Raw genomic sequence first — 220,152 nt, forward strand, 5'->3', positions numbered from 1 at the left:
CCTCTTCATCAGCGGCAACTTCATCCAGCCGCGCATGCAGGGCGACAACCAGAACATCGATCCGGTCGTCGTGCTGCTGGCCCTGGCCTTCTGGGGCAAGGTCTGGGGCGTGGTCGGCATGTTCCTGTCCACCCCGCTGGCGGTGATGGCCATGGCGATCCTCGCGGAGTTCAAGGGCTCGCGCTGGATGGCGATCCTGCTCTCGGGCGATGGAGAGCCCTACGCGACGGACGAAAAGGCCGAGGCGACGCCAAAGCCCAAGCGTGGCCGCGTCAACCCGCCGCAGCCGAAGCCGGATTGAGCCACGCCGGCGCCCTTGATTGGCCACAACCGGCTCCTATCTCCTCACTGTCGCCGCGGGCCCTCCCCTCCCCCCAAAGCCCGCGGTTGAAACGATCAGCGCCACCCTCCCCCCTCCTGGGCGCTGGTCCGAAAGCAGGCCGCCGAACGCAAGTTCGGCGGCCTTGTTCGTTTCAGGCCGTCTCTCCGGCGGACGATGGGGTGCGGCTTTCGGGCCACAGGCCGCCGGTCACCGGCCGGCGCGAGGAACGGGACGCCGGTCTTGCGGATTGATGGTCCGCGGCGGGGGCCGAACCGTTTCTCAATCCGGAAGAGCCCTATGAAATATCTTCTCCCCGCCGCCGCCCTGACCTTGCTGATGACCGGCGTCGCCGCTCCCGCCCTCGCCCAGTCCACCCCGGACTGGAGCGGCCCCTACATCGGGATTTACGGCGGCGGGATCGACAACAAGGAACAGTCGGACGAGACCCTGATCTTCGACCGCGATCTGGACGGAACCTTCGGTGAGACCGTCACCACCGCGGGCGCCACGGACGCCTTCGCGCCGGGCTTCTGCGGCGGCGGCGCGCTGACGTCCGAAGCGGCCGGCGGCTGCGACAGCGACAATACGGGCGTCGAGGGCTCTATCCGCGCGGGCTATGACTGGCAGTTCGGGTCGTTTGTCGCGGGCGTCGTGGCGGAATGGAGCGCCGTCAATCTCACCGACACCGTCACCGGCTTCAGCAGCACCCCGGCCAACTACGTCTTCAGGCGCGAGCTGAATGACATGGCCGCCCTGCGCGCCCGTGTCGGCTTCGCCACCGGCCCGGCCCTGGTCTACATCACCGGCGGCGCGGCCTATGGCGGCATCGAGAACAGCTTCCGCACCACCAACACGGCCAACAGCTTCGTCGTCCAGGAAGACGAGGATGACGCTGACGGCTGGCAGGCAGGCGCCGGTCTGGAGTGGCGTCTGGCCCCGAATCTGTCGGTTACCGGCGAGTATCTCTACACCAGCCTGACCCCCGGCGATTACATCGTCCGCGCCGGCAACACCGGCACGACCCCGGTGACCAATCCGTTCATCCTGGCGCCGAACACGACCGGCACCGACATCACGCGCAGCAATGACGAGATGGAGCTGCACGCCTTCCGGATCGGTATGAACGTCCGCTTCTGAACCGTCCGCTGACTGATCACTGATAACCGGCGCCGGCCTCCGAAAAGGGGCCGGCGCCGTCTCTTTTGGGGGTTCCCGCCGTCGCCGGGCTGGCCTAGTGACCCCGTCTGACGGGACGGCTTGCCCCTGTGCGCAACCGGCCTAGTCTGTGTCCATCACCGGCGGCCCGACGGGGCCGCGCCATACGAGACTTCTCCATGACCGGCGCCTCCGCCCCCACGCTCCCTCAGGCGATCACCCTGGAGGCGCTGGAGGCGAACTTCGCCGCCGCGAACGGTCATCCGCCGGGCGCCGCCGAAAAGTCCTATCTGGCCCAGGTTCTGGAAGACTACGCCGCCGATGAAACGCCGGAGCTGGACGGAGCGGACCTCGCCGCCCTGCTGGCCGCGGTCTGGAAGACGGTTCAGGAGCGCGACGTGGCCGACCCGGCGCGCATCAGCGTCGGTCCGCACACCGGCGCGCGCGGCGCGAACACCGGCTACGACGTTCTCAGCATCGTCCAGAACGACAAGCCCTTCCTGGTCGACAGCGTGATGGGTGAACTGGCCGAGGCCGGCGTCACCGTGCGCTCGATGTATCACCCGATCATCGAGACGCCGAAGGGTCGCATCTCGGTCATCCTCGTGGTCCTGGACGCCCTGCCGCAGGAGCGTCGAGACGTTCTGGGAGAGGCTCTGGCCCAGACCCTGGCGGACGTCCGCACGGCGGTGACCGCCCACGGCGCCATGAATGAGCTGATCGGTAAGTCGATCGCCCATCTGGAAGCCTCGCCCCCCGGCGTCGATCCCGAGGTTCTGGCCGAGAACCTGGCCTTCCTGCGCTGGCTGGCGGCCGACCATTTCGTCTTCCTGGGCGCCCGCGACTATGACTATCCCCGCGACGACGCCGGCGGCTACGAGGCCGAGGCGCCCCTCTCCCAGTCGGGCGAGGGTCTGGGCGTTCTGGCCGACCCGGAGCGCACTGTCCTGCGCCGCGCGTCGGAGCCGGCGGTTCTGACCCGGCAGATGAAGCGTCAGCTGGACCTGTCCGAGCCGGTGACCGTGGCCAAGGCCAATGTCCGCTCGCGCGTCCATCGCCGCTCCTACATGGATTACGTCGGGGTGAAGCGCTACGGCGCCGACGGCCGCCCGTCCGGCGAGACCCGCTTCGTCGGCCTGTTCACCGCCGAGGCCTATGACAAGGCCGCGTCGGAGGTGCCGCTGATCCGCCGCAAGGTCGCCAACGCACTCGCCCGCGCGGGCAAGCTGGAAGGCACCCACAGCTACAAGCGGCTGAAAAACATCCTCGACAACTATCCCCGGGATGAACTCTTCCAGGTCACCGAGGACGAACTGCTCGATATCGCGCTGGGCATCCTGCACCTGCATGACCGCCCGCGGATCAAGACCTTCACCCGCAAGGATCCGTTCGACCGCTTCGTCTCGATCCTCGCCTTCATCCCGCGTGAGCGTTTCGACGCCTCGGTCCGTGAACGGATCGGCGCCATTCTCGCCCGCGCCTGGGGCGGTCGGATCTCGGCCTGGTATCCGCAGCTGTCGGATCAGCCCCTGGTCCGAATCCACTACATCATCGGCGTGACGCCGGGCGATCATCCGTGCCCGGATCAGGTTGCGCTGGACGCCGAGGTGGCCGAGGCCGGCCGCAGCTGGATCGACCGTTTCGAGAGCGCCCTGCGCGCCGCCGATGTCGATGAAGTCTCGGTCGGACCGGTCAGCGCCCGTTGGGCCGACGCCTTCGGCGCGGCCTACCGCGACCGCTATGACGCCGCCGAGGCGGTGCGCGACTATCGGGCCATCGACACTCTGAACGCGACCGGCGAGGTCGGTGAGGGCGAACCGGTGGCCGTGCGCGCCTTCCGCACGGATCGCGACGGCTCGCTGAACTTCCGCTTCAAGCTGTACCGCCGGGGCTCGGCCGTACCGCTGTCCGATGTTCTGCCGATCCTGGCCGACATGGGGCTGAAGACGCTTGAGGAATGGGGCTACGCCCTGAAACCCGCCGGCGGTCCGGAAATCCATGTCCACGAATTCCTGATGGAGGACCCGCGCGGCGGCGATCTGGACTTCGCCACCGTCCGCGATCCGTTCGAGGCGGCCTTCGTCGCCGTCTGGAACGGCCGCACGGAAAGCGACGGCTTCAACCGTCTGGTGCTGGAGCTCGGCGTGAACTGGCGCGAGGCGGCGCTGATCCGCACCCTCGCCCGCTATCGCCAGCAAACGGGTCTGGACCCGTCCCAGGCGGTTCAGGAAGAGGCCCTGCGCGACTATCCCGCCGTGGCCCGCGCCATCCTGGCCCTGTTCGACGCCAAATTCAGCCCGGACATCGACGGCGACGTCGCCGAGCGCGAGAGCGTGGTCGCCGATCTGGCCGGCCACATCAACGACCTGCTGCAGGATGTGAAGAGCCTCGACCACGACAAGGCCCTGCGCCGTCTGTCGCTGCTGGTTCAGGCGATCAAACGCACCAACTATTATCAGGTCGGGGCCGACGGTCAGCCCAAGCCCTACATCTCGATCAAGATCGCCTCGCGCGAGCTGGTCGACCTGCCCCTGCCCAAGCCCTTCCGCGAAATCTTCGTCTGGGCGCCCTATATCGAGGGCGTGCACCTGCGCTTCGGTCCGGTCGCCCGGGGCGGTCTGCGCTGGTCGGATCGCCGCGATGACTTCCGCACCGAGGTTCTGGGTCTGGTGAAGGCCCAGCAGGTCAAGAACGCCGTCATCGTACCGGTCGGCTCCAAGGGCGGCTTCTTCCCGAAGAAGCTGGCTGACATCGTCCGCGCGGGCGGCGACCGCGATGCCCAGCAGGCCGAGGCTATTCGCGCCTACAAGACCTTCCTGTCGGGCCTGCTCGATGTGACCGACAACATCGCCCGTGACGGGTCGGTGGTCCCGCCCGTCGCCGTGACGCGCTGGGAGGGCGACGATCCCTATCTGGTCGTGGCCGCCGACAAGGGCACCGCGACCTTCTCGGACATCGCCAACGGCGTGTCGGCCTCCTACGGATTCTGGCTGGATGACGCCTTCGCATCGGGCGGCTCGGTCGGCTACGACCACAAGGTCATGGGCATCACCGCCCGCGGCGCCTGGGAGGCCGTGAAGCGGCACTTCCGCGAGGAGGGCAAGGACATCCAGTCCGAGCCCTTCACAGTCGTCGGCGTCGGCGACATGTCGGGCGACGTGTTCGGCAACGGAATGCTGCTGTCGAAGCAGATCAGGCTGGTCGCCGCCTTCGACCACCGCGACATCTTCATCGACCCGAACCCGGACCCCGCCTCGTCGTGGGTCGAGCGGGAGCGGATGTTCAAACTGCCGCGCTCGTCCTGGCAGGACTACGACACGTCGAAGATTTCGGCAGGCGGCGGGGTCTTCTCGCGTTCGGCCAAGTCGATCCAGCTCAGCCCCGAGATCAAGGCCGCGCTGGACATCCAGGACGACGTTCTGGACCCGGCGGCCCTGATGAAGGCCATCCTCAAAGCTCCGGCCGAGCTGCTCTACTTCGGCGGCATCGGCACCTACATCAAGGCGCCGAACGAGACGGACGCCCAGGTCGGGGACAAGGCCAATGACGCCATCCGCATCGACGGCGCCGAGGTTCGCGCCAGGGTCATCGGCGAAGGCGCCAACCTGGGCCTGACCCAGGCGGGCCGTATCGCCTTCGCCCGCAGCGGCGGTCGCATCAACACCGACGCCATCGACAACTCGGCGGGCGTCGACAGCTCCGACCACGAGGTCAACATCAAGATCCTCACCGGGGCGGCCATCGCCTCGGGCGCGCTGAAACAGGAAGACCGCAACGCCCTGCTGGCCTCGATGACCGAGGAGGTCGGCCTCAAGGTTCTGGTCCATAACTACGACCAGACCCTCGCGCTGACCCTGCAACAGGCCGAAGGCGCGGCCGCGCTGGATTCCCAGCAGCGCTTCATGCAGTGGCTGGGCGGCAAGGGTAAGCTGGACCGCAAGGTCGAGGGCCTTCCGGACGACCAGCGTCTGGCCGAGATGAAGGCGTCGGGCACGCCGCTGACCCGGCCGGAACTGGCGGTCCTGACCGCCTACTCCAAGCTGGAGTTGTTTGACGAGATCGTGACCACCACGGCGCCGGACGACGCCTTCTTCAAACAGACGCTGGTGCGCTACTTCCCCGGTCCGCTGGCGAAGTTCGAGGCCGACATGCAGCGCCACCGGCTGAAGCGCGAGATCATCTCGACCATCCTGTCGAACGAGATCGTCAACATGTGCGGCGCGACCTTCCCGGAACGTCTGCGCCTGTCGGCACAGTGCGACACCGGCGCCATGGTCATCGCCTTCGAGGCGGCCCGCCAGATCTTCCGCCTCGACGAGGCGTGGGACGCGGTTTCGGCGCTGGACGGCAAGATCCCGGCCGAGGCCCAGACGGCGCTCTATACGGAAATCTCGACGGTGCTGCGCCGCCAGACCTTCTGGCTGGCCCGCCGGGCGGCCCGTGACGGCGCGACCGTGGACGGACTGATCGCGGCCTACCGTTCGGCCGCCGACGCCCTCCGCGCCGCCGGCGGCGCGGTCCTCAGCCGCTTCGAGGAAGGCCGTCTGGAAGCCCGTGTCCAGAAATTCGTCGGCCTCGGCGCGTCGGAAGAGATGGCCCGCGACTTCGCCATGCTGCGTCCTCTGGTCGCCACCGCCGACATCGGCGATCTGGCGCGTGAGGCGGGCTGGCCGGAACCGGCCATGGCCATGCTCTACCACCAGGTCGGCGCGGCCTTCGACTTCGACCGCCTGCGCGCGGCGGCGGGCGCCGTGCCGTCCGTGGATCATTTCGACCGTCTGGCCGTGCGCCGCATGATCGAGGATCTGATGGGTGAGCAGATGATCCTGACCCGCGCGGTGGCCAAGGCTTCCAGCGTGGCGGTCGGCGCCAGCGAGGCCGCGGCCGAGAAGGCCGTCGATGACTGGATCGGCTCACGTCTGGCCATGGTCGAGGCGGTCCGGGCCTCGGTGGACGAGATCGAGACCTCGGGCTCGGGCTGGACCTTCGCCAAGCTGACCATCGCCAACGCCTCGATCCGCGAGATCGCGTCCTCGGCCCGCTGACGCCTCGAGCAGGCTGCTGATGCGCCGGTACGTCCAATTTTGACGTACCGGCGTGTCATACTCCGGACTCTGACAGCCGACAGCAGGGCGCCGAGGCGGCTATGTCCGATATGTCCGGTGTTTTTGATGAGTCCGGTTGAGTAAATTCAACAGGTTGCGGAGTCCGGCCCGGACATGGCGGACTCTTCGGCTCCGGTGGGCGGCAGGGGCCGTTTCGCGGTCCCCGACCTGATCTGCTAGACGTTGTCGGCTGAGGGAGGGCGAACCATGCCCAGGAAGTTTCTCGTCGTCGTGGACGACAGCCCCGAGTTCGAGGGCGCCTTGCGTTATGCCTCGCGCCGGGCCCGCTCAACGGGCGGCCATGTCGTGCTGTTGCGCGTCATCCCGCCCGCCGCATCCGACGCCCACTGGGCCGGCGTGCGCGAGGAGATCGAGCGCCAGACTCGCGCCGAGGCCGAGGCCGAACTGAACCGCTGGGCCGGGGAGGCCGCCGAACGCTCCGGCTCGACCCCCATCCTGCTGATCGAGCGCGGGGAGCCGCAGGGCTGCATCCGCAAGGTCGTCGGGGAAGACAACGACATCAAGATTCTGGTGCTGGCGTCGGGGGAGGGCAGTCGCGGCCCCGGCCCGCTGGTCGCCGCCGTGGTCAAACAGGGCGCCGCCTTCACGGGTCGCAAGCTTCCCGTCACCATCGTCCCCGGCGCCCTGACCGAACAGGACATCGAGGACCTGGCATGATCTCGGGGCCAACGCTCGCCGCGCGGCGGATCGCTGCTTGAGCCCCTCACCCTCTCGTTGCCCTGCGGCTCTTGAATGGGCGGGGCCGGAAGCGCACTTACCCCTCATGTTCATCCAGACCGAACCGACGCCGAACCCCAACGTCCTGAAGTTCCTGCCGGGACGGGACGTGTCGGAGGATCCCCGCGACTTCGTCAACATCGACGAGGCCGCCGCCTCGCCGCTGGCCGAGGCCCTGTTCGAACTGGATGGCGTGACCTCGGTCTTCTTCGGTTACGACTACATCTCCGTGACCCGCGACGCCCAGGGGCTGGAGTGGAACCAGATGAAGGCCCCGATCCTGGCGGCCATCATGGATCACTTCGTCTCCGGCGCACCCCTGTTCCGCGGCGGGACGTTCGACAGCGCCGACCCGGACGGCGAGGACACCGAGATCGTCGCCGAGATCAAGTCGCTGCTGGACAGCCGCATCCGCCCGGCGGTGGCCCAGGACGGCGGCGACATCCTGTTCGACGCCTTCAACGCGGAGACCGGGGTCCTGTCCCTGCGCATGCGGGGCGCCTGCGCCGGCTGCCCGTCGTCCTCCGCCACCCTCAAGGCCGGGGTCGAGCAGATGATGAAGCACTACGTCCCCGAAGTGACCGCCGTCGAACAGGTCATTTAAGGGCGCTACCGCTCGCGACGCGGTCGCTCGCTGCTTGAGCGCGGTTTGGTCCGCGCGCCGGTCTGGAACTTGAAACGATTTCGTTCGCCCTGCCGACCGACGCGGGCCATAAGACATCATGCCCCGGTTTGAGAGTGACAGTGACGCCCTGCGTCTTGGCGAAGCGCTTGCCGCCCTGCGTCGCGCGCGCGGGTTGAGCCAGGCCGAGGCGGGCGCCCGGGTCGGCATGACCAGTCAGGGCTGGGGCCTGTATGAGGCGGGCAAACGCCCCGGCCTGTTCCGCCCTGATGTCCAGCGCCGCCTGACCGGCGCGGTCGATGCGACCCCGGAGGCCCTGGCCCTGCTGCTGTCCGATGCGTCCGCCCGGTCGCCGTCCACGCCTGACGGTCTGGAGAGCGCGGGCAGGGATTTCGCGGCGGCCGCACCGACCGCCCTTCGCCGTGTCCAGCTCTCCACCGATGATCTCGCCCCCTGGGCCGCATCCGGCGTGACGCTGGAGTACGCCCCCGGTCGCTGGCCGCGCCGGGATCAGGGCTGTGTGATCGACCTCGCGGACGGCGCCCGTCTGATCCGGATCTACGACCGGTCCGAGGGGGAGGATCTGATCGTTCGCGGCGGCCCCGGCGGTCTGTCCGTCGAGGAACGGTTACCACGCGCGCGGATCAGGGCCGTCTCCGCCGTCGTCGCCCGGCTGGATCTCTGATGAAACTCTTTTGTTGCAATCTTGGGGTGTTTGTGAAACTGTTCGGTATCGAACAGGAGAGCCGCCATGGCCCGCGCCGCCGCCCCGGATCATATCGACGCCTATGTGGGCGCCCGCATCAGCCTTCGGCGCTCGGCGCTCGGTCTCTCGCAGGCCGCGCTGGCCCAGCGCATCGGCGTCAGCTTCCAGCAGGTGCAGAAATACGAGACCGGCCAGAACCGCATCTCCGCCTCGCGCCTGCATCGGACGGCGGTGGTGCTGGGCGCCTCGGTGGACGCCTTCTTCCCGGCGATCGAGGGCGCCGCGGCGGGCGAGGCGGACATGCTGCGCGCGCTGGGCAGCACGGCCGACGGGCGCGCCGTGGCGATGGCCTTCCCGCGTATTCCCGACAAGGGCTTGCGGCAGGCTCTGGCCCGGATTGTAACGGCGCTGGCGCCCGCATCCTGAACCCGGTCCTGTGCGGCGCGCCCGGGGAAGGTCGCGCATGAAGGTTCTGGTGATTGATACGGCGCTCGGCCTGTGCACCGCCGGTGTTTTCGAGGTTGAGAACGGGACTGCGCGCCCGCTCGGCCTGCGCTCCGAAGCCATGGCCAAGGGCCACTCCGAACGACTGGGCGGCCTCGCCCGCGACGCCGTCGCCGAGGCGGGCGGGTTCGACGCCGTCGACCGGATCGGCGTGACCGTGGGGCCGGGCTCCTTCACCGGCCTGCGGGTCGGCCTGGCCTTCGCCCAGGGACTGGGCGCCGCCCTGCATCGCCCGGTGGTCGGGGTCTCCACCCTTGATGCGCTCGCCGCCTCCGTGGACGGACCGACGACGGCCGCCCTGATCGACGCCCGTCGGGGGCAGGTCTACGCCCGGTTCTGGCGCGACGGCGCGGCGGACGGTCCGCCCGAGGCCCTGTCTCTGGAGCAGGCGGCCGAGCGGGTGGCCGCCCTCGGCGCCGGCGCCACCCTCGTCGGGACAGGCGCCGCGCTGTTGGCGGCGGCCGCGTCCGGCCTGATCGTGACGGACCTGCCCGGCGCCTCTCCCGAGGCGCTGGCGCGTCTGACCGCCGCCGCCCGCCCCGATCAGGCGCCGCCGTCGCCCCTGTATCTTCGGGCGCCCGACGCCACGCCGCCGACCCGCTTGCCGGGCCAGCCCCGAGGTCAGCCCCGGGCGGCGTCCGCGTGACCGGCGCGCCGGAGGGACAGGCGGAGCGGCTCGCGGCCCTGCACGCCACCGCCTTCGACGCACCGTGGGACGCCGCCGCCTTCGCCGCCCTGCTGGACCAGCCGGGCGTCTTCGCGGTGGAGCAGGACCACGGCTTCATCCTGATGCGGGCCGTCGCCGACGAGGCGGAAATCCTGACTCTGGCGGTCCGGCCCGAGGCGCGCAGGGGCGGGGAGGGGACCCGTCTGGTCGCCGAGGGCGCCGCCGCCGCCGCCCTCGCCGGGGCGGATCGGGTCTTCCTCGAGGTGGCGGAAGACAACGTCGCCGCCCGCGCCCTGTACGCCCGCGCGGGCTTCACCGAGGCCGGTCGTCGGCCCCGCTATTATGCGCGTCCGGACTGTTCGCATGTCGACGCCCTGCTTCTCGCGCTGAACTTGCCGGGGCGGCTTCCCTAGAGCGCCGACGCCGCCTATTCTCCTGCGCCATGGACCGGATCGAAAAACTCTGCGCCGACCGCGGCATGCGCATGACCGAGCAACGTCGCGTGATCGCGCGGGTGCTCTCCGCCGCCGCTGACCACCCGGATGTGGAGGAGCTGTACCGCCGGGCCTCGGCCATCGACCCGCACATCTCCATCGCCACCGTCTACCGCACGGTCCGCCTGTTCGAGGAAGCCGGCGTGGTCGAGAAGCACGACTTCGGCGACGGCCGCAGCCGCTATGAAGAGGCCGGCGACGATCACCACGACCACCTGATCGACACCAAGTCGGGCGAGGTCATCGAGTTCTTCGACGCCGAGATCGAGCGCCTGAAGACCGAGATCGCCGAACGCCTCGGCTTCAAGCTGATCGGCCACAAGCTGGAACTGTACGGCACGCCCATCGAGGGCGCCGAGCCGTCGAACCGCGAAGGCCTGATCTTCACCCGTCACGCCGCCCGGGTCGATCCGGCGGATATCGGCTAGCTGGAAGGCGCGTCGGGCGGTAAAAGCCCGTCCATGACCGATACCCTCGTCCCGCCGTCGGGGAAGCAGGCCGCGCCCAAGCGCCTGTTCATCAAGACCTACGGCTGCCAGATGAACGTCTATGACTCGGAGCGCATGGCCGATGTGCTGCGCCCGCTGGGCTATGCCCCGACGGACAGCGCCGAGACCGCCGACTTCGTCATCCTGAACACCTGCCACATTCGCGAGAAGGCGGCCGAGAAGGTCTATTCCGAGCTCGGCAAGATGCGCGAGCTGAAGGACGCCAAAAACGGCGCCATGACCATCGCCGTGGCGGGCTGTGTCGCCCAGGCTGAGGGCGAGGAGATCATGAAGCGTCAGCCGGCGGTCGATCTGGTGGTCGGCCCGCAGGCCTATCACCAGCTGCCGGAACTGCTGACCCGCACCGCCCGCGCGCGCGGCGAGCGGATCGGCGCCGACTTCGCCCCGGACGAAAAGTTCGACGCCCTGCCCGCCGAACGCGGCGTCGAGGGCTTCACCGCCTTCCTGACCGTGCAGGAGGGCTGCGACAAATTCTGCACCTTCTGCGTGGTGCCCTACACCCGCGGCGCCGAGTGGTCGCGCCCGGTGGCGGCCATCCTGTCCGAGGCCCGCGAACTGGCGGCCAAGGGCGTGCGCGAGGTCACCCTGCTGGGCCAGAACGTCAACGCCTATGACGGCGAGGGGCTGGACGGGAAGCCGTCGACGCTGGCCCGTCTGGCTTATCTGCTGGCCGAGGTGCCGGGGCTGGACCGCATTCGCTATACGACCAGTCATCCAAACGACATGTCGGGCGATCTGATCCAGGCGCACCGCGATCTGGACGTCCTGATGCCCTGGCTTCACCTGCCGGTGCAGTCCGGCTCGGACCGCATCCTGCGGCTGATGAACCGAAAGCACGGTCGTCAGAAGTATTTCGACCTCATCGAGCGCATCCGCGAGGCCCGGCCCGACATGGCGATGTCCGGCGACTTCATCGTCGGCTTCCCGGGCGAGAGCGACCGGGACTTCGAGGACACGATGGATCTGGTCCGACGGGTGACCTACGCCTCTGCCTTCTCGTTCATGTACTCGCCGCGTCCCGGCACGCCCGCCTCGACCATGGGGGCGCAGGTCCCCGCCGAGGTCTCGCGCGAACGGCTGCAGGCGCTGCAGGCCCTGCTGTTCGAACAGCAGACCGCCTTCAACGAGTCCCGCGCGGGCATGACCATCCCGGTCCTGTTCGAGCGTCCGGGCAAGTTCGACGGCCACGTCACCGGCCGCTCGCCCTGGCTTCAGCCGGTGTATGTTGACGGCGTCGCGGATCAACTGATCGGCCAGATCGTTCCGGTGAAGATCGAGAGCGGCGGCCTGAAGTCCCTCAGCGGCACACTTCTGAAGAAAGCGGCCTAGTGGCGAGAGAGAGTGAATTTCTGGCTTTGGGCGATGAAGCCCTTCACGCGGTCATCGGTCCGAACAGCCGGCACATCGCCCTGATCGAGGACCGCTTCAAGGTGCTGGTCGAAACGCCCGGCGGCGGGGTCTCCATCAACGGCTCGGCGCGGGACCGCGCCCAGGCCAAGCGGGTCATCGAGGTCCTGGCCGACCGCGCCGATCAGGGTGTGGAGATCACCGAGGCCGACGTCCGGACCGCGCTGGGCGCCGCCGTGGCCCAGCCGCGCGCCGGTCAGGGCTCGGTCGCGCCCGACGCCGTGGCCCTGCCGGTTGGTCGGCGTGGCGCCATCGCGCCCAAGACGGCGGCCCAGGCCCGCTATCTGGAGCTTCTGTCCCGCTGCGAGCTGACCTTCGGGGTCGGTCCGGCGGGGACGGGCAAGACCTTCCTCGCGGCCGCCTACGGCGCCTCCCTGCTGCGGCGCGGACAGGTGGACCGGCTGGTCATCACCCGCCCGGCGGTGGAGGCAGGGGAGAAGCTTGGCTTCCTGCCCGGCGATCTGAACGAGAAGGTCGATCCCTATCTGGCCCCCATCTGGGAAGCGCTGAACGACATCCTCGGTCCCGACGACGTCCGTCGCCGTCGCGACAAGGGCGAGATCGAGGCCGCGCCGATCGCCTTCATGCGGGGCCGCACGCTCAGTCACGCCTTCATCATCGTCGACGAGGCGCAGAACCTGACCCGCCTTCAGATGAAGATGGTCCTCACCCGTCTGGGCGAGGGCGCGCGGATGGTCGTCACCGGCGACCCCTCGCAGATCGATCTGGTGAACCGCCGGGATTCCGGCCTGCCCCATGCCCTGCGAATTCTGGACGCGGTGCAGGGGGTCGGCGTTCTGAAGTTCGAGGCGCAGGACGTGGTCCGGCATGCGATGGTCGAGCGCATCGTGCGGGCCTATGACGCCGATGCGGCGGCCCCGTCGCCCGATCTGGAAGAGCCGCGCCGGTGATCGAGATCGAGGTCGAGGACGAGGCCTGGTCCGCCGCCCTGCCGCAGGTCGAGGCGGTGGTGAACCGTGCGGCTTCGGCGGCGCTGGGAACGATCAAGGGCGACATCGTCGTTCTGCTGACCGACGATGAGAGCGTGCGCGAAATCAACGCCCGTTTCCGCGACCGCGACCGGCCGACCAATGTCCTGTCCTTTCCTGCGGCCGGGAGCGCCTTTCCGCATCTGGGCGATCTGACCCTGGCCTACGGCGTCTGTGCGCGGGAGGCGGTCGAACAGGGCAAGACCCTGTCGGATCACCTGTCGCATCTGACCGTCCACGGCGTCCTGCACCTGCTGGGCCGCGACCACGAGGACGACGCCGAGGCGGAGGAGATGGAGGCCGAGGAGCGATCCATCCTTGCCAGTCTGGGCGTCGCCGACCCATACACGGTGGATGAGCATTCTCCCGACGACGCCTGATGCCGACAGCCCCCGCGCGCGGTTGATCCTGCGTTTCGGCCGCATCGGTCTGGCGTTGGCCGCCGGCGCGGCGGCGGCGCTGGCCCATCCGCCGTTCGGCATCCTGCCCGGCCTTCTGGGTTACGCCCTGCTGATGTTCCTGTCGGAGCGCTCCACAACGGTGCGCGGCGCCTTCTGGATGGGCTGGCTGGCCGGGTTCGCCTACTTCTTCATCAGCTGCTGGTGGGTGGCCGAGGCGTTTCTGGTCAACCCGGCGCAGGCGTGGATGGCGCCCTTCGCCGCCTCCGCCCTGCCGATCGGTCTGGCCCTGTTCTGGGGAACGGCGACGGCCCTGTATCGCCGCTTCCTGCCGTCCGGCATGACCCGGGTTCTGCTGTTCGCCGCCCTGTTCTGCCTTCTGGAATGGCTGCGGGGGCATGTGCTGACCGGTTTCCCCTGGAACCCGGCCGGGGCCAGCTGGAAGGCGGGATCAGCGGCGTCGCAGTTCGCCGCCCTGGCGGGGATCTATGGCCTCAGCTTCGTCACCGTGGCGGCCGCCGCCGCCTTCGGCCCGCTGCTGAACGCCGGGTCGCGGAAGGCCCGGATCGTCACGGCGGTTCTCGGCGCCCTGACCTTCGCGGTGCTGATGATCGGCGGCGCGGCGCGCCTCTCGTCGGCCCGGCTGGAGTTGACCCCGACGGTGGTGCGCATCGTTCAGGCCGACGTGCCCCAGGCGACCAAATGGACGCCCGAGGCCTATCAGGGGATTGTCGACCGCTATGTGAACCTGACGGCCCGTCCCGGCGCGGTGACCCCCGATCTGATCATCTGGCCGGAAGGGGCCCTGCCGGCCTCGGCCAACGATGTCTTCGCGCCGGGCGCGCCCGAGGCCCTGGCCATCGCCCGGGCGGTCCAGCCGGGCCAGAGCCTGATCCTGGGTCTCGGGCGAGGCGAGGCCGATCCCTCGGCGCGGGAAGGGGCGCGCTATTTCAACAGCCTGTTCGCCCTGACGGATCAGGGCGGCGAGGGGCTGCGGGTGTCCGCTGTCTATGACAAATACCGGCTGGTTCCGTTCGGCGAGTACCTGCCCGCAGGCGGGGTGATGAGCGCCCTGGGTGTTCGCGCCCTGACCCATATGCCGCTGGACTTCAGCCATGGACCGAAGCCTGCGCCCATCAACATTCCCGGCGTCCCGCGGGCCCAGCCGCTGATCTGCTACGAAAGCCTTTACCCGGGCTTCACGCCCGGCGCGGCGGGGCGGCCCGGCTGGATCGTCAACATCTCGAATGACGCCTGGTTCGGGCGGACGTCAGGACCGGTCCAGCACCTGAATCTGGCCAGCTATCGCGCCATCGAGACCGGCTTGCCGGTGGTCCGCTCGACCCCGACCGGCGTGTCGGCGATGATCGACCCTTGGGGTCGTGTGATTGACGGCCAGAGACTGGACCCGGGCGAGAGCGGCGTCATTGACGCCCGCCTTCCGGCGCCGACCGGTGTGACCCTGTACGGCCGTGTCGGGGACCTGTTGTTCTGGCTGGCCGTTCTCGGCGGATTGCTTGTCACGGCTCCGTGGCGTCGGCTGATTCGTTCCAAGACCGTTGTTCCTTAAGAGCGATTCCCCTATCGGTCACTGCGCTTGCGAAAGGATTCCCGCCCAGCGGGAAAGACGGCGCCTTAAGGGCAACTAACCGTCTGTGGCCGCCCTGATTTCTGCGTTTTTTGGTGACACAGCCCCGCTGGCGGCGCATTCAGGCTTGGCCGATTATCGACTTCCAAAAGGCATATGACTATGGCGAGAGGCAAGGGCGAGGATGGTCCTCATCCCGTGGACCGGCATGTTGGCCGGCGTGTCTGCGAGAAGAGGCTGGCCCTCGGCTATAACCAGAGCGATCTCGGTCGCGCCCTGGGGCTGACTTTCCAGCAGATTCAAAAGTACGAGAAGGGCGCTAACCGCATCTCGGCTTCGAAGCTCTGGGACATCGCGCGGTTCTTCAAGGTGGACATCGGCTACTTCTTCGAAGGTCTGACCGGCGCCCAGCTGGCCGGTATGGCCGAAGGCGAAACCGCATTCGAGCACGACTTCCCGGCGACCCGCTATACGATCGAGATCGGCCGTCTGGCGCCGCAGCTGTCGACCCGGCAGCAAAAGCTGGCGCTTGAGCTGATCCGTGATATGGCCGACCGCAAGGAGACCGACGAGGACTGAGGTCCTCGTCGCCTTCAACCGCCGCCCTCGTTGCCCGTTGACCGCCGCCGACCAAAGTCGGGGGCCGCAGCCTTCTGCTCAGCCCAGTAGGCGGCGCCGTCACGTGGCTTGAACATGGTCTTGGCCACGCCGTCGCGCGAGACGACCGCGAAGGTGTTTGTCGAGGCCTGATACAGCAGCACATCGCCGTTGGGGCGCTCAGCCCGATCCACGTCCGCCGGCGGCCGGCTGGTGAAGGCCTTCACCCTGGTCAGATAGTCCTCGGCCGTGCGCGCGCCGAAATCCGCGCCGTTGCGTTCGAACAGTCGCGCCACCTTGGCGTCCACCGTCTCGCGTCGGTTGGCGGTCAAAACCGGGCGGGCCTTTTCGACCGGCGCTTCAACAGCCTCCATCGGGCCTTCGGCGGAGGTCAGCGTCGCCGCCGCGCCCTCCGCCGCCCGGTCCCGGGTCTCGACCGCCGAGCCCCCGTCCCCGCAACCGGCCAGTCCCGCCGATCCCACCACCAATGCGGCCCCCACGGCCACGATCATCGTCGTTCTGCGCATCGCACCCTCCTACGTTGAAACCCACCGGAAACAAGCCTAACCACAGGTTAACAGTTCTTGCAATGTTCTCTTTCGCTGAAGCGTCACTCGACGGCGGTGGACGGCGTCGCTAGATCAAGGGGATGACCACGGCATCGCTGTCCGGACGCAAGGTCCTGCTCATCGTCGGCGGCGGCATCGCCGCCTACAAGGCGCTGGAGCTCGTGCGCCTTCTGAAGAAGTCGGGCGCCGAGGTGATGAGCCTGCTCACATCGGCGGGGGCCGAGTTCGTCACCCCCATGTCGCTGGCGGCCCTGACCGGCCATCCGGTGCGGCAGGCCCTGTTCATGCCCGAGGACGAGACGGCCATGGGCCATATCGAGCTGTCGCGCTGGGCCGATCTGGTGGTGGTGGCGCCGGCGACGGCGGGGCTGATCGCCAAGGCGGCGAATGGCTTCGCCGACGATCTGGCGTCGACCACCCTGCTGGCCACCGACAAGAAGGTCCTGCTGGCCCCGGCGATGAACGTCCGCATGTGGCTGCATCCGGCGGTGCAGGCCAATGTGGAGCGCCTGAAGGGCTTTGACGGCTTCCACGGTGTCGCCGTCGTCGGCCCGGATGAGGGCGAAATGGCGTGTGGCGAGTTCGGACCGGGCCGCATGGCCGAGCCCACCGCCATCCTGTCGGCCATTCAGGGTCTGCTGGCCGGTCCCGATGGGCGCCCTCTGGCGGGCCGTAGGGCCGTTGTGACCGCCGGTCCGACCTTCGAGCCCATCGACCCTGTTCGGGGCCTGACAAACCGCTCCAGCGGCAAGCAGGGCTACGCCATCGCCACGGCTCTGGCCGAACTGGGCGCCGAGGTGACCCTCGTATCAGGCCCTGTCGCTATCGACGCCCCCGTCGGCGTTACGCGCATCTGGGTCGAGAGCGCGCGCGAGATGCAGGCCGAGGTCCAGAAGTATCTGCCCGCCGACATCGCGGTGATGAGCGCCGCCGTCGCCGACTGGCGCGTTGACGGCGTCGCGTCCGGCAAGATCAAGAAGGCTCCCGGCGGCCCGCCGTCGCTGGCCCTGATCGAGAACCCGGACATTCTGGCCGGCGTCTCCAAGCCCGGTAAGGCGCGTCCGAAGCTGGTCGTCGGCTTCGCCGCCGAGACCTCGGACCTTGAGGCCAACGCCCGCGCCAAACTGTCCCGCAAGGGCTGCGACTGGATCGTCGGCAACGACGTGTCGGACGACGTCTTCGGCGCCGACGGCAATGCGGTCACCCTGTTCACGAAGGACGGCGGCGCCGACGTCTGGCCGCGCCAGTCCAAGACCGAGGTGGCCCGCAAGTTGGCGGCCAAGATTGCTGACCATTTCAAGGCCTGAGCCAGAAAGACCCGCGCCCATGACGACCGTCCGCGTCGAACGCCTGCCGCACGCCGAGGGCCTGCCGCTTCCGGCCTATGAGACCACCGGTTCGGCGGGGATGGATCTGCGCGCGGCCCTGCCGGAGGGGGAGCCCCTGACGCTCGCCCCGGGGGCTCGGGCGCTGGTTAAGACCGGCCTGAAGATCGCGCTGGAGCCGGGCTATGAGGCCCAGGTGCGGCCCCGTTCGGGCCTGGCGTTGAAGCACGGGATCACCTGCCTGAACTCCCCCGGCACGGTCGACAGCGACTATCGCGGCGAGGTCGGGGTCATCCTGATCAACCACGGTCAGGAGCCCTTCGTGATCCAGCGCGGCGAGCGCATCGCCCAGATGGTCATCGCCCGCCACGAGCAGGCGACCATGATCGAGGTTGAGGCGCTGGACCAGACGATGCGCGGGGCGGGCGGTTTCGGCTCCACGGGGCGCTGATCCGGCCTTCGGGAGCGATTCCGCGAGACCGGCGTTAACCCTGCGAACGGGCCAGGCTTGGCCGTATGCAGACGGAGACCTTCGGTATGGAGTCCCTCATCGATTCAATCACCGCCTTCCTGTCCGGTCTCTTCGGTCTGGCGCAGGGCGGGTTCGACGGCGTCAATCAGGTCATGGGCCTGCTGATCGCGGTGATCGCGGCTCTGGTCATGCCGGCGTGGAGCCGTCTGTGGGCGACCGCGCTGGGCGCGGCCTTCGTGCACATCCTGATCGGGGTGATTCGCCCGGTGCTGGACGGCGCCGCCCTGACCCTGCCGCCGCTGCTGACCCTGAGCTTCTGGATGACCGTGCTGGCCCTGTTCCTGGGCTATGCGATCGTCATCGCCGTCTTCTTCTTCATCAAGACGCTGTTCACCGGCGGCCGCCACCGCCACCGGGTGCACGTGCACTGAGCCCTGACGGGCTCAATGCATTCCTTTTGGGCCGCGGTCAGAAGGCTCAGCCTTCTCGACCCGACGCGGCCTGGCTAGCTGGCGGAAGAAGATGATCCTGATGCGCTCAAGCAGCGAGGCTCCGCGAGCCGAGCGATAGCGCGCCGCGAAACGGTGCGGACAAGCCGTCAGGCTTGTCTGAAACCAAGAACGTCCTGCATGTCGTACAGCCCCGGCTTGCGGTTGCGGACCCAGGCGGCCGCCGCCACGGCGCCGCGCGCGAACAGCGAGCGGTCGATGGCCGAGTGGCTGAGGGTCAGCATCTCGTCGTCCGAAGCGAACAGGACGGTGTGCTCGCCGATGATCCCGCCCGCGCGCACGGACGAGAAGCCGATCTTGCCGCTCTCGCGCGGGCCGGTGATGCCGTCCCAGGGGGCGGCGCGGACGTCCTCGAGGTCCTCGTTGCGACCGCTGGCGGCGGCCTCGCCCAGCATCAGGGCGGTGCCCGAGGGCGCATCGACCTTGCGGCGGTGATGGGCCTCGGTGATCTCGATATCCCAGTCGCGCGCGTCCAGACGCAGGGCGGCGTGCTCGACCAGACCGATCAGGATGTTGACGCCGAGCGAGAAGTTGCCGCTGCGCACGATGGCGACCGTCTCGGCGGCCTTGAGGATTTCGGCATCCTGCTCCGGCGTGAGGCCGGTGGAGCCGATGACCAGCGCCGGGCCGCCGCGCGCCGCGCAGGTCTGCGCCAGTTCGACGGAGGCCTCGGGGGTCGAGAAGTCGATCACCACGTCGCACAGCGACAGGTCCGGGGTCTCGCCGCGATCAAAGCGGGCGGCGACGACGACGTCCTCACGGGCGTCCAGAACGGCCGAGACGGCCCGGCCCATACGGCCCCGCGCTCCGGAGATGCCGGCGTGGAAGATGGCGCTCAAATCAGTTCCCCCAAGGACGGAAATCCCACCCTATTGGGCCGTTTCCTTGCTGTCGCCAAGGATGTCGGCCCAGAACCGCTTGGCCTTGCCCGCGAAGGAGGAGTTCCGCGGCGTCTGGGTCTCGCCCAGTGAGGCGGCGAGCTCCTCCAGCAGTTCCTTCTGGCGCGCGGTCAGATCGGTCGGGGTCTCGACGAACAGCTCGACCACCAGATCGCCGCGCTGGCGGCCGTTCAGGTGGGGCATGCCCTTGCCCTTGATGCGGACGGTCTTGCCGGTTTGCGAGCCCGCCGGAACGTCCACCGCCGCGCGGCAGCGCCCGTCACACGCTTCGGACACCAGACAGGGGGCGTCGATCTCGCCGCCCAGGGCCGCGACGGTCATGGGAACCGGCACAGTGACCAGAAGGTCCAGATTGTCCCGTTCGAACAACTCGTGAGGGGTCACTGACAGGAAGACATAAAGGTCGCCGCGCGGCCCGCCGCGCTGACCGGCGTCGCCCTCGCCCGACAGACGGATGCGCGAGCCGTCGTCCACGCCCGCGGGGACCTTCAGCTGGAGCTTGCGGTTTTTGCGGACCTGACCGTGGCCGTGGCACGTCCCGCAGGGCTCGGCGATCATTTTGCCGTTGCCGCCGCAGCGGGGGCAGGTGCGCTCGACCTGGAAAAAGCCGTTGGCGGAGCGGACGCGCCCGGCGCCCTGACAGGTGGTGCAGGTGGTCGGCTGGGTGCCCGGCTTGGCGCCCGAGCCCTCGCAGGTGTCGCAGGTCGCGGTGGTGGGGACCGAAATCTCCACGTCGGCGCCCTTGTAGGCCTGCTCCAGCGTGATCTCGAGATCGTAGCGCAGGTCCGAGCCGCGACGCGGCCCGCCCTGTCGTCCGCCGCCCTGACGGCCGCCGAAGGCGTCTCCGAACGCGTCGCCGAAGACCTGGGAGAAGATGTCGTTGAGGTCGTGGAAGCCCTGGCCGCCGCCGGCGCCGAAGGGATTGCCGCCCGCGCCTCCGCCCGCGTGGCCAAAGCGGTCATAGTGGGCGCGCTTCTGATCGTCGCTGAGGACGCTGTAGGCCTCGGAGATCTCCTTGAAGATCGCCATGGACTCTTCCGAGCCGCCGTTGCGGTCCGGGTGATGCTGCATGGCCAGCTTGCGATAAGCCGACTTCAGCCCCGCCGCGTCGATGGTCCGCTCGACCCCCAGAATCTCGTAATAGTCCCGCGCCATCCGGCGATCGTCCTCTTACTCTGGCCCCGTCCGCACGCCTGTTCCCGGCGTTTGCGTCAAAGGGCTGACCGGGCTGACATGGGCGCCCGATCCTGTGATGCAAGTTTCATGAAAAGACCCCGCCCGTCGCAGGACAAGCGGGGTCTGGTTCAGCTCACACGAAAGCCGTGGCTTACGCGCTCTTCTTGTCGTCGGCGTCCGAGACTTCCTCGAACTCGGCGTCGACCACGCCGTCGTCGGCCGGCTTTTCAGCCGAGGCGTCGGCGTTGTTCTGGGCGGCATACATCGCCTCACCCAGCTTCATCGAGGCCTGGGCCAGGGTGTTGGTCTTCTCGCGGATGACCTCCGGATCGGAGCCTTCCTTGGCCGACTTCAGGTCCGCCAGAGCGGCTTCGATGGCGGTTTTGTCGTCGCCGCCGATCTTGTCGCCGTGCTCGGACATGGCCTTCTCGGTCGAGTGGATCAGGCTGTCGGCGCCGTTCTGGGCCTCGACCAGTTCCTTGCGGGCCTTGTCGGCCACGGCGTTGGCTTCGGCATCCTTGACCATCTTTTCGATGTCGGCGTCCGAAAGGCCGCCGTTCGCCTGGATGCGGATCGACTGCTCCTTGTTGGTCGCCTTGTCCTTGGCGGTCACGTGCACGATGCCGTTGGCGTCGATGTCAAAGGCGACCTCGATCTGCGGCATGCCACGCGGCGCCGGCGGAATGCCGGCCAGATCGAACTGACCCAACAGCTTGTTATCCTGCGCCATCGGACGCTCGCCCTGGAAGACGCGGATCGTCACGGCCGACTGGTTGTCGTCGGCGGTCGAGAAGACCTGCGACTTCTTGGTCGGGATCGTCGTGTTGCGTTCGATCAGCGGGGTGAAGACGCCGTTCAGGGTCTCGATGCCGAGGGTCAGCGGGGTCACGTCCAGCAGCAGCACGTCCTTGACGTCGCCCTGCAGCACGCCCGCCTGAACGGCGGCGCCCAGCGCCACGACTTCATCGGGGTTCACACCCTTGTGCGGCTCCTTGCCGAAGAAGGCCTTCACGGCCTCCTGCACCTTGGGCATGCGGGTCATGCCGCCGACCAGGACGACTTCGTCGATGTCCGAAGCCTTCAGACCGGCGTCCTTCAGAGCCTTCTGGCAGGGCTCGATGGTGCGTTGGACCAGATCCTCGACGAGCGCTTCCAGCTTGGCGCGCGACAGCTTGATGTTCAGGTGCAGCGGGCCCGAGGCGTTCATCGTGATGAACGGCAGGTTGACCTCGTAAGACGTGGTCGAGGACAGCTCCTTCTTGGCCTTTTCAGCCTCTTCCTTCAGGCGCTGCAGGGCCAGCTTGTCGGTCCGCAGATCGACGCCCTGCTCCTTCTTGAACTCGTCGGCCAGGTAGTCGACCAGACGCAGGTCGAAGTCTTCACCACCGAGGAAGGTGTCGCCGTTGGTCGACTTCACCTCGAACACGCCGTCGCCGATCTCCAGGATCGAGACGTCGAAGGTGCCGCCGCCGAGGTCATAGACAGCGATCTTCTGGCCGTCGGCCTTGTCCAGACCGTAGGCAAGCGCGGCCGCAGTCGGCTCGTTGATGATGCGCAGGACTTCCAGACCGGCGATCTTGCCGGCGTCCTTGGTCGCCTGACGCTGGGCGTCGTTGAAGTAGGCGGGAACGGTGATGACGGCCTGGGTGACGGTCTCGCCCAGATAGGCCTCGGCGGCCTCCTTCATCTTGCCCAGGGTGTAGGCCGAGACCTGCTGGGGCGAATAGTCCTTGCCGTGGGCCTTCACCCAGGCGTCGCCGGTCGGACCCTTGGCGATCTCATAGGGGACCATGTCCTTGTCCTTGGCCACCACCGGGTCCGAGAACGAGCGGCCGATCAGGCGCTTGATGGCGAAGAAGGTGTTGGTCGGGTTGGTCACGGCCTGACGCTTGGCGGGCTGGCCCACCAGCACTTCGCCACTGTCCTGGATGGCGACGACCGACGGGGTCGTGCGGTTGCCTTCCGCGTTCTCGATGACCTTGGGGTTCTTGCCGTCCATGACGGCGACGCACGAGTTCGTGGTGCCCAGGTCGATGCCGATAATCTTGGCCATATTTTTAGTCTCTCACTCCATATCAGCGGGCGGTGCGGCGGCCTTTTAAAGCGAAGCGCCGCGCGTGACCGCCCCCGATTTCAGGGTCTGCGGGATTTTTGGAAAGCCCCACGTCTTGCGGGGTTTTCCGGGGATTGACGCCGATATGGGAAACACCCCCCTGCCTGCAAGGGCTTTGGGCGATTCAGTCGTCAGGCTCCGTCAGGAGACGACCGCGAAAAGAGAGCACATCACACTGTTATTCGGAGCCGGGGGACGGCTCGGGGAGACATGAGATGAAAAAGACCCTCACCATCATCGCCGGCGCCGCCCTCCTGGCGGCCGCCTTTGGAACCGCCCCGGCGACCGCCGCCGCCGAGCCGCGTATCGCCGCACAGCCGGTGACCACCATTGTGGTCCAGTCGCGCGACGGTCAGAATCGCCGCGTCCGCATCCACAACCAGACCGGCTGGACGATGACGCATTTCTACGCCTCGGACTCGCGCGTCGACGACTGGGAGGAAGACATGCTGGGCTCGGGCGTGCTGGCCAACGGCGCCAGCGTCATGATGAACATCGACGACGGCAACGGCGGCTGCCTCTACGACTTCAAGGCCCGCTTCACCAACGGTCAGGAGTTGACGCGGATGCGCATCAACGTCTGCCAGATCGCGGACTATTATTACACGCGCTGATTTTTTCGGATCAGACGCCCTGCCGCCTCGCCGTTCTTGCGGGGAGGCGGTCCGCGGTTCAGGCGGCGCGGCGGGCGAAGGTCTGTTCCGGCGCGGTCGCGAGGCGGAAGCGGTCAACCGATCCGGACAGGCTTTCGGCCTGCTGGAGCAGGGAGTGGCTGGCGGCCGTGGTCTGTTCGACCATCGCAGCATTTTGCTGCGTGACCTGATCCATCTGGTTGATCGCGGTGTTCACCTCGCGCAGACCGAGGGCCTGTTCCTGCGCCGAGGCGGCGATCTCGGAAACGAGGGTGTCGATCTCCGCGACGCGGCTGACGATCCGCTGCAGCGCCTGACCGGTCTGGCCCACCAGATCGACGCCCGAGGCCACCTGAACGCTGGAGGCCGAGATCAGGGTCTTGATCTCCCTGGCGGCGTCGGCGGACCGCTGGGCCAGGGCCCGCACCTCCGACGCCACGACGGCGAAGCCGCGTCCGGCCTCGCCCGCGCGGGCGGCCTCGACCCCGGCGTTGAGGGCCAGCAGATTGGTCTGGAAGGCGATCTCGTCGATCACCCCGATGATCTGGCCGATTTCCTGCGAGGACTTTTCGATGGCGTCCATGGCGTCGACGGCCTTCCGCACGACCTGCCCGGAGGTCTCCGCGTCGCCGCGGGCGCCCAGAACCACGTCCGAGGCCTGACGGGCGCCCGAGGCGGTCTTGTTCACCGTGGCGGTGATCTGGTCCAGGGCGGCGGCGGTTTCCTCCAGCGAGGCGGCCTGTTGCTCGGTGCGGCGCGACAGGTCATCGGCCGCCTGACTGATTTCGCTGGAGCCGGTGCGGATCGATCCGGCGTTGCGGGCCACGGCGACCATGGCGCGGTTCAGCTGGCTTACTGCGGCGTTGAAATCGTCCTTCAGGGGGCGATAGGCCTCGGTGAACTCCTCATCGACCGTCGTCGCCAGGTCGCCCTGCGACAGGCCGGTCAGGGCATGCCCGACCACGGCGACCGCATGGGCCTGGACGGCTTCAGCCTCGGCGCGCGCGGTTTCGGCCCGATCCCGTTCCTCGGCCAGCACGTCCAGATAGGTGGAGATGGCCAGATCCATGTCCAGCATGACCCGCTGGGTCAGTTCGGCCACCGCTTCCGAGGTCACCCGATCGTGGTCGGCGGCCTTTTCGCTCCATTTGCGGGGACGCCGGGTGACCCGGTCGATCAGATGGGCCAGCAGCACGCTGTAGCCGCCGATGTACCAGCTCGGCTCCAGACCGATCCGGGCGTGGACCTGCCCGATGGTTCGCACGGACTGGCCGTAGTCGGCGTCGATCCGGCCGTCGATGATCGCTGACCAATGCTTCTGCTGCGCCGCGCTGGCCGCCGAGATGTGGCCTTCGTCCCGGAAGAAGCGTCGCATCTCCGGGGTCGCGCGAACCTGTTCGTAGAAGGCGCCCAGCGCCCCCGGCACGGCGTCGCGCAAGATCGGGCCGATGGACCGGTAGGCGTCCGAAGGCGTCCCGAGGTTCATGAAGGCGAGGCGCCTGCGCAGGGGATCGTTGGACATGTCGGGTCTCGCAGAGGAAGGTTAGTTTGCTAACAATCCGGCGTTCCGTCAGCGTTAACGGCCATCCACGGGATTTCCCTTAGTTCTGGTGTGGATATAAGGATATCCTTATATGTTTCTTGCCCGATGGGGCGCGGCGGTCTATAGGCCCCGCAAACCTTCGATCAGGACCGACCCATGACCGACTATATCGTCCGCGACATCTCGCTCGCCGACTTCGGCAACAAGGAAATCGCCATCGCAGAGACCGAAATGCCCGGTCTGATGGCCCTGCGCGCCGAGTACGGCGCCTCGCAGCCGCTGAAGGGCGCCCGGATCGCGGGCAGCCTGCACATGACCATCCAGACCGCCGTGCTGATCCAGACGCTGGAAGCGCTGGGCGCGGAGGTCCGCTGGGCGTCGTGCAACATCTTCTCGACCCAAGACCACGCCGCCGCCGCCATCGCCGCCAACGGCACCCCGGTCTTCGCCACCAAGGGCGAAACCCTGCTGGAGTACTGGGACTACGCCCACAAGATCTTCGAATGGGCCGACGGCGGCTATCCGAACCTGATCCTCGACGACGGCGGCGACGCCACCCTCCTGTGCGTGCTGGGGCCGAAGGCCGAACAGGACGCCTCGGTCCTCGACAATCCGCAGAATGAGGAAGAAGAGGCCCTCTACGCCGTCATGAAGCGGTACCTGAAGGAGAAGCCCGGCTTCTACTCGGCCATCCGTGACGCCATCGGCGGGGTGTCGGAGGAGACCACCACGGGCGTCCATCGTCTGTACCAGATGGCCGAACGCGGCGAGCTGCCGTTCCCGGCGATCAACGTCAACGACAGCGTCACCAAGTCGAAGTTCGACAACCTGTACGGCTGCCGGGAATCGCTGGTCGACGCTATCCGTCGCGGCACCGACGTCATGCTGTCGGGCAAGGTCGCGGTGGTTTGCGGCTATGGCGACGTGGGCAAGGGTTCGGCCGCCTCGCTGCGTCAGGGCGGCGCCCGCGTGAAGGTCACCGAAGTCGATCCGATCTGCGCCCTGCAGGCGGCGATGGAAGGCTATGAGGTCGTGACCCTGGAAGACGCCGCCGCCGACGCGGACATCTTCGTCACCGCCACGGGCAACAAGGACGTCATCACCGTTGAAAACATGCGGGCGATGAAGAACAACGCCATCGTCTGCAACATCGGCCACTTCGACAGCGAAATTCAGGTCGCGGGCCTGAAGAACTTCAAGTGGGACGAGATCAAGCCGCAGGTCCACCACGTGGAATTCCCGGACGGCAAGAAGATCATCCTGCTGTCGGAAGGCCGTCTGGTGAACCTGGGCAACGCCACGGGCCACCCCTCGTTCGTGATGTCGGCCTCGTTCACCAACCAGACGCTGGCCCAGATCGAACTGTGGACCAACGCCGACAAGTACGAGAACTCGGTCTACACCCTGCCCAAGCACCTCGACGAGAAGGTCGCCTTCCTGCACCTGGCCAAGCTGGGCGCGAAGCTGACCACCCTGTCGAAGGAACAGGCCGACTACATCTCGGTCCCGACCGAAGGCCCGTTCAAGCCGGATCACTACCGGTATTGAGGGCGCCTTGCGCCCTTGAGGCGCTATCGCTCGGCTCGCGGAGCCTCGCTGCCTGAGCGCGAGGCTTCCGGGCTGAAGTGGAAGATCAGAGAGGGGGCCGGGAGCGTCATGCTTCTGGCCTTTTCGTTGTCAGGCGGCGAGGAAGCGCTGGCCCAGTTCCTGATCGCGGTCGGCCAGACCCGTCTCGAAGTCCATGAAGACGTCGATCAGCTCGTCCACCCCCACCGGGGCGGCGCCGGGGGAGAAGCGGAAGCGCCAGAAGCTGACCACATGCTGTATCGCGCCCAGCTGTTCACCCAGCCGGGTGAACAGGCGCGGGGCCTGCAGCAGGAAGTCCCGGAAGGCGCCGGGACGGGCTTGCTCGGTCAGGGCCTTGTAGGCGTTCTCGTAGATCAGCAGGGTTCTCGACGCGTCGTCGCAGACGGCGATGATCCGGTCGCGCAGGACCTGACGGCCCCGGTCCAGATATTCGCGGGCGTTGCGGTCGACCTTGCCCAGCGGCTTCACCGTCGAGACGGCGTCGGCCACTCCGGCCACGTCGCTCATGAGGCTGGTCAGCACCCATTTGTAATAGAGGAAGCCCTTCCAGCAGAAGATGCCCTCCTGATATTCCTCGGGCTTCAGGTGCAGGGTCTGGCGCAGGGCCTCCATCCGGTCGCCCGGATCATTGGACAGGATCTTGCCGGCCAGACGACGGGTCGAGCCGACCGCCTCGATCCCGGCGCCGAGGCTCAGGGTCACCAGCGGGCGGATTTCCGCCTCCACGAACTGCACCATCCGCATCAGGTCGCCGTCGCTGATCGAGAAATAGCAGGCCGCCGGCTCGATCCCGGCCCGCTTCAACTGTTCGCGCAGCAGGAAGGGGTCCAGCGAGGGCAGGGCGTCCATCAGGCGCAGGGTGGCCAGATCGGGATGGTCGGGTTCCAGCCCGAAGGTCTCCTGCATCATCCGCTCGAAGCCGCGCTGATCCACGAAGACGAAGCGACCGCCGGTCTTCAGGTCGTCAGAGTCGATCGGGATCACTACCTTGGTCGCCACCTGACGGCGCAGGTGGAAGGCGTCCAGTTCGTCGCGGCGGAGGCGGTGTTTGATGATCAGGGCGCTGTTCAGCGCCGGGGTCCGGAACACGGGGTTCGCGCGCCAGTCCGCCTCATGACCATGCTCATGAGTGACCTTCAGCAGATTCAGCACCCGCGCGGTCGAGGCCGAGCGGCGCAGGTGTGCCAGATTTCGGATCGCGCGGTCGGTCATGAATCCCCTTGGGTAAGGGGAAACCCTGACACGCAAAGATGACCAACGGCTTAGCCTGTAACCGATTACCGGGCCGGTCCGTCTCAACGCGAACGGGCCGCCCCGCCAAGGGCTGGACCGCCCTGTCGTCAGCTCCGGATCAGAACCGGGCGTTGAGGCTGAGCCAGACGCTGCGCCCCTTGTCCTTGTTGTTGTAGTGATCGAAGAACAGGGCCTCGTTTGTGTCCTGATAGTCGCCGTCCGAGTTCAGGTCGCGGAACTCGGTGTCGTAGGTGGTGAAATCCTCGTCGAGCAGGTTGTTCACCCGACCGTTCAGCGTCAGCCACGAGGTCAGCTCGTATGAGCCGCCCAGGTTCAGAACCGCATAGCTCTTGTAGAACAGCTCCTCGCCGGTGATCGTGTGGAGGCCGCGATAGCGGTCCGAGCGTGTCTCGCCGGTCAGCAGAAGGTTGAACCGGTCGGTGACCCGCCAGTCCAGCGAAGCGTTGGCCATGTGCCGGGCGCTGTTGCCGAGCGGACGGCCGATCTCGGCGCCGCTCTTCTGTTCACTGTCGGTCCAGGTGTAGTTCCCGCGCAGGCTCAGCCCGCTCAGGATGCGCCAGCGACCGGCGACCTCGATGCCCTGGATCTCGACCTCGTCGATGTTGGTGGCGCGGCTGCTCGAGCCGTAGCCGAGGTCCGCGTACTCGCCACTGCTGGCGCAGGCCAGTGTCAGGCCCGGCCCGCAGGGCTGGTTGGCGATCTTGTCCTCGAAGGTGTTGTTGAAGGCCGTGATGTTGAAGTTGTGGCCCGCCGGGGATTCCCAGTAGACGGCGATTTCGGTGCTGACGCTGGTTTCGGGCTTCAGGTCCGGATTGCCGAACATGGGGGAGGTGCCCTGACCGCCGAAGCCGGTGATGCCGTCGTACAGCTGGGTCGTCTTGGGCGTCTTGAAGCCGGTCGAGACCCCGCCCTTGATGGTCCACCGGTCGTTCAGGCTGAACACCCCGTACAGGCGCGGGCTGAGGTGGTCGCCGAACACCTCGTGGTCGTCGTAGCGGACGCCGAAGGTCAGGGCGAAGGGCTCGACGATCCGCCAGGTGTCCTCGGCGAACAGGGACCACATATTGTGCTCCTGCTTCAGCCCCGGCGTGCCGCTTTCCAGCCCGAAGACGCCGTCCGTCAATTCGCCGCGAATGACCTGCAGGCCGGTGACGACGGTGTGGTCGCCCGCCGCGTGGAAAGGTACGGTCAGCTGCGCGTCCAGGGTGTACTGGGCGCTTTCGAGGGTCCGCTTCGGACGCGGCAGGAAGGTCGCCTCGGCCGCCGCGCGGCGGTCCGTCAGGCTCATCCCGGCATAGGCGCCCGTGCCGTCGATCATGGTCAGCAGCAGCTCACGCTCGGCGACCGTGAAGGGCAGGGTGCGGCCGTCGTTGTTGGTCGCCACGTGCGACAGGGTCACCTGGCTTTTTCCGAAGCCCCATTCGCCCTGATGGCTCACCGACCAGAAGTCGCGGGTGAATTCCTGGGCCGGGGCGTAGCCGACGCGCGGATTGGCCCGACGCGTCCAGGTCCCGCCCGAGGTGGTGCAGGTCGCGGCGCTGGAGCCCGTCCCGTTCAGGCAGAAATTCCCCGCGCTCCAGATGCTGTCGATGTTGTCGACCGTGCCGACCGGATACTCCAGCCCGCCCGCGTCATTGGTCTGGATGGCGTTGTCATACTCCTGCCGCGAGGTGTCGTAGTCGACGGTCACGGTCTGGTTGGCCGTGGGCGTCCAGGTCAGGGTCAGGCCGCCGGCGAGGTTTTCGTTGTCCACGGTCTTGCCGCCGCCGCCGAAGCCCAGCGAGCGGACATGCTCGAACCCGGACGGGTCGGTGACCGTGTCATAGACCGGGTTGGAGGCGTTGCGCTGATACCAGCTGCCGCGCGCGCTGAGGTTCAGCACGCCGGGCATCAGCGGTCCGCTGGCGTAGAAGTCGACAGTGGTGTCGTCGCCGTACTCGTCATTGGTCTCGAAGGTCCGGGCGGTGGTCAGCGAGCCAGCCCAGCGATCCAGATTGCGCTTGGTGATGATGTTGATGACGCCGCCCATGGCGTCGGCGCCGTACAGGGTCGAGGCAGGACCGCGTATGACCTCGATACGCTCGATCGAGTCCAGCGGCGGGATGTGGTTGAACTGGTTGCCGCCGAAGCTGTTCGGATAGATGTCGCCGTGGTTGTTCTGGCGACGGCCGTTGATCAGGATCAGGGTGTAGTCCGATCCCATGCCGCGCATGGAGATGGAGCCCTGACCGGTCTTGTCGCGGGTCTCGCCGATGTCGACGCCTTCCAGATCGCGCACCGCGTCCAGCAGGGTCATGTAGGGCCGGGTCTGCAGCTCCTCGACGGTGATGACGCTGATGCTGGCCGGGGCGTCGGTGATCTTCTGCTCGAAGCCGGCGGCGGTGACGACCACCTCGTCCAGCTGGGTCGGCTGATCCTGTTGCTGCGCCAGCGCGGGCCCTGCGGCCGCCATGAGCGCCGTGGCCGAAACCAGCGCGCGGATGGTCTGTTTGCGAGTAATGATCATGACGCCCCCGAACAATGCGAGCGCTTCTCAATATCGTTCACAGCTACGCCGCAACCGGGTGTGCGCTTTGACCGCAGGTGTCGCGGGGGGCGATCCGCCGCTCTGGCGCACGAGCAGACAGGGGCCTAGAACGCGTTCATGGAACTCTTCGACATCCTCGTTTTCGCGTCCGTGCTGGCCGTGGCGGTGACCCTGGCCCTCGGCCTGCGCCAACTTTACAAGGACGGACCCGAGGCCCGGTCGCGCTCGAACAAGCTGATGCGGCTTCGCGTCGCACTGCAGGCGCTGGCGGTGATTCTGCTGGTCACGGGCCTGTGGTGGAAGTCCACGCACGGGGCCTGAGCCCGGTGGTGGTCCTGAACCGCATCTATACCAGGACCGGCGACGGCGGTCAGACGCGTCTCGCCTCGGGCGCGCCTGTGTCCAAGACCGACCCCCGGGTCGAGGCGATGGGCGCGGTGGACGAACTGAACGCCGTCATCGGCGTGGCCCGGCTGCATTCGGGTCAGAACGACCGCATCGACGCCATGCTGGGCCGCATCCAGAACGAGCTGTTCGATCTGGGCGCCGATCTGGCGACCCCGCTGGAGCCCGCGCCCGCATGGGAGGCCCTGCGCATCCTCGACAGCCAGGTCGAACGACTGGAGCAGGAAATCGACTGGATGAACGAGAGCCTGAAAGCCCTCGACAGCTTCATCCTGCCCGGCGGCTCGCCGTTGTCGGCGCATCTGCATCTGGCCCGAACCGTGGCGCGGCGGGCCGAGCGCGATGCGGTCCGTCTGGTCGAGAGCGGAGAGACGGTGAACGGCGCGGCGGTGCGTTATCTGAACCGCCTGTCGGACCATCTGTTCTGTGCGGCCCGCCGCGCCAACGCCAACGGCGCGGGCGACATCAAATGGAAGCCCGGCGCGACGCGGTAGGGATCAGCGGGTCGCTTCAGCCAGCGCCTTTCGCTGACGTTCGGCGTCGGCGTCGCGGGCGGTCTGTTCGGCCTGCAGCCGGTCTTCGATCTCGATCAGCTCGCGATTCTTGCGGTCAGAGGCCTGGGCCCGCGTCTCGCCGGGCTTCCGTCCGGTGATGCCCTCGATCTCGGCGATCGACAGGGGGCGGGCGCAGACTTCCTGATCCGGATCCCACCAGCCGCCGTCGGCGACGCAGCGATCCCCCGGTTCTTTCACCAACACCTGCCAGGCCAGGGTGGCGCCCACCAGAACGGCGAAGGTGCACAGAAACAGCACGCTGAGCCGTTTCATCGTCAAAAGGCGGTGCATCTGGAGCTTCCCGTGATCCGGCGTGTTGACGCCGCGTTACGTTGACAGGCCGGGTCAGGCGTACCTATTGCCTGACCCAACATTCCGGCGACTTTGTGGATAGCGCAATGAAGGTTCTAGTCCCCGTCAAACGGGTGATCGACTACAACGTCAAGGCCCGCGTGAAAGCGGACCAGAGCGGCGTCGATCTCGCCAACGTCAAAATGAGCATGAATCCCTTCGACGAAATCGCCGTCGAAGAGGCCGTGCGCCTCAAGGAAGGCAAGGAGCACCATGCCGCCGGCACGGCGACCGAGATCGTGGTCGTCTCCATCGGCGTGACCCAGGCCCAGGAAACCATCCGCACCGCCCTGGCCATGGGCGCGGACCGCGGCTTGCTGATCCAGTCGGACGCCGACCTCGAGCCGCTGGCCGTCGCCAAGCTGCTGAAGGCGGTGGTCGATGAGGAAAAGCCCGACCTCGTCCTGATGGGCAAGCAGTCGATCGACGGCGACAACAATGCGGTCGGCCAGATGCTGGCCGCCCTGCTGGACTGGCCGCAGGCGACCTTCGCCTCGAAGATCGTCATCGGCGACGGCAAGGCGACCGTCACCCGCGAAGTGGACGGCGGGCTGCAGACCATCGCCTCGACCCTGCCCGCCGTGGTCACGGTGGACCTGCGCCTGAACACGCCGCGCTACGCCTCCCTGCCGAACATCATGAAGGCCAAGAAGAAGGAGATCGCCACCAAGGCGGTCGCCGACTACGGCGTCGACGTCGCGCCGCGCCTGAAGGTGCTGAAGGTCACCGAGCCGCCCAAGCGTTCGGCGGGTGTGAAGGTGGCTGACGCCGCCGAACTGGTTTCCAAGCTCAAGTCCGCGGGGGTTCTGTAATGGCCGTTCTCGTCATCGCCGACCACGACGGCTCGGCCGTTCGCGACACCACCCACAAGACCGTGACCGCCGCCCTCGCCCTGTCGTCCGACGTGGACGTGCTGGTCGTGGGCGCCGGCGCGCAGGCCGCCGCTGACGCGGCCGCGAAGATCGCGGGCGTCCGCAAGGTTCTGCTGGCCGACAACGCCGCCCTGGGCCATCAGCTGGCCGAGGCCGTCGCGGCCACGATCGTCGATCTGGCGGGCGGGTATGACGCCGTCCTGTCGCCGGCCACCACCGACGGCAAGAATTTCATGCCGCGGATCGCCGCGCGTCTGGACGTCGCCCCGATCTCGGACATCGTCGAGGTCGTCAGCGCCGACACCTTCGTGCGCCCCATCTACGCGGGCAACGCGCTGGAGACCGTGCAGTCCTCGGACGGCAAGAAGGTCATCACCGTGCGCGCCACCGCCTTCGCCCCCGCTGCCGAAGGCGGCTCGGCCAAGGTCGAGGCTGCCACCGGAGCCGGCGAGGGCAAGACCGCCTTCGTCAGCGAAGAGATGGTCAAGTCGGACCGTCCGGAACTGGGCGCGGCGAAGATCGTCGTCTCGGGCGGTCGCGCCCTCGGCTCGGCCGAGGAGTTCCACGCCGTCATGGACCCGCTGGCCGACAAGCTGGGCGCCGCCGTCGGCGCCTCGCGCGCGGCCGTGGACGCCGGCTACGCCCCGAACGACTACCAGGTCGGCCAGACCGGCAAGGTCGTCGCCCCGGCGCTCTATATCGCCATCGGCATCTCGGGCGCCATCCAGCACCTGGCCGGCATGAAGGACTCCAAGGTCATCGTCGCCATCAACAAGGACGCCGACGCCCCGATCTTCCAGGTCGCCGACTACGGTCTGGTCGCCGACTACAAGACCGCCGTGCCGGAGTTGATGAAGGCCCTCGGCTGAGGGCTGCTGCAGGTTGAATGAAGAGGGCGCGGTTCCGGACGGAGCCGCGCCTTTTTCGTTGTCGGAGAAGCTTGGCCTTGGCAGACAGGATCGACCGGCCGAGATTTCGGCTATGGAGCTCGCGTTTGGATGACACCCCTTAAAGCCGTCAGTCGTGGCCACTGGACCGTCAACGGTGGCGTCATGCTTGTCATGCTGGGGCTGCCCGCATTGGTCTGGGGGATCGTCGCCTTATTGGGGCGTGGCGAATGGTCCGCGATCACGGCAGCGGCCAGCCTGCTGATCAGTTGGCCGGCGTCCTGGCTGACGTGGTCCTTTCTCGTGACCCGTTGGAGACTCTGGGCCTATGAACGCGTCGAGAATCTCGACGAGTTGAAAGCCGTTGCGGTGGAGGCCAAGCTGATCTGGCCTGAAGGCCACGCTCGGGAACGCACCGAAATCCGGTCGCCCTCCCAGAAGCAGCGTATCAGTGAGTACGAAGCAGCTTGGGCCCGGAAGCGCGGGTGACATCAGTTTCTGGTCGCCCCCCTCGGTCCAGGGATGCGCCGAGGACAGCCTTGGCTGTTCGCTTCGGCCCGGTGGAGACGTAGGGTGGCGGCATGACCATCGCCTGGACAACCGGCTATTCCGCGGACGAGCTGGACCGGGCGCAGCAGCGCTTCCGGCTGACGTTCCCGTCCGATCTGGTCGCCCTGTTGCGCGACCGACGTCCGGTCGGCGGCTCCGACTGGAATGATGAAACGGAGATGCGCTCACGGCTGGCCTGGCCGTTCGAGGGGCTGCTGTTTGATGTCGAGGCCAACAGCCTGTGGTGGCCCGAATGGGGAAATCGTCCCGACGCGCCCGAGGCGCGCGCCGAGGTTTTGCGGGATGTTGTCGGTCGCGCGCCGCGCCTCATCCCGATCTTCGGCCATCGCTATCTGCCTGCGACCCCGAACCTGCCCGGAAACCCGGTCTTTTCGGTCTATCAGTCCGACGTGATCCACTATGGCGCAGACCTGCAGGACTACGTTGATCGGGAAGAGAACGGCCGGGACCATACGCCATGGCCCGCCGTCATTCGCGAGATAGACTTCTGGTCAGAACTCGTGCGGCGGAACGTCTGACCACCTGTCCATGACCACACTCGCCATCAAGCTCACCCCCGGCGCCGCGTCCGACCGCATCGACGGCTGGGATGTGGACCCTGACGGCCGCCCGGTCCTCAAGGTCCGGGTGCGCGCCCGGCCGGTCGAGGGTGAGGCCAATGCCGCCTTGCTCAAGCTGCTGGCGAAGACCCTCGGCGTCCCGAAGTCCGCCGTGTCGTTGGAGCGGGGCGGGCAGTCGCGGTTGAAGCGGATCGCCATTGACGGACTGTCGCCGGACGAGGTGCGGGACCGTCTTTCCGCACCGTGACGAAATCGGCCTTTGACGGATCGCGCGACTGCCCCCTTTAATCCGGTCCGAGTTCGCGCCCCTATTATCCGGGCGGGCGCACAGGGGAGCTTTTCATGAGACTTCGACGCCTGGGGGGCGCCAGCCTCGCCACTATCGCCGTGCTGGCTCTGGGGGCCTGCGCCACCAACGGAAACACGAGCCCGCAGACCGAGACCGCCGCCGCGCCGCGCGCCCGGGCCGCCCTGCCGCCCGGTCTGGACGCCGCCGCCAATCCCGACCCCTTCCCTTCGACCTATCGCGGCCTGCCGCGCGAGAATTTCGCCATCGTCGGCGGCACTGTCTATGACGGCGCGGGCCGCAAGTTCGAGAACGGCGTGGTCGTGGTCACTGACGGGCGCGTGGCCGCTGTCGGCGACGCCTCCACGGCCATTCCGGCCGGCTATCGCACGGTGCAGGCCAACGGCCGCTTCGTGACCCCGGGCATCATCGACGTCCACTCGCACCTGGGCGTCTATCCCTCGCCGGGCGTGCAGGGGATGAGCGACGGCAACGAGGCCACCAGCCCGAACACCGCGCAGGTCTGGGCCGAGCACAGCCTGTGGCCGCAGGACCCGGGCTTCAACACCGCCCGCGCCGGTGGGGTGACCACCCTCCAGATCCTGCCCGGCTCGGCCAATCTGTTCGGCGGGCGCGGCGTGACCGTGCGCAACATTCCGTCGGTGACCATGCAGGGAATGAAATTCCCCGACGCCCCCTACGGTCTGAAGATGGCCTGCGGCGAGAACCCCTCGCGGGTCTATGGCGGGCGAAACCAGAGCCCGGCGACGGGCATGGGCAATATGGCCGGCTATCGCGCAGCCTTCATCGCCGCGCGCGACTACAAGGACAAATGGGACAAGTGGCGTCAGTCGGGCGAGGGCTCGCCGCCCACCCGCAACCTGCAGCTTGAGACCCTCGCGGGGGTGCTGGACGGCTCGATTCTGGTGCAGAACCACTGCTACCGCGCCGACGAAATGGCGATGATGATCGACCTGTCGAAGGAGTTCGGTTTCCGCATCACCGCCTTCCACCACGCCATCGAGGCCTACAAGCTGGCGCCGCAACTGGCCCGTGAAGGCATCTGCGCCGACATGTGGACCGGCTGGTGGGGCTTCAAGATGGAGGCGCTCGACGCGGTCGAGGCCAACGCCGCCCTCGTCGACGCCCAGCCGGGCTCCTGCGCCGTCATCCACTCGGACGACGCTGAACTGACCCAGCGCCTCAATCAGGAGGCCGCGGCCGCCCTCGCCGCCGGTCGCCGCATCGGCATGAACATTCCGGAGGAGCGGGCGATCAGCTGGATCACCCTGAACCCGGCCCGGTCCCTCGGCATCGCCCACGAGACCGGCTCGCTGGAAGCCGGCAAGCGCGCCGACGTGGTGATCTGGAGCGCCGATCCCTTCTCGATCTACGCCCGCGCCGATCAGGTCTTCATCGACGGCGGTCTGGCCTTTGACCGCGCCAACCCGGCCTACCAGCCGGTGTCCGACTTCGAACTGGGCCAGCCCGGCTACGGCCTGCGCGCCGCCAACGTCCCGCAGGGAGCCCGCTGATGCGCCTCAAGAGCCTGATCCTCGCGGCGGCCTCCGTCGTCGCCCTGACCTCTCCCGCCGCCGCGCAGGAGCTGACCGCCATCACCGGCGGCCGCGTCCTGACCGGTTCGTCCGTCATCGAGAACGGCACGGTGGTCATCCAGAACGGTCGCGTCGTCTCGGTCGGAACCGGCGCAGCTCCGTCCGGCGCCCGCGTCATCGACGCGCGCGGCAAGGTGGTCGCCCCCGGCTTCGTCGCGGTCGATTCCGGCCTCGGCGGGTCGGAGATTTCCTCCGTCGGCGGGTCGGATGACCTGTCGAACGGCGCCAACACCATCAGCGCCGCCTTCGACGTCTCCTATGGCCTCGATCCCTGGTCCTTCACCCTGCCGGTCGCCCGTCTGGGCGGCATCACCCGCGCGGTGGTGGTCCCCAACCATCCGGGCGGCTCGAGCGGTCACAACCACCAGGACGACAGCGATTTCGCTGGGGTCGGCCATGCCGGGCTCCAGTCGCCCAGCCTGTTCGCCGGTCAGGCGGCGGTGATCCACCTGGGCGCGGGCAACGACATTCTGGTGCGCGCCCGCGTGGCCCAGGTCGCGCCCTTCGGCGAAGCCGGCGCCGGTGTCGCCGGCGGCGCCCGGGGTGCCGAATTCACCCAGTTCCGCGAAACCCTGAACGAGGTTCGCCTCTACGCCCGCAACAAGGCCGCCTATGACCGGGGCGGCATCCGCGAGCTCAGCCTGTCGCGCGCCGATCTGGAGGCCCTGATCCCTGTGGCCAACGGCTCCATGCCGCTGATCGTCACCGTGCGCCGCGCGGCCGACATCCAACAGGTTCTGCGTCTGGCCAGGGAAGAGGGGGTGAAAATCATCCTCGACGGCGCCGAGGAAGGCTGGCTGGTCGCCGACCAGATCGCCGCGGCCAATGTGCCGGTCCTGCTGAACCCGATCTCCAACCTGCCGGGCAACCTGGAGACGCGCGGCGCGCGGATGCAGAACGCGGCGGCGCTGGATGCGGCGGGCGTGGTCATCGCCATCAAGGGCAATGAGGGCTCGATCCATCGCGCCCGCGAGACCCGCTACAACGCGGGCAACGCCGTTTCGCACGGCCTGCCCTATGAGGCGGCGATCGAGGCGATCACGGTCAATCCGGCGAAAATCTTCGGTCTGGCCGGCCAGTTCGGGGAGCTGCGCCCCGGCGCCGCCGCCGACGTGGTCATCTGGTCCGGCGACCCGCTGGAGCCGCTCAGCCTGGCCGAGCAGATCTGGATCAACGGGCAGGAGCAGGCCCCGACCAGCCGTCAGTTCCTGCTGCGCGACCGCTACCGCGACGGCGGCGAAGGCGCGATGCCGCCGGCCTACGGTCGGTAGGGATTGGGGAACAGGGATTAGGGACTAGGTTTGCGCGTTAGGCAGTCAGGCGATGAGCGGGTATCTCTTCGCCCAATCCCTAATCCCTAGTCCCTAATCCCTCCATGTCCTCCCCCCGGATCTTCATCGACGCCGACGCCTGCCCGGTGAAGGACGAGGTCTATCGCGTGGCCGAGCGCTATGGGCTGAAGGTGTTCGTCGTCTCCAACGGCTGGATCAACACCCGTCGCGATCCGTGGATCGAGCAGGTGGTGGTCGATGCGGGCCCTGACATCGCCGACGACTGGATCGCCGAGAGGGCGGGCAAGGGCGACATCGTGGTGACGCAGGACATCCCGCTGGCCGACCGCTGCCTTCAGGCGGGGGCGCAGGCGCTGAAGTCGAACGGCACGCCCTTCACCCCGGACTCCATCGGTTCGGCCCTGGCCGGGCGGATGGTGGGCGAGCATATGCGCTCGATGGGCTTGCAGACCTCCGGCCCGCCGCCCTTCGGCCCCAGGGATCGCTCCGCCTTCCTGCAGGCGCTGGACAAGGCGGTGGTGGTCGCCAAGCGGGCGCTGGCATGACCGTCATCCCCGAGGACGAGCTGGAGTTCCGCTTCTTCCGCGCGGGCGGGCCGGGCGGCCAGAACGTCAACAAGGTCTCGACCAGCGTCCAGCTGCGATTCGACGCCCGCAACTCCCCGTCCCTGACCGATCCGGTGCGGGAGCGGCTGCTCAAGCTGGCGGGCAGCCGGGCGACCCTGAACGGCGAAATCCTGATCACCGCCGTCCGCTTCCGCACGCAGGAGCGTAATCGGGCCGACGCTGTCGGCCGTCTTCAGGAACTGGTGGATCAGGCCTCGATCAAACCGGTCCATCGGGTGCCGACCAGACCCACCCGCGCCTCGAAGGAGCGGCGGCTGGAGGGCAAGTCCAAGCGGTCCACGATCAAGAGCGGGCGGGGCAAGCCCCGCCTCGACTGAGCCTAGCGACGGCGCGCGGCCGCCGCTTGCGCCGGCGTGACGGGCAGGGTGGCCAGCGTCAGCTTTCCGTCCCGATCCGTATCCAGCGAGTAGAACCAGCGCTGGGTCGCCTCGGCCCATTCCTGTGACGTCACGCGCTGATCGAGATTGGTGTCAGCCGACTTCACCGGTTGCGGCAGGTTGAAGAAGCCGGAATCCGCCACCGGTCCGTAGCCGGCCGGACGTCCGCCGCGTCCGCGCGAACGGCGGCTCCCCGGCTGCCCCTGTTGCGGTGCGACGCCAAGGGTTGAGGTGTCCGCCAGCGGGATAGCCTCGCCGCCGCCCGCCGGACCGGGGACATTGATCGTGGGGAAGCCGACCGGACCTTCACCGCCGGCGCGCCGGCCCATCCCCATGCCCCCGAAGCGGCGCAGGTCCTGCTCATAGGCCGTCAACTCGGTCTGGTTCAGTCGGCCATCGCGGTCGGTGTCCAGAAGCGCGAAATAGCGCAAGCCGTCCGCAGTGAACTCCGCCAGCGTCACCGCGCCGTCATTGTCCGTATCAGCGCCCGCGAACCAGACGGCGGACGGATAGGGCTGATCCGCCGGGGCCACGAAGGGCTCGCCGAAGGGGCTGATGAACAATGACGGCCGGGGCGGTCCCTGCGGCGCGAACGGGGTCTCCCGACCGCCGATGCCTGAGGCGCAGGCCGTGAGCAGGACCGCCAGTCCCGCTACGGCCACCGGGGTCAGGGTCACCTTGAATGCACGCATGGGGACGGTCTCCGAAGACGCCAGGGAGGGGCTATTGAGCGGGACGGAACAGCAGGGCGTCGATCTTGCCGGCATCGTTGAAACCGATGACCCACTGGGTCGCGGCGTTATCGAAGGTCACGACGAACATGTCCGCCCCTTCCTGCGAGCCGACGAAATCCACGGCCCTAACGGCGCCGAAGCTGCGGATGAGGGGCAGGACACGGGGTTCCTGCTCGCGCATCCGGGTGACCAGACCCTCCTCCATCAGCGAATAGTCGATCGTGCCCGCCTGGGCGTTCTGGATGACCGTGCGCAGGGTGTCTTCGGACTGGGGGTTGGCCGGTTCCGTCGCGGGGGCGATCGGCGCCGGACGGGGCGCGGCGGGCGCCGGGGTGTTCGACGGGCGAGCCGGGGCGTCAAAGCTGTTGGGAACGCTGCCCGCGGCCACCTGGGCCTGAACAGCGGCGGGTGCGGTGATGGTGGTCAGGCCGACAGCGGCGGCCAGAACGAGCAGTTTCATCGGCGGTTCTCCGGAAGCGCTCAGACGATGGTGGGCCAAAGCGACAGAACGAGGGCGGCCACCGAGGCGCATATTGCAACGGTGACACAAACAATGACCCAGACCGGCGTCCGGGCCTCGCGCACGATAACGGTCCGGGCCTGAGGCGGGTTCTGCGCCAGCTTCGACAGGGCCTTCAGTGTCGCGCGCAGTTCGTCGACGGCGTCGCGGATCTGGGCCTGCGGCCCCAATTCGCGACGAATCCAGCGCTCGACCACCGGCTGGGCGGCGGCCCACAGGTCGTGATCGGGGTTCAGGCGACGGGCCACGCCCTCGACCGACACCATGGTCTTCTGAAGCAGGATCAGCTCGGGCCGCAGGTGCATGTCGAACAGGTCGGTGATCTCGAACAGCTGGCCCAGCAGACGGCCCATCGACACCTGCGACGCCTGCTTGCCGATCACCGGCTCGCCGACCGCGCGCAGGGCCTGGGCGAAGGCCTCGATCGAATGTTCGGGCGGCACATATCCGGCCTCGAAATGCACCCGGGCGATGCGGTCATAGTCGCGGCTGATGAAGCCCCACAGGATTTCGGCCAGATAGCGCCGCTCCGCCGGCCCCAGCCGCCCCACGATGCCGAAATCGATCGCCGTCAGCTCCGCCGGGGCGTGGCAGAACAGATTCCCCTCATGCAGGTCCGCGTGGAAGGCGCCGTGGTCCAGCGCCTGCGACAGGAAGGAGCGCACGACGTTGTCGGCCAGCGCATTGACGTCCAGACCCGGCTGAAGAATCGCGTTCGGATCGGTGAGCGGCAGTCCTGTCGCCCATTCCAGCGTCAGCACCCGTTTGCCGACCCCGTCCCAGATCACCGCCGGAGCGTCCATATGGCCGGTGACGCCCTGGGCGTCCGGCTTGGCCATGATCTCCTTGAGCTCGGACGCGGCCGCGGCCTCCAGCCGCATGTCCAGTTCCAGCGTCAGGGCGCGGGCGATGGTCTCGACGAAAGCCGAGGGTTGCAGCCGGCGCGACAGAGGCACGAAGCGGACAGCCAGTCGCGCGGCCAGTCGCATCGAATCCAGTCCCTGCGCCACGCGGCGCTCGACGCCGGGTCGCAGAATCTTGACCGCCACCTTGCGGCCGTCGGCCAGTCGGGCGGGGTGGGCCTGCGCCAGCGAGGCGGCGGCGACCGCCGGACCGAACTCGGTGAACAGGGCCTCGACCGGACGGCCCAGCGACCGCTCGACCTCGCGCCGGGCCTGATCCACCGGGAAGGCGGGCAGGGCGTCTTTCAGGCGGCCCAGATCGCGGGCGAACTCGACGCCGAAGATGTCGGCCCGGGTGGCCAGCACCTGTCCCAGCTTGATGGCGACCGGGCCCAGATGTTCAAACGCCTTGCCCAGGCGCTGGCCCGGACGCCCCTCACGGCCTTCACGCCCCGCGAACAGGTGCAGCAGCCGGGCGATCCAGCGCGCCCAGACCGGCAGCAGGGGGGTGATCTCGCGCGGCGTCAGGGCGTCGTGGCGGATCAGCACGCCCAGCCAGCCCAGCAGTCGCAGGGCGGCGCTCACGGGCGCGCGGACGGGCACCGTGGCCGGCGGAGGCGGAGGCGTGCCGGGATCGACCTTCAAGCTCAGATCGCCCATCCGTGGTGGATGGCCGCGACCCCGCCCGACAGATTGGTCACGGTGACGCGCTTGAAGCCCGCCTCCTCGATCATCTGCCTGAACGTCGGCTGGTCCGGGAAGCGGCGGATGCTCTCGACCAGGTACTGATAGCTGTCGCGATCCTTCGCCACCCACTCGCCGATGCGCGGAATGGCGTGGAAGGACCAGGCGTCATAGGCCTTGCGGATGGCGCCGGAGGTCGGGCGCGAAAACTCCAGACACAGGAATCGTCCGCCGGGCTTCAGCACCCGGCGCGCCTCGCGCAAGGCCTGCGGCACGTCGGCCACGTTGCGAATGCCGAAACTGATCGAATAGGCGTCCACCGAGGCGTCCGGCAGCGGCAGGGCCATGGCGTCGCCGACGGTCCAGGTCATCTCGGGTTCGCCGCCCTTGTGCACCCCCGCCATGATCATCTCGGCGTTGTAGTCCAGAACAATGACCTTCGCGTCGTCGCCGCCCATGCGCAGCTGTGCCGCGCGCGCCATCTTCGAATAGCGCCGCGACATGTCGCCGGTGCCGCCCGCGACATCCAGAATGGTCTCGCCCGGACGGGGATTCAGCTTCGCCGCGGCGGCGTCCTTCCACAGCCGGTGCACGCCGCCGCTCATCAGGTCGTTCATCAGGTCGTAGCTGGAGGCCACGCTGTCGAACACGCCGCGCACCATGCGGACCTTCTCCTTCGCGTCCACATCGCGAAAGCCGAAGGAGGAGGTCTTGCCGGCGTCTTGGCCGGACGGGGTTCGGGAGGCGTCGGTCATGCCACCGCTCTACCCCTTCACCGGGGCCGCGTCATCTGCCTGTGTGGCCGCAGCCTCGTCGTTTCAGTTGGCGGTGTTCGGCCTGGGCACGCCGAGGTCCTTCATCACCGACGAGATCATCCGGTAACAGCCGCAGGCGGCGGCCTCCAGACCGGGCCGGTCCAGCACCTCGACCCAGCCCCGTCCGCGCCGGATCAGCTTCTGGCCCTCGATCTCGGACCCGATCTCCGAAACAGTCGCCCGGCGCACGCCCAGCATGCCCGCGATGTCTGACTGGGTCAGCTTGATACGGTCGCCGTCACTGCGATCGTGCAGGGTCAGAAGCCAGCGGGCCATCCGTTCGTCCAGTCGGTGCTGGGCGTTGCAGGCGGCGGTTTGCTGCACCTGGGCGAACAGGCTTTCGGTGAAGCGGGACAGGGCGTCGCGCATCGCCTCGCTGGATCGCAGGGCATCAGAGAAAACATCCGCCGGGCAGCACGCCGCCGTACCTTCGATCTGGGCGATGGCGCGGCTGGAGGCGCGGGCGTTCAGCGGCCCACAGGTCACCCCCACCAGCCCTTCTCGGCCGATGGCGGCGGTCTCGACCATGTGATCGTCCGCCAGCACGGTCATCAGGGAGACCACGCCCGTCATGGGGAACCAGACCTCACCCAGCGCCTCGCCGGCGTCGTACAGCATCTGGCCCTGCGCGAAGGGACGCTCGTTCAGATGCGGCTCGATCCGTTTTCGGTCGGCGGCGGGAAGGGCGTTGAGCCAGAGATTGTCCATGCCGTCCTCCTGTGTCGAATGGCGACGCTCGATAACGCCCAAGCTTCCTTCAACGTTCCCGCTCCGCTTGGGCGGTCGCGCGCTTGTGGAGCGGCGAACGGCGGGCTACGCCGGAAAAAACGGAGGGAACGATGCCGGAACAGATTGACGTCGCGGAAGCGCTGAAAGGCCTCCCCAACTGGCGAAAGGCGGACGACGAACGCCCGGCCATCGCCCGCTCCCTGACCTTCGCCGACTTCAACGCGGCCTTCGGTTTCATGACCCGCGTCGCCCTTCTGGCGGACAAGGCTGACCACCATCCGGAATGGTCGAACGTCTACAACCGTGTAGAGGTGCTGCTGACCACCCACGACGCGGGCGGGGTGACGATCCGGGACACCGACATGGCGCGCTTCATCGATGAAGCCGCCGCCGCGATGGGAGCGAAATGATGGGCGGACGGGTTGCGAACAAGAAGGTCCTGATCACCGGCGCCGCAGGCGGGTTGGGCACGGCGATGGCCCACAGGCTGGCTCGCGAGGGGGCGAAGGTCGCCGTGAGCGACATCAATCTGGACGGCGCCCGGGCCTTGGCCGACGCCATCAACGCCGACCATCCCGGCAGCGCCTTCGCCTTCGCGCAGGACGTGACCAGCGAAGAGCAATGGATCGCGGTGATCGACGCCGCCACCCGGGCAATGGGCGGTCTTTCGGTGCTGATCAACAACGCGGGCATCGGCGGCCCTCTGGCCTTCGTCGAGCAGGACACGGTCGAGAACTGGCAGCGCCAGTACGAGATCAACCTGCGCTCGATCATGCTGGGAACCAAGCACGCCATGCCGCATCTGCGCGACGCTGCCCCGGCCTCGATCATCAATATTTCCTCGGTGGCCGGCCTCGCCGCCGCGCCGGGCATGGGCGCCTACAACGCCACCAAGGCCGGCGTCTGGATGTACTCCAAGACCATCGCGCTGGAGGCGGCCAAGATGGACTGGAACGTCCGCTGCAACTCGGTGCACCCGGTCTTCATCAAGACCCCTATCCTCGATCCCTTCATCGCCATGGCGGGCGGGGATGAGGGCAAGGCGCACGAGCGGCTGGCCCGAGGCATCCCGCTGAAGCGGATCGGCGAGCCGGACGATGTCGCCTACTGCGTGGTCTATCTGGCCTCGGACGAGTCCAAATTCATCACCGGGACCGAGTTCGTCATCGACGGCGGCATGCTGGCGCAATAGGCGCCTGATCGCTGGCGGGACGTCAGTCGACCGCGATGATCTCGACCGATTGGCCCGCCACCACCGCCTCGTCCCCCACCCGCTTGCCGATCAGCGCCCGGGCCAGCGGCGAGACGTGGCTGACCGAACCCTTCGCGGGGTCGGCCTCGTCCTCGCCCGTGATCCGCCAGGTCTGGGTGCGGCCGTCCTCACGTTCGATGGTGACGGAGCCGCCGAAACGCGCGCGCCCGTCGGGCCTGGTCTCGACCAGCTGGGCCGAGGCCCGGCGAGCGGACCAGTACCGCAGGTCCCGCGCCGCCCGCGCCATGGGCGTGCGGTCCGTCTCTATGGAGCCCGCCGCCTGCGCCGCCGCATAGGCGGCCCGCGCCTCCGTCAGGGCGGCCTCGATCCGCGCCAGCCCTTCGGGTGTAACGAGGTTGGCGTGCGGGGAAATGGGACGGTCCGGAAGATCGGCGGCGGTGGCCTCCAGATCTTCCTCACGGGTGAAGGCGACGCTCATGGTCTCAGCCTATGACGATTTCCGGCGGGGTGGTCCACCGGACATGAAAAAGGCCGTGATCGGATGACCACGGCCCTTTTGATCACGAGACGACAGGTCGTCAGACCCGTCGCCCTCGGCCCATGATGAAGTTCACCACGAGCAGGATCAGGAAAACGACGAACAGAACGTAGGCGATGTTCATCGAAATACCCGCGACGCCACCGATGCCGAGAGCGCCGGCGACGAGGGCGAGCACGAGAAAGATAAGGGCCCAGCGAAGCATGAGCGGTTCCTTCCAGAGCGGTTGTTCCAAAGGGGGCGGCTCAGCACCGCTCCTGTGAAACCAACCGCCGGGAAGCGAAGCGGTTCCCGACCTCTAGCGGCGACGCCTCGTGTGCGATTTCTCGGTGAAAGCCGCAGCAACAAGACTGGCAAGCGCCGGATTTCTCAGGAAAATCCAGCCTCCCGCCAAGGCCGCCGCCGTACCCAGGATCGGGCGTTCGCGGAACAGGGCGAAGGCCCGCTCACCCATTCCCATCGGTTCGTCTTCCTCGTCATCATCCGCACCTTCCGTTCGCAGGAAGACGAGGGCGACGACCGCCGCCACGAGGGCGAACAGCAGGAAGGTGATCGAGGCCGCCGCGAGGGACGGCATCACCATGCTCAGGGCGTAGAAGATCGCCACGCCCAGAAAAATCACGGCGACCAACGCCGCGCCCGCCGCGACGGCGGCCGCGATCGCCTTCTTCACCAGACCTCTGGCCAGCCCCCCGCCGAACATCAGCGGCGACGACCGGCGAGCAGCAGGCCGAGCACGACGCCGACGCCGAGCGCGATGGCGGTCGATTGCAGCGGGCGTTCCTGCACCCGCTCGGTCAGATAGCGCTGGGCTTCATCGAAGCGCTCCGACGCATCATCGTAGTACTCGCGGCCCTTCACACGGGCTTCGTCGTAGTAGCCGCGGGCGCGTTCGCGCAGGACATCAGCCTGCTCGCGCAGCCGGGTCTCGGCTTCAGCGGCCTTGGCGCGGATGCGGGCGTCGGCGGCGGACGCCTTCTCCCGCAGCGCGGCCTTCTCTTCGGCGCCGAGGACCTTCAGGTCGTCCTTCAGCGTGTTCAGATCGTTCTTAACTGCGGCGCGGGCCGCCTTGGTCGTCGCCATGATGCGCGCTCCGTTTGGTCAAGCTTGACGGTTAGATAAAGAACCCTGAGCCGGAACGCTACTGTGACCTCGCGGTTCCCGCGGTGCAGCATGGGGGAAGGGAGAGAGCAGGGCTTGGGAATTAGGAATTAGCGAGATCGCGCGGGCGGCATCCGCTACGCCGTCTCTTCCTAATTCCTAATTCCTAAGCCCTACTCCCTCCATGACCTTCCTCTTCCCCCCCGCCCCCACCCCCTCCCTGCCGATCGAGGGTTCCGACGCCCGCTTCCCGGTGCGGCGCATCTTCTGTGTCGGCCAGAACTACGCCGCACACGCGCGCGAGATGGGCCATCATGAGCGGGCCGATCCCTTCTTCTTCACCAAGCCCGCCGATGCGGTGGTCACGGACGGCGCCGATCCGCTCTATCCGACGGCCACCCAGGACCTGCATCACGAGGTCGAGCTGGTCTGCGCCGTCGGTCCGGACGGGGCGCTGGGCTGGGCGGTCGGCTGCGATCTGACCCGTCGCGACCTTCAGGCCGAGGCCAAGCAAAAGGGTCGTCCGTGGGACGCGTCCAAGGGTTTCGATCAGTCCGCGCCCTGCGCCGCCATCCATCTCGGCGCCCTGCCTGATCCGACGGCGGTCATTGAACTGCGGGTCAACGGCGAGGCGCGCCAGACCGGCCGTCTGGACGACATGCTCTGGAGCCCGGACGAAATCCTGACCAAGGCCCGCGAGCTCTGGGACATTCAGCCGGGTGACCTGATCTTCACCGGCACGCCCGAGGGCGTCGGCCCTCTGGCTCCCGGCGACCGGGTCGAGGCGACCATCGGCGGCCTGCCCGCCCTCCGCTTCACGGTGGCGGCGCGATGATCCTGCACGGCTACTGGCGCTCGGGCGCCGCCTACCGCACCCGCATCGCCCTCGCACTCAAGGGGCTGTCCTATGAGCAGCAGGGGCATGACCTGCGCACCGGCGCCCAGAAGGACCCGGCCTATGTCGCGCTGAACCCGCAGGGCATGGTCCCGGCGCTGGAGGTCACTTCAGACTCCGGGGGCGCCGTCCTGACCCAGAGCCCGGCCATCCTCGAATGGCTGGAGGAGACGTATCCGGCCCCCGCCCTGCTGCCGTCCGACGCCTTCGGCCGCGCCCACGTCCGGGCTATGGCCGCCCTGATCGGCTGCGACATCCACCCGTTGAACAACCTGCGCGTCGGCAAGGCCTTGCGCGAGGGCTTCGGCGCCGATCAGGCCGCCGTCGACGCCTGGGCCGCCCGCTGGATCCTCCCCGGTTTCGAGGCGCTGGAAGCCCTCGTCGCCCGCCACGGCGCCGGCTGGAGCTACGGCGACGCCCCGACCCTCGCCGACTGCTACCTGATCCCGCAAATCTATTCGGCGGGACGGTTCAACGTCCCGCTGGACGCCTTCCCGCGCCTGCTGGCGATTGATGAAGTGGCGCGGGCGCACCCGGCTTTCGTCGCCGCGCATCCGGACAACCAGCCGGACGCGGGGTGATACGCTATGCGCGGTCTTTCGGAACTGGTGGAGCAGCGCGAGCCGGCGCTCCCTCTCCTGCAAGGCTGGATTGAAGACCCCGCAGGCAACAGCGCGGCGCTGCTTCCACCAGACGAAGCCTTGCGGGCAGACACCCTGTTGGCTCTGCAGGTCACAACACGCTCCATGCTCGGCGCTATGGCCTATGAGACGGGCGGGGTCTCGGTCGCCGACGGTTTTCTGCGGCTTCTGGGTTCAGGCAGCGGCCGGTCGCTTCTTCGAACCGCCGAGGCGGTCGGTCGCCCGCTCGATGGGCAGTATCCCGATGTCCTCGTCGTGGCCGACGATGTTCTTGGCGGCCTGTTCGCGCTCAACGGCGGACGATTTGGCGCCGCTGGGCAAGGAGAGGTGTTCCATCTCGCCGCCGACGATACGGTCTGGGTCCCGCTCGGCGTTGGTCATACAGACTTTGTGTCTTGGTGCCTGATCGGCGACTTGGCCCAGCTCTACGGACCGTTGGCGGACCTGCCTGAGTATACGGCGTTGCCGCGACCGGCATTCGACGAGACCTTTTCCTTCTACCCCTTCCTGTGGACGCGGGAAGCGAAGTCGGGTCGACCGAGCGTGCGCATCGTGGATGCCGAGGAAAGCCTGAGGCAACGCCTCGACATCTGTGGTTTCGGCGTCGGCTGAGGATCGGCAGTCGGGCTGGAGATCGCCCTTACCCCATGAACCGGTCCACCGCCGCGACGAACCGGGTCGGCTGGTCGATCATCACCATGTGCTCGGCGCCCTCGATCCGCTCGAAGGTCGCGGGGCTGGGCAGGCGGGCGTAGGCGTCGCGGAAGACGCTGTCGGCGTGGCCGCGCGGCGAGTTGCGGTCGGGGCTCCAGCCATAGACGACGGTCACCGGGGCGCTGATCCGGGGCAGGCGGGGGCGCAGGTCGACCGTCATCACCTCATACAGGGACTGGGCCAGCACCTGCCGGTCGCCGCCCTGCCAGCCGATGCCGCTGAACAGGCTGTCGGCCGCTCCGCCCAGCTCGACGCCGAACTGCCGTCCCTGTGACCGCAGGGCCTCGTCGCCCAGCAGCTGGATCGCCTGATAGGCCACCTGCGCCAGAGGCTGGACGTCGCGCACCGTCGCCTGCGGGCTGATCAGGGCCGCGAAGAAGGGCGAGGAATCCACCGTCATCAGCCGCCCCACCGCCCACGGCCAGTCCGAGGCGACGCGCAGGCCGATCTGGCCGCCCATCGAATGGCCGATGATGGCGGGCCGGTTCAGGCGGGTCTCGGTGATGTAGCGCAGCACCTCCCCGGCGACAGGCGGCAGGACTCCGCCGTCGCTGTTGGCCTGCGCCGGCAGTTCGCCGAAGCCGCGCACCGAGACCAGATGCAGCCGGTATCGTCCCGCCAGCCGGTCGGCGGTCGAGCGCCAGATGGCGGCGGTCGAGGCGAGGCCCGGGATCAGGATCAGGTCGGGCCCGCTCCCGCGCGTCTCCACCGTGATCCGGCGCGAGGCGAAACCGGCTTGCGCCCATGCGCCGGTCGGGGCCGCCAGCATCGCCGCCGCGCCCGCCGCCTTGATCAGGATGTCCCGTCGTGAGCCTTGCATGCGCCTGTTCTCCCGGCGGATTGCGGCGCCATGATGAAAAAGGCCCGGAGCGGCGAACCGTCCGGGCCTTGATGTTCATCAATCCGCTGGCCGGATCAGGCCGCCGGGCGCAGACCTGCGCTCAGGGTCGGCTGCTGGGTCCGCTTTTCGCCGCCCGCCGCGATGATGCGGTCGATGCGGGCCTTCTCGGCGCGGAAGGCGGCCAGGTCGGCGCCCGCCAGAACGGTGCCTTCCTGGGTGCGCACGCCGGCCGGATTGATCCGTTGGCCGCCGCGCCAGATTTCATAGTGCAGATGCGGACCGGTCGAGGCGCCGGTCGAGCCGACATAGGCCACGACCTGGCCCTGACGGACGCGCTGGCCGGCGCGAATGCCCGAACCGTAACGCGACAGGTGGCCATAGCCCGTCTCGAGGCCGTTCGGGTGACGGATGCGCAGCCAGTTGCCGTAGCCGCCCCAGCGACGGGCCTCGACCACCACGCCGTCAGCCGGAGCGACGACCGGCGTGCCCATGCCCGCGGCGAAGTCGATGCCTTGGTGCATCTTGCGGAAGCCCGCGATCGGGTGACGGCGGAAGCCATAGGACGACGAGATGCGGAAGCCCCTCTCCAGCGGCGTGCGCATGAAGGCCGAACGGGTGTTCTTGCCGGTGGCGTCGAAATACTGGGCTTCGCGGGCCCCGGCGGGCTTGAAGCGATAGAAGGTCACGCCCTTCAACTGGGCGTAGAGCAGGTCGCCGGAGCCGATGGTGCGGCCGTTCTCGGTGACCGTGCGGTCAAAGACATAGGTGAACTCGTCGTCCGACCTGATGTCCCGATCCATGTCGAACTTGTGCGAGAACAGACGACCGGCGGTGCGGGCGATCCCGGCTGGCGCGCCTTCGCGACGGGCGGTGCGCGACAGCGAGCCCTCGACCTTGCCGGTCAGGACCACGGTTTCGTGTGTCACCTTCTCTTCCAGCGCGCGCAGACGCAGGGCGCCGTCGAAGCTGCGTGACACCGTAACCTGGCTGGCCGGTCCGGTGCGCATGGTCAGGCCGATCAGACGGGCGTCGCCCCGACCGCCACGCGGCTTGGAGATGGCGGTCTCGAATTTCTGGCCCGCGCGGATCGAACCGACGTCCATCGCGTTGGAAAGGGTGGCGGCGACGGCCGAGGCTTCCTCGGCGGCGATGCCGGTGCGACGCACGGCCTGCTCGAAGGTCTCGCCGCGACGGATCTGGACGGGAATGGCTTCCGGGGCCGTCATGCCGACGGGCGCGCCGCCGGCGGCGAAGGCCTGGGCCTCAAGCTGGGCGATTTGCCCGGCGGTAAGCATGGGTGCTTCTTCAGCCTGCACAGGTTGATAAACGCGCCCGGCGAGCAGCGCCACCGAGACCGCGGCCACCGCCGTAAGGGCGTGAGGCGCGATGCGCATCGGCTGGCGGCGTGGATCGAACTGAGCCATCGAACCCCGATAAACGACGACGCCGGATCGGCGCCCAAGCCACTAAAAGCAAGGATCGCGCCGGATTGCCCCCCGAAGGAACCATCAAACGCGAAGGGGGCCGTATAGCCCGTCTGCCCCATCATGGGAAGCCAGATCGTTACAGGCCGTTAACCGGAGCCGTAATCGGCCCGGTCATCGCTGGTAAAGCCTTTGTGAGCGATCAGATGATCAGAGGTCAGCGCGACAGTATTCGTGCTGTATCCGATTTCTATTGGCGCGCGGTGGGCATGGTCGGTTGCGACCGACTCTCGCTTCACTCAAAGTTGCCGCCAAGACACTATCCTGTTGCGACGCAGCAACGGTGAATTTGCTCAAGTCGCCATGTCTTTTCCTCATCGCTCTTCCCGCCTCCCCGCCTGTGCCGCTAAAGGACGACGGGTATGAGCGACACGGCCTCACCCCCGCCCGGAACCCCCCGTCCGGACAAACGCCGCGCCCGCCCGGTGGTCCGCCGTGTCCTCGGTGTCGCCGGGATCGTGCTGTGCGTGCTTCTGGTCCTTCTCGCCCTGACCTGGCTGAATCGCCGCGCGGTCACTCGCCAGGTGCTGGTCGGGTGGCTGGAGCGCGAGGGCGTTCCCGCCGATGTCGACATCGAACAGATCGAGCTGGACAGCGTCGTCGCGCGCATTCGCATCGGCGATCCGCGCAATCCGGATGTGACCGTTGAACGGGTCGAGGTCGACTATGTGATCGGCGCGCCCTGGTCCGCCAGGGGGCTGGGTGTGACGCCGAGCCGCATCCGGCTTCTGCGTCCGGTCGCCCGCGTGAGCCTGCGGGGCGGTAAGGTCTCCTTCGGCTCGCTTGATCCCCTGATCGACAAATTCACCGGCCGTCCGCCCGGTCCCGACAGCAAGGCGCCGCTGGTGCTGGTCGAGGACGCGCGGGTGCGCCTGGATACCGACTACGGCCCCGCCGACATTCTGGGCGATGCCCGGGTCGAGGACGGCAAGCTGATGCGGCTGGTCGCCCGGCTGCCCGAAACGGCCCTGCGCAGCGGCGACCGGATCGACGCGCGCGGACTGGCCGCGACCGTCGATATGACCACCACGGGCGACCGGATCGCGCTGCGCGCCACCGCCTCCGCCGCTTCGGCCCGTCTGCCGGGCGTGGGCGGGGAGGGCGTCGGCCTGACCCTGACCGGGAATCTGCCCTATCCGGACCTGAAGACCCGCCGTGGCGACGGTCAGGTGCGGCTTGACGTCCGTGCGACCGCCGACCGTCTGATGACGGGTGAGAACAACGCCCGACAGGTCGAGACCGCGCTCAACTTCGTCGGAACCACGACCGGCTGGCTGGAGGCCTTCCGCATCGAGGGCCGCACCACCTCCGATGTCCGCGCAGCGGGACTGACCGGCGTCGTCGCCGGACAGGGCGCGCGCCTGCGCCTGACCAATGCCGCCACGGTGGTGGACCGGAACGCCGACGGCGTCGGCTGGCGGATCGAAGGTCCGGCCGAGGTCGTCGCCGCTCGTATCGAGGGGGTGGGGCTGAGCGGCTCCGGCGTCCGTCTGACCACCACGAACCTGATCGCGGGCGGGCGGGGCGCGGCCGTGGAGGCGCAGGGCGCGCTGGCGCTCGCCGCCGACCGCTTCGTCGCCGGGGATCTGTCCCTGACCGGCGCGCGCGGGAACGCCCGGCTGGATCTGGTCGCCGACGGCGCCCTGCGCGTGGAGGTTCAGGGCGGGCTGCGGGCCGCGCGCGGCGCCTGGCCCCTGTTCGGCGCGCCGGCCCGCGACGACATCGCCGAACTGGCGGGCATGAAGCGCGCCCTGTCCGCCTTCGCCGTCGATATTCCTGCCTTCACCGTCACGACCGGCGGCGGCGGCACACGGGTCACGCTGGATCGGCCCGCCGTCCTGACCCCCGCCAACGGCGGCGTCCTGACGATCCGCGCCGGAAGCGGCCCGATCTTCGCCGCGACGCGCGGCCAGCAGGGCGGCGGCAGTCTCTCGCTGACCGCAACCCGTGGGCAGGGCCTGCCCGAGGCGGCTTTCAATATTCCGCGCTGGTCCCTGACCGAGGGGGGCTTTACCGCGACCCTGGACGGGCGGGCCGCGCTGGACTTCGATCTGGCGCGCGGCATCAGCCTGCAGACGAAGGGCGAGCTGGCCTCTTCGGGCGGCCGCCTGACCTATACGGCGGCCGACTGCATTCCCCTGACGGTCGAACGGCTGGAGCTGGACGAGAGCGACGTCACCGATATCTCGGGCCGCTTCTGTCCGACCAACCGCCCGCTGATCGAGGTGCGCGACGGCGCTTGGCGGGCTGACGGTCGTTTGTCGGGCGTCAGCGCCTCCGCCCCCTTCCTCGCCCTGCATTTCCGCGACGCCGAGGGCGCCCTGACCGCGACCGGCGGTCCGCGGGGCGTCGGCATGGAGGCGCGCGTCAGGTCGGCGACCGTGGTGGACGCCACCGATCCGGCCCGGTTCAACCCCATGACCGCCGTCGGCTCGGCCCGTCTGGCGGACGAAAACTGGAGCGGGGCCTTCGACCTGTCGCACGGCGAGACCTTGCTGGGCCGGCTGACGGTCGCCCATAGCGGCAAGGCGGGCGCCGGCGGGCTGACCATCGACGCCCCGTCCATCGTCTTCGCCGAGGGCGGGCTTCAGCCGTCAGACCTCAGCCCCATGGCGGCCGGCATCGCCGGTTCGCCCGCGACCGGCTCTATCGGCTTCACCGGCCGGGTCGACTGGCGCGCCGACGCCGAAGGAACCAGCTCCGGCCGTCTGACCATCCCCGGCCTCGATTTCACCAGCCCCGCCGGGCCGGTGAAGGGCCTGCGGGGCGTGGTCGACTTCACCAGCCTTGCCCCGCTGGAGGCCGCGCCGGGCCAGACCCTGCATGCTGACCTCGTCGAGGCCGTCGCCCCCCTGACCGACGTCAATCTGGTGTTCGGTCTCGACAAGGCCTCCCTCAGCGTCGAGGGCGCGAACCTCGCCATCGCGGGCGGTGTCGTGCGGGTCGAGCCGCTGTCCGTCCCGCTCGACATCAATCAGGGGTTCACCGGGGTCATCCTGCTGGAAAACGTCCAGCTGGGTCAGGTCGTCACCGACGCCGGGTTCGGCGACAAGGTCAGTCTGGACGCCGTGGTCTCGGGCCGCCTGCCGTTCAGCTGGAACCCGCGCGACGGCGTCCGCATCGTCGGCGGCGATCTCCAGGCCGTCCAGCCGGGCCGCCTGTCCATCCCCCGCTCGGCCCTTGTCGGGCTGGAGGCTGAAGGCGGCGGCGAGGCCCTGCCGCCCAACACGGTTCAGGATCTGGCCTATCAGGCGATGGAGAACCTGGCCTTCGACATCCTGTCCGCCCAGGTGGACAGTCAGGATGAGGGGCGTCTGGGCGTCGTCTTCCGTATCCGGGGCCGCCACGATCCGCCCCGGCGGCAGGAGCTGCGGATTCCGCTGGCCGAGTTCATCAGCCGCGAGTTCCTGAACCGCGAGCTTCCTCTGCCGTCGGGCACCCAGATCGACCTGACGCTGGACACCTCCCTGAACCTGAACCAGCTGGTCGGTGACCTGATGCGGCTGGATCGCGCCCGCAACGGGCAGATTGACGAAGAACAGCAGGACGAAGCGTCGCCTTGATCGGGCCGCCTTCACCGTTCAGAACCCGTTCACCCTGGATCGCGTTTAGTCGCCGCGGATCAATTGGAGTGTCCTCATGACCCGGACGAAGTCTCGCAGAACCGTCGCCCTGCTCGGCGTTGCCGCCATGGCCATGGGCGCCGCCGCCTGCACCCCCACGGTCCGGCTGCAGGTCGATCCGATCCAGATCAACGCCAAACTCGACGCTGACATCCGCGTCCGTCTCGACCGGGAGCTGCAAAATCTCCTGGCCGAAAACCCGAACCTGTTCTGATGCGAAAGGTCCACACGATGTCATTCCGCAAAGTCTTCGTCATGATCGCCGCCGTCGCGGCTCTGGGCGTCGCCGCGGGCGCGGCCTTCGCCCAGACCTCGCAACAGAAGGCCATGATCGATGCGGCCAAGGCAGAAGGCACGGTCGGCGAGCAGGCTGACGGCTATGTCGGCTTCCGCGTCCCGTCGTCCGACTCGGCCCTGACGGCCGCCGTTCAGGCCACCAATGCCGGCCGCCGCGCGGCCTATGCCCGTTCGGCCGCCGAGGCCGGCGGGGGCGCCACCGCCGCCGACGCCGGGGTTCGCATGTTCGAGACCCAGCTCCTGCCGCGCGTCAGCTCGGGCCAGTGGTATCGCAACGCCCAGGGCCAGTGGGTCCAGCGCTAGGCGAAAGCGGGTCGGCGGCGGCCTCTTGAGCCGCCCGCCCCGCCGGGCGATACCGTCGCCATGACCGACACCGCGCCGATTACCTACGCCAGCTATCTGGCCCTCGACGACCTTCTGGCGGCCCAGCATCCGCGGTCCGACCAGCACGACGAAATGCTGTTCGTCATCATCCACCAGACCAAGGAACTGTGGCTCAAGCAGATCCTGCATGAGGTGGCGCTGGCCCAGTCGCTGGTCCGCGCGGGCGATCTGGTTCCCGCCTACAAGTCGCTGGCGCGGGTGAGCCGCATCCAGACGGTCATGACGCTCAGCTGGGATATCCTGGCCACCATGACGCCCGCCGACTACCTGCGTTTCCGCGGTTCGCTCGGTTCGTCGTCCGGCTTCCAGAGCGACCAGTTCCGGCGTTTCGAGGCGGCTTTGGGTCTCAAGGACGACCGCTTCCTGCGCTTCCACGAAGACCGGCCCGAAGCCCACGCTGCGCTCAGGGCCGCCATCGACGCCCCCAGCCTCTATGACGACGCCCTGGCCCAGTTGGCCCGGGCGGGGCTGCCCATCCCCGTCGAAGTCCTGAACCGCGACGTGTCGAAACCCTATGAGCCGTCGGAGGCCGTCGAGGCCGCCTGGCTGGAGGTCTATCGCGATACTGAACGCTGGTGGCCGCTCTATCAGTTGGCCGAGAAGCTGGTCGATCTGGACGACGCCCTGCTGACCTGGCGGCACAAGCATGTCGTGACAGTCGAACGGATCATCGGCCGTCGTCGGGGCACGGGCGGCACCGACGGCGTGGCCTATCTGACCGAAACGCTCCAGCGTCGCTGCTTCCCGGAGCTGTGGTCCATCCGGACAAGGCTCTGACCGGGCTCTGACAATCCCGTGTAGACCACGCTGACGGGCAACCTTCGCCGCAGGCGAGCGCTTTACAGACCTCTCCCCGGAGGATCGACATGAGCAACGCCAACCGTCACGACATTCAGGTTCTCAACGGCCTGATCCGCACCGTCATCGACAGCGCGGACGGCTATCAGGATGCGCGGGACACTACCGCCGACGCCGGCCACCGCGATTTCTTCGCCCGGCGTGAGGCCGAGCGCCGGGTGATCGCGCAGGATCTGTCCTCCGATGTGAGGGGACTGGGGGGTGAACCCGATACGGAAGGGTCCATTCTCGCCAAGGCCCAACGCGCCTTCACGGACGTGAAGCACGCCCTGCTGCGCGACGAGGCCTCCATGGTGGGGGCCGTCGAGGGCGCCGAGGATCAGGTCCGGAACCGGTTCGAAAAGGCGCTGGAAGACTCGAATATCTCCGCCACGACCCGCGAAACGATCCGTCGGGCCTTCGCCCGTGTTCGCGGCGGCGATGAAGTCCATGACCTTCGACACAGCCTCGAAGGTCAGCGCGACGCCAACAATCCGCTGTATCCGCAGTAGGCTGGCGTTCTCCGGGCATCGGCCCGGACGCCCCAATGAAAAGGCCCCGGCGTTTCCACCGGGGCCTTCGTCATTCTAACGACCTGAAGCGGCTTAGGCTTCGGTGTCGGCGGCTTCCGTCTTGCCGGTTTCCGGCACGGCCACCTTCGGCGCGCGGACGGTTTGCTTCTCGGCGATACGGGCCGACTTACCGCGACGGTCGCGCAGGTAGTACAGCTTGGCGCGACGCACGACGCCGCGACGCTTCACCTCGATCGACTCGATCATCGGCGACAGGATCGGGAAGACGCGCTCGACGCCCTCACCGAAGGAAATCTTGCGGACGGTGAAGTTCTCGTTCACGCCACCGCCGGCGCGGGCGATGCAGACGCCTTCGAAGGCCTGAACGCGCTCGCGCTCGCCTTCCTTGATCTTCACGTTGACGCGCAGGGTGTCGCCCGGCTGGAAGTCGGGGATCGCGCGGGTTTCGATCAGACGGGCCTTCTCTTCGGCCGCCAGGGTCTGAAGGATGTTCATTCTGTTCTCCTCGGGCTTTCGCGCCCTTTAGCTGTGAGTTGGCGGAGCAAGCTCCGCGTTTAGTCCTTCGCGGTATGGGCGGCCCAAAGGTCGGGTCGCCGTTCCCGCGTCGTGATCTCCCGCTGCTCCTGACGCCACTGAGCGACCTTTTTGTGGTCGCCCGACAACAGGACCTCCGGGATCTCCTGCCCCTCGAACTCCCGCGGTCGCGTGTACTGCGGATATTCCAGAAGCCCGTCCTCGAAACTCTCGGACGACAGGCTTTCCGCCGCGCCGAGCACTCCGGGGATCAGTCTGACGCACGCCTCGATCGCGACCATCGCCGCCGCCTCGCCACCGGCGAGAACCGCGTCTCCGACCGAGACCTCCTCAAACCCGCGCGCGTCCAGCACGCGCTGATCCACCCCCTCGAAACGACCGCAGAGAACGACGATGCCGTCCGCCTTCGCCCATTCCTTCACCCGCGCCTGGGTCAGGGGCCGACCCCGGGCGCTCATATACAAAAGCGGCCGTTTGGGTCCCGAGAGGCTATCCACCGCCCGGGCCACAACGTCCGCCTTAAGCACGGCTCCTGACCCGCCACCCGCGGGGGTGTCGTCCAGGAAGCCGCGCCTATCGTCGGAGAACGCCCGGATGTCAAGCGTTTCAAGGCTCCAGAGGCCTCTCTCACGCCACGCGGTCCCGATCAGCGACACGCCGAGCGGCCCCGGAAACGCGTCCGGAAACATGGTCAGGACAGTGGCGGTGAACGGCGGGCGGGGGGACATGGCGGGGGGACATACAGGAAAGGGGCGGGGGAGTCAGGCGGTTGCACGGGCGGTATCGCACGCTTGACCTTTTACGGCTTGAGCCCTCACTGTTTGAGGCGCTCCGGGGGACCACGAATGCGACTGCTGCTTTTCGCCGTTACGGCTCTGGCGCTTTCGTCGTGTTCGACCCTGCCGGAACCCGCCGTCGAACCGGTCCGCCTTGAGACGGTAAGGATTGATCCGGAAGGGGATCTCTCCCTGACGGCGGGAGGCTATGTCGATGTGGAGGGCTTTGCGTTCGACATCTGGTTCGAGAACGACGCCACCGATCTCTCGACGCCGAAGTCTGTGACCTGGTCGATCATTTTCAACAACTACTGCCGCGATCGGGACAGTTGGATCCAGTCCGTCGTCCTTGGTCCCGAGGGTCAGGTTTGGCGCGGCTATCGCACGTTTGTTCCTGCAGGCCCGGATCACCCCCAGAACTGGTCAAGCGGCGGCAGCGGGGCGGACGAATACGGCGGTCCCGCAACCCCGGGCCTGATGGAGGCCATTGTCCGCGGCGGTCGTTTCACGCTCGCCGCGGAAGATGACACGGGGCAGCGCTGGAATGCGGTCGTCATCGACACGCTGACGCCGGACGCGCGGAACCGCCTCTTCGCCGCCCAGGCGCCGTCGGCTCCGCGCCAGACCGAAATGCTGGTCATGGTCGACGGGAAGCCCCCGGCGGCGACCCAGGCGCCCCGGTCCTGTCCCTGAGCCGCGCTCAAGCAGCGAGCGACCGCGTCGCGAGCGTTAGCGCCCCTAGCACACCTGCCCCGCCGCCCAGCCCGACGACCAGGCCCACTGGAAATTATACCCGCCCAGCCAGCCGGTGACGTCCGCCGCCTCGCCGATGACGAACAGGCCGGGGACCGACTTCGCCTCCATCGTCTGCTGGTCCAGTTCGTCGGTGGCGACGCCCCCCAGGGTGACCTCGGCGGTGCGATAGCCCTCTGATCCGACCGGCTTAACGGTCCAGCCGTTCACCGCCTCGTCCAGACGGCGCAGGACCTTGTCGCCGACCTCGGCCAGCTTGCCCTTCACGCCTTCACGCTCGCAGACGCTCTCGGCCAGACGGCGCGGGACGATGTGGCCCAGCGCCGTATGCACCATCTGCTTGCCGTTCTCCTCCTTGGCGGCCTTAAGCGTCGCATAGACGCTCTCGTCCGGCGCCATCCGCACCGTGATCGCCTCGCCCTCGCGCCAGTAGCTGCTGATCTGCAGGATCGACGGCCCGGACAGCCCCCGGTGTGTGAACAGCAGGCCCTCGGCGAATTTGGTGTCGCCCGTCGGTCGTCCCGGCGCTCCGCCGTCCGCCGGGACGCGATGGCTGACCACCGCCTCGACGGACAGGCCGGCCAGCGGCGCCAGCTTCTCCAGCAGGCCCGGCTCGAACGTCAGCGGGACCAGCGCCGGGCGCGTGTCCGTGATCCGCAGACCGAAGGTTCGCGCCGTCTCATAAGCCCAGCCCGTCGCGCCCATCTTCGGGATCGATTTGCCGCCGGTGGCCAGCACCAGCGACGCCGCCCGCACCACGCTTCCGTCTGACATTGCGGCCTCGAACCCGCCGTCCACGCGGCTGATCCGGTCCACCGCCACACCCATCGACAGGGTCACGCCCGCCTCGCGCATGCCGTCCGTCAGCATACGGACGATCTGCTTGGCGCTGTCATCACAGAACAGCTGGCCCAACGTCTTCTCGTGCCAGGCGATGCCGGCCCTGTCGACGCGTTTGATGAAGTCGTGCTGCGTGAACCGCTTGAGCGCGCTGGTCGCGAAACGCGGGTTCTCACCCAGGAAATTGGCCGGGCTCGTCCCCGTATTGGTGAAGTTGCAGCGCCCGCCGCCCGAGATGCGGATTTTCTCGCCGGGGTTCCGCGCGTGATCGACTACGCGCACGGACCGTCCCCGCCGCCCGGCCTCGATGGCGCACATCATTCCGGCGGCGCCCGCGCCGACGATCAGAACGTCGATGGTCTTCATCCGCCCGCTATAGCGTCGGGATCAGGCCGCGTCCCGTTCCGTATCCGGGCCCGTGTCGGGAGGTGTCGGGTGGATGGCCTTGTCCAGCGCCGCATACAGCCTTGCGGGCTCCAGAGGCTTGGCCAGCCAGTCGTTCATCCCCGCCGCATGGCAGGCCGCGATCTGGGCCGCCTCGGTCCCGGCGCTGAAGCCGATGACAGGAACGGCCGCATTGATCCCCTCCGAGGCGCGCAGCCGTCGCGTCGTTTCATTGCCGTCGATGCCGGGCATGTTCACGTCCATCAGAACCACGTCGAACGTCCGGGTCGCCAGCGCCTCCAGCGCCATGTGCCCGTCGCTGGCCGTGACCAGTTCGACGTCCAGCGGCTGCAGCACCAGCGACAGGGTCCGGCGGTTGATCTCATGGTCATCGACGGCCAGCACCCGCAGGCGACGATCCAGCCGCGGCGAGGCCGTGTCGGCTTCGGTCTGAGCGGCCACGGCCACGCCGGTCGGCAGGCTCAGGGACAGGGTGAAGGCGGCGCCTTCTCCGGCCACGCTGGCGGCGGTCAGTTCTCCGCCCATCAGGCGGGCCAGATCGCGGCTGACCACCAGCCCCAGCCCGGTCCCGCCATAGGTCCGCGCCACTTCAGCCGAGCCTTGCGCGAAGGGCGTGAACAGCCGGCTCATGGCCTCGGGCGCTATGCCCGTGCCCTGGTCCCGCACCGTCAGGGTCACGGTCCGGCGCTCGCCCTCCCCCTCGACCGTGGCCTCCAGCGCCACCACGCCTTTCTCTGTGAACTTGATCGCATTCGAGATCAGGTTGTTCAGGATTTGCCGCAGCCGGTACGGATCGCCCTTGAGCCACAGCGCCTCGCCGTCGCCCGGCGCCGTCAGGGTCAGCCCCTTCTCCTTCGCCGGCGCGCTCCAGAACCGCGCCGTGTCGGCCAGCAGGGCGCTCAGGTCGAAGTCCCGGGTTTCCAGCGTCATCGCCCGCGCCTCGATCTTCGAGTGGTCCAGCAGGTCGTTCAGCATCCCCGTCATCAGCCGCCCGGCGTCGATGATCAGGTCCGCCGTCTCGGGCGTGGCCTCGGGCCGGTCACCGTGGCGGATCACATGCGCGCCCGCCAGAATGGCGCTGACCGGCGTGCGAAGCTCATGGCTGACGATGGCGGCCATGGCGGCGCGATCGGCCATCGCCGCCTCTGCCTGCTCCAGCCGCACGCTCGCCTCGCCCAGCGCGGCGATCTCGGCCATCCGCGCCGCGTGCACCCGGCTCCAGACGCTCAGAATGGCCCCGAAGAACAGCAGCACGCACCCGAACAACAGAGGCAGTTCGCCCGTACCTCCGTTCAGCCAGCGGGTCACCGGCATGGCCACCAGAGCCGCCGCATAGGGGGTCGTGCCGATCAGGAACAGGATCCGGCTCTCGATGCCGGAGGCCAGGTTGTTGATCGTTCCTCCGACGACGATCAGCACCGCCGTCGTCGACAGGATCTGGTCGCCGCTGCTCCAGATCACCACCGCCGCGCCCGCATGAATTCCGGCCATCAGCGCGGTTGAGCCGATCGCGGGCAGCATGACCGCATGCCGCTCGACCTCGGGCCCGGCCCCCGCGCGGAACGGCGCCAGGGCCCACCACTCCAGCACCTGAACCGCCGCGGTCAACGCCAGCCAGGGGCCGATCAGCGGGCTCCATCCTGCGGCGTGCAGCATCCAGCAGATCATCGCGCCGAGAATGATGCGCACCAGAACCTGCCCCCGCCGCTCGCGCGCGCTGGTGGTCAGATGGGGGGCGATGGTGGCGTACAGACCCATGGAAACTCTCTCCCTGGGTCAACCTTTACCGCACCGCACCCAAACGATTGGTAACCGTGGTTGTTGAGTTTGAAGAAATTCGCGTCTGTCTCGTTAGCGCTCTCAGTGCGCCTCGTCCCAGTTCGTCGCCGCCCGGGCGTCCACCACCAGCGGCACCGACAGGGCCACGGCGGGTTCGGCCGCGCCCTCCATCACGCGTTTGATCTCGACGATCGCCCGCTCCGCCAGTCCTTCGGGGCATTCGAACACCAGTTCGTCGTGCACCTGCAGCAGCATCTTCACCTCTGACAGGCCGGCGGCCTCCAGAGCGGCGGGCATGCGGATCATGGCGCGGCGGATGATGTCGGCGGCGGCGCCCTGGATGGGGGCGTTGATGGCGGCGCGTTCGCCGAACTGGCGCTCGGCGCCCGACTTGGAGTGGATGGCCGGGATGTGGATGCGGCGGCCGAAGACGGTCGAAACCGTCCCCGTCTCGCGCACCTGCGCCTTCGTCGCGTCCATATAGGCGCGGATGCCGGGGAAGCGCTCGAAATAGGTCTTGATGTAGGCTCCGGCCTCGCCCTGGTCGATGCCCAGCTGGGCGGCCAGACCGAAGGCGGAGATGCCGTAGACGATGCCGAAATTGATCGCCTTGGCGCGGCGGCGGGTCTCGGGGTCCATCTGGTCCAGCGGGACGTTGAACATCTCGCTGGCGGTGGCGGCGTGAATGTCGAGGCCCGCCTTGAAGGCGCGCTTCAACTCCGGAATGTCCCCGATGTGGGCCAGCAGGCGCAGTTCGATCTGGCTGTAGTCGGCGCTGATCAGGACATTGCCCGGCCCGGCGATAAAGGCCTGACGGATCTGGCGGCCGGTGGCCGTGCGGATCGGGATATTCTGCAGGTTCGGATCGCTTGAGGCCAGACGGCCGGTCGTGGCGGCGGCCAGCTGATAGCTGGTGTGCACGCGGTCGGTCCGGTCGTCGGCGGCCTCGATCAGGGCGTCCGTATAGGTGCCTTTCAGCTTGGCCAGCTGGCGCCAGTCCAGCAGGACGCGCGGCAGTTCATGGGTCAGGGCCAGCTCTTCCAGCACGCTGGCGTCTGTGCCCCACTGGCCGCTGGCGGTCTTCTTGCCGCCGGGCAGATTCATCTCGCCGAACAGGATGTCGCCCAGCTGTTTGGGGCTGCCGATGTTGAACGGGTGCCCGGCCAGGTCGTGGGCCTTCTGCTCCAGCTCGGCCATTTTCAGCCCGAACTCGCTGGACAGGGCGCGCAGACGGACGGGATCGACCCGGACCCCCTCGCGCTCCATCGCCGCCAGCGTCGCGGGCATGCCGCGCTCCAGCGTCTCATAGACGGTGACCAGCCCCTGCTCCGCCAGCTGCGGCTTGAGGATGCGCCACAGACGCAGGGTCACATCGGCGTCCTCGGCCGCATACTGCGTCGCCGGCTTCAGTTCGATATGCTTGAAGGACTTCTGGTTCTTGCCCGTGCCGCAGACCGCCTTGAACGGGATCGGCTCGTGGCCGAGGTGAAGGCGGGACAGCTCGTCCATCCCGTGCCCGTGCAGCCCGCCCTCGAGCACATAGCTGATCAGCATGGTGTCGTCGTAGGGCGCGACGGTGATCCCGCGCCCGGCCATGACGGCGATGTCGTATTTGATGTTCTGGCCGACCTTCAGGACCGCAGGGTTCTCCAGCAGGGCTTTGAGGCGGCCCAGAGCCGTCGCCTTGTCGATCTGGACGATGGGCTCGCGCGTATCGACCGCGTCGCCGAAGTCCAGACCCCCGCCGCCCGCCGGCGGCTCCAGCTCATGGGTCAGGGGAACGTAGCAGGCGTCGTTGGGCCCCAGCGCCAGCGATACGCCGCACAGGCCCGCATGGGTGGCGCTCAGGGCGTCCGTCTCGGTGTCGAAACCCACCACCCCGGCTTCGGTCGCGCGGGCGATGAAGGCGTCGAGCGCTTCAAGGGTCTGCACGACGACATAGGCCTCGTGGTCAAACGGCTGGACCGCAACGTCGGTCGAAACCGCCTGCGGGGCATAGCGGGGCGAGATGACGGGGGCGGTCATCGCCTTCGGTCGCGCCGCGAAGGCCGAACCGTCCTTGGCCGGAGCCTTGCCGTCGCCGACACGGTTGCGAAGGCTGCGGAACTCCATCTGGTCCAGGAAGGCGCCCAGGATTTCCGGATCGGGATCGCGCACGGCGAAATCACTGATCGGCTCGGGCGCCGGCGCGTCGCAGTCCAGCTTCACCAGCTCGCGGCTCAACCGGATCTGGTCGGCGAAATTGATCAGGGTCTCGCGACGCTTGGGTTGTTTGATTTCACTCGCCCGGGCCAGCAGGGTGTCCAGATCGCCGTACTCGTCCAGCAACTGCGCCGCCGTCTTGGGCCCGATGCCCGGCGCGCCCGGGACGTTGTCGACGCTATCCCCGATCAGGGCCTGCAGGTCGATCATCTTCTCCGGACCGACACCGAACTTCTCAAAGACGGCGTCTTCCGCCAGCCGTCGGTCCTTCATCGGGTCCCACATCACCACAGACGGCCCGATCAGCTGCATCAGGTCCTTGTCGGACGACACGATCACGGCCTCGCCCCCGGCGTCCCGCGCCTTGCAGGCATAGGTCGCGATCAGGTCGTCCGCCTCGAAGCCGGGCAGTTCGACACAGTGCACGCCGAATGCCGCCGTCGCTTCACGCACCAGCGGGAATTGTGGAACCAGATCCTCGGGAGGCGGCGGCCGGTGGGCCTTGTACTGATCGTACAGGCTGTTCCGGAACGTCTTCTCCGAATGGTCGAAGATAGCCACCAGATGGGTCGGCCCGTCCTCGCCCTTCATGTCCCGCAGCAGCTTCCACAGCATGTTGCAGTAGCCCTGCACCGCGCCCACCGGCAGGCCGTCCGACTTGCGCGTCAGGGGCGGCAGGGCGTGATAGGCGCGGAAAATGTAGGCCGAGGCGTCGATCATCCACAGGCGCACGGGGCCGCCTTCCACGGGCGTGTCAGGGGCGGTGGTCTCGGGCGTCGCGTCGGTCATGGCGCGAACATAGGGGCGCCCGGCCTTCCAGTCACCGGGGCGTTGTCAGGAGATCCAGGTGTTCTCGCACTGGCCCGCCAGCGTCCAGCCGGCGATGCCCGAAACCACCCGGCAGCGCACGCCCATTCCGGCCAGCGGCCCGTGCAGGATGCCCGCCTCGATGGTCGCGCCGCGCCCGTCGTAGACCGGCTTCCGGAACTGCACCCACTGCACCCGGTCGCCCGGCTGATGCGGACGGTTCGGATCATAGGTGGTCGGGAAGCTGACGCCGTACCGGCTCCACTCGCAGACCGGCTTCCAGTCGCCGCCCTCGCTGAACAGCCACAAGGGCGGCGGGGTGTTGCCCGCACCGAACTGGTAGTGCCCCTTGGCCACCGCGGCGATCACCGCGCAGTCGTTCTGGTTGGCCGCCTGCTCGCCCTGCGTCCCGGGCAATCCGGGAAGCCCCGGTTCGCCGGGCGTGCTCACGCAACCGGCCAGAGCGACGAGGGCGGCGGACAGGGCGGCGATGCGCATGGCGGTTCCTACTTCGAACGCAGGCCGGTGATCGTCCGGGTGGGGGCGATGTCCTCGGCCGAGGTGATCAGGTGAACGACGGCGGGCCGTCCGGCGTTCCGGGCCGCGGCGAAGGCGGCGGGGAAGTCTTCGGTGCGTTCGCAACGCACGCCGAATGCCCCGAACGCCTCGGCGTATTTCACGAAGTCGGGGTTCTTCAGATCGGTGGCCATGACCCGCTCCGCACCCGGATAGTGCGTCTCCTGATGCATGCGGATGGTGCCGTAGGCGCCGTTGTCGACGATCACCGCCACCGCGTTGATGCCGTACTGGACCGCCGTGGCGATCTCCTGCCCGGTCATCAGGTAGTCGCCGTCGCCCGCGATGCAGACCACGTCGGTGTCGGGCAGGACGCTCTTGGCCGCCAGCGCCGCCGGATAGCCGTAGCCCATGGCGCCCGAGGTCGGGGCCAGCTGGGTGCGACGGGCGTTGTGGCGGTGGAAGCGGTGCAGCCAGGCGGCGAAGTTTCCGGCCCCGTTGGTCAGGATGGCTTCGGCGGGCAGAACCTCGGTGATGTGGCGGATCACCTCGCTCATGTTCACCGCGCCGGTGACGGTCACGGGCGCGATGAAGGCCTCATAGTCCGCGTGCGCCTCGGCGGCCTGGGCGTGCCAGTCGCGGCCCGGTTCTATGGTCGAGATCGCCAGCGCCGCCAGCGAGTTGTCGGCCACCCCGCCCAGCGCCGCCGGCCAGACGCGGCCGATCTCCTCGGCGCCCGGATGGCTGTGCACCAGCGTCTGCGCCGTGCCCTCGCGGGTCAGCAGGGTGTAGCCGAGGGTCGGGTTCTCCCCCAGCCGCGCGCCGATGGCGACGATCAGGTCCGCCGCCTTCACCCGCGCGATCAGCTTCGGATTGGGGCCGAGGCCCAGGTCGCCCGCATAGTTGGGGCGGTCGTTGGCGATCAGGTCCTTGCGGCGGAACGACAGGGCGACCGGCAGGCCCAGACGCTCGGCCCAGTCGCCGATGGCGGTGGTCGCCTCGTCGGTCCAGCCCGAACCGCCCAGCACCAGCAGGGGGCGCTCGGCCTTCGCCAGCCTCTCCGCCAGGGCGGCGATGAAGGCGGGGTCCGGCGCGGCCTTCGCCGGGACGACCGGGCGCATCGGGGCGGGGCCGCCGTCCTCATGCAGGATGTCCTCGGGCAGGGCGATGACCACCGGTCCCATCCGGCCCTGCAGGGCGGTCGAGAAGGCGCGCTCGACCACCTCGACGGTGCGCGCGGGGCTTTCCAGCTCGGTCGCCCATTTGGCCAGTCCGCCGAATACCTCGCGGTAGTCGACCTCCTGGAAGGCGCCGCGGCCCCGGTCGGTCAGGGCGATCTGGCCGACGAACAGGATCATCGGGGTCGAGTCCTGATGCGCCGTGTGCACGCCGATGGAGGCGTGGGTCGCGCCCGGCCCGCGCGTGACCATGCAGACGCCCGGCTTGCCGGTCAGCTTGCCATAGGCCTCGGCCATGTTGGCTGCGCCCGCCTCGTGGCGGCAGGCGATGACCTGAATCCGGTCCCGCACATCGGCCAGCGCGTCCAGCACGGCCAGATAGCTTTCTCCCGGCACGCAGAAGACGCGATCAATGCCGTTCACGATCAGGGTTTCGACAAGGCGGCGGGCGGCGGTATTCGCGGGCTGGGTCATGGAGGCGATCTAGCAGACTGCGCGATGCATTGACCATGCAACCGCACGGCCACGCTTGCGTTTACGGCGCAGGTTCAACGTTTCCCCGGAGACTTTCCCATGAAAAAGATCATCGCCCTGACCATCGTCGCCGCCGCCCTGGCCGTTTCGGCCTGCAACACCGTCTCGGGCGTCGGCCGTGACGTGTCCGCCGCCGGCAGCGCCGTCACCACCGGCGCCGAACGCGCGAAGAACTGATCCTTCGGATCGCGCGAATGAAAAGGCCCGCCGGTGCGTCCGGCGGGCCTTTGTGTTTCTGCGCCTCAATACACCACGCCGGTCAGATACAGGCCGTCCGACGGGGCCACGGGGCCACAGGCGGCGCGGTCCTTCGCCTCCAGCGCCCTGGCCACATCCTCCACCGTCCAGCGGCCCAGCCCGACCTCGCACAGCGTCCCGGTCATCGAGCGCACCTGCCGGTGCAGGAAGCTGCGCGCCTCGAACACCAGATGCACCTCCTCGCCAACGCGGGTGACGCGGGCCACGTCCAGCGTCTTCTCCGGCGACTTCGACTGACAGTTCACATCGCGGAAGGTGGTGAAGTCGTGCAGGCCCACCAGCGTCTGCGCCGCCGCGTGCATGGCTTCGGCGTCCAGCGGCTTCTTCACATGCCAGACCCGACCCAGATCCAGCGCCGGGCGGCCCGGGCGGTTCAGGATGCGATACAGGTATTTGCGCCCGGTGGCCGAGAAGCGGGCGTGCCACTCGTCATCGACCGCCACACAGTCCAGCACCGACACCGCCTCGGTGATCAGGTGGGCGTTCATGGCGTTCATGACCGTGTGCTCGGGCCAGTCCTTCTCCAGATCGAAGCTGACCACCTGACCGGTCGCATGGACGCCGGTGTCGGTGCGACCCGCCGCCGCCAGCCGGATGGTCTGGCCCGAGAAGGCCTTGATCGCCGCCTCCAGCGCGCCCTGCACGGTCGGCTGTCCGGCCTGCACCTGAAAGCCGTTGTAGCCCGAGCCGTCGTATTCAACGGTCAGCCGGTAGCGGGGCATCAGGCCAGAACCGTTCCGGCGGGCAGGCTGAACCCACGCAGCATCTCGTCCGCCGCCTGCTGGGCCTTGCCCTCGCGCTGAACGCGGATCAGGCGCACGGCGCCCTCGCCGCAGGCGATACGCAAGCCGTCGCCGTCCAGCACCGTTCCGGGCGCCCCCGATCCCTCGGTCAGACCTGACAACAGCGCCTTGATCCGCACCGGCCCCTCGACGCCGGGCGCCTCGAACCAGGCGCCGGGGAAGGGCGACAGGCCGCGAATGTGAGCGTCCACCTCGGCGGCGGAGCGGGACCAGTCGATGCGGGCCTCGGCCGGGGTGATCTTGCGGGCATAGGTCGGCTCCCCGACCTGCGGCGTGCCCGCGGCGCCGCCGCGGTCGATGGCGGCCAGCGCACGCGGCCACAGGCTGGCGCCGGTGTGCGACATGCGTTCCGACAGGGTGGCGGCGGTGTCGTCGGAATGGATGTCCATGATCTCGGACAGCAGGACGTCACCCTCGTCCAGACCTTCGCTCATCCGCATGATCTGTACGCCTGTCTGTTTGTCCCCGGCCATGATGGCGCGCTGGATCGGGGCGGCGCCGCGCCACCGGGGCAGCAGCGAGCCGTGCAGGTTGAAACAGCCCAGACGCGGCGCCTCCAGCACCTCCGTCTTCAGAATCTGGCCGTAGGCGACCACGCAGGCCGCATCCAGATCGAGGCTCTGGAAGTCGGCGATGGCCTCGGGCGACTTCATGGATGCGGGCGTGAACACCGGCAGGCCCATGGTCTCGGCGAAGGCGTGAACCGGCGAGGGCGTCAGCTTCTGGCCGCGTCCGCGCGGCTTGGGCGGTTGGGAATAGACGGCCACGACCTCATGACCGCTGGCGATCAGTTCGGCCAGCGACGGCACGGCGAAGTCGGGGGTACCCATGAAGGCGAGGCGCATGGCGGGCCTCCTAGCCTCTTACTCCCAGCGGGTCGAGACTCCGCCGCCCTCATCCCACTCGCCGCCGGCGTCGAGGGCGTCATTGAAGTCCAGCAGGCGATCCAGAAGGATGCCCGCGACCACGCCGACGGCGACCACGCCGACAATGGCGGCGACCGAGGCGACGCCGACCTTTTCATTGCGGGTCAGACGACGCCGGCCGCGCGTGTCGATGATGCGGTCGCGGTTGCGTTTCATGCGAGCCATCAGGCGGCCATCCTCGCGGCCTTCTTGACCTTGGCCACGGCGCGTTCGCGGCGCAGGCGGGTCAGGTGGTCGATGAACAGGACGCCGTTCAGGTGATCCATCTCATGCTGGATGCAGACCGCGTACAGGCCCTCGCACTCTTCCTCGATCGCTTCGCCGTTGAAGCCGAGATATTTGATGCGGCACCGCGCCGGGCGCTCGACCGAGTCGAAATATTCCGGGATCGACAGGCAGCCCTCGTCGTAGGGCGCGGTCTCCTCGGAGGTCCAGACGATCTCCGGGTTGACGAAGAAGCGCGGGTTGCGACGCTCGGCCTCCCACTTGGCGCGCTCTTCCTCGCTCAGGGTCGACGGATCCACGTCCTCGTCGCCGAGCTTGTCACCCAGATCCATGACGATCACCCGGCGGGTGTCGCCGATCTGCACGGCGGCCAGGCCGATGCCCGGGGCGTCGTACATGGTGTCGAGCATGTCGGTCATCAGACCGCGCAGTTCGTCGGTCACCGGACCTTCGACCGGAGTGGAGATCTTCTTCAGCACGGCCAGATCGGCGGCGTTGTCGATGGTGAGGATACGGCGAACGGTCATGCCCGCGAGGTAGGCCCGAAGGGGCCGCAGGTCAAGATTTCCGACTGTTTCGAGGGGTTATTGCCGGCTGCGCGCCGGTCATGTCGCGGGCGCGTCGAGACCCGGCAGGGCGCGAGGCTTCCGGTCCCTGTCGATGGCGACATAGGTGAAGACGCCCTCGGTCACGCGCACGGATTCGGCCGCGACATGGTTGCGGGCGCGCTTCCAGGCCTCGACGTGCACGCGGATCGAGGTGCGGCCGGTCTTGATGACCTTCGCATAGATCGACACCTCGTCGCCCACGGACACCGGCTGGTGGAAGACCATGCCGTCCAGCGCGATGGTGGCGCAGCGACCCTGCGCCAGTTCGAAGGCCGGGGTGGCGCCGGCGAGGTCCATCTGGGCCAGCAGCCAGCCGCCGAAGATGTCGCCTTCGGGGTTGGTGTCGGCGGGCATGGCGATCACCCGGCCGACGGGCTGGCCGGTCGGGCGGGGCGGGGAAGCGTGATCGCTCATGGTCGGATTCCGTGACGTCAGGGGGAGGCCGGCTCATATCGACCCCGACCCGCGGGGCCGCAAGGCCGCGTTCGCCGCGCGTCAGGCTTGCGGGGCGACCGACAGGCCCATGCGGACCAGCGCCGACAGGCTGTCCGCCTGCATCTTGTCCATCACCTTGGAGCGGAAAATCTCGACCGTCCGGGGACTGATCGACAGCAGCAGGGCGATCTCCTTATTCGACTTGCCCTCGATCAGGGCGTCGAACACCTGACGTTCGCGCGGGGTCAGCAGGCCCAGTTTGCGGTCCGTCTCCAGCCGTTGCTCCTGCCGGGCCGACAGGTCGTCCAGCTGTTCCAGCGCGCCCTTGACGGTTTCCAGCATCCGCACCGGATCGAATGGCTTTTCGATGAAGTCGATGACGCCGGCCTTCATCAGCTGCACCGCCATCGGCACGTCCGCGTGGCCGGTGAAGACGATGACCGGCCAGGTGCGGTCGTTCAGTTCGTTCAGGCGGTGCACCACCTCGGTGCCGTCCATCCCGGGCATGCGGATGTCGGTGACGACGCAGGCGGAGCGGTCCTCCGGCAGGTTGGCGAAGAAGTCGGCGCCGCTGGCGAAGCCGCGCGCCCGGACCCCTTCGCTCCGCAGCAGGTACAGCAACGAGTCCCGCACCGCCGCGTCGTCGTCGATCACGAAGACCGAATGCCTGATGTCGTTCATCCTTCGTCAGCTCCGCGCGGCAGGTCGATAGTGAAGGCGGCCCCGCCCATGTCGCTGCGTCCGACGGTCAGGGCGCCGCCGTGGCTCTCGACGATCTTGCGCGTCACCGACAGCCCCAGACCCATGCCGGAGGACTTGGTGGTCGTCATCGGACGGAAGATGCTTTCGATGTCATCGCCGGCAATGCCCGGACCGTTGTCTTCTACCGTCACCCGATATCCCTCTTCGCCCAAGGACACGCCACGGATCACCACAACGGGTTGCGCCTGCCCCGCGGCCGCCTCTGCGGCGTTACGGACCAGGTTGATCAGGGCTTGTTGAAACTGGATACGCTCGGCCCGCACGGTATCGTCGTTGTTAGCGATAACAGTGCGAATCTCGACCGCCCTGTCGCGACTAATAAGGGCGAAAGATGGGCCCAGGTCCTCGATCATGGAGGAAATCTGCTCGTCGCCCAGTCCGCGTGTCCCGGTGGCCAGCATATCGCGCATGCGACGGATAATCGTCCCGGCCCGGAGAATTTGCCCCTTCGCCAGCTCCAGCGTCCGCGCCGCGCTCTGGCCGATCAGTCCGGCGCGCTCGATGTCGCGCTGGCTGGCCTGCATATAGGTAGTCGCCGCGCTCAGCGGCTGGTTCAGCTCGTGAGCCAGGGTCGCCGCCATCTCGCCCAATGAGTTCAGCCGCCAGACGTGGTTCAGCTGGATGTCCAGCTCGCGCGCCCGCTCGGTGGCCGTCTCGGCCTCCGTCAGATCGGTGATGCAGACCGCCGCATAGTCCTCTTCCGACGCCTCGGGCATCACGCCCATCTGCAGGCTCAGGATCAGCGGTCTGCCGTCCGGACGGCGGCCGATCCAGTGCCCGGTCGGAGCCTCCAGCGGACCGTTCGAGGCCTTGTCGCCCTGTCGGGACAGATCGAAGCCGTGCACCAGATCGCCGAAGGGCCGACCCGCCGTGGTGGCGCTGTCGACATCGAACAGGCTCGCCGCCGCCGGGGTCAGCCGGCGGATGCGCCCGCCGCGATCCAGGATGACGACCGGCACCGTGGCCAGAACGGTGTCCAGCACCGCATTGCGTCCGGCCAGGGTCCGGGTCAGCTCGATGGACCGGCGATGCATGCGTCGCTGCGCCCAGCAGATTTCCGCCACCAACCAGCTGACCGCCACGAACAGGCCGGCGTTGATGACCGTGTCCGCGATGCCCGCGCGCGGGACCAGCAGGATGTTCCCGGCGATGGACAGGGCGATGGCCAGCGCCGTCGGCGCCCGTCGCGCCAGCATGGCCGTGAGCACCACCGCCGGCACCGCCGGCAGGTAGAAGAAGTCACCGAAAAACTCGAGCGCGCCGCGCAGCGCGAAACAGGCGGCCACCGAAAGAACGGCCAGCAGGTAGGCCCGCCACCCCCGGTAGGTCCGGGTGGTCGCCATGGAGAACAGAACCTCCGATGCCGAGCGCGTGCCTGTCACCCTTTCCAGATCGATTCCGGTGACCGGATCGACCCCTCCCTCCACCGAAGCCTTCGCTTCGTTCGAGTCAGGCATACCAACTATCTTTGTAAGGGAAAATACGTATGTGTCCCGCGCGACAATATTGCATGTGGAAGCCGGATCGTCGGACGATTCGCACCGCGGGAAAGTAAACTCGTCCGTGGGGGGATTTCGTCGCCCTGGGGCGCGATCCTCTGACGGGTTGATCAGAGGAGCCGAAAGCCGGCGCCCCCGCCCGGCGCCGGCCTCCGGCCAGCGACAAATGTGCAACAGTTCGTGCCTTACGAGTTTGTACGTACCGTCAAGTTTACGAAGAATATTAGCGTTACCCCGACTATCCCCCTCAACAACCAGGGGTAAGAATGTCCTCCATCGCTTTCCAGAATGTGCGCCGGATTGGCGCGATTGTTTCGTCCGCCGCCGCGATCGTCTGTCTCGCTATCGCCGGTCCGGCCATGGCGGATCCCGAGTTCGACTTCCAGGTCGGCGTCGCCAGTGAGTACCTCGGCAAGGGTGTCGCCAAGAGCAACGGCGAAGTGGCCTGGTCCGGCCAGATCGAAGTCACCCAGGGTGACTTCCACGCCAGCGTCTTCGCCTCGACCGCTGAACTGTCGCAGGGTTCGGATTCCGAAATCGTCACCACCGTGGGCTGGGCTCCCGAGGCCTTCGGCTTCGAGTTCGACTTCGCGGTCGTGAACCGCGAACTGCCCGGCGCCGCCGCCGGGGTCGATGAAAACTATTGGGAATATCAGGCCGACGTCTCGCGCAGCATCGGTCCGGTCAGCGCCCGCGTCCGCGTCAACTATACGGACGACGGCTTCGCCTCGACCCGGGAAGCCTGGTGGGTCGAGGCCCAGGGCGCCTACAAGATTTCGTCCAGCACGAAGGCGTCGGTAGCCGTCGGCAATCGCCGCGCTCACGGCGGCGCCGACTACGTCGCCTGGAACGTCGGCGTGAAGCACAAGCTGACCGACGCCATCGCCGTGGATGTCCGCTGGTACGACACCGACAAGCACGACCTGGGTGAGAACTACGACGGCCGTCTGGTCGGCGCCCTCACCTTCGCCTTCTGATTTTCGTTCGCACACCCGGGGCTTAACAGTGAACTTTTTGAACAACTTGCCTGTCGGCCGGAAACTGTTCCTGGCCTTCGCCTGCGTCCTGACGGCCATCGCGGCCATGGGCGCGGTCGTCTTCATGCAGATGCTCGCTCTGGATCAGGCGGGCGTCCAACGCTCGGCCGCCAACCAGATGGTCCGCTCGACCGCTGCGGCGGAATTCTATCTGGCGCGTCAGGAGAACGCCTTCCGCGGCTTCCTGCTGTCGGGTGACGAGTACTACATCGAGCGCGCCAACGGGCACCGCGCGAAGTTCAGGGAGGCCGTCCAGGAGATGGCGGACACCGGCGGCCCGGCCGTTCAGGAAGAAGCGACTGCCCTGCTGAGTTCGGCCGATGCCTGGTTCGAGCACGTCGTCGTGCGCGGCGCCGCCCTGGCCCGCAATCCGGAGACCCAGTCCCGCGCCGTCGCCATGGTGGGCCGCAGCGGCTCCGCGGACCAGATCATCGAGCCGGTCGAAGGCGCCCTGGAGACCATCAAGCAGAGCAACATGGCCGAACTGGAACGCGTCCGCGCGGCCCAGGCCCAAGCGTCGGCCACCGCCAAGTGGACGCTGGGCCTCGGCATCGGCGCCGCGATCCTGCTGTCGCTGTTCGCCGGCCTGACCTTGACGCGGGGCATCGGTGGTCCGGTGCTGAAGATGGTCGAGCACATGAAGCGCCTGATTGGCGGCGACACCTCGCTGCAGGTGCCGGAAGCCGGTCGCAAGGACGAGTTCGGCGCCATGGGCCAGGCGATCCTCGCCTTCCGCGACGCCGCGATCGAAAAGGTCCGGGTCGAGGCCGAAGCCGCCGAAGCTCGTGAGCGGGCCGAGGAGGAGCGTCGCCGCAACCTGACCGCCAGCGAAGCCGCCGCCGAGGAACAGGCCCTGGTCGTGAGCGCCCTCGCCGAAGGTCTGGAGCGTCTCAGCGCCGGTGACCTGACCTACCGCCTGACCCAGACCTTCCCGACCCACTATGTGAAGCTGCAGTCGGACTTCAACGCGGCCATCGGCCAGCTGAAGGACGCCATGTCGGTGGTCGTCTCGAACGTCTCGGCCATCCGCTCGGGCTCGGGCGAGATCAGCCACGCCGCCGACGACCTGTCGCGCCGCACCGAGCAACAGGCCGCCTCGCTGGAGGAAACCGCCGCCGCCCTGGACCAGATCACCGCCACGGTGAACAAGACCGCCTCGGGCGCCCGTCAGGCCTCGGACGTGGTGCAGGGCGCGCGTGGCGACGCCGAAACCTCGGGCATTGTCGTCCGTGACGCCGTCGCCGCCATGAGCGCCATCGAGCAGTCGTCCAGCCAGATCAGCCAGATCATCGGGGTGATCGACGAAATCGCCTTCCAGACCAATCTGCTGGCCCTGAACGCCGGCGTCGAGGCCGCTCGCGCCGGTGACGCGGGCCGCGGCTTCGCGGTCGTCGCCTCGGAAGTGCGGGCCCTGGCCCAGCGCTCGGCCGAAGCGGCCAAGGAGATCAAGACCCTGATCTCGGCCTCGGGAACCCAGGTCGCCTCGGGCGTGAGCCTGGTCGGTCAGACCGGCGAAGCCCTGCAGCGTATCGTCAGCCGCGTCGCGGAGATCGACAGCCTCGTTTCGGAAATCGCCGCCTCGGCGCAGGAACAGGCCACCGGCCTCCAGCAGGTGAACACCGCCGTCAACCAGATGGATCAGGTCACCCAGCAGAACGCCGCCATGGTCGAGCAGTCGACCGCCGCCAGCCACTCGCTGTCGCAGGAAGCCGAGAGCCTCGCCTCATCGGTCGCCCGCTTCCGCATCGGCGACGGCAGTGTTCAGGCGACCCGCGCCACGCCGCGCGCGTCCGCTCCGGCTCCTCGTCCGGCCGCCCATGCCCCGGTTCCGCAAATGCGCGCCACCGGCCGCGGCGGCGCCGCCCTGAAAACGCAGGCCGTCGAGGACGGCTGGGAGGAGTTCTGATGAGCGCTTCGGTCGTCCTTCCCTCCGTGCTGGACATCCGCGCCGCGGGTCCGTTGCAGGGCGAAATCCTCGGCCTGCGCGGGCAGCCCCTGACCCTGGACGTCTCGTCCGTCGAGCGTCTTGGCGGCCTGTGCCTCCAGGTTCTGCTGTCGGCGCGCGCCACCTGGGCCGCTGACGGTCAGCCGCTGACCGTGACGACCGGCGACGACGCCAACTTCTCCGACCAATGGGCCGCCTTCGGCGCGGCCCCCTTCGACACCAGCCCCGTGGGAGCCGCAGCGTGACCAAGACTGTTCTGACCGTCGACGATTCCCGCACCATGCGCGACATGCTGCTGCTGGCCTTGCAGGACGCCGGCTACAACGTCATCCAGGCCGTGGACGGCGTGCATGGCCTTGAGGTGCTGGCCGCCAACGGCGCCGACATCATCATCACCGACATCAACATGCCCCGGATGGACGGCTTCGGCGTCATCGAGGGCGTGCGCGCCGACCCGAACCACCGCCACACGCCGGTGCTGGTCCTGACGACCGAGAGCGACGCCGAGAAAAAGGCCCGCGCCCGCGCCGCCGGAGCCACCGGCTGGATTGTAAAACCCTTCGACCCGGTCAAGCTGGTGGACGCCGTCCGCCGCGTGGCCGCCTGACCCAGAGGCTTCCGTGGACGCATTCGAAGCGATCAAGGCGACCTTCTTCCAGGAATGCGACGAACTGCTCGCCGACCTGGAAGCCAAGCTGCTGGTGCTTGAGTCGGGCCAGACCGACAGCGAGACGATCAACGCCGTCTTCCGGGCCGTTCACTCGGTGAAGGGCGGCGCCGGCGCCTTCGGTCTGGACGCGCTGGTCCGCTTCGCCCACGTCTTCGAAACCCTGCTGGATGAACTGCGCGCGGGCCGCAAGCCCTGCGACGAGGTCACCGTCCGCACCCTGCTGCGCGCCTCGGACGTGCTGGCCGACCACGTCGCCGCCGCCCAGGGGCACGCCCCGGAGGTCGAGGAAGCCCGTTCCGCCGGTCTGGTCGCCGAGATGGAGGTCCTGACCCATGGCGAGGCCTCGGTTCCCGGCGCCGCCGTCGAGGAGGAGGATGACTTCGGCTTCACCCCCCTGACCGTCGGCCTGGCCCCGCTGCCCTCGCTGGACCTTCCGCCCCTCGACCTTCCGCCCCTGGCCGCTCCGGCGGCTGACGCGGGCTGGCGCATCGTGTTCCGTCCGCACGGCGCCATGTACGCCAACGCCAATGAGACGGGCCTGCTGCTGCGCGAACTGGGCCGTCTGGGTCCGATCACCGTCTCGCTGGACGACAGTGCGGTCCCTGCACTCGACGCCCTCATCGTCGAGGAAAACCACCTGATCTGGACCATCGAGCTGACGGGTGAGGCGACCGAGGCCGCCGTCCGTGACGTGTTCGATTTCGTCGAGAGCGACTGCGACCTCAGCATCACCGCCCTGGGCGCCGCCGCGACCTCGCCGGACCTGCCCGATTTGCCGTCGTTGACTGCGGCCGCGCCGGCCCCGGCTGATCTGGATATCTCGGCCCTGCTGGCCGCCGCCGCTGCCGCGCCCGTCGAGACCCCTGCTCCGGCTCCGGTCGCCATCGCGCCGGTCATCGAGGCCGCCGCCGCACCGGTCGCGCCTCCGGCTCCCGCCGTCGCGCCCACGCCCCCCGCTGCGAACGCACCCGCAGCGCCCTCGGCCCCCGCCGCTCCGGCCACCATCCGGGTCGATCTCGACCGCGTCGATCGCCTGATCAACGCCGTCGGGGAGCTGGTCATCCAGCAGGCCATGCTGGCCCAGCGCGTCGCCGAAAGCGGCATGGCCGCCCGGTCGTCGGCGGTCATGATGGGTCTGGAAGATCTCGAACTCCTGACCCGCGAGATTCAGGACAGCGTCATGGCCATCCGGGCCCAGCCCGTGAAGTCGGTCTTCCAGCGCATGCCGCGCCTCGTCCGCGAAGTCGGCGAGATGACCGGCAAGAAGGTCCGTCTGGTCACCGCCGGCGAGGACACCGAGGTCGACAAGACCGTGGTCGAACGTCTGGCCGAACCGATCACCCACATGCTGCGCAACGCCATCGACCACGGGCTGGAAACGCCCGCGGATCGCGAGGCCGCGGGCAAGTCGCCGGAAGGCACGGTCCATCTGGCCGCCCTGCACCGCTCGGGCCGCATCGTCATCGAAATCTCCGACGACGGCCGCGGCATCAACCGCGAACGGGTCAAGGGGATCGCCGTGTCGCGCGGTCTGATCGCCGAAGACGCGGTCCTGACCGACGACGAGATCGACAATCTGATCTTCCTGCCGGGCTTCTCCACCGCCGAGACCATCACCGATGTGTCGGGTCGCGGCGTCGGCATGGATGTGGTCAAGCGCTCCATTCAGGCGCTGGGCGGCCGCATCACCATCAGCTCGGTTCCGGGCAAGGGCTCGACCTTCACCCTCAGCCTGCCGCTGACGCTGGCGGTGCTGGACGGCATGGTCGTCGGCGCCGCCGAACAGACGCTGGTCGCGCCCCTGTCGAACATCGTCGAAAGCCTGACGCCGCGCGCCGATGACGTGCACTACGTCGGCGGCCGTGACGCGGTCATCCGCTTCCGCGAAAACTTCGTGCCGCTGGTCGACGTGGCCCAGGTGATGGGCTTCCGCGACACGCCGGTGACGCCGGGTCAGGGCGTCGCCGTGGTGGTCGAAACCGAATCCGGCGCTCGCGCCGCCCTGATGGTCGACGCCATCCAGGGTCAGCGCCAGGTCGTCATCAAGAGCCTGGAAACCAACTACCAGCAGGTGCCCGGCGTCGCCGCCGCCACCATCCTCGGCGACGGCCGCGTCGCCCTCATCCTCGATGTCGACGCCATCGTCGCCAACGCCCGTCGCCGTGCGGCGGGGCCTGAACTCAAGCTCGCGAGCTGATCCATGACCGAAGTGCAAAACAACGCCGCTGTCCGTGAACTGATCGCCTTCCGTATCGGCGAGCAGGAGTTCTGCGTGGATATCATGTCGGTCCGCGAGATCCGGGGCTGGACCCCCGCGACCCCGCTGCCGCGTTCGCCCGGTTACATGAAGGGCGTGATCAACCTGCGCGGCGCGGTCCTGCCGATCGTCGACCTGGGCGCCCGCTTCGGCCTGCGCACCTCCGAACCGACGGCCCGCCACGTCATCATGGTGGCCCACATCGGCGGCCGCACCGTCGGCCTGCTGGTCGACGCGGTTTCGGACATCATCCAGCTGACCGAAGGCACGGTCCAGCCGACCCCGGACGTCGCCAGCGATGACGTTCGCACCTTCGTGAAGGGCATCTTCGCGCTGGACGGCCGCATGATCAGCCTGATCGAACTCGACATGATCCTGCCGGAAGCGGAAGCCGAAGCCGCATGACCTCCGCCGCCGGGGCGCCGTCGATGGTGGAGGGCGAGTTCGTCCTCACGCCGGAAGACTTCCGCCATATCGCCCACACCCTGCATTCCTACGCCGGCATCGCGCTGGGCGAGGGCAAGGCCGCGCTGGTCTACTCGCGTCTGGCCAAGCGCCTGCGCGTGCTTGGCCTGCGGAATTTCCGCGAGTACTGCGAGCTGATCGACGGCGTCGAGGGCGTCGATGAGCGGCAGCTGATGACGGCGGCCCTGACCACCAACGTCACCCGCTTCTACCGCGAGCCGCACCACTTCGATCACCTGCGCGACCGGATCATGCCCAAGCTGGCCGAGCGCGCCCGCGCCGGCGGCCGGGTCCGCCTGTGGTCTGCCGCCTGTTCGAACGGGCAGGAGCCCTATTCCATGGCCCTGACCGTGCTCCAGACCCTGCCGGAAGCGGCCGAGCTGGACGTGAGGATTCTGGCCACCGACATCGACCCCAACATGGTCGTGCAAGGCTATGAGGGCGTCTATTCCGAAGAGGCTCTGGAGCCCGCGCCGGCCACCCTGTGGCGCAAATATTTCGACCGCGCCGACCGTGGCCAGTGGGTCGCCGGACGCCAGCTCAAGCAGCTGGTGACCTTCAAGGAGCTGAACCTGATCGGTGACTGGCCGATGAAGGGCAAGTTCGACGTCATCTTCTGCCGCAACGTCGTCATCTATTTCGATGACGCCACCCAGGAGCGTGTCTGGAACCGCTTCCTGCCGCTGATGAACCCGGGCGGCACCCTGTATATCGGCCATTCCGAGCGCGTCTCCGGGACCGCCGCCGCCCGCCTGCAGACCAGCGGCCTGACCACCTACCAGCTGGGAGCCGCCGGATGAGCGCCGCCCCGGTCAGGGTCCTGGTCGTCGACGACAGCCCCACCATGCGCGGCCTGCTGACGGCCGCCCTGCGCCGCGATCCCGAGATCGAGGTCGTCGGCTCGGCCGCCGATCCGCTGGAAGCGCGCGAGGCGATCAAGCGCCTGAACCCCGACGTCATCACCCTGGACGTCGAAATGCCCAACATGAACGGGCTGGAGTTCCTCGAGAAGATCATGCGCCTGCGGCCGATGCCGGTGGTCATGGTCTCGACCCTGACCCAGAAGGGCGCCGAAACGACCGTGGCCGCGCTGGAGGCGGGCGCCGTGGACGCGATCGGCAAGCCCATGGACGGCACCCCCGCCGCCGTCGCCTTCGCCGAACTCAACATCAAGGTGAAGGCCGCCGCCCGCGCCCGGGTCCGCCCGCGCGGCGATGTCCCCGCCATTCATCAGGCCCCGGGCGACTACCGCCCGGACCCGAACCTGATCCTCGCCATCGGCGCATCCACCGGCGGCGTCGAGGCGCTGCTGACCGTGCTGCAGGGCTTCCCGGCCAACTGCCCGGCGACCGTCATCACCCAGCACATGCCCGCGACCTTCACTAAAAGCTTCGCGGCGCGGCTGGACAAGGTCTGCGCCCCGACGGTCACCGAGGCCGAGGACGGCGCGCCGGTCATGCCCGGTCACATCTACATCGCCCCCGGCGGCGAGGCTCACCTCGAGGTCTCCGGCGCCGCGCCGCGCTGCCGCCTCAGCCGGACCGAGACCGTCAACGGCCACCGTCCGTCCGTGGACGTCCTGTTCAACTCCGTCGCCCGCCTGAACCGCCCCATGACCGGGGTGATCCTGACCGGCATGGGCAAGGACGGCGCCAAGGGCTTGCTGACCATGCGCCAGGGCGGCGCCCACACCCTGGGCCAGGACGAAGCCTCGTCCGTCGTCTACGGCATGCCGCGCGCCGCCCAGGAGATCGGCGCCGTCGAACGCCAGCTCCCGCTTCACCGTCTCAGCTCCGCCATTCTCGACGTCTGCGCCGCGTCCCCCCGCGCCGCCCCGACCGCTGCCTGAAGGAATACGTATGCCCGCCGCCGCCGCCCTCCATGTTCTCGTCGTCGATGATCAGCAGACCATGCGCTCGCTTGTGCGCAACAGTCTGCAGCAGCTCGGCGTGCGCGAGATCCGTGAGGCCGCCGACGGCGAGATCGCCCTGCGCGAGATCGTGACCCGCCCGGCCCATCTGGTGATCTCGGACTTCAATATGCCCAACCTGGACGGCCTGGGCCTGCTGCGCGCCATCCGCGCCCACCCGCCGATCCAGACCACCGCCTTCATCATGCTGACCGGCCGCGCCGACCGCGAACTGGTCCAGCGCGCGGTCCAGTTCGGCGTGAACAACTACCTGGTCAAACCCTTCACCGTCGCCCAGCTGAAAGAGAAGCTGGAAGGCGTCTTCGGACCTCTGACATGAGCCCCGCGCAGTCGTCGGATCGCGGCGAGATTCGCATTCACGTCGGTCAGGGCGAGCACCACATCACCGCTGATCCCGCGGTCATGCTCACCACGGTGCTGGGCAGTTGTGTCGCCGCCTGCCTGACCGATCCGGTCGCGGGCGTCGGCGGCATGAACCACTTCCTGTTGCCGGACGGCGCGGGGGCGGGCACCGACGCGGGCCGCCGCTACGGCGCCTATGCGATGGAGCTGCTGATCAACGACCTGATCAAGGCGGGCGCCCGTCGCGAACGCCTTGAGGCCAAGCTGTTCGGCGGCGGTCGCATGTTCGACAGCCTGCGCGACGTCGGCATGGCCAACGCCGAGTTCGCGGAACGCTTCCTGCGCGATGAAGGCATCCGGGTCGTGGGCGGCAGCCTGCGCGGCGCCGGCGGCCGTCGTCTGCACTACTGGCCGGTCAGCGGTCGCGCCCTGCAAAGGGGCGTCACCGACGCCGCCACCACCCCGCCCGCGCGTCCCGTGCCGGCGCCGCCCCCGGTCGCCGCCGGCGGCGATCTGGAGCTGTTCTGATGCCCGCGGACGCGTCCTCCCTGCTGGCCGCCCTCGCCGCCGAGATCGGCGACGTCCGCTCGGGCGTGGACCGTGTCTCGGGTCTGCTGTCCGATCTCGTCCGCCGTCTGCCCGCCGAACACCGGGCCGAGGCCCTGACCGACGCCCAGGCGCTCGATGTGCTGATCCAGCGCCTCGATGCGGTCTCGGGCGTGCTCAACGGTCTCGCCTCGGGCCAGACCTCCGCCGACGCCGTCTCCACCGTCCTGCTCGCGGACATGGCCGGGCGGCTGAACGGTCGCCAGCCCGCCCGCGCGTCCGCGGACGCCGGCGACCTGCATCTGTTCGACTGACGCCATGGCCGCCTCCTCCAACGCCCGCGTCAATCTGGAGCACTCGACCGTGCTCCTGATCGACGACAACCCGAAGGCGCTGGATATGCTCAGCTCGATCTTCCAGGGCTTCGGCGTCAAGCAGCAGATCAAGTGCGAAAGCGCGGTCGATGCGGTGGAGATCCTCAAGCGCCAGCCGGTCGATCTGGTCCTGGTGGATTGCTCGATGCCGGAAATGGACGGCTTTGAGTTCACCCGCTGGCTGCGTCGCGAGATGCCCGCACCGGCCAAATACACCCCGGTGATCATGCTGACCGGTCATGCGGCCCAGTCCAGCATCCAGAAAAGTCGTGACTGCGGCGCCAGCTTCGTGGTCGCCAAGCCCCTGACCCCCGCCGTGCTCCTGCGCCGCATCCTGTGGCTGGGCGGTGATGAGCGCGAGTTCGTCGAGTGCGAAAGCTATGTCGGCCCTGACCGTCGGGTTCGCAATTTCGGCCCGCCGCTGGGCCAGCCGGGGCGTCGCTCGGGCGACCTGTCGACCCACGTCGGCGAACCCGCCGAGGCCAATATGGATCAGTCCGATATCGATATGCTGATGAAGCCGATGCGGGTGTCGCTGTGAGCGAAGTCCGTACCCTGAAAATCCAGAGCCCCCTCGCCAGACAGCTGGCCCGTCCCGGCGGGCGCACCATCGCCGACGCCCAGCGTCTGGCCGAGACCGGCCTGCAAAGCCACAAGGCCGACATCATGGGCGATCTGGGTCGCCTGATCGGTCAGCTGGAGACCCTGTGCGTCGAGGCGACGGCCGAAGGCCGCGACCGGGTCTATGTGCTGGCGTCGGCCCTGGTCGATCTGGCCGGCTTCTTCGACACCGGCCCGCTCTACACCGCCGGCTACAGCCTGTGCGACCTGTCCGAGCGCATGCAGGCGATGGGCGTGTGGAACTGGCCCGCCGTCGAGGTGCATGTGAAGGCCCTGCGCCTGATCCTGACCGGCGGCTGCAAGACCGGCGCGGAATCCGACGTCCTGCTTCAGGGCCTGAAGAGCGTGCTCGGGGCCTTCGCGCCCGCCTAGGCGAACCGCGCCTTCAGCTCGCCCTTCACCACCTTGCCCGCCGCGTTGCGGGGCAGGGGCTCGTTCAGGATATGCACCTCGACCGGGGTCTTGAACGCCGCCAGCCGCGACGCCGTCAGGGCCTTCAGCGTATCGGCGTCCACCGTCTGTTCGGGAGCCAGCGACACCACGGCGACCGGGACCTCGCCCAGCACCGGATGCGGCTTGGCGATCAGCGCCGCCTCGGCCACCGCCGGATGCTCGAACAGGATCGCCTCCACCTCCTGGCAGTAGATGTTCTCCCCGCCCCGGATGATGATGTCCTTGGCCCGGTCCACGATGAAGCAGAAGCCTTCCTCATCGATCCGCGCCAGATCGCCCGTGCGCACCCAGCCGTCGACGAAGGTCTCGGCCGTCGCTTCGGGCTTGTTCCAGTAGCCCTTCACGATGTTCGGCCCATAGGCCAGCAGTTCGCCGACCTCGCCCGTCGGCAGCTCCGCGCCGTCCGGTCCCACCACCTTGATCGCGCTCACCGGCATGGCCGGGCCGCAGCTGTCCGGGCGGTTCACATAGTCCTCGCCGAAGTGATGGGTATGTGTGGCCGAGGTCTCGGTCATGCCCCAGCCCGAGCCGGGCCGCGCCGTGGTCCGATCGTCGATCTGGCGCACCAGATCGGTCGGCGCCGCCGCCCCGCCATAGGTCACGGTCTCCAGGGACGACAGGTCGTACCTGTCCCGGTCCGGGTGTTGCAGCAGCTGGATAGCCACCGTCGGCACCCCGCCGATCAGATTGATCTTCTCCCGCTCGATCAGCATCAGCGCCTCCGCCGCGTCGAACCGGCGCTGGCAAACGAGCGTCTGCCCCGTGACGAGCGCGGGCAGCAGCAGGGCGTTGCAGCCGGTGGTGTGGAAGAATGGGATCGACACCAGCCCGACCTTGGGCGGCGCGGTCGGGTCCATCGCGGGCGGCGTCTCGCCCCGGCGCACGAAGGCCCGCACCAGCGAATACAGCCCGGCCATCACGCCGCAACCGGCGTTCCGGTGGGTGCCCAGCGCGCCCTTGGGGAAGCCGGTCGTGCCGGAGGTGTAGAAGATCGCCGCCGGGTCCTCGGGGTCCAGCGGCACGTCCGGCATCTCGCCGGCCGGCAGATCGGGCCAGGCGTCCGGCGAGCCGATGACGGCTTCCAGCGTCCCGACGCGCGGATCGCCCGACGCCTCGCGACCCCGGCACACCAGCACGTCGGTCAGGTCGGTCAGCTCCGGCAGGTGCGGGGCGATCCGCTCCAGTCGCTCGCCGTCGACGAGGACGACGGTGCTGCCTGAATCCTTCAGACCGTAGGCCAGCTCCTCGCCCGACCACCAGGCGTTCAGCGGCGTGACGATGGCGCCCAGCAGACCGGCGGCGAAGAAGCTGACCGGCCATTCCGGCACATTGCGCATGGCCACCGCGACCCGGTCGCCCTTCTTCACCCCGCGCGCCTTCAGGTCCGCCGCCAGCGCCAGCGTCGCACGCGAGAAGGCCTCGAACGACACCCGCTCGTCGCCATAGACGATGAAGGTCCGCGCCCCCCACTGCCGCCCGGCCATGAAGGTGTGCATCAGGGTCGGCGGGGCGTTCTTCCAGATCTTCGTCGGGCGCCCCTCGATGGTCGTCTCGACCACTTCGAAGATCGAGCCCGGCGCGGTCAGGGCGGCGGTCGCCTGGGCGAGAGTCAGCGCGGGCCACGCGCGGGCGGCGGCTTGGTCGGTCATGGGCGTTTTCCTTGGTCCGCCGCTTTGCGCGGTCTGGTCTGACGCCACAGTGATCCCGTTTTCGCCGGGTGATCAAGGTTCAGTTGGTCGCAGGTCGCCGTCAACCCGCCGGCGCGGGGGCCTTGCGCTCCGGCGCCTCTCCCCGGGGGGGGGGTGGAGCGAGGCGCCGGACCGCTTCATGCCGCACAGACCTTCTCAGGAGACGCGACGGCCCGCGCGGCATGGCCGCCGACCCGGAGCCCAAAGGTTCGGGTCATCGGCGCGCGCGACCGGAGTGCCGATACTAAAACCGGTCGCCCGCCCTTCATAAGCGAGGCCGTGCCCCGACACAGCCTTCACTTTAGTTATAGACACCGGTGACATTCGACCGTCCGGTGCGGCTCGTCCTGCACAGCGAGCCCGGCGCGCGGCGCCGGGCTCGACAGGCTCATGGCCGGGATCGGGGGCAGGCCCGGCGGTGAGGCGGTTACGCCTGCGGGCGGGTGCGCTCCGCCGAGCCTTCGGCGGAGCCGCCCAGCGCGACCGAGGCGCCCGAACGGCTGGCCGAGGCCGCCGCATCGCCCGAACCGCTGCCCTGGGCCTGACGGCGCGGAGTGTTCACTGCGCCTGAACCGGAGCCGGCGGCGCTGCCCGAGGCTGAGCTGTTCAGCGCGCCGTTGGCGGCCGCGGTGCCGCTGTTGGCGGTGTTGCCCAGCGCCGTCTGACCGGCGGCCGAGGCGCCTTCGGCGGTCGAACCCGCACGGGTCACGCCCGCGGCGGCTTCACCCTGGGCGCGGGCCGAGGCGCGTTCGGCGCGAGCAGCGGCGGCCGCCGCACGGCGCTCGGCGCGGGCGCGGGCCTGTTCGGCGCGGCTGGTGGTCTCGCCGATCCGGTCACGGGTGAACGAACCGTCCACGCCGCCGGTCAGGTTGCCCGAGCCCATGCCGCCCACCGAACCGCCGGCGCCGCCCACCTGTCCGCCCAATCCGCCGGTCAGTCCGCCGGTCAGGCCGCCCGCGATCTGGGCGTTGGCGGCTCCGGCTCCGGCCAGGGTCATGGCGACGGCGGCGGCGGTGATCATCAGGGTCTTGCGCATCGTATCTCTCCTGCGAAAGGTGCGGGCGATATCGCCCTCGCAGAGTCCAACGACGGGTCGATCCGGATTCATCCCGACCCCTGAAAAAAGTTCTGAAAAAAGTTCAGCGGGCCAACTGGCCCCGGGCTCCGACCGCCGCCGGGGCGGTCCTCAGCGTCCCGGCGACCACGCCCCGCCCGTACACAGGATCGGCGCCCGGCGCGCCTTCGTCGGTCGCCGTGCGGGCCAGCGCTTCCACATCCCCGCCGTTTCGCGCCAGCAGCCCGGCCACCAGCGGCGCCGCGAACGACGCCCCCCTGACCGCCACCCAGCCTCGCCCTCCGGCGGCGGCCATGTCCGCGCCCGGCGCGGCGAAGTCCACCTGCGGCCCGCGTCCGGCCTCGGGCAGCACCCGGTTGCGCGCGTTCACCGCCGTCACGCCGATCACGCCCGGATAGCTGGCCGGAAACAGGGGCGGGGCGGCGGGGCCGTCGTTGCCCACGGCGGCCACCACCGTCATTCCCCTCTGCCGCGCCCGCGCGATCGCTGTCTCGATCAGGCCGTTGCGCGGCCCCACCAGACTGATGTTCACCACCCGCACATTCTGGCCCGACAACCAGCTGAGCGCCTGCGCCACCGCTGTCGCCGATCCTCCGGTGGCGGCCCCGCCATAAACGTCCGCCGCATACAGGCTCGCCCCCGGCGCGGCGCTGTGAAAGCCCTGCCCCCGTCCGACCAGCAGCGAAGCCACCGCCGTTCCGTGCGCCGCCGGCCGCGCCGTCCCGACAAAGCCGCGCGTCTGAATGTTGACGCCCGCCAGCGCCGGATGCCCCGCATCCACGCCTGTGTCGATCAGCCCGACCCGGACCCCGCCGCCCTGAAGCGTGGAGGAAGGCGTGGGCTCCATCACCGGGGCGGCCTCGGCCTCGGCCTCCATATCCCCCGCCGGGACATAGACGTGGTTGAAGGCGAACTCTCCGTCCGGCGCCAGGGCCTTCAGTCGCGCCATCGCCCTGCCCGGTGACATCCGTCGCGGCGGGGCCAGCACCACGGTCGTCAGGTCCAGCTCCTCCAGCCGCTCCTCGCGGATCACGGTGAAACCCTCGGCCAGCGCCGCGCGCCGCGCGTCGGGGCTCAGGGTCACCGCCACGATCTCGCCTCGCACGACGGCCCATCCGTCCGGATCGCTCTCCAGCGCCCCGTCCGACCGTCGCACCAGATCGCGGAACCGCGCCGGGACCTGCAGCGCGCCCTCGATCCCGTCGCGCGCCTGACCGGTCAGGCGATCCACCTCGCCCGGCAGTCGGCCCGGCAGGTCGCGGGCGCCCGGCAGTGAAGGCAACCCGCCGCCTCCGGGCAGGCCGATCTGCGCCGAGGCCGGTCCCGCGACCAGCGCCGCGGCACATCCCAAAAGGATCAGAAAATGAGGCCTCATCGGCGGCTCCAACGTATGAAACGGATGAAAGGCCATTGGCGACGGCCCGACAATGGATGAAACGTCAGGGCCGGGACGTTTCATCCCGCATGAGCGGAGTATCGACTTGGACGCATTCCAGACGGGACTGGTGGAGCTTCTTCCCCGGTTGCGCCGGTTTGCGCGCGCCGTCTGCCGCTCGGACGCCGATGCGCAGGATCTGGTTCAGGCCACGGTCGAGCGCGCGCTGCTCAAGCGCTCCGGCTGGACCCCCGGCACCCGTCTCGACAGCTGGGCCTTCACCATCATGAGACGGATCCACATCGACGACGCCCGTTCGAAGGCGCGCTGGGGCAAGGTCCTGTCGCCCGAGGACGATCTCACCTCCAATGTCGCCGACGCCGCCCAGGCGGGCGAGGCCCTGCGCGCCGACGCGCTCGCGGTCCAGGCCGCCGTCCGCAGCCTGCCCGATGACCAGCGGCTGGCCGTGGCGCTGGTCCTCATCGACGGCCTGTCCTACGCCGAGGCCGCCGGTGTGCTGGGCGTCCCGGCGGGCACATTAACCAGCCGACTGGTGCGTGGACGGCAGACCCTTCTCCAGACCCTTGCCGAACAGGGCGTGACCGCATGACACTCTATGACGACGAAACCCTGATGCGCCGGGTGGACGGCGAACTGACCCCCGATCAGGGCGCGGCCATCGACGCAGCCGCCGCGTCAGATCCGGTCCTCGCCGACCGTCTCGCCGCCCTGCGGAGCCTGCGCGCGCTGACGGAGGGGGCCTTCCCCGCCCGGGTCGACCCCCGCGACGACGCCCTCGCCGCCCTGATCGCCGGGGCTCCAGCCGTCGCCGCGCGCGGTCCGTCATGGGCTGATCGGCTCAAGGCCGCCTTCGCCCCCTCGCTGCTGCCGGTGTGGGGCGCGGCGGCCGCCGCGGCCTTCGTGCTGGGCCTGATGGTCGGCGGCCCGGGAACGGAGCAGGGCTTCGTCGTCGGTCCGCAAGGCCAGATCGCCGATGCCGACCTCACCCGCGTGCTGGACCAGCGTCTGGCGGGGCAGGGCGCCGACGCCGAAGGCCGCGCCGTCGGCCTGACCTTCCGGGACGCCGAAGGCCGCTGGTGCCGGACCTTCAGCGCCGGTTCGGATGGCGTCGCGGGCCTCGCCTGCCGCGCCGACAACCGCTGGGCCGTTCAGGCTCTCGCCCCGTTCAGCGCCGCCGGTCCGGACGCCATCCGCACCGCCTCCGCTGACATTCCTCCTGTGATTCTGGCCGCCGTCGACGCCGCGCAGGCCGGAGACGTCCTCGACGCAGCCGCCGAAACCCGCGCGCGCGACGGCGGCTGGCGCTGACGCCGATCCCGCGCGTGCCGCCGGATCACTGACTGTTCCGGAGAAAATGGCGTACCCCGGGAGGAGTCGAACCCCTGACCCCTGCTTTCGGAGGTTCATGGTGCCCTGCGGCCGTGGTTGACGCGCGTCAGCGCCGCGTGACAACTTTCGATTGCGCACACCTTGAGCCGGGGGGCTCCATGAGACATCTGCTTGTCGGTCTGCTGATCGGCGCCCTTCTGGCGTCGTGCGCCAGCGCGTCTTCCGGCGCCGCCCAGTTGGCTGCCGACCCGGAGGCGGCTGCTCGGGCGCACGATCTCGCGCTTCGCACCGTTGAAGCCTCCGAGGCGTCGGCCCGGTGGGCTTTCGCCCAGTTCATCGTGGCCGCGCTCGGTGTGATCGGCGTGGTGGTCAGTCTGTTCTGGACCGCTCGCGCAGTGAAACACGCCAGCGATGCCGCAAGCGCCGCGCAGGCGCAGATAGCGACCGCGCGGGAAGAACTCACCGTCGCCCAGCAGGAACTGTCGCTCGCTCAGCAAACCCACGAAGACTTCGTCCTCGCCACTGAACGACAGCTCAGGGCCTATCTGATCGCGGCGATCGGTGAACTGAAGATCTGCAAGGCAGGAGCCCCGGTGCGTTGGCGCATACCCTTGCGAAACAACGGCCAGACGCCTGCGAAGAACGTGCGGTTGCACACCTCGGTGATCTATCACCGCCTCGCTGATGCAATTCCGGACGATGTTGACTACGACCGGACCTTCGAAGGCGCGATCATCGGCGCCGGCGAGGAGCGTAGCTTCAGCTTTGAGACCCCGTTCACGCTGACCTCTGCACAGATGAAGGAATTGAACGCCAAGAAAGCCTGCATCCTGGTGCGATGCATAACGCACTACACCGACGTGTTCAGCGCGGATCGAACGACGACCTTCGCCCAGCACTTCTGGGGCACCGGCGAACGCGGATCCCACACAACCGAGTGCGTCAACGACTTCACCTGAAAATATCGCCGCGCCCGGCGACGAATACCGGCGCCGTCCGAACGGTGTGGAAAGGAAAATGGCGCACCCGAGAGGATTCGAACCTCTGACCCCTGCCTTCGGAGGGCAGTACTCTATCCAGCTGAGCTACGGGTGCGTCTGGCGGCGCGAACGCCGGAGGCAAGGCCTCTACAGCAGGACGGCGCCGCCCTCAATCCCGAAAGCACGACGAGGCCCGGCGCGCCGCTTGGCCCGGGCGGCGTCCGGCACTAGCGTGCGCCCTCGCTTCGATGGGAGGACCCGATGCGCGTCGCCATTCTCGCCCTGCTCTGCCTTGTCGGGGCCTGCGCCTCGGCGCCGTCCGCCGGAACCGGTCCGGGCGGAGACACCCTGGACGCCATCGCGCGGGACTATGTCGCCCTGACGCTGGAGATCGGCGAGCGCGAGCCCGGTTATGTCGACGCCTACTACGGCCCGGCCGAGTGGCAGGCCGCGGCCCATGCCGATCCGCGCACCGTGCCCCAGCTGATCCAGGGCGCCGCGACCCTGACGGAGCGCCTGAACGCCGTCTCCGTCGCCGGGGCTGAACCCGCCGTGCGTCAGCGCAAGGCCTATCTGCTCGCCCACGTCTCGGCCGCCTCGGCCCGGCTGCGCATGCTGTCCGGTGAGAAGATGAGCTTCGCCGACGAGGCCGAAGCCCTGTTCGGCATCCGCCCGGAGCTGCGTCCCCTGTCGTCCTTTGATCCGGTGCTGGCCGAGATCGACGCCCTGATCCCCGGCCCGGGCGCCCTGACCGACCGGGTGACCGGGTTCCGCTCGCACTACGTCATTCCGCGAGATCGCCTGCAGGGGGTCATGGACGCCGCCATCGCCGAGTGCCGCGCCCGCACGGCCCGCCACATCACCCTGCCCGCCGACGAGAATTTCACCCTCGCCTTCGTCGGCGACAAGCCGTGGTCCGGGTATAATTATTATCAGGGAAACTCGCGGTCGAAGATCGAGATCAACGCCGACTTCCCCATCTACACCGAGCGGGCGATCGACCTGGGGTGCCACGAGGGCTATCCCGGCCACCACGTCTACAACGCCCTGCTGGAGCAGACCTTCGTGCGCCGGCGCGGCTGGGTGGAGATGAGCGTCTATCCGCTGTTCAGCCCCATGTCCTTCGTCGCCGAGGGCAGCGCCAACTACGGCATCGACCTGGCCTTCCCGGGCGACGAGGCCGCCCGCTTCGAGCGTGAGGTGCTGTTCCCCCTCGCCGGTCTGGACCCGGCGACGGCGGCGAAGAAGGCCCGGCTCGGCGCCCTGATCCGCCGGCTGGGCCGCGCCGAATACACCATCGCCGACGACTACCTGTCCGGCCGGGTCGGGCGCGAGGAGAGCATCGAGCGGCTGATGAAGTACAGCCTCGCCGACCGCGCCAAGGCGACCCAGCGGCTGCGCTTCATCGACACCTACCGCAGCTACATCATCAACTACGGCCTGGGCCGCGACGTGGTTCAGGCCTGGGTCGAGCGGCAGGGGCCGGATCACTGGCGGGGCATGGAGACCCTGCTGTCCAGCCAGATCCTGCCCGTCGACCTCGACTAGTTGATGACCCGGCCGTCCTGGCCCAGGCCGCGCATGAAGGCGGTGAGTCGGGCCAGGGCGCCGAGGTCGCGCTCGTCCGTCCGGCTGCCGGCGCGCATATTGTCCAGCAGCACCTCCAGCATCATCACCGCGTGCTCGGGCGTCTCGGGCTTCTGATCCAGAATCTGGGCCTCGGCGCGGGCGCGACGCAGTTCGTCGCTTTCGTCAGGGCCGCTGGACTGCGTCCAGATCGACCAGGCTTGATGGATGTTTGTCTTGGGCATGGGATCCGCCCTCCCGGGCGAAGCGTCGCGCGGCCCAGGCTTCCCAGGCGCCGACGAAGAAAGTGATACAGATGAGCAGCCACACCTCCATCCGGATGGTGACGGCCGTCCACACGAAGTGCCGGCCGTCGGCCAGCAGGGGGACGAGGTGGGTCAGGACCGAGATCAGCTGGAAGCCGGCGAGGGCCGTCAGCCACCAGCGGTCCCGCGCGTAGGTCAGCCACAGGATCGCGATCAGGAAGACCAGTTCCAGAGCGGCGATGCCGGCGCGCCAGGTGCCGATCTGGAGCGGCTCGAGGAGGGGGACCAGCACCAGCAGAGCCAGCACAAGCACCCCCACGAGCCGTTCTTCCCAGCCGCCGAAACAGAACAGGGCCAGCACACCGACAAGGGTGACGCCTATGATCGCGAAGGTCAGCACGCGCCGGGAGCGATCAGACCGCGGCCAACCGGCCCTGGGGCTTGGTCGTACCGATCTCGCCGTCGTCCGGCTTGGTTTCGCCGGGGGCGAGCAGGGTGTGGTTCAGGCCCATGCGACGGGCGTCGCGCAGGGCGTGATTGTGCGCCTCGACCAGTTCGCCGCGCGCCTCGGTCAGGGTGTGCAGGGCCTTGGCCGCCGCGCTGAAGGCGCGATGTCCGGCGCCGGCCGCCAGACCCGCGCTCATGCGGCCCGACAGGGCGTGGGAGATCATGTCGGCCAGCCGGGCGCCGGCGGCGTCGATCATGTGTTCGGTCTCGCGGAGGTCGAGCGCGACGGCGCTGGCGAACTCGTCAGGTTTCCGGGCGATGTTCATGGATGTCCTTCAGGGATCAGGGATTGCCACCTGTCGGCGCGAAGGAATCCGTCCCCCCGAACACCAGTCCGACCAGTCCCGTGAGAACGGTCAGAACGAGCAGCCCCGCCAGGGCCCATCCGAAGATGGCCATGGTGCGAACACGCAGGGAGCCCGGCGTCCGCCACCGTCCCAGCCGTGTATAGAGCCCGTAGAGCCCCTCCGCGGCCGGAGCGGTCGAAGCGAGGGAACCGGCGACCCGGTCCGCATCGACGCCCTGATCAGGCGCTGAAACGGGCCCCGGCGGTATGGCGTCCGTCGCGTATGACGCGTCAGACGCCAGTGCGCGAAGCGCGGCCTTCCGGGTGCTGACCCCGAACTTCCGCAGGATTTCGCGGAAATGCTTGTCGACCGTGTTCTCCGAGATGCCGAGCGCGCGCGCGATCTCCTTGTCGGTCATCGTGGCCGACAGGCGCAGGCATTCTTCCTGCCTTTTGGTCAGCCGTTCCGGCATTCCGTACTCCCCTTCCGCACAGCTAAGGCGGTTAGGTCGCGGTCGTCCAGAGTCTTGATTCTTCAAGCGCCTTTCCCGAGCGATGGATAATGCTCGAAGTTAACGCCCGGGAACGGCCTTCGGTCGCCGCTCCCGCTACGATCCGGCTAGAGGCGGGCTGTCAGCGACAGGCGGAAAGACCGGGGCGCGCCGCGCGAGATCCACAGCGCGCTGTAGGAACTGGCGGCGTAGTCCTCGTCCAGCAGGTTGTCGCCTTCCAGCCGCACCGAAAGGTTTCGGGTCAGGTCCCACTCGCCCGCCGCCTTCAGTTTCCAGTAGGCGGGCAGGCGCACGCCGTTGGCCTCCAGCGACCCGGCGCGTTCGCCCACATAGGCGGCGCCGGCCGTGACCGACCAGTCCCGTCCGCCGGGTTGGCTGAAGCGCCCCACCACGAACAGGGCGCCCGAATGCTCCGGCACGTTCAGGACCGTGTCGCTGGCGAAGGCCGCGTCGTCCGCCTCGGCCTCGGTCCAGGCGTAGTTGCCGATCACCTGCCAGGACTCGCCCAGCGCCAGCGACCCGTCCAGTTCGATCCCGCGGGACGTCAACCGGCCGACCGGCGCCAGGAAGTTGGGGTCCACGGGATCGGTGGTCAGGATGTTGGTCTTCTCGATGTCGAAGAACGTGGCCGCCAGATCGAGGCCGTCCCAGGCGCCGCTCAGACCCAGCTCCCAGCCCTCGCCCGTCTCGGGCGCGAATCCCTGTCCGGTCCGCCCGGTCCCGGAGTTCAGAACGAACGAGCGTCCGAACCCGGTGTGCAACGCCAGCGCGTCCGTCAGCTGATAGCGCGCCCCCACATGGTAGTTGACCGGACTGTCCGCCGCCTCCCCGGTCGCGCCGGTGCGGTTGTTCCGGATGGTCTGGCTGTAGTCGTCATACCGCACCCCGGCGTTCAGGCTCAGCCGGTCGTTCACCTCCCACAGGTCCGAAACATAAAGGGTGACGACCTCGCGCTTCTCCAGATTGTCCGTGAACGGCAGGGGTGTCGGCTGCGGTTGGCCATAGACGGGAGTGTGCACGTCCACCGCATAGGGGGCGCCGGCGTTCGGATTGATCCGCAGCCATTTCTCCCCGTACTCCAGCCGATAGGCTTTCAGCCCGACGGTCGGGCGATGCACCCCGGCGCCCGTTTCGATCCGGCCGTTCAGCTCCATCCGCGCCGACAGGTCGTCGACCGAGAAGTCGCGACCCCGCCGTTGCCGCCACAGCTGGTCCCCGACCAGCCGCGAATGGTCGCTCGACAGCCCCTTTAGCGAGCCGGTCCGCCACGCCAGTCCGCCGTTCAGGCTCCAGTCGTCGTTCAGCCAGTATTCGCCCGATAGCTGATGCCGCTCGTTACGGAACTCGGTGACGCCGTCGGCGGGCTCGCCGTAATAGTTGGTGCGGGGCAGGGCCAGGGCGTCGCCGTTCAGGGCGGGAACACCCCGGTCGAACAGGGTGTCGAAGGCGGTGATCTCGCCCACATAGGTCAGCCGCAGATCCGCCGTCGGCCGCCAGGTCAGCGACGGGGCGATGACGCTGCGGTCCAGCCCGACATGGTCCCGCCAGCCGTCGCCGGTCTCGCCGACCAGAACCAGCCGCCCGGCCAGCGTTTCCGAAATCGGGCCGGTCACATCCAGTTCGCCCCGTCTCAGGCCGAATGACCCGACCGTCGCGGTCAGGCTGGCCTCCGTCTCGAACCGGGGCGTCTTCGACACGATGTTGACCCGTCCCGCCGGGTCGATGTCGCCGAACAGGGTGCCCGACGGGCCTTTCAGGATCTCGATCCGTTCAGCCGTCGCCGGATCGCGCGGCGGGGCCATGCCCCGGTTGGCCAGAAAGCCGTCGACGTAATATTCGGCGCCGCCGTCGGGTGTGCCGAGGAAGCCCCGGATGGCGAAATTGTCCATCACCCCGCCACGGTTGTTCTGCTGGCTGACGCCGCTGACCAGTTCCAGCGCATCGGCCAGCCGGGTCGCGCCCACGGCCTCGATCAGGTCCGACTCTATCGACCGGCTGGACTGGGACATGCGCTCGGTCGGGCCGCCCGCGCCCAGGGTCGCATCGCGCGGCGTCCGGCGGCCCAGAACCACGATCTCGTCCAGCGAAGCCGCCTGTTGGTCCGGGGTCGGAGCATCCGGCGCGGGGGATAGCGCAGCCAGCAGGCACAGACCCGCGCAACTCGTCAGCAGGGACAAGGGAAACTCCATTTGTAATGTTATTACGTAACGGCTAGACGCTCTCCCATGTCGCTGTCAACCGCCTCGCTTCCCGTGCCTCCCGCCGGTCCGGTCACCGCCCGCATCGCCTCCATCGACGCCCTGCGAGGCTTCGTCATCCTGCTGATGCTGGTCGATCATGCGCGGGAGTTCTTCTTCTTCCACGCCCAGGTCAGCGACCCGATGAGCGTGACGGAAACCTCTCCGGCCCTGTTCTTCACCCGCCTGTCGGCCCACCTGTGCGCGCCGATCTTCGTCGCCCTGACGGGGCTCGGCGCATGGCTCTACGGGTCGAAGAAGGGCGGACCGCCCGCGGCCTCCGGCTTCCTGTTCAAGCGGGGTCTGTTCCTCGTGGTGCTGGAGCTGACGGTCGTCAGCTTCGCCTGGAATTTCGACCTGACGCCGCCGACGATCTTCCTTCAGGTCATCTGGGCCATCGGCCTGTCCATGATCGCCCTGTCAGCCCTCGTCTGGCTGCCGCGTCCGGTCCTGATCGCCGTCGGCGCGGTCATTGTGCTGGGCCACAACCTGCTCGACCCGATCACCTTCGCGCCGGACCAGCCGGGCCATGCCCTGTGGGCGATCCTGCACGACCGGGGCTTCATCGAACTGCCGTGGGATCAGCGCATCCGCACCTCCTACCCCCTGCTGCCCTGGATCGGCGTGGCGGCGCTCGGTTACGGGATCGGCCCGTGGTTCGCGGGCGAGGCGGGAACGCGTCGTCGTCGTCTGATCGGTCTGGGCCTGGGCATGCTGGCCCTGTTCGCGGTCCTGCGGGCGATCAATGTCTATGGCGAGCCTCTGCCCTGGTCGGTCTATCCGGATCCGCTGCACACGGGCATGAGCGTGCTGAACCTGACCAAATACCCGCCGTCCGCCGACTTCCTGCTGCTCACCCTCGGGATCGGCGCCCTGTTGCTGGCGACGTTCGAGGCTATATGGCTTCGCCTGATCGGCCTTCTGTCCGTGTACGGAAGTGCGCCGCTGTTCTTCTACCTGATCCACCTCTACGGCCTGCATCTGGCCTACAAGGCCTGCCTCGCCGCCTTCGGCCCCAACCATGGCGACAGTTTCGGCGTGCCGAACGTCGCATGGGTCTGGGGCATCGCCGTCGTGGCGGCCATCCCCAGCTGGTTCGCCTGCCGCTGGTTCGCCGGGATCAAACGCCGGAGCGGTCGGTGGTGGATGAAGTACCTCTAGGCAATCGTCAGGGGACGACGCCGGTTACCGGGCCGACCCCGTCATCATCGTCCTCGTCTTTCGGCAGTGGAATTTCCCGTTGGGGCCGCTCCATGGCCTCGGCGTCCCGGCGCAGGTGCTCAAGCTCTTCGCTCAGCGGGGTCTTCGGTTCGGTCATGGCCGGCTCCTTCTACGACCCTGACTCAATGATCGGGACGGACCCGGCGTTCCGTCATGACCCGGGCGTCGCCGCTGATCCGTCCAGTCGAATATCGCGACCCGCGGCCAGACCCAGACCGCCCAGCACAAGACACAGCAGCAGGCAGGTCGTCAGGGAGGCGGTCCAGCCGCCGGTCCAGTCATGCAGGGCGCCCGCGACCAGCGGCCCCATCGCGGACAGCATATAGCCAAGCGACTGCACCATGCCGGACAGCCGGGCGGTCTGGCCGGACGAGGTCGTCCTCAGGCCGACGAAGGCAAGCGCCAGAATGAAGGTCCCGCCGTTGGCCAGGCCGAACAGGGCGACCCAGAGGGCCGCCAGCGACGGCGCCGCCAGCAGCCCGAGAACTGAACCCGACATCAGCACCGCCAGACCGGCGGCCAGCCCGCGCTGATCCTTCAGCCGCTTCACCAGCGGCGCCAGCAGCAGCCCGGGGAAGGCCGTCGCCACCTGCATCACCCCGTGCAGGGCGCCGGCGGTCTCCGGCGCGAACCCGCGCGAGATCAGCATCGACGGCAGCAGGGCGACCAAGGCGTAGTAGAGGAAGGAGTTCATCCCGAAGAAGACGGTGATCTGCCAGGCCAGACCCGACCGCCAGAGGGAGACGGCCTCCGTCGGTTCCGGCGTGGCGGCGGCCGGTCCGGTCGTGCGCCGCAACTGGGGCAGCCACAGCAGGGCGGCCGCGACGGGCAGGGCGATGAAGGCGCCCAGCGACGCCTGCCAGTGGAACGCCTCTGTCAACGGCACCACCACCGCTGAGGCCAGCCCGGACGCCAGTCCCATGGTCAGTGCATACAGGGCCGTCAGCCGGGGGATCTGGTCAGGGAAGTCCCGCTTCAGCAGGCTGGGCAACAGGGTGTTGCCGATGGCGATGCCGGCGCCCAGCAGGGCGGTGCCCGCATACAGGCTCCAGACCGGTCCGACGGACCGCGCCACGATCCCGCCGGCGATCAGGGCCAGCGCCAGAAACAGGGTCCGCTCCAGCCCCAGCCCGCGCGCCATCCCGGCCGCGAAGGGCGACACCAGGCAGAAGGTCAGCAGCGGCAGGGTGATCAGGGCGCCCGCCGCGCTCGCGCCCATGCCGAACGCGCCCTGCAGGACGTCCAGCACCGGCCCGACCGCCGTGAACGGCCCTCTCAGGCAGGCGGCGAACAGAAGAATGCCCGCGATGATCCATACGGGGGCGAGGCGGTGGGAAGCGGACATGGGCGAGCACGGGGGGAGGCGACGTCGGGGGGGAGGCGCCCCTTCTGGACCCCGCCGCCGCCCCGGTCCAGACCGCGCCTCCCCTTGGGCGCGCCCTAGCGGTTGTCCGGGTCCGGCCCGACGCCGAAGCCCTGAACCCGCCCCGACGGCGCCAGCGCTACGGTCAGCAGGCGGGTGTTCCCCTCCGGCCCGACGCGATAGCCGTATCGTCCGCTGCCGTCCGGCCGGGTCAGGTCCTGCACGAGGATCATCGGCGCCTCGCGCCAGCCGGCGGGCAGGGAGCCTTGCAGCTCCTGCGCCAGTTCGGGGCTGTGCTCGTAGGGGCTGCCCTCGACGAATTCCGCCTTCAGATCGTCGCCGTCCGCCGCCTTCGCCAGGAAGGTCCGCACCTTCCGCGCCCGCGCCGCGTCGTCTGGCAGGGCCGGGGCCGGTCCGGGCATCAGCGTGGGATCGACCAGTCCCGCCACGATCCGCGCGATCAGCGCCGGGTTTCCCGAAGTGTCCAGATTGGCGAACACCACCACCGTGACGCCCCGGTCCGGATAGCGCGTCATGCTGCTGGTGAAGCCCTGCCAGGACCCGTTGTGCATGATCCGGCGCGTGCCGCGCATCGTGTCGATCTTCCAGCCGAAGCCGTACCGTCCGGGGTTCGGCGTCCCGTCCGCCAGAGGCTGGACGGTCCACATTGTCGCCAGCGAGGCCGGCGACACCAGTCCGCCCTCGACCAGCGCCCGCTCCCACCGGCCCATGTCCTCGACCGTGGTGTAGATCGTTCCGTCGGCGGTCGAGTTGAAGGTCGGCGACACCCAGGCCTGGTTCCTCAGCCGTCCGGCGTGCATCTCATAGCCCGAGGCCCGGCGCGGGATCACGTCCGTGTCCGAGATCACCCGCGTCGCGCTCATCCCCAACGGGGCGAAGAACACCTCGCGCAGATAGTCGCCGTAGGGCTGCCCCGTCACCCGGTGGATCAGTATGCCCAGCAGCACATAGTTGGCGTTGTTGTAACTCCACTGGCTCCCCGCCTCGAATGCGTTCGGCAGGGCCGCGATCGCCGTCGCCAGCTCGCCCTCGGAGTAGTCCCGGCGGATGTCGAACGGCCCGCCCGGCCCGATCAGCTCGGGATTGTCATACGAGCCGATGCCCGAGGTATGCGACAGCAGGTGCGCCACAGTGACCCCGTCCCAGCTGGCCGTCGCCTCGGGGAAGTAACGGCTCAGCGGCGCGTCCAGCGCCACCTTGCCCTCCTCGGCCAGCTTCATGATCGCCGTCGCCACGAACTGCTTGCCCAGCGAGCCGGTCTGCATCCGCGTGTCCGGCCCCATCGGCGCGGCCCACTCCACATCGGCCAGCCCGTAGCCCTTCATCAGCACCGGCCGCCCCTGCAGATAGATCCCCACCGCCAGCCCCGGAACCCGCTGCCGCTCCATCTCGGCCAGCACATAGCGGTCGATCTCGGCCTGCTGCGCGCTGCTCAGGATCTCCACCTGCGCCGCCGGAGCGGGGGCGGAAGCCGCCTGCCGGGCCGCCGCCTGTCCCGCCCCCAGCGTCATCGCCACCGCGACCACCACCGCCGCCCTCTGCCAACCCGCTCGCATACGCGCACCTTTTCGCTACAAATGTAGCGCTACACTTGTAGCGAATATGGTCAGTATTGTGGCGCTTACAGCTGCGTCAGCCGGGGCCCCTCCCACCGGGGCCGCGACAGCTCGGTGATCGCCCAGACCAGCGCATCGGCCCGGTCCGGCGAGCGCCCGCCGGCGTCGTCCGCGCCCAGCCCCAGCAGCTCCTCCTCCAGCGCCTCCAGCCCCGCCGCATGCGCCACCCGCCCGTGTTCGTACAGCGCCGCCACCGGCTCGGCCCGCGTCACCTTGCCGGTCGTCGCATGCACCCGCCGCACCGGCGCCGTCAGGCCGCAGTTGCGCAGCACGGACTCCCCCATCGCCCCGCCCTGATTGGTCTCCAGCACCACGCGCGTGTTCGGGTCGACGGGGCGCCAGTCGTCCACCGCCGCCTTCACCCGCCCGGCCCAGCCGTCGGGCGACAGCCCCGCCGCCGTCCGGTCCTCCAGCACCACGAACCGCCGCCCGACCACCCCGGCCACCACGATCCCGCACGCGTCGCGAGGCCGCCCCGTCAACGTCCCCGCCGGCGGATCGACGGCGACAACGATGCGCTCCAGCCGTTCTCCCTCCCCGTTCGGGGAGGGTGTCGGCGCAGCCGACGGGTGGGGGCGGCTCCGCGCCACCCATTCCTCGCCCAACCCCTTCGCCCGCTCGATGTCCTCCAGCCGGAACAGCGCCCCCTCGGCCTCCAGCAGCTTCCCCTCCAGCTCCTGCGCCGCCCGTCGCGTCCCGCCGTACAGATCCTCCATCGCCGTCAGGAACCCCGGCGCCAGATGCGCCGCATTGGCCTTCGTCCCCGCATGTGTCCTGACGCACCCCGCCTCCGCCAGCACCCCGCGCATCAGCCGCCCCGGCTTGGGCGTGGTGGTGAGGACAAGTTTTGGGGCGCTACCGCTCGCAACGCGGTCGCTCGCTGCTTGAGCGCGGTTCGGCTCGTCGGGATCAGCCTGCGCAACGCGCCAGGACGCGTCGGGTCGAGAAGGCGGAGCCTTCTGACCGCGGCCCAGCATAATGGCCGCGTCGGGTCGGGAGGTCCCCGAAGGGGCCGACGGTCCGCGGCCCCACAAGGAATCGCTCGCCCGCACTGGCCAGGGCAGTCTGAGCCCCAATCTCAACATGGCGAGCGTCTCCTCCCCATAAAACCACGCACACACCTCATCCCCCCAGGCCGCGTGGAACTGCGGCCCTCTCAGCCGCTGCGGCTCCTCGGCCGAGAAGACCAGCCCCACCGCCCCGCCGGGAAACCGCAGCCGCCGCCGCGACGGCTCGTAGGTCGCCCCCGACCAGTACGGCAGGTTCAGCAGCCCCGACGGCCCCTCGATCATCACCGCCCGCGCGTCATTCAGCGTCGGCGCCACCAGCGCGATCCGCCCGCCCTCGCCCAGCCGCAGCGCTGTCTCCCACACCCATTCCGCCCCGGCCCGCGTCTTCCCCGCGCCCCGCCCGCCCAGAAACACCCAGGTCCGCCAGTCGCCCGACGGCGCCCGCTGGCCTTCATGCGCCAGCTCGGCCCACGCCTCGCGAGCCAGTTCCGCCTGAGACAACCGCTCCAACGCCTCTCCCTCCCCGTCCCGGGGAGGGTGGTCGAGCGCGGCGAGACCGGGTGGGGAGGGCTCCGCGAGCGCCCCGTGCGTCTCACCCCGTCCCCTACCCACCGCTCACCTCTCCCTCGTCAGAGGGGGAGGGGGACCGCCCGAAGCCCTCCGGGCGAAGGGGGGTGGAGGGGTCGGCGCCCCGCCGCGCCCTCAGAAAGTCCAGCGCCGCCCGCCGCCCCCGCGCCATGCCCGCCGCGTCCGCGCTTCCATCCCCGGCCATGCCGGCCACCCCGCGCGCCAGCCGCTCCAGCGTCCCGGCCAGCCGCGCATAGGTATAGGCCCGCGTCGGCTGCGCATCCTTCAGCATCAGGATCGCCGTCTCCGCCGCCGCCCGCGCCGCCTCGGCCAGCGACGCGTCGTCGTTCAGGGCCGTGATCGGCGCCTCCGCCGCACACCCGCGCCCCTCCCGCACCACCGCTTCCCGCACCACCGCTTCCCGCGCCGCGTCGTCCAGCGCGCACGGCTCCATCCACGGCCGATCCTTCCGCAGCAGCCCGGCCTTCCGCGCGTGGGTGTAGATCGTTCGCTCGGTCGTTCCGAACCGGACCGCCAGCGCCTTGGCCGTCGCCCCGGCCTCATACAGCGCCAGCAAGTCGCCCCACGACTTCGGCGTCAGCCGCCCATAGGGCTTCCGCTCCCGCCCCGTCGGCCCATTCCCCGCCTCACCCGTCCTCGCCCGCGCCATCGCCTCTCTCCCGGGCTCCATGCCCGGCGACAATTATCGACGCCCCCGAAGACCCCGCCGGCAAATGGCGAACTGTTTTTTACAAGCCGCTGATTTCCGGGCGGTTCGACTCAGAATTTCGGCCGAACTTCCGGATGTCCTCCCCCCCCTCTGCGGCGAGGGGGACCCTTCGAAGCCCGCAGGGCGAAGAAGGGTGGAGGGGCGCCCGCCCACACACGGTCTCCCGTCTCCTCCCCATCGCCCGCGATGGGGAGGGGGACCGTCCGAAGCCGCGTCGCGGCGAAGGAGGGTGGAGGGGCTCCTGAAGCCGCACGGGCGCCGTTCCTTCCCAATCGCCCGAACCGCCCGATTGTTTCGTCCCTGCAATCCGGGCGCAAAGCCCAACCGGCAATCGCGCGCCTTTCCGCAACGGAGAGCCTCATGCGCCTGATCCTGCCCGCCTTCGTCATCGCCGCCGTTCTGCTGGTCTCCGGACCGGGCCGGGCGCAGGATCCAACTCCCTCTGACAACCCCGAAATGGCCGCCATGCTTGAGGCCGATCAGGCCGTGCGTCACGGCATGACCCCCGAACGCCTCCGCGACCGCGCCTTCCTCCAGAACATGATCGCCGAGGACGCCGAACGTCGCCGCCGCACCCGCGCCCTTCTCGAGGCCGGCGCCCTGCGCACGGCGCGGGACTACCGCGCCGCCGCCTTCGTCTTCCAGCACGGCTCCACGCCCGAGGACTATCTGCTGGCCCACAGCCTCGCCGTCGCCGCCCTCGCCCGGGGCGACAGTGAAAGCGCCTGGATCGCCGCGGCGACGCTTGATCGCTATCTCCAGATGACAGGCAAGGCGCAAATCTACGGCACCCAGACGCGAAAGACGCCCGACGGTCCCCCCACGCTCGACCCCTATGATCGCGATCTGGTCCCGGACTCGCTCCGCACCGCGCTGGGCGTTCCCCCACGGGCCGATCAGGACGCCCGCCTCGCCGCCCTCAACGCCGCCCCCGCCCCGCCCGTCCCCGCCCCGCCCGCAAACGCCAATGGCCCGGACGGTTCCTGACGCGGGAACAGACCGCCCGTCATGAACACCGCATCCCCTCCCCACGACGTGGGGAGGGGACCCTGCGAAGCCCGCAGGGCGAAGACGGGTGGAGGGGCATTTCCTCCCCCACCGGGTGAGGGGGACCGTCGGCGAAGCCGAGGGTGGAGGGGCGTCCGCCCACACACGGTCTCCCGTCTCCTCCCCATCGCCCGCGATGGGGAGGGGGACCGCGAAGCGGTGGAGGGGTTCTTGAGGTCGTCCCGCCGTGAGGTTGGGTTGCGTTGGATCGTCCGCTACGCGCGAATAGTAGACACTCGAGCAAGATCGCGAACCGGCCATTTGCCTTCGATCATTTGGCATTCTGATAGCCGTTAGAGATATTTACGATCACTACGATGGTAGACGCGTACTGACCGCCTATTCATTAGGAACGAAACTGAGGAGGCTTCATCTGGCGAACGGGCCTTCCTGGACTGTAATGCCATCAGGGTCGACTGTCAGATGGAGACTAAGTCCCCCTTGAGGCAAGGGTGAATCGAAATATCGCGCCCGCACTTTTAAGCGCGCGCGTACTCCGAACCGTGCTGGCTCGAGGTAGGAAATGGACAACTCGTACAGGTCTGGAAAATGGTCGTCGTTCAAAACCTTTATCAGCGGCCAAGGATCACGCAACTCGATCGCGTCTCTGCGAAAAGCACATCGAAGAAGCCAGGCGAGATACGCCTGCTTGGGCTGGCCACCCATCGCTCTCGATACTCGCCGAAGCTGGGCCGCGACCACGATCCAGAGGTTGGGACTGTCGGTATCTAGCGCCATCACATCACGGCACGTTGCCCACAGTTCGCCATAGCCCAGCTGGCCAACGATCATCGTTAGGTCCGCGCGTTCGCTCACGACGACGGTGTGGACGTCAGTCACGTCCATATCAAGACTTGGCGCGAGATCAGACTTCAGGGGCTCGCGTTTTCGGCCGTCGTCCCCGACAAGACGGACCGGGGTGTCATTGAGAAGCAGCGTCGTGTGTCCCCTCCGGCCTGAAATCGTGAGACCACGACGGCTGAGTGAAGCCGCTACAGTGTCCGTGTAAAACGCTGCACTGGTATGACGAAGGCGGCTTAGGTCGCCGAACACGCCAATGTCAAATGGAGTTCGTGACCAGTGCGGGACGAACTCTAACACGGTCCTACCGCGTAGCAGGCGTTTGGCCACGGGATCGATACCTACGCCGTGCCGACGACGGGGATGCAAGGGGGCCACCAAGCTCATGTTGCTGACCGCAACTCCCATGATCGCCATGCGGTCGAAGACCTGCGCGGCAGCATCCACTTGACGATCGGGACCAATGCCTCGCGCTCGCACAAAGAAGGCGTCCTCTCCTCGGAAGAGCCGCTCGCGATCGTGCCAAAGCTCCCAAAGCACGCCCAAGGCATCAACGCCTTCTGGGGGCAGCACCCGCATGCGGGATCGATGGACCCGAGACACCCTTGGGACGCTCAGCACCGGTCCGATCACTGGCATCGTCCATCGGCGTTCCATGGCCCCGGCAAACGACCTTTCGCTCTCCATGATGACCATAACGTAAGGGTGATCGCGCGCCTTAAGCGCTGCGGCGACGGCTCGTGCGGCTTGGGACACGCCTTCCCATGCCAAGACGATGATCGGGCCGTTCTGCTGCTCCGCAGCGCTGAGGAAAGCCTCTCGATCTTTTTCATCGTGGAGATACGGCGTGAGAGAGCGCAGACGGTCGAACGATGCGGGTTCAAGGTCCGCCTCGCTCACATAGACCAACGGGAACATCGAAAAGGCCCAAGGCGGGGCCTCTGCGACCTCGTCTATCCTCGTTTCGACATCATGGCGGGCGTGGTCGATATCAAGATTTGGCAGGATCATGCCCCGCAGATCTTGCCCCCGAACATCAACGCCCTTCAGGGAGGTTCCGATATAGAAGGTCGCGGGATCACCCCCCGCCAGCTCGGCAAGGGCGCGGAGATCGCCCGTTTCCGCCTCGAGCAACCGCGCGAGCGTCTCCTGAAGCTGATCCGAGCGCGACATCAGAGACTTTCGGCGAGAACCACCGCGAGCGTCATTCTGGCGAATGGATTGGACATGTCGCCATCCGCCCCTTCGAGAAGACGTTCCTCAAACAAGCGATTTCGCAGGTAAGCCTCCGCCGCCGCCATGCGGTTACGGTGTTGGGGATTGAGTTGGAGAACCGACCACTTGGCCTCGTCAGTCATGACGATGTCAGTGATGATCAAATCTTCCCTACGACATCGGACTTCGACGCGGATCGAGGGTGGTATATGGCGATCCCGATCGACGCGCATATCGACGACAGTTAGTCGAGGTTCCTCCTCGCTGCGCCAAGGCTGGCCGACAAGCTCGTCTCCTATCGCCGGAGTGATTGTCCAACGGTGCGACGTGCCGTCCTCGTCCAGTCCATGAACCACCATCATCTCCCGTAGCGCTTCCGTGACAATCACTGAGGTCGCGGCCTTGGCGGACGCTGCCGCTGACGCGTCGAAATCCAAACCGGCTTCCACCCCACTCGCGCCGAGCTTGAGCTTTCCGCCCGCGGTGGTCGAGCCCTGAAGATCTGTCTCGCGCGTCTGTGTGGCTACGCCCTCGCGGGCCCGGGTGTCGCGACGTACACTTCGGGGATCAACCTTAGCGGGCTCGCTGGGCGGGATGACGATCACCACCTCTGCCTGCTTGAGCATAAGGCGGAAGCGGACTTTATCCGTGGCCTTTCCGCCGATCCTTCCTGCGGTGAAAGCGACGTTCACATGAAGATCCGCGCGCTCCGTAGCGCCATCGAACTTTTCATGCCACGCCTCGAGGGTCACGATCTCAGCCAAATTACGAATTTGGTTCGCCATCTCACTCCTGTCCCGGCATGTGCTGAGTGGCCGGATTGGTCATAAACCGAGTTCACTGTGCACGGGTCGGAGAGACGGGGGGCTTTTTTCTCGGAACCGGCTGGTCTGTTAAGGCAGAGAGCGCCGCGAGAAGAACGCTATGTTCTTGGCGGTCTATATCCTTTTGATGCAGGTCAGTGGTCGTCTCGCCTTTACGCAGAATGAAATTTCGCTCTGTTGACGCTAGGCCTTTGAGCATTTCCAACATCGTGGCATCGCCACGGTCTGGTTTTGCCAGTTTCACTTCGCTGTATAGCTGGATGGCCAGCAACTTCGCTTCAACATTGGTGAGTTCATTGTGGAAGTATCGGCTCTCACTCAGATTCCGTCTGTAGGTAGAAAGAAAGAAAAACGCGAAGACACTTGCCGTAAGCGATAAGAATGCTCGGGCGCCTGCAACCGCCCAGAACATCGCCGGATCGGCGGCACGGGGAGGCAGGAATACCGAGATCACGAGAATGGCTAGCGCCAACAAGGCGCCGCCGCCGCCGATGATCAGATTGAGATTGGCTTTTCTGTCTTGGTTCTGGATTTCCAGATCAAGGCGCACAGAAAGCTCGCGAGCAAGCTGTTCCGAAGGCGTTTCCCTTTGCGGGATTGCTTCTGGGCGCTCAGCTTCGCGTTCGGAAGCTCGGGGACCAGATGCGATGCGAGGCTCGTGCGGACCAGATGTGACCATCGAGAAGGGATTCAGCGTCCCATCGCGGAGATAGCCGAGCGCGCTAAAAGCAGAAGCGATCATGGCGCTCGAAAGACCAATGACGCCGATTGAGAATCGAAACTGTGCGACGGCCCAATCATAAGGCTCGCCCCACAGCAGAGTAATGATGTCTTGGGCCAATGGGATCAGTAAGGCCGAGAGGGCCGCGACAATGATCAAGGCGCCGACACTGACCGCACGGCGGCGCCGGCGCATTACGACCGGAGAGATCGCCTCTCGCTCTGCCAAATTCTCTTTTGGTTCCATTGTGTCTCCCCCCGCCGCCGCATAGGCCACAATCGTCACACCAAGACAATCTTCACGGGAAGGGGGCGGGCGGAATTCGCCTTCGTGTGCGGATGATTCTACAAAAAAGGCGCCCCGGTCTCCCGGAGCGCCTTCTTCGTTCTCAGCCTGTAACGGCGGAGCGGTGCGGACTTAGAAGTCCATCCCGCCCATGCCGCCCATGCCGCCGCCCATGTCGGGGGCGCCGGCGCCGCCCTTCTTGGGGGCGTCGGCGACGGCGGCTTCGGTGGTGATCAGGATGCCGGCCACGGAGGCGGCGTCCTGCAGGGCGGTGCGGACCACCTTGGCGGGGTCGATGACGCCCATCTTGACCAGGTCGCCGTACTCTTCGGTCTGGGCGTTGAAGCCGAACGAAGCGTCCGTGGACTCCAGCACCTTGCCGACGACGATCGAACCCTCGACGCCCGCGTTTTCCGAGATCTGACGGATCGGAGCCTGCAGGGCGCGACGGATGATGGCGATGCCGGCGGTCTGGTCGGCGTTGTCACCCTTGACGTCGGCCAGGATCTTGGAGGCCTTCAGCAGGGCGATGCCGCCGCCCGGGACGATGCCTTCGTCAGCCGCGGCGCGGGTGGCGTTCAGGGCGTCGTCGACGCGGTCCTTCTTCTCCTTCACCTCGACCTCGGTCGAGCCGCCGACGCGCAGGACGGCGACGCCGCCGGCCAGCTTGGCCAGACGTTCCTGCAGCTTCTCCTTGTCGTAGTCCGAGGTCGTGGCTTCGATCTGGGCCTTGATCTGGGCGACGCGGCCTTCGATGTCCGCCTTCTCGCCGACGCCTTCCACGATGGTGGTGTCGTCCTTGGTGATGGTGACCTTCTTGGCGCGGCCCAGCATGTCCAGGGTCACGTTCTCCAGCTTGATGCCCAGGTCTTCCGAGATGACCTGGCCGCCGGTCAGGATGGCGATGTCTTCCAGCATGGCCTTGCGGCGGTCGCCGAAGCCCGGGGCCTTGACCGCGGCGACGCGCAGGCCGCCGCGCAGCTTGTTGACCACCAGGGTGGCCAGGGCCTCGCCCTCGATGTCCTCGGCGATGATGATCAGCGGGCGACCCGACTGGACCACGGCTTCCAGGATCGGGAGCATGGCCTGCAGGGAGGACAGCTTCTTCTCGTGGAGCAGGATGAGCGGCTCCTCGAGCTGGGCCTCCATCTTGTCGGCGTTGGTGATGAAGTAGGGGCTCAGGTAGCCGCGGTCGAACTGCATGCCCTCGACGATGTCGACGGTGGTTTCGGCGGTCTTGGCTTCCTCGACGGTGATGACGCCGTCGTTGCCGACCTTGGCCATGGCTTCGGCGATCAGGCCGCCGACTTCGGCGTCGCCGTTGGCCGAGATGGTGCCGACCTGGGCGATCTCGTCGTTGGAGGTGACCTTCTTGGAGCTGGCCTTGACCTCGGCCAGGACGGCGGTGACCGCCTTGTCGATGCCGCGCTTCAGGTCCATCGGGTTCATGCCGGCGGCGACGGCCTTGAGGCCTTCCTGCACGATGGCCTGGGCCAGGACGGTCGCGGTGGTGGTGCCGTCGCCCGCCTTGTCGTTCGTCTTCGAAGCGACTTCGCGGATCATCTGGGCGCCCATGTTCTCGAAGGCGTCTTCCAGCTCGATTTCCTTGGCGACCGAAACGCCGTCCTTGGTCGAGCGCGGGGCGCCGAACGACTTCTGGATCACCACATTGCGGCCCTTCGGCCCCAGCGTGACCTTCACGGCGTTGGCGAGCACGTTGACGCCGCGCAGCATCTTGTCACGGGCGTCGGTGTTGAACTGTACGATCTTGGCGGCCATTGGCGGCAGCTCCTGTCTTGTATGAATTTCTGGAGTTAGGCGATCAGACGCGGGTGCTTACGAGAGCACGCCCAGCACGTCCGATTCCTTCATGATGATCAGGTCTTCGCCATCGATCTTGATCTCGGTGCCCGACCATTTGCCGAACAGGATGCGGTCGCCGGCCTTCAGTTCCAGAGCCTGGACAACGCCGCTGTCGTCACGGACGCCGGCGCCGACGGCGACGACTTCGCCTTCCTGCGGCTTTTCCTTGGCGGTGTCGGGGATGATGATGCCACCCTTGGTCTTGGATTCTTCTTCAACGCGCTTCACGAGCACGCGGTCGCCGAGCGGACGAAACGCCATTTGATGTATCTCCCTTGAGAAGTTCGAAGCCCCCGGGCGCGGCGTGCCGTTTTGGCAGCCGACAGCCACGAGTGCTAACGCGAGCGGGAGGTAGGGCGGCGGCTCGTGAACGTCAAGCGGTGAGGTGCTTGTGACGGGGGGTCAGTCCGACGCGGCGGCCAGGGTCCAGGCGGCCTCGACCTGGCGGGCGAACAGGGGGCGGGCCCCGCGCACGCGGGTGCGCCAGTCACGACCGCGGGCCTGCTGGCCCAGCAGATCGCTCAGTCCCCCACGGACCAGCACCAGCGCCTCATCCGAGCGGGCGCGGTTGATCAGGAAGCCGGCGTACTGCTCGGCGCCGGACAGCGCGGTGGCGTGGGCGGGGGGCAGGTGGGCCGCGGCGATGGCGCGCGCGCGCTGGTACTGGGCCTCCGCCTCCGGCGCCCGGCCCAGCCGGTCCAGTACGGCGGCATAGCCGGTCAGGGTGTCCAGCAGATCGGGACTGTCCGCGCCCACGCCTGCTTCATAGACCGCCAGTCCTTCCCGAAACGGCGCCTCGGCCTCGGTCCAGCGGCCCTGATCGGACAGGGCGTAGCCGAGATTGGCGCGGGCGTTGCCGGTGAAGGGATGGTCCGGCCCGACGATGTCCAGCGCCAGCTCGAGCGCCCGTCGGAACGGCGCCTCGGCGCGTTCGCCCTGTTTGGTCACATGCAGATACCAGCCGTAGTTGGTCAGACACTGGGCCAGCAGGACCGGATCGTTCGCCTTCTCCGCGATGTCCACGGCGCGGACATACAGGGGCTCCGCCTGATGCGCCCGCCCGGTGCGGCGCAGGGAGTTGCCCAGGTTCGACAGAACAATGGCGACGTGGAAGTCGTCCGGTCCGTACAGTACTTCATACATGCCCAGCACCTGCCGGTACAGCGGATCGGCCTCGGCATGGCGTCCCTGCGCGGTCAGGGCGTTGGCGACAAGATTCAGGCTGTCGGCGGTCTTCTCGTGCACCTCGCCAAGATGGGCGCGGCGAAGCTCCAGACTGGTGCGCGCCGAGGCCTCGGTTTCCTCGTTGCGGCCGAGGGCGTCCAGGGCGCGGGCGCGGTCATAGCTAAGGGTCGCCGCCTCCAGCGGGTCGGCGCCCGCTTCGCCCAGCAGGGCCAGGGCGCGTTCGATGTCGGCCAGGGCGCCGACATAGTCGCCGGTCTCCAGCTTCAGCCTCGCCCGTACAGCCAGCGGGTGGGCCGCAACCTTCGAATCCGGCCCCAGCCGGGTCTCGACCACCTCGACCGCCGCTTTCAACGCGACCACCGCGCCGTCGGCGTCACCGGCTCCGTAGCGTTCGACCCCCAGCGCGACCAAGGCTTCGGCGGCGGCTCCGGCATCAGTTTCGCGCCGCAGGATGGCGCTGATGGGATCGACTTCGGTCGCCGCGGAGATACGGACATCGGCCGGTGGGGCGACCGCGGGAGGCGGTGGAGGCGGTGGAGGCGGCGGCGGCGGCGGTGGCGGAGGCGGTGGAGGCTGTTGAACCACCTGCGCCGCGGCGGGGGCGGCGGCCAGCGTCAGCGCCAGTCCTGAAGCGGTCGATAGCATGATGATCGCCAGCAGCCGTTTCATGCCCGACCTCTCCCTTTCCGGGCATCAGCCGACATTACAGCGATTTATGCAAGGTGAACCGAAACTGAACGCCTCTCTCCCGGCCGGTTCAGGCTGCCACCGGCATAACGGTCCTCACACCCGGCGGAGACGCCGGTCCCGTTCGAAAGGAACCGACCATGAAGACGTTTTCGAAAATCGCTTTCGCCGCCCCGGCCCTGGTCGGCGCCATGACCCTGATGGCCGCCGCTCCGGCCGAGGCCCAGAGCCGTGATCGTGACCGCGACAACAGCGGTCGTAACGCCATTATCGGCGCTGTGGTCGGCGGCATCGCCGGCGCGGCTGTCGGTAACGGCGACGGCGCCTATGTCGTCGGCGGCGCCCTCGCCGGGGCGGCCCTCGGCGCCGCCGCCAGCAACAACCGTGACGATGACTGCGGCTATTATCGTGGTGGTCGCTGCTACCGGAACCAGGGTCACTGGGAACGCGAGCACGGCATCAACAGCCGCGACCCGCGCTGGGAGCAGCGTCGTGACTACCGCGAACACCGCCGTGATGAGCGTCGCGAACGCCGCGACTATCGCTACGATCGTCGCTGGTAACAGAACACCCTTCCGTCCGTTCGTGTGAATTGATCGGACGTGTGGGCGAGGAAGGCGGGTCTCCTGAAAAGGGGCCCGCCTTTTTCCCGTGTGCCGGTCCTCTGGCGTCCAGCATCGTCCCGGCGCAAGGTGCCGCCGTCAGGGAGGACAAAGACATGGCGGTTACCGGCATCGGCGGCTTCTTCTTCCGCTCGAAAGATCCCGAGGCCCTGGCGGCCTGGTATCTCGAGCATCTGGGCGTCGGTGCGCCTCCGGGCGTCTACGTCTGGGACCAACAGGCCGGGCCGACGGTCTTCGCCCCCTTCAAGGCTGACAGCGACTATTTCGCCGCCGACAAGGCCTTCATGCTGAACCTGCGGGTCGATGATCTGGATGGCCTGTTGGCGTCATTGCGTGCGGCGGGCGTTGAGATCATCACCAAGGACGAATGGGACGCGACGCCCGAGATGGGTCGTTTCGCCCGCATTCATGACCCCGAAGGCAACGCTATTGAGCTGTGGCAGCCGCCGGCGAACTGATCAAACCATCAGTCGCTTCATCAACTCCGCCGTCGACGGGTCGAGGCCGGCTGACGGCTCACCCGCCTCGACGTCCTTCAGGATGGTCTTGGCCAGAACCTTGCCCAGTTCGACACCCCATTGGTCGAAGCTGTTGATGTCCCAGATCACACCTTCGACGAAGGTCTTGTGCTCATAAAGGGCCAGAAGGGCGCCGACGGCTTCGGGGGTCAAGGCGTCCATCAGGATGGTGGAGGACGGGCGGTCGCCGGGGAAGGTCTTGTGCGGGGCCAGACGGTCCGCCTCGGCCTCCGACGCGCCTGCTGCGATCAATTCGGCCCGGGCGTCCTTCTCCGTCTTGCCGACCATCAGGGCCTGCGCTTGCGCCAGCGCGTTGGACCACAGAGGCGCGTCGCCCTCGCGGTCGTCCATCGCAGTCGCCGACGTATGGCCGACGACCACGAATTCGGCGGGAACCACGGTCGGCCCCTGATGGATCTGCTGGAAGAAGGCGTGCTGGCCGTTGGTGCCCGGTTCACCGAACACGATGGGGCCGGTGGCGGTGTCGACGGGCGTGCCGTCGCGCTTCACCCGTTTGCCGTTTGACTCCATCTCCAGCTGCTGCAGGAAGGCAGGCAGGCGGCGCAGGCCGTGGGCGTAGGGGGCGACGGTGCGGGCGTGGCGATCCAACCCCTCGATGTTGAAGACCTGCGCCAGCGCCAGCAGCACCGGTGCGTTCTTCTCCAGATCTGCCTCGGCGAAATGGTCGTCCATCGCGCGGGCGCCGGCCAGCACCCGCTCGAACACATCCCAGCCAAGCGCCACTGCGACCGATAGGGAGACCGCCGACCACAGCGAATAGCGACCGCCGACCCAGTCGCGGAAGCCGAAGGTGCGACCACAGCCCCAGTCCCTGGCCTTGTCCGGCGCGGCGGTGACGCCGATCAGGTGGCGGATCATCCGGCGCGGTGACAGGCTTTCGGCCAACCAGGCCTTGGCCAGTTCGGCGTTGGCCAGGGTCTCCTGCGTGGTGAAGGTCTTGGAGACGACCACCACCAGCGTCGTTTCGGGCTCCAGCCCCGCCAGCGCCTCGGCCATGTCGCGAGGATCGATATTGGCCACGAAGCGCAGGTCGATCGCCGGTTCCAGCGGCTTCAGCGCATCCCACAGCAGGCGCGGCCCCAGATCCGATCCGCCGATCCCGATGTGGACGATGGCCGTGAAGGGTTGCTTGGTCCCGCCGGTTTCGGCGCCCGAGCGGATGTCGGCGGCATATTGCGCCATGGCGTCACGGGTCTCGTCGACCTCCTTCGACACAGCTTCGCCCAGGGCGTGGAAGTCGGCCCCTTCGGCGGCGCGCAGGGCGGGGTGCAGGACGGCCCGGCCCTCGGTGTTGTTCACGGCCTCGCCGCCGAACAGGGCGTTGCGGCGACCCTCGACGTCACAGGCGCGGGCGACATCCAGCGCGGCCTCGAAGCCCTCGGCGCTCCAGGACTGCTTCGACAGGTCCAGATACAGGCCCGCCGCATCCACACTCATCCGGTCGATCCGGCCCGGGTCGGTGGCGAAATGGTGGACGATGCGCGCCCCCGCGTCCTTGCGCGCCACGGCGCGGAGAAGGTCGAGGGCTTGATTGCGGGCGTTCATCGGCGATCTCGGCGGCGGTCGGCGGGGAGTCGTAAACCCTCGTTTACGGGTCGGGCGTAAGCCGGTTCAACGTCGAATCGGTGATTCGGCAAAACAATTGAGGTTGCTTATGTCCTGCGGCGTCGCCCTCGCGATCTCTCTGCTGCTCACAGACCCCAACGTCGCCCTGGCGGCGGAGCAACCGCGCGCCGTCGCCGACGCTCCGGTTTCAGTCGCGGACGAGCCCCTGTTCGCCGATATCGTCAGTCGCGCCGGAGCGCTGCGCGGCGTGGTCGGCCAGTGGCAGGCCAATCTGGCTTCCGCGCCCGACTGGTACATGACCCCCGAGGCGCTCGGCCGGTTCGAGACCGAGACCACGGCGCTGGCCGACCTCGACATGCAGGGGCATCTGATCCTCAAGGAGCGGGGTACCGACGGCGATCTGAAATGCATCCTGCGCGGCATTTCGGAAGACATGCCGAAGAAGGTCGAGGCCGTCCGCACCGCCGCCACCCCGGCCGAACGCCGCGTCGCGCTGGACGAGCTCCACTACCTGCTGAACGACAACATCGAAGTCATCACCGCGCCGCCGCAGCCCCCGGTCTAGAGACCGAGGGGCGGGACTACGCCTCGTCCGCGTACTTTACCGAGCATCCGTAAGGAGTCGCGAAGGCGGTCCGCACAGGGCGGTCCGACATCACGTCATCCAGCGCCGCGCGGACGAAATTCGTCGCGCCTTGCAGGTCGGCCACGTCATTGGTGGGCTTGTCATCAATGCCGCCGACGAAGACCAGCCGTCCTTCCCGGTCGATGATCCGCATGTCCGGCGTGGTCTTGGCGCCGTAAGCGCGGCCGACCTGACCTGTCGGGTCCAGCAAAAGGTGGGTTGCATTCGCCTTGGTGCGGGTTTTCCAGCTTCGTGCGCTTTCGCCTTCGACATGGCCCTGCGTACCGGGCGCTGACGAGATGACACTCAGCCAGACAATGCCGTCTTCAGCCGCTTCCCTCTGAAGCGCCTGCATGGCGCCCGAATAGTGCTTCTGGACGTAGGGACAGCCTTCGTTGGTCCATTCCAGAACCACGATCTTGCCCCGGAAGTCCGCCAGCGAGCGGGGGGCGCCTTCTGAATCGATCAGGGTGAAGGCCGGAGCGGCCTGACCGGGCATCGGTATGGCCCCCGGCGCGGCGGTGGTTGCGGCCGGCGCGTCAGCCTTTCCCGCGGGCGCGGCGGCCTGCTGCTGGCAGGCGGCGAGAGACAGGGCGGCGAGGGCGACGACCAGCGTCGGAAGGGGCAGGGCGCGAACCAGGGCGGTCTCCTTCAGTGGGGTCAGGGCTTCAGGGCCTCGACGACGACGCCCTCGGTCAGCAACTGGGGCAGGATTTCCGGTCCGGCCTGTCCGGGCCGGTAAAGCAGGTAAAGCGGAACGCCTGACCGGCCGTGGCGCTGCAACTCGGCGGTGATCGCGTCATCACGCCGCGTCCAGTCGCCGATCAGATAGACGGCGCGCGACTGTTCCATCGCCCGCTTCACGCCCGGCGTGGTCAGGGAGGTCCGTTCGTTGATCTTGCAGGTCACGCACCAGTCCGCGGTGAAGTTCACCAGCACCGGCCGGCCTTCGGACAGGGCGGTCTGGACCGCCTGCGCCGACCACGGGGCCGATGACAGTTCGCCGGTTCCGGCGTCTGCTGAAGGGGCTTCGACCGGCGCGCGGGCCGCGAGGGTCGCGGCGCCCAGCATGGCCAGAAGCAGAGCCGCGCCCGCAATGGTGTGGATCACCCCGCGACGGCCCAGCGCCCGCTCGCCCTGCCCCGCGCCGACCAGCCACAGGCCCGTCGCGCCCGCCAGACCGGCGGCGAACAGCAGGCCCAGACCCTCGGCGCCTGTCTGGTTGCTGAACACCCAGGCCAGCCACAGGGCGGCGCCGTACATCGGGAAGGCAAGGAGGCTTTTCAGCCGGTCCATCCAGGCGCCGGGGCGCGGCAGTTTCGACAGCAGGCGCGGCGTCAGGCTGATGGCCACATAGGGCAGGGCCAGACCCAGTCCCAACATCAGGAAGACCGCCAGCGCCATCGGCCAGGGCATCAACAGGGCCGCGCCCAGGGCGAAGGCCATGAAGGGGGCGGTGCAGGGCGCGGCTACGATCACCGCCAGCGCGCCTGTGAAGAAGGACCCCGCGCCGCCGGGCAGTCGGGACAGGGGGCCCGAGCCCACGCCCTGCAATCCACCGCCGATGTGGAAGACGCCCGACAGGTTCAGGGCCACCGCCAGCATCAGCAGGGCCAGACCGGCTGTGACCGGCGCGGACTGCAGCTGGAAGCCCCAGCCGACGGCCTCGCCCGCCGCCCGCAGACCCAGCAGGGCGCCGGCGAGGATGATGAAGGTCGTCAGAACGCCGGCGAGGAAGGCGAGGCCATCTGCCCGCGCGTGTCTCGCGTCATGGGCCGAGGCGGCCAGCGCCGCCGCCTTCATCGCCAGAATGGGGAAGACGCAGGGCATCAGGTTCAGGATCAGCCCGCCCAGCAGGGCGAAGACCAGAGCTTGCGCGAACACGATCCACCCGGTCGCGGGAGCGGAGGCGCCCGGGGTCGGGGCGGCGTCATCCAGCGGGGCCAGTGCGCCTGAGCCGGTCGCGCCGGGCAGGGGCGCGCCGGGCTGGGCGGTGATCTCGAAGGCGCCCTTCGAGGTAGCCAGCACGCCGGCGACAGGGCCTGTCAGGCCGCCCGCGGCCATCTTCCCGCCCGCGGTCAGCACCAGCGTCAGGCCGTTCGGACCCCATGAGCCGCTTTGGGCGCCCGCATGGTCGATGGTCCCGCTTTCGAATGGGAAGAAATAGGTCGGTCCCGGATCGCCTCCAGCCAGAGGTCCGCCGGTGGCCGACAGGGTCAGGACGCCGTTCTCGAGGGTCGCGCGAGCGGTGATCCCCGCCGGGCGCCGCGCCTGCTCGAGGATGCGGGCGATGGCGGCGCCGTGCGCGGCGTCCTGAGGGGCTGCGCCTTCGCGAATCGGCAGATCCAGCCCCAGCGTCAATTCCCGTGGAATGCACATCTCGTCGCTGCAGACGAGGAACAGGGCCTTCACCCGCAGCGGCAGGGTCGAACCGGGTCGTGCGCTGGCGGGGATCTCGACCGGCACGGGCAGATAGACCGCGCCTTCATAGCCGTAGTTCACCAGTCCCTGCAGCCGCTGCCGTTCGGGCAGCGGCCAGACGATGTCGCCCGCCTTAACGCCTGTCGGCAGGGTCCACTGAAGGGTGGTCGGGCCGCCGGAGTCGCCGGGATTGCGCCAGTAGGTGTGCCAGCCGGGTTCGATCTTCTGCCGGACCGCCACCACGGTCGTGCCGCCGGGCGTGGCCCAGCGGCTCATGGACACCAGCTCGGCCTCGATCTCGTCGGTGCGCTGGGGGCCGGTTTGCGCCGCCGCCATCCCGGCGGGCGCCAGAATGAGGGTCAGCAGGATCAGAAGACGGAACAGGCGGCGCACGCGACGGTCTCTCGTTCGGAACCGCGGGACCTTAGCCGCACGGCCCCTGTGTCGTCACGCGCCGCCGTCAGCGTCAGGTCGCCTCAGCGGCGTTCGCGCGCCTTCGGCGCGGCTTCGACCAGCACCTCGGTCCGGCGGCGCAGGGGCTCATTGGTCCCGGCAGCCGTGGTCGCGCCCGCGTCGCCGACCGCCCCCACTTCGAACGCCGGCGCAGGCCAGCCCGCGGCTTGCAGGGCTTCGGCCACGGCGATGGCGCGCTGTTCGGACAGATTCAGATTGGAGGCAACCCCGCCCGTCGCCGAGGCCAGACCCACGACCTGCACCCGCTTGATGTCGCAGCCCTGAAGCTGGGTTGCGGTCAGGCCGATGGCCTGCAGCGCCGCGCTGGTCAGCCGGGCCTCGTTCTCGGCGAAATAGACATCGAACCGTTTGGCCGTGCAGGGTGAGGGCTCGGCCACGATCTCGGCCCGGTCCCGCATTCCCGGCGTCCAGCCGCACCCCGCCAGCGCCGCCGCGCCCGCCACGATCACCACAAAACGCTTCATATCCAACCCCTCGTCTGTCCTCCGCCCAGCCCCGGGCGGCGCATGAAAAGGGGCGGCCCGCCCTTCGACGAACCGCCCCCAAAGCTCAGGCCTCAGCCCTTGCTACTAGTAGCGGCGCTGACCGTTTTCCCAGTAGCACTCGTCCTGACGGCCGTCGTAGCAGTAGTAGTACCGGCCTTGACTGTCGGTGTAGCGGCGCTGGTTGGCGCGGTCCTGGCTGGAGCCGCGGATGGCGCCGGCGGCGCCGCCGACGACCGCGCCGATGGCCGCGCCGCGACCGGCATTGCCGTCGCCTACGTTGTTGCCGATGATGGCGCCGGCCACTGCGCCGACACCGGCGCCGATGGCGCCTTGGCGGACGGTTTCGTTCGGGCCGCCGTAACCGTAACCGTCACTGGCGCAGGCCGAAGCCATCAGGCCGGCCGCCGCAATCGCGATGATCGCCGTTTTCATGATGTGTTCCTTGATCCTCGGGTTCGCCCCTGGGGTGAGAACGCTGGATAAGCTGGGCGGTTCCTCAGCCTATAATCAGGGTTAAGCCTGTACTAGGCTTGCCCCGGACGGTCGCGGAGGGCGGCGGTCGGGGTTTTTTGGATGCAGACGGGGGTTGCGTATGCGTTTTTCTGAACCGGTTCGCATGGCGAACGATGGGGATCACAGTCCGGTGTGGGCGCGCACGAAGCGCCGTCGCGGCGGCGCCAATCCGATTGTCGGTGTGCTTGTGACCCTGCTGGCGGTGTTCGGCGTCCTGACGGCCGTGCTGGGCATCAAGGAGCGGTCCCTGGCGGAGGGCGGCGCGATCATGGACGGCTGGATCGCCGCCGGTGTCGCCACGGTCAAGGGCGAGGCGCCAAGGGTCGCGGACGAGGCGGTCGATACGGCGGGCGATGCGGCCGACAAGGCGGGCAATGCGGTTCAGGCCGGCGCCGCCGCCGCGACGGAAGAGCTCAAGAAGTAGGCCCCGATGGAAGCGCCGGAACCCTCGCACGAGCGGGGCGTTCGGCCCCCATGGGCGATGCAACGGTCAAGGTTGATGGAACGGCGGCCGTGACTTCGGGCGCGGCCGCGGAGACGCATGCGCTCACGCCGCATGTGGGGATCACGCGGGTCATAATGCTGATCAACCCCTTGTCCGGCAGCGTCGGGCCACGGGCGGTGGTTGAGGCGGAGACCATACTTGCGGACTACGGGTGCGAGGCCTCCGTTGTGGCGCTGGAGGGTGGTCAGTTCGATGAACAGATCAGCGCGGCGCTGGAGGCCAAGCCGGACGTCCTGTTCGTGCTGGCGGGAGACGGCACAGCGGGAACGATCGCCTCGCGCGCCGGGCCTGAAGGCCCCTTGGTCGCCCCCTTGCCGGGCGGCACCATGAACATGCTGCCCAAGGCGCTTTACGGCACCGGCGACTGGAAGCTGGCTCTGCGCCGCGCGCTGGAGGAAGGAGCGCAGCAGCCGGTCGCGGGCGGCGAGGTGACTGACGGCGATTTCACCCAGTCCTTCTATTGCGCGGCCATATTCGGCTCTCCGGCCCTGTGGGCGCCAGCGCGGGAGGCGATGCGAACAGGCAAGATCAAGCTGGCCTTCGCCCACGCTCGCCGCGCGCTGAGGCGGGCGTTCAGCGGGCGGCTGAGGTTCTCACTGGACGGTCGCAAGGAACGGCGGGCGGAGGCGCTGGTTCTGATCAGTCCGATGATTTCCCGCGCGATGGAGGAGAACACCGGGTTGGAAGCTGCAGCGATGAACCCGAGCGATGCGATGGAAGCCTTCCGTCTGGCCGCGCACGCCGTGATGGATGACTGGCGGCAGGACCCGGCGGTGACGACGCGCTCCACCCAGAGGGTCGCCATCGTTGCTCGCTCTCGCATCCCGGCGGTGATCGACGGCGAGCCGACGCAACTGCATCACAAGGCCAAGGTTCGTTTCATCCGCGAGGCTTTCCGGGCGCTGGCCCCGATCCCTCCGGCGGCGGAGGATGCCGTCTAGTGGGGCGCATCCTCCAGTTCTCGGACATCCATTTCGGGTGCGAACACAAGCGTGCCTGTTCTGCGGCGCTGGATTATGCGCATGCCAATCCTTCGAACCTGGTCCTGATCACCGGAGACATCACGCAGCAGGGCTTTCCGGATGAGTTCGCGGCGGCCGGGGACTGGATCCGGCGGATGCCGGACCCGCAGTTCGTCATCGTCGGCAATCACGACGTGCCCTACTGGAGTCTGGCCGCGCGCCTGTTCCACCCGTGGAAGGCTTTTGAACGCGCGACGGGGCATCCGGCGCACGATCACCAGTTTCTGAGCCCCGAGCTGATGGTGCGGGGTGTGGTTACGGCGCGAGGCTGGCAGGCGCGGCCGAACTGGTCGAAAGGCGTCATAGATCTGGATCAGACCCGAAAGGCGGCCGAGGCCCTGCGGCAGGCGCCGGTCGGGGCGCTGAGGGTGCTGGCCTGTCACCATCCGCTGGTCGAGATGATCGGCACGCCGATGACGGGGGACGTGAAACGCGGCGACGAGGCGGCCCTGATCTTCGCCGAGGCCGGGGTCGACATCATCACGACGGGGCATGTGCATGTTCCCTTCGCCCTGCCGATCCAGCTCGGCGATCATTGCTCCTATGCGATCGGCTGCGGGACGCTGTCCCACCGCGAGCGAGGGACGCCGCCCAGCTTCAACCGGATCGACTGGGACAAGCGGGAGATCACAGTGACGGCCGTGGCCTGGACCGGCGAGCGGTTCGAGGACACGCAGGTCTGGCGTCTGCCGCGCCGTCAGGACACGCGCAAACCCGCCACCGCGCCGGATCCCAATGTGCCGGGGGAACGCGAGGCGGCGGCGGTCTGAGGTTGCCACGACGTCCGAACCGCGCTTGAGGTCGGCGAATGAAAATCGTCCATGTGATCGGCGCCGGGCCTGCGGGCCTGATGGCTGCGGAACGGCTGGCCGGCGGCGGCGTGCGCGTGGTTGTGCATGAAGCCATGCCGTCCGTGGCGCGCAAATTCCTGATGGCGGGGCGGGGCGGACTGAACCTGACCCATTCGGAGCCCATGGAAGGCTTCCTGTCGCGCTATGGTGAGGCGACGACGGTCGTCTCCGGATGGCTGGAGCGTTTTTCGCCCACGCGTCTGATCGGCTGGGTCGAGGGGTTGGGACAGCCGGCCTTCACCGGATCATCAGGCCGTATCTTCCCCAAGGCGATGAAGGCTTCGCCCCTCTTGCGCGCCTGGTTGTGGCGACTGGCGGATTTGGGTGTGGAAGTCCGGACCCGGTCGCGTTGGGTCGGTCGCCGGGACGGCGGCTGGGTCTTCGCCGGGCCGAATGGTGAAACCATTGAAAAGGCCGACGCCGTCGTTCTGGCCTTGGGCGGCGCCAGTTGGCCGCGTCTGGGGTCCGATGGGGCGTGGACGGAAGAACTGCGGGGCGCCGGGGTCGAGGTGGCGCAGTTCAAGCCGTCCAACGTCGGCTTCGACGTGGCGTGGAGCGAGGTGCTGATCGAGCGGTTCGCGGGCGAGCCGCTGAAGACCATCGGCCTGAGCCACGGGGGGCAGTCGGTGCGCGGCGATCTGATGCTGACCCGATACGGGCTGGAGGGCGGCGCGGTCTATGCCCTGTCGGCGGCGCTGCGAGATGCGATCCAGCGCGACGGATCGGCGGAGCTGGTGGTGGACCTGCGGCCCGATCTGTCCATTGAGGCGATGGCGGGTCGACTGACGAAGCCGCGCGGCAAGGACAGCGTCACCAATTGGCTGCGCAAGGCGGGCGGCCTTTCTCCTGCCGCGGTCGGCCTGCTGCGGGAAATCCCCGGCGCGATCCCCGAAGGCGCCGACAAACTGGCCCGGCGGATCAAGGCGGTGCGCCTGACCCTGAAAGGGGTGCAGGGACTTGAGCGGGCTATCTCGTCCGCCGGTGGGGTAAAGCTGGATCAGGTCACGGATGATCTGATGTTGAAGGCTCTGCCGGGTGTCTTCGTCGCCGGCGAAATGCTGGATTGGGAGGCGCCGACCGGCGGTTATCTTCTGCAGGCCAGCTTCGCCTCGGGTGTCGTGGCGGCGGAAGGCGTGCTGGACTGGCTGGGTCTGGCCGGGCAGGGTGCCACGCCGTCCTGACTGTCCGGAGTAGAGCCATGCGCCTGAAATCGATCCTCGTTTCGACCACGGCGCTGCTCTGTCTCGCGGGCGCCGCTCACGCGCAGCAGGCCGATCCGGCCCGGCTGAATGAGCACACCCGCGTTCTGGCCTCGGATGAGTTCGAGGGACGGGGCGTCGCCACTCCGGGCGAGCAGAAGACCGTCGACTATGTGGTCAGCCGGTTTCAGGCGTTGGGCCTCGAACCCGGCGGGCCGGATGGTCAGTGGGTGCAGGTCGCCCATCTGAGCCGGACACAGCAAGCCGGCCCGGCGACCATCACCGCTACCGTGAACGGGCAGGTGCGCACGCTGGAGCGTGGGCCGCAGATTCTCGTGGCCAGCGACCGTCCGGTGGATCGCATCACCCTGACCGACGTGCCGGTGGTCTTCGCCGGTTACGGCGTCGATGCGCCCGAGAAGGGCTGGGACGACTTCAAGGACGTGGATGTGCGGGGCAAGATCATCCTCGTCATCGTCAATGACCCGGACTTCGGCGCGCCCGAGGGACATCCGGTGGCCGGGCGGTTCGACGGCAACGCCATGACCTTCTACGGCCGCTGGACCTACAAATTCCAGGAGGCGGCCCGGCAGGGCGCGGCTGGGGTGCTGGTGATCCACGACACCGCGGGCGCCGGTTACGGCTGGAGCGTTCTGGAAGGATCCTCGACCGCGCCGGACTTCGACATCGTGCGTGCGAACTGGGAGGCCGAGCGCGTTCCGGCGCAGGGCTGGATCCAGGGCGATGTGGCCGAGCAACTGATCCGCGACGCGGGCCTCGACTACGCCCGATTGCGCTATCAGGCCCGCAGCGAGGCCTTCCTTCCGGTGGAGTTGCCGGGCGTGACGATGTCGATGGATTTCGGCCAGACCCACGCGACCATCGAGAGCCGTAACATTCTGGCCCGTATTCCGGGTTCGGAGCATCCGGACGAGACGGTGCTGTATGGCGCCCACTGGGACGCCTATGGCCGGGCCACGCCGCAGAACGGCGACGACATCTATAACGGCGCCGTGGACAATGCGACGGGCGTGGCGGCGATGATCGAGCTGGCCCGGATGTTCAAGGCGGGAACACCGCCGGAACGGTCGGTCGTGTTCGCCGCGTGGACCGCCGAGGAGGCGGGGCTGCTGGGGGCGGAATACTACGCCGCCAACCCGGTCTGGCCGCTGGAGACGACCGTCGCCAACATCAATATGGACAGCTTCCTGCCCGGCACCGAGGTCTCGCCCGAGGTCGTGGTCATCGGCGCCGGCAAGAGCGAGACGGATCGCTGGGTAGAGCGTCGCGCCACCGAACAGGGGCGTCGCCTGATCCCCGACCCGGCGCCTCAGGCGGGCGGCTTCTACCGCTCGGACCACTTCCCGCTGGCCAAGATGGGCGTGCCTGCGGTGTTCGCGGCCGCCGGTTTCACCGGGCACAACGCGGCCAGCCGCGACTACGTCCAGAACCGCTATCACAAGCCCTCGGACGAATGGACGCCCGACTGGGTGATGGACGCCGCCGCCGTGGACGTGAACCTGCTTTACGCCGTGGGTCGCGATCTGGCTGATAGCCGGGAGTGGCCGCAGTGGAATGAGGGCGCCGAGTTCGAGGCGGCCCGGGCGGCGTCGGCCGACCGGCGGCGGTGACAGCGGCGTGTCTGGCGGCTAGATCCCCCTCCATGACCTCCCTCCCCGACATCCAAGGCATCTGCCCTGCCGCCTTCGCCGCCGTGAAGGACGCCTTCGCCGCCAATTTCAATGACGCGCCCGAAGGGCTGAACGAACAGGGCGCGCGGTTCAGCGTCCGCATGGGCGGCGAGACGGTCATCGACCTGTGGGGCGGTTCGGCTGATGCGGCGGGGACGATCCCGTTCGGCGAGCGGACCCTGACCCCGGTGTTCTCGACCGGCAAGGCGGTGATGGCCCTGCTGATCGCCACCTGCGTCGAGCGTGGTCTGATGGACTATGAGGCGACCGTGGCCAGCTACTGGCCGGCCTTCGGTCAGGCGGGCAAGGACCGGATCACCGTCGCCCAGATGATGAGCCATCAGGCGGGTCTGCCGGGCTTTGATACGCCCGAGGATCCGGCCATCTGGTTCGACCGCGAGGCGACCTTGGCCCGGCTGTGCGCCCAGACGCCGATGTGGGCGCCGGGCACGGCCTCGGGCTATAGCCCCATCGTCATCGGCTATCTGGCGGGCGAGCTGTTCCGCATCGTCGATGGGCGGACCATGGGCACGGCCCTGCGGGAAGACTTCCCCGGTCTCGATCTGTGGATCGGCCTGCCGGAGGCCGAGCACGACCGCGTCGCCCAGATGCGCAAGCCGACCAAGGCCACCAGCCTCGGCGAGATCGACGCGATCAAGAAGGCCGCCTTCCTCGACAAGGGCTCCTCGCCCGGCGGGCGCGGTTCGGCCGAGTGGCGGTCAATCGAGATCCCGTCCGCCAACCTGCACGGCACGGCGCCCGATCTGGCGCGGATCGTCGGTGTTCTGGCGACCGGTGGTGAGTTCGAGGGACGGACGGTGCTGTCGCCGGAGGTGCTGGCAGCCGCGACGCGCGAGCGTGTTCACGGGCAGGACCGGGTGCTGCCCTATGAGATGAGCTGGGCCGCCGGGTTCACCCGCAACTCGGGCCTCAACATCTTCGGGACCAATCCGGACGCCGTGGGCCATTGCGGCTGGGGCGGTAGCTGCGCCTTCGCCGATCCGGCGAGGGGGCTGTCGGCGGCCTATGTCATGACCCGGCAGTCGCCGCATCTCATTGGCGACCCGAGGGCGCAGCGGCTGATCGGAGCGCTGTACGGGGCGCTTTGAAGGCGTGAAAGGTGATAGGTGAGTAGCGAGTAGAAAGGATGGCGCCCAACCCGGCGCCGCAGCCCGGTTCCAGGCGGACTCGCCACTCACTTTTCACGACTCACTCGCCGCTTACCCTCCGACCGCCTCTTCCGCGCTGTTCTTCAGCGCCAGCCGGGCGGCGCGCTGACGCAGGAAGGCGGCGGCGGCGAACACGCCTGCGCCCGTCCAGATAAAGGCGAAGGAGGCGATCCGCAGACCCGTCAGCTGCTCGCCGGACCAGACGCCGATCACGAACTGGATTGTCGGCGCCAGAAACTGAATGAAGCCGATGGTCGACAGGGGCAGTCGGCGCGCTGACCATGCGAACAGGGCCAGCGGCAGGACGGTCGCCGGACCGTTGGCGAGCGCCCAGGCCAGGTTGACGGGGCTGTCGAAGCCCGCACTGGCGCCGGTATGCAGCAGCCATACGATCCAGAGCAGGCCCAGCGGGGCCAGCAGCAGGCATTCGATGAACAGGCCCGCCTGCGCCTCGATGGGCACGCGTTTGCGGATCACGCCGTAGCTGGCGAACGAGATGGCCAGGGCGATGGAGATCCACGGCGGGCGGCCCAGAGCCAGCGCCTGCAGCAGAACGCCGACAGCCGCCATGCCGATGGCCACCCAGCCCCATTTGTCGATCTTCTCGCGGAACAGCCACAGTCCGACGATCATGTTGAGCAGCGGGTTGATGTAGTAGCCGAGGCTGGCCTCCAGCGTGGCGTGATGGGTCGTCGCCCAGACGTACAGACCCCAGTTCACCGCGATCAGGGCCGTGGACAGCATCAGCCACAGCAAGGTCTTCGGCGAGCGGAACGCCGCCATGACCTGCTCGCCCTGTTTGGCCAGAACGACCAGAAGGCCCGCGACCAGAACCGCCCACAGGGCGCGGTGGGCGAGGATTTCGAAGGCATCGAAGCCGATGGCGTGCTGGGCCATGAACAGCAGGGGCATCAGCCCCCACAGGGTGTAGCAGCCGAAAGCGGACAGCAGGGCGGGGCGGCTCGCGTCGGAGCCGGTGGCGGTGGTCATGGGCTTCTCCATCGCCGGGGGAGCGGCGAGACGGAAAGTGTCAGACGTTCAGGGTGCGGTAGCCGGACGACGATTTGATCGTCCCGGTCTCGTCCAGCAGTTGGGCGATCTGGACAGCGTTCAGGGCGGCGCCCTTGCGCAGGTTGTCCGAGACGACCCAGAACGACAGGCCGTTCTCGACCGTGTGGTCCTTGCGGATGCGGCTGACGTAGACGGCGAACTCGCCCGCGGCGTCGACAGGCGTGATGTAGCCGTCGGCCTCGTGCTTATCGACGACCTGGACGCCCGGCGCGTCCCGCAGGACGGCGCGGGCCTCGTCCGGGGTGATCGGGCGGTCGAACTCGACCGTTACGGCCTCGGAATGGCCGACGAAGACCGGAACGCGGACGCAGGTGACGGTCAGCTTGATGTTCGGATCGAGCATCTTCTGCGTCTCCAGCCACATCTTGGCTTCTTCATCGGTATAGCCGTCGTCGCGGAACGAGCCGATGAAGGGCAGGACGTTGAAGGCGATCTGCTTGGGGAATTTCTTCGGCGTGGCGTCGCCCAGACCGTAGATGGCCTTGGTCTGGTTCCACAGCTCGTCCATGCCTTCCTTTCCGGCGCCCGAGACGGACTGGTAGGTCGAGACGACGACGCGCTTGATCTTCGCCGCGTCGTGGAGCGGACGCAGGGCGGTGACCAGCTGGATGGTCGAGCAGTTCGGGTTCGCGATGATGTTCTTCTTCGTCGCCAGCTTGATGTCGTCCGGGTTCACTTCCGGCACGATCAGCGGAACGTCCGGGTCCATGCGCCAGGCGGAGGAGTTGTCGATCACGATCGGACCGGCCTTGCCGATCTTCTCGGACCATTCCTTCGACACGCCGCCTCCGGCTGACATCAGCACGATGTCGACCGTCGAGAAGTCGAACTGCTCAAGGTCCTGGCACTTCAGGGTGCGGTCGCCGAACGCGACCTCGACGCCCTTGGATTTTCGCGAGGCGACGGCGTGGATCTCGTCGACGGGGAAGTCGACCTCCTCGAGGATGTTCATCATCTCCCGACCGACATTGCCGGTGGCGCCCACGACGGCGACGCGATAGCCCATGGTGTTTTCCTTAGGACGCGCTGGCGGTCGCGATGCGGTCGCTCGCTGCCTGAGCGCGAAAAAGTTTAGTCAAGCGAGCCTGCATGTAGTCTTTCGCGGCCGCGAAGCAATCGGTTTTGCAACCGCGCGCGGATGGTTCAGCCTGAGAACGACGCCCTTTCCCATACATCGCCCTTATGGGCGTGCTTTCCTCCTCGCCCCGGCAAGGCTATGCCGGGCGGGATGACCTCCCGCATCCGCTCCGCCTACGACATCCGCATCGAGGAAGGCGTTCTGACGCCCGATCCGGCTCAGGAGCCGTTGATCAAGGCGCTGGAGCGGCTTGAGGCCGACCTGATGAAGAAGAGCCTTTTCGGAAAGCCGCCGGCGGTTCAGGGCATCTACATCTGGGGCCCGCCGGGACGGGGAAAGTCCATGCTGATGGACCTGTTCGTCTCCAGCTCGCCCGAGCCGCGCAAGATGCGCGCGCACTTCCATGCCTTCATGGCCCGCATTCACAAGCTGGTCGATCAGTGGCGAAAGGGAGACCGGAAGACCCGTCAGGCCATCTTCGGCATCCACAAGGGCGATGATCCCATCGAGCCGATCGCCGAGCTGATTGCGTCCGAGGCGCGGCTGCTGTGCTTTGACGAATTGCAGGTCACCGACATCGCCGACGCCATGATTCTGGGCCGTTTGTTCGAAGCCCTGTTCGAACGCCGGGTGGTGCTGGCGGTGACCTCGAACCGCGCGCCGACCGAGCTGTACAAGAACGGGCTGAATCGACAGCTCTTCCTGCCCTTCATCGCCGAGATCCAGAAGCGTTGCGCGGTGGTGGAGATCGATGGCGCGCGCGACTGGCGACTGGATCGGTTGATGGGCTCACCGGTCTGGTTCACTCCGGATCAACGCGACGCCTTCGAGACCCTGTGGTTTGAGCTGCGTGGTGGCGAGCCCGAAGAACCCGCCCATCTGACGGTTCTGGGGCGTGACGTGGTGGTCGAGCGCACGGCGGGCGGCATGGCGCGCGCGACTTTCGAGGATCTGTGCGCGCGTCCCCTCGGTCCGCAGGACTATCTGGCCATCGCCGCCCGCTTCCACACGATTTTCCTCGATAGGATTCCGGTTCTGGGCCCGGCGAACCATCACGAGGCCCGGCGGTTCGTGACCCTGATCGACGCGATGTACGAGGCGAAAACCCGTCTGATCGGGCTCGCGGTCGCACGGCCGGAAGCGTTGTACACCCAGGGCGTCGGGGCGTTCGAGTTCGAACGGACGGTGTCGCGCCTGAACGAGATGGCGTCAGCGGATTGGCTGGCCCATCAGCGCGAGATTTGACGCGGCCACAATTCCGCTCTGCCGATCCGGCTGGATCGCGAGCCTACGGAGATCGATATGCGCCGACTGACCGCCTTCGCCGCCCTTGCCGCCGCCACGGGTCTGGCCTCCGCCGCCCTGCCGGCCAACGCCGGAGATCGGGGCCAGGCGTCCGCGCCGTCCCCGGCCTCCCAGATCGCTGCTGTTGATCGAGGCGTGACCGCGCCGGAGGTGAAGGCGTGGCTGACGGCTCTGGGCGGCAATGTCGTGGATCCGGTCCCGGTCGAGGGCGGCTTTCTGGTTCGGGTGCAGGACAGCCCCCTGCCCTGGAGCCTGAGCCTGTTCGGCTGTCAGACGCGCTGTGACGACCTCCAGTACAATGCGGTGTTCACCGGTCCGGTCACCGAAGCCCAGGTTTCGGCCTGGAACCGGGAAAGCCGCTATCTGAAGGCGGTCTGGATCGGGCCGGCCCAGCCTGGCGGGGATGCGACCATTCTGGCCCAGTATGATCTGCTGCTACTGACCAACGGCTCAGACCAGCTGCAGGAGCCGACCTACATATGGCTTCAGCTTCTGACCCAGTTCGCGCGGTCGCTGTTCTCAAGCCTGCCCGCGGCCCAGCCGCCCGCCGCCCCGCCGTCGGGTCAGTAAGCCGGAGCGGAGTCTTGGCGCTGCACCGGCAGGGTGTTGATGGTGAAGGACAGCGGGGCAGAACAGCCGTTGATGCTTCGCTCGAGCAGAAGATCGACACGTACAGCATCACCCGAGCGGTGCATCAGGTCGTTCAGCGACGGACGCGGTGTTGTACCGGCCACGACCGGTCCCGCGCGCTGCAGTTGGGGATTCTCACACCCTGCCTGACTCAAGGGGGCGGTGCGCTGAAGCGCTCGGGCTTCCGCAGCGGCCAGAGGGTCTGTCGGCGGGGTAGACGTCGTTGCTGTGACGGCCGGGTCGGACATCAGCGCGCGAAGGAGGGGCAGCATCGGCGTCTCCCGTGGTTCGCCGAACAGCCTATGTGGCGCCCGAGGGTACGTCGAGCTGATAACTCAAAGATTGTTGTCTTGAAGATTCGGCAATCAGGGGTTGCCGGGGCGCAGCGGGCGGGCTTTGCTGCCGGTGGGCCCAATCCGGGCCGATCGGGAGGATAGACTGATGCTGATCCGCCTTGCCGCCGCCGCCGCTGCGGCCGCGTTCACCCTCGCCGCCACGCCGTTGGTCTCGACCGCCGGCGCGCAGGACTTCCCCGGGACGCCTTACGACGAATGCGCGTTCAACGCCTATTACGGCTGCTACCCTCGTGACGCCTTCGGCAATATCCGGCCGCCCAATCTGGGCGACATCGACGAGGCCGCTGCGTTTGAAGCCTGCTACGCCGCCGCGCATGCCGCCTGTAGCGGATTGCCGGGCGACCCGGGCTGAACCCCCAGGATCGTCATGAAGAAAGGGCCGTGGATCGCTCCACGGCCCTCATTCTTTATGGCCCTATCGCTCGGCTCGCGGAGCCTCGCTGCCTGAGGGCGAACGGGTTGCGCTCAAGTAGCGAGCGACCGCGTCGCGAGCGTTAGCGCCGCTGGCGTTAAGCCAGCGAGGGCTCGATGTCCTTACAGGCCTGGATAAGGCCCTGAACCGACTCCACCGACTTGGCGAACATCGCCTTCTCTTCGTCGTTGGTGGTGAACTCGACGATCTTCTCGACGCCGGCGGCGCCGATCAGGGCCGGAACACCGACGTACAGGTCCGACAGGCCGTATTCGCCCGACAGCCATACAGCGCAAGGCAGGACGCGCTTCTGGTCCAGCAGGTAGGACTTGGCCATGGCGATGGCCGATTCCGCCGGGGCGTAGAAGGCCGAGCCGGTCTTCAGCAGCGCGACGATCTCGCCACCGCCCTTGCGGGTGCGTTCGACGATAGCGTCCAGTTCGGCTTGCGACAGGAAGCCGGCGGCGACGGCATCCGGCAGCGGCAGGCCGCCGACGGTCGAGTGGCGGACCATCGGGACCATGTCGTCGCCGTGGCCGCCCAGTGTCCAGGCGTGGATGTCCTGCACCGACACTCCGGTCTTTTCAGCCAGGAAGTAGGCGAAGCGGGCCGAGTCCAGCACGCCGGCCATGCCGACGACCTTCTCCTTCGGCAGGCCCGAGAATTTCTGCAGGGCCCAGACCATCGCGTCGAGCGGGTTGGTGATGCAGATGACGAAGGCGTTCGGGGCGTGGGCCTTGATGCCCTCACCGACGGCCTTCATGACCTTCAGGTTGATGCCGATCAGGTCGTCGCGGCTCATGCCCGGCTTGCGCGGTACGCCGGCGGTGACGATGCAGATGTCGGCGCCGGCGATGTCGGCGTAGTCGTTGGCGCCCTTCAGGGCCACGTCCTGACCGAAGACGGCCGAGGCTTCCGCGATGTCCAGAGCCTTGCCTTGCGGGGTGCCCTCAGCGATGTCGAACAGGATCACGTCGCCCAGCGCTTCGCGCGCCGCAACGTGAGCCAGGGTGCCGCCGATCATACCGGCGCCGATGAGGGCGATCTTCGCGCGAGCCATACTGTCTGTCTCCGGGAGGAATGTGTGCGGTTGCGAACCGCGGTCGGCGGCGGTCTAGACCCGTGCGGCCCGGCCTGCAACCGTGACGCCGCGTGAGGACTGTCCTACCCTGTTCCGGACATGACCCGCACACCCGAAAGCCTGCCTGAAATCATTGATCCGGACGATGTGCCGACCGGTCTGGTCGCTGTCGCGGACGAGCGCGCCGTGAAGGCGCAGATGCTTCTATGGCGCGACAAGGTGCTGAAGCGCCCGGGCCTCTGGGACAAGGCGACGCGCGGGACACAGGACCGGATCAACCGGATCATCCCCGAGCGGGTGCATCAGATCGTCACCACGGGGGTGGAGGCGATGACGAAAGGTATTCTGTTCGGCTCTGATCTTCTGAAGGCCAAGCCCATGACGGCGGGCGGACTGGCCGTGAGGGAGGAGAAGGCCCGCGCGACGATCCGCGCCTATCGGAACACCGCCAGCATCGAAGGCGGAGTGGCGGGGGCCGGCGGCTTCGTGCTGGCCGCCGCCGACTTCCCGGCCCTGATGGCGATCAAGGTGCGCATGCTGGGCGAGATCGTCGCCGCCTACGGCTGGGGCGGCGGATCGGTGCGTGAGCGGCTATTCGTGCTGCACATCTTCCATCTGGCCTTCGCCAGCGCCCGAAGACGCCCCGAAGCGCTGGCCGATCTGGAGCGGTGGATCGCCGACATCGATCAGCCGCAGGTCCTGACCGACTATGACTGGCGTACCTTCCAGCTTGAGTACCGGGATCACATCGATCTGGCCAAGATGGCTCAGTTGCTCCCTCTGATCGGCGCGCCGGTCGGGGCCGTGGTCAACTGGCGGCTTGTCGAGCGGTTGGGCGAAACCGCGATCATGGCCTGCCGGATGCGGTGGTTCGCGGAGGCGGACTGCTTATCGAATCCGGAGGTTCCATAAGTTTTGTTGTTTCTGACGACAAGGTTTATCGATTTCCCCTTATGGTCGTCATGGTTTTAGGTGCTCCCACAGCATCAGGGAGACGACGACCATGGACGGACACGCCGGAGGCGCGACGCCCCTCAATGATCCGAAGAAGGAGCCGGCCGCGCTGCGCAGCCTTCTGGGTCGGACCAATCGTGACTGGTGGCCCAACCAGCTGACGATGGACATCCTGCACCAGCAAGGAAAGTCGGGCGACCCGATGGGCGACGACTTCAGCTACGCCGAGGCGTTCAAGACGCTGGATCTGGCGGCGGTGAAACGGGATCTGACCGCCCTGATGACGGACAGCCAGCCTTGGTGGCCGGCGGACTATGGCCATTACGGCCCCTTCTTCATCCGTATGGCGTGGCACTCGGCGGGCACCTATCGCACCGGCGACGGGCGTGGCGGCGCGGGCGCGGGGCAGCAGCGTTTCGCCCCGCTGAACAGCTGGCCGGACAACGGTAATCTGGACAAGGCGCGCCGCCTGCTGTGGCCGATCAAGCAGAAGTACGGCGCCAAGCTCAGCTGGGCGGACCTGATGATTCTCGCGGGCAATGTGGCCATCGAGAGCATGGGGGGGCCGGTGTTCGGTTTCGGCGGCGGTCGCGCCGATGTGTGGGAGCCCGAGAAGGACGTCTACTGGGGCACCGAGGAGAACTGGGTCGGGGATGAGGGCAACCAGACCCGCATCCGTCCGGATGACGGCGCGGCGCTTGAGGCCCCGCTGGCTGCCATCCAGATGGGCCTGATCTATGTGAATCCCGAGGGACCCGGCGGCGTGCCCGAAGCCCTGCAGTCGGCCCGAGACATTCGCGAAACCTTCGCCCGCATGGGTATGAACGATGAGGAGACGGCGGCGCTGACCGCGGGCGGCCACACCTTCGGCAAGGCCCACGGCGCCGGTGACGCCTCCAAGGTCGGCGCGGCTCCGGAAGGCGCGGACATCGCCCAGCAGGGGATGGGCTGGCAGTCGGGCCATGAAAGCGGCATCGGCGACCACACCATCACCTCGGGCATCGAGGGCGCATGGACCCCGACCCCGATCACCTGGGACATGACCTATTTCGACATGCTTCTGGACCACGACTACGAGCTGGTCCGCTCGCCCGCCGGGGCGAAGCAGTGGCAGCCGGTCGGAAATCCGCAGGAGACCCTCGCCCCGGCCGCGCATACGCCGGGCAAGAAGGTCCCGACGATGATGACCACGGCTGACATGGCGTTCAAGGTCGATCCTGAATACCGCAAGATCATGGAGAAGTTCCGGGCTGATCCAGCCTACTTCGCCGACGCCTTCGCCCGCGCCTGGTTCAAGCTGTGTCACCGCGATATGGGGCCGAAGGTTCGCTATCTCGGCCCGGACGTTCCGGCGGAGGATCTGATCTGGCAAGACCCGATCCCGGCGCATTCGGGCCCGCTTGTCGGAGATGCCGATGTCCGCGCCCTGAAGGAGAAGATCGCGGCGTCGGGCCTCTCCACGGCCGAGTTGGTCTCGACGGCCTGGGCGGCGGCGGCGACCTATCGTGGTTCGGACCATCGCGGCGGCGCCAACGGCGGCCGTCTGCGCCTCGCTCCGCAGAAAGACTGGGACGTGAATGAGCCGGCGAAGCTGGCGAAGGTCCTCAAGGTCTATGAAGACATCCAGGCGTCTTCGGGCCTGAACGTTTCCATCGCCGACCTGATCGTGCTGGGCGGTTCCGTCGGGATCGAGCAGGCGGCGAAGGCCGCGGGGGCTCCTGTCGAGGTTCCCTTCACGCCGGGCCGCACCGATGCCTCCGCGGAGCAGACCGATGTCGAGGGCTTCGCGGTGCTGGAGCCCCGCGCTGACGGCTTCCGCAACTATCTGCAGGTGCGCTTCAATGTTCCGACCGAGGAACTGCTGGTGGACCGGGCCCAGCTGCTGGGCCTGACCGCGCCTGAGATGACCGTTCTGGTCGGGGGTCTGCGGGTGCTGGGCGCCAATCACGGCGGCTCGACCCACGGCGTGCTCACGGATCGTCCGGGCCAACTGACCAACGACTTCTTCGTCAACCTGCTGGACATGAAGACCGGCTGGAAGAAGGTCGACGGTGAGGGTGACGAAACCTTCGTCGGCACCGACCGCGAGACCGGTGAGGAACTTTGGACCGCGACCCGTACCGATCTGGTGTTCGGCTCCAACTCGCAGCTGCGGGCCCTGTCTGAGGTCTATGCCTCGGCCGACGCCGGGCCGAAGTTCGTCAAGGACTTCGTCGCCGCCTGGGTGAAGGTCATGAACGCGGATCGATACGATCTGAAGGCCTGACGCTTCAAGGAACCGCCCGTTTCCGGCAGGTGGAAACGGGCGGCTTTTCTGATGCACTTTGCCATGTCGATAACGACGCCCTATGTGGCGCGGATGCTCCCCACGCTCCGCCAGCTTCAATATCTGCGTCTGCTCGCCGAGCACGCTTCGTTCAGCCGCGCCGCCGAGGCCGCCCATGTCAGTCAGCCCGCTCTGTCGGCGGGCGTGCAGGAGCTGGAGCGCATTCTCGGCGCGCCGGTGGTCGAACGGACGCGCGGCAATGTCCAGTTGACGGCTGTCGGCGCCGAGGCCGTGCGCCGGGCCGAGGACGTGCTGGCCCGCACGGAGGATCTGGTCGAAGCGGCGCGCAATGCGGGCAAGCCTCTGTCGGGTCGGTTTCGGCTGGGCGTCATACCGACGGTCGCGCCGTTCCTGCTTCCGGCGCGCCTGCCCGGCATCAAGACGGCCTATCCGAACCTGCGCCTGTTCATCCGGGAGGATCTGACGCCCCGGCTGGTCGCGGCGCTTAAGACCGGCCATCTCGACGCCGCCGTCATCGCCCTGCCGTACAGCGCGGCGGGTATCGAGCATGCGCGGATCGGCGATGATGAAATTCTGGCGGCCGCGCCGGTCGGTCACGCGCTGGCGGGCGAGGGGCCGATCCCGCCGGGTTCCTTGAAAGCCGAAGATCTGATCCTGCTGGAAGACGGGCATTGTCTGCGTGATCAGGCCTTGGCGGCCTTCGATATCGAGGCTCCCAAGGGCGATGACGTTTTCGCCGCCACCAGTCTGCATACGCTGGTGCAGATGGTGTCTTCCGGCCTGGGCGTCAGTTTCCTGCCGGAGATGGCCGTGCGCGCGGGATTGGCCGACATGCCCGGCGTGGTGGTTCGCCCCATCGCAGCCAAGGCTCCCCGACGCGAGATCGTGGTCGCCTGGCGCGCGGGCTCCAGTCGCGCGGCGGAGGCGAAGCTTCTGGCCGAAGCCCTGCGACTGGACTGAAGGCGCTTCATTACGAGTCTGTAAGGTGCGCCCCGGACCGGCCCTGATAGGGTCGCCCCCGCCCGTCGTCCGGGCGTCCGGAGTTGCCCCCCAATGAAGACCCGCCTGATCCTTACCGCCGCCGTTTCAGCCCTGCTGCTCGGCCTGCCCGCCGCCTCGCCCGCACTGGCGCAGACCGCCGCTTCCGCCGCCGGTCAGGTGGCCGTGCCGCCGCTGGGCTTCCAGGAGCGCACCCTGCCGAACGGGCTGAAGATCTATACGTCGCGGGACACCTCGACCTCGAACGTCACCGTGCAGGTCTGGTATCGCGTGGGCTCCAAGGACGACCCCCAGGACCGCTCCGGCTTCGCCCACCTGTTCGAACATCTGATGTTCAAGGCGACGCAGAACTTCCCGGACGAGACCTTCGATCGCCTGACCGAAGATGTGGGCGGCAACAACAACGCCTTCACCTCCGATGACGTCACCGCCTATCACGAGACGGTTCCGGCCAATCACCTAGAGCGCCTGATCTTCGCCGAGGCGGATCGTCTGGGCTCGCTGGTGGTCAATGAATCCGTGTTCGCCAGCGAACGCGACGTGGTGAAGGAGGAATACCGGCAAGGCGTTCTGGCCAGCCCCTATGGGCGCCTGTTCAGCCTGTTCGTTCCGGCGACCATCTATCAGGATCATCCCTATCGTCGCTCGACAATCGGTTCGATCGAGAACCTGGACGCCGCGACCATTGAGGACGTGCGCCGTTTCCACGCGACCTTCTATCGTCCGGACAACGCCTATCTGATCGTGGCGGGCAATTTCGATCAGGCGCAGCTGGACCGCTGGATCGACCAGTATTTCGGTCCGCTGACCAACCCGGACCGACCGTTGCCGGTCAACAATGTGCGCGAGCCCGAACCGACCGGCCCGCGTGAGGCGACCTTTTATGCCCCGAACGTCCCGCTGCCCGCCGTTGTGCTGGCCTGGCCGGGCGTGCGCTACGACGATCCGGACCGTGCCGCGCTGACGGTGCTGGACGGCATCCTGTCGACGGGTGAGAGCAGCCGCCTGTATCGCTCGCTGGTCTACGATCAGAAGATCGCCACGCAGGCGAGCTCCAACGTCGACGCCAGCCAGCAGGCCGGCGCGGTCATCACCTACGCCATCATGGCCGAGGACGAGACGCCGGAAGCCGGTCTGGCTTCCCTGCGTGCCGAGGCCGCCCGTCTGCGTGATGCGCCGGTCACCGCCGCCGAACTGGCCGAGGCCAAGAACGAGCTGGTCGCAGGCGCCCTGCGTGAGCGTGAGACGGTCGAGGACCGCGCGAATGTGCTGGGCTGGTCGTTGATCAACACGGGTTCCGCCGCCTCTGCAGATGCCGAGATCGCGGCCCTGCAAGCGGTGACAGCCGCCGACATCCAGCGGGTCGCCCGTCGCTACCTGACGGATAACCGCAGCATCGCCATCCGCTATCTGAACGCCGACGACCAGAACCCGGTCACGGCCCAGTCGGTGGACGTTGAAGCTCCAGTCAAGGTCGCGGATCTGGCCCCGGTCGGCCGTATCTTCGAACTGCTGCCCGAGGCGCAGCGTACTCCGATCCCGGCTGCCGGTCCGGCGGTCGAACTGGCCACCCCGGCAGTCGAGACCTTTACCCTGTCGAACGGGCTGGAGGTCTATGTCGCCCGCAAGCCGGGTCTGCCCCTGATCTCGGCCCGTCTGGGTCTTGCCGCGGGGTCGGCGGACGACGGCGCCAAGACCGGTCTGTCGGTGCTGACCGCCGGTCTGCTGACGCAGGGCTCCAGCGGGCGTTCCGCTCCCGAGATCGCGGCCCAGATCGAACAACTGGGCGCCCAGCTCGGCGCCTCGTCTGGTCCGGACTTCTCGAACGTGTCGGTCAACGCCCCGGCCAACGTCTTCCCGCAGGCCCTGTCGCTGATGGCCGACGTCGTTCGCCGTCCTGACTTCGCCGCCGAGGAGGTCGAGCGCCAGCGGGATCAGTCGCTGGACGGACTGCGCGTGTCGCTCAGCTCGCCCGGCCCGGTCGCCTCGATGGCCGCCGGTCGGGTGGTCTATGGCGACGCCGCCTATGGCGCGCCCGGCGGCGGTACGCCAAACTCCCTGCCGGGTCTGACCCGTGAGGATGTGACCGCCTTCCACGCCTCGCGCTATCGTCCCGAGACGGCGCGCCTGATCTTCTCGGGCGACATCACCGTGGCACAGGCTCGCGCTTTGGCGGAGCAGGCCTTCGGCGACTGGCGCGCCGCCGGGCCGGCGCCCGCGCCGCGCGCCAATCCGGCGGGTGTCGCCGTCGCTCCGCGCGTCGTGGTCATCGATCAGCCCGGCGCCGGTCAGGCGGCCGTCTATGTCGCCATGCGCAGCATTGACCGGACGGACGCGGACTTCTTCCCGCTGACCCTCGGCAACACCCTGCTGGGCGGCAGTTTCACCTCGCGCCTCAATCAGGAGATCCGGATCAAGCGGGGCCTCAGCTACGGCACGCGCTCGAATCTGGGTGTCCGTCAGGACGACGGCGCCTTCGTCGCCTATGCCCAGACCCGCAATGACGCCGCCGCCGAGGTGGCTGATCTGATCCTGGGCGAGGTGAACCGTCTGTCGACGACCCAGCCGACCCAGAGCGAGATGACCACGCGTCAGGCGATTCTGTCGGGGGCCTTCGGCAGCGCGCTGGAGACCGTCGACGGGCTCGGTGGCGTGGTCGCCAACCTGGCGCTCTACGACCTGCCGATGAGCGATCTGGCCGCCTATGTCGGTCGGGTGGAGGCCATCACGCCGGATCAGGTTCAGGCGGCCTTCGCCGAGCATCTGCCGGTCGCCAACGCCAGTCTGGTCATCGTCGGGGACGCGTCGCAGTTCATCGACGCCATCCGGGCCAAACACCCGAACGTCGAGGTTCTGCCGCTGACCGCGCTGAACCTGGATTCCGCCTCGCTGCGTTAAGGCGTTGATCTTCCCTCCGGCTCCGGCGAACGTCGGCGTCGGAGGGCTCATCATGAAACTGCACATCCTCGCGGCTGCCTTCGGCGCAGTCGCTCTGATGGTCGCCGGTCCGGTCCGGGCGCAGGAGGCGGATTCGCTCGAGAAGGCGATCACCCTTCTTCAGCAAGACCCGATTTCGGCTCTGGCGGAACTCGAACGCCTCTCCGCCGCCGGTGATGCCGAGGCGATGAACATGGTGGCGATTGTCGTCAGTGATCCGCCACCGGGGATTCCCGCCGATCCGGAACGCGCCATGCAGCTGTGGGAACAGGCGTTCGCCAATGGATCAAAGGGCGCGCGGCTGAATCTGGGTACGCGGTTGCTGCTCAATGACGATGCCGGGGATGACGCGCGCGCGGTGGAGATGCTGCGCGATGTCGAGCCCGACCTCATGGGCATCGCCGCCTATCCACTGGGGCGCGCTTATCTGTTCGGGAATGGGGTGGAGCAGGATCTGGAGCGCGGGTCCCGCCTGATGGAGACGGCGGTCCAACAGTCGCCCGGCAACATGGACGCCCAGTTCCTTCTGGGGCGGGCCTACCAGAACGGTTGGGGCATCCAGCCTGATCCGGAGGCAGGCTATCGCCATCTGAAGATCGCCGCCGACGCCGGGGATTATCGCGCCCAGTGGCAAGTGGGGATGATGCTTCTCGACGGCGTCGGGGTGGCCGCCAATCCGGCGCTGGCGCGGCAGTACGTTCAGCGCTCGGCCGATGCCGGTTACGAGCAAGGCATGATCTCGATGGGCGTCATGCTGGCTATCGGCCAGGGCGGCGCAGTCGATGCTCCCGCGGCCCGGAACTGGTATCTGCGAGCGGCGCGCGGAGGGTCGGGTCACGCCCTGCGGGGACTGGGCGCCATGATGGCGGTCGGCGAAGGCGGCCCTGTCGATCTGGCGACCGGCGCGGCCTATCTGCAACTGGCGGCCGAGAGTGGCGATCAGATCGCACGGACATTGTTGCGACAGTTGTCGACCCAGATCGCGACGGCTGATCCGGCCAAGGTCCGTCTGGCGCGCGAGCAGTGGGTCTCGGCCAACGGCGCCCCGCGCTGAGACGGGGTCAGGCTGACAGACAGACCACCCGCGCGACCCGCAGGTCCCGGCGAAGATCGTCGGCGACGAGACCATAATTGTCGACCGTGACAACCCGGCCCATCAGGGGCTCGTCGGCTTTCTGTATGCCGCGCACGGTCGGCTGGAAAGTTTCGGGCGCGGTGGTGTAGATGCGGCCGCGACGGGGGCTTTCGGCGATGGTCACGCCGACGACGCGCCCCTGACGGTCCATGACCGGCGCGCCGGACAGACCCGCCAGCGTGCCGCCGAGGCCATCGGTGCGCCCGACCTCCGCCCAGGCCAGAACCGGTTCATTCCGCTGGCCACGCCCGCGCACCTTCAGGGTTTCCCGGCCCAGCAGGCGTGAGGTCACCTCGCCCGCCCGCGCCTGCGGATAGCCGGGGTGGAAGCCGCGCTGGCCGCTGTGCATGCCTTCGACCGGCGCGATCGGCAGGGCGGAGGGGCCGCCCTCGGTTTGCAGGACGGCGATGTCCGCGCGGGGCGAAAGGCGCACGTCGGCAGCCACGGCTCGACCGCCTCCGACCAGGATCGCCGGCTGGCGACAGCCCTCGACGACATGGCGTGCGGTCACCCATCGTCCCGTTCGGGCGACAGAGAAGGCGGTGCCGGTGCTGGGCTGAAAAGGAATGTCGGGCGCGTTGACGGTGACGGCGGGGTCGAACGGGGTCACCGGGCCCAGCAGGGCGCCCTCGATTTCATCTGGTGGAGCCGGGGCGGGAGGGGCGTCGGCATTCTCCCGGTGGCTCAGCGAGGCGATCAGCAGGGCGCTCAACACCGAAGAATAGATCAGCCAGTCGGGCGGCCTCATCGCATCAGCCTGTCAAGGCCGCCGCGAGGATCAGGGCGGTCGCCAGCTTGGCGCCGACCAGCAGGACCGAAGCGGAAATCTCGCCGTCGCGGATGCGTTGCGGGAGGCCAGTCAGCAGCATGTCGATCAGACGGAAGGCCAGAAGCTGAAGCACAAGGGTCGCCACGCCCCAAAGGACGATGTCCTTCACCGAGGTTGAGACGCTGAGGCTGACGGCCAGAGGGATGGCCAGTCCGACCAGCACCCCGGCGAAGGCCACGGCGGCGGCGGCGTTTCCCTCGCGGATCAGGGTGATCTCCTTCCACGGGGTGAACAGGGCGTAGATCACGGCCCCCGCCAGCAGCAGGCCCAGCGTCACCGCCAGATGGGCAAGCGTCGTGGGAAAGCCGGTTGCGAAGGCCTGCACCTCGGCGCTGTCGAGCACGCGTGAAAGGGACGAACTGTCCATGAGGGTCCGTGGGTCAGGGGGTCAGCGAGGATTGCCCGCTTTTCGCCCCAATCCGCAAGCGCGCGAACGACACAGTCGGTCAAGATTGATGACAGCGTGTATCAGCGGCGGGACAAGGTCAGGCCGCTTCCGCTTCTCCACCCTCGACACCGGCCTTGCGCAGGGCGCTGGCCCGCACCTTCTCGCTCTCTGATTTCAGCTGACCGCAGGCGGCCAGGATGTCACGGCCGCGCGGTGTCCGGATCGGGCTGGCGTAACCGGCCTTGTTCAGGATGGCCGCGAAACGCTCGATCGTCTTCCAGTCCGAGCATTCATACTCGACGCCCGGCCAGGGGTTGAACGGGATCAGGTTGATCTTGGCCGGAATGCCCTCGATCAGCTTCATCAGGGCGCGGGCTTCCTCGGGGCTATCGTTGACGCCCTTCAGCATCACGTACTCGAAGGTCACGCGGCGGGCGTTCGACAGACCGGGGTAGGCCCGGATCGCCGCCATCAGCTGTTCCAGCGGGTATTTCTTGTTCAGCGGCACCAGCACGTCGCGCAGCGGGTCGTTGGTGGCGTGCAGGCTGATCGCCAGCATGGTCTGGGTGCGCTCGCCCAGCTCGGCGATCTTCGGCACCACGCCGGAGGTCGACACGGTGATCCGGCGACGCGAGATGGCGATGCCTTCGTTGTCCGAGATGATGTCGATGGCGTTGGAGACGTGGTCTAGATTGTAGAGCGGCTCGCCCATGCCCATGAACACGATGTTCGACAGGCAGCGGTCTTCCTTGGGCGACGGCCACTCGCCCAGATCGTCACGGGCGATCTGGACCTGGGCCACGATCTCGGCGGCGGTCAGGTTGCGGACCAGCTTCTGGGTGCCGGTGTGGCAGAAGGTGCAGTTCAGGGTGCAGCCGACCTGAGACGATACGCACAGGGCGCCGGCGCGGCCCACGTCGGGGATGTAGACCGTCTCGATCTCGATGCCCGGCGCGGTGCGGATCAGCCATTTGCGGGTGCCGTCCTTCGACACCTGACGCTCGACGATCTCGGGGCGGGCCAGGGTGAAGGCCTCGGCCAGTTTGGCCTGCATGTCCTTGGCGACATTGCTCATCGCCGCGAAGTCGGTGACGCCGTAGTGGTGGATCCAGCTCCACACCTGCGATGCCCGCATCTTGGCCTTCTCGGGCGGACAGACCCCGGCGTCGATCAGCGCCTGCCGCAGCTCCGCGCGCGTCAGACCGGACAGGTTGACCGGGGCTGCAGACGGGGTCGCGGTCGTGCGCGAAAGGTCGAGCGTCAGGCTCAAGACGACATCCTTCGAAATCGGGAGAACGGCCTTATACCACAGATCGCGCTGGATTTAAGGCGGGCCCATGCACGGAACGTCAACCGTCTCGTTCTATCTTTGCGTGCATGAGGCGTGAGGGACGTAAAGCCGAAGAGAAAATGGCGCGGGAGGCCGCGCGCCTCGCGCGCATCCGCCGCCGGTTCGGCAATGTACACGCGGCGCACAACCGACGGGTCGCCATAAGGCGTAGGGCGAGGCGGTTTCGGGGATCTGCGCCGCTGTTCCTGCTGGTCTTTGGGGGGATGTTTACGGCGCTGGTCCTGAGCCCCTTTACGCCCTTCGACAGCCTTCGGCATCTGGCTGCTTCAACCGGATGCGCCACAACGCGAGGGTTGGAGTTGGCGCCGGCGGTCAGGGGAAAGCCGGGTTACTGGGGATGGAATGATCAGGACGACGACGGCGTCGCCTGCGAGTCCCTGCCTTCAGCTCAGGCGGACTTTGGATTGGCGTTCAGCAGTTGCGCCGACGCGTATGGGGCAGATGCTGCCCCGGTTCGTCGCGGCCACCAGGGATACGGTCGTCATCTCGATGCTGACGGCGACGGTGTCGGATGCGAGTGGGCGAGGAATAGACAGTAGGCCCTCACTCCGCCCCATCCTCGATGTGGTGGATCTGGTCGTCATCCAGACCGAAGTGGTGGCCGATCTCGTGGATCAGGACGTGGGCGATGATCTCGCTGAGGCCGACGTCCCCACGCTCGGCCCATTCGTCGAGGATCGGGCGGCGATACAGGAATATCCGGGCGGGCTCCGCCGCCGGGCCCATGCTGTCGCGACGGCCGATGTCGACCCCATGATACAGGCCGGTCAGCTCAAACGGATCCTCCATGCCAAAGCCGGCCAAGACCTCGTCGTCCGCGAAGTCATCGACGCGGATGACGACATCGCCCGCCAGCCCTTTGAACGGCTGGGGCAGGTCGTCGAACGCGGCCTTCGCCAGCCGGGCGAAATCCTCGAGGGAGGGGGCGAGTTGATCGGACCATTGCATAGCGCGTAGGAGTTAGGGCGTAGGGCTCTGCTTGAGAAGGTCTGCACATGCGGCCGGTTCGCGCATCTCGAGACCGCGCCCCAAGCACCAAGCTCCAAGTCCTACGCCCTAGCTCCCCGCCGCCCATGCGTTATGGTTACCGAATCAGGGCTCGGGAGCTGAACGACACACATGGCCGAGGCGGACATCGCCTATGTCGCGACCGCGGGCGCCGCGGGACTGGCGCTGGCGCTCAGCGCCTGGGCCGCGCGGCTGCGTGCGCGCCTGGCCGAACGGAACACCGCGCTTGAGGCCGCCATGCAGAAGGCGAATCTCGATCTGTCCGCCCGGGACGGCGCGCTGGCGGCGTTCGAGGACGTTCGTGTCGCCCTGACGCCCGGCGGCGGGGCTGACCGACTGGGCTCGCCCGCAACATGGGACATGATTGTCCGGGATCTGACGAAGGGCGTCGAGGTCTTCCCCGATGACCCTGCCTATGTGGTTCTGGACGCCGTGCGCGGCGTGGCCGGACCGCGTCTGGATGGGCTGATCGAGCGTGGCGAGGCGTTCGACGCCGTGCTGGAAGGCGAGTCCGGTGCGTGGGCGGTCGAGGGCCGAAGCGCCGCCGGCGCCGCCTGGCTGCGCCTGTCCCGGCTTGGGCTGATCGGCACGGCGGCAGAGAGCGGGCTGGGGCTGCTGGCCGACTACTATCCGGCGCCGACCTGGGTAGTCGATGCGGGCGGGCGTCTGGCCTGGGCCAACCGCGCCTGGCTGGCCGAAATGAAGGTCGAGACGGTCGAGGCCGCGCGCGACAAGACCCTGACCTTCGACCGCGGCGCGGACGCCATCGTGGCCGAAGCCGGGCGGCTGCATCAGCGTCAGGAAGGCTTCCGCTGGACGACGGGCGGCGGACGTCGCCGCGCCTGGCGGATCGTCGCCGAGCCCGCGCCCGGCGGCGGCGTACTGGCCTTTGCCCTGGACATGACCGAGGCCGAGGAGACGCGCGACACCCTGCGTCGCCACGTCGAGGCCCATGACGAAACCCTGAACCATATCGCCGACGCGGTCGCCATCTTCGGCCCGTCCAGGCGGCTGGCGTTCCACAACACCGCCTTCCAGCAGATGTTCAGCGTCGATCCCGGCTATCTCGATGAGCGGCCGACGCATGCCGAACTGCTGGACCGCCTGCGCCAGCGCCGCCTGCTGCCCGAGGTCATCGACTATGCGGGCTGGAAGGCGCGCGAGCTGGACTTCTACGGGGCCGCCGCGGCCGCGCCGGATGACAGCTGGTCCCTGCCGGACGGGCGCACCCTGCGCGTCGTGCGTCAGCCGCACCCGCTGGGCGGGGTCCTGCTGCTGTTCTCGGATATCACTGACGAGCTGAAACTGCGCAGCCGCTTCAACGCCCAGATCCAGGTCCAGACGGCGACGCTCGACAAGCTCAACGACGCCGTCGCCGTGTTCGGTTCCGACGGCCGTATCCGCCTGCACAACGAGGCGTTCGAGACCTTCTGGAGCGTGACCGGCGAACAGCTGCGCGCGGCCGGGGATTTCGACGCCGTCGCCGCCCTCTGCCAGAAGACCATGCCGGACCAGAGCCTCTGGCTGGGCCTGAAGGCGCGGGTTGCTGATCCGGACCCCGAAAGCCGTGTGCCGATCTCGGGCGAGGGACGCACGGCCGATGGTCGCGTGGCCGCCTGGCAGACCCGCCCGCTTCCCGACGGCGCCACACTGGTGGCCTTCTCGGATGTCACCGCCCGCCGTGAGCTGGAGCAGGCGCTGGCCGCCAAGGCGCAGGCGCTGGAAGAGTCCACGGCATTGAAGCGCGAGTTCGTGGGCAGCGTCTCCTATGAACTGCGCACACCGCTGACGACCATCGTCGGCTACTCCGAACTGCTTGAACTGCAAGGCGATCTGCCCGAGCGAAGCCGGCAGCACGCGGGCGCCATCCGCGTCGCCGCCAGCCAACTGGCGACCTCAATCGACGATGTGCTGGACATGGCCCAGATTGATGCGGGCGAGATGGAACTGACATTGGGCGATGTCCGGGTCAGCGATCTTCTGGACACCGCAGCCGAAAAGGTGCGTGCCCGGATCGAGGGTCGGGGCGCGACCCTGACCGTGACTTGTCCGGCGGGTCTGCGTCCTATCCGCGCCGATGCGCAGCGGGTCGGGCAGGCGCTGGAGCATCTTCTGGACAACGCCGCCCGTGCGGTGGGCGAGGGCGGCTCGGTCAATCTGATCGCCGAGGGCGCACCTTCCGAGATCCGTCTCCGGGTCGAGGACAGCGGGCGGGGTATTCCCTACCATCTGCAAGCCCATGTCTTTGATCGCTTCGTCCGGCGCGAGCGGGGCGGCCCGGGGGTCGGTCTGGCGCTGGTGAAGGCGCTTGTCGAGTTGCACGGCGGCTGGGCCGAGGTGGAGAGCGAACCCGGCAAGGGCGCGGCCTTCATTCTGCATCTGCCCCTGGAAGCAGCGAGCGTCGCCGCCGCGCCGGAGTTGCGGCTCGGCTAGTTTGGTATAGAGCGGCGGAGAACTTCAGGATCCGCCCCATGGCCAAGCTGCTCAAGACCGCCCTCATCTACGACTTCGACGGCACCCTCGCCCGCGGGAACATGCAGGAAGTCAGCTTCATTCCGTCCGTGGGCATGGGCATCGGCGACTTCTGGGGCGAGGCCGAGGCGCTGACCAAGGAAGCCGACGGCGACGGCATCCTGATGTACATGCAGCTGATGCTGCAGCACGCCCGCCAGAACGGCGCGCCGATCACCCGCGAGGGGCTGCGTGAGCACGGGCAGGACGTGAAGCTGTTCGACGGCCTGAAAAGCGACCTCACCGGCAAGGGCTGGTTCGAGCGCATCAACGCCAAGGGCCGCGAGTACGGTCTGGATATCGAGCACTACATCGTCTCCGCCGGGCTGGAGGAGATGATCGACGGCTGTCCGATTCGTGACGAGTTCCACCATGTGTTCGCGTCGAAATTCGTCTACGACAAGGATGGCGTCGCCATCTGGCCGGCGGTGGGTGTGAACTACACCACCAAGACCCAGTACCTCTTCCGCATCAACAAGGGCGTGCTGAACCACTGGGAGCACGACAAGATCAACAAATTCATGGCTGACGACGCCCGCCCGATCCCGTTCGAGCGGATGATCTTCCTGGGCGACGGGGACACCGACGTTCCGACCATGAAGATGATGCACACCAAGGGCGGCTTCTCGGTCGCCGTCTACGATCCGCGTAACTCCGAGCGGGACCAGAAGAAGATCTATTCGCTGATCTCGGAGGATCGCGTGAACTTCGTCGCGGCCGCTGACTATCGTGAGGGCTCGGCGCTGGACCTGATCGTGAAGGGCCTGATCGGCCGTATCGCCATCACCGCCAAGACCATGCCCGAAGGCATCTGATCGCTGCATCCGGAACCGTCATCGGCGGCGACTACCCTTATGAAGGCGGATGAACCGCCGGGGGAGATGTCCATGCTGACCCGACTGACCGGCCTGCTGACGCTGATCAACGCCCTATTGTTCGGAGGGGCGGCCATGGCGCAGGACGTGACCCAAACGCCCATCGCGGGTTTCCCGCACGCCGTCCTCTATACTGTGGGGGACCAGCCGAAGCCCGTCGTCGTCATCCTGCACGGCGCGGACGGCAACGATGAGGCCGGCGTTCGCTTCGGCCCCATCCTCGCCCGCATGGGATACGCCGCTGTCGGGCTTCCCTACTATTCGCCGAACTGGGGCGAGTACGGCCCGCCGCCGAAATTCCCGAACCTTCCGGGGAGCTTCATCGACATTCGGGTCGATCAGATCGCGGAACTGCGCGAGGCGCTGCGCGGCATGGCGGGCGCCGACGTGGAGCGGTTCGGCCTGTTCGGGGCGTCCAAGGGCGCCGAATTCGCCCTGATCGCGGGCAGCCGCTATCCGTGGATCGACAGCATTGTCGCCTATGCGCCGACCGACGTGGTCTGGGAGGGCTGGGGTCTGGAAATGGTGGAAGCAGAGGGGACGCGGTCGTCCTTCTCCTTCAACGGCCGTCCCTTGCCGTTCACGCCCTATCGCGGCTTCGTGGAGGGCCTGTTGGCCGGGCCTGCCGCCGACCTGCGCGCGATCCACGAGAATGGCCGCGCAGATCACCCGGACAAGGCCGCCGCAGCGCGCATCCCGGTTGAGGCCTATCCGGGGAACCTGTTGCTCATCGCCGGGGGACGGGACGCCCAGTGGAACGCGTCCGCCGCCGCCACGACCATTCTGGAAACCCGGACCCGCGCTGGTTTGGAGACCACGGCCCTCATCTACCCGGATGCGGGCCATGATCTGGTCGGCGACGGCGGCGTGCGCCAGGTGGAGCGTAGCGGGGGCTCTCCCGAGGCCGATGCGGCGGCTCGTCAGGACGCCTGGCCCAAGGTCGTGGCCTTCATGGCGCGAACGCTCGACTAACGGCCGCCGGCCCGCAGATAGGCCGCACGAGCGTCTGCCAGACGCGATGGGGTCAGGCCGCGCAAGCTGGCTTGGCCTGTGCGTTTGAAGCCTGCCTCCTGCCCTTTTGACCACGCCAACTCGGCTTCTATGGCGATGCCTTGGGTCAGATCGACGATCTGGACCTGTTTGGGCAGGGCCAGGTTGCGGTCCAGTCGCACCTTCAGGCCGGTGGCCGAGACGTCGGCGATGAGGCACGGCATTTCCAGCCCGGGCGCGACCACGATTCCTCGCGCGTTGACGGGTGAGCGCGGTTCAAGGCGACGGTCCTGGAAACTCATGAGGTGATAGTGACCGGCAGACGGTTTCGATCCAGTTGCACAATGACGTCCGCGCGTACCCCGCCGTCGATCATTCGACGGGTAAGACGTTCGAAATACTGGATGAAATCGGCGATCCCGTGACGTTCTTCGGGCGTCAGGGGGCGACCGCGCAGGCTTTCTTCCTGTTCGCAGCGCCAATCGAGAACGGTGTCGAAGCCCGGGGCGCGGAGGTACAGTCGCGCATCCAGTCGGTCCGCCAGCGCCAGATAGCGGGCGCCTGCCGCGTCGTTCACAGCTTTGCGCCAGACGGCGTCCGGGTCCTGTTTGCGCTCGAGGATGTTCAAGGGGGTTGCGAGAGCGTCCGCGGCTTCAGGCAGGGCGCCGAGGCACCAGCCGTCGATCAGGATAACGCGGGGGCGTCCGCGAAAGCGTGACCAGTCGTCTTCCGACAGCCGGTCGTCGGTGAGCTTGTCGAAGACGGGCAGCGGAGTTTCGCTATCCGGATCGGCGTTGGAGAGGGCTATGATTGTCCGCTCCAGAAGACCGAGATCGTGTGTTCCGGGCGGGCCGCGTGTGGCGAACAGAGGATGGATGTCTAGCGCGAGGTCAGCCCGTTCGCCCCGCGTCAGATAGATATCATCCAGCGAGAGCTGCACCCCACCGAACGCCTCGGCGGCCTTGCGCGCCAGTGTCGTCTTGCCCGAGCCCTGCGATCCCGCGACGCCGATGACTGGCGGACGATCCTGTGGCCCCGCCGCGATCAGGCGGCCGACCACGGCGATCAGGTCGAGGCTCAGTGCTGGTTTTCCGGCAGGCGGACCACCAGACCATCCAGATCATCCGAGACGCGGATCTGGCAGGACAGGCGGCTGTTCGGCTGAACGTTCTCCGCGAAGTCCAGCATGGACTCCTCCATAGCGGACGGACGGCCCGTTTCGGCCTGGAACGCTTCGTCCACATAGACGTGGCAGGTCGCGCAGGCGCAGGCGCCGCCGCAGTCGGCGTCGATGCCCGGGACATTGTTCCGGATCGCGCCTTCCATCACGCTGAGGCCGTTCTTGACCTCCACGGTGTGCTCTTTGCCGTCGTGCTCGACGTAGGTGATCTTGGCCATGTGGGGCTGCTATCAGACTATGAACGGGCGACATAGACCCAGGCGTCGAGCCCGGATTCCAGTGTCACCCGGATGCGGTGGTAATCATCGACCTCATAGTCGTCGGCGGCATGCAGCTCGGCGTCGGTGACGCGGAAGACCACGCCCTCGATCCGTCCTGAACCGTCCGTCGTAGGTCGAACAATCGGGTGGTGGGTCAGGCCGCTCTCGGCGATCACGTTCGGGTCGGTGATCTCGACCATGGTCCGCTCATAGCCGCCCAGGGCGTCCGCCAAGCCATCCAGCCGTCGCCCGAAGTTCGCCCCCTGCACCTGCGGGTCCTGAAGGGTGCCGTAGGAGAAAAGGAGAACTTCGGTCATCCGGGTCAGGCCGAGGCCTTTTCCTTCTTGCGGCTCGGCGAGACCATCAGTTTCTTGGTCTCGGCGATGGCCTTGGCCGGGTTCAGCCCCTTCGGGCAGACTTGGGCGCAGTTCATGATCGTGTGGCAGCGATAGAGCTTGAACGGGTCCTCGAGATCATCGAGGCGCTTGTCTGTCGCGTCATCGCGGCTGTCAGCGATCCAGCGGTAGGATTGCAGCAGGGCCGCCGGGCCGAGGTATTCTTCCTGGTTCCACCAGTAGCTCGGGCATGAGGTCGAGCAACAGGCGCACAGGATGCACTCGTACAGACCGTCCAGCTTGGCGCGGTCCTCCGGCGACTGCAGACGCTCCGTGGTCGGATCGGGCTCGTCCGACTGGAGGTAGGGCTGGATCGAGTCGTACTGGGCGTAGAACAGGCTCAGGTCGGTCACCAGATCCTTGACCACCGGCTGGTGCGGCAGAGGCGCGATCGAGATGGTGTCCGAGGCGCACTCGTCCATGCCCTTGGTGCAGGCCAGGGTGTTGCGTCCGTCGATGGTCATCGAACACGAGCCGCAGATGCCCTCGCGGCACGACCGGCGGAAGGCGAGGGTCGGGTCGATCTCGTTCTTGATGTGGATCAGGGCGTCCAGGAGCATCGGCCCATGATCGTCGGCCGAGACCTCGAAGATGTCCCAACGCGGATCGGCGTCGACCTCGGGATCATACCGATAGACCTTGTAGGTCTTGACGTTCTTCGCGCCGGCGGGGGCCTTGTGAACCTTGCCGGTGGTGGGCTTCGAGCCCCGGGGGAGAGCAAGCTGGACCATTAGTACACCCGCGCCTTGGGTTCGATGTACGAGACCTCGTCGGACATCGTGTAATTGTGCACCGGACGATAGTCGATCTTCACCGCGTCGCCCGGGGTCTTCCAGGCGAGGGTGTGCTTCATCCAGTTTGTGTCGTCGCGATCCGGATAGTCCTCGCGGGCGTGGGCGCCGCGCGATTCCGTCCGGTTCAGAGCCCCCTCGATGGTGACAAGGGCCTGATCGATCAGGTTGTCGTACTCGAGGGTTTCGACCAGATCGGTATTCCAGATCAGGCCGCGATCCGTGGTCTTGATGTCATCGCCCTGGGCGTGGATGGCGCGCAGTTTGGCGACGCCTTCCTCCAGCGTCTTGCCGGTGCGGAACACGGCGGCGTCCGACTGCATGGCCCGCTGCATCTCTATGCGCAGCTTGGCGGTTGGGGTTGAGCCGTCGGCGAAGCGGAAGCGGTCCAGACGGGCCAGGTGGCTATCGGTTGTCGAGGCCGGGGCGTCCGGCACCTTCGACGTCTTGTCGACGACCTCCCCGGTGCGCAGACCGGCGGCCCGGCCGAACACGACCAGATCGGTCAGGGAGTTGGAGCCCAGACGGTTGGCGCCGTGCACCGAGACGCAGGCGGCTTCGCCCACGGCCATAAGGCCCGGAACCACGCTGTCCGGGTTGCCGTCGCGCAGCGTCAGCACCTCGCCGTGATAGTTCGTCGGGATGCCGCCCATGTTGTAGTGGACCGTCGGCAGGACAGGGATCGGCGCCTTGGTGACGTCGACGCCGGCGAAAATCTTGGCCGATTCCGAAATGCCGGGCAGGCGCTGGTGCAGGATCGCCGGATCGAGGTGATCCAGGTGCAGGAAGATGTGGTCCTTGTTCGGACCCACGCCGCGGCCTTCGCGGATTTCGATGGTCATGGAGCGGCTGACCATGTCGCGGGGGGCCAGGTCCTTCACGGTCGGCGCATAGCGCTCCATGAAGCGCTCGCCTTCCGAGTTGGTCAGGTAACCGCCTTCACCACGCGCGCCCTCGGTGATCAGGCAGCCGGCGCCGTAGATGCCGGTCGGGTGGAACTGCACGAACTCCATGTCCTGCAACGGCAGGCCGGCGCGCAGCACCATGGCGTTGCCGTCGCCGGTGCAGGTGTGAGCCGAGGTGGCCGAGAAATAGGCGCGACCGTAACCGCCGGTGGCCAGAATGACCATCTTGGCGCGGAAGCGGTGCAGGGTGCCGTCGTCCAGCTTCAGCGCGGTCAGGCCGGTGCAGGCGCCGTCCTGCATGATCAGGTCCAGGCCGAAATATTCGACGAAGAACTCGACCTCGCGACGGACCGACTGGCCGTAGAGGGTGTGAAGAATGGCGTGACCGGTGCGGTCGGCGGCGGCGCAGGTGCGTTGCACCGGGCCTTCGCCGTAGTTGCGGGTCATGCCGCCGAAGGCGCGCTGGTAGATCTTGCCTTCGTCGGTGCGTGAGAACGGCACGCCCCAGTGTTCCAGCTCATAGACCGCCTTGGGGGCCTCACGGACCAGATACTCGATGGCGTCCTGGTCGCCCAGCCAGTCCGACCCCTTCACGGTGTCGTACATGTGCCATTTCCACGAGTCCTCGCCCATGTTGCCGAGCGAGGCGGAGATGCCGCCCTGCGCCGCGACGGTGTGCGAGCGGGTCGGGAACACCTTGGTGACGCAGGCGACCTTCAGGCCCTGCTGGGCGGCGCCGAGAGCGGCGCGGAGGCCGGAGCCGCCGGCGCCGAGGACGACGACGTCATATTCGTGATCGACAAATTCGTAAGCAGCCACCGGTCAGGCTCCGATACCCGCCGGCAGAGGGGCGGAGCCCAGAGCCAGACGCACGATGAAGAAGACGCTGGCCGCGGCCAGGGCGAAGAAGAAGAGGTTGACCAGGAACAGCGACAGGCCCTTGGCGCCCGGCGTGTGCACATAGTCTTCGACGATCACCTTCCACGCGAGGGCGGCGAAGGTGGAGAAGATGATGGCCGTGGCGGCCAGCAGGACGGCGTTCACCGGGCTGGCGAACCAGTCCATCACCATAGCGTGGGAGGCGCCGGTCAGGCTGAAGGCGACCCAGCCCACCCACAGGCCCAGCGGCATCAGCAGCAGCAGGCAGACCCGCTCCAGCGCCCATTCTTTCGCGCCGTGACGCTCGGAAATCTTGACGTTTTTCTTGAACTTTGCCGGACCGCTCACAGCGAAACCCTCCCGGTGGCGAACAGGGCCGCCCAGAACAGGATCGCCAGCGGGATCGGCGCCCACACGGCGATGTTGGACAGCAGAGTGGCGGACTTCAGCGTCAGGCCGTTGCCGGTGTCATTGATTAGGTGGCGTCCGCCGTTCAGCACGAACGAGAACAGAACCACAGTCAGGCCGAAGCCGATGAACAGGCCGAATGGCGAGCCGGCGAGCCCGCGGGCCGTGTCATAGGCCTCGGGCCCGCAGGCGGCCAGTCCCAGCCAGGCCAGCCCGAAGAAGGCTCCGACGCTTGCGGCGCCGATGGTGACACGGAACAAAATGGAGGCCGTCATGGTGACGTGCCAGCGCCAGGTCTGCAGATGGGGCGAAAGGGGCGTGATGCGGCCGTTGGGCTGACGCACGAAGCGACCGGTCCGGTCGGTCGCCTTGTCACCCGTCGTTGGGGAGCTCGACATTTGCGAATGGTTCTCAAAAAACCTGAGCGAAATCAGTCGCTCGAAATCGGTGAACAGGCTTTAGTCAGCGACGGCGGGAGGGTCAACGCAGCCAAGGTTCACAACTTTCGCCCGATGACCTCACGGACGGCGCGTTTTCTCATCACAATTTCGAGCGCGGGCGATCTGTAGTAGCTTTGGAAACCTTCGCACGGCAGCTTAAGGCGCATGTCAGGCCTTATCGTCTTCGCACTTGCGGGCGCTCTCCTGCAGCAGTCCGCCCCGCATCCCTCCTCGCAGGTGCTGTATTCGGCGCCCGCGATCCGTCCGTTCGAGCCGAACTCCAGCTTCGGAAGAGAAAACGCACAGGGAGACGGCGACGAAACCCAACGGCCCCCGCTGGCCGCCGCGGTCTCTGTCGACGCCTATGCGCGGTCCTATGAGTTTGTGCCGGGGGCGGTCGAGGTCGCCTACAATCGTGGCGTGACCAATGCCGAGCTTCGGGTTGATCAGACCTCCGGGCCGCTCGACGGGAGCTGGCGCGTGTCTGATGAGAGGGGTCACGTCCTGTTCGGTCTGGTGATGAGCGATCCGCGCAGCGGTCCGGTCGAGGGCGGCTGGCGTAATCCGGACGGCTTCGGCGTCGCCACGGCCAGCGGTCGCACCATCACGCTGGAAGGCATGGGGGTTCTGACGCTGGAGCCCGCGCGCGGCGGCGGCTGGCGGGGAACCCTGGCCTCCAACGGCCGGTCCCGGGCTGTGTCGGTCTCTCGCCCCGACTGATCGTTACTGGCTGAGCCGCAGCCGGGAAATTGCAGCCTGCAGCGCGGGCGCCCCATAGGGCGTCGCGGGCCCTCGACCCCAGACCGGATCGGGCCAGACGGCGTCGTCATGACGGCGTCCGACGACGTGCACATGCAATTGGGCCGTGATGTTGCCGATGGCGCCGACGTTCAACTTCTGAACCGGACGGCCTGATGTCTCACCGAGCAGCCGCACCATATCGCCGGCCCTCAGGACTTCGTCCATCAGGGCCGTGCGCTCGTCCCGCCCCAGATCTTCCAGTTCGTGTAGCCCGGTCCGCCGGGGGATGAGGATCAGCCACGGGAAGCGGCTGTCATCCTGCAGCCGCACCTGACACAGCGGCCAGTCGAGGGCGATGACGGACCCGGCGTCGAAGGCGGGGTCGGCTTTGAAGTCAGTGGACATGACGCCTCGGTCGCCTGTCGGTGGCCGGGCGTCAAGCCGTCCGGTCAGTTCAGGGCGTAGACCACGCAGGCGCGGTCGGTCAGTTCACGCAGCGGCGGTTGCAGCGCCAGCCTCGCCGCCTCGATCTGGGCCTCGGTCGGCGCGCCGGCTCCGGCGGGTGGAGGCGGCGGAGGGGGAGGCGGCGGCGCTCCCGGTGCGCGCTGGACGCGAGCGCCGGTCACCGCGACGTCCTCGACCGTTGTTGCGCCTTCGACGCCGGAACTGTAGGACGGCCAGCCGGCCAGGACATCCGTCTCGCACGCTCGCCCGGTCGGGTCGATGACCCTGACTCCGCCGAGGTCAGCTCCGGCGTTCCCGGCGGCGGCGCGGGCGCGTCGGGCCGCATCCTTGACCGCCTCGCCCTGCAGCCAGGTCTTCACCGCATTCTCCGCCTCGAGATTGAAGCGCACGGCGCTGACGGAGGTCGGCTGGGAGGCGATCACCGTCGCATAGGCGCGTTCCAGCACAGACACGTCCCGGAGGGTCACCGAGACGCTGGCGTCGGCCTGATAGCGGGCGATGCGGTCGGCGCGGACGTTGTCGCGCAGGACGCCGTTCTCATCGCGATACTGGTCGTAGATCGGTCGGGTGGTGATCGAGGTCTCCACACGGGCGACATCGACGCCATAGGCGGCCAGCGCCTGACTGAGGGCGCGGACCTGATCGGCGGCCTTGCGCGAGGCCTCGGCGGCGGTGCGCTCGACCGACTGGAAGGTGGCGTTGAAGGCGGCCCGGTTGGCCGGAACCTCCGTGCGAACATAGCCGACCGAAGCAATGACCGGATCGCGCATCCACCAGGGGGCGGGGACGTAACGATCGCCAATCGCGGCGGGCGGGGTCTGGGCGAGGCCGACGGATGGCGCGAGGGCCGATCCGAGGGCGGTGAAGGTCAGCAGGACGGCGGTTAAACGAGACATTCCGGTACTCCCTGTCGCCCGGTCAGCCTGACGCGCGCGGGCTGGCCGGGAAAGGGCACGGGACCTTGTCGTCAGGTCTTGTCAGGTCTGGGATAGGGGTCGGAAATACCTGTATCCTGTGCGGCGCGGATCACCGGATTTTCGGCGGTTCAATGCGATCCTCATTCCTCCCGGCGGAGACCCTTCATGTCCCTCGACGCCCTGCGCGACCAGATTCCGGCCTATGCCCGTGACATTTCCCAGAACATGGACTCGTTGATCGAGGAGACCATTCTGAGCGAGCAACAGAAGTGGGGTTGCTTCCTCGCTTCGGCTCACGGCATCGGCGTCGCGCCGGTGGTGAAGGCGATTGAGGCCCAGGCCACGACTGTCCTGTCGCCTGAAGCCATGAGCGCGGCCAAGTCGGCGGCGGCCATCATGGGCATGAACAACGTCTACTTCCGGGCGCTGCACATCATGAAGAACCCCGAGTACGCCACGCTTCCGGTTCGCCTGCGCATGAACGTGAACCGCAATCCGGGCGTCGAGCGGGTTGACTACGAGCTCTGGGCTCTGGCGGTGTCGGCCATCAACGGCTGCGGCGCCTGTCTGGACGCACATGAAGCGACGCTGCGCGAACATGCCGTGCCCAACACGCAGATCCAGTGCGCGCTCCGGATCGGCGCGGTGGTCCATGCGGTCAGCCGCATAGTGTCGTCAGAGGCGGCTCTGGCCTCCTAGGGCTGCATAGCGACGGGCGAGGCCCAGTCGGTATCCTTCAGAGCTGCGGCATAGGTCCGGCTGACCGGCGCGACGAGCGAGTCAGAAAGGCGCAACTCGCCCCGTCCCCCCTTCCAGCGGGCGGTTTCCACCCCGGCTCGCGCCACCCACCACGAGCGATGGGTCTGGAAGCCGTCGCAGTCGGACAGCGCCGCCAGCGCATCGCTGAATCGCATCAGGATCAGGCTGGAGCCGGCCTCGGTGTGGATGCGCAGGTAGTGGTCCTCCGCCTGTACGGCGATCAGCCTTGAGCGCGCCAGCCGGGGTGTCAGCTTCGCCCGGATCGCCGGGGGCGTCTGGTTGTCTGCGACCGGCAAGCGAGCATTCGGCGCCGCCATCCTGCGAATTGCGGCGGATGCGATGATGATCGCGATGTTGACGGTCAGCACATCGGGCAAGAGCGGCAGATAGCTTTCCGCAGCGGCGTGGGGCCCGAAGAACACGACCGGAATCACGGACACCCAGCCGGTGATCGGCAAGGTCATCACCGGCAATTGAATGGTGATGAACAGAACCGGGCGATCCCGGAAGATGTGTCTGAGGGCCACCTCGACCAGGGCGGCGATGACCCCGCCGCCGATCAGCGCCATCTGCCAGTAGATGTTACGCAGCCCCGGGCTCATCGCGCCCGTGCCGAAGGCTTCAATCGCGGACAGGAAGAGTCCGAGAAGGACCAGTGCGTTGAATTCCGCAACGGTCGCGCGACCCAGAAGGGGGCGCCGCAGGACATTGATCAACTGCACCTTGGTCACGCGCGGCCCCGTTCGCGAAGGAACCTGCTCCGTTCGCGAACGGAACGCTGACACGTCCCCGGGGGGTGGTTCAAGCCGCCCTTCTCAAACAGGGGAGCGGTCTTGTGAAGCGATTGATGAAGGTGGCGGGGTTCAGTCTTCTGATCCTGATGGCGCTGGGGGTCGCCTTGCTGAGCGCGCGTTATCTGGCGCCCGATCCGGCATTCCCCGCCCCGCCGGTCATCCCGCATCTGGAGCACCGGCCGTGGGCGCTGGTCGTTCATGTCGCCGGGGGGGTCACGGCCCTGACGCTCGGGCTGTTCCAGTTGGTTACCCGCAGAGGTGTGCGCCTGCGGTGGCATCGGTTCGCCGGACGGGGCTATGTGCTCGCCTGTCTGTCCAGCGCGGTTGCGGGGTCGTGGCTCGCCCTGACAACGTCGGCGGGACCAATCGCTGGCGTGGGTTTCGGCGGCTTGGCGGTGGTGTGGTTCTTCACGACCGTCATGGGGTGGCTTAAGGTCATTCGCGGTGATCTGACCGGTCATCGGCGTTGGATGATCCGCAGCCTTTCGCTGACGCTGGCCGCGGTCACGCTGAGAGTTCTGCTGCCCCTCGCGGCCCTCAGCGGGCTGCCCTTCGAAGAAGCCTACCGCGCCATCTCATTCCTGTGCTGGCTGCCCAACCTGCTGATCGCGGAGCTGTGGTTGTGGCGGGTCCACGGAGCCGACAGTTCGCCCGTGGTCAGGCCCCCGGCGTCTCGCCGTGCTCCACATAATGCATCAGGCGGTCGTACTGGCCCTGCATGACGGCGTCGACGCCGTCAGCCCAAGCCCCGACGCCCGCGCCTTCGACCCTGAACGTCATGATCACCGTCACATCCGCGGCGTTCGCGTCTGGCCAGCTGAAGGTCAGGTCGGCCCTGGATGTCCGGCCCTTCAGAGGACCCAGCGGCGCGTTCAGGCTCAAGTGGTCATCATCCAGCAGAATGACCCGACCATGCTCGAAGAACGTGCCGTCGGCCAATCGTTCACAAAGACAGGCGCCGGGCTCAAGCCGGATCGAAAGATTGGAGGCATCGCCGCTGTAGGTATGTGCGCCGTCCCACCAGGCGCCGATGGATTCGAGCGCCAGTACGACGTCGCCCGCCGAAGTCTCGATGGACCTGGCGTAGCGAAGGGTGAAGCCGTCGGCGCTCCGCTCCACCACTTCCGCGGCGGCGGGGCCCGCCAGCAAGGCCAGCGCCCCGGCGATGAGCAGTGATTTCAGCATGGCCCTTCCTCCTGACAGCCAATGGCCGCCGATCAGAGGGCGGCGTCAAGTCAGGCGGACTGGAAGGTCAGGGGCGCGCCCCAGAACTGGCTGACCCGCTCGGACTGCGGACCCGGATTTCCGGTGGTCAGGAAGTCACGACGGCCGGAGCCGCCGAGCGCGTACTCCGGGTGCCGTGCGAAGTAGCGCTCCAGCGCATCGGCCACGGCGGCGGGCTGGTGAATGATCGCGGTTTCAGCCGGCAGGGCGGCGGCGAAGATATCGGCGACGATCTCGTAGTGGGTGCAGCCGAGGATCGCCTTGTCCGGGTGGCGGCCGATGCGCCGACGCAGGGCGTCGACATGATCACGGACCACGACTTCCAGCTCCTCTGTCGGCGCGCCCAGCTCGATCAGGCCCGCCAGACCGGGGCAGGGTTCGGAGAAGACGGCCAGATCCTCGCGGCGCTTGTCGATCTCGATCTCATAGACCCGGCTCATGGCCGTGGCGGCGGTGCAGAAGACGCCGTTGACGGCGATAGCCTCGACCTTCTCGCCTTCCGCCCGATGCTCGGCTTCATAGGTCCAGGGCAGCCCGGTGGCGGCTTCGATGGTCGGCACGATGATGCCCAGCACATTGACCGGGCGGCCATGACGCGCCCGCGCTTCCGGCACCCAGGTCTGTTGCAGGCGGCGCAGGGCGATGGCGCTGGCGGTGTTGCAGGCCAGGACGATGACATTGGCTCCGGCCTCGAACAGCCGTTCGCAGCCCGCGCGGGTCAGATCGACGATTTCCTCGCCGCCTCGGCCGCCATAGGGGGCGTTGGCCTGATCGGCCAGATAGACGAAATCTCGCTCGGGAAAGCGTCGGGTCAGTTCACGGTGGACGGTCAGCCCGCCCACGCCGGAGTCAAAAACGCCAATGGCCATAGGCGCGATTTAGCCGCGCCGCCCGCTTCCGTCCATGGCTGGAGCTTCGGCCTCGTTCGTGTGACAGTCCGCCCGCTCCGGGTCCAGGGTCCGGGGAAACGAACCGACGCTACGGAGTTCCCATGCACAGACGCCATCTTCTCATCGCCGGAGGCAGCCTTATGGCTTTGACCGCCACCGCAGGCTGCGCGACGACCGGAGGCGCCGCGGGCTCCACCGGCGGTATGGCCGAGGACGCCCGGGTCGCCCGCGCTGTCCTGCCGGTTCAGACGCCGCGCGCCGAGCTGCTGCAGGTCTGGACCGGGCCTTATGAGGGCGTGCCCCCGTGGGACAAGGTCACCGCGCCGAAGCTCCGTGAAGCGATCCTTGAAGGCATCGAGCTGCGTCGCGCCGAAATCACGGCCATTGCCGACAACCCCGACGCCCCGACCTTCGCCAACACCTCGGTCGCCATGCAGATGGCGGGTGAACCGCTGGGTCGGGCCATGGCCCTGTTCGGCGTGATGATCTCGAACATCGGCTCGGCCGACTATCAGGCGCTGGATCGTGAAGTCTCGCCCCTGCTCTCCGCCGCGGGCGATGAGATCACCTTCAACGAAAAACTGTTCAACCGCATCAAGACGGTTGCCGACAACGCACAGGTCATGGGCCTGACCGCCGAACAGACCCGCATCGTCACCCGCAGCCGCGATGCCTATATCCGGGGCGGCGCCGCCCTGGACGCGGGCAAGAAGGCCGAGCTGGGCCGCATCAACACCGCCCTGTCCAACGCCTTCACCAGTTTTGGCCAGAAGGTCGTGGCGGACGAAAACACCTGGACGGTCATCACGACCGAAGCGGGCGTGGCCGGTCTGCCCGCCTCGAACAAGGCCGCCGCCGCCGCCGCTGCGCGCAGCCGCAATGTTCAGGGCTGGGCCATCGTCAACACGCGCTCGAGCGTCGATCCCTTCCTGACCTTCGGCGACGACCGCGCCCAGCGCGAGATCGTGTGGCGCAAGTTCGTGAACCGTGGCGACAACGGCGACGCCAACGACACCAATGCGACCATCGCCGAGATCGTTCGTCTGCGGGATCAGCGCGCCAAGCTGCTGGGCTATCGCAACCACGCTGAACTGCGCATGCAGGACACCATGGCCAAGACCCCGGCCGCCGCGATGGACCTGATGAACCGCGTCTGGGCTCCGGCCAAGGCCCGTGTGGCCGAGGAAGTGGCGGACATGCGCGCCATCGCCGGCCATGACATCGAGCCCTGGGACTACCTGTACTACGCCGAGAAGGTGAAGAAGCAGAAGTACGACCTCGATCAGAACGAGCTGAAGCCCTACTTCGAACTGGGCGCGGTCAAGCGCGGCGCCTTCTACATGGCCGAACGTCTGTATGGTCTGGAGTTCAAGGCCCTGCCGAAGGGCGTGGTCCCGGGCTTCACGCCGGACGTCGAGGTGTTCGAGGTCAACGACAAGGCGACCGGTCGCAACGTCGGCCTGTTCTACTCGGACGACTTCGCCCGCGCCGGCAAGCGCTCGGGCGCCTGGGCGACCAGCTATCGCTCGCACTCGACCTATGACGGTCGCAAGAATGTCCTGTCCTCGAACAACAACAACTTCACCAAGCCGGGCGAGGGCGAGCCCCTGCTGATCTCGCTGGACGACGCCGAGACCCTGTTCCACGAGTTCGGCCACGCCCTGCACTCGCTGAACTCCACGGTGAACTATCCGGCGCTGGGCGGCACGCCGCGCGACTTCGTGGAGTATCCGTCACAGGTGCATGAACACTGGGTGCTGTCGCGCCCGATCCTTGACGGCTTCATGAAGCACTATCAGACCGGCGAGCCCATGCCGCAGGCGCTGGTGGACAAGGTCGAGCGCGCCTCCACCTTTAATCAGGGCTATGCGACGGTCAGCTATCTGTCGTCAGCGCTGGTTGATATGGACCTCCACACCCAGGCCACGCCGCCGACCGACATCGACGCCTTCGAACGCGACAGCCTGGCGCGCTACGGCATGCCGAAGGAGATCGTGATGCGGCACCGCCTGCCGCAGTTCAATCACCTGTTCACGTCGGACGCCTACTCCGCCGGCTATTACAGCTACCTGTGGTCGGAGGTGATGGACGCCGACACCTGGGCCTACTTCGAGGAGTCCGGCGACGTCTTCAATCCGGAGATCGGCCGTCGTTACAAGGAGATCATCTTGGCACCGGGCAACACCACGGATCGGGGCGAAGCCTACCGCGCCTTCCGTGGCCGCGACCCGGACGTGGCGGCCCTGCTGCGGGTGCGGGGCTTCCCCACCAGCTGAGGCTGACAGATCTGTACAAAGGAAAGGCCGGTGGTTCGCCACCGGCCTTTCTCACTGGGTGGGCGAGGCTGAGGCGGCGCCCGTCGCAAGATCAGTAGGCCACGACGGCCCGGCTGGCGGCGTAGTCGACCTGGGCTGCGCCGGGCAGTTGGCGCAGGGCTTCGCGGCGGACAGCGGCTTCGCAGAAGTCGCGGTCGCTCAGGCGGCTGCCCGGACGGCGGGCGGTCCGGCACAGGTCGCGAGCGGCGACCTCGATGCGCTGATCGAGCGCGGCGGCGCCCGCCGACGAGGCCAGGTTCAAATCGGCCCATTGGATGCGGGCCTCCTGCGCCGACGCCGAACCGGCGGCGAGGAGGGACAGGGCGGCGGTCAGGGAAGCGAGGGTCTTCATGGCGGTCTCCTGCGGAGCGCTGCGTCACTCGGGGGTGGTGACGGAAGGCCGTATGAGCCGCGCCTGTTTCAGGCCCGTGAGACTTCGACGGCGAAATCGAGACGCCGCATTAAATCGCCGAAACCTGACCGCCGATCAGCCGCTGTTGCGCAGCCCGGCGGCCACCCCGTTGAGCGCCAGAAGGATGCATTCGCGGACCCGGGGATCATCGTCTCCGGCGCGGCGGCGGCGGATCAGTTCGATCTGCACGTGGTTCAGCGGCTCGACATAGGGCATGCGCAGCCGGATCAGCCTGTCCAGTTCGGGTTGGCCGCCCAGCAGGGCCTCCTGACCGGTAATGGCCAGAACCGCAGCCTCCGTTCGGTCCCACTCGGCCCGAATGGCCGAAAACACCCGATCCGCCAGCGCGGCGTCCGGAACGAGACCGGCGTAGCGTTTGGCGATGGTCATATCCGCCTTGGCCATGACCATCTCCATGTTCTGGATCAGGGTCCGGAAGAAGGGCCAGTCGCGGTGCATGGCCTGAAGCTCATCGACCGATACGCCCTCGACGGCTGAGCCGAAGCCGAACCAGCCCGGCAGCATGACCCGGCTCTGGCTCCAGCTGAACACCCATGGAATGGCCCGTAAATCCTCGATGGCGGTGGACGCGGTGCGTGAAGCAGGCCGCGACCCGATCTTCAGATCGGCGATCTCCGCGATGGGGGTGGCGGCGCGGAAATAGTCGACGAAGCCGTCGGTCTCATAGACCAGCGCCCTATAGGCGCTCATCGAGGCCTGCGAGAGCTTCGACAGGGTCGCGCCATGCTTTGCGGTCAGCTCTGCGTCGGGTGGCGGAGCCAGTGACGCCAGCAGGACTCCGCAGGTCAGGGCGTCCAGATTGCGACGGGCCACCTCGGGCTCACCGTATTTGTTGGCGATAACCTCGCCTTGCTCCGTCACGCGGATACGTCCGGCGACGGTGCCCTGCGGCTGACCCAGCACGGCGGCGAAGCTGGAGCCGCCGCCACGGCCCACCGCGCCGCCCCGACCATGGAACAGCTGCAGACGCAGGCCGGCCCTGTCGGTCACCTCAAGCAGGGCGCGCGACGCCTCGTGCAGCTCCCACGTCGAGGTCAGATAAGACCCATCCTTGTTGGAGTCCGAATAGCCGATCATCACCTCCTGCACCCCGCGCGCCTTCGCGACGGCGAGGGCGGACGGTTCCTTCAACAGGCGTTCCAGCGTCGGCTGCGAGGCCCGCAGGTCGCCGATGGTCTCGAACAGGGGCGCGGCCTGAACAGGGCAGGACGACGGGTCCTCCGGCCGGAACAGTCCGACCTCCTTCAGCAGCAGATAGACCTCCAGAAGGTCAGAGGCGGCGTCGGTCTTGGAGACGATGTGCGTCCGGATGGCTTGCGGACCGAACAGGCGCAGGGCCTCGGCCGCCGCCTGCAGGATGCGCCGTTCCTTCAGAGTCTCTTCGGCATAGGTCTCATAGGGATTAAACAGCAGACGCCCGGAAGCCAGCTCGGAAGCCAGAACCGCCAGCCGGGCTTCCTCGCTCAGCGCCGAGTAGTCGTCCGTGACACCGGCCACCTTCAGCAGGTCCGCCACAACCCGCTCGTGCACGTCAGAGTTCTGGCGCAGGTCCAGCGTCGCCATGTGGAAGCCGAACACATCGGCGGCGGTGATCAGGCGGGCCAGCCGGTCATCCGCGAAGACCGCGCCGTGGTTGGCGACCAGACTGTCCTGCAAGACGGCCAGATCGGCCCGGAAGGCCGACGGGCCCTCATAGGGCTCGGCCGCGAAGGCGGCGGCGCGAGGGGCGGGCTGGCCGGTGAGGATCGGGTGTGTCGCCGCCAGCCGGGCGTAGATCTGGCTCAGGACCTTCCGGTAGGGCTCGTCCGCCCGATGCTCGGAGTGATCGCCCGAAATACCGGCCAGCGCGGCAAGCTCGGGCGAGATCACGCTCATCGAGCCTGAGAGGCTCAGTTCGGCGCCCAGCGCATTCACCTCGTCCAGATAAAAGCGCAGGACGGCCCGGGCTTGGGTCCGGAAGGCGGCGGTCAGAACCTCCCCGGTGACGTTGGGGTTGCCGTCGCGGTCACCGCCGACCCAGGTGCCGATGCGGATGAAAGGCGCCAGATCTGGCGCATCCAGCCGCTTGCGCCAATCCGCGAGCTGGGCCGGGGCGACGTGCAGGAAGATGCGTTCGAGGAAGGAGACGACGGTGTCGATCTCGTCCTGCACCACCAGTCCGGCCTGTCGGACCAGCCGGGTGGCCCACAGTATCGTGGTCTGTCGGCGCAGACCTGCATCCCGGGTCTCGACATCGCAAGCGGGGCCGTTCTGGTCGCAGGCGTCCAGCAGGTCCGAGACGGCGGCGATACGGTCGATCACGCTCTTGCGGCGGACTTCGGAGGGGTGGGCGGTCAGGACCGGGGAGATCAGGGCGGTCTTCAGCAGGTCACGCGCGTCGTTCGTGGACTGTCCGGCGGCCCTAAGCCGTTCCAGCGCGCCTTCCGGCGTATCCGGCCGGGCGCCCGAGACGGTCTGTTCCCGCGCGCGCCGCTTGCCCGCCCGGTCCTCGGCGACATTGGCCAGAAGGGAGAAGACGGCGAAGCCGTGCGCCAGCCCAACCGCCTGATCCAGCGAAAGCTCACCCAGCAGGGTCTCAAGCAGGCGGGCGTCCTTCTCGCCGGCGTTCCGGTGCCAAGCGACCGAGGCCTGCCTCACGGCCTCGATCCGGTCGTAGAGTTCGCGCCCGCCCTCGGCGAGGATCACCTCGCCGAGAAGCCCGCCCAGCAGTCGGACTTCTTCGCGCAGCCGGTCGTCGGCGGCCTGGATCATGGTGGTGTCTCGCAGCGAGGAGGCCGGGAGCGTCACCGTATCAGGGGTTTCGGAATGGGCCATGCCTGACGCCAACGCCGAAACCGAAAGTGCGTTCGGCCCGCCGTTTGCAGGTCTGTCGGCGAGATCAAACGCCGGCGACGCGCGCGCAGGAGAAAAGCCATGTCAATTTCGTCAGTTGCGGGTTTTCTCGGTAATCTAGCCGGACTGTCGGGGTCGAATTCGACCCGGCAGAATTCGCCGCGCGCGGTCAGTTCGACCACGTCGGACCTGGATCAAATCCGCGAAAAGGGGCTCAGCGAATGGGCCCGCGAGCAGAAGATGGAGGCCCTGAAGGCCAAGATCCGCGATCAAGTCCTGTCCGAGAACGGGATGTCGGAGAACGGCATCGCCGCCATGTCGGTCGAGCAGCGGAACTCCGTCGAGGACCAGATCGCCCAGCTGATCCAGCAGAAGCTGGAAGAGACCATGAAGCGCTCGATGGAAGACGCCGCCCGCTCGGGCAAGAGCGAGGCGGTCCTGCTCGACATTTCGGTCTGATCTGGCCGGTCTACTGGATGGGCGGCTTTCCCTGACGGGCCCGCTGGTTGTTGATCCTGTTGACCGCCATCTGCGAAACGCCGCGGCAGCCTTCGGGAGGCAGGCTGTCCGGTGTATTGTTGATCGGCGTTCCGTCCGCCTGCACGACCTGGATGCTGCATTCATCCATCCAGGTCCGGATGATCGCTTGGTACCGCTGACCGGCGACGGGCAGGAAGCCGACCTGCCGGGCGCAGCCGCCAACCTCTTCCTCGAAGGGCGAAATCTGCCGCACGGAGTAGGTGTCGGTGATGACCCAGATCGGCTGTCCGGCCTGAACGCGGATCTGGAGGCGCGGATCATTCTCGACGATGTGAGCCGCGCCGCCGCTGAATTCAGTTTCCTCGCAATCCGGATTCTCGAAAATCGAGATTCCGGTCATGTTGATGAAGAGCGTCCGGCTGTTCGGTGTCCGGTCGAAGGTGAGGACGGCGGACGGCGTCGTCTCCGGAATCATCGGGTAGCTCTTGCCGCAGGCGGCCAGACCCATGGTGATTGCAAGGATGGCGGTCACACGCAGCATTGATCCCCCCGGAAGCGCTGTGATGTCTTTCGCACTTCTGCGGGAACCGGGGCGGCGAAACAAGGGACCCTGAGTCGACAAACGCTCGACTTTCCGCCATAAGCCGCCGCTTCCGACGCAAGTGAACCTGCGTCTCCTCCCACACGACCCCGGTTTCGACCGGACGAGGTGGGCGAGAACCCTCTGCCGACGTGATCGTCGCCAGAGGTTGTCTTCGTATGGAGCCGCCCCACCTGCGCCGGGTTTGTGGCCGATTTTCCGGATTCAGGTCGTCGTGACCTGAAGCGAAAATGGGCGTGAGGTAGTTGATGTTCGAGGCTCTGAACGAGCGGCTTTCAGGCGTATTCGACCGGATCACCGGTCGCGGCGCCCTGTCCGAAAAGGACGTGCAGGAGGCGATGCGCGAAGTGCGCGTGGCCCTGCTCGAGGCCGACGTCGCCCTGCCCGTCGTCAAGGACTTCATCGCCTTCGCCACCGAGCGCGCGACGGGCGAAGAGGTCATTCGTTCGGTCAAGCCGGCCGATCAGGTCATCAAGATCGTCTATGACGGTCTGGTCGAAATGCTGGGCGGCGAAGAGCCGGTTCCGCTGAACCTGAACGCCACCCCGCCCGCCGTCTTCCTGATGGCCGGCCTGCAGGGCTCCGGCAAGACGACGACGTCCGCCAAGCTGGCGCTGCGTCTGACCAAGTTCGACCGCAAGAAGGTCATGATGGCCTCGCTGGACACGCGTCGTCCGGCGGCCATGGAGCAGCTCGAAACCCTCGGCAGGCAGATCGAGGTCGCGACGCTTCCGATCGTGAAGGGCGAGAGCGCCGTTCAGATCACCAGGCGGGCGATGACGTCCGCCAAGCTGCAGGGCTTCGACGTCCTGATCCTCGACACCGCCGGCCGCATCACGCTGGACGAGGCCCTGATGGCCGAGGTGGCGGAAGTCGCCTCTATCGCCAGGCCGGTCGAGACCCTGCTGGTCGCCGACAGCCTGACCGGTCAGGACGCGGTTCGCACCGCCAAGGCCTTCCACGAGCGCCTGCCGCTGACGGGTCTGATCCTGACCCGCGCCGACGGCGACGGCCGCGGCGGCGCCATGCTGTCGATGCGCGCCGTCACCGGCCTGCCGATCAAGTATCTGGGCGCCGGCGAAAAGGTCGACCAGCTGGACGCCTTCGACGCCCGTCGCGTCGCCGGTCGCATTCTGGGTCAGGGCGACATTGTCGCCCTGGTCGAGAAGGCGAGCCAGGAGCTTGACGCGTCCAAGGCCGAGGCCATGGCCCGCAAGCTGGCCAAGGGACAGTTCGACCTGAACGATCTCGCCGCCCAGCTCCAGCAGATGAAGAAGATGGGCGGTCTTCAGGGCATCATGGGCATGCTGCCCGGTGTCGCGAAGATGAAAGCACAGATGGCCGACGCCAACATCGACGACCGCATGATCGCCCGCCAGGAAGCGATCATCTCCTCGATGACCAAGGCCGAGCGCAAGAAGCCGGACCTGCTGAACGCCAGCCGCAAGAAGCGCGTGGCCGCCGGCGCCGGTGTCGAGGTTCAGGACATCAACCGCTTGCTCAAGCAGCACCGGCAGATGGCCGACATGGTCAAGTCGCTGTCGCGCGGCGGACCGAAGAAGATGCAGCAGATGGCCGCCATGCTCGGCGGCCTCGGCGGTGGCGGCGGGCCGGACATGGCCCGCCTCAAGGCGATGGGCGGGGGCAAGATGCCCGAGCCGAGCGCCGACGAATTGAAAGCCCTTCAGGACCGCATGGCGGGCCTGGGTGGCGGACAACTTCCGGGGGGCCTTCCGGGCCTGCCGGGCTTCCCTCCCAAGAAATAGAACGATCCCTGAAAGAGACCTGAAATGCTGAAGATCCGTCTGGCCCGTGGTGGCGCCAAGAAGCGCCCGTACTACTACATCGTCGTTGCTGACTCGCACGCTCCGCGCGACGGCAAGTTCATCGAGCGCGTTGGCTCGTACAACCCGATGCTGCCGCGCGACGGCGAGCAGAAGCGCGTTGTGCTGAAGGCCGACCGTATCGCTGAATGGCTGTCGAAGGGCGCGCAGCCGACCGACCGTGTCGCTCGCTTCCTGTCGCAGGACGAAGCGCTGGCCGGCAAGGTGAAGTGGACCCAGTCCAACAACCCGAACAAGGCCCAGCCGGGCAAGAAGGCGCAAGAGCGCGCCGCCGAACGCGCCCAGCGCGAAGCTGACCGCGCCGAAGCCGAAGCCGCGGCCAAGGTGGAAGCCGCTGAAGCCGCCCAGCGCGCCAAGGAAGAAGCCGCTGCCGCCGCTGCTGCTGCGGCCGCCGCTCCGGCCGTTGAAGAAGCTCCGGCTGAAGCCGCTGCTGAAGAAGCCCCGGCTGCTGAAGTCGCCGCCGAGGAAGCCCCGGCCGCCGAGTCGACCGAAGAAGCCTGATTTCTTCCGGTTCGCCGGATTTGATCTGAGGAAGGGCGGCGTCCGACGGGCGCCGCCCTTCTTCTTTTTAGAAGGCGCCCGCCGCGCTTCGCGCTAGTTGAGGCCGGGAAGTCGGGAACGGCGGCAGCGAGGTGACAATGACGCAGGACAAGCTCATTCAGGTTGGACAGATCGCCGGCGGCTTCGGCGTGCGCGGCGAGGTGCGGGTGACCGCCTGGACCGCCGACCCGATGGCCCTGCTGGCCTATCGCGACCTGCTGCGGGCGGACGGGTCGGTGGGGCTGACCCTGACCTCGGCGCGGCCGGACAAGAACGGCGTGGTCGGGCGGGCGAAGGAGATCGCCACCAAGGAGCAGGCCGACGCGATGCGCGGGCTCAAACTGTTCATCCCGCGCGACCGGTTGCCGGAGCCGGACGAGGACGAGTTCTATCTGACCGATCTGGTCGGGGTCGAAGGGCGGGAGCCGGACGGGACCGTGCTGGGCACGGTGAAGTCGGTCCAGAATTTCGGCGCCTCCGACATGCTGGAGATCGCTCCGGCCGCCGGTGGCCCGACCTGGTATCTGCCGTTCACCAGGGACGCCGTGCCCGAGCTGCATCTGGCCGACGGCTGGCTGCTGGTGGTGCGGCCCAACGAGGTCGGCGAGCGCGAGCCCGACTGAGCGTCGGCCTAGCTGTTGTCCTCGGTCGGGGCGTCAGGCCCGTTCTTCTTGATCGAGTCGATGGCGTTCTGGGCCGAGGCCTTGGAGCTGTAGCCCTCGGTCGAGAAGAGCGTTTCCGAGTTGTACTTGAAGCGGACCCGGAACTCTCCGGCCTTGTCCTTGTAGATCTCGAACTTGTGGGCCATGGCGGCTCTCCCTTTGAGATGGGCTCAGGCTGGGCCGGAACAGCGGCGGGCGTCAACCGCCGGTTTGTCGGCAAGCGGACACAGGCTCGTGAGGTCAGCGCCTCCAGCGCAGGGCCGCGAGGGCCAGGAAGCCGGCCAGCAGGCCCCAGAAGGCCGAGCCGATGCCGAACAGGGCGGCCCCCGAGGCGGTCGCCGCGAAGGCGATGACGGCGGCCTCCCGATGGTCCGGTTCGGCCATGGCGCCCTGCAGGGCCCCGGTCAGGGGACCGATGAGGGCGAGTCCGGTCAGCACCGCGAGGGCGGCCGGAGGCATGGCGATGAAAAGTCCCGCCAGAGGGGCGGCGAACAGGGCCACGACCAGATAGAGTCCGCCGTAGATCACGCCGACGATCCAGCGACGCCGCGGGTCCGGATGGGCGTCCGGCCCGGTGCAGATGGCCGCGACGATGGCGGCCAGATTGACCCCGTAGGCGCCGAAGGGGGCGAGGACCAGGGTGGCGAGGCCGGTCGAGAGCAGCAGCGGTCCCGGCGGCGGCTCATAGCCCGCGGCCTTGAGCACCACGAGGCCGGGCAGGTTCTGGGAGACGAGGGTGACGAGGAACAGCGGCAGGGCGAGGCTGACCGCGACCTTGAGGTCGAAGGCGGGCGCGACCGGCGACAGCTGGCCGAACAGGCCGGTTCCGGGCGGCAGGGCGACCTGGCCGCGCAGGGCCAGCACGGCGAAGGCGCCGATGAGGACGGCGGGAAGGGCCCAGGTCGGGGCCAGCCGCCGCATCAGCAGGAAGACCGCGAACAGGCCCGCCGCCAGCGCCAGATCGGTCGGGAAGACGAGAAACAGCTTGAGACAGAAGGGCAGCAGAACGCCCGCCAGCATGGCCGAGGCGATGCCGCCGGGGATCCGGGCCGCCAGCCGCCCGAGGGCGGGGACGAGGCCGGTGACGACCATCAGGCCGCCGGCGATGACGAAGGCGCCGACGGCGGTGGGCCAGCCGACGCCGAGAGTCGATGCCGCCAGCAGGGCCGCGCCGGGGGTGGACCAGGCCAGGATGACCGGGACCTTCATCCGCCAGCTGAGCAGCAGGCCGGGCAGGCCGATGCCGAGGCAGAGCGCCGTCACCATCGACACGATCTGGTCCGGGGAGGCGCCCAGCACATGGCCCGCCTGCACCACCAGCGCGACGGTGCCGCCGAAGCCGATCACGGTTCCGACGGCGGCCGCCGAGATGGCGGAGACGGGCAGGCGAGGGGCGCTCATCCCCGCTGACCGGGCTTAGCCCTCGATGTCGTCCGGCAGGCCGACGGCGTGGAAACCGGCGTCGACGTGGACGACTTCACCGGTGGTGGAGCGGCCGAGGTCCGAGCAGAGCCACAGGGCGGCGCCGGCGACGCCTTCCATCGAGGTCTCTTCCTTGATCAGGGAGAACTGGGCCGACTTCGAGTGCAGGCCGCGGCCGCCCGAGATGCCGGCCAGCGACAGGGTGCGCATGGCGCCGGCCGAGATGGCGTTGACGCGGATGTTCTTCGGACCGAGGTCGCGGGCGATGTAGCGGGTCGCGGCTTCCAGAGCGGCCTTGGCGACGCCCATGGTGTTGTAGTTCGGGATGACCCGTTCCGACCCGAGGTAGGTCAGGGTGATCATGGAGCCGCCGTTCGGCATCAGGCGGGCCGAGCGCCTGGCGACGTCGACGAAACTGAAGGCCGAGATGTTCATGGCCAGCAGGAAGCTGTCGCGGGTGGTGTTGTCGACGAAGGAGCCCTTCAGCTCGTCCTTGTTGGCGAAGGCCACCGAATGCACGACGAAGTCGATCGTGCCGAACTCTTTTTCCAGTTCCTCGAACGCCTTGTCCATCGAGGCGTCGTCGGTGACGTCGGCCTGGATCAGCAGCTTGGCGCCGACGCTTTCGGCCAGCGGACGCACGCGACGCTCCAGGCTCTCGCCGAGGTAGGTGAAGGCCAGTTCGGCGCCTTGGGCGGCCAGCTGGGAGGCGATGCCCCAGGCGATGGAGCTGGAGTTCGCCACCCCCATGATCAGGCCCTTCTTGCCCTTCATGAGGTCGCCGGTGGGCATGTCCCAGGTGGATTCAGCGGCCATCTTGGCTCTCCTAAAGTGGCCTATCGCTCGCGACGCGGTCGCTCGCTGCTTGAGGCCGGTCGTGGTGGTGTCGTCTAGATCTTGCTGAGGATCAGCGTGCCGTTCGTTCCGCCGAAGCCGAACGAGTTGGACATGACGTGCTTCAGCGGGCCGTCGTGGCGCTTGCGCAGGATCGGCATGCCCTCGAACTCGGGATCGAGGTTCTCGATGTGGGCGCTTTCGGCGGCGAAGTCGTTGTCCATCATCAGCAGGCAGTAGATGGCCTCCTGGGCGCCCGCGGCGCCGAGCGAGTGCCCCGTCAGCGACTTGGTCGAGGAGATCATCGGCAGGTCGTCGCCGAAGACGTTGCGGACCGCGCCCATTTCCTTGCTGTCGCCGACGGGCGTCGAGGTGCCGTGCGGGTTCAGGTAGTCGATCTTCGGATTGCCGGCCATTTCCAGCGCGATCTTCATGCAGCGCTCGGCGCCCTCGCCCGAGGGCGCGACCATGTCGTAGCCGTCGGAGTTGGCGCCGTAGCCGGTGACTTCGGCATAGATCTTCGCGCCGCGCGCCACGGCGCGTTCGTACTCTTCCAGCACGACGATGCCGGCGCCGCCCGCGATGACGAAGCCGTCGCGATCCTTGTCATAGGCGCGGCTGGCCTTCGACGGATTGTCGTTGAAGTTCGAGGACATGGCGCCCATGGCGTCGAACATGTTCGACATGGACCAGTCGATGTCCTCGACGCCGCCGGCGAAGACCACGTCCTGCTTGCCCCAGGCGATCTGTTCGGCGCCCGCGCCGATGCAGTGGGCCGAGGTCGCGCAGGCCGAGCTGATCGAATAGTTGATGCCCTTGAGCTCGAACCAGGTCGCCAGAACGGCCGACGGGCCCGAGGCCATGGCCTTCGGCACGGCGAACGGCCCGATGCGCTTGGGAGAGCCTCTTTCAAGGGTGGTCTGGGCGGCTTGCAGGATAACCTGGGTCGAGGGGCCGCCTTCACCGACGATCAGGCCGATGCGGGGATCCTTGATCTCTTCCGGGGTCAGGCCGGAATCCTTCAGCGCCTCTTCAAAGGCGATGTGGCCCCAGGCGGTGCCGTTGGCCAGGAAGCGGGCGGCGCGACGGTCCACCAGCGGCGCCCAGTCCTCGGCGGTATGGCCCAGGGCCGGCGGCGCCCAGACCTGCGAGCGGAAACCGTGCGTGGCGTGGTCGGCGGCGTGCTGGACGCCCGATTTCGCATCGCGCAGCGACGCGGTGACCTCGGCGGCTCCGGTGCCGATGGAGGAGACAATGCCCAGCCCGGTGACGACAACACGCCGCATGGTGGAATCCTTCCGTAACTCATCAGTCGCCGCGTTATCCGCGGTCCGGGGGAATATAGGGGACTTACTCGCCCGACGCTTCCACGCCGCCGAACAGGCCGACGCGCATGTCCGTGGCGGTATAGATAGGAACGCCGTCGGCCTCCATCACCCCGTCGGCGATACCCATGACCAGACGGCGATTGATGACCCGCTTCAGATTGATCTTGTAGGTCACCTTCTTCACGTCGGGCTGGACCTGACCGGTGAACTTCACCTCGCCGACGCCGAGGGCGCGGCCGCGGCCGGGACCGCCGATCCAGCCGAGATAGAAGCCGACCAGCTGCCACATGGCGTCCAGGCCCAGGCAGCCGGGCATGACCGGGTCGCCGATGAAATGGCACTGGAAGAACCAGAGGTCCGGATGGATATCCAGCTCGGCCTCGACATAGCCCTTGCCGTGCTCGCCGCCGTCCGCGTTGATCTGGGTGATCCGGTCGAACATCAGCATCGGCGGGGCCGGGAGCTGGGCGTTGCCGGGACCGAACAGTTCGCCACGGCCCGAGGCCAGCAGGGCCTCATAATCGAACGACGACGGATATTTCAGCTCGGACAAAGACGTTCTCGTGGTGATGGGCGCAGCCTGCGCCCGGATGTTGCCGTCGGGTTACACGAGCCCGCATCAGGGCTCAACTTTTTAACGGAGACGGAGGGTTTGCGGGGGCGTGGGGTTTCGGGTGTGGGGTGTGGGGTGCGGCACTCCTGCGCTCCCTCCCCGTCCCGGGGAGGGATGTCGGCGCGCAGCGACGACAGGGTGGGGGCGGCTCGGCGACGAAAGCGCGGCTGTTTCGCCTTAGCCCTCCCCACCCGGCTTCGCACGCCCCCCCTTCCCCCTTGAGGGGGGGAGGGCCGGGGATGGGGGTGAGGGCCCGATGATGAAGCATAGGGCGCAGGAGGAGAGGTCTACGGAGCCCTTCGAGGCTGTTCTGAAGCGCACAGCACGCACCCCCCCCCAACCCTCCCCCCTCCGCCAAACGGGAGGGCTTTGAAATGAGCCACGCGTCTTCGCCGCTTCGATGCGAAGCGGTGATGGGAAGGGCGCGGGACGCCGGGCCTCGCCCGGTGTGTGGTGTTTTGTTTTACCGTTTCGACGAGAGCGACGTCCCGCGCGGCCGTTTTCCACACGCCCTCCGGCTGGCGGCCTTTGCATTAGGGCCTTGCCGGATCACCGCCGGGATCATTGCTGACCCCGACGCGGGGCGGACTTCGACCGTTCAGAGACGCCAGCGGTCCGCTTCCAACAGCGCGCGGCGAGCAAGCGGGCAGGATCCATCCATGCCCGACGAGGACCCCCGCGCTCTCCTTCGCGCGGGCTTCATCGCTCGGCCACAGCCCGCCGTCGTCGAGCAGCGTGGATCCGACGCCCTCCCCATCGACGGGATGCGGGTATTGTGAGGGCCGGGCTTCCTATGGCGGGAGAATGACGCTGGGGATTTGAAATCCGACGCAAGATCAGTGGCTTGGCGCGCCGGATTGCGCGGGCTGAACGTGAACTCCTCCGTATCTTTGAAGGATGGAGTGCGGCGCCTCACCTCTCCATCGCCCGCTTTAAGGCGATGGGGAGGACAGATCGCGCAGCGATCAGGAGGGGGCGGCGCAGGCGTTTGACGGTTGGCCGCCGACACCGGTGTTCGAGGCGTCTTCTGCCGACACCGAGCCGCCCTCTCCTGACCGTCGCTGCCGCGCCGGTCTGTCCTCTCCATTCGCTTGAGGGCGAATGGAGAGGTGAGGCGGAAGTCTATCGCCGGTCGCGGGCGGCGCCGGCGGGGCGGTTGGCGTCGCACAGGGCCTGTTCCTGGGCGCCGAAGACGGCGGACTGCGGCACCCAGCCGCGGAGGCGGCGGACGCGGACCTCGCACCACTGGTCGACACAGGCGTCTATGGACACCAGGGACCTGGCCGAGAGACGGGCGCGGACCGGCGAGGCGCCGGAGCGCCCGGCGTGGATGGGAATTTCCTCGTCGGTGGCGTTCATGACGCTGCGGCTGCTGGTCACGACGCTGCGGTGGACCCAGGCGACGGCGCCGTCGGGGTCGCAGATTTTCCGCCAGCCCTCGGTCTCGGCGACGACCTGAACCGGCAGGTTCGAGACCCGGTATTGCCAGAGGATGCGGTAGTCGAGGCCGGGGCCCTGACGGGCGAAGACCTTGCTCGATTTCAGCGACAGCCAGCGCGGCACGGGCTGGCCGCTGGGCGTCGGGCGCCCCCCGGGCATGGTGTTGGCGGCGCCCGCCAGCACCGCGCAGCCGATCACGCCCCCGATCAGGGCGATGCGCTTGAGACGATGAGCTTTGCCAGACACCGACAGGACCATTAAAGCCGGGATGAGAAATCGAAGGCTCCGAATGTCCGCTCCCAGGCTTAAGGTCGTATTAACCAGACGCTTGCCCGACGCCGTGGAAACACGGATGCGCGAGCTGTTCGACGCCGAGCTGAACCTGACGGATCGGCCGATGACCCGCGCCGAGCTGGAGGCGGCGGTGCAGCGGGCCGATGTGCTGTCGCCGACCATCACCGACATCATAGATGGTCCGTTGATCGCCAGGGCCGGGCCGCAGCTGAAGATGATCGCCAATTTCGGCGCGGGCGTGGACCATATCGACATCGACGCCGCCGTGGGCCGGGGTCTGATCGTGACCAATACGCCGGGGGTCCTGACAGAGGACACGGCCGATCTGGCCATGACGCTGATCCTGGCGGTCAGCCGCCGGATCGTCGAGGGCGCGCAGGTGATGCAGGAGGGCCGGTTCGAGGGCTGGAGCCCGACCTGGATGACCGGGCGCAAGCTGTGGGGCAAGCGGCTGGGCATCGTCGGCATGGGCCGGATCGGGCAGGCGCTGGCCCGCCGGGCGAAGGCGTTCGGGATGCAGGTCCACTATCATAACCGCAAGCCGGTCTCGCCGATGATCGCCGAGGAACTGGGCGCGACCTACTGGGACGATCTGGACCAGATGCTGGCGCGGATGGACCTGATCTCGCTGAACAGCCCGGCGACGAAGGAGACCCATCACCTGTTGTCGGCCGAGCGGCTGGCGAAGCTGCGGCCCGAGGCCATTCTGATCAATACGGCGCGCGGTGAGCTGATCGACGAGGCGGCGCTGGCCGAGGCCGTGGCGCAGCGTCGCATCGCCGGGGTCGGGCTGGACGTCTTCGAGCACGAACCGAAGGTGCATCCGGGCCTGATCGGGCATCCGAACGTGGTGCTGCTGCCCCATCTCGGCTCGGCGACGATCGAGGCGCGTCAGGACATGGGCGACCGGGTCATCGCCAACATCCAGACCTTCGCCAACGGACACCGCCCGCCGGACCGCGTCATTCCCGCGATGTTTTGATGGAACCCGGCTTGACGGCGCAGCCCCGCTTGGGTTGTCTGCCCGCGCAAGTGTCGGGGGATTATCGTGAAATCGGGTTTGAGCAAGGCGGCGCGCGCGGCGTTGTCGCGACGGGGGCTGCTGGTCGGCGCGGGCGCGCTGGTGGGGGGACTGGCCACGCTTCCGTCCGGTATGGCGCGGGCGCAGGGCGCGGCGGGCGCTTATCCGCTGCAGGAGTTCTTCAAGCCCATCCGCTCGGTCGGGGCCGCGCTGTCGCCGAACGGCGACCGCATCGCTGTCGGTGAAAACCTCGGTACGGACGCCGCGCCCCTGAGCGCCGTCGACCTGCTGTCCGCCGCCGATCCTGAAGGGCAGCGCCGCCGGATCAGCCTGGGCGCCGTGCACATCACGGGTCTGGAATGGGCCAGCAATGATCGCGTGCTGGCGACCGTGATGATGAAGGGCGAGACCGGCTCCAGGTCGCGGGCGGGCTCGAACCTCCGCACCGAGAGCGTGGAGTTCTGGATGCGGCGGGTCGTGTCGATCCATGCCGACCGTGGCGACCCGGTGGTCCTGTTCGGCGACCAGCGCAACCAGATGCGCGGCACGTTCGACATGGGCCGGATCATCGACCTGCTGCCGGATGACGCCGACAACATTCTGATGGCGGCCTGGGACGGGGACGGCGTCCTGGCCCTGCATCGGGTCAATGTGAACACCGGAACGCCGACCCGGCTGGAGCGGGGCGCATCGGGCACCTACACCTGGCGCACGGTCAACGGCGTCCCGGTGATGCGTCACGACATCAACACTCGCGGCACGATGGAGACCGTCATGGTCCGCGCGCCGGGTGAGGCCGAGTGGCGGATGGCCCGCCGAACGCGTGTCCGGGACGCGCCGGACTTCTCGTGGGTGGGACCGTCGGACCGCCCCGGCGTGGTGCTGGTCAGGGCGCGGCTGGACACCGAGGACGTGATCAGCGTGCGCGAGATGGATCTGGCGACAACGGCGCTGGGCGCCCCGTTGAACAGCCGTCCGGGCAGGGACGCGCTTTACGGCCTCAAGGATTCCGCCGGACGCTATCTGGGGGCCGCCTACTACGGCGAGCGGCTGGAGTACGAGTTCGCCGAGCCGGCGCTGGTCCCGCATCATCGCGCGCTCAACCGGTTCTTCGACAACAGCTGCGACGTCGCCCTGACGGACGTGGATCGGGCCCGCAACCGCTTCATCGCCTATGTGAACGGACCGAACGAGCCGGGCGCCTGGTTCTTCTATGACAAGGACGCGCGGCTGATCGTCAATGTGGCGCAGGCGCGCGCGCTGGAGACGGATCGGCTGGGCGTCGGCGAGGTGCTGCAGGTCCCGACCCGCGATGGTCAGACCATCGAAGCCTATCTGCTGGCGCCGCCCGGCGGGGCGCCGGGGCCGCTGATCGTCCTGCCGCATGGCGGGCCCGAGGTGCGGGACTACCCCAGCTGGGATCGACAGGCACAGGTGCTGGCGGCGCAGGGCTGGTGGGTGCTGCGCCCCAATTTCCGGGGGTCCGGCGGTTATGGTCAGGCCTTCGCAGAACAGGGCTGGACCCGGTGGGGGACGCGGATGCAGGACGATGTCGAGGACGCCGTCGCCCACGCCATCAGCCTCAAGGGGCTGGACGCCTCACGGATCGGCATCATGGGCACCAGCTACGGCGGCTATGCGGCCCTGATGGGGGCGCTGAAGCGACCCGACCTGTACAAGGCCGCCATCGGCATCTGCGGCGTCTATGACCTGCCTGAGATGCTGGCGTGGGAGGAGCGGCAGGACGACTCGGCTGACAAGCTGGCCTACCAGTTCTGGACCAAGCGTATCGGCGACCGCACCCGGGACGGCGCGGCGCTGCAGGCGGCCTCGCCCAGCCGCCGGGCGGCCGAAATCAACTGTCCAGTGCTTCTGGTTCACGGGGCTGATGACGGCATTGTTCCGTTCATCCAGTCCCGGCGCATGCGGGACGCCCTGCGTTCGGCGGGCAAGAGCGTGGAGCTGATCGAGATCGCCGACTTCGGTCACGCCGACTGGGAGGACGCCCGGGAGCAGGACCTCATGACCCGCTACGTCGCCCTGTTCCGGCGCGCCTTCGCCTGAACCATCCCGGAGCTGAGCCTCAGGCCGAGGCGGCGCCCGCGTCCTGAGCGCCGCAGATGGGGCACTCCGGGTCGGGGGCGACGCGGACGGTTCGCGCCGTTCCCGCCAGTCCGTCGTAGAGCAGAAGGCGGCCTGACAAGGGCTCGCCGGCCCCGGTGATCAGCTTGATCGCCTCCAGCGCGGCCATGGCTCCCACGACGCCGGCCAGGGCGCCGATGACGCCGACCCGGCTGCAGGTCTCGGCGTCAGGCGGGCTGTCGGGCACCATGCAGCGATAGCAGGGCTGGCCGCTGAAGACGCCGACCTGCCCGTTCCAGCGACCGAGCGCTCCGGACACCAGCGGGACGCCGTGGCTGACGCAGGCTGCGTTGACGCAGAAGCGGGTGGCGAAATCGTCCGTACCGTCGATGACGACATCGCAGTCCTCGATCAGGGCGGCGGCGTTGTCGGCGGTCAGGCGTTCGGGGCGGGGCTCCAGACCGACGTGGGGATTGAGGGCGGCCAGGGTCTCCGAGCCCGCGATGACCTTGGCGCGGCCGATATCGGCGCTGTCGAAGACGATCTGGCGCTGGAGATTGGACAGGGCGACGACGTCGTCGTCGATCAGACGCAGGGTTCCGACGCCTGCGGCGGCCAGATACAGGGCCGCGGGCGCGCCGACACCGCCCAGACCGATCAGGCCGACGCGCCCGGCCTTCAGTCGCTGCTGGCCGGGCCCGCCGACGTCGGACAGCACCAGATGGCGGGCGTAGCGCTCGATTTCGTCTTCGGAAAAGCTCACCCGCCCCAGTTAGGCGTTGAGGCGGCCGAGGTCACGCCCTCAGGCGGCGTATTTGAAGTCCAGCATGGCTTCGGCCTCATTGGCCGTGAGGCGCGAAATCTCCACGACGCCGATCCGCTCCAGCAGGGCGCGGGGGTCGGGGCAGACGCTGATGGCGTCGGGAAGCATGCGGCTGGAGATCGGGGTGTCGACCAGAACCCGCAGGCCGGTGTGGCGGCGGTCGGCCAGGAGACGGAGCATCAGACGATCCAGATCCGCGCGGCGGCCCTCCATCGCCTGAACGATATGGCCACGGTGGAACATGACGGCAGCGGTGATCCCGTCGCGACGGTTGTTTGCTTCCGACGCGCCGAGGATATGAGCGAGAGTCAGGGTTGAGACTCCCGTCGCGCCGACCGCCTCACTGGCGTAAATCACACGATGCAGCACGATCTGACCCCAAAATTATCGCCCCAAGGGCCTAATCTAGCAATGTAACGGGTTACATTGGTCGTATTGTGGCGTTTGCGTATCATTGAAATCCCACGAGATTCCCTTGCCGCGCCCCATTTCGGTCTCCATCTGGAAGAAATGACGAACACCACATCCTCATTCCCCGATTGGCACGGCACAACGATCCTTGCGGTACGTAAGGATGGGCGCACCGTTATCGCCGGCGACGGCCAGGTCTCGATGGGGCCGACCATCGTCAAGGGCGCGGCCCGCAAGGTGCGGACCCTGGCCGGCGGCAAGGTGCTGGCGGGTTTCGCCGGCGCGACGGCCGACGCCTTCACCCTCATTGAGCGGCTGGAAGCCAAGCTGGAGCAGTATCCGGACCAGTTGGCCCGCGCCTGCGTGGATCTGGCCAAGGACTGGCGGACCGACCGCTATCTGCGTCGACTGGAGGCCATGCTGCTGGTGGCCGACCGGAATTCGATCTTCACCGTCACCGGCGTCGGCGATGTGTTGGAGCCGGAGCACGGCGTGGCGGCGGTCGGCTCGGGCGGAAACTACGCCCTGTCGGCGGCCCGCGCCCTGATCGAGAATACGGACATGGACGCCGAGACCATCGCCCGCCGGTCCATGGCCATCGCGGCGGAAATCTGCGTCTACACCAACGGGAACCTGACGGTGGAGACGCTGGAGTAGGGGTCAGGCATCGAACCAGATGACGACACGGCTTAGATAGCCTCCGCGCTCCAGCTCCTTCATCGCTCCCGCAACAGCGAGATACTCCACGCCAGCTCCGTAGGGCGCCGGCGCCTCGATGGCTGACGACCACTCGCTCAGGGTGAGCCATGTAAAACCGAAGAAGTCCGGATCCAGAATCCGGTTTGGCTCAACCCACTGTGTTTGCCCGTCAGCAATCCACTTTTCGGCTTCCGCTCGACTGCACCAGCCTTGGTGTTCGGCCATATCATCGGCGACCCAGAGATGGCAGGCCTTGTCGGCGGAATAGCCGAGGCCGGGAGGGAGACCACGCGCGGGGAACACGGCCTCGACCCCTTGAATTCCGGCGATACGGCCAAAGGCGTCCCGGTCCCGCGGTAGATCGAACTGGGCGACGCTCTGCCAGCCAGCGTCGTCGTCACGCCACCGCGCTTCGACAAAACAATGGATGTCCACGCCCATCCAGATAGCCCCTTACCCAAACTTGGCCATATAAGCGGTAGTTCTTTGAGCCGTCGATGGGGGCCTGTTGATCGCGGTGTCGATCCTCAATGTCCCACCCCCTCCCGCTGGCGATAGAAGCGTCCTATCTCCAGACCATGACTGACCTTTCCCCCCGCGAAATCGTTTCAGAACTCGACCGCTTCATTGTCGGTCAGGATGACGCCAAGCGCGCCGTGGCCGTGGCCCTGCGCAATCGCTGGCGGCGCAAGCGCGTGCCGGATGACCTGCGCGACGAGGTGACGCCCAAGAACATCCTGATGATCGGGCCGACCGGCGTCGGGAAGACCGAGATCGCCCGACGGCTGGCGAAGCTGGCGGGGTCGCCCTTCCTGAAGGTCGAGGCGACCAAATTCACCGAGGTCGGCTATGTCGGGCGCGACGTGGACCAGATCATGCGCGATCTGGTCGAGGCGGCGCTGGTGATGGTGCGGGACAAGCGCCGGTCGGGCGTGAAGACCAAGGCCGAGGGCGCCGCGGAGGAGCGCATTCTGGATGCCCTCGTCGGACCGGGCTCGCAGCCGGCGACCCGTGACAGCTTCCGCAAGAAGCTGCGCGCCGGCGAGCTGGACCACAAGGAGATCGAGCTGGAGCTGGCCGACAACGCCTCGCCGATCCAGGGCGTGGACCTGCCGGGCGGCGGCAATGTGGGGATGATCAATCTGTCCGAAATGCTGGGCAAGCTGGGCGGGGGCCGGACCAAGAAGGTCAAGCTGACGGTGAAGGACGCGGTCGCGCCGCTGACGACCGAGGAAAGCGACAAGCTGCTGGATCAGGAGAGCCTGACCGCCGAGGCCCTGTCGCTGGCCGAGAACGAGGGCATCGTCTTCATCGACGAGATCGACAAGGTGGCGGCCCGCTCCGAGGCGCGCGGCGCCGATGTGTCGCGCGAAGGCGTGCAGCGCGACCTGCTGCCGCTGATCGAGGGCACGACGGTATCGACCAAGTACGGGCCGGTGAAGTCGGACCATGTGCTGTTCATCGCCTCGGGCGCCTTCCACGTCGCCAAGCCGTCGGACCTGCTGCCGGAACTTCAGGGACGGCTGCCGATCCGGGTCGAGCTGAAGGCGCTGACCCGCGACGATTTCAAACGCATCCTGACCGAGCCGGAAGCCAATCTGATCCGCCAGAACCAGGCGCTGCTGGCCACCGAGGATGTGACGCTGGTCTTCACCGACGATGCGGTGGAGGCGCTGGCCGACGCGGCCGTGGCCGCCAACTCGACGGTCGAGAACATCGGCGCCCGCCGCCTTCAGACGGTGCTGGAGCGGGTGCTGGAGGAGACCAGCTTCAAGGCCTCCGACCTCACCGGGCAGACGATCACCTTTGACGGGGATCAGGTGCGCGAGCGGATCGGTGAGCTGGCGAAGAACGCTGACCTGAGCCGCTATATCCTCTGATCCCGCATCCGCCCCGGGCCCAAGCGCGTAAGAGCGCTGTCGGGGTTTGAGGAGGATCGCCTGTGGTTGCTCGTTTACGTGTCCCCGTTCTGGCCCCCGCCGTGGCGCTGGGCCTGAGCCTGTTGGCCGGAAGCGCTTCGGCGCAGGCGGTGGATATGGACCGGTTCGACGGGCGGTGGTTCGAGATCGTCCGCAGCCCGAACGATCTCCAGAAGGACTGCCGCCGGGCGCAGATCGACTTCAATCCGCAGGCGCGGGCGAACCGGTACGGCGTGGTGGTGACCTGTACGCGCCGCGTGGACGGCGTGTCGGAAACCCTGCGAGCCAATGCGCGGGTGACCGATCCGGGGACCAACCGGACCTTCCGTTTCACCCTGACGGGGCTGCTGAGTTTCGGCGGGCTGGCCGGACAGACGTATCGCGTGCAGGCGCACGCCGATGACTACAGCTGGGCTATCCTGTCGCTGCCGAACCGGTCCGACTGGTGGATCTGGCACCGCAACCAGAGCCCGTCACCCGCGGTGCGGGCGGACCTGATCCGGCGCGCGGCGGCGCTGGGCTTGCCGACCGGACAGGTGATCCAGACCGGTCAGTAGGCCGTCGGCTGGTGATCCGCGATCTGGACACCGGCGTCATGCGGACTGTCCGGCGCCCTGAAGACGTAAAGGCTGAGCAGCACCACCACCGCCAGCAACAGGGCGTTGATCAACCACAGCCCGCCTTCGTTCCGGTTCCGCCGTGCGCCCCTGTCATCGTGCATCCGCGCCCTCCGCCTCATGCGGTTCCTGCCTGGCAGAATGGTTAATAAGACGGCGTTATCCCAACGGCAATGCGCCTGAACGGGGCCCGGGACGCGAAACGGTGGATGGTTTTTCTCCTGACGCGGACTGTGCGTGCTCGATCTCGATCCGCGCCCGCTGATCGGCGGCGCTGGATTTGAGCAGGACGGCCAGCACCAGAAGTCCCGCCGCGAGGGCCAGGCCCGCCAGCAGCCAGAGGCCGCGGCGGTCGCCCCGATTGCGTCTTGCGATCCGGTCTTCGCGCATCGTGCGGATCCTTCCGCGCTGCAGAAAACGGATCATAGCACCTGCCCTGCGGCCACGCTTAGCGGACTTGAAACCGGAACGAAGGCGGAACATAAGGTCCGGATGGCCGCGACCGCCCTGCAGATCGATCTGGTTTTCAGCCGACCGGACACCACCCTGGCGGTGACGCGCGGGGTGGCGCGGCTGGTGCTGGATATGGGCTATGCGCCGCTGCTGGAGGTCGGACTGCCGAACGGACGGCGGGCCGACGTCATGGCGCTGGGGCCGAAGGGCGACATCCTGATCGTCGAGGTCAAGTCCGGGCTCGAGGACTATCGCGTTGACCGCAAATGGCACGAGTACGGGCCGTTCTGCGACGCCTTCTACTTCGCCGTGGCGCCCGGGTTCCCCGATGGCGTGCTGCCGGATGAGCCGGGGCTGATCGTCGCCGACGGCTTCGGCGGGGCGGTGGTGCGTGAGGCGCCGGTCATCCCGCTGGCTCCCGCGCGACGCAAGGCCCTGACGATCGCCTTCGCCCGGCTGGGCGCGATGCGGACGCTGCGTGACCCGTCGGGTTAGACGACCGGGCCGCTTTCACCCGCGCGGGCCAGGGCTTCGCTGGAGGCGGCGCAGCCCATCAGGGTCTCGTCACCGACCTTGACCAGGGCGGTCAGGGGGAAGGTGCGGTCACTCATGCCGTCGCTGCACTCGGTCGAGGTCAGGGTGACGTCGAAGACGGTCCCGGAGGCTGAACGCGTCTGGAAGGTGGCGACGGTGCCCTGGATCACCGCGGGCGGCAGGGGCGCACGCTGTTCGGGGCGGTCAACGCCGGAGTAGACCAGTTCTCCGCCCGTTAGCTGGATGCCCCAGAAGGGCTCCGTGCCGATCAGGCTGACGGGCTTCGACAGGTCCACCCCCGACAGGATGGGCGCGGCCGCCGGGGGTTCGCCGGACGCGGCGGGCGCTTCGCCGCCCTGAGAACAGGCGGACAGGGTCAGGGCCGAGGCGGCGACGACGAAAGCGATCAGGCGCATGGGGGACTCCATCGACAGGCGCGGCAGGAAGACCCGGAGGGCCGGACGGGTCAAGATCAGAGCCAGCCCTTCTTCCTGAACCACAACAGGGGAAGGATGGCGGAAACCACCATGGCGGCCACGGCCAGCGGATAGCCGCCCATCCAGTGCAGTTCGGGCATGTGGTCGAAATTCATACCGTAAATTGATGCGATCAGCGTCGGCGGCAGGAAGGCGACGGCGGCCACCGAGAAGATCTTGATGATCGAGGACTGCTCGATGTTGATCAGGCCGAGCGCGGCGGACAGCTGGAAATTGATCGAGGCGGCGACCGACTGGTTGTGGGCGGTCAGGCTTTCAACGTCGCGGCTGAGGGACCGCAGGTGGGCGCGGGCGTCGCCGCTGTCGATCCGCTCGTCGATGGCCACGAAGGCGAAGATGCGGGTCAGGCCGGCCAGACTCTGCTCGATACGGGCGTTGGCGATCTGCGCGCGCCCCAGTTTGGTGATCAGCTTCTCGAACCCGACGGTCTTGCCGCCGGAGAAGACGTGGGTGGCGATGCCTTCAACCCGCAGCACGGTTCTGGACAGGATGTCCGAGGCCCGATCGACCACCACCTCCATGAGATTGAGGAACAGGTCGGCGCCGGAGCCGCACAGTCCGGGCTCGCGCTCCAGCTTCTCCAGCAGCATGGCGAAGGGGCGGGGGTCGGCGTAGCGGATCGTCACCAGTGGACCGGCGGTCAGGACGAAGGTGGCCGGCTCAATGCCCGGAATCTCCTCATCGCCCCGGGTGATGATGTCGGCGGTCAGATAGGTGGCGCCGTTCTCGCGGTAGACGCGGCTGGAGGCCTCCAGCTCCTTCATTTCCTCACGGGTAGGCACGGCCAGACCGAGAGCGGCCTCGACGGCGGCGTCTTCCTCCCGGGTGGGGTTCAGAAGGTCGATCCACAGAACGTCGGGATAGATCGTCAGACGGCCGTCCTCGACGATGGCGTCCTCGCAGGCGGCGCCCGTGGACCGGTACATGCGGATCATGAAGAGGGCCCCTGCTCCGGGGCCGGAGCGTCAGTTGTGGCCGGAAGCCGCCGACGGGACAGCGGCCATCTGAACGCCCTCGGCGGAAGGCGCCTGCTGATAGATGAAGCCGTTGGTCGGATAGACGGTCGTGCCGAGGTCATTGATCGGGTTGTACCAGACCTTCACGGCCGTCCAATCATTGCTGCTGGAGACGTCCACGACGGTGACGTTCTCCTCGACCTTGCCGCGGCTGCCGCCCCAGTTGGCGTGGGTGACGCGGATGACGCGGGGGGTCAGGACTTCCGAAACCACGGCGACGTGGCCACGGCTCATCCGGCCGTTGGCCTCGAAGGACAGGACCGAGCCGGTGCGGGGCGACTGGCCGGTCTGGAAGCGGCCCTGGGCCTGGCGCCACCAGGTGACGGCGTCCCCGAAGATCTGGATGCCCGAGAACATGCGGGCGAAGGTCACGCACTGCCAGTACGGCTCTCCGGCGTTGGCTGCGGGAGCGGTCGCGCCCAGCACAAACATTCCGAGGGTCGCCGCAACCGCGGCGGCTTTGAGCCGTTTGAACATGCTGAGGCTTAATCCCGACTGACCTGAAACAACCCGTAACGGATAGTTTGCGGGTGTTGAAGTCCCCTTTCAGGCGAACGGGGTGCGCGCTTCTGTCGCGGGTTGACCTGAGCTCTTGCGCTTCGCCAGCCCGCGCAAAGCCGTGCGGGCCGGGCGTTCGACGAGGTGGTAGGTCAACATGGCGGCCACCGGAATCGCCGCGACGACCCCCAGCCACACAATGATGTGAAACCTCTTGTCGTCGGCCCCCGTCAGGCGCGCCGCGACATTGGTCATGACCAGCAGGACCGGGGCGCAGACCATGTAGATCGAGTAGGAGATCTCGCCCAGATAGACGCCGAAGGGCGAGGCCAGCACGCCCGCCTTCTCGTTGGCCAGCGAGCCCAGGGCGAGGATCAGGCCGCCCGCGAACAGGACGGTGATCGGGTCCCACAAGCCCAGCGAAGCGCTGATGATGACGCCCGCGCCGCTGAACAGGGCGACCAGCCCGGCGTGGGGAATGGGGGCGCGACGGTAGATCAGATACAGGGCGCAGCCCAGCAGGAAGCAGGGCACGATGCGCAGCGCGCCCCAGCGGAAGGTGGCCTCCGTCAGGGAGAAGCCCGCCAGCGGCTGGAAGGCGGCGTAGATGCCCAAGGCCACGACGGCGGCCAGAATGGTGGCCACGACGGGACGGTCCTTCAGACGCCAGGCGACGAAGGCGTAGGCCGGGAAGCTGAGATAGGCGAACCATTCCGCCGAGATCGACCACGACGGGTGGTTGAAGGCGGACGACGGGGCCAGACCCCAAGCGTGGGTCATGGTCAGGTGGGCGGGCAGGGCGCGCCAGTCGGTCAGGCTGTCACTGACGGCGAGCCCCGCGACACCGGCGCCGATCCCCAGAACGGCCATGCCCGCGAGGGTCACCAGATGCAGCGGATAGACCCGCGCGATCCGCGCCCACAGGAAGCTGCCGTGAGAATAGCGCCTTGTCCCCGCCGCCTCGAGGTAGACGTGGCTGAGGATGAAGCCGGACAGGACGAAGAAGACCTCGACCCCCAGATAGCCCTTGCTCACCAGCGTCGGCTCAAACCCGACGTTGAGGTGCTCCCAAGCGGTGTAGAGCACCACCCAGGCGGCGGCGAGGAAGCGCAGCGTCGTCAGCGCGCGGAGATCAGGGGGCGTGGCCACGGGCGTCATGCCCGTGACCGTACACTCGCTCAGGTCGCGAAACGGTTAACCGGTGCACTCGGCCGGTTTGGTCTCGCCCGGCTTGTACATGGCGCAGGACCGGTCGATCTCGTCCTGGATCATCTGGCAGGGGTTGTCCGGATTGCACGGCGGATGGCTGGCCGGGCTGACGCGGGTGCAGCGCGCCGCCAATTCGGCAGCGCCGTCCGCGCCCTGATCCAGGGTGCAGGACATTGAGGACGCCTCCGTCGGGGCGGTGGTCTCTTCCTGCGGCGGAGCGTCGGCGGGCATGACCGGATCGGGCGTCGCCTCGGCGGCAGGGCCGGCGGCCCCGGCTCCAGCAGCGGGTTCGGCCGGTTGCTGGCTACAGGCGGCGACCAGCAGGACGGCGGCGGACAGAAGGATCGGCAGGCGCATCGTCATCTCCCCATGACGCGGAAAAATGACGATGCCCGCTTTCGACGAACGATGAAACCCCGCACGCCTGTACGGCGAAGCTTACCGTCCGAGAGCGGCGCGTTGCAGGGCGAACAGTTCGCCGCAGCCGATCTCGGCCAGTTCGAACAGGCGGTTGAACTCGGCGCGCGAGAAGCCGCGCTTTTCACCGGTGGCCTGAATCTCGACGATGGTCCCCGAGCCGGTCAGGACGAAATTGCTGTCGGCCTCGGCGGAGGAATCTTCCTCGTAGTCCAGATCCAGCACGGGCTGGTCGTTGCAGACGCCGCAGGAGACGGCGGCGACCTGATCGAGGATCGGATCAGTCTTCATCACGCCCTCGGCGCGCAGGTAGTCAAAGGCGCTGGCCATGGCGACCCAGGCGCCGGTGATGGCGGCGGTGCGGGTGCCGCCGTCCGCCTGCATGACGTCGCAGTCCAGAACCACCTGACGCTCGCCCAGCGCCTTCAGGTCCACGACGGCGCGCAGCGAGCGGCCGATCAGGCGCTGGATTTCCTGCGTGCGGCCGGTCTGCTTGCCGGCGGCGGCTTCACGACGGCCACGGGTGTGGGTGGCGCGGGGCAGCATGCCGTATTCGGCGGTGACCCAGCCCTGACCCTTGCCGCGCATCCAGCCGGGGACGTTCTCTTCCACGGTCGCGGTGACCAGAACCTTGGTATTGCCGAAGGTCACCAGGCAGGAGCCCTCGGCATAGCGGTTCACGCCGGTTTCCAGCGTCACGGTGCGGAGTTGTTCGGGGGTGCGGTTGGAATGGCGGGGCGTGGTCATGTCGGTAGTCCTTGGAAGCGGTCGCGGCGGTGCTTATCCTGAAACCGTGAGCCTGTATGCCCCCGCCCCGCGCATCGATCGACGTCTCCTGCTGGCCGGGGGACTGGCCGGACTGTTGCCGCTCGGCGCCTGCACGGGCCGCCTGCGGATCAATGCGGCGCCGGGCACGCCCGCCGCCATGGCCCGGGCCGCGCAGGATCAGCTGGGCGTCACGACGGACTATGACGCCGGCTATCGCGCGCTGACCTATCCCGGCGGTGATCCGCCGCGAAAGACCGGGGCCTGCTGTGATGTGATCGTGCGGGCCGCCCGTGACGGATTGGGTCTAGACCTTCAGAAGCTGGTCCACGAGGACATGAGCAAGGCGTTCGACGCCTATCCGGCGACCTGGGGGCTGGCCCGGCCCGACGTCAACATCGATCACCGCCGGGTGCCCAATCTGGAGACCTACTTCCAGCGGGCCGGAGGCGAGCTTTGGCGGGCGAAGGATCGCGAGACCGATGGAGCCTCCTTCCCCGGGGAACTGGAGACGGGCGACATCCTGACCTGGCGGGAAGCCAGCGGGACGACGCATATCGCGCTGGTGACCCGGGGCGGGAAGCGACCGCTGATCCTGCATAATTTCGGGCGGGGCGTGGTCCAGCACGGTCTGGGGCCGATGGGCTTCCGTCGGGCGGCGCACGGCCATTACCGCTGGTCGGGGAGCGTCGCATGAAGTCGCCCCTTCTGACCTCGACGGCGCTGGAAGCCGGCGGGCTGGCCGGGCTGGATCAGCGCGCACGCGACATCTTCCGCCGTATTGTCGAAAGCTATCTGCAGACCGGCGAGCCGGTGGGGTCGCGGACCCTGTCGCTGAGCGGGATCAGCCTGTCGCCCGCCTCGATCCGCAACACCATGCAGGACCTGACACTGGCGGGGCTGCTGGCCTCGCCGCACACCTCGGCGGGGCGGATACCGACCCATGCGGGACTGCGCCTGTTCGTGGACGGCCTGCTGGAGATCGGCGACATCTCGACGGAGGAGCGGCGCGAGATTGATGCGCGGCTGGCCGCCCATTCAGGAAAGCATGGGGGACGCAGTTTCGAGGAGGCGCTGAACGAGGCGTCGTCCCTGTTGTCCGGCCTGGCGGGCGGGGCCTCGATCGTGGCCAGCCCGGTGCGCGACGCCGGGGTCAAGCATGTGGAGTTCGTCGCGCTGGGCCATGATCAGGCGCTGGCGGTGCTGGTCGGCGACGACGGAACGGTGGAGAACCGGCTGATGCCGCTCAAGGCCGGGGTGACGCCCTCGACCCTGCAGGAGGCGTCGAACTTCCTGAACGCCCGGCTGCGCGGGCGCCCGCTGCATGAGGCGCGCACCGAGATGCGCACCGAGCTGGATCTGGCCCGCCGCGAGCTGGATGCGACCGCCGCCCGACTGGTCGAGGACGGACTTGCGGCCTGGTCCGGTGGTGCGGAGCGCGAACGGGCCCTGATCGTGCGGGGACGCGCCAATCTGTTGCAGGACGCCGGGGCGATGGAGGATCTGGAAAAGGTCCGCGTCCTGTTCGACGATCTGGAGCAGAAGGAGCAGTTGATCGGCCTGCTGGACGGGGTGTCCTCGGCCCAGGGTGTCCGCATCTTTATCGGCGCGGAAACGCGACTGTTTTCACTTTCGGGTTCCGCCGTGATCGCGGCGCCCTATATGAGCGGCCGACAGCGGGTGCTGGGCGCCATCGGCGTCATCGGCCCCGCGCGACTGAACTACGCCCGTGTCATCCCGTTGGTGGACTATACCGCCCGGGTGCTGGGCCGGATGCTGGACGGACAAGAAACGTGAACGACACTCCCGACTACGAACCGGAAACCGAACTGGACGCCGACATCGGCGAGGCCGAGGGCTTCGCGGGCGATGATCTGGCGCCGCTGGACGCCGTGATCGCCGAGCGCGACCAGTGGAAGGACCGCGCCCTGCGCGCCGTCGCCGAGGCGGAAAACACCAAGCGTCGGGCCGAGGCCCAGAACAACGACGCGCGCGCCTACGCTATCCAGAAGTTCGCGCGCGATCTGCTGGTGGTGGCCGACAATCTGGAGCGCGCCATCCAGGCCGCGCCCAAGGAGGCCGACGGCGCCGCCGACGGTCTGGTCTCGGGTCTTGAACTGACCCAGAAGGCCCTGTTCTCGGCCTTCGAGGCCAACAACCTCAAGCGCGTCGCGCCGGAGCCGGGCGAGGTCTTCGACCCGCATCTGCATCAGGCGATGATGGAGCAGCCGTCGGATACGGTTCAGGGCGGTCAGGTGATCCAGACCCTTCAGGCCGGATACGCCCTGTTCGGCCGCACCGTGCGCCCGGCCATGGTGGTGGTCGCCGCCAAGGGCTCCGGCGCCGCGGCAGGCAATGCGGCCTATGCCGCCGCCCAGACAAACGGCGGAAATTTCGACGGCAAGGCCTGAGTGGTGAGTAGTGAGTGGTGGTGGGGCGCCACCGCCCGCTCTTTCTCTATTCACTACTCACGAGCGCTTTTCACTTCTTCAGCCGCGTTTCGAAGAAAGCCAGCAACTTCGACCAGCCGTCCGCGGCCGCGTCGGCGCGATAGCTGTCGCGGTAGTCGGCGTGGAAGCCGTGCGGGGCGCCCGGATAGACGATGATCTGGCTGGAGGTCTGGCCCGCGCGGGCCAGGGCGCTGCGCATGGTCTCGACGCTGGGGAGCGGGATGCCGGTGTCGGCCTCGCCGTACAGGCCGAGCACCGGGGACTTCAGATCATCGGCCAGATCGACGGGCCAGGGCTGGCCGGCGGCGGTCTGTGCCGGCGTGGCGTTGGGCGCGGGGGCCAGACGGCCGTACCAGGCGACTCCGGCGTCCAGCATGGCGAAGCGGGCGCAGGCCTGCCAGACCACCTTGCCGCCCCAGCACCAGCCGGTGATCCCCACCTTGTCGCTGTCGGCCCAAAGCTGCTGGCTGACCCAGTCGAGGCTGGCCGAGACATCGCCCATCACCTGCTCATAGCCGGCCGCCGAGACGATCTGCATGATGCGGCTCATGTCCGTCAGCGGGGCCGGATCCTCGACGCGGTCGAAGAACCCGGGGGCGATAGCGGCGTAGCCGGCCTTGGCCAGACGACGGCAGATGTCGCGGATGTATTCGTGCACGCCGAAAATCTCGGACACGACGATGACGACCGGGAAGGGGCCTTCGCCCGCCGGGCGGGCGACGAAAGCGGGCAGGTCGAAGCCGTCCGGGGCCGGATAGGTCACGTCCGCCGTTTCGAGACCCGCGCTGTCCGTGGTGACCGGCCGCGCCTGCGCAGCGAGGGCGGCGGGCGCGTAGCCGGCGAAGAACAGGCCTCCGACGGCGCCGGCGCCCAGAGTGCGGCGGTTCAGGATCATGTCTTCGGCCTGCGGACCTTCGGGGCGGATCAGCGTCATGGGCGGGCTCCGTTTTCTGGTGGCCGGACAGTGGGCGCGGCCCCTTGCGGCGTCGAGTCACGATTGCCGTGAAGTCCGGCTTTCTACGGGCCTGCCCGACGCAGGGTCAGATTGATCCGTCCGCCGCGTTCCAGAAGCGTCGAGGAGCCGGGCAGGAGCCGGTCGATCCCGTGCCGCGCCAGCCGCGCGGGACCGGTCAGGGCGCAGACGTCGCCGGAGGCCAGCCGGACGGAGCGCGTCGGTCCTCCCGCCGCCGGGCCGATCCGGAAGATCGCGGTGTCGCCCAGCGAGACCGACAGGACCGGCGCGTTCAGGTCGGCCTCGTCCCGGTCCTGATGCAGGCCCATTCTGGCCTGGTCGCGATACAGATTGACCAGACAGGCGTCGGGCGGGTCGGGCCAGCCGGTCAGGTCGCGCCACAGGTCGAGCAGGACCGGCGGGATGGGCGGCCATGCCTCCCCGGTGACCGGGTGGGTCGGCTGGTAGCGATAGCCGTCGCGATCCGACACCCAGCCCAACGGGCCGAGGTTGGTCATCCGGACCGAGAAGGGGCGGCCGCCGGGCGTGACCGGTCGGTAGAAGGGGCTGGTCGCCACGGCCGTGCGAAGGTCCCGCAGCAGGGCGGCCTGCGCGTCGGAGTCCAGCGCGCCCGGCCACAGCCGAAAGCCCTCCAGTCCGGTGTCGATCTCGCGCTGCGGAGTCATGACCCTGTTCTAGGGAGCCGCGCGGTCGGGCGGAAGGCGACGGGTGACGAAGTCGGGTCCAGCCGTTAAGCCTTGCCGATGACCCGCGCCCTCTTCCCTGTCGCCCTCGGTCTGATCCTCGCGGGTTGCGGCTCCGGCGAACCGTCAGGGCCGGGCGCGCCCCAGCCGACAGAACTGTCTGTGCTTGAAGCCGGTCATGAGAGCGCGGTGGCGGCGCCGAACAGCTCCATGCGGCTGGTGTCGAAGGGCGACGGCGAGGTTCTGGTGAGCGCGGGTTTCTTCAATCGCAATGCGCTGGCGCGCATCGGCCTGCCCGCGCGGGCGGCGTGGGCCCGGGGGTCGCAGCGGCTGTTCATCAATGATCCGGGCAATGCCGCACTGGGTCGGGTGCGTGTGTTCGATGTGACCTCGAATGGTCGCGGCGCCGAGCTGGCGGATAGTCATCGCGTGGCCGTGGCGGAGCTGGTGCGGCTGAACGGCTGCGCGGCCGCGCCCGAAAGTGATGTGGCGACGAACGGGATCGCCTGGGCCGCGGACGGCGCGCAGCTGTATGTCAGGGCGGAGGTCCGGCGGCGGACGGGCGACTGTCCGTGGGATCAGGTGTCCAGCATCATCGCGGTGGTGGATGTGGAGGGTGGACGGCTTCTGGAGGCCCTGCCCGCCGATGAAGCGCGACGGCGTCATCCCGAACTGCCCGGCGCGTAACGCGGTTTTAAAGCAGGTCGTGCCAGAGGAGGCGAATGGAACGTCGCGCTCTTCTCGGCTTCGCCCCGCTTCTGGCGGGTGTCGCCGCCACCGCCGTCGCCTCGCCTGCCGCCGCATCCGGCGGTGGAGGAAGCTCGTCGGGCAACAGCTATCTCGGCCTGCCGACCGTGACGGGCAATGTGCGCCGCCCCGGCGGAGGGCTGGGCGTGATGACGGTCGAGGTCGGGGTGGATACGCCGGACGCCGCCCTGCGTACCCGCGTGGCCCAGTCCGCACCGCGTCTGCGCGCGGCCTATGCGCAGGTGGTGCAGCAACAGGCCGCGGCCCTGTTGCCCGGCGCGCCGCCGGACATCGAACGTCTGGTCACGGCCCTGCAGGGGGCCACCAATACCGTGATGGGCCGGGCGGGCGCCCGGCTGCTCATCGGCACGGTGATGGTGGTCTGAGCCTCCGGTTCAGTCCTTTGTCGGGTCGACCTGGTTCGCATCGCCGTAGGTCAGGGCCAGGAAGACGTCTTCCAGATCCGGATCCTCGGTCGAGATGTCGGCGATGGTCACGCCCGCCGCGCGGACAGCGGCCAGAACGTGCTCAACCGACGACTGGCCCTTCTTGTAGCTGATGGCGAAGGCGCCGTTCGGGCGAGGCACGACGTCGAAGCCCTCGACGGTCGGCAGGCCGTTCAGTTCGCCCTCGGGCGTCACCACCACATTGCGGGTGTCGAGGCGGCGCAGCAGTTGCGACGTCGGCTCGCAGGCGACCACCTGACCCCGGTTCATGATGGCGATGGTGTCGCAGAGTTCCTGCGCCTCCTCGAGGTAGTGGGTGGTCAGCAGGATGGTCACGCCCTCGGCGTTGATCTTGCGGACATACTCCCACAGCTGACGGCGCAGCTCGACATCGACCCCGGCGGTCGGCTCGTCGAGGATGAGGATGGGCGGATTGTGGACCAGCGCCTTGGCCACCATCAGACGGCGCTTCATGCCGCCTGACAGGGCGCGCACATAGGCGTTGGCCTTGTCTGACAGACCGAGTGCGGCCAGCAGTTCGTCCGAGCGGCGCTCATTCTTCGGCACGCCGTAGAAGCCCGCCTGCACCTCCAGCGCCTCGCGCGGGGTGAAGAAGACGTCGGCGACGATCTCCTGCGGCACGACGCCCAGCGCGGCGGCGGCGTCGCGCGGCGACTTGTCGATATCCCGGCCCCAGATCGAGACCGTGCCGCCGGTCTTGTTCACGATGCCGGAGATGATGTTGATCAGGGTCGACTTGCCCGCCCCGTTCGGTCCCAGAAGACCGAACATCGAGCCGCGCGGGATGACCAGATCGACGCCGCGCAGGGCGGTCTTCGGCGCGGCCTTCTTGGTGCCGGCGTAGGTCTTCTCCAGTCCCCGAACTTCAATGGCGTTTTCGGGGAGGGCTTCGGTCTGGGACATGCGCGGCTTTCGAACAGGGACGGGCCTAAGTAGGCGCGAGGCGGGCTCTCGCCAAGGCGCCCGGAGACAAGGGTGCCTGTCGTTGTGTCAATGATGCTTGACAATGCACCTGTCTATGTCTAGGAAGCTTGTCATTATGGATAGTTTCCTTGACGGAGAAGTTCAAATGACACGCACGAAGATGATCGGTTTTTCGGCCCTGACGGCCTGTGTTCTGGGGTACGGCGCCTCGGCCGCGGTCGTCGTCCTGCAGCGGATGGATGTGCTGAGCCTGCAGGAAGCCCTGTGGTACGGCGTTCCGGCCGCGACGGTCGGCGAGATCGGCCTGTGGGTCGCGGCGGGGTCGCTGGGCTGGAGTCTGTTCCGGAAACGCAAGGCGTTCATTGATCGCGTCTTCCGTCGTCGGCCCGCTGCGGTTTGACGACTGCGCCGGGGCCGCATAGGGAGGCGTTACGCCCATCGCACCAAGGTCGCGCCATGCCTCCCTCCGCCATCATTCCCCCCGCCGAAGAAATCGTGGTGACGGAAAAGCGCGTCGCCTGCGACGGCGGAGGCGGCCCCCTCGGCCACCCGCTCGTCTACATGGATATGGGCGAGGACGACTTCGTCGAGTGCGGCTACTGCGACCGTAAATTCGTGCTGTCGACGAAGAAGAAGGCGCACAGCGACTACCACAGCCCGGCCGCGCGCCCGCCCGAAGCGCACTGAGCCTCTACAAGCGGCATTCCCTGAGTCGGATCGTTGTGAACTCGCCCAGGGACAATGCGTCGTCGCGCGTGAGGTCTTTTGCCGTCCTGTAGCTGTCACGAAGATCTCGTTGCAGAACGTACCAAGCCGCGAAGGTCGTGCGCAGGGTTGGCAGCGAGGCATTCCTGTCCTCAACGAAAATCTTGAGCGGCGGATATCCTCGAGAGTCGAGGGCACCTTTTTCGACCACCTCGGCTATACCGATAGCGATGAGTTCGTTTTCCGCGCCTTGCAGGTTCGCGGACTTCGCGCCGCAGTTCTGTAATTGGCAATCGACGATCAGTCGTGTGCCGCCGGGGTCTGTTTCACCGGTTACCCTGAAGGTTACATCTGCCCCACCGGAGAGAGCTTCTGAGGCTTCCAACGGCGTGAGGCCTTCAAGCTCTGCGAAGGTGCTTCGCCCGGCCTTCCACTCAGCCTTGACGTACATGGCTTGTGATGCGGCAAGTCCGTCATGGCCTTGAACACCCATCATCACTGAAGCCGCCTGAACGAGGTCGGTGGGGGACACCCGAACCTCGACGTCTTGACACCCCTTGGAGGGAGGGACCGCAGAAGGTTCACTGGTGTTCGCTTCAGGAGGAACCGTTGGAACGGTCTCCGTCTTCTCCGTGGCTTGTGTGCATGCCGCCACCCCCAGGGCGGCCAAGAGCATCGCGCGCTTCACGATTGCGGCGCGCCCCCGCCCGCCGCGATCCAGCCGTCGATCTGGGTCTCCAGAACGTCGAGCGGCACCGAGCCCGAACCCAGCACGACCGCGTGGAAGTCGCGGATGTCGAAGCGATCGCCCAGCGCCGTTTGCGCGCGCTGGCGCAGCTCCATGATCTTCAACTCGCCGATCTTGTAGCTGGTCGCCTGACCGGGGCTGGTGATGTAGCGCTCGACCTCCTTCCGGATGTCGCGTTCGGACAGCAGGGAGTTCTGGCGGAAATAGTCCATCGCCTGTTCGCGGGTCCAGCGCTTGGCGTGCAGGCCGGTGTCGGTGACCAGACGCACCGCGCGCCATAGCTCGGTCGAGAGGCGGCCGAAGTCCGAATAAGGGTCCTGATAGAAGCCCATCTCCTTGCCCAGACGCTCGGCGTACAGGCCCCAGCCCTCGGCGTATGCGCCGTAGCCGCCGAAGCGGCGGAAGGACGGCAGGCCCTGCATCTCCTGCGCCCAGGCGATCTGGAAGTGATGGCCCGGCGCCCCCTCGTGGTAGCTGATGCCCTCGATCTGGGGCTTCAGCACCTGGGTCATGTCCGACAGGTTCACATAGTAGATGCCCGGTCGTGAGCCGTCGGGGGCCGGCGAGTTGTAGAAGGCGATGCTGGCGGTGGACTCGCGCCAGGCTTCGACGGCCCGGACTTCCAGCGCGGCCTCGGGCAGGTCGCTGAACCAGCGCGGGGCGGCCTCCATCACCTGGGCGATGAAGGCGCGGGCGTCGGTCAGATACTGCTCCTTGCCCTCCGGCGTGTTCGGATACTGGAAGCGCGGATCGGTCTTCAGCAGGGTGAACATCTCCTGCAGCGAGCCGGTGAAGCCGACGCGATCCATGATCACCTGCATCTCGCCCTGCAGGCGTGAGACCTCGCTGAGGCCGATCTCGTGGATCTGGTCGGCGGTCAGGTCGGTGGTGGTCGAGAGGCGCAGGCGGGCGTTGTAGTAGGCCTCGCCGTCCGGGAGCCGCCAGACCCCGCCGTCGCGATCGGGCATGGCCGCCGCCTGCTGCTGCACCTCGGCCAGAGCCGTCAGCACCCCTTCATAGCCGCGCTTCCATTCGCCGGTCAGGGCCGCGCGGCTTTCCGCCAGCAGGCGGTCCTTTGTCGCCTGATCCGCCTCAAGCGCGCCGATCTTGCGCTGGAAATCCGCCCAGACGGGATTGTCCGCACCGCCGTCGAAGGGCGCGCCGGTGATGATGTTGCGGGTGTTGGCGATGGAGGGTTCGAACACGAAGTTCGGGGAGATGACCCCTTTCGACGCCCGGTCGCGCAGTTCGGCGGCGATCTCGCCCATCACACGCTCGCTGTCGCGCAGGCGCGAGACATAGGCCTCTGCGTCCGGGACGCTGGAGACGCGATGATTGTTGATCATGAAGACCGGCAGGCTGGTCGTCGGATTGCCGTTGGCGGCGAACTGATAACCCCAGTCACGCCACCGGTTCGACAGCCGGGCCTGTTCGACGCCGTACTCGAACAGCCGCATCGACATCCGGCTGTCGGCGCTGAGGTGAGCCGGATCGAACTGCGCCTTCATCTGCGCCAGCTGGCTCTCGGCCAGCGCGAGGGAGCGCTCGGCCGCCGCGTCGGTGGTGTCGTCAAGCCGGTCGTAGTCGGTCTTGAGGCCCAGCGAGGTCATGGTCTGCGGCGAAAGGGCGATCCGCGCCTGCCAGGCCTGTTCGAAGAAGGCCGCCAGTCGGGCGTCCTCGGTCTGGATCGCCGCATCGGCGGAAGCGGGCGCCGGGGTCTGGGCCGAGGACGCAACAGGCGCGCCGGCCAGCACGGCGACGGCGCAGACAGTGGAGACGAGCAGACGACGCATGAAACCCTCCCGAAACAGAGGGGGCGACCTTCGACGCTCGGGCGGATGTGCGCAAGCCGTCGGGAGGTCAGTCCTCGCGGGTCTTGGCGATCTCGGCGCTTTCGGCCTTCAGCGGTTTGGAGACCGGGCAAACCTCCTGCGCATAGCTGTGCAGTGTATTGGCCAGATGGTCGGGCACCAAACTGTAGTGAACGTACTGGCCCTTCTTCTCGCTGGTCACGAGGCCGGCGTTCTCAAGCACGGTCAGGTGCTGGCTGACTGCAGGCTTGGAAATCTCGAACCGCGCCGCGATCTCGCCCGCCGTCAGATCGGTGTGGGCGAGGTAGGCCAGAATCTTTCGACGGATCTGGGAAGAGAGGGCTTCGAACACGCGCTGCATGGCTGCGACATTTAAGCGATTTGCGAACCACTTGCCAGCATGGCGATTTAGGCATTTAAAGAATGTCCTAAATACCGAAAAGGTGGGCGATGACCGCTGAAAGGTTCTTCGACGGTGTGCGGGGTGGGCTTTATGCCTTCATGAGTCTGGCCGCGGGAGGGTTGGTCGCGGGTTTGGTGACATGTCTGGTGTCCTTGTTTGCGGGGTCTCTTGGTTTGTTCATCGGCATCGTCGCTCTGGCGATCTGGCCGATCGGGATGATCTGCGTCGGGGGACCCGTCTGGGCGCTGCTGCATTTGCTTGGCCGCCGCAGCCGGAGCGACGCCCGTCTCGCCGGGAGCGTGGGTGGGGGGCTCTCTGTTCTGATTGTCGGGGGCGGACTGTTCGCAGGAAGCGGCGAGTTTTGGCCGGTCGTGGTGCTGGGGGCGGCAGGGACGCTTGGCGGCCTCGTCGGCGGGAGTGTGGTCTGGACTATGGCTTATGGAGGGCGGCATGACGCACGCGCATGACGACCTCTGCGCGGTCAATAGCCTGATCGAGACGCCCGATTGCTCACCGGTCGAGGGACGGGTGGTCTGGGATCCGGCGCACTCGGTGTGGAACGGCGGGATGCTGGCCGGCGCGCTGGTGCTGGGGCCGTTGACAGTCAGTCCGGGCGCGCTGGCGGTGTTCGCCCTGACGACCGGCGGCGCCCTGCTGCTGGGCCATTCGGTCGGATTTCATCGGGGACTGATCCACGGCAGCTTCAAATGCCCGCTTTGGCTGGAGCATCTGCTGGTCTGGATCGGGACCGCCGTGGGCATGAGCGGACCGTTCTGGATGATCCGCACCCATGATCTGCGTGACTGGGCGCAGCGCCAGTCTGACTGTCATGACTATCTGGCCCACCGACGGCCCATGCTGATTGATGCCATCTGGCAGATGCATTGCCGGCTGGAACTGGCGCATCCGCCCGCCTTTGATATGGGCCGGGTCGGGCGGGACCGTTTCTATCGTTTCCTCGAACGCACATGGATGCTGCAGCAGGTTCCGATCGCGGGCGGGCTCTACCTTCTGGGTGGCTGGGGCTTCGTGGTCTGGGGCGTGTGCGCGCGGGTGTCGGCCTCGGTGGTCGGTCACTGGTTCGTCGGCCATCTGGCGCACCGGCGCGGGCCGCAGAGCTGGCTGGTCGAGGGGGCGGGCGTGCAGGCGCATGATGTGCCCTGGGCCGCGATCCCGACGATGGGCGAGGCCTGGCACAACAATCATCACGCCTTCCCCGGCTCGGCCCGCATCGGCCTGCATCCCGGCCAGAGCGACTGGGGCTACCGGTTCATCCGGTTGCTGGAGAAGGCCGGCTTGGCGTGGGATGTGCGGACGCCCGAGACCATGGGCGCGCGCAAGGTGCTGGTGGCGGCGAAGTCCTAGAACTGACGCCAGCTGTCGCCGGGGTCGCGCTCACCGGGATCGACGCTCTGCTGGCCGAAGGTCAGGATCATGAAGAGCTTGTGGCTGCGGATGCGGAACTGGCCGGTCATCGGCAGGACGCCGCCCAGCGGGGCGCCCGTCTTGGGCTCGTAGAGGAAGCCCGAGAACTCGGCCACGCCGATCCGGTCGCGGCGGCTGTAGACCGACAGTTCCGGGATTGAGACGACGTTGAAGGTCTCGTTGATCGGCACCCGCATGTCCGGAAGACCGAAGACGCGACGCATCTGCTCCAGCGACAGGGCGCCGATGCGCAGTTCAAACACCGCGTCGGCCTCGGCCTTGCTCGGGGCCAGGGCGTAGCCGGCGTCCGACAGGGCGTTGCGGATGGCGCTGACGGCGTAGGGGCTGCTTTCGGCGCGGAAATAGGTGTCGTCCACGAAGACGCGCGAGCCCGCCGGGATCGGCAAGGTCAGGCCCTCGACCGCCCGATCCGCCGCGCGGGCGATCAGCAGCTGCTCCGTCGCGGAGCGCGACGGATAGGTCTCGGATGTGGAGGCGCAGGCCGTCAGGCCCATCAGGGCCACAGGCAGAAGGGCGAAAGCTCTCAAGGTCACCAGCTCCCCGTGTTGGGCATGGAGGCCCAGGGTTCGGCGGGCGCCAGCGGCTCGCCTTCCTGCAGCAGCTCGATGGAGATGCCGTCCGGCGACCGGACGAAGGCCATGTGGCCATCACGGGGCGGACGATTGATGGTCACCCCGCCGTCGGCCAGCCTCTGGCAGGCGGCGTAGATGTCATCGACCTTGTAGGCCAGATGGCCGAAATTGCGGCCGCCGGTGTAGGTCTCGGGATCCCAGTTGTAGGTCAGTTCGACTTCGGGGGCGCGTTCAGCCTCGGAGCGCGCCGTGTCCTTGGGTGCGGCGAGGAAGATCAGGGTGAAGCGGCCCTTCTCGTTCTCCATCCGGCGCATCTCCTGCAGACCCAGAAGGTCGCACCAGAAGCGCAGCGAGGCGTCGAGGTCGGTCACGCGGACCATGGTGTGCAGATAACGCATGGAAATTCCGGGGCCTGGGGAGGGCGAAGGCGGCCTTATAGCGGCGGATCGACGCGACGGCGACTCAACAGGCGTTTCGGCGGATGCGCGGGGCGCCCGGATCGGCTAGAGGCGGTGGCTCGGCTTTTCCGCCGGAGGATTGATGCTTCGCAAGCTTTACGACTGGGTCTTCTCGCTGGCCCGCAGCAAGCACGCCACCAAGTCGTTGGCGGTGGTCTCTTTCGCCGAGAGCTCTTTTTTCCCGATTCCGCCAGACGTGATGCTGGCGCCGATGATCCTGGCGCGGCCGGAGAAGGCCTATTTCTACGCCGGGGTCTGCACCGTGGCCTCGGTGCTGGGCGGCATCGCGGGCTATGCGATCGGCTATTTCCTGACGGATGTCGGCCTGTGGCTGATGAGCGTGCTGGGCCATGCCGAGGGCCTGGAGGAGTTCAAACGCTGGTTTGAGCAATGGGGTCTGGCGGTCATTCTGGTGAAGGGCCTGACGCCCATCCCCTACAAGCTGGTGACCATCGCCTCTGGTCTGGCCGCTTTCAGCTTCCCGGCGTTCGTGGCCGCGTCGGTTGTGACGCGCGGCGGACGCTTCTTCCTGGAAGCCTGGATTCTGAAGACATGGGGCCCGGCCATGCTCGAGATGGTCGAGAAGCGTCTGGCCCTGTGGACGGTGATCGGACTGGTCGTGCTGATCGGCGCCTTCGCGGCGGTGAAGCTGCTCTTCTAAACGCCAATCGACGGACGCCTCCGGCCCGGCTATGAACGTCGTCCGATGAGAGGCTTGTACCGACTCCTGACGCGGTGGTGGACCGCATTCGCCCTGGCCGCTTCGCTGGCCTTGCTGGGCTTTGCCCATGCGTCAGAGGTGATCTGGGACATCTCTCCCTGCAATCTGTGCCTGAAGGCGCGCGAGGTTTACTGGGGCGCCGCCGCCGTTGCCCTGGTGGCGACCCTGTGGCACCTGCTCAGCCGGGGCAGCCGGGGCACTCCGCGCATCGCCGCCTTCCTGCTGGCCGTGATCTTCGCCACGGGCGCCGTGACCTCCGTCTTCCACATGGGCGGCGAGTTGAAGTGGTGGAGCCTGCCGGCGACCTGCATGGGCGGCGGTTCGGTGGATCTGGCCAGCATGGCTTCGCTGGCCATGGGCACCGGCCCGGTCGAGAAGGTGGCCATGTGCGACGCGGTGACGTGGAGCTTCCTCGGCCTGAGCATGGCAGGGTGGAACGCCATCATCGCGGCCGCGCTGGCCGTGTTCAGCCTGCTTGCTGCGAAAAGGCCCAAGGATGCCCGCGCCCCGCGACCCTGATCCCGTTCCGCCGTCGGACACCGTGGTTCACGATGCCCGCCGCATTCCGCTGCCGCGTCCCGGTCGGGGCGCCAGCCAGCGGCGTCGCGGCGAAATCCTGCGGGTCGATCACGCCGGCGAATACGCCGCGGTGCACATCTATCGCGCCCAGCAGGCGGTGTTCGAGGGCCGCCGGGGCAAGGACGCCATCGCCGCCGACATGGCCGAGATGGGGCGTCAGGAAGAGGTGCATCTGGCCCGCTTCAACGCCCTGCTGAACGCCGAGGGGGTCCGCCCGACGGTGATGACCCCGATCTGGCGTCTGGCCGCCCTGACGCTGGGCGCCGGCACGGCCCTGATCAGCGAGAAGGCCGCCCACGCCTGCACCGAGGCGGTCGAGGCCGTCATCGAGGAACACTACGCCGACCAGATCGCGGAACTGCGCGAGCAGGACCCGGCGCTGGCCGCCGAGCTGAGCGTCTTCCGCGATGAGGAGCTGGCCCACCACGATCACGCCGTTGAACACGGCAGCCGCGACGCCCCAGCCTATGAACTGCTCAGCGCGGTCATCAAGGCGGGCTGCAAGGTGGCGATCAAGGTGTCCGAACGGATCTGAGCGCTATCGGGTGACATCGAAGGCCAGCAGCAGTGTCCGCTGCTTCTTCGAGGTGTTGTCGTCCGACAGGATGTAGAGGCGCGTTCCACCCCTGTGGGCGACTGCCGCCAATCCCTCGAAATTGTCCGTCGTACCGGGGAATTTCAGCTCCACCAGAACCGGACCGAGAGTTCCGTCGGCGGCCATGTAACGGAGGTGGGCGCGGACATCGGCAGGCGCGCGGAACAGGCGCTGCAGCACATAGTAGCCGGGGCCTGACGGGTCGCGATCAAGACCGGTGACGCGGAAGTCAGCGTCCGTGGCGGGCAGATCCGGGACCGGGGTTACAGTCGCGCAGGCCTGGGGGCGGCAGTCCCAGACCCCGCCGTTCTCGCCCGTTACACGCCACTCGCCTGCGTGCCCGGCCGAAATGCCTTCCATGCCGTCGTTCAGCGGGAACTCGACGGACGGGTGACGCTCCGGCGTGGGTTGCGTTCGGGGGGCGTCCGGCGCGCCGTAGTTCCAGATGCGGTGATTGCGCTCAAAGCTGATGAACAGGTCGCCCTGCGGGGTGATCAGCAGCCCCTCCGCGTCGCCATCGAACTTCTCAGTGATCGGGGCGCCGTCCAGCAGGGTCAGGCGACGGTACTGCAATCCGTCCACCCCGGTCAGGCGGCCGCGGCGGTCCAGCACCAGCCGACCGCGCACCAGATCGCCCGCATCGCTGACGCTGATGAAGCCGTGCGCGTCGCCGATCAGCTTCAGATCCGACAGGCTGTGCAGGGGCGAGGTGTCGTCCAGAACGATCTCGATCCCGCCCGCGAAGCGGACGTTATCCGCCAGAACCGCGCCGCCGGGCAGGCCGAGGTTGACCGGCCGGGTTCCTGCCGCGGCGGCGGTCCAGCCCGGCAGAAGCGCGGGCGTCGGCGGCAGGGTCGTGACGGTGGCGCAGGCTGACAGGGCCAGCAGGGCGAAGGCGGCGAGCCCACGGCGCAGGGCGATCATGCAGCCTTCCTCCGGCGCTTCGGCGCGCTGTCCCGGGCGTCGAAGAGTTCGGCCAGCTTCTCGATCATGGCGCCGCCCAGCTGTTCCACGTCCACGATGGTCAGGGCGCGGCGATACCAGCGGGTCACGTCGTGGCCGATGCCGATGGCCAGCAATTCGACGGACGATTTCGTCTCAAGCTGCTCGATCACCTGCCGCAGGTGCTTGTCCAGATACAGGGCCGCATTGGCCGACTGGGTCGAGTCATCGACCGGGGAGCCGTCCGAGATGACCATCAGGATGCGACGTTGCTCGGGCCGGGCCATCAGGCGGTCGTGCGCCCACAGCAGGGCCTCGCCGTCGATGTTCTCCTTCAGCAGGCCTTCGCGCATCATCAGGCCGAGATTCTTCTTGGCCCGCCGCCAGGGGGCGTCCGCCGCCTTGTAGATGATGTGGCGCAGGTCGTTCAGGCGTCCCGGACTGGCGGGCTTTCCGGCGGTGATCCAGCTTTCACGGGACAGGCCGCCCTTCCACGCCCGGGTGGTGAAGCCGAGGATTTCCACCTTCACCCCGCACCGTTCCAGCGTCCGCGCCAGAATGTCGGCGCAGACGGCGGCGACCATGATCGGGCGGCCCCGCATGGAGCCGGAGTTGTCCAGCAACAGGGTCACGACGGTGTCGCGGAACGGGCTCTCGCTTTCGGCCTTGAAGCTCAGCGGGCTGGTCGGGTCGGTGACGATGCGGGTCAGGCGGGCGGTGTCCAGCACCCCCTCCTCCAGATCGAAATGCCAGCTGCGGTTCTGTTGGGCCATCAGGCGGCGTTGCAGCTTGTTGGCCAGACGGGCCACCACTGACGAAAGAGCCGTCAGCTGCTGGTCCAGCATGCCGCGCAGTCGTTCCAACTCGGTCGGGTCGCACAGGTCAGCCGCGTCGATGATTTCGTCATAGGCGGTGGTGAAGACGCGGTAGGCGTCGATGGCGCGACCGTCGTCGGCGGTTTGCCGGCGATTGGGCTGGGCGCCCTCGTTCAGCTCCGGACCCTCCTCGGTGGCCTCGCCATTCGGGTCGGCGGGCGAGCCGTCGGGGCGGGCGTCCCGCTCGTCGGCGGCGGTCTGGTCGTCGGTGGCGCCGTCCATCGACTGGCCCTCGCCGCCGCCGGCGTCCTCCTCGTCTTCCTGATCCTCCTCGTCGGCGGCGTCGGGGTCCTGGGGATCGGGCTCGTCCTCGCCGGAGTCCTCGGAGACGTCATCGCCGCGCCCGTCGCCCGGGTCCATGTCCAGGGCCTTGAGCACATCCCTGAGCCGCTCGCCGAAGGCCGCCTGATCCTCGGCCACTTCGGTCAGGGCGTCGAGCTTGCGCCCCGCCTTATTCTCCAGCTCGGTCCGCACGAGGTCCAGCAGGGTTCCGGCCCCGTCAGGCGCCCGTTGTCCGGTCAGTCGCTCGCGCACCAGCAGGGCCACGGCTTCGGCCACTGGCACGCGCTCGGCGTCGGTGATGCGCAGGGCGCCCGACTTCTCAAGTCGGGTCAGCAGGGCGGAGTTCATGTTGGCGCGCACACCGGCCAAAGACTGCGAGCCCACGGCCTCGACCCGCGCCTGCTCGACCGCGTCGAACACCTCGGCCGCCTTGCTGTCGATGGGGCGCAGGCGGGCGCTGACGCTCTCGTCATGATTGGCCAGTCGCAGGGCCAGCCGGTCGGCCTGGCCGCGCAGACTGGCGCTCTCCGGAGCGCCCGGATCGCGCGGGGGATGTGGCAGCGTCAGGACGCCGTTTGACAGCTTCGGTCCGTCCGAGCCGAACACGACCTCCAGCTCCGACTGTTCGGCCAGCGCGCGGGCGGCGTGCGCCAGGGCGCGTTTGAACAGGTCTGCAGGGGTCTCGGCGGCGGCCATGGGCGACACTTAGCGGACCGGGCGCTGAGGGGAAGGGGCGTTATGATCCCGGGAACCCTGTCGGGCGGAAAATGAGGGCTGATTGAACGGAGGCTGTCTTGAGCCCGGCGGCCCCGGAAAGCGTCTGCAGTCGAGGATCCGAACGGTGGAACGTCCGGCGCCGAGGCCCTGAAACGGAAAAGGCCCCGGCGTCTCCACCGGGGCCTTCGCAATATCTGATCGGAAGGATCAGGCCGCGTTGGCGGCCTTGGCCTTTTTCTTCTCGTCGGCGGCCTTGATGCCGGCGGCGATCAGTTCGGCGGCTTCGCCGGCGTCGCCCCAGCCCTTGACCGTGACCGACTTGCCCTTCTCCAGATCCTTGTAGCGGGTGAAGAAGTGCTCGATCTGCTCGACCAGAATGGCGGGCAGCTGACGGTAGCTGGCGATGTCCGTGTAGTACGGGTTCAGCTTGTCGACCGGCACGGCCAGAATCTTTTCGTCGCCACCGGCTTCATCGACCATCTTCAGCACGCCGATCGGGCGGCAGCGGATGACGCAGCCCGGAACGACCGGGGTCGGGTTCAGCACGATCACATCGCAGGGATCGCCGTCGTCCGACAGGGTGTGCGGGATGAAGCCATAGTTGCCCGGATAGTACATGGCGGTGTGCAGGAAGCGGTCGACGAACAGCGCGCCCGACTCCTTGTCCATTTCGTACTTCACCGGCAGGCCGCCCTGCGGGATCTCGATGACGACGTTGATGTCCCAGGGCGGGTTCGGGCCGACGGGGATGGCGTCGAGGTTCATGACGGGCTCGTCTATATTGCATATGCGAACGGGAAGGCCCGGCGTGATAGGCCCGCACGGCGTCCGAAGCAAGGCGGCGGCGTCGTTAAGGACGGCGGTTCGCACGGTCCCGGCTTGAGCCGGGGGGCGATGCGGGCGACCATGGCGTGTCGGCGCAAGGAGCAAGAATGACGACCCTGGACTATGTGGCGCTGGGCCTCTTCTTTGTCTGCTGGCTGGGCTACGAGCCATTGCTCAAGCTGCTCGCCCGTCGCTCCGGCACCCTGAACGACGACATGACCATCGTCCGCCGTGTCTGGATGACGGCGATGACCCATCGGGAGATCCGGCTGGTCGACAGCCAGTTGATGGGTCACTCGATCAATTCGGCCATTTTTTTCGCCTCCACCAACCTGCTGCTGATCGCGGCCGTCGGCGGTATCCTGTTCGGCGGGCAGGCGGCCCTGGAAGGCTTCGCTTCGGTGGGCGCGGAAGCCGTGCCGACCCGCGTGCTGGAGGCCAAGCTGGCCCTGATCCTGATCTGTCTGGTGCGCGGCCTGCTGGATTTCATCTGGTCGCTGCGTCAGATGAACTACACCCTGGCCCTGATCGGAGCCGCGCCGGAAATCCATACCGAGGCGGATCGGGTGGCGCTGGGCGAGGCGGCGACCAATCTGTTGAACCCGGCGCTGGGCGCCTTCAGTCAGGGGGTGCGGGGTTACTACTTCGCCCTGGCCGCGGCGGCCTGGCTTTTCGGGCCGTTGTGGCTTGCCGCCGGGGTGGCCGCGTCATTCTGCCTGCTCGTCTGGCGGCAATCCGGGTCACCCGCGGCGCGGGCGATCCGCAGCGCCCGGCGACTGTTGGAGCCCTGAAATCCGGCGACATGGCCATGCTTATTCGCAAGCGCGTTGTGCTCACGGTGATTTTTTCCGCTGAAAGCGGTTACGAGGCTGAAAAATGGCAGAAGGATGCCGTTACATGCCGTGAACGCAGGCGCGAAATACCCGCTTGACCGTTTGTGCACTGCACACTAACTTCATTTTCGACGCCGCGAGGCGTCATGCCCTTCCTGGGCGTTTCCTCCCTATAGACTTTATATGCCGCGCCTTCGGGCGCGGCTTTTTTTTATGTCCCGAGGTCCGCCGAGGCGAGGGCGGCGATGACGCGCGCCACGCCCTTTTCCGTTCGTGACCAGCCGTATCCCGGGCGCCGCTCGGCCTCATCGAAATACAGGGCGCGATTCAGCTCGATCTGGATGGCGTGGAAACCTTCGTCCGGGCGGCCCCAGTTCTGCGTCGTCCAGCCGCCCGCATAGGGGTGGTTCAGCGCCACCCGCCAGCCCAGCGCCTCGAAGGCAGCCCGCAGGGTGCGCGTCAGTTCCGCGGTGCAGGAGGAGCCGTGCCGGTCGCCCAGCACCACATCCGGACCGCGGGGGCCGCCGGGCGCGCGCGTCGCCCGTTCGGGCATGGAGTGCCAGTCGATCAGGACGGCGGAGCCATGCCGATCCCTCGCCGCGTGCATCTCGGCCTCCAGGGCGGCGGTCCAGGGCGCATGAACCCGGGCCAGGCGCGCGTGAGCCTCCGCCTGTGTCAGTCGTCTCGAATACAGCGGGCGTCCATCGCCGGTGAGGCGGGGAATGACGCCGTAGCCCGCCGCCGAACGCGGCGAGGCTGGTTGATCGAGACCCTCGATCAACTGCGGGTCCAGATCCGTCGGGTCGCGGTTCAGGTCGACATAGGCGCGGCCGTGCCGGGCCAGCAGCAAGGTCGCCCCGTGAGCGGGGCCGGAGGCGATCAGACGATCAACCAGCGCATCCTCGGCGCTGCGCAGGCTCGCCTCCGTCAGCGTCGGCTCCACCCCCATGTCGTCGGGATACAGGCCGCCGGAATGGGGGGAGGCGAACACCAGCCGGCCGGGCGCGAACGGGCGCACGACCGTTATGGCCTCGCCAGCGTCCCTCACTGCATCTGTCCCGGCGCCGGTCATTTGTCCCGCATAGCCTGTTTCGTCCCGCCATCCACAGGCCCGGGGATGATCCCTACGGCGTTTTTCATGGCGGATTTACCAGTCGGGGCGTAGCGTTCCTTTCCAAGACGATCCGGGGCGGACGACGAAAGACCTATGGCGCGCATCCTTCTGGCTGAAGACGACACCTCGCTTCGCGGCTTCCTGACCCGTGCGCTCGAGCGCGCCGGCCACTCGGTCGTCGACTGCGAGAACGGCGATGACGCCATCGACGCCCTTGACCAAGGGCCGTGGGACCTTCTGCTGACGGACATCGTGATGCCAGGCGCAGATGGTATCGAGGTCGCCCGTGTCGCCGCCGCCCGCCAGCCGGGCATCCGCATCATGTTCATCACCGGCTTCGCCGCCGTGGCCCTGTCGGCCGCCCAGGCCAGTCCGCAGGCGAAGGTCTTGTCCAAGCCGGTCCACCTGCGCGATCTGGTGGGTGAGGTCGAACGGATGGTCGCCGCGTAAATTCAGCGGCTTTTGCCCTTGCGGTCTGTCAGCCCATCGGGTTATAGACCGCGCCTTCCCGCCCGGGGGCTAGTCTTTCGGGCCGTCAAGGCGGACGCGTAGCTCAGCGGGAGAGCACTACGTTGACATCGTAGGGGTCACAGGTTCAATCCCTGTCGCGTCCACCATTCCTTCCCTTTCACAGCTGTGGTTTCGGGCGAATCGACTTTGCCGATCGGCGCCCGTGTGATCGGGATGGATGGCCGAGCGGATGCATGTCAGTCGGCCTCTTCTCCATGGAAGAGCCAGCCTAGTTAAACTCCGACCGTTGCGCCTTTTCGGCTTCCCGACGCGCAGCCCGATCCTGGGCCTGGGCCTGGTCCATGTGCGCCACAGCCTCGGCGGAGGCCTGGTCGTCGGCAATTGTCCGGCCGGGCTTCAGAAACGCAATGCCCACGAGAATCACCACGGCCAAGGCGAGGGCTGCCAGCAGGACGAAGCCACGCTTCTCCCATTTTGCGCGGTCGTGATGTGACATGGCCATGCCCCTTAACCGTCAAGTCTGATGGCGGTTGCATGGTGTGATTTCATGAGAAAGAGGCGGCCCCCGCCGTGGGAGCCGCCGCGATGCCCCGGGCGCAGCAATGCGCTTCGGATGTCCGATGGTCGCAAGGCGGTTGTTCCGCTTAGACCTGATCAAAAGAAAACCGCCGGTCCTGAGAGAACCGGCGGCCTTCTGGTCGCATCAACCGGGCTTCCCCTCGGGCAGACCGGAAGCCCTGATCAGTTTCCGGATTTAGCGGAAGCTGATGCCGACGGTGGCGCGACGGTTGAGCGGCTCACGCACGCCGTCGGCGGTGGCGCGGGCCAGGTCGGTTTCACCCTTGCCGTCCAGCGAGATCACGCCGCCGTTGACGCCTTGGGCGACCAGGGCGTCAGCCACGGTGCGCGAACGACGGTTCGACAGGCCGATGTTGTACGCCGCCGAACCCGAGGTGTCGGCGTGGCCGACGATCAGGATGCGCGTCGGACGACCCGACTTGGCGTAGTTGGCGGCCTGCGTGACCACCGACTGGGCTTCGGCCGTCAGGTCCGAGCGATCCCAGTCGAAGTACACCACGAACTCCCGATCCTGCGGCACGGTCGGCGCCGGGCGCGGCGGCGGCGGCGGGGCGGGGGGAGCGGGCGGCGGAGGCGGAGGCGGCGGGGCCACGACCGGCGGCGGCGGAGCCGCGACGGCGCCGAACGAATAGCGCAGGCCGAGGGTCACCGAGTGGTCCTCGAAATCGCCCGAGAAGCTGTCGACGCCATCCGACATCTCCAGATCGGCGACGTTCAGGTAGCGATACGTCAGATCGAGGCTGGCGCGTTCGGTCATCCGCCAAGCAGCGCCGGCCAGCAGTTGCCAGCCGAAGGCGGTGTCATCGACATCCTCGATCTCGACCTTGGCGGCGCCCACGCCAGCGCCGACGAACGGACGGAACGCGGCATCACGGTTGCCGAAGTCATACAGCACATTCGCCATCAGGGAGGTGGCGCTGGCGTCGACGTCCGACACGGTCAGCCCGTCGAACTCGAGCTCGTCGCTCTCGCGATAACCGGCCTCGGCTTCAATCCGCCAGTTGGCGTTCAGGCGATAGCCCAGACGACCAAAACCGGCCCAGTTGTCACCGGCCTTGACCTCGACCGGGGCGCAGACGACGCCGCTACAGGCTTCCCAGTCGTTGCTTTGCGGCCAGTGGTAGCCGATGTCGCCCGCGACGTAGACGCCGTCCGGATCGGCGAGCGCCGGGGTGGCGCCGAACAGTGCGAGGAGGGCGGCTCCCGCCATCAATTGCTTTTTCATGTTTTCTCCTTCTCGCAGGAAGGAGGTCCCACGAGCGGAGGTTAAAAGACGAAGCCCGCGAGCGGTTGCATCGGCCCTCGAGGCTTGTGTGGCTGACCGGAAGAGTGTGGCGCCAAAGCCGCAGTTCGGGCCCGCTGCCGGGGTGGCGCGGTTGCCGGGGCTGCGCTGGGTGTGAGTGTCCCGGCGCCAGACGGCCTCCGAAGCGCGGCGGACGGTGTGCGTCGGCCTTCCGCGCGCCCAACGCTGTTCGCTCTGGCCCCAAGACGGGTCCTGTGAGAGGCTGCGCCGGGCAACGATGCGGGAGGCGTCAATGAAAGGGTTTCTGGCGTTTCTGGTCCTCCAGACCATCAGCGTTCCGGCCTATTCTCCGCCGGCCGCCTTGCCGGAACCCGCGCCGGATCAACTCAGTCTGGTGGTCGCCACCACGGTGTCCGAGACCGACCCCCAGCCCCTGTGTGATCGACCGAACTGCACCTCGCTGTTTCTCGGGCGCTACAGGGAGGCGGTGACGCTCGCCGGTCCGATCACGCCGATGGATTTCGTCGCGCGGGTGGAAATGGGGTCGCCGTGGATCCGTCCTTACCGGCTGGCTCTGATCGTCGAACAGCGACCGGGGAAGGAGCCTCTGGTCCGGGCCATGACCGGTTTCAGCCAGCGGTCCGGCAAGGCCTGCTTCCAGGCCGGACAGCTCAGCGGCCTGCGGTGGTCGCCGGAAGGCCCCGGCATTTCACGTGAGGCCGGTGCGCTCTGCGTCAGCGAGACGCCACAGGCGGGCGACGCCCAAGGATCGAATTCGGGACGATAGCCCTCCACGGGATCGCTGGCGCGGAAACTCTCCTCCAGCGCCTCATCCAGCCGATCATCCGGAGTCCCGGCGAGTTCTTCGCCATCCATGGTGCGGTCAGGGCTCAGGGCTTCGTCTCATCCAGTGTTTGCGCCCAGCGCAGGCAGACATCGGCGACCTCTTCCCGGCCAGGTTCGGCCAGCAGCAGGTGGGACCGGCCGGGGAAGCGGTGAAAGTCCGTTCGGGCGGCGGATCGGGACTGAATGCGCCACGCCGCGCGCGACAGATAGGGAGTCACCAGCCGGTCCCGGTCACCGGAGGTGATCAGCAGGGGCTGGGTCCGTCTGCGGGGATCAATCCGCGTCCCGGCCCAGAACGCGGCCTGATAGAAGACTCGCCCCGGCGTCGGGATCACATAGGTGTCGTAGGAACTGTTCTGCAGGCCGACCGGCGCGGCGTTGGCGAAGCGGGCAGCCCAGCGAGAGCGGCTCATCGCATAGGGACGGTTCCACCCGTTCCAGCGCAGGATCGGAGGCAGGGCGGCGGTCAGCGTCCACCCGCCGGGAATGATCCCGCCGATCGGGGCCGGATTGATCGCGATCCCGGCCCGGCCGACGCCTCGATCAAGCAGCATCTGTGCGAACAGGCCGCCGAAGGAATGGCCGACCAGCAAGGGCGGTGACGGCAAGGCCTCGATCACAGCCTGCAATTCATCGACGATCCGGCCGACCGTCAGACCCCCCAATTCCGCAGGCGCAGAGGCGTTCAGCGATGCCGCTGAACGCCCCTTCAATACATCCCAGGTGGGCGTCAGCACGGTCCAGCCGCCGTCCTCCCACGGCTTTCGGAAGTCCGCCCAGGAGTCCGTCGTGACCCAGAGGCCGTGGATCAGAACAACCGTTCTGTCAGCTGCCTTTCCCGCGTCGGCCATGACGGACTCCCTTCGACGGGGGGATCAGCTGCGGATGAACTCCAGCAGGTCGGCGTTCAGGCGATCCTGTTCGACGGTGGCGAGGCCGTGCGAGCCGCCCTCATAGACCTTCAGGATCGAGCCCTTGACGATCTCGTGCGACTTGCGCGCGGCGGCGTCGATGGGGACGATCTGGTCGTCGTCGCCGTGGATGATCAGGGTCGGCTTGTCGAACTTCTCAAGGTCCGGGGTGTAATCCACTTCCGAGAACTCGCGGATGCAGTCCAGCTGCCCCTTGATGCCGCCCATCATGCCCTGCAGCCAGAAGCTCTCACGGACGCCTTCCGAAATCTTCGCGCCCGGCCGGTTGTACCCGTAGAACGGAATGGTCAGGTCCTTGAAGAACTGGCTGCGGTCCGCATAGGTCCCCTGACGGATGCCGTCGAACACCTCGATCGGCAGGCCGCCCGGATTGGCCTCGGTCTTCAGCATCAGCGGGGGCACGGCGCCGATCAGCACGATCCTGGCGACACGGCTGGAGCCGTGGCGACCCACGTAGTGGGTGATCTCGCCGCCCCCGGTCGAGTGGCCGACCAACACGAGATCCTTCAGGTCCAGCGTCTCGATCAGGGCGTGCAGGTCGTCGGCGTACTGGTCCATGTGGTTGCCGTCCCAGGTCTGGTCCGAGCGGCCGTGGCTGCGGCGGTCATGGGCGATGACGCGATAGCCGTTCGAGCCGAGAAACTGCATCTGGGCGTCCCAGGCGTCGCCGCTCAGCGGCCAGCCGTGGCTGAACAGGACCGGCTGGCCCTTGCCCCAGTCCTTGTAGAAAATCTGGGCGCCGTCGTTCGCGGTGATGAAGGCCATTGCAGTCTCTCCTGAAGGTCCGGCGGGGCCGGTTGTGTATGTTTGACGAGAGGATCATCGCCCGGGATCGCCGGTGTGGAAACGGAAACGATTGAAACTCAAGCTTTCCGGAAGTGACCGGGTTCAGCGCGCGATCTGATGCTCGACCGCCCAATCCAGGGCGTGGTCGGCGACCGTCTCCCAGCCTGCGTCCATGCAGGTCCAGTGCGAGCGGCCGTCGAACTGTTTGAAGTCGGTCCGGCTGGGGGCCTTGCTCTGCTGCTTGTAGATGCCGCGGACCATGGAGGCATCGGCGATCAGGTCGATCTCGCCGGCGATCAGGAGCAGGGGCGCCCGGTTCGGGTTCTTCCAGCTGATCTTGCCCGAAGCGCCGGTGACGCCGTCCCAGTAGACCTTGCCCGGCGTGGGAACGATGTAGGCGTCATACAGCTCGGTTACCTTGTCGCGCGGCGCGGTCTGGGCGAAGCGCTCGGCGAAGAATTTGCGCGACATCGTCTTCACCTTCTTCCAGCTGAACAGGTCCAGGAAGACCGGCAGGGCCGAGACGATGGCGTGGCCGCCTAGCGGTACGCCCGGTGTCGGGGCGGGATTGATCGCGACCCCGGCGACGCCCAGACCCCGATCCAGCAGGTGCTGAACGCAGACGCCGCCCAGCGAATGGCCGATCAGGATCGGCGCCTCGGGCAGGGCGCGGATCAGCCGCTCATAGTGGTCGAACAGATCGGTCTGGCCGACCTTGGCAAGAGCCTTTTCAGGGAAGTCACGGAGCTCGGCCGGCGTCCGGTCATCGTGGGGCCAGTCGGGGGTGACAACCGTATAGCCCCTGGCCTCATAGCGAGCCTTGAACCCCGCCCAGCTGGCCGAGTTCAGCCATGCGCCGTGGATCAGCATGATGGTCTTGGTCATGGTCGGCCTCAGGCTCGGGCGCGACGGTTCGGCCGCGCGTTCATACGGGATCATCGTCGTGGAAGGCACGGCGAACGCGACGCGAGGACTGGGTCAGGATCGGCTGGTGTGACCGGGAGGCGTCAAAACCAGCGGTGGGCGTATGAAGACACGGATTGATGCTCCGTGGAAGATGTTACCGGTATCATTCGTGATGAACGGTCGGCTCAGTCACGGCCGACCGTGTCTCCCGGCCACAGCGGGGCCGAAAAGCGGGCGGTCAAATAGGTCATCAGGGCGGTGACTCGCGCGGGGCGCGGTCCACCGCCGGGCGCCACCAGATGCAGGTCGATGGGCGGCAGGGTCCAGTCGGTCATGACGGTGACCAGCTTTCCGGCGGCAAGGTCGCGCCAGTAGATGAAGTCCGGCTGTGGCGCGACGCCCAGCCCCGCGCAAAGGGCCGCCGTCAGGGCATCGGCGTTGTTGGCCCGCATTGGTCCCAGCGGACGGACCGTGACCTCATCGCCCTTGCCGTTCACGAACCGCCAGAGCTCGGCGTTGGGCAGGTAGGCGTATCCAAGGCAGGAATGGCGGACGAGGTCGGACGGATGTTCGGGCCATCCGCGTTGGTCCAGATAGTCGGGCGCCGCAACCAGATGGCGTCGGATCGGGCGCAGTTTGCGCGCTGTGAGGGAGGAGTCCGGCAGGGCGGCGATCCGCAGGGCGCAGTCGAAGCCGCCGCCGACCAGATCGGTCACTTCGTCCGACAGATGCAGGTCCACCGAAACGTCGGGATGGGTGGCCAGAAACTCGGGAAGGGCGGGGGCGACGTAGGCCATGCCGAAAGACATGGGGGCGGCGAGGCGCACCAGACCACGGGGCTGGATCGCCTGATCCAGCATTTCGCCCTCCGCTGCTTCGGCCTCGGACAACATGTGGGAAGCGCGCGCGGCGAGGGTCCGTCCGGCGTCTGTCAGTGAGAACCGGCGCGAGGTCCGGTGCAGCAGGGTGGCGCCGAGTCGAAGCTCCAGCCGGGTGACCGCCTTGGACACCGTCGCCTTGGACAGGGCCAGAGCCTCCGCCGCCCGCGAGAAGGACTGGGTCTCCGCGACCTTGGAAAAAATGGCCAGGGCTTCGAGATCCGGCAGTTTCGACATGCACGCTCCGCGAAACGATGTGTTTCAGGGGTTTCTATTTCTGATCCGAAGCCGATCACTATCTTGGCGTCAAGCAATAGCGGCCCCCGATGGCGGGGGCGCGGAGACAAGACCATGATCGAGCTGCGACCGTTCGAAAGCCTGGGTGGCGCAAACCACGGCTGGCTCAATGCGAAGCACCACTTCTCCTTCGCCAACTATTATGATCCCAAGCGGATGAGCTGGGGCGGACTGCGCGTCTGGAATGATGACGAGATCGCCGCCGGCACGGGTTTCCCGCCCCACCCGCACTCGGACATGGAGATCATCACCTACGTCCGCGAAGGCGCGATCACCCACGAGGACAGCCTCGGCAACAAGGGCCGCACCGAAGCGGGCGACGTGCAGGTGATGAGCGCCGGCACGGGTATCCGTCACGCCGAGTACAACGCCGAGCCGGAACTGACCCGGATCTTCCAGATCTGGATCGAGCCGACCCGTCGCGGCGAGAAGCCGTCGTGGGGCTCGCGCCCCTTCCCCAAGGGTGACCGCGCCGGTCAGTTCGTGGTCCTCGCCTCCGGCTTCGAAGGCGACGGCGACGCCCTGCCGATCCGCACGGAAGGCCGTGTGGTCGCCGCGACCCTGAAGGCCGGTGAAACCGCGGAGTATCCGCTGGGCGCGACCCGTCGCGGCTATATGGTTCCGGCGGTCGGCGAGATCGAGGTCAACGGCGTCAAGGCGAAAGCCCGTGACGGGGTGGCCATCGCCGAAGTTGAAACGATCACGGTGACGGCCCTGACCGACGCCGAACTGGTTCTGGTCGACGCGGCGTAAGCCTGCGACCGGAGCGGGCCCGCGGCTCCCTGTCCTCCCCCCGACGCCGCGGGCTCGCGCGTTCTGCCGCGAAATTGAAAGGGGCGGTCCCTGCGGACCGCCCCTTCTTCTTGCCCACCTTCTGAAGTCAGCCTTTCGACGGGATGTTCAGTCCCCGCTGTACCGCAGGACGCGCCAGACCGCGTTCCAGCCACGCCGGGACATTTTTCAGATCATCGAACTTCACCAGTTCGCCGGCCTCGTAGAAGCCGACCAGATTACGGACCCAGCCGATCGTGGCGACATCGGCGATGGAGTAGTCGCCCATGATCCAGTCGCGGCCTTCAAGCCGGTCGTCCAGCACCTTCAGCAGCCGGGTCGCCTCCCCGACGTAGCGTTCCAGCGGACGTTTGTCCTCGTAGGCCTTGCCCGCGAATTTGTGGAAGAAGCCGACCTGCCCGAACATCGGGCCGATGGCGGCCATCTGGAACATCACCCATTGCAGGGTTTCATATCGGCCCGCGGCATCCGACGGGATCAGCTTGCCGGTCTTTTCGGCCAGATAGACGAGGATGGCGCCGGACTCGAACAGGGCCAGCGGCTTCCCGTCCGGACCATCAGGATCAATGATCGCCGGGATTTTGCCGTTGGGGTTCAGCGAAAGGAATTCGGGCCCCCAGGTCTCGTTCTTCGTGATGTCGACCAGATGCGGCTCATACGGCAGGCCGATCTCCTCCAGCATGATGGAGATCTTCACGCCGTTGGGCGTGTTCAGCGAATAAAGCTGCAGCCGGTCAGGATGCGCGGCGGGCCAACGCCGGGTGATCGGGAAGGCGGCGAGGTCGTCCATGAGCGGCTCCGGTCAAGGTTTGATGTCCCCATGTCGGAACGGCGCCGTCGATATGCAACTTCGCCGACCCGTCGCGCCCGGGCCGGCCTCAGGGGGCGTGGGCGGAGGGCAGGGCCGCGATCTCTTCAGCCGTCAGCTTGCGCGTGATGCGAACCCGGCAAACCTCGGTCGGAGAGGTCGAACCGGGCACAACGAGCCGGGCCCAGTCCTCGGTGCAGAGACGCGAACCCCCGATACCGCCGATGTCCGGCAGGATGGCCATTCGGTTGGCGAAGTCCAGATCGCGACAGCCGCCCGCGGCGTTGATCTCATAGACATCGCTGCGGCCGACGCGAAGGAAGACCTGATCCGATCGGCCCTGGCGGAAATTGGTCACCTGCTGAACACTGAAGCATTCACGGGCGCGGGTAGGGGTTCCGGCGGTTTCGGTGCCGGTGGTCGGGGCGCACGCGGCGAGGAAGGCGACGGTGACGCCGACGCAGGTCAGAACAGTTGTACGCATGGGAAGCTCCCTCCTTGACCCCCGTCGAGACATAGCGTCTGCCGTCCCGCCCGGTTTCACAAGCCCTCCGCGCGGGAGAATCGCGACGGCGCGACCCGTCCCGCCAGATCGCGCGCCAGCGGCGACGGCGCCTGGAGCGCCTGCGCCACGACGTGCTCGGCCAACAGGGGGGCGACGCAAAAGCCGCGTGAGCCCAGTCCGCCAAGGACATGGAGGCCGGGTTCCAGTTCCCCGGCGACCGGCAGGCGATCCGGTGTTGTTGCGCGCACGGCTGTGCGGGCGCGCGTGGGGCCGGAGGCCTCAACCCGCCCCGCCAGTTCCGGCAGGCGGGCGGCGAGGGCGGCCAGATTGCGGGCCGAGGCCTCGGCTGACGGTGAAGGATCGGTTACGCCACGGTCGTGGGTGGCGCCGAACAGCAGGCCTGTCCCTGTCGGGGCTGCATAGCCGCCCCAGGCGAGGGGAGCGGAGATGACGCTGTCCGCGACATCCGCCTGTCCAGCGACAGGGGACAGAGGCAGTTGCGGCCGAAGCGCCGCATTGCCCCAGCCCCCGGTCAGCACCACGACGTCGGCGTCGAGGATGGTCGCGCCGGAGGCGTCGGTCAGACGCCAGCGGCTCCCGATGCGTTCGAAGCCTGTGACCGTTGCGGTGCGCCGCTCGACGCCGGCCAGCCAGTTGTCCAGCACCGCGGACGGCCTGACGACCATGGCGTCGCGCATCTCCAGTCCACCAGTCGAGATCGGCTCCCTGGCTTGTCTGGCGCAGGCCTCCGCATCCCGCACGGTCATGGCGTCAGCGGGCCACAAATCCTGCGCCGCGACCTTGAGGTGTCGGCCCGCATCGCGCGAGGCCTGTTCGAGCTGGAGAACGCCGCGAGCCAGCACTGCGTCCGGTGTCGCGCTGTAGAGAGAGCCGGCCCGCTCGAGTGCGGCGGCGTACAGGGCGGCGATTCCGCGGTCCCCGGCGTCGAGACGGGGTGTCACCAGTGAGGCGTCAAAGCCTGACGCCCCGGCGCCGGGGCGGCCGGCTTCGATAATCGTGGGGCGTAGACCGAGGGCGCTGACGGCTCGGGCGACCGAGGCCCCGGCGATCCCGGCCCCGACGATGGCGACCACGGGAGGCTTCGGTTCAATGACGTATCCGCCGAGACGCGCCTCGAGCCTTTCCCGCTTGCGGCCATGGCCGGGTCGCTTGTCGACCGTGAAGCCGCGTTCGCCGAGACCCCGTCTGACCGCGCCCGCGACGGTGAAGGTGGCCACCCGCGCGCCGGGCGCGGATCGGGCGGTGATCAGATCCAGCACATCGTCTGACCACATGCCGGGATTTGTGGAGGGTGCGAAGCCGTCGAGGAACCAGGCGTCCGCCTGCCCCGACCAGTCGCCTATGGCGTCCTTCACTTCGCCGATGGCCAGATCGAGCGTCGCGTCGAAGTCGGGCAGGTCCATCCGGTGCAGGCCGGGCATGGGGGCGGGCCATGCGGCGAGCAGGGCGTCGACGGCGTCGCGGATTTCCGGCCAGTTTCCCAGCGCCCGGGCGGCTTGCTCACGGGACAGGGGGAAGCCTTCGACCGAGAAGATATGCAGCTTTCCACCGGGGGGGCGTTCACGCCGCCAGAGGTCCAGAAGGGCGGCGATGTTCAGCCCGGTCCCAAACCCCAACTCGGCCACGGTGAACCCGCGCCGGTCGCGCCAGGCGACGGGCAGGTCACATCCGGCCAGAAAGACCGCGCGCGTCTCCGCCAGCCCGTCCTCGCGCGAGAAATAGACATCGTCGAAGCGGCCGGATCGCGGCGCGCCGTCGTCGGTCCACAGCAGTCGGGGCGAACGGTCGTCAGTCATCGCCCCCACCTACACCGCGAGGGCGAGGGGCGAAACGACGCGGCGAGGATCAGTGACCGGCGTCTTCGCCGTGAGCCTGGGCCGGCGCGTGGGTGTCGGCGGGAGCGGCCTCGGCGGCCGGGGCGGGCGCGGCGGCGCCTTCCTGCTGGGCGGTCACCGTCGTGGCGGCCTGGTCGGCGGCGAGGCGGGCGTCGGCCGCGGCCTGTTCGTCCGAGACGGTCGCGGCTTCGAGCGAGGCGTCCGAGGCGGCCTGGGCGTCGCTGGAGTGTTCGGGGGCCTCGGTCTCCGCGGCGCCGCAGGCGGCGAGCGTCAGGACGGCGGCGGAAGCGGCGATCAGGGCGACGATACGCATGGGTCGATCCTTCGAAAACGGGTCTGGGCGAGGCCTGTTGCAGCCTCGAGCTAAAGGGAGGTCCGACGGGAGCGCAAGTTAAAAGCCCCCCATGTCCGGAGCGCCGGGCGGTCTACTCGGTCGGCGCGGCCGACAGGGTCTCTTCCATTTCGGCGAACGACGGCTGGGCCGGCGAGGGAATGTCGCCCCGGCCGATCTCGACCGAAATCTGGGCCGCATTGCCGTGCAGGTGGGCGACCAGCACCGACTGGATGATCTTGTAGTAGGCGCCTTCCTCATCGACGATCGACTTCAGCCGCGCCGCGATCGGGCCGACCAGGCCATAGGCCAGGAACACGCCCATGAAGGTGCCGACCAGCGCGCCGCCGATCATGCCGCCCAGAACTTCCGGCGGCTCGGTGATCGAGCCCATGGTCTTGATGACGCCCAGCACGGCCGCGACGATGCCCAGCGCGGGCAGGGCGTCGGCGAGGTTCTGAAGCGCGCTCGGCGCCCCCAGCGCCTCGTGGTGATGCTTCTCGAGCTGCTTCTCCATGGCGTCCTCGATCTGGTGAGGATCTTCCAGGTTCATGGTCATCATCCGCAGGGTGTCGCAGATGAAGTCCGTGGCGAAGTGATCCTTCAGCACCTTGGGGTATTTCTGGAAAATCGTGCTTTCGGACGGCTTCTCGATGTGGCTTTCAAGGGCGATGACGCCCTTGGACTTCATCGTCTTGGTCAGCTGGAACAGAAGGGACAGCAGGTCCTTGTAGTCCTGCTTCTTCCACTTGGGGCCGGCGAACGCCTTGCCCAGACCGCCCAGCGAGGACTTCAGGACAGGCACGCTGTTCGAAATCAGGAAGGCCGCAATGCCGGCGCCGCCGATGGCCATCAGCTCGTGAGGCGCGGCGTGCAGGATCACCTCGAACTTGCCGCCCGAGATAGCGTAGCTGCCGAACACCAGGGCGAACAGCAGCACAATGCCGATAATCTGGAACATGGAAGACGGGGAGCCCCAACGCGCGAGAGGCCCTGATCTTCGACGTTAATGATTAACCGGCGATTGCCGAAAGGCTCCGCAATTGTGCGAAGCCGGGATCAGAGGCGGGTTTCGCCGCTCAGGATCCCTGCGCGGGCCGCCTCGGTCAGTTTCGTGTAGCCGCTCTTGCCGCCGCGAACGTACAGGGCGCCGTCGACCTTTTCCGGGTCGAAGCCGTCGGCGACCAGATCGACCTTGCGATACTTGAAGGTGCCGGTGGTCTCGGCCTCCTTGATAAGGCGGACAAACGCGGGCCGGGCGTAGGAGGGCAGTTCCTGATCGACCCATTCGGCGAAGGTTTTTGCCGAGAAGCGGCCGTCGATCACCAGCGCGACCATGCCCGCCTTGCCTTCCTGACCCGGGACGGGAACGCCGTAGGCGATGACCTCCTTGACGCCCGGCGCATCGGCGAGGCGTTGCTCGACCTCGGCGGTCGAGACGTTCTCGCCCTTCCAGCGATAGGTGTCGCCGATCCGGTCGATGAAATAGATGTAGCCGTCCGAGTCCTGCTTCATCAGATCGCCGGTGCGGAACCAGCGGTCGCCTCGCACGAAGACGTCGCGCAGGATCTTCTTCTCGGATGCGGCCTTGTCGGCATAGCCGGAGAATGCGTGGCGGGTGTCGTCGCCGATCATGCCGATGGCTTCCCCGACCTCGCCCGGTTTGGCCAGCTGGCACAGGCCGTCAGCGCCCCGCACCGGCAGCTCGGTGTCGATATCGAAGCGGACCAGCTTGCAGTTGATCTGTTTCTTGAGGAAGCCCGGGATGCGACCGATGGCCCCCGCCTTGCCGTCGAAATTGAACAGCGAGACGTTGCCCTCGGTCGAGCCGTAGAATTCCATGATGTTCGGGACGGCGAACCGCTTCTGGAAGTCTTCCCAGACGTCGGGACGAAGCCCGTTGCCGAAGGCGAGGCGCAGCTTGTGGCTCCGCTCGTCCGGCGCTTCCGGGCAGTTCACCAGATAGCGGCACAGCTCGCCGATATAGACAAACAGGGTCGCACCCGAGGCCTTCACGTCCGGCCAGAAGCTGGAGGCGGAGAAGCGCTTGCGCAGCACCAGCCTGCCGCCGTTCAGCAGCGCCGGGCCGATGCCGACCAGGCCGCCGGTCGAGTGGTAAAGCGGCAGGACGTTGAAGGTCACATCCTTGTCCGTGCCCGCCGTGGCGCCGGCGAAGGCCCGCATGTAGGTGCGGGCGCGGGCATGGGTGATCTTGGCCGCCTTGGGCAGGCCGGTGGTGCCCGAGGTGAAGATGTACAGGGCGGTGTCACGGTTGGTCAGGCCCGAGCGGATCGAACGCGCCGGCCGGACCGACGATCCGCCGCGCACCGGCTTGTCGAGGCCGCGACGTTCATCCGCCTCATCCTCGTCGGCCAGACCCAGAACCCAGAGCATCAGATTGCGATCAACCAGAGAACGGGCGTCCTCGACCTTGCGCCAGCAATCCTCGTCCGTGACCACCTGCGACGCATTGGAGATGGTCAGGCAGTGGGCGAGGGCGTGGCCCGTCAGGTTGGTGTTGATCAGCGCCGTGCCGACCCCGACCTTGGCGAAGCCCATCCAGGCGGCGATGTACTCAGCCCGGTTCTGCATCACCAGGGCGACAGTGTCTCCGCGCTTGAGGCGACGGCTGACGGCCCAGTGCCCGAAGCGATTCGCCATGGCGTCGAGCTCGCGGTAGCTGATGCTGCGACGGTCATCCTGGATCGCGATGTGATCGGCGAACTTGTCGACGGCCTCTTCCCAGTCGTCACAGACGAGATCGGGGCTGTCCATGGTGATCGGCTTGATGCGTCCGAGCAGGAGTCGCAGGCCCTTCACGAACCGCATGTCGCGCCGGATGTTCGCTACCAGACCCATAGTCACGTCCACTCGTCAGAAGCCCCCTCCGGTGATGAACAAGCGGGCCTCCCGGGTCAACCGGTGGGGGAATCGCCGAGGCGTTTTTGATGGTTTGCGAACGGTTTGCGCGCCGATTGCCGCCGGGCGTGGCGCCGATGCGGCGGTGACGTAGGTCACTTCATCGCCTTTATTGCGGAGCTTTGCGGCGCGGACGGGATGAGTCGCTGCCCCAACTGTGGCGGGAACAGTGTTTCTTCGGGACATTCCGCCTCCTCGCGGAACCGCGATCTTCCTGGTGAGGTTTGGACCCCACGCTAAAGGAGGACCAGAGATGTCTGTGACCTATACCGACGACCGCAACGAAGCCCTGCGTGAGGAGACCTTCGTTCCCGTTTATGCTCGAACCCGTTCAAGCCGGACGCGCAAAAAGGGCGTCCGGACCTGGATGATCCTCGCGCCGGTGGGTTTGCTGGTGATCGGCGGCGCGGCCGCTGCGACGATGACGATGAACAGTGGCGACGCGACACCTCCGCTGGCCGAGCCGACGGCCACCGCTCCGGTGGTGTCACAGGCGCCGATGCCGATGACCGCTCCGACGGCCGAGGCGATGACGCCCACGGCGCCTGTCGAAGCCGCGCCGGCTCCGGTCGAGCGCGAAGCGGCGCCGGCCCCGGCTCGCCGTGAAGCGCCGGCTCGCCGCGCCGCGCCGCGGGCTGAGGCGGCCACTTCGGCTCCCGCGCCCGCTCCCAGCGTCCCGGTCCAGTCGTCGCCATCGACCACGACCCTGAACACAGCGCCGGCCCAGACCAACCCGGCTCCGGTCACGGTCCCGACGCCGCCGCCCCCGGTGATCACCGTTGAACCGCTGAACTGATCCGGCACAACGAGAAAAGCCCCGGCGATCCGCCGGGGCTTTTT

237 protein-coding genes and 2 tRNA genes (1 of these 239 cut by a window edge) are annotated in these 220,152 nt (G+C 67.8%); 116 read left to right on the forward strand and 123 right to left on the reverse strand.

Going from position 1 to position 220,152, the window contains the following annotated elements; translation table 11 throughout:
- The 15 genes from FKQ52_RS00285 to FKQ52_RS00355 all read left to right on the forward strand — a co-directional run.
- Positions 1-301, forward strand: partial view of an AI-2E family transporter gene (locus tag FKQ52_RS00285; RefSeq protein ID WP_141625318.1) — the 3' portion only. It extends 833 nt beyond the left edge of the window; the window shows 301 of its 1,134 coding nt (coding positions 834-1,134); the start codon falls outside the window, past its left edge; it ends in the stop codon at positions 299-301.
- A 318-nt stretch (positions 302-619) separates the two neighbouring features.
- Complete coding sequence (locus FKQ52_RS00290) at positions 620-1,459, forward strand: outer membrane protein (protein WP_141625319.1); 840 nt, start codon at positions 620-622, stop codon at positions 1,457-1,459.
- 197 nt (positions 1,460-1,656) lie between these two features.
- Positions 1,657-6,522 (forward strand): NAD-glutamate dehydrogenase, encoded by a 4,866-nt coding sequence (locus FKQ52_RS00295; protein WP_141625320.1) that lies wholly within the window; start codon positions 1,657-1,659, stop codon positions 6,520-6,522.
- Between the two features lie 267 nt (positions 6,523-6,789).
- Positions 6,790-7,260: a universal stress protein gene (locus FKQ52_RS00300; RefSeq protein ID WP_141625321.1), complete on the forward strand. Its 471-nt coding sequence runs from the start codon at positions 6,790-6,792 to the stop codon at positions 7,258-7,260.
- A gap of 106 nt (positions 7,261-7,366) precedes the next feature.
- A complete protein-coding gene (locus tag FKQ52_RS00305; protein ID WP_141625322.1) occupies positions 7,367-7,924 on the forward strand; it encodes a NifU family protein in 558 nt (185 codons plus the stop codon).
- A 118-nt stretch (positions 7,925-8,042) separates the two neighbouring features.
- Positions 8,043-8,627: a helix-turn-helix transcriptional regulator gene (locus tag FKQ52_RS00310; protein WP_141625323.1), complete on the forward strand. Its 585-nt coding sequence runs from the start codon at positions 8,043-8,045 to the stop codon at positions 8,625-8,627.
- Between the two features lie 66 nt (positions 8,628-8,693).
- On the forward strand, positions 8,694-9,074 hold the full coding sequence (locus FKQ52_RS00315; protein ID WP_141625324.1) for a helix-turn-helix domain-containing protein: 381 nt from the start codon (positions 8,694-8,696) through the stop codon (positions 9,072-9,074).
- A 37-nt stretch (positions 9,075-9,111) separates the two neighbouring features.
- Complete coding sequence (gene tsaB, locus FKQ52_RS00320; protein WP_141625325.1) at positions 9,112-9,798, forward strand: tRNA (adenosine(37)-N6)-threonylcarbamoyltransferase complex dimerization subunit type 1 TsaB; 687 nt, start codon at positions 9,112-9,114, stop codon at positions 9,796-9,798.
- Entirely contained in the window at positions 9,795-10,232 is a 438-nt protein-coding gene (locus tag FKQ52_RS00325; protein WP_141625326.1) for a GNAT family N-acetyltransferase, read from the forward strand. Before tsaB ends, FKQ52_RS00325 begins: the two co-directional genes overlap by 4 nt.
- Positions 10,233-10,261: 29 nt before the next feature.
- Positions 10,262-10,741, forward strand: coding sequence for a Fur family transcriptional regulator (locus FKQ52_RS00330; RefSeq protein ID WP_141625327.1), 480 nt, complete (start codon positions 10,262-10,264; stop codon positions 10,739-10,741).
- Positions 10,742-10,774: 33 nt separating this feature from the next.
- Positions 10,775-12,151 carry a tRNA (N6-isopentenyl adenosine(37)-C2)-methylthiotransferase MiaB gene (gene miaB / locus FKQ52_RS00335; RefSeq protein ID WP_141625328.1) on the forward strand — a complete coding sequence of 459 codons (1,377 nt, stop codon included), beginning with the start codon at positions 10,775-10,777 and terminating at the stop codon, positions 12,149-12,151.
- Positions 12,151-13,140: a PhoH family protein gene (locus tag FKQ52_RS00340; RefSeq protein ID WP_141625329.1), complete on the forward strand. Its 990-nt coding sequence runs from the start codon at positions 12,151-12,153 to the stop codon at positions 13,138-13,140. Before miaB ends, FKQ52_RS00340 begins: the two co-directional genes overlap by 1 nt.
- A complete protein-coding gene (ybeY, locus tag FKQ52_RS00345; RefSeq protein ID WP_141625330.1) occupies positions 13,137-13,598 on the forward strand; it encodes an rRNA maturation RNase YbeY in 462 nt (153 codons plus the stop codon). Before FKQ52_RS00340 ends, ybeY begins: the two co-directional genes overlap by 4 nt.
- Positions 13,573-15,186: an apolipoprotein N-acyltransferase gene (lnt, locus tag FKQ52_RS00350; protein ID WP_141625331.1), complete on the forward strand. Its 1,614-nt coding sequence runs from the start codon at positions 13,573-13,575 to the stop codon at positions 15,184-15,186. Before ybeY ends, lnt begins: the two co-directional genes overlap by 26 nt.
- Positions 15,187-15,360: 174 nt before the next feature.
- Positions 15,361-15,783, forward strand: coding sequence for a helix-turn-helix domain-containing protein (locus FKQ52_RS00355; protein ID WP_370450993.1), 423 nt, complete (start codon positions 15,361-15,363; stop codon positions 15,781-15,783).
- Positions 15,784-15,797: 14 nt separating this feature from the next.
- Here the strand turns inward: FKQ52_RS00355 and FKQ52_RS00360 are convergent, their stop codons facing one another.
- A complete protein-coding gene (locus FKQ52_RS00360) occupies positions 15,798-16,328 on the reverse strand; it encodes an S-type pyocin family protein (RefSeq protein WP_240811692.1) in 531 nt (176 codons plus the stop codon).
- Between the two features lie 122 nt (positions 16,329-16,450).
- Between FKQ52_RS00360 and coaBC the strand changes: the two genes are divergently transcribed.
- From coaBC to FKQ52_RS00375, 3 genes are all read left to right on the forward strand, one after another.
- Positions 16,451-17,677, forward strand: coding sequence for a bifunctional phosphopantothenoylcysteine decarboxylase/phosphopantothenate--cysteine ligase CoaBC (coaBC, locus tag FKQ52_RS00365; RefSeq protein ID WP_141625332.1), 1,227 nt, complete (start codon positions 16,451-16,453; stop codon positions 17,675-17,677).
- A gap of 19 nt (positions 17,678-17,696) precedes the next feature.
- Positions 17,697-18,146: a dUTP diphosphatase gene (gene dut, locus FKQ52_RS00370; protein ID WP_141625333.1), complete on the forward strand. Its 450-nt coding sequence runs from the start codon at positions 17,697-17,699 to the stop codon at positions 18,144-18,146.
- Between the two features lie 86 nt (positions 18,147-18,232).
- Positions 18,233-18,598: a hypothetical protein gene (locus FKQ52_RS00375; protein WP_141625334.1), complete on the forward strand. Its 366-nt coding sequence runs from the start codon at positions 18,233-18,235 to the stop codon at positions 18,596-18,598.
- Between the two features lie 167 nt (positions 18,599-18,765).
- Here FKQ52_RS00375 and dapB read toward each other — a convergent pair whose 3' ends face one another.
- The 3 genes from dapB to dnaK all read right to left on the reverse strand — a co-directional run bounded on the left by dapB (position 18,766) and on the right by dnaK (position 22,804).
- Positions 18,766-19,515: a 4-hydroxy-tetrahydrodipicolinate reductase gene (gene dapB / locus FKQ52_RS00380; RefSeq protein WP_141625335.1), complete on the reverse strand. Its 750-nt coding sequence runs from the start codon at positions 19,513-19,515 to the stop codon at positions 18,766-18,768.
- Between the two features lie 30 nt (positions 19,516-19,545).
- On the reverse strand, positions 19,546-20,730 hold the full coding sequence (gene dnaJ / locus FKQ52_RS00385; protein WP_141625336.1) for a molecular chaperone DnaJ: 1,185 nt from the start codon (positions 20,728-20,730) through the stop codon (positions 19,546-19,548).
- A 172-nt stretch (positions 20,731-20,902) separates the two neighbouring features.
- Positions 20,903-22,804 carry a molecular chaperone DnaK gene (gene dnaK / locus FKQ52_RS00390; protein ID WP_141625337.1) on the reverse strand — a complete coding sequence of 634 codons (1,902 nt, stop codon included), beginning with the start codon at positions 22,802-22,804 and terminating at the stop codon, positions 20,903-20,905.
- A 275-nt stretch (positions 22,805-23,079) separates the two neighbouring features.
- Here dnaK and FKQ52_RS00395 point away from each other — a divergent pair, with 275 nt between their 5' ends.
- Positions 23,080-23,478: a hypothetical protein gene (locus tag FKQ52_RS00395; RefSeq protein ID WP_141625338.1), complete on the forward strand. Its 399-nt coding sequence runs from the start codon at positions 23,080-23,082 to the stop codon at positions 23,476-23,478.
- A gap of 58 nt (positions 23,479-23,536) precedes the next feature.
- Here FKQ52_RS00395 and FKQ52_RS16810 read toward each other — a convergent pair whose 3' ends face one another.
- Positions 23,537-25,018, reverse strand: coding sequence for a globin-coupled sensor protein (locus tag FKQ52_RS16810; RefSeq protein WP_141625339.1), 1,482 nt, complete (start codon positions 25,016-25,018; stop codon positions 23,537-23,539).
- 177 nt (positions 25,019-25,195) lie between these two features.
- Here FKQ52_RS16810 and ahcY point away from each other — a divergent pair, with 177 nt between their 5' ends.
- On the forward strand, positions 25,196-26,587 hold the full coding sequence (gene ahcY, locus FKQ52_RS00405) for an adenosylhomocysteinase (RefSeq protein ID WP_141625340.1): 1,392 nt from the start codon (positions 25,196-25,198) through the stop codon (positions 26,585-26,587).
- A 129-nt stretch (positions 26,588-26,716) separates the two neighbouring features.
- Here the strand turns inward: ahcY and FKQ52_RS00410 are convergent, their stop codons facing one another.
- Together FKQ52_RS00410 and FKQ52_RS00415 are read right to left on the reverse strand one after the other, a co-directional pair.
- Positions 26,717-27,838 carry a hypothetical protein gene (locus tag FKQ52_RS00410; RefSeq protein ID WP_141625341.1) on the reverse strand — a complete coding sequence of 374 codons (1,122 nt, stop codon included), beginning with the start codon at positions 27,836-27,838 and terminating at the stop codon, positions 26,717-26,719.
- Positions 27,839-27,977: 139 nt separating this feature from the next.
- On the reverse strand, positions 27,978-30,386 hold the full coding sequence (locus FKQ52_RS00415; RefSeq protein WP_141625342.1) for a TonB-dependent receptor domain-containing protein: 2,409 nt from the start codon (positions 30,384-30,386) through the stop codon (positions 27,978-27,980).
- Positions 30,387-30,524: 138 nt separating this feature from the next.
- On the opposite strand from FKQ52_RS00415, the gene FKQ52_RS00420 reads away from it, so the two are divergent.
- Both FKQ52_RS00420 and FKQ52_RS00425 read left to right on the forward strand, forming a co-directional pair.
- Positions 30,525-30,728, forward strand: coding sequence for a twin transmembrane helix small protein (locus tag FKQ52_RS00420; RefSeq protein ID WP_141625343.1), 204 nt, complete (start codon positions 30,525-30,527; stop codon positions 30,726-30,728).
- A 5-nt stretch (positions 30,729-30,733) separates the two neighbouring features.
- The gene (locus tag FKQ52_RS00425; protein WP_141628168.1) at positions 30,734-31,306 is read left to right on the forward strand and encodes a cob(I)yrinic acid a,c-diamide adenosyltransferase; all 573 of its coding nucleotides are present in this window, start codon (positions 30,734-30,736) and stop codon (positions 31,304-31,306) included.
- Positions 31,307-31,309: 3 nt separating this feature from the next.
- Here FKQ52_RS00425 and FKQ52_RS00430 read toward each other — a convergent pair whose 3' ends face one another.
- On the reverse strand, positions 31,310-31,657 hold the full coding sequence (locus FKQ52_RS00430) for a hypothetical protein (RefSeq protein WP_141625344.1): 348 nt from the start codon (positions 31,655-31,657) through the stop codon (positions 31,310-31,312).
- A gap of 107 nt (positions 31,658-31,764) precedes the next feature.
- Here FKQ52_RS00430 and FKQ52_RS00435 point away from each other — a divergent pair, with 107 nt between their 5' ends.
- From FKQ52_RS00435 to arfB, 9 genes are all read left to right on the forward strand, one after another.
- Positions 31,765-32,529 carry an electron transfer flavoprotein subunit beta/FixA family protein gene (locus FKQ52_RS00435; protein WP_141625345.1) on the forward strand — a complete coding sequence of 255 codons (765 nt, stop codon included), beginning with the start codon at positions 31,765-31,767 and terminating at the stop codon, positions 32,527-32,529.
- Positions 32,529-33,458, forward strand: coding sequence for an electron transfer flavoprotein subunit alpha/FixB family protein (locus FKQ52_RS00440; RefSeq protein WP_141625346.1), 930 nt, complete (start codon positions 32,529-32,531; stop codon positions 33,456-33,458). Before FKQ52_RS00435 ends, FKQ52_RS00440 begins: the two co-directional genes overlap by 1 nt.
- 183 nt (positions 33,459-33,641) lie before the next feature.
- Entirely contained in the window at positions 33,642-33,965 is a 324-nt protein-coding gene (locus FKQ52_RS00445) for a hypothetical protein (RefSeq protein WP_141625347.1), read from the forward strand.
- Between the two features lie 92 nt (positions 33,966-34,057).
- Entirely contained in the window at positions 34,058-34,564 is a 507-nt protein-coding gene (locus FKQ52_RS00450) for a hypothetical protein (protein ID WP_141625348.1), read from the forward strand.
- Between the two features lie 10 nt (positions 34,565-34,574).
- The gene (locus FKQ52_RS00455; protein WP_141625349.1) at positions 34,575-34,853 is read left to right on the forward strand and encodes a DUF167 family protein; all 279 of its coding nucleotides are present in this window, start codon (positions 34,575-34,577) and stop codon (positions 34,851-34,853) included.
- A gap of 95 nt (positions 34,854-34,948) precedes the next feature.
- On the forward strand, positions 34,949-36,427 hold the full coding sequence (locus FKQ52_RS00460) for an amidohydrolase (RefSeq protein ID WP_141625350.1): 1,479 nt from the start codon (positions 34,949-34,951) through the stop codon (positions 36,425-36,427).
- The gene (locus FKQ52_RS00465; RefSeq protein WP_141625351.1) at positions 36,427-37,779 is read left to right on the forward strand and encodes an amidohydrolase family protein; all 1,353 of its coding nucleotides are present in this window, start codon (positions 36,427-36,429) and stop codon (positions 37,777-37,779) included. The genes FKQ52_RS00460 and FKQ52_RS00465 overlap by 1 nt, the downstream gene beginning before the upstream one ends.
- Before the next feature lie 104 nt (positions 37,780-37,883).
- Positions 37,884-38,345, forward strand: coding sequence for a YaiI/YqxD family protein (locus tag FKQ52_RS00470; RefSeq protein WP_141625352.1), 462 nt, complete (start codon positions 37,884-37,886; stop codon positions 38,343-38,345).
- Positions 38,342-38,743, forward strand: a complete 402-nt coding sequence (arfB, locus tag FKQ52_RS00475) for an alternative ribosome rescue aminoacyl-tRNA hydrolase ArfB (RefSeq protein ID WP_141625353.1) — start codon at positions 38,342-38,344, stop codon at positions 38,741-38,743. The genes FKQ52_RS00470 and arfB overlap by 4 nt, the downstream gene beginning before the upstream one ends.
- Before the next feature lie 2 nt (positions 38,744-38,745).
- Here the strand turns inward: arfB and FKQ52_RS00480 are convergent, their stop codons facing one another.
- The 5 genes from FKQ52_RS00480 to FKQ52_RS00500 all read right to left on the reverse strand — a co-directional run bounded on the left by FKQ52_RS00480 (position 38,746) and on the right by FKQ52_RS00500 (position 43,166).
- Complete coding sequence (locus tag FKQ52_RS00480) at positions 38,746-39,495, reverse strand: hypothetical protein (RefSeq protein ID WP_141625354.1); 750 nt, start codon at positions 39,493-39,495, stop codon at positions 38,746-38,748.
- 31 nt (positions 39,496-39,526) lie between these two features.
- Entirely contained in the window at positions 39,527-39,997 is a 471-nt protein-coding gene (locus tag FKQ52_RS00485; protein ID WP_141625355.1) for a hypothetical protein, read from the reverse strand.
- 20 nt (positions 39,998-40,017) lie between these two features.
- On the reverse strand, positions 40,018-41,619 hold the full coding sequence (gene ubiB / locus FKQ52_RS00490; RefSeq protein ID WP_141625356.1) for a 2-polyprenylphenol 6-hydroxylase: 1,602 nt from the start codon (positions 41,617-41,619) through the stop codon (positions 40,018-40,020).
- The gene (locus FKQ52_RS00495) at positions 41,607-42,398 is read right to left on the reverse strand and encodes a class I SAM-dependent methyltransferase (RefSeq protein WP_141625357.1); all 792 of its coding nucleotides are present in this window, start codon (positions 42,396-42,398) and stop codon (positions 41,607-41,609) included. The genes ubiB and FKQ52_RS00495 overlap by 13 nt, the downstream gene beginning before the upstream one ends.
- A gap of 63 nt (positions 42,399-42,461) precedes the next feature.
- On the reverse strand, positions 42,462-43,166 hold the full coding sequence (locus FKQ52_RS00500) for a Crp/Fnr family transcriptional regulator (RefSeq protein ID WP_141625358.1): 705 nt from the start codon (positions 43,164-43,166) through the stop codon (positions 42,462-42,464).
- A 131-nt stretch (positions 43,167-43,297) separates the two neighbouring features.
- Between FKQ52_RS00500 and FKQ52_RS00505 the strand changes: the two genes are divergently transcribed.
- Together FKQ52_RS00505 and FKQ52_RS00510 are read left to right on the forward strand one after the other, a co-directional pair.
- A complete protein-coding gene (locus FKQ52_RS00505; protein ID WP_141625359.1) occupies positions 43,298-43,597 on the forward strand; it encodes a 4a-hydroxytetrahydrobiopterin dehydratase in 300 nt (99 codons plus the stop codon).
- Entirely contained in the window at positions 43,594-44,379 is a 786-nt protein-coding gene (locus FKQ52_RS00510) for an SDR family oxidoreductase (RefSeq protein WP_141625360.1), read from the forward strand. Before FKQ52_RS00505 ends, FKQ52_RS00510 begins: the two co-directional genes overlap by 4 nt.
- A 22-nt stretch (positions 44,380-44,401) precedes the next feature.
- Here the strand turns inward: FKQ52_RS00510 and greA are convergent, their stop codons facing one another.
- From greA to FKQ52_RS00530, 4 genes are all read right to left on the reverse strand, one after another.
- Positions 44,402-44,878: a transcription elongation factor GreA gene (gene greA / locus FKQ52_RS00515; RefSeq protein WP_141625361.1), complete on the reverse strand. Its 477-nt coding sequence runs from the start codon at positions 44,876-44,878 to the stop codon at positions 44,402-44,404.
- Positions 44,879-44,978: 100 nt separating this feature from the next.
- Positions 44,979-45,143, reverse strand: a complete 165-nt coding sequence (locus FKQ52_RS00520; protein WP_141625362.1) for a DUF1328 domain-containing protein — start codon at positions 45,141-45,143, stop codon at positions 44,979-44,981.
- 93 nt (positions 45,144-45,236) lie between these two features.
- The gene (locus FKQ52_RS00525; protein ID WP_240811693.1) at positions 45,237-45,611 is read right to left on the reverse strand and encodes a hypothetical protein; all 375 of its coding nucleotides are present in this window, start codon (positions 45,609-45,611) and stop codon (positions 45,237-45,239) included.
- Between the two features lie 29 nt (positions 45,612-45,640).
- Positions 45,641-46,021, reverse strand: a complete 381-nt coding sequence (locus FKQ52_RS00530) for a DUF883 family protein (RefSeq protein ID WP_141625364.1) — start codon at positions 46,019-46,021, stop codon at positions 45,641-45,643.
- A 202-nt stretch (positions 46,022-46,223) separates the two neighbouring features.
- On the opposite strand from FKQ52_RS00530, the gene FKQ52_RS00535 reads away from it, so the two are divergent.
- The 3 genes from FKQ52_RS00535 to FKQ52_RS00545 are packed head-to-tail and all read left to right on the forward strand — an operon-like array spanning position 46,224 to position 48,187.
- Entirely contained in the window at positions 46,224-46,874 is a 651-nt protein-coding gene (locus FKQ52_RS00535) for a fumarylacetoacetate hydrolase family protein (protein WP_141625365.1), read from the forward strand.
- A complete protein-coding gene (gene maiA / locus FKQ52_RS00540; protein WP_141625366.1) occupies positions 46,871-47,515 on the forward strand; it encodes a maleylacetoacetate isomerase in 645 nt (214 codons plus the stop codon). Before FKQ52_RS00535 ends, maiA begins: the two co-directional genes overlap by 4 nt.
- Positions 47,516-47,521: 6 nt before the next feature.
- Positions 47,522-48,187 carry a DUF2625 family protein gene (locus FKQ52_RS00545; protein ID WP_141625367.1) on the forward strand — a complete coding sequence of 222 codons (666 nt, stop codon included), beginning with the start codon at positions 47,522-47,524 and terminating at the stop codon, positions 48,185-48,187.
- Between the two features lie 28 nt (positions 48,188-48,215).
- Here the strand turns inward: FKQ52_RS00545 and FKQ52_RS00550 are convergent, their stop codons facing one another.
- Complete coding sequence (locus FKQ52_RS00550; RefSeq protein WP_141625368.1) at positions 48,216-49,109, reverse strand: alpha/beta fold hydrolase; 894 nt, start codon at positions 49,107-49,109, stop codon at positions 48,216-48,218.
- A gap of 95 nt (positions 49,110-49,204) precedes the next feature.
- Positions 49,205-50,554, reverse strand: coding sequence for a M23 family metallopeptidase (locus tag FKQ52_RS00555; protein ID WP_141625369.1), 1,350 nt, complete (start codon positions 50,552-50,554; stop codon positions 49,205-49,207).
- 422 nt (positions 50,555-50,976) lie between these two features.
- On the opposite strand from FKQ52_RS00555, the gene FKQ52_RS00560 reads away from it, so the two are divergent.
- From FKQ52_RS00560 to FKQ52_RS00580, 5 genes are all read left to right on the forward strand, one after another.
- Complete coding sequence (locus tag FKQ52_RS00560; RefSeq protein WP_141625370.1) at positions 50,977-54,177, forward strand: YdbH domain-containing protein; 3,201 nt, start codon at positions 50,977-50,979, stop codon at positions 54,175-54,177.
- A gap of 76 nt (positions 54,178-54,253) precedes the next feature.
- Entirely contained in the window at positions 54,254-54,451 is a 198-nt protein-coding gene (locus tag FKQ52_RS00565; RefSeq protein ID WP_141625371.1) for a YnbE family lipoprotein, read from the forward strand.
- Between the two features lie 17 nt (positions 54,452-54,468).
- A complete protein-coding gene (locus tag FKQ52_RS00570) occupies positions 54,469-54,837 on the forward strand; it encodes a DUF1318 domain-containing protein (protein WP_141625372.1) in 369 nt (122 codons plus the stop codon).
- A gap of 60 nt (positions 54,838-54,897) precedes the next feature.
- Positions 54,898-55,695, forward strand: a complete 798-nt coding sequence (locus tag FKQ52_RS00575; protein ID WP_141625373.1) for a tryptophan 2,3-dioxygenase — start codon at positions 54,898-54,900, stop codon at positions 55,693-55,695.
- A gap of 89 nt (positions 55,696-55,784) precedes the next feature.
- Positions 55,785-56,267, forward strand: coding sequence for a PA2169 family four-helix-bundle protein (locus FKQ52_RS00580; protein ID WP_141625374.1), 483 nt, complete (start codon positions 55,785-55,787; stop codon positions 56,265-56,267).
- 93 nt (positions 56,268-56,360) lie between these two features.
- On the opposite strand, the gene rplS is transcribed toward FKQ52_RS00580, so the two are convergent.
- Positions 56,361-56,783: a 50S ribosomal protein L19 gene (rplS, locus tag FKQ52_RS00585; protein ID WP_141625375.1), complete on the reverse strand. Its 423-nt coding sequence runs from the start codon at positions 56,781-56,783 to the stop codon at positions 56,361-56,363.
- A gap of 59 nt (positions 56,784-56,842) precedes the next feature.
- On the reverse strand, positions 56,843-57,550 hold the full coding sequence (gene trmD / locus FKQ52_RS00590) for a tRNA (guanosine(37)-N1)-methyltransferase TrmD (RefSeq protein WP_141625376.1): 708 nt from the start codon (positions 57,548-57,550) through the stop codon (positions 56,843-56,845).
- Between the two features lie 117 nt (positions 57,551-57,667).
- Between trmD and FKQ52_RS00595 the strand changes: the two genes are divergently transcribed.
- Positions 57,668-58,291: a hypothetical protein gene (locus FKQ52_RS00595; RefSeq protein WP_141625377.1), complete on the forward strand. Its 624-nt coding sequence runs from the start codon at positions 57,668-57,670 to the stop codon at positions 58,289-58,291.
- Between the two features lie 45 nt (positions 58,292-58,336).
- Here the strand turns inward: FKQ52_RS00595 and FKQ52_RS00600 are convergent, their stop codons facing one another.
- The 5 genes from FKQ52_RS00600 to FKQ52_RS00620 form a co-directional block, all read right to left on the reverse strand.
- Entirely contained in the window at positions 58,337-59,557 is a 1,221-nt protein-coding gene (locus tag FKQ52_RS00600; RefSeq protein ID WP_141625378.1) for an NAD(P)/FAD-dependent oxidoreductase, read from the reverse strand.
- Positions 59,558-59,578: 21 nt separating this feature from the next.
- Complete coding sequence (locus FKQ52_RS00605) at positions 59,579-61,354, reverse strand: ATP-binding protein (RefSeq protein WP_141625379.1); 1,776 nt, start codon at positions 61,352-61,354, stop codon at positions 59,579-59,581.
- A gap of 102 nt (positions 61,355-61,456) precedes the next feature.
- Positions 61,457-64,366 carry a DNA polymerase I gene (polA, locus tag FKQ52_RS00610; RefSeq protein WP_141625380.1) on the reverse strand — a complete coding sequence of 970 codons (2,910 nt, stop codon included), beginning with the start codon at positions 64,364-64,366 and terminating at the stop codon, positions 61,457-61,459.
- Positions 64,367-64,411: 45 nt separating this feature from the next.
- Complete coding sequence (locus tag FKQ52_RS00615; RefSeq protein WP_141625381.1) at positions 64,412-64,882, reverse strand: hypothetical protein; 471 nt, start codon at positions 64,880-64,882, stop codon at positions 64,412-64,414.
- A gap of 8 nt (positions 64,883-64,890) precedes the next feature.
- Positions 64,891-66,552, reverse strand: a complete 1,662-nt coding sequence (locus tag FKQ52_RS00620) for a thiamine pyrophosphate-binding protein (protein WP_141625382.1) — start codon at positions 66,550-66,552, stop codon at positions 64,891-64,893.
- 99 nt (positions 66,553-66,651) lie between these two features.
- Between FKQ52_RS00620 and FKQ52_RS00625 the strand changes: the two genes are divergently transcribed.
- Positions 66,652-66,789 carry an entericidin A/B family lipoprotein gene (locus FKQ52_RS00625; RefSeq protein WP_141625383.1) on the forward strand — a complete coding sequence of 46 codons (138 nt, stop codon included), beginning with the start codon at positions 66,652-66,654 and terminating at the stop codon, positions 66,787-66,789.
- Between the two features lie 65 nt (positions 66,790-66,854).
- On the opposite strand, the gene truA is transcribed toward FKQ52_RS00625, so the two are convergent.
- The 7 genes from truA to FKQ52_RS00660 form a co-directional block, all read right to left on the reverse strand.
- Positions 66,855-67,592 (reverse strand): tRNA pseudouridine(38-40) synthase TruA, encoded by a 738-nt coding sequence (truA, locus tag FKQ52_RS00630; protein WP_141625384.1) that lies wholly within the window; start codon positions 67,590-67,592, stop codon positions 66,855-66,857.
- Positions 67,592-68,518 (reverse strand): methionyl-tRNA formyltransferase, encoded by a 927-nt coding sequence (fmt, locus tag FKQ52_RS00635; RefSeq protein WP_141625385.1) that lies wholly within the window; start codon positions 68,516-68,518, stop codon positions 67,592-67,594. Before fmt ends, truA begins: the two co-directional genes overlap by 1 nt.
- 18 nt (positions 68,519-68,536) lie before the next feature.
- Positions 68,537-68,764, reverse strand: a complete 228-nt coding sequence (locus FKQ52_RS00640; RefSeq protein ID WP_141625386.1) for a hypothetical protein — start codon at positions 68,762-68,764, stop codon at positions 68,537-68,539.
- The gene (locus FKQ52_RS00645) at positions 68,764-69,351 is read right to left on the reverse strand and encodes a peptide deformylase (protein WP_141625387.1); all 588 of its coding nucleotides are present in this window, start codon (positions 69,349-69,351) and stop codon (positions 68,764-68,766) included. The genes FKQ52_RS00640 and FKQ52_RS00645 overlap by 1 nt, the downstream gene beginning before the upstream one ends.
- A 78-nt stretch (positions 69,352-69,429) precedes the next feature.
- A complete protein-coding gene (locus FKQ52_RS00650; protein ID WP_141625388.1) occupies positions 69,430-69,846 on the reverse strand; it encodes an acyl-CoA thioesterase in 417 nt (138 codons plus the stop codon).
- An 81-nt stretch (positions 69,847-69,927) separates the two neighbouring features.
- Positions 69,928-70,548 (reverse strand): response regulator transcription factor, encoded by a 621-nt coding sequence (locus tag FKQ52_RS00655; RefSeq protein WP_141625389.1) that lies wholly within the window; start codon positions 70,546-70,548, stop codon positions 69,928-69,930.
- The gene (locus FKQ52_RS00660) at positions 70,545-72,086 is read right to left on the reverse strand and encodes a sensor histidine kinase (RefSeq protein ID WP_240811694.1); all 1,542 of its coding nucleotides are present in this window, start codon (positions 72,084-72,086) and stop codon (positions 70,545-70,547) included. Before FKQ52_RS00660 ends, FKQ52_RS00655 begins: the two co-directional genes overlap by 4 nt.
- A gap of 308 nt (positions 72,087-72,394) precedes the next feature.
- Between FKQ52_RS00660 and FKQ52_RS00665 the strand changes: the two genes are divergently transcribed.
- From FKQ52_RS00665 to FKQ52_RS00725, 13 genes are read left to right on the forward strand one after another with little or no spacing between them, the layout of a single operon-like run.
- Complete coding sequence (locus FKQ52_RS00665; RefSeq protein ID WP_141625390.1) at positions 72,395-73,105, forward strand: TorF family putative porin; 711 nt, start codon at positions 72,395-72,397, stop codon at positions 73,103-73,105.
- A gap of 46 nt (positions 73,106-73,151) precedes the next feature.
- A complete protein-coding gene (locus FKQ52_RS00670; protein ID WP_370451051.1) occupies positions 73,152-75,071 on the forward strand; it encodes a methyl-accepting chemotaxis protein in 1,920 nt (639 codons plus the stop codon).
- Positions 75,071-75,355 (forward strand): STAS domain-containing protein, encoded by a 285-nt coding sequence (locus FKQ52_RS00675; protein WP_141625391.1) that lies wholly within the window; start codon positions 75,071-75,073, stop codon positions 75,353-75,355. The genes FKQ52_RS00670 and FKQ52_RS00675 overlap by 1 nt, the downstream gene beginning before the upstream one ends.
- Positions 75,352-75,717, forward strand: a complete 366-nt coding sequence (locus tag FKQ52_RS00680; RefSeq protein WP_141625392.1) for a response regulator — start codon at positions 75,352-75,354, stop codon at positions 75,715-75,717. The genes FKQ52_RS00675 and FKQ52_RS00680 overlap by 4 nt, the downstream gene beginning before the upstream one ends.
- A 13-nt stretch (positions 75,718-75,730) precedes the next feature.
- Positions 75,731-77,977, forward strand: a complete 2,247-nt coding sequence (locus tag FKQ52_RS00685) for a chemotaxis protein CheA (protein ID WP_141625393.1) — start codon at positions 75,731-75,733, stop codon at positions 77,975-77,977.
- Positions 77,978-77,980: 3 nt separating this feature from the next.
- Positions 77,981-78,442: a chemotaxis protein CheW gene (locus FKQ52_RS00690; RefSeq protein ID WP_141625394.1), complete on the forward strand. Its 462-nt coding sequence runs from the start codon at positions 77,981-77,983 to the stop codon at positions 78,440-78,442.
- Positions 78,439-79,302, forward strand: coding sequence for a protein-glutamate O-methyltransferase CheR (locus tag FKQ52_RS00695; protein ID WP_141625395.1), 864 nt, complete (start codon positions 78,439-78,441; stop codon positions 79,300-79,302). Before FKQ52_RS00690 ends, FKQ52_RS00695 begins: the two co-directional genes overlap by 4 nt.
- Positions 79,299-80,351: a chemotaxis response regulator protein-glutamate methylesterase gene (locus FKQ52_RS00700; protein WP_141625396.1), complete on the forward strand. Its 1,053-nt coding sequence runs from the start codon at positions 79,299-79,301 to the stop codon at positions 80,349-80,351. The genes FKQ52_RS00695 and FKQ52_RS00700 overlap by 4 nt, the downstream gene beginning before the upstream one ends.
- 10 nt (positions 80,352-80,361) lie before the next feature.
- Positions 80,362-80,751 carry a response regulator gene (locus FKQ52_RS00705; protein WP_141625397.1) on the forward strand — a complete coding sequence of 130 codons (390 nt, stop codon included), beginning with the start codon at positions 80,362-80,364 and terminating at the stop codon, positions 80,749-80,751.
- Positions 80,748-81,302 carry a chemotaxis protein CheD gene (locus FKQ52_RS00710; protein WP_141625398.1) on the forward strand — a complete coding sequence of 185 codons (555 nt, stop codon included), beginning with the start codon at positions 80,748-80,750 and terminating at the stop codon, positions 81,300-81,302. The genes FKQ52_RS00705 and FKQ52_RS00710 overlap by 4 nt, the downstream gene beginning before the upstream one ends.
- Positions 81,302-81,634, forward strand: coding sequence for a hypothetical protein (locus FKQ52_RS00715; protein WP_141625399.1), 333 nt, complete (start codon positions 81,302-81,304; stop codon positions 81,632-81,634). Before FKQ52_RS00710 ends, FKQ52_RS00715 begins: the two co-directional genes overlap by 1 nt.
- Before the next feature lie 4 nt (positions 81,635-81,638).
- A complete protein-coding gene (locus FKQ52_RS00720) occupies positions 81,639-82,235 on the forward strand; it encodes a response regulator (RefSeq protein ID WP_141625400.1) in 597 nt (198 codons plus the stop codon).
- Positions 82,232-82,687, forward strand: coding sequence for a chemotaxis protein CheE (locus FKQ52_RS00725; RefSeq protein WP_141625401.1), 456 nt, complete (start codon positions 82,232-82,234; stop codon positions 82,685-82,687). Before FKQ52_RS00720 ends, FKQ52_RS00725 begins: the two co-directional genes overlap by 4 nt.
- Here FKQ52_RS00725 and FKQ52_RS00730 read toward each other — a convergent pair.
- The 3 genes from FKQ52_RS00730 to FKQ52_RS00740 form a co-directional block, all read right to left on the reverse strand.
- Positions 82,684-84,417: a class I adenylate-forming enzyme family protein gene (locus tag FKQ52_RS00730; RefSeq protein WP_141625402.1), complete on the reverse strand. Its 1,734-nt coding sequence runs from the start codon at positions 84,415-84,417 to the stop codon at positions 82,684-82,686. The two genes, FKQ52_RS00725 and FKQ52_RS00730, sit on opposite strands and share 4 nt — an antisense overlap.
- A 466-nt stretch (positions 84,418-84,883) precedes the next feature.
- Complete coding sequence (locus FKQ52_RS00735; RefSeq protein ID WP_141625403.1) at positions 84,884-85,492, reverse strand: hypothetical protein; 609 nt, start codon at positions 85,490-85,492, stop codon at positions 84,884-84,886.
- Positions 85,493-85,595: 103 nt separating this feature from the next.
- Entirely contained in the window at positions 85,596-86,906 is a 1,311-nt protein-coding gene (locus tag FKQ52_RS00740) for a S8 family serine peptidase (RefSeq protein WP_141625404.1), read from the reverse strand.
- 106 nt (positions 86,907-87,012) lie between these two features.
- Here FKQ52_RS00740 and FKQ52_RS00745 point away from each other — a divergent pair, with 106 nt between their 5' ends.
- From FKQ52_RS00745 to FKQ52_RS00755, 3 genes are all read left to right on the forward strand, one after another.
- Complete coding sequence (locus FKQ52_RS00745) at positions 87,013-87,516, forward strand: RNA polymerase sigma factor (protein WP_205750807.1); 504 nt, start codon at positions 87,013-87,015, stop codon at positions 87,514-87,516.
- Positions 87,513-88,235, forward strand: coding sequence for a hypothetical protein (locus FKQ52_RS00750; RefSeq protein WP_141625406.1), 723 nt, complete (start codon positions 87,513-87,515; stop codon positions 88,233-88,235). The genes FKQ52_RS00745 and FKQ52_RS00750 overlap by 4 nt, the downstream gene beginning before the upstream one ends.
- A gap of 179 nt (positions 88,236-88,414) precedes the next feature.
- The gene (locus FKQ52_RS00755; protein ID WP_141625407.1) at positions 88,415-89,215 is read left to right on the forward strand and encodes a hypothetical protein; all 801 of its coding nucleotides are present in this window, start codon (positions 88,415-88,417) and stop codon (positions 89,213-89,215) included.
- A gap of 59 nt (positions 89,216-89,274) precedes the next feature.
- On the opposite strand, the gene FKQ52_RS00760 is transcribed toward FKQ52_RS00755, so the two are convergent.
- A tRNA-Arg gene (locus FKQ52_RS00760) sits at positions 89,275-89,351 on the reverse strand.
- A gap of 146 nt (positions 89,352-89,497) precedes the next feature.
- Here FKQ52_RS00760 and FKQ52_RS00765 point away from each other — a divergent pair.
- Complete coding sequence (locus tag FKQ52_RS00765) at positions 89,498-90,784, forward strand: hypothetical protein (RefSeq protein ID WP_141625408.1); 1,287 nt, start codon at positions 89,498-89,500, stop codon at positions 90,782-90,784.
- Here the strand turns inward: FKQ52_RS00765 and FKQ52_RS00770 are convergent.
- From FKQ52_RS00770 to FKQ52_RS00790, 5 genes are all read right to left on the reverse strand, one after another.
- A complete protein-coding gene (locus FKQ52_RS00770) occupies positions 90,781-91,047 on the reverse strand; it encodes a hypothetical protein (RefSeq protein WP_141625409.1) in 267 nt (88 codons plus the stop codon). The two genes, FKQ52_RS00765 and FKQ52_RS00770, sit on opposite strands and share 4 nt — an antisense overlap.
- Entirely contained in the window at positions 90,989-91,468 is a 480-nt protein-coding gene (locus FKQ52_RS00775; RefSeq protein ID WP_141625410.1) for a hypothetical protein, read from the reverse strand. Before FKQ52_RS00775 ends, FKQ52_RS00770 begins: the two co-directional genes overlap by 59 nt.
- A 13-nt stretch (positions 91,469-91,481) precedes the next feature.
- Positions 91,482-91,841, reverse strand: coding sequence for a hypothetical protein (locus FKQ52_RS00780; RefSeq protein WP_141625411.1), 360 nt, complete (start codon positions 91,839-91,841; stop codon positions 91,482-91,484).
- 16 nt (positions 91,842-91,857) lie between these two features.
- On the reverse strand, positions 91,858-92,334 hold the full coding sequence (locus FKQ52_RS00785) for a helix-turn-helix transcriptional regulator (RefSeq protein WP_141625412.1): 477 nt from the start codon (positions 92,332-92,334) through the stop codon (positions 91,858-91,860).
- A 146-nt stretch (positions 92,335-92,480) separates the two neighbouring features.
- Entirely contained in the window at positions 92,481-94,550 is a 2,070-nt protein-coding gene (locus tag FKQ52_RS00790) for a TonB-dependent siderophore receptor (protein WP_205750809.1), read from the reverse strand.
- A 48-nt stretch (positions 94,551-94,598) separates the two neighbouring features.
- Between FKQ52_RS00790 and FKQ52_RS00795 the strand changes: the two genes are divergently transcribed.
- Positions 94,599-95,771, forward strand: a complete 1,173-nt coding sequence (locus tag FKQ52_RS00795) for a DUF1624 domain-containing protein (protein WP_141625414.1) — start codon at positions 94,599-94,601, stop codon at positions 95,769-95,771.
- A gap of 7 nt (positions 95,772-95,778) precedes the next feature.
- Here FKQ52_RS00795 and FKQ52_RS16310 read toward each other — a convergent pair whose 3' ends face one another.
- From FKQ52_RS16310 to FKQ52_RS00815, 5 genes are all read right to left on the reverse strand, one after another.
- Positions 95,779-95,928, reverse strand: a complete 150-nt coding sequence (locus FKQ52_RS16310) for a hypothetical protein (RefSeq protein ID WP_168196752.1) — start codon at positions 95,926-95,928, stop codon at positions 95,779-95,781.
- 54 nt (positions 95,929-95,982) lie between these two features.
- On the reverse strand, positions 95,983-97,176 hold the full coding sequence (locus FKQ52_RS00800; protein ID WP_141625415.1) for an MFS transporter: 1,194 nt from the start codon (positions 97,174-97,176) through the stop codon (positions 95,983-95,985).
- Between the two features lie 95 nt (positions 97,177-97,271).
- Positions 97,272-98,771, reverse strand: coding sequence for a serine hydrolase (locus FKQ52_RS00805; protein ID WP_205750810.1), 1,500 nt, complete (start codon positions 98,769-98,771; stop codon positions 97,272-97,274).
- A gap of 65 nt (positions 98,772-98,836) precedes the next feature.
- Positions 98,837-100,351, reverse strand: a complete 1,515-nt coding sequence (locus FKQ52_RS00810) for a terminase large subunit domain-containing protein (RefSeq protein ID WP_141625416.1) — start codon at positions 100,349-100,351, stop codon at positions 98,837-98,839.
- 94 nt (positions 100,352-100,445) lie between these two features.
- Complete coding sequence (locus FKQ52_RS00815) at positions 100,446-101,078, reverse strand: hypothetical protein (RefSeq protein ID WP_141625417.1); 633 nt, start codon at positions 101,076-101,078, stop codon at positions 100,446-100,448.
- Between the two features lie 420 nt (positions 101,079-101,498).
- Here FKQ52_RS00815 and FKQ52_RS00820 point away from each other — a divergent pair, with 420 nt between their 5' ends.
- The gene (locus FKQ52_RS00820; RefSeq protein ID WP_205750812.1) at positions 101,499-102,125 is read left to right on the forward strand and encodes a hypothetical protein; all 627 of its coding nucleotides are present in this window, start codon (positions 101,499-101,501) and stop codon (positions 102,123-102,125) included.
- Between the two features lie 429 nt (positions 102,126-102,554).
- Here FKQ52_RS00820 and FKQ52_RS00825 read toward each other — a convergent pair whose 3' ends face one another.
- The 6 genes from FKQ52_RS00825 to FKQ52_RS00850 all read right to left on the reverse strand — a co-directional run bounded on the left by FKQ52_RS00825 (position 102,555) and on the right by FKQ52_RS00850 (position 109,748).
- Positions 102,555-104,159, reverse strand: coding sequence for a hypothetical protein (locus FKQ52_RS00825; protein WP_141625418.1), 1,605 nt, complete (start codon positions 104,157-104,159; stop codon positions 102,555-102,557).
- On the reverse strand, positions 104,159-104,965 hold the full coding sequence (locus FKQ52_RS00830; protein ID WP_141625419.1) for a hypothetical protein: 807 nt from the start codon (positions 104,963-104,965) through the stop codon (positions 104,159-104,161). The genes FKQ52_RS00825 and FKQ52_RS00830 overlap by 1 nt, the downstream gene beginning before the upstream one ends.
- A 73-nt stretch (positions 104,966-105,038) precedes the next feature.
- On the reverse strand, positions 105,039-106,031 hold the full coding sequence (locus FKQ52_RS00835; RefSeq protein WP_141625420.1) for a hypothetical protein: 993 nt from the start codon (positions 106,029-106,031) through the stop codon (positions 105,039-105,041).
- 132 nt (positions 106,032-106,163) lie between these two features.
- The gene (groL, locus tag FKQ52_RS00840; RefSeq protein ID WP_141625421.1) at positions 106,164-107,810 is read right to left on the reverse strand and encodes a chaperonin GroEL; all 1,647 of its coding nucleotides are present in this window, start codon (positions 107,808-107,810) and stop codon (positions 106,164-106,166) included.
- 57 nt (positions 107,811-107,867) lie between these two features.
- Positions 107,868-108,155: a co-chaperone GroES gene (groES, locus tag FKQ52_RS00845; protein WP_141625422.1), complete on the reverse strand. Its 288-nt coding sequence runs from the start codon at positions 108,153-108,155 to the stop codon at positions 107,868-107,870.
- Between the two features lie 141 nt (positions 108,156-108,296).
- Complete coding sequence (locus FKQ52_RS00850; RefSeq protein ID WP_205750814.1) at positions 108,297-109,748, reverse strand: tetratricopeptide repeat protein; 1,452 nt, start codon at positions 109,746-109,748, stop codon at positions 108,297-108,299.
- Between the two features lie 158 nt (positions 109,749-109,906).
- On the opposite strand from FKQ52_RS00850, the gene FKQ52_RS00860 reads away from it, so the two are divergent.
- Together FKQ52_RS00860 and FKQ52_RS00865 are read left to right on the forward strand one after the other, a co-directional pair.
- Entirely contained in the window at positions 109,907-110,329 is a 423-nt protein-coding gene (locus FKQ52_RS00860; RefSeq protein ID WP_141625424.1) for a hypothetical protein, read from the forward strand.
- A gap of 155 nt (positions 110,330-110,484) precedes the next feature.
- Entirely contained in the window at positions 110,485-110,847 is a 363-nt protein-coding gene (locus FKQ52_RS00865) for a VOC family protein (RefSeq protein ID WP_141625425.1), read from the forward strand.
- Here the strand turns inward: FKQ52_RS00865 and pgi are convergent, their stop codons facing one another.
- Positions 110,848-112,473 (reverse strand): glucose-6-phosphate isomerase, encoded by a 1,626-nt coding sequence (pgi, locus tag FKQ52_RS00870; protein ID WP_141625426.1) that lies wholly within the window; start codon positions 112,471-112,473, stop codon positions 110,848-110,850.
- A 109-nt stretch (positions 112,474-112,582) separates the two neighbouring features.
- Here pgi and FKQ52_RS00875 point away from each other — a divergent pair, with 109 nt between their 5' ends.
- Positions 112,583-113,059, forward strand: coding sequence for a hypothetical protein (locus FKQ52_RS00875; RefSeq protein ID WP_141625427.1), 477 nt, complete (start codon positions 112,583-112,585; stop codon positions 113,057-113,059).
- Between the two features lie 16 nt (positions 113,060-113,075).
- Here the strand turns inward: FKQ52_RS00875 and FKQ52_RS00880 are convergent, their stop codons facing one another.
- From FKQ52_RS00880 to FKQ52_RS00895, 4 genes are all read right to left on the reverse strand, one after another.
- The gene (locus FKQ52_RS00880) at positions 113,076-113,618 is read right to left on the reverse strand and encodes a thioredoxin family protein (protein WP_141625428.1); all 543 of its coding nucleotides are present in this window, start codon (positions 113,616-113,618) and stop codon (positions 113,076-113,078) included.
- A 161-nt stretch (positions 113,619-113,779) separates the two neighbouring features.
- The gene (locus tag FKQ52_RS00885; RefSeq protein ID WP_240811696.1) at positions 113,780-115,933 is read right to left on the reverse strand and encodes a protein-disulfide reductase DsbD; all 2,154 of its coding nucleotides are present in this window, start codon (positions 115,931-115,933) and stop codon (positions 113,780-113,782) included.
- 83 nt (positions 115,934-116,016) lie between these two features.
- A complete protein-coding gene (locus FKQ52_RS00890) occupies positions 116,017-116,478 on the reverse strand; it encodes an OmpA family protein (RefSeq protein ID WP_141625429.1) in 462 nt (153 codons plus the stop codon).
- 105 nt (positions 116,479-116,583) lie between these two features.
- A complete protein-coding gene (locus FKQ52_RS00895) occupies positions 116,584-116,931 on the reverse strand; it encodes a YMGG-like glycine zipper-containing protein (RefSeq protein ID WP_141625430.1) in 348 nt (115 codons plus the stop codon).
- Between the two features lie 160 nt (positions 116,932-117,091).
- Between FKQ52_RS00895 and FKQ52_RS00900 the strand changes: the two genes are divergently transcribed.
- The 6 genes from FKQ52_RS00900 (at position 117,092) to FKQ52_RS00925 (ending at position 123,389) form a co-directional block, all read left to right on the forward strand.
- Positions 117,092-117,436: a hypothetical protein gene (locus FKQ52_RS00900; protein WP_141625431.1), complete on the forward strand. Its 345-nt coding sequence runs from the start codon at positions 117,092-117,094 to the stop codon at positions 117,434-117,436.
- A gap of 155 nt (positions 117,437-117,591) precedes the next feature.
- Positions 117,592-118,458, forward strand: a complete 867-nt coding sequence (locus FKQ52_RS00905; RefSeq protein ID WP_240811697.1) for a diacylglycerol kinase family protein — start codon at positions 117,592-117,594, stop codon at positions 118,456-118,458.
- Entirely contained in the window at positions 118,458-119,309 is an 852-nt protein-coding gene (locus tag FKQ52_RS00910; protein ID WP_141625433.1) for a metallophosphoesterase, read from the forward strand. The genes FKQ52_RS00905 and FKQ52_RS00910 overlap by 1 nt, the downstream gene beginning before the upstream one ends.
- 38 nt (positions 119,310-119,347) lie before the next feature.
- Entirely contained in the window at positions 119,348-120,571 is a 1,224-nt protein-coding gene (locus FKQ52_RS00915) for a TIGR03862 family flavoprotein (RefSeq protein ID WP_141625434.1), read from the forward strand.
- Between the two features lie 17 nt (positions 120,572-120,588).
- Complete coding sequence (locus FKQ52_RS00920; protein WP_141625435.1) at positions 120,589-122,220, forward strand: M20/M25/M40 family metallo-hydrolase; 1,632 nt, start codon at positions 120,589-120,591, stop codon at positions 122,218-122,220.
- 32 nt (positions 122,221-122,252) lie between these two features.
- Positions 122,253-123,389: a serine hydrolase domain-containing protein gene (locus tag FKQ52_RS00925; protein WP_141625436.1), complete on the forward strand. Its 1,137-nt coding sequence runs from the start codon at positions 122,253-122,255 to the stop codon at positions 123,387-123,389.
- 111 nt (positions 123,390-123,500) lie between these two features.
- On the opposite strand, the gene rarD is transcribed toward FKQ52_RS00925, so the two are convergent.
- Entirely contained in the window at positions 123,501-124,439 is a 939-nt protein-coding gene (gene rarD, locus FKQ52_RS00930; RefSeq protein ID WP_141625437.1) for an EamA family transporter RarD, read from the reverse strand.
- Positions 124,440-124,479: 40 nt separating this feature from the next.
- Positions 124,480-125,526 (reverse strand): aspartate-semialdehyde dehydrogenase, encoded by a 1,047-nt coding sequence (locus tag FKQ52_RS00935; RefSeq protein ID WP_141625438.1) that lies wholly within the window; start codon positions 125,524-125,526, stop codon positions 124,480-124,482.
- A 222-nt stretch (positions 125,527-125,748) separates the two neighbouring features.
- Between FKQ52_RS00935 and zapE the strand changes: the two genes are divergently transcribed.
- A complete protein-coding gene (zapE, locus tag FKQ52_RS00940) occupies positions 125,749-126,843 on the forward strand; it encodes a cell division protein ZapE (RefSeq protein ID WP_141625439.1) in 1,095 nt (364 codons plus the stop codon).
- 57 nt (positions 126,844-126,900) lie between these two features.
- Positions 126,901-127,473 carry a YbjN domain-containing protein gene (locus FKQ52_RS00945; RefSeq protein ID WP_141625440.1) on the forward strand — a complete coding sequence of 191 codons (573 nt, stop codon included), beginning with the start codon at positions 126,901-126,903 and terminating at the stop codon, positions 127,471-127,473.
- On the opposite strand, the gene FKQ52_RS16315 is transcribed toward FKQ52_RS00945, so the two are convergent.
- Positions 127,467-127,637, reverse strand: a complete 171-nt coding sequence (locus tag FKQ52_RS16315) for a hypothetical protein (RefSeq protein WP_168196753.1) — start codon at positions 127,635-127,637, stop codon at positions 127,467-127,469. The genes FKQ52_RS00945 and FKQ52_RS16315 overlap by 7 nt on opposite strands.
- A gap of 337 nt (positions 127,638-127,974) precedes the next feature.
- On the opposite strand from FKQ52_RS16315, the gene FKQ52_RS00950 reads away from it, so the two are divergent.
- Positions 127,975-128,241: a hypothetical protein gene (locus FKQ52_RS00950; RefSeq protein ID WP_141625441.1), complete on the forward strand. Its 267-nt coding sequence runs from the start codon at positions 127,975-127,977 to the stop codon at positions 128,239-128,241.
- A gap of 157 nt (positions 128,242-128,398) precedes the next feature.
- Here the strand turns inward: FKQ52_RS00950 and mdh are convergent, their stop codons facing one another.
- Positions 128,399-129,361 (reverse strand): malate dehydrogenase, encoded by a 963-nt coding sequence (gene mdh, locus FKQ52_RS00955; protein WP_141625442.1) that lies wholly within the window; start codon positions 129,359-129,361, stop codon positions 128,399-128,401.
- 120 nt (positions 129,362-129,481) lie between these two features.
- Here mdh and FKQ52_RS00960 point away from each other — a divergent pair, with 120 nt between their 5' ends.
- The 5 genes from FKQ52_RS00960 (at position 129,482) to FKQ52_RS00980 (ending at position 137,613) form a co-directional block, all read left to right on the forward strand.
- Positions 129,482-130,294 (forward strand): EcsC family protein, encoded by an 813-nt coding sequence (locus FKQ52_RS00960; RefSeq protein ID WP_240811698.1) that lies wholly within the window; start codon positions 129,482-129,484, stop codon positions 130,292-130,294.
- Positions 130,295-130,385: 91 nt separating this feature from the next.
- On the forward strand, positions 130,386-132,602 hold the full coding sequence (katG, locus tag FKQ52_RS00965) for a catalase/peroxidase HPI (RefSeq protein WP_141625443.1): 2,217 nt from the start codon (positions 130,386-130,388) through the stop codon (positions 132,600-132,602).
- A 93-nt stretch (positions 132,603-132,695) separates the two neighbouring features.
- A complete protein-coding gene (locus tag FKQ52_RS00970; RefSeq protein ID WP_141628175.1) occupies positions 132,696-133,583 on the forward strand; it encodes a hydrogen peroxide-inducible genes activator in 888 nt (295 codons plus the stop codon).
- Positions 133,584-133,676: 93 nt separating this feature from the next.
- On the forward strand, positions 133,677-136,520 hold the full coding sequence (locus FKQ52_RS00975; protein WP_141625444.1) for a pitrilysin family protein: 2,844 nt from the start codon (positions 133,677-133,679) through the stop codon (positions 136,518-136,520).
- A 52-nt stretch (positions 136,521-136,572) separates the two neighbouring features.
- Positions 136,573-137,613 (forward strand): tetratricopeptide repeat protein, encoded by a 1,041-nt coding sequence (locus FKQ52_RS00980; protein WP_141625445.1) that lies wholly within the window; start codon positions 136,573-136,575, stop codon positions 137,611-137,613.
- A gap of 7 nt (positions 137,614-137,620) precedes the next feature.
- Here FKQ52_RS00980 and FKQ52_RS00985 read toward each other — a convergent pair whose 3' ends face one another.
- The 3 genes from FKQ52_RS00985 to rlmN form a co-directional block, all read right to left on the reverse strand.
- Positions 137,621-138,442, reverse strand: coding sequence for a serine protease (locus FKQ52_RS00985; RefSeq protein ID WP_141625446.1), 822 nt, complete (start codon positions 138,440-138,442; stop codon positions 137,621-137,623).
- 4 nt (positions 138,443-138,446) lie between these two features.
- Complete coding sequence (locus FKQ52_RS00990) at positions 138,447-138,890, reverse strand: DUF350 domain-containing protein (protein ID WP_141625447.1); 444 nt, start codon at positions 138,888-138,890, stop codon at positions 138,447-138,449.
- Positions 138,891-139,008: 118 nt separating this feature from the next.
- Positions 139,009-140,181 (reverse strand): 23S rRNA (adenine(2503)-C(2))-methyltransferase RlmN, encoded by a 1,173-nt coding sequence (gene rlmN / locus FKQ52_RS00995; RefSeq protein ID WP_141625448.1) that lies wholly within the window; start codon positions 140,179-140,181, stop codon positions 139,009-139,011.
- Between the two features lie 284 nt (positions 140,182-140,465).
- On the opposite strand from rlmN, the gene FKQ52_RS16845 reads away from it, so the two are divergent.
- Positions 140,466-140,801, forward strand: coding sequence for an excalibur calcium-binding domain-containing protein (locus FKQ52_RS16845; protein WP_141628176.1), 336 nt, complete (start codon positions 140,466-140,468; stop codon positions 140,799-140,801).
- Between the two features lie 4 nt (positions 140,802-140,805).
- Here FKQ52_RS16845 and FKQ52_RS01005 read toward each other — a convergent pair whose 3' ends face one another.
- On the reverse strand, positions 140,806-141,210 hold the full coding sequence (locus FKQ52_RS01005) for a metallopeptidase family protein (protein ID WP_141625449.1): 405 nt from the start codon (positions 141,208-141,210) through the stop codon (positions 140,806-140,808).
- Positions 141,211-141,381: 171 nt separating this feature from the next.
- On the opposite strand from FKQ52_RS01005, the gene FKQ52_RS01010 reads away from it, so the two are divergent.
- The 3 genes from FKQ52_RS01010 (at position 141,382) to FKQ52_RS01020 (ending at position 145,628) form a co-directional block, all read left to right on the forward strand.
- Positions 141,382-143,703, forward strand: coding sequence for an ATP-binding protein (locus FKQ52_RS01010; protein ID WP_141625450.1), 2,322 nt, complete (start codon positions 141,382-141,384; stop codon positions 143,701-143,703).
- A gap of 38 nt (positions 143,704-143,741) precedes the next feature.
- Positions 143,742-144,596, forward strand: a complete 855-nt coding sequence (locus FKQ52_RS01015; RefSeq protein ID WP_141625451.1) for an HAD family hydrolase — start codon at positions 143,742-143,744, stop codon at positions 144,594-144,596.
- A 72-nt stretch (positions 144,597-144,668) separates the two neighbouring features.
- A complete protein-coding gene (locus FKQ52_RS01020; RefSeq protein WP_168196754.1) occupies positions 144,669-145,628 on the forward strand; it encodes a dienelactone hydrolase family protein in 960 nt (319 codons plus the stop codon).
- Here the strand turns inward: FKQ52_RS01020 and FKQ52_RS01025 are convergent.
- The 8 genes from FKQ52_RS01025 to sdhC are packed head-to-tail and all read right to left on the reverse strand — an operon-like array spanning position 145,625 to position 150,862.
- Positions 145,625-145,948: a PilZ domain-containing protein gene (locus tag FKQ52_RS01025; RefSeq protein ID WP_141625453.1), complete on the reverse strand. Its 324-nt coding sequence runs from the start codon at positions 145,946-145,948 to the stop codon at positions 145,625-145,627. The two genes, FKQ52_RS01020 and FKQ52_RS01025, sit on opposite strands and share 4 nt — an antisense overlap.
- Positions 145,945-146,706, reverse strand: coding sequence for a kinase (locus FKQ52_RS01030; RefSeq protein ID WP_240811699.1), 762 nt, complete (start codon positions 146,704-146,706; stop codon positions 145,945-145,947). Before FKQ52_RS01030 ends, FKQ52_RS01025 begins: the two co-directional genes overlap by 4 nt.
- 17 nt (positions 146,707-146,723) lie before the next feature.
- Positions 146,724-147,044: a 2Fe-2S iron-sulfur cluster-binding protein gene (locus FKQ52_RS01035; RefSeq protein WP_141625455.1), complete on the reverse strand. Its 321-nt coding sequence runs from the start codon at positions 147,042-147,044 to the stop codon at positions 146,724-146,726.
- 17 nt (positions 147,045-147,061) lie between these two features.
- Positions 147,062-147,403, reverse strand: a complete 342-nt coding sequence (locus tag FKQ52_RS01040; RefSeq protein WP_141625456.1) for a gamma-glutamylcyclotransferase family protein — start codon at positions 147,401-147,403, stop codon at positions 147,062-147,064.
- A gap of 5 nt (positions 147,404-147,408) precedes the next feature.
- Positions 147,409-148,212: a succinate dehydrogenase iron-sulfur subunit gene (locus FKQ52_RS01045; RefSeq protein ID WP_141625457.1), complete on the reverse strand. Its 804-nt coding sequence runs from the start codon at positions 148,210-148,212 to the stop codon at positions 147,409-147,411.
- Positions 148,212-149,996, reverse strand: a complete 1,785-nt coding sequence (gene sdhA, locus FKQ52_RS01050; protein ID WP_141625458.1) for a succinate dehydrogenase flavoprotein subunit — start codon at positions 149,994-149,996, stop codon at positions 148,212-148,214. The genes FKQ52_RS01045 and sdhA overlap by 1 nt, the downstream gene beginning before the upstream one ends.
- Before the next feature lie 3 nt (positions 149,997-149,999).
- Positions 150,000-150,404 carry a succinate dehydrogenase, hydrophobic membrane anchor protein gene (gene sdhD / locus FKQ52_RS01055; protein WP_141625459.1) on the reverse strand — a complete coding sequence of 135 codons (405 nt, stop codon included), beginning with the start codon at positions 150,402-150,404 and terminating at the stop codon, positions 150,000-150,002.
- Positions 150,401-150,862, reverse strand: a complete 462-nt coding sequence (sdhC, locus tag FKQ52_RS01060) for a succinate dehydrogenase, cytochrome b556 subunit (protein WP_141625460.1) — start codon at positions 150,860-150,862, stop codon at positions 150,401-150,403. Before sdhC ends, sdhD begins: the two co-directional genes overlap by 4 nt.
- 207 nt (positions 150,863-151,069) lie before the next feature.
- Here sdhC and FKQ52_RS01065 point away from each other — a divergent pair, with 207 nt between their 5' ends.
- Positions 151,070-151,624, forward strand: a complete 555-nt coding sequence (locus FKQ52_RS01065; RefSeq protein ID WP_141625461.1) for a hypothetical protein — start codon at positions 151,070-151,072, stop codon at positions 151,622-151,624.
- Positions 151,625-151,627: 3 nt separating this feature from the next.
- Here the strand turns inward: FKQ52_RS01065 and FKQ52_RS01070 are convergent, their stop codons facing one another.
- Both FKQ52_RS01070 and FKQ52_RS01075 read right to left on the reverse strand, forming a co-directional pair.
- The gene (locus FKQ52_RS01070) at positions 151,628-152,050 is read right to left on the reverse strand and encodes an HIT domain-containing protein (protein ID WP_141625462.1); all 423 of its coding nucleotides are present in this window, start codon (positions 152,048-152,050) and stop codon (positions 151,628-151,630) included.
- Positions 152,051-152,094: 44 nt separating this feature from the next.
- Positions 152,095-153,006 (reverse strand): SIMPL domain-containing protein, encoded by a 912-nt coding sequence (locus FKQ52_RS01075; RefSeq protein ID WP_141625463.1) that lies wholly within the window; start codon positions 153,004-153,006, stop codon positions 152,095-152,097.
- A gap of 186 nt (positions 153,007-153,192) precedes the next feature.
- On the opposite strand from FKQ52_RS01075, the gene FKQ52_RS01080 reads away from it, so the two are divergent.
- The gene (locus FKQ52_RS01080; RefSeq protein ID WP_141625464.1) at positions 153,193-153,726 is read left to right on the forward strand and encodes a carboxymuconolactone decarboxylase family protein; all 534 of its coding nucleotides are present in this window, start codon (positions 153,193-153,195) and stop codon (positions 153,724-153,726) included.
- Here the strand turns inward: FKQ52_RS01080 and FKQ52_RS01085 are convergent.
- Positions 153,723-154,517, reverse strand: a complete 795-nt coding sequence (locus FKQ52_RS01085) for a LytTR family DNA-binding domain-containing protein (protein WP_141625465.1) — start codon at positions 154,515-154,517, stop codon at positions 153,723-153,725. The two genes, FKQ52_RS01080 and FKQ52_RS01085, sit on opposite strands and share 4 nt — an antisense overlap.
- Before the next feature lie 104 nt (positions 154,518-154,621).
- On the opposite strand from FKQ52_RS01085, the gene FKQ52_RS01090 reads away from it, so the two are divergent.
- Positions 154,622-155,302: a DUF2306 domain-containing protein gene (locus tag FKQ52_RS01090; protein ID WP_240811700.1), complete on the forward strand. Its 681-nt coding sequence runs from the start codon at positions 154,622-154,624 to the stop codon at positions 155,300-155,302.
- Here the strand turns inward: FKQ52_RS01090 and FKQ52_RS01095 are convergent.
- Entirely contained in the window at positions 155,238-155,765 is a 528-nt protein-coding gene (locus tag FKQ52_RS01095) for an SRPBCC domain-containing protein (protein ID WP_141625466.1), read from the reverse strand. The two genes, FKQ52_RS01090 and FKQ52_RS01095, sit on opposite strands and share 65 nt — an antisense overlap.
- A 50-nt stretch (positions 155,766-155,815) precedes the next feature.
- The gene (locus FKQ52_RS01100) at positions 155,816-156,673 is read right to left on the reverse strand and encodes a glutamate racemase (protein ID WP_141625467.1); all 858 of its coding nucleotides are present in this window, start codon (positions 156,671-156,673) and stop codon (positions 155,816-155,818) included.
- A gap of 161 nt (positions 156,674-156,834) precedes the next feature.
- On the opposite strand from FKQ52_RS01100, the gene FKQ52_RS01105 reads away from it, so the two are divergent.
- Positions 156,835-158,970 (forward strand): M3 family metallopeptidase, encoded by a 2,136-nt coding sequence (locus FKQ52_RS01105; RefSeq protein ID WP_370451001.1) that lies wholly within the window; start codon positions 156,835-156,837, stop codon positions 158,968-158,970.
- Positions 158,971-159,061: 91 nt separating this feature from the next.
- Here the strand turns inward: FKQ52_RS01105 and FKQ52_RS01110 are convergent, their stop codons facing one another.
- Both FKQ52_RS01110 and ppc read right to left on the reverse strand, forming a co-directional pair.
- On the reverse strand, positions 159,062-159,361 hold the full coding sequence (locus FKQ52_RS01110) for a heavy metal-associated domain-containing protein (RefSeq protein ID WP_141625469.1): 300 nt from the start codon (positions 159,359-159,361) through the stop codon (positions 159,062-159,064).
- Between the two features lie 135 nt (positions 159,362-159,496).
- The gene (gene ppc / locus FKQ52_RS01115) at positions 159,497-162,256 is read right to left on the reverse strand and encodes a phosphoenolpyruvate carboxylase (protein WP_370451002.1); all 2,760 of its coding nucleotides are present in this window, start codon (positions 162,254-162,256) and stop codon (positions 159,497-159,499) included.
- Between the two features lie 99 nt (positions 162,257-162,355).
- On the opposite strand from ppc, the gene FKQ52_RS01120 reads away from it, so the two are divergent.
- Positions 162,356-162,733 carry a hypothetical protein gene (locus FKQ52_RS01120; protein ID WP_141625470.1) on the forward strand — a complete coding sequence of 126 codons (378 nt, stop codon included), beginning with the start codon at positions 162,356-162,358 and terminating at the stop codon, positions 162,731-162,733.
- A gap of 10 nt (positions 162,734-162,743) precedes the next feature.
- On the opposite strand, the gene FKQ52_RS01125 is transcribed toward FKQ52_RS01120, so the two are convergent.
- Positions 162,744-163,295: a hypothetical protein gene (locus FKQ52_RS01125; RefSeq protein WP_141625471.1), complete on the reverse strand. Its 552-nt coding sequence runs from the start codon at positions 163,293-163,295 to the stop codon at positions 162,744-162,746.
- A 308-nt stretch (positions 163,296-163,603) separates the two neighbouring features.
- Here FKQ52_RS01125 and ffh point away from each other — a divergent pair, with 308 nt between their 5' ends.
- From ffh to rimM, 3 genes are all read left to right on the forward strand, one after another.
- Complete coding sequence (ffh, locus tag FKQ52_RS01130; RefSeq protein WP_141625472.1) at positions 163,604-165,121, forward strand: signal recognition particle protein; 1,518 nt, start codon at positions 163,604-163,606, stop codon at positions 165,119-165,121.
- 24 nt (positions 165,122-165,145) lie between these two features.
- A complete protein-coding gene (gene rpsP, locus FKQ52_RS01135) occupies positions 165,146-165,700 on the forward strand; it encodes a 30S ribosomal protein S16 (RefSeq protein ID WP_141625473.1) in 555 nt (184 codons plus the stop codon).
- Positions 165,701-165,837: 137 nt separating this feature from the next.
- Entirely contained in the window at positions 165,838-166,362 is a 525-nt protein-coding gene (rimM, locus tag FKQ52_RS01140) for a ribosome maturation factor RimM (RefSeq protein ID WP_141625474.1), read from the forward strand.
- 8 nt (positions 166,363-166,370) lie between these two features.
- Here the strand turns inward: rimM and FKQ52_RS01145 are convergent, their stop codons facing one another.
- The 6 genes from FKQ52_RS01145 to FKQ52_RS01170 form a co-directional block, all read right to left on the reverse strand.
- Positions 166,371-166,547: a YegP family protein gene (locus tag FKQ52_RS01145; RefSeq protein WP_141625475.1), complete on the reverse strand. Its 177-nt coding sequence runs from the start codon at positions 166,545-166,547 to the stop codon at positions 166,371-166,373.
- A 94-nt stretch (positions 166,548-166,641) separates the two neighbouring features.
- Entirely contained in the window at positions 166,642-167,802 is a 1,161-nt protein-coding gene (locus FKQ52_RS01150) for a benzoate/H(+) symporter BenE family transporter (protein WP_141625476.1), read from the reverse strand.
- A 15-nt stretch (positions 167,803-167,817) separates the two neighbouring features.
- A complete protein-coding gene (locus FKQ52_RS01155; protein WP_205750896.1) occupies positions 167,818-168,615 on the reverse strand; it encodes an enoyl-ACP reductase in 798 nt (265 codons plus the stop codon).
- Between the two features lie 98 nt (positions 168,616-168,713).
- Entirely contained in the window at positions 168,714-169,943 is a 1,230-nt protein-coding gene (gene fabB, locus FKQ52_RS01160) for a beta-ketoacyl-ACP synthase I (protein ID WP_141625478.1), read from the reverse strand.
- Positions 169,944-170,007: 64 nt separating this feature from the next.
- Complete coding sequence (gene fabA, locus FKQ52_RS01165) at positions 170,008-170,529, reverse strand: 3-hydroxyacyl-[acyl-carrier-protein] dehydratase FabA (protein ID WP_141628179.1); 522 nt, start codon at positions 170,527-170,529, stop codon at positions 170,008-170,010.
- A 1,191-nt stretch (positions 170,530-171,720) separates the two neighbouring features.
- The gene (locus FKQ52_RS01170; protein ID WP_240811701.1) at positions 171,721-172,284 is read right to left on the reverse strand and encodes an SH3 domain-containing protein; all 564 of its coding nucleotides are present in this window, start codon (positions 172,282-172,284) and stop codon (positions 171,721-171,723) included.
- Between the two features lie 43 nt (positions 172,285-172,327).
- Between FKQ52_RS01170 and FKQ52_RS01175 the strand changes: the two genes are divergently transcribed.
- Together FKQ52_RS01175 and FKQ52_RS01180 are read left to right on the forward strand one after the other, a co-directional pair.
- On the forward strand, positions 172,328-173,314 hold the full coding sequence (locus FKQ52_RS01175; RefSeq protein WP_141625480.1) for a D-glycerate dehydrogenase: 987 nt from the start codon (positions 172,328-172,330) through the stop codon (positions 173,312-173,314).
- A 66-nt stretch (positions 173,315-173,380) separates the two neighbouring features.
- On the forward strand, positions 173,381-175,417 hold the full coding sequence (locus tag FKQ52_RS01180; protein WP_141625481.1) for a S9 family peptidase: 2,037 nt from the start codon (positions 173,381-173,383) through the stop codon (positions 175,415-175,417).
- A 19-nt stretch (positions 175,418-175,436) separates the two neighbouring features.
- On the opposite strand, the gene FKQ52_RS01185 is transcribed toward FKQ52_RS01180, so the two are convergent.
- Both FKQ52_RS01185 and FKQ52_RS01190 read right to left on the reverse strand, forming a co-directional pair.
- Entirely contained in the window at positions 175,437-176,198 is a 762-nt protein-coding gene (locus FKQ52_RS01185) for a molybdopterin-synthase adenylyltransferase MoeB (RefSeq protein ID WP_141625482.1), read from the reverse strand.
- 39 nt (positions 176,199-176,237) lie between these two features.
- Entirely contained in the window at positions 176,238-176,627 is a 390-nt protein-coding gene (locus FKQ52_RS01190) for a BLUF domain-containing protein (protein ID WP_168196755.1), read from the reverse strand.
- A 141-nt stretch (positions 176,628-176,768) separates the two neighbouring features.
- Here FKQ52_RS01190 and hslV point away from each other — a divergent pair, with 141 nt between their 5' ends.
- The gene (gene hslV / locus FKQ52_RS01195) at positions 176,769-177,326 is read left to right on the forward strand and encodes an ATP-dependent protease subunit HslV (RefSeq protein ID WP_141625484.1); all 558 of its coding nucleotides are present in this window, start codon (positions 176,769-176,771) and stop codon (positions 177,324-177,326) included.
- A gap of 3 nt (positions 177,327-177,329) precedes the next feature.
- Here the strand turns inward: hslV and FKQ52_RS01200 are convergent, their stop codons facing one another.
- Positions 177,330-177,809 (reverse strand): hypothetical protein, encoded by a 480-nt coding sequence (locus FKQ52_RS01200; RefSeq protein WP_141625485.1) that lies wholly within the window; start codon positions 177,807-177,809, stop codon positions 177,330-177,332.
- 137 nt (positions 177,810-177,946) lie between these two features.
- Between FKQ52_RS01200 and hslU the strand changes: the two genes are divergently transcribed.
- Both hslU and FKQ52_RS01210 read left to right on the forward strand, forming a co-directional pair.
- Positions 177,947-179,248, forward strand: coding sequence for an ATP-dependent protease ATPase subunit HslU (gene hslU, locus FKQ52_RS01205; RefSeq protein WP_141625486.1), 1,302 nt, complete (start codon positions 177,947-177,949; stop codon positions 179,246-179,248).
- A 62-nt stretch (positions 179,249-179,310) separates the two neighbouring features.
- Positions 179,311-179,844, forward strand: a complete 534-nt coding sequence (locus tag FKQ52_RS01210) for a lipocalin family protein (protein ID WP_240811702.1) — start codon at positions 179,311-179,313, stop codon at positions 179,842-179,844.
- Here the strand turns inward: FKQ52_RS01210 and FKQ52_RS16320 are convergent.
- Together FKQ52_RS16320 and FKQ52_RS01215 are read right to left on the reverse strand one after the other, a co-directional pair.
- Positions 179,838-180,008 carry a hypothetical protein gene (locus FKQ52_RS16320; protein ID WP_168196756.1) on the reverse strand — a complete coding sequence of 57 codons (171 nt, stop codon included), beginning with the start codon at positions 180,006-180,008 and terminating at the stop codon, positions 179,838-179,840. The genes FKQ52_RS01210 and FKQ52_RS16320 overlap by 7 nt on opposite strands.
- Before the next feature lie 55 nt (positions 180,009-180,063).
- Positions 180,064-180,330, reverse strand: coding sequence for a hypothetical protein (locus tag FKQ52_RS01215; protein WP_141625487.1), 267 nt, complete (start codon positions 180,328-180,330; stop codon positions 180,064-180,066).
- Between the two features lie 66 nt (positions 180,331-180,396).
- On the opposite strand from FKQ52_RS01215, the gene mmcB reads away from it, so the two are divergent.
- Positions 180,397-180,852, forward strand: coding sequence for a DNA repair putative endonuclease MmcB (gene mmcB, locus FKQ52_RS01220; protein ID WP_141625488.1), 456 nt, complete (start codon positions 180,397-180,399; stop codon positions 180,850-180,852).
- Here mmcB and FKQ52_RS01225 read toward each other — a convergent pair.
- The 6 genes from FKQ52_RS01225 to rph all read right to left on the reverse strand — a co-directional run bounded on the left by FKQ52_RS01225 (position 180,849) and on the right by rph (position 185,275).
- Positions 180,849-181,361 (reverse strand): hypothetical protein, encoded by a 513-nt coding sequence (locus FKQ52_RS01225; RefSeq protein ID WP_240811703.1) that lies wholly within the window; start codon positions 181,359-181,361, stop codon positions 180,849-180,851. The two genes, mmcB and FKQ52_RS01225, sit on opposite strands and share 4 nt — an antisense overlap.
- A 2-nt stretch (positions 181,362-181,363) precedes the next feature.
- Positions 181,364-182,323 carry a magnesium transporter CorA family protein gene (locus tag FKQ52_RS01230; RefSeq protein ID WP_141625489.1) on the reverse strand — a complete coding sequence of 320 codons (960 nt, stop codon included), beginning with the start codon at positions 182,321-182,323 and terminating at the stop codon, positions 181,364-181,366.
- A gap of 30 nt (positions 182,324-182,353) precedes the next feature.
- The gene (locus tag FKQ52_RS01235; RefSeq protein WP_141625490.1) at positions 182,354-182,881 is read right to left on the reverse strand and encodes a CHAP domain-containing protein; all 528 of its coding nucleotides are present in this window, start codon (positions 182,879-182,881) and stop codon (positions 182,354-182,356) included.
- Positions 182,882-182,950: 69 nt separating this feature from the next.
- A complete protein-coding gene (locus FKQ52_RS01240; protein ID WP_141625491.1) occupies positions 182,951-184,060 on the reverse strand; it encodes an acyltransferase in 1,110 nt (369 codons plus the stop codon).
- 36 nt (positions 184,061-184,096) lie between these two features.
- Positions 184,097-184,468, reverse strand: a complete 372-nt coding sequence (locus tag FKQ52_RS01245) for a hypothetical protein (RefSeq protein WP_141625492.1) — start codon at positions 184,466-184,468, stop codon at positions 184,097-184,099.
- Positions 184,469-184,549: 81 nt separating this feature from the next.
- Complete coding sequence (rph, locus tag FKQ52_RS01250; RefSeq protein WP_141625493.1) at positions 184,550-185,275, reverse strand: ribonuclease PH; 726 nt, start codon at positions 185,273-185,275, stop codon at positions 184,550-184,552.
- A gap of 46 nt (positions 185,276-185,321) precedes the next feature.
- Here rph and FKQ52_RS01255 point away from each other — a divergent pair, with 46 nt between their 5' ends.
- From FKQ52_RS01255 to grpE, 3 genes are read left to right on the forward strand one after another with little or no spacing between them, the layout of a single operon-like run.
- On the forward strand, positions 185,322-185,990 hold the full coding sequence (locus FKQ52_RS01255; protein ID WP_205750818.1) for a DUF1287 domain-containing protein: 669 nt from the start codon (positions 185,322-185,324) through the stop codon (positions 185,988-185,990).
- Entirely contained in the window at positions 185,987-187,090 is a 1,104-nt protein-coding gene (gene hrcA, locus FKQ52_RS01260) for a heat-inducible transcriptional repressor HrcA (RefSeq protein WP_141625494.1), read from the forward strand. Before FKQ52_RS01255 ends, hrcA begins: the two co-directional genes overlap by 4 nt.
- Entirely contained in the window at positions 187,087-187,704 is a 618-nt protein-coding gene (gene grpE, locus FKQ52_RS01265) for a nucleotide exchange factor GrpE (protein ID WP_141625495.1), read from the forward strand. The genes hrcA and grpE overlap by 4 nt, the downstream gene beginning before the upstream one ends.
- Positions 187,705-187,774: 70 nt before the next feature.
- Here grpE and FKQ52_RS01270 read toward each other — a convergent pair whose 3' ends face one another.
- Positions 187,775-188,677, reverse strand: coding sequence for a dienelactone hydrolase family protein (locus tag FKQ52_RS01270; RefSeq protein WP_141625496.1), 903 nt, complete (start codon positions 188,675-188,677; stop codon positions 187,775-187,777).
- Positions 188,678-188,760: 83 nt separating this feature from the next.
- Entirely contained in the window at positions 188,761-189,381 is a 621-nt protein-coding gene (locus tag FKQ52_RS01275; RefSeq protein WP_141625497.1) for an alpha-ketoglutarate-dependent dioxygenase AlkB, read from the reverse strand.
- Positions 189,382-189,459: 78 nt separating this feature from the next.
- Between FKQ52_RS01275 and FKQ52_RS01280 the strand changes: the two genes are divergently transcribed.
- Entirely contained in the window at positions 189,460-190,086 is a 627-nt protein-coding gene (locus FKQ52_RS01280; RefSeq protein ID WP_141625498.1) for a hypothetical protein, read from the forward strand.
- A 35-nt stretch (positions 190,087-190,121) separates the two neighbouring features.
- Positions 190,122-190,532, forward strand: coding sequence for a Tat pathway signal protein (locus FKQ52_RS01285; RefSeq protein WP_141625499.1), 411 nt, complete (start codon positions 190,122-190,124; stop codon positions 190,530-190,532).
- A 9-nt stretch (positions 190,533-190,541) separates the two neighbouring features.
- Here the strand turns inward: FKQ52_RS01285 and FKQ52_RS01290 are convergent, their stop codons facing one another.
- Positions 190,542-191,516: an ABC transporter ATP-binding protein gene (locus FKQ52_RS01290; protein WP_141625500.1), complete on the reverse strand. Its 975-nt coding sequence runs from the start codon at positions 191,514-191,516 to the stop codon at positions 190,542-190,544.
- A 166-nt stretch (positions 191,517-191,682) separates the two neighbouring features.
- On the opposite strand from FKQ52_RS01290, the gene FKQ52_RS01295 reads away from it, so the two are divergent.
- Positions 191,683-191,937 (forward strand): hypothetical protein, encoded by a 255-nt coding sequence (locus tag FKQ52_RS01295; protein WP_141625501.1) that lies wholly within the window; start codon positions 191,683-191,685, stop codon positions 191,935-191,937.
- A 56-nt stretch (positions 191,938-191,993) separates the two neighbouring features.
- Positions 191,994-192,224 (forward strand): zinc-finger domain-containing protein, encoded by a 231-nt coding sequence (locus FKQ52_RS01300; RefSeq protein WP_141625502.1) that lies wholly within the window; start codon positions 191,994-191,996, stop codon positions 192,222-192,224.
- 4 nt (positions 192,225-192,228) lie between these two features.
- On the opposite strand, the gene FKQ52_RS01305 is transcribed toward FKQ52_RS01300, so the two are convergent.
- The 3 genes from FKQ52_RS01305 to FKQ52_RS01315 form a co-directional block, all read right to left on the reverse strand.
- Complete coding sequence (locus FKQ52_RS01305; protein WP_141625503.1) at positions 192,229-192,774, reverse strand: hypothetical protein; 546 nt, start codon at positions 192,772-192,774, stop codon at positions 192,229-192,231.
- A gap of 152 nt (positions 192,775-192,926) precedes the next feature.
- Positions 192,927-194,783 carry a DUF885 family protein gene (locus FKQ52_RS01310; protein WP_141625504.1) on the reverse strand — a complete coding sequence of 619 codons (1,857 nt, stop codon included), beginning with the start codon at positions 194,781-194,783 and terminating at the stop codon, positions 192,927-192,929.
- 67 nt (positions 194,784-194,850) lie between these two features.
- Entirely contained in the window at positions 194,851-195,162 is a 312-nt protein-coding gene (locus FKQ52_RS01315) for a metalloregulator ArsR/SmtB family transcription factor (protein ID WP_141625505.1), read from the reverse strand.
- A gap of 89 nt (positions 195,163-195,251) precedes the next feature.
- Between FKQ52_RS01315 and FKQ52_RS01320 the strand changes: the two genes are divergently transcribed.
- Both FKQ52_RS01320 and FKQ52_RS01325 read left to right on the forward strand, forming a co-directional pair.
- On the forward strand, positions 195,252-195,671 hold the full coding sequence (locus FKQ52_RS01320; protein ID WP_141625506.1) for a hypothetical protein: 420 nt from the start codon (positions 195,252-195,254) through the stop codon (positions 195,669-195,671).
- Positions 195,655-196,569, forward strand: coding sequence for an acyl-CoA desaturase (locus FKQ52_RS01325; protein ID WP_141625507.1), 915 nt, complete (start codon positions 195,655-195,657; stop codon positions 196,567-196,569). Before FKQ52_RS01320 ends, FKQ52_RS01325 begins: the two co-directional genes overlap by 17 nt.
- On the opposite strand, the gene FKQ52_RS01330 is transcribed toward FKQ52_RS01325, so the two are convergent.
- Both FKQ52_RS01330 and FKQ52_RS01335 read right to left on the reverse strand, forming a co-directional pair.
- Complete coding sequence (locus tag FKQ52_RS01330; RefSeq protein ID WP_141625508.1) at positions 196,566-197,183, reverse strand: DUF6655 family protein; 618 nt, start codon at positions 197,181-197,183, stop codon at positions 196,566-196,568. The two genes, FKQ52_RS01325 and FKQ52_RS01330, sit on opposite strands and share 4 nt — an antisense overlap.
- Positions 197,180-197,620 carry a VOC family protein gene (locus FKQ52_RS01335; protein ID WP_141625509.1) on the reverse strand — a complete coding sequence of 147 codons (441 nt, stop codon included), beginning with the start codon at positions 197,618-197,620 and terminating at the stop codon, positions 197,180-197,182. Before FKQ52_RS01335 ends, FKQ52_RS01330 begins: the two co-directional genes overlap by 4 nt.
- Before the next feature lie 142 nt (positions 197,621-197,762).
- On the opposite strand from FKQ52_RS01335, the gene FKQ52_RS01340 reads away from it, so the two are divergent.
- The 3 genes from FKQ52_RS01340 to FKQ52_RS01350 are packed head-to-tail and all read left to right on the forward strand — an operon-like array spanning position 197,763 to position 199,515.
- A complete protein-coding gene (locus FKQ52_RS01340; protein WP_141625510.1) occupies positions 197,763-198,341 on the forward strand; it encodes a YqaA family protein in 579 nt (192 codons plus the stop codon).
- A gap of 45 nt (positions 198,342-198,386) precedes the next feature.
- Complete coding sequence (locus tag FKQ52_RS01345) at positions 198,387-198,920, forward strand: disulfide bond formation protein B (protein WP_141625511.1); 534 nt, start codon at positions 198,387-198,389, stop codon at positions 198,918-198,920.
- Positions 198,898-199,515: a demethoxyubiquinone hydroxylase family protein gene (locus tag FKQ52_RS01350; protein ID WP_141625512.1), complete on the forward strand. Its 618-nt coding sequence runs from the start codon at positions 198,898-198,900 to the stop codon at positions 199,513-199,515. Before FKQ52_RS01345 ends, FKQ52_RS01350 begins: the two co-directional genes overlap by 23 nt.
- Before the next feature lie 3 nt (positions 199,516-199,518).
- Here the strand turns inward: FKQ52_RS01350 and FKQ52_RS01355 are convergent, their stop codons facing one another.
- The 3 genes from FKQ52_RS01355 to ppa form a co-directional block, all read right to left on the reverse strand.
- A complete protein-coding gene (locus FKQ52_RS01355; RefSeq protein ID WP_141625513.1) occupies positions 199,519-200,499 on the reverse strand; it encodes an esterase-like activity of phytase family protein in 981 nt (326 codons plus the stop codon).
- Complete coding sequence (gene cobT / locus FKQ52_RS01360) at positions 200,496-202,370, reverse strand: cobaltochelatase subunit CobT (RefSeq protein ID WP_141625514.1); 1,875 nt, start codon at positions 202,368-202,370, stop codon at positions 200,496-200,498. The genes FKQ52_RS01355 and cobT overlap by 4 nt, the downstream gene beginning before the upstream one ends.
- 228 nt (positions 202,371-202,598) lie before the next feature.
- Complete coding sequence (gene ppa / locus FKQ52_RS01365; protein ID WP_141625515.1) at positions 202,599-203,156, reverse strand: inorganic diphosphatase; 558 nt, start codon at positions 203,154-203,156, stop codon at positions 202,599-202,601.
- A gap of 167 nt (positions 203,157-203,323) precedes the next feature.
- On the opposite strand from ppa, the gene FKQ52_RS01370 reads away from it, so the two are divergent.
- Together FKQ52_RS01370 and FKQ52_RS16720 are read left to right on the forward strand one after the other, a co-directional pair.
- Positions 203,324-204,007 carry a DUF599 domain-containing protein gene (locus FKQ52_RS01370; protein WP_141625516.1) on the forward strand — a complete coding sequence of 228 codons (684 nt, stop codon included), beginning with the start codon at positions 203,324-203,326 and terminating at the stop codon, positions 204,005-204,007.
- A gap of 11 nt (positions 204,008-204,018) precedes the next feature.
- Complete coding sequence (locus tag FKQ52_RS16720) at positions 204,019-204,147, forward strand: hypothetical protein (protein ID WP_255431430.1); 129 nt, start codon at positions 204,019-204,021, stop codon at positions 204,145-204,147.
- A gap of 113 nt (positions 204,148-204,260) precedes the next feature.
- On the opposite strand, the gene FKQ52_RS01375 is transcribed toward FKQ52_RS16720, so the two are convergent.
- Complete coding sequence (locus FKQ52_RS01375) at positions 204,261-205,097, reverse strand: N-formylglutamate amidohydrolase (protein ID WP_240811704.1); 837 nt, start codon at positions 205,095-205,097, stop codon at positions 204,261-204,263.
- Positions 205,098-205,256: 159 nt separating this feature from the next.
- Between FKQ52_RS01375 and cpdR the strand changes: the two genes are divergently transcribed.
- Both cpdR and FKQ52_RS01385 read left to right on the forward strand, forming a co-directional pair.
- On the forward strand, positions 205,257-205,613 hold the full coding sequence (gene cpdR, locus FKQ52_RS01380) for a cell cycle two-component system response regulator CpdR (RefSeq protein ID WP_141625518.1): 357 nt from the start codon (positions 205,257-205,259) through the stop codon (positions 205,611-205,613).
- Positions 205,614-205,705: 92 nt separating this feature from the next.
- Positions 205,706-205,780, forward strand: a tRNA-Val gene (locus FKQ52_RS01385).
- A 122-nt stretch (positions 205,781-205,902) separates the two neighbouring features.
- Here the strand turns inward: FKQ52_RS01385 and FKQ52_RS01390 are convergent.
- On the reverse strand, positions 205,903-206,130 hold the full coding sequence (locus FKQ52_RS01390; protein WP_141625519.1) for a hypothetical protein: 228 nt from the start codon (positions 206,128-206,130) through the stop codon (positions 205,903-205,905).
- Between the two features lie 258 nt (positions 206,131-206,388).
- Positions 206,389-207,438 carry an OmpA family protein gene (locus tag FKQ52_RS01395; protein WP_141625520.1) on the reverse strand — a complete coding sequence of 350 codons (1,050 nt, stop codon included), beginning with the start codon at positions 207,436-207,438 and terminating at the stop codon, positions 206,389-206,391.
- Between the two features lie 310 nt (positions 207,439-207,748).
- Here FKQ52_RS01395 and FKQ52_RS01400 point away from each other — a divergent pair, with 310 nt between their 5' ends.
- Entirely contained in the window at positions 207,749-208,243 is a 495-nt protein-coding gene (locus FKQ52_RS01400; protein ID WP_141625521.1) for a hypothetical protein, read from the forward strand.
- 103 nt (positions 208,244-208,346) lie between these two features.
- Here the strand turns inward: FKQ52_RS01400 and FKQ52_RS01405 are convergent, their stop codons facing one another.
- The 4 genes from FKQ52_RS01405 to FKQ52_RS01420 form a co-directional block, all read right to left on the reverse strand.
- Positions 208,347-209,153: an alpha/beta hydrolase gene (locus FKQ52_RS01405; protein WP_141625522.1), complete on the reverse strand. Its 807-nt coding sequence runs from the start codon at positions 209,151-209,153 to the stop codon at positions 208,347-208,349.
- A gap of 24 nt (positions 209,154-209,177) precedes the next feature.
- Entirely contained in the window at positions 209,178-209,999 is an 822-nt protein-coding gene (locus tag FKQ52_RS01410) for an alpha/beta fold hydrolase (RefSeq protein WP_141625523.1), read from the reverse strand.
- Positions 210,000-210,122: 123 nt separating this feature from the next.
- The gene (locus FKQ52_RS01415; RefSeq protein WP_141625524.1) at positions 210,123-210,905 is read right to left on the reverse strand and encodes an alpha/beta hydrolase; all 783 of its coding nucleotides are present in this window, start codon (positions 210,903-210,905) and stop codon (positions 210,123-210,125) included.
- 206 nt (positions 210,906-211,111) lie between these two features.
- Positions 211,112-212,041 (reverse strand): LysR family transcriptional regulator, encoded by a 930-nt coding sequence (locus FKQ52_RS01420; RefSeq protein WP_141625525.1) that lies wholly within the window; start codon positions 212,039-212,041, stop codon positions 211,112-211,114.
- Positions 212,042-212,155: 114 nt separating this feature from the next.
- Between FKQ52_RS01420 and FKQ52_RS01425 the strand changes: the two genes are divergently transcribed.
- Complete coding sequence (locus FKQ52_RS01425; protein ID WP_141625526.1) at positions 212,156-212,854, forward strand: pirin family protein; 699 nt, start codon at positions 212,156-212,158, stop codon at positions 212,852-212,854.
- A gap of 127 nt (positions 212,855-212,981) precedes the next feature.
- Here FKQ52_RS01425 and FKQ52_RS01430 read toward each other — a convergent pair whose 3' ends face one another.
- The 6 genes from FKQ52_RS01430 to FKQ52_RS01450 form a co-directional block, all read right to left on the reverse strand.
- Positions 212,982-213,683: a glutathione S-transferase N-terminal domain-containing protein gene (locus FKQ52_RS01430; RefSeq protein ID WP_141625527.1), complete on the reverse strand. Its 702-nt coding sequence runs from the start codon at positions 213,681-213,683 to the stop codon at positions 212,982-212,984.
- Positions 213,684-213,771: 88 nt separating this feature from the next.
- On the reverse strand, positions 213,772-214,185 hold the full coding sequence (locus tag FKQ52_RS01435; RefSeq protein ID WP_141625528.1) for a DUF6491 family protein: 414 nt from the start codon (positions 214,183-214,185) through the stop codon (positions 213,772-213,774).
- A 56-nt stretch (positions 214,186-214,241) separates the two neighbouring features.
- On the reverse strand, positions 214,242-216,023 hold the full coding sequence (mnmD, locus tag FKQ52_RS01440; RefSeq protein ID WP_141625529.1) for a tRNA (5-methylaminomethyl-2-thiouridine)(34)-methyltransferase MnmD: 1,782 nt from the start codon (positions 216,021-216,023) through the stop codon (positions 214,242-214,244).
- Positions 216,024-216,072: 49 nt separating this feature from the next.
- The gene (locus FKQ52_RS16325; RefSeq protein WP_168196757.1) at positions 216,073-216,375 is read right to left on the reverse strand and encodes a hypothetical protein; all 303 of its coding nucleotides are present in this window, start codon (positions 216,373-216,375) and stop codon (positions 216,073-216,075) included.
- A 112-nt stretch (positions 216,376-216,487) separates the two neighbouring features.
- A complete protein-coding gene (gene motA, locus FKQ52_RS01445) occupies positions 216,488-217,354 on the reverse strand; it encodes a flagellar motor stator protein MotA (protein ID WP_141625530.1) in 867 nt (288 codons plus the stop codon).
- 98 nt (positions 217,355-217,452) lie between these two features.
- Positions 217,453-219,252, reverse strand: a complete 1,800-nt coding sequence (locus tag FKQ52_RS01450) for a long-chain-acyl-CoA synthetase (protein ID WP_141625531.1) — start codon at positions 219,250-219,252, stop codon at positions 217,453-217,455.
- Positions 219,253-219,565: 313 nt separating this feature from the next.
- Between FKQ52_RS01450 and FKQ52_RS01455 the strand changes: the two genes are divergently transcribed.
- Entirely contained in the window at positions 219,566-220,108 is a 543-nt protein-coding gene (locus FKQ52_RS01455) for a hypothetical protein (protein WP_141625532.1), read from the forward strand.
- Positions 220,109-220,152 lie beyond the last annotated feature (44 nt).

Source organism: Brevundimonas sp. M20 (genome assembly GCF_006547065.1).
In the GTDB taxonomy this organism is placed as follows: domain Bacteria; phylum Pseudomonadota; class Alphaproteobacteria; order Caulobacterales; family Caulobacteraceae; genus Brevundimonas.

Coding starts and splice junctions, on each gene's coding strand:
- FKQ52_RS00290 (WP_141625319.1), top strand. CDS start 620: ATGAAATATCTTCTCCCCGCCGCCGCCCTGACCTTGCTGATGACCGGC.
- FKQ52_RS00295 (WP_141625320.1), top strand. CDS start 1,657: ATGACCGGCGCCTCCGCCCCCACGCTCCCTCAGGCGATCACCCTGGAG.
- FKQ52_RS00300 (WP_141625321.1), top strand. CDS start 6,790: ATGCCCAGGAAGTTTCTCGTCGTCGTGGACGACAGCCCCGAGTTCGAG.
- FKQ52_RS00305 (WP_141625322.1), top strand. CDS start 7,367: ATGTTCATCCAGACCGAACCGACGCCGAACCCCAACGTCCTGAAGTTC.
- FKQ52_RS00310 (WP_141625323.1), top strand. CDS start 8,043: ATGCCCCGGTTTGAGAGTGACAGTGACGCCCTGCGTCTTGGCGAAGCG.
- FKQ52_RS00315 (WP_141625324.1), top strand. CDS start 8,694: ATGGCCCGCGCCGCCGCCCCGGATCATATCGACGCCTATGTGGGCGCC.
- tsaB (WP_141625325.1), top strand. CDS start 9,112: ATGAAGGTTCTGGTGATTGATACGGCGCTCGGCCTGTGCACCGCCGGT.
- FKQ52_RS00330 (WP_141625327.1), top strand. CDS start 10,262: ATGGACCGGATCGAAAAACTCTGCGCCGACCGCGGCATGCGCATGACC.
- miaB (WP_141625328.1), top strand. CDS start 10,775: ATGACCGATACCCTCGTCCCGCCGTCGGGGAAGCAGGCCGCGCCCAAG.
- lnt (WP_141625331.1), top strand. CDS start 13,573: ATGAGCATTCTCCCGACGACGCCTGATGCCGACAGCCCCCGCGCGCGG.
- FKQ52_RS00355 (WP_370450993.1), top strand. CDS start 15,361: ATGACTATGGCGAGAGGCAAGGGCGAGGATGGTCCTCATCCCGTGGAC.
- FKQ52_RS00360 (WP_240811692.1), bottom strand. CDS start 16,328: ATGCGCAGAACGACGATGATCGTGGCCGTGGGGGCCGCATTGGTGGTG.
- coaBC (WP_141625332.1), top strand. CDS start 16,451: ATGACCACGGCATCGCTGTCCGGACGCAAGGTCCTGCTCATCGTCGGC.
- dut (WP_141625333.1), top strand. CDS start 17,697: ATGACGACCGTCCGCGTCGAACGCCTGCCGCACGCCGAGGGCCTGCCG.
- FKQ52_RS00375 (WP_141625334.1), top strand. CDS start 18,233: ATGGAGTCCCTCATCGATTCAATCACCGCCTTCCTGTCCGGTCTCTTC.
- dnaJ (WP_141625336.1), bottom strand. CDS start 20,730: ATGGCGCGGGACTATTACGAGATTCTGGGGGTCGAGCGGACCATCGAC.
- dnaK (WP_141625337.1), bottom strand. CDS start 22,804: ATGGCCAAGATTATCGGCATCGACCTGGGCACCACGAACTCGTGCGTC.
- FKQ52_RS00395 (WP_141625338.1), top strand. CDS start 23,080: ATGAAAAAGACCCTCACCATCATCGCCGGCGCCGCCCTCCTGGCGGCC.
- FKQ52_RS16810 (WP_141625339.1), bottom strand. CDS start 25,018: ATGTCCAACGATCCCCTGCGCAGGCGCCTCGCCTTCATGAACCTCGGG.
- ahcY (WP_141625340.1), top strand. CDS start 25,196: ATGACCGACTATATCGTCCGCGACATCTCGCTCGCCGACTTCGGCAAC.
- FKQ52_RS00410 (WP_141625341.1), bottom strand. CDS start 27,838: ATGACCGACCGCGCGATCCGAAATCTGGCACACCTGCGCCGCTCGGCC.
- FKQ52_RS00415 (WP_141625342.1), bottom strand. CDS start 30,386: ATGATCATTACTCGCAAACAGACCATCCGCGCGCTGGTTTCGGCCACG.
- FKQ52_RS00420 (WP_141625343.1), top strand. CDS start 30,525: ATGGAACTCTTCGACATCCTCGTTTTCGCGTCCGTGCTGGCCGTGGCG.
- FKQ52_RS00430 (WP_141625344.1), bottom strand. CDS start 31,657: ATGCACCGCCTTTTGACGATGAAACGGCTCAGCGTGCTGTTTCTGTGC.
- FKQ52_RS00435 (WP_141625345.1), top strand. CDS start 31,765: ATGAAGGTTCTAGTCCCCGTCAAACGGGTGATCGACTACAACGTCAAG.
- FKQ52_RS00440 (WP_141625346.1), top strand. CDS start 32,529: ATGGCCGTTCTCGTCATCGCCGACCACGACGGCTCGGCCGTTCGCGAC.
- FKQ52_RS00445 (WP_141625347.1), top strand. CDS start 33,642: ATGCTTGTCATGCTGGGGCTGCCCGCATTGGTCTGGGGGATCGTCGCC.
- FKQ52_RS00450 (WP_141625348.1), top strand. CDS start 34,058: ATGACCATCGCCTGGACAACCGGCTATTCCGCGGACGAGCTGGACCGG.
- FKQ52_RS00455 (WP_141625349.1), top strand. CDS start 34,575: ATGACCACACTCGCCATCAAGCTCACCCCCGGCGCCGCGTCCGACCGC.
- FKQ52_RS00460 (WP_141625350.1), top strand. CDS start 34,949: ATGAGACTTCGACGCCTGGGGGGCGCCAGCCTCGCCACTATCGCCGTG.
- FKQ52_RS00465 (WP_141625351.1), top strand. CDS start 36,427: ATGCGCCTCAAGAGCCTGATCCTCGCGGCGGCCTCCGTCGTCGCCCTG.
- FKQ52_RS00470 (WP_141625352.1), top strand. CDS start 37,884: ATGTCCTCCCCCCGGATCTTCATCGACGCCGACGCCTGCCCGGTGAAG.
- arfB (WP_141625353.1), top strand. CDS start 38,342: ATGACCGTCATCCCCGAGGACGAGCTGGAGTTCCGCTTCTTCCGCGCG.
- FKQ52_RS00480 (WP_141625354.1), bottom strand. CDS start 39,495: ATGCGTGCATTCAAGGTGACCCTGACCCCGGTGGCCGTAGCGGGACTG.
- FKQ52_RS00485 (WP_141625355.1), bottom strand. CDS start 39,997: ATGAAACTGCTCGTTCTGGCCGCCGCTGTCGGCCTGACCACCATCACC.
- ubiB (WP_141625356.1), bottom strand. CDS start 41,619: ATGGGCGATCTGAGCTTGAAGGTCGATCCCGGCACGCCTCCGCCTCCG.
- FKQ52_RS00495 (WP_141625357.1), bottom strand. CDS start 42,398: ATGACCGACGCCTCCCGAACCCCGTCCGGCCAAGACGCCGGCAAGACC.
- FKQ52_RS00500 (WP_141625358.1), bottom strand. CDS start 43,166: ATGGACAATCTCTGGCTCAACGCCCTTCCCGCCGCCGACCGAAAACGG.
- FKQ52_RS00505 (WP_141625359.1), top strand. CDS start 43,298: ATGCCGGAACAGATTGACGTCGCGGAAGCGCTGAAAGGCCTCCCCAAC.
- FKQ52_RS00510 (WP_141625360.1), top strand. CDS start 43,594: ATGATGGGCGGACGGGTTGCGAACAAGAAGGTCCTGATCACCGGCGCC.
- greA (WP_141625361.1), bottom strand. CDS start 44,878: ATGAGCGTCGCCTTCACCCGTGAGGAAGATCTGGAGGCCACCGCCGCC.
- FKQ52_RS00520 (WP_141625362.1), bottom strand. CDS start 45,143: ATGCTTCGCTGGGCCCTTATCTTTCTCGTGCTCGCCCTCGTCGCCGGC.
- FKQ52_RS00530 (WP_141625364.1), bottom strand. CDS start 46,021: ATGGCGACGACCAAGGCGGCCCGCGCCGCAGTTAAGAACGATCTGAAC.
- FKQ52_RS00535 (WP_141625365.1), top strand. CDS start 46,224: ATGACCTTCCTCTTCCCCCCCGCCCCCACCCCCTCCCTGCCGATCGAG.
- maiA (WP_141625366.1), top strand. CDS start 46,871: ATGATCCTGCACGGCTACTGGCGCTCGGGCGCCGCCTACCGCACCCGC.
- FKQ52_RS00545 (WP_141625367.1), top strand. CDS start 47,522: ATGCGCGGTCTTTCGGAACTGGTGGAGCAGCGCGAGCCGGCGCTCCCT.
- FKQ52_RS00550 (WP_141625368.1), bottom strand. CDS start 49,109: ATGCAAGGCTCACGACGGGACATCCTGATCAAGGCGGCGGGCGCGGCG.
- FKQ52_RS00555 (WP_141625369.1), bottom strand. CDS start 50,554: ATGGCTCAGTTCGATCCACGCCGCCAGCCGATGCGCATCGCGCCTCAC.
- FKQ52_RS00560 (WP_141625370.1), top strand. CDS start 50,977: ATGAGCGACACGGCCTCACCCCCGCCCGGAACCCCCCGTCCGGACAAA.
- FKQ52_RS00565 (WP_141625371.1), top strand. CDS start 54,254: ATGACCCGGACGAAGTCTCGCAGAACCGTCGCCCTGCTCGGCGTTGCC.
- FKQ52_RS00570 (WP_141625372.1), top strand. CDS start 54,469: ATGTCATTCCGCAAAGTCTTCGTCATGATCGCCGCCGTCGCGGCTCTG.
- FKQ52_RS00575 (WP_141625373.1), top strand. CDS start 54,898: ATGACCGACACCGCGCCGATTACCTACGCCAGCTATCTGGCCCTCGAC.
- FKQ52_RS00580 (WP_141625374.1), top strand. CDS start 55,785: ATGAGCAACGCCAACCGTCACGACATTCAGGTTCTCAACGGCCTGATC.
- rplS (WP_141625375.1), bottom strand. CDS start 56,783: ATGAACATCCTTCAGACCCTGGCGGCCGAAGAGAAGGCCCGTCTGATC.
- trmD (WP_141625376.1), bottom strand. CDS start 57,550: ATGTCCCCCCGCCCGCCGTTCACCGCCACTGTCCTGACCATGTTTCCG.
- FKQ52_RS00595 (WP_141625377.1), top strand. CDS start 57,668: ATGCGACTGCTGCTTTTCGCCGTTACGGCTCTGGCGCTTTCGTCGTGT.
- FKQ52_RS00600 (WP_141625378.1), bottom strand. CDS start 59,557: ATGAAGACCATCGACGTTCTGATCGTCGGCGCGGGCGCCGCCGGAATG.
- FKQ52_RS00605 (WP_141625379.1), bottom strand. CDS start 61,354: ATGGGTCTGTACGCCACCATCGCCCCCCATCTGACCACCAGCGCGCGC.
- polA (WP_141625380.1), bottom strand. CDS start 64,366: ATGACCGACGCGACGCCCGAGACCACCGCCCCTGACACGCCCGTGGAA.
- FKQ52_RS00615 (WP_141625381.1), bottom strand. CDS start 64,882: ATGCGCATCGCCGCCCTGTCCGCCGCCCTCGTCGCTCTGGCCGGTTGC.
- FKQ52_RS00620 (WP_141625382.1), bottom strand. CDS start 66,552: ATGACCCAGCCCGCGAATACCGCCGCCCGCCGCCTTGTCGAAACCCTG.
- FKQ52_RS00625 (WP_141625383.1), top strand. CDS start 66,652: ATGAAAAAGATCATCGCCCTGACCATCGTCGCCGCCGCCCTGGCCGTT.
- truA (WP_141625384.1), bottom strand. CDS start 67,592: ATGCCCCGCTACCGGCTGACCGTTGAATACGACGGCTCGGGCTACAAC.
- fmt (WP_141625385.1), bottom strand. CDS start 68,518: ATGCGCCTCGCCTTCATGGGTACCCCCGACTTCGCCGTGCCGTCGCTG.
- FKQ52_RS00640 (WP_141625386.1), bottom strand. CDS start 68,764: ATGGCTCGCATGAAACGCAACCGCGACCGCATCATCGACACGCGCGGC.
- FKQ52_RS00645 (WP_141625387.1), bottom strand. CDS start 69,351: ATGACCGTTCGCCGTATCCTCACCATCGACAACGCCGCCGATCTGGCC.
- FKQ52_RS00650 (WP_141625388.1), bottom strand. CDS start 69,846: ATGAGCGATCACGCTTCCCCGCCCCGCCCGACCGGCCAGCCCGTCGGC.
- FKQ52_RS00655 (WP_141625389.1), bottom strand. CDS start 70,548: ATGAACGACATCAGGCATTCGGTCTTCGTGATCGACGACGACGCGGCG.
- FKQ52_RS00660 (WP_240811694.1), bottom strand. CDS start 72,086: ATGCCTGACTCGAACGAAGCGAAGGCTTCGGTGGAGGGAGGGGTCGAT.
- FKQ52_RS00665 (WP_141625390.1), top strand. CDS start 72,395: ATGTCCTCCATCGCTTTCCAGAATGTGCGCCGGATTGGCGCGATTGTT.
- FKQ52_RS00675 (WP_141625391.1), top strand. CDS start 75,071: ATGAGCGCTTCGGTCGTCCTTCCCTCCGTGCTGGACATCCGCGCCGCG.
- FKQ52_RS00690 (WP_141625394.1), top strand. CDS start 77,981: ATGACCGAAGTGCAAAACAACGCCGCTGTCCGTGAACTGATCGCCTTC.
- FKQ52_RS00695 (WP_141625395.1), top strand. CDS start 78,439: ATGACCTCCGCCGCCGGGGCGCCGTCGATGGTGGAGGGCGAGTTCGTC.
- FKQ52_RS00700 (WP_141625396.1), top strand. CDS start 79,299: ATGAGCGCCGCCCCGGTCAGGGTCCTGGTCGTCGACGACAGCCCCACC.
- FKQ52_RS00705 (WP_141625397.1), top strand. CDS start 80,362: ATGCCCGCCGCCGCCGCCCTCCATGTTCTCGTCGTCGATGATCAGCAG.
- FKQ52_RS00710 (WP_141625398.1), top strand. CDS start 80,748: ATGAGCCCCGCGCAGTCGTCGGATCGCGGCGAGATTCGCATTCACGTC.
- FKQ52_RS00715 (WP_141625399.1), top strand. CDS start 81,302: ATGCCCGCGGACGCGTCCTCCCTGCTGGCCGCCCTCGCCGCCGAGATC.
- FKQ52_RS00720 (WP_141625400.1), top strand. CDS start 81,639: ATGGCCGCCTCCTCCAACGCCCGCGTCAATCTGGAGCACTCGACCGTG.
- FKQ52_RS00730 (WP_141625402.1), bottom strand. CDS start 84,417: ATGACCGACCAAGCCGCCGCCCGCGCGTGGCCCGCGCTGACTCTCGCC.
- FKQ52_RS00735 (WP_141625403.1), bottom strand. CDS start 85,492: ATGCGCAAGACCCTGATGATCACCGCCGCCGCCGTCGCCATGACCCTG.
- FKQ52_RS00740 (WP_141625404.1), bottom strand. CDS start 86,906: ATGAGGCCTCATTTTCTGATCCTTTTGGGATGTGCCGCGGCGCTGGTC.
- FKQ52_RS00750 (WP_141625406.1), top strand. CDS start 87,513: ATGACACTCTATGACGACGAAACCCTGATGCGCCGGGTGGACGGCGAA.
- FKQ52_RS00755 (WP_141625407.1), top strand. CDS start 88,415: ATGAGACATCTGCTTGTCGGTCTGCTGATCGGCGCCCTTCTGGCGTCG.
- FKQ52_RS00765 (WP_141625408.1), top strand. CDS start 89,498: ATGCGCGTCGCCATTCTCGCCCTGCTCTGCCTTGTCGGGGCCTGCGCC.
- FKQ52_RS00770 (WP_141625409.1), bottom strand. CDS start 91,047: ATGCCCAAGACAAACATCCATCAAGCCTGGTCGATCTGGACGCAGTCC.
- FKQ52_RS00780 (WP_141625411.1), bottom strand. CDS start 91,841: ATGAACATCGCCCGGAAACCTGACGAGTTCGCCAGCGCCGTCGCGCTC.
- FKQ52_RS00785 (WP_141625412.1), bottom strand. CDS start 92,334: ATGCCGGAACGGCTGACCAAAAGGCAGGAAGAATGCCTGCGCCTGTCG.
- FKQ52_RS00795 (WP_141625414.1), top strand. CDS start 94,599: ATGTCGCTGTCAACCGCCTCGCTTCCCGTGCCTCCCGCCGGTCCGGTC.
- FKQ52_RS16310 (WP_168196752.1), bottom strand. CDS start 95,928: ATGACCGAACCGAAGACCCCGCTGAGCGAAGAGCTTGAGCACCTGCGC.
- FKQ52_RS00800 (WP_141625415.1), bottom strand. CDS start 97,176: ATGTCCGCTTCCCACCGCCTCGCCCCCGTATGGATCATCGCGGGCATT.
- FKQ52_RS00805 (WP_205750810.1), bottom strand. CDS start 98,771: ATGCGAGCGGGTTGGCAGAGGGCGGCGGTGGTGGTCGCGGTGGCGATG.
- FKQ52_RS00815 (WP_141625417.1), bottom strand. CDS start 101,078: ATGGCGCGGGCGAGGACGGGTGAGGCGGGGAATGGGCCGACGGGGCGG.
- FKQ52_RS00820 (WP_205750812.1), top strand. CDS start 101,499: ATGCGCCTGATCCTGCCCGCCTTCGTCATCGCCGCCGTTCTGCTGGTC.
- FKQ52_RS00825 (WP_141625418.1), bottom strand. CDS start 104,159: ATGTCGCGCTCGGATCAGCTTCAGGAGACGCTCGCGCGGTTGCTCGAG.
- groL (WP_141625421.1), bottom strand. CDS start 107,810: ATGGCCGCCAAGATCGTACAGTTCAACACCGACGCCCGTGACAAGATG.
- groES (WP_141625422.1), bottom strand. CDS start 108,155: ATGGCGTTTCGTCCGCTCGGCGACCGCGTGCTCGTGAAGCGCGTTGAA.
- FKQ52_RS00850 (WP_205750814.1), bottom strand. CDS start 109,748: ATGAAACGGCTGCTGGCGATCATCATGCTATCGACCGCTTCAGGACTG.
- FKQ52_RS00860 (WP_141625424.1), top strand. CDS start 109,907: ATGAAGACGTTTTCGAAAATCGCTTTCGCCGCCCCGGCCCTGGTCGGC.
- FKQ52_RS00865 (WP_141625425.1), top strand. CDS start 110,485: ATGGCGGTTACCGGCATCGGCGGCTTCTTCTTCCGCTCGAAAGATCCC.
- pgi (WP_141625426.1), bottom strand. CDS start 112,473: ATGAACGCCCGCAATCAAGCCCTCGACCTTCTCCGCGCCGTGGCGCGC.
- FKQ52_RS00875 (WP_141625427.1), top strand. CDS start 112,583: ATGTCCTGCGGCGTCGCCCTCGCGATCTCTCTGCTGCTCACAGACCCC.
- FKQ52_RS00880 (WP_141625428.1), bottom strand. CDS start 113,618: ATGCCCGGTCAGGCCGCTCCGGCCTTCACCCTGATCGATTCAGAAGGC.
- FKQ52_RS00890 (WP_141625429.1), bottom strand. CDS start 116,478: ATGAAGCGTTTTGTGGTGATCGTGGCGGGCGCGGCGGCGCTGGCGGGG.
- FKQ52_RS00895 (WP_141625430.1), bottom strand. CDS start 116,931: ATGAAAACGGCGATCATCGCGATTGCGGCGGCCGGCCTGATGGCTTCG.
- FKQ52_RS00900 (WP_141625431.1), top strand. CDS start 117,092: ATGCGTTTTTCTGAACCGGTTCGCATGGCGAACGATGGGGATCACAGT.
- FKQ52_RS00905 (WP_240811697.1), top strand. CDS start 117,592: ATGCTGATCAACCCCTTGTCCGGCAGCGTCGGGCCACGGGCGGTGGTT.
- FKQ52_RS00915 (WP_141625434.1), top strand. CDS start 119,348: ATGAAAATCGTCCATGTGATCGGCGCCGGGCCTGCGGGCCTGATGGCT.
- FKQ52_RS00920 (WP_141625435.1), top strand. CDS start 120,589: ATGCGCCTGAAATCGATCCTCGTTTCGACCACGGCGCTGCTCTGTCTC.
- FKQ52_RS00925 (WP_141625436.1), top strand. CDS start 122,253: ATGACCTCCCTCCCCGACATCCAAGGCATCTGCCCTGCCGCCTTCGCC.
- rarD (WP_141625437.1), bottom strand. CDS start 124,439: ATGACCACCGCCACCGGCTCCGACGCGAGCCGCCCCGCCCTGCTGTCC.
- FKQ52_RS00935 (WP_141625438.1), bottom strand. CDS start 125,526: ATGGGCTATCGCGTCGCCGTCGTGGGCGCCACCGGCAATGTCGGTCGG.
- zapE (WP_141625439.1), top strand. CDS start 125,749: ATGACCTCCCGCATCCGCTCCGCCTACGACATCCGCATCGAGGAAGGC.
- FKQ52_RS00945 (WP_141625440.1), top strand. CDS start 126,901: ATGCGCCGACTGACCGCCTTCGCCGCCCTTGCCGCCGCCACGGGTCTG.
- FKQ52_RS00950 (WP_141625441.1), top strand. CDS start 127,975: ATGCTGATCCGCCTTGCCGCCGCCGCCGCTGCGGCCGCGTTCACCCTC.
- mdh (WP_141625442.1), bottom strand. CDS start 129,361: ATGGCTCGCGCGAAGATCGCCCTCATCGGCGCCGGTATGATCGGCGGC.
- FKQ52_RS00960 (WP_240811698.1), top strand. CDS start 129,482: ATGACCCGCACACCCGAAAGCCTGCCTGAAATCATTGATCCGGACGAT.
- katG (WP_141625443.1), top strand. CDS start 130,386: ATGGACGGACACGCCGGAGGCGCGACGCCCCTCAATGATCCGAAGAAG.
- FKQ52_RS00970 (WP_141628175.1), top strand. CDS start 132,696: ATGCTCCCCACGCTCCGCCAGCTTCAATATCTGCGTCTGCTCGCCGAG.
- FKQ52_RS00975 (WP_141625444.1), top strand. CDS start 133,677: ATGAAGACCCGCCTGATCCTTACCGCCGCCGTTTCAGCCCTGCTGCTC.
- FKQ52_RS00980 (WP_141625445.1), top strand. CDS start 136,573: ATGAAACTGCACATCCTCGCGGCTGCCTTCGGCGCAGTCGCTCTGATG.
- FKQ52_RS00985 (WP_141625446.1), bottom strand. CDS start 138,442: ATGAGGCCGCCCGACTGGCTGATCTATTCTTCGGTGTTGAGCGCCCTG.
- FKQ52_RS00990 (WP_141625447.1), bottom strand. CDS start 138,890: ATGGACAGTTCGTCCCTTTCACGCGTGCTCGACAGCGCCGAGGTGCAG.
- FKQ52_RS16845 (WP_141628176.1), top strand. CDS start 140,466: ATGTTTACGGCGCTGGTCCTGAGCCCCTTTACGCCCTTCGACAGCCTT.
- FKQ52_RS01005 (WP_141625449.1), bottom strand. CDS start 141,210: ATGCAATGGTCCGATCAACTCGCCCCCTCCCTCGAGGATTTCGCCCGG.
- FKQ52_RS01010 (WP_141625450.1), top strand. CDS start 141,382: ATGGCCGAGGCGGACATCGCCTATGTCGCGACCGCGGGCGCCGCGGGA.
- FKQ52_RS01015 (WP_141625451.1), top strand. CDS start 143,742: ATGGCCAAGCTGCTCAAGACCGCCCTCATCTACGACTTCGACGGCACC.
- FKQ52_RS01020 (WP_168196754.1), top strand. CDS start 144,669: ATGCTGACCCGACTGACCGGCCTGCTGACGCTGATCAACGCCCTATTG.
- FKQ52_RS01025 (WP_141625453.1), bottom strand. CDS start 145,948: ATGAGTTTCCAGGACCGTCGCCTTGAACCGCGCTCACCCGTCAACGCG.
- FKQ52_RS01035 (WP_141625455.1), bottom strand. CDS start 147,044: ATGGCCAAGATCACCTACGTCGAGCACGACGGCAAAGAGCACACCGTG.
- FKQ52_RS01040 (WP_141625456.1), bottom strand. CDS start 147,403: ATGACCGAAGTTCTCCTTTTCTCCTACGGCACCCTTCAGGACCCGCAG.
- FKQ52_RS01045 (WP_141625457.1), bottom strand. CDS start 148,212: ATGGTCCAGCTTGCTCTCCCCCGGGGCTCGAAGCCCACCACCGGCAAG.
- sdhC (WP_141625460.1), bottom strand. CDS start 150,862: ATGTCGAGCTCCCCAACGACGGGTGACAAGGCGACCGACCGGACCGGT.
- FKQ52_RS01065 (WP_141625461.1), top strand. CDS start 151,070: ATGTCAGGCCTTATCGTCTTCGCACTTGCGGGCGCTCTCCTGCAGCAG.
- FKQ52_RS01070 (WP_141625462.1), bottom strand. CDS start 152,050: ATGTCCACTGACTTCAAAGCCGACCCCGCCTTCGACGCCGGGTCCGTC.
- FKQ52_RS01075 (WP_141625463.1), bottom strand. CDS start 153,006: ATGTCTCGTTTAACCGCCGTCCTGCTGACCTTCACCGCCCTCGGATCG.
- FKQ52_RS01080 (WP_141625464.1), top strand. CDS start 153,193: ATGTCCCTCGACGCCCTGCGCGACCAGATTCCGGCCTATGCCCGTGAC.
- FKQ52_RS01095 (WP_141625466.1), bottom strand. CDS start 155,765: ATGCTGAAATCACTGCTCATCGCCGGGGCGCTGGCCTTGCTGGCGGGC.
- FKQ52_RS01100 (WP_141625467.1), bottom strand. CDS start 156,673: ATGGCCATTGGCGTTTTTGACTCCGGCGTGGGCGGGCTGACCGTCCAC.
- FKQ52_RS01105 (WP_370451001.1), top strand. CDS start 156,835: ATGGCTTTGACCGCCACCGCAGGCTGCGCGACGACCGGAGGCGCCGCG.
- FKQ52_RS01110 (WP_141625469.1), bottom strand. CDS start 159,361: ATGAAGACCCTCGCTTCCCTGACCGCCGCCCTGTCCCTCCTCGCCGCC.
- ppc (WP_370451002.1), bottom strand. CDS start 162,256: ATGGCCCATTCCGAAACCCCTGATACGGTGACGCTCCCGGCCTCCTCG.
- FKQ52_RS01120 (WP_141625470.1), top strand. CDS start 162,356: ATGTCAATTTCGTCAGTTGCGGGTTTTCTCGGTAATCTAGCCGGACTG.
- FKQ52_RS01125 (WP_141625471.1), bottom strand. CDS start 163,295: ATGCTGCGTGTGACCGCCATCCTTGCAATCACCATGGGTCTGGCCGCC.
- ffh (WP_141625472.1), top strand. CDS start 163,604: ATGTTCGAGGCTCTGAACGAGCGGCTTTCAGGCGTATTCGACCGGATC.
- rpsP (WP_141625473.1), top strand. CDS start 165,146: ATGCTGAAGATCCGTCTGGCCCGTGGTGGCGCCAAGAAGCGCCCGTAC.
- rimM (WP_141625474.1), top strand. CDS start 165,838: ATGACGCAGGACAAGCTCATTCAGGTTGGACAGATCGCCGGCGGCTTC.
- FKQ52_RS01145 (WP_141625475.1), bottom strand. CDS start 166,547: ATGGCCCACAAGTTCGAGATCTACAAGGACAAGGCCGGAGAGTTCCGG.
- FKQ52_RS01150 (WP_141625476.1), bottom strand. CDS start 167,802: ATGAGCGCCCCTCGCCTGCCCGTCTCCGCCATCTCGGCGGCCGCCGTC.
- FKQ52_RS01155 (WP_205750896.1), bottom strand. CDS start 168,615: ATGCCCACCGGCGACCTCATGAAGGGCAAGAAGGGCCTGATCATGGGG.
- fabB (WP_141625478.1), bottom strand. CDS start 169,943: ATGCGGCGTGTTGTCGTCACCGGGCTGGGCATTGTCTCCTCCATCGGC.
- FKQ52_RS01175 (WP_141625480.1), top strand. CDS start 172,328: ATGTCCGCTCCCAGGCTTAAGGTCGTATTAACCAGACGCTTGCCCGAC.
- hslV (WP_141625484.1), top strand. CDS start 176,769: ATGACGAACACCACATCCTCATTCCCCGATTGGCACGGCACAACGATC.
- FKQ52_RS01200 (WP_141625485.1), bottom strand. CDS start 177,809: ATGGGCGTGGACATCCATTGTTTTGTCGAAGCGCGGTGGCGTGACGAC.
- hslU (WP_141625486.1), top strand. CDS start 177,947: ATGACTGACCTTTCCCCCCGCGAAATCGTTTCAGAACTCGACCGCTTC.
- FKQ52_RS16320 (WP_168196756.1), bottom strand. CDS start 180,008: ATGCACGATGACAGGGGCGCACGGCGGAACCGGAACGAAGGCGGGCTG.
- FKQ52_RS01215 (WP_141625487.1), bottom strand. CDS start 180,330: ATGATCCGTTTTCTGCAGCGCGGAAGGATCCGCACGATGCGCGAAGAC.
- mmcB (WP_141625488.1), top strand. CDS start 180,397: ATGGCCGCGACCGCCCTGCAGATCGATCTGGTTTTCAGCCGACCGGAC.
- FKQ52_RS01230 (WP_141625489.1), bottom strand. CDS start 182,323: ATGATCCGCATGTACCGGTCCACGGGCGCCGCCTGCGAGGACGCCATC.
- FKQ52_RS01235 (WP_141625490.1), bottom strand. CDS start 182,881: ATGTTCAAACGGCTCAAAGCCGCCGCGGTTGCGGCGACCCTCGGAATG.
- FKQ52_RS01240 (WP_141625491.1), bottom strand. CDS start 184,060: ATGACGCCCGTGGCCACGCCCCCTGATCTCCGCGCGCTGACGACGCTG.
- FKQ52_RS01245 (WP_141625492.1), bottom strand. CDS start 184,468: ATGCGCCTGCCGATCCTTCTGTCCGCCGCCGTCCTGCTGGTCGCCGCC.
- rph (WP_141625493.1), bottom strand. CDS start 185,275: ATGACCACGCCCCGCCATTCCAACCGCACCCCCGAACAACTCCGCACC.
- hrcA (WP_141625494.1), top strand. CDS start 185,987: ATGAAGTCGCCCCTTCTGACCTCGACGGCGCTGGAAGCCGGCGGGCTG.
- FKQ52_RS01270 (WP_141625496.1), bottom strand. CDS start 188,677: ATGACGCTGATCCGCCCCGAAGGTCCGCAGGCCGAAGACATGATCCTG.
- FKQ52_RS01275 (WP_141625497.1), bottom strand. CDS start 189,381: ATGACTCCGCAGCGCGAGATCGACACCGGACTGGAGGGCTTTCGGCTG.
- FKQ52_RS01280 (WP_141625498.1), top strand. CDS start 189,460: ATGACCCGCGCCCTCTTCCCTGTCGCCCTCGGTCTGATCCTCGCGGGT.
- FKQ52_RS01285 (WP_141625499.1), top strand. CDS start 190,122: ATGGAACGTCGCGCTCTTCTCGGCTTCGCCCCGCTTCTGGCGGGTGTC.
- FKQ52_RS01290 (WP_141625500.1), bottom strand. CDS start 191,516: ATGTCCCAGACCGAAGCCCTCCCCGAAAACGCCATTGAAGTTCGGGGA.
- FKQ52_RS01295 (WP_141625501.1), top strand. CDS start 191,683: ATGACACGCACGAAGATGATCGGTTTTTCGGCCCTGACGGCCTGTGTT.
- FKQ52_RS01300 (WP_141625502.1), top strand. CDS start 191,994: ATGCCTCCCTCCGCCATCATTCCCCCCGCCGAAGAAATCGTGGTGACG.
- FKQ52_RS01310 (WP_141625504.1), bottom strand. CDS start 194,783: ATGCGTCGTCTGCTCGTCTCCACTGTCTGCGCCGTCGCCGTGCTGGCC.
- FKQ52_RS01315 (WP_141625505.1), bottom strand. CDS start 195,162: ATGCAGCGCGTGTTCGAAGCCCTCTCTTCCCAGATCCGTCGAAAGATT.
- FKQ52_RS01320 (WP_141625506.1), top strand. CDS start 195,252: ATGACCGCTGAAAGGTTCTTCGACGGTGTGCGGGGTGGGCTTTATGCC.
- FKQ52_RS01325 (WP_141625507.1), top strand. CDS start 195,655: ATGACGCACGCGCATGACGACCTCTGCGCGGTCAATAGCCTGATCGAG.
- FKQ52_RS01335 (WP_141625509.1), bottom strand. CDS start 197,620: ATGCGTTATCTGCACACCATGGTCCGCGTGACCGACCTCGACGCCTCG.
- FKQ52_RS01340 (WP_141625510.1), top strand. CDS start 197,763: ATGCTTCGCAAGCTTTACGACTGGGTCTTCTCGCTGGCCCGCAGCAAG.
- FKQ52_RS01345 (WP_141625511.1), top strand. CDS start 198,387: ATGAGAGGCTTGTACCGACTCCTGACGCGGTGGTGGACCGCATTCGCC.
- FKQ52_RS01350 (WP_141625512.1), top strand. CDS start 198,898: ATGCCCGCGCCCCGCGACCCTGATCCCGTTCCGCCGTCGGACACCGTG.
- FKQ52_RS01355 (WP_141625513.1), bottom strand. CDS start 200,499: ATGATCGCCCTGCGCCGTGGGCTCGCCGCCTTCGCCCTGCTGGCCCTG.
- cobT (WP_141625514.1), bottom strand. CDS start 202,370: ATGGCCGCCGCCGAGACCCCTGCAGACCTGTTCAAACGCGCCCTGGCG.
- ppa (WP_141625515.1), bottom strand. CDS start 203,156: ATGAACCTCGACGCCATCCCCGTCGGCCCGAACCCGCCCTGGGACATC.
- FKQ52_RS01370 (WP_141625516.1), top strand. CDS start 203,324: ATGACGACCCTGGACTATGTGGCGCTGGGCCTCTTCTTTGTCTGCTGG.
- FKQ52_RS16720 (WP_255431430.1), top strand. CDS start 204,019: ATGGCCATGCTTATTCGCAAGCGCGTTGTGCTCACGGTGATTTTTTCC.
- cpdR (WP_141625518.1), top strand. CDS start 205,257: ATGGCGCGCATCCTTCTGGCTGAAGACGACACCTCGCTTCGCGGCTTC.
- FKQ52_RS01390 (WP_141625519.1), bottom strand. CDS start 206,130: ATGTCACATCACGACCGCGCAAAATGGGAGAAGCGTGGCTTCGTCCTG.
- FKQ52_RS01395 (WP_141625520.1), bottom strand. CDS start 207,438: ATGAAAAAGCAATTGATGGCGGGAGCCGCCCTCCTCGCACTGTTCGGC.
- FKQ52_RS01400 (WP_141625521.1), top strand. CDS start 207,749: ATGAAAGGGTTTCTGGCGTTTCTGGTCCTCCAGACCATCAGCGTTCCG.
- FKQ52_RS01405 (WP_141625522.1), bottom strand. CDS start 209,153: ATGGCCGACGCGGGAAAGGCAGCTGACAGAACGGTTGTTCTGATCCAC.
- FKQ52_RS01410 (WP_141625523.1), bottom strand. CDS start 209,999: ATGGCCTTCATCACCGCGAACGACGGCGCCCAGATTTTCTACAAGGAC.
- FKQ52_RS01415 (WP_141625524.1), bottom strand. CDS start 210,905: ATGACCAAGACCATCATGCTGATCCACGGCGCATGGCTGAACTCGGCC.
- FKQ52_RS01420 (WP_141625525.1), bottom strand. CDS start 212,041: ATGTCGAAACTGCCGGATCTCGAAGCCCTGGCCATTTTTTCCAAGGTC.
- FKQ52_RS01425 (WP_141625526.1), top strand. CDS start 212,156: ATGATCGAGCTGCGACCGTTCGAAAGCCTGGGTGGCGCAAACCACGGC.
- FKQ52_RS01430 (WP_141625527.1), bottom strand. CDS start 213,683: ATGGACGACCTCGCCGCCTTCCCGATCACCCGGCGTTGGCCCGCCGCG.
- FKQ52_RS01435 (WP_141625528.1), bottom strand. CDS start 214,185: ATGCGTACAACTGTTCTGACCTGCGTCGGCGTCACCGTCGCCTTCCTC.
- mnmD (WP_141625529.1), bottom strand. CDS start 216,023: ATGACTGACGACCGTTCGCCCCGACTGCTGTGGACCGACGACGGCGCG.
- FKQ52_RS16325 (WP_168196757.1), bottom strand. CDS start 216,375: ATGCGTATCGTCGCCCTGATCGCCGCTTCCGCCGCCGTCCTGACGCTC.
- motA (WP_141625530.1), bottom strand. CDS start 217,354: ATGTTCCAGATTATCGGCATTGTGCTGCTGTTCGCCCTGGTGTTCGGC.
- FKQ52_RS01450 (WP_141625531.1), bottom strand. CDS start 219,252: ATGGGTCTGGTAGCGAACATCCGGCGCGACATGCGGTTCGTGAAGGGC.
- FKQ52_RS01455 (WP_141625532.1), top strand. CDS start 219,566: ATGTCTGTGACCTATACCGACGACCGCAACGAAGCCCTGCGTGAGGAG.